At 66.5% G+C, this 230,686-nt stretch carries 204 protein-coding genes, 2 tRNA genes, 1 pseudogene and 1 riboswitch (2 of these 208 only partly in view); of the genes and pseudogenes, 133 read left to right on the plus strand and 74 right to left on the minus strand.

The genetic code is table 11. From position 1 onward, the window contains the following. Positions 1 to 20, minus strand: partial view of a TetR/AcrR family transcriptional regulator gene (locus NQ038_RS03365; RefSeq protein WP_257048825.1) — the 5' end (the start) only. It extends 571 nt beyond the left edge of the window; only the first 20 of its 591 coding nucleotides appear in the window; its start codon is at positions 18 to 20; its stop codon lies beyond the left edge, outside the window. 90 nt (positions 21 to 110) lie between these two features. On the opposite strand from NQ038_RS03365, the gene NQ038_RS03370 reads away from it, so the two are divergent. The 4 genes from NQ038_RS03370 (at position 111) to NQ038_RS03385 (ending at position 2,860) form a co-directional block, all read left to right on the plus strand. Next, the gene (locus tag NQ038_RS03370; RefSeq protein WP_257048824.1) at positions 111 to 497 is read left to right on the plus strand and encodes a DUF1304 domain-containing protein; all 387 of its coding nucleotides are present in this window, start codon (positions 111 to 113) and stop codon (positions 495 to 497) included. A gap of 73 nt (positions 498 to 570) precedes the next feature. Continuing rightward, the gene (locus tag NQ038_RS03375) at positions 571 to 1,596 is read left to right on the plus strand and encodes an NADP-dependent oxidoreductase (RefSeq protein ID WP_257048823.1); all 1,026 of its coding nucleotides are present in this window, start codon (positions 571 to 573) and stop codon (positions 1,594 to 1,596) included. A 16-nt stretch (positions 1,597 to 1,612) separates the two neighbouring features. Continuing rightward, a complete protein-coding gene (locus NQ038_RS03380; protein WP_257048821.1) occupies positions 1,613 to 2,605 on the plus strand; it encodes an NAD(P)-dependent alcohol dehydrogenase in 993 nt (330 codons plus the stop codon). Between the two features lie 129 nt (positions 2,606 to 2,734). Continuing rightward, positions 2,735 to 2,860, plus strand: coding sequence for a hypothetical protein (locus tag NQ038_RS03385; protein WP_257048820.1), 126 nt, complete (start codon positions 2,735 to 2,737; stop codon positions 2,858 to 2,860). Between the two features lie 97 nt (positions 2,861 to 2,957). Here the strand turns inward: NQ038_RS03385 and NQ038_RS03390 are convergent, their stop codons facing one another. Next, complete coding sequence (locus tag NQ038_RS03390; protein WP_257048819.1) at positions 2,958 to 4,496, minus strand: hypothetical protein; 1,539 nt, start codon at positions 4,494 to 4,496, stop codon at positions 2,958 to 2,960. A 3-nt stretch (positions 4,497 to 4,499) separates the two neighbouring features. Here NQ038_RS03390 and NQ038_RS15570 point away from each other — a divergent pair, with 3 nt between their 5' ends. Next, the gene (locus NQ038_RS15570; protein ID WP_373456772.1) at positions 4,500 to 4,745 is read left to right on the plus strand and encodes a recombinase family protein; all 246 of its coding nucleotides are present in this window, start codon (positions 4,500 to 4,502) and stop codon (positions 4,743 to 4,745) included. Positions 4,746 to 4,816: 71 nt separating this feature from the next. Here NQ038_RS15570 and NQ038_RS15575 read toward each other — a convergent pair whose 3' ends face one another. Both NQ038_RS15575 and NQ038_RS03400 read right to left on the minus strand, forming a co-directional pair. Then, entirely contained in the window at positions 4,817 to 5,290 is a 474-nt protein-coding gene (locus NQ038_RS15575; protein WP_373456780.1) for a helix-turn-helix domain-containing protein, read from the minus strand. A gap of 69 nt (positions 5,291 to 5,359) precedes the next feature. Then, complete coding sequence (locus NQ038_RS03400; RefSeq protein WP_373456781.1) at positions 5,360 to 6,901, minus strand: GntP family permease; 1,542 nt, start codon at positions 6,899 to 6,901, stop codon at positions 5,360 to 5,362. A gap of 180 nt (positions 6,902 to 7,081) precedes the next feature. Between NQ038_RS03400 and NQ038_RS03405 the strand changes: the two genes are divergently transcribed. Further along, on the plus strand, positions 7,082 to 7,732 hold the full coding sequence (locus tag NQ038_RS03405; protein WP_257048816.1) for a DUF4232 domain-containing protein: 651 nt from the start codon (positions 7,082 to 7,084) through the stop codon (positions 7,730 to 7,732). 85 nt (positions 7,733 to 7,817) lie between these two features. Continuing rightward, positions 7,818 to 8,612 carry an SDR family oxidoreductase gene (locus NQ038_RS03410; protein ID WP_257048814.1) on the plus strand — a complete coding sequence of 265 codons (795 nt, stop codon included), beginning with the start codon at positions 7,818 to 7,820 and terminating at the stop codon, positions 8,610 to 8,612. Positions 8,613 to 8,633: 21 nt separating this feature from the next. Here the strand turns inward: NQ038_RS03410 and NQ038_RS03415 are convergent, their stop codons facing one another. After that, positions 8,634 to 9,650 (minus strand): hypothetical protein, encoded by a 1,017-nt coding sequence (locus NQ038_RS03415; protein ID WP_257048813.1) that lies wholly within the window; start codon positions 9,648 to 9,650, stop codon positions 8,634 to 8,636. A gap of 88 nt (positions 9,651 to 9,738) precedes the next feature. On the opposite strand from NQ038_RS03415, the gene NQ038_RS03420 reads away from it, so the two are divergent. The 3 genes from NQ038_RS03420 (at position 9,739) to NQ038_RS03430 (ending at position 12,145) form a co-directional block, all read left to right on the plus strand. Further along, the gene (locus NQ038_RS03420) at positions 9,739 to 10,386 is read left to right on the plus strand and encodes a hypothetical protein (protein WP_257048812.1); all 648 of its coding nucleotides are present in this window, start codon (positions 9,739 to 9,741) and stop codon (positions 10,384 to 10,386) included. 120 nt (positions 10,387 to 10,506) lie between these two features. Next, positions 10,507 to 11,127, plus strand: coding sequence for a DUF47 domain-containing protein (locus NQ038_RS03425; protein WP_257048811.1), 621 nt, complete (start codon positions 10,507 to 10,509; stop codon positions 11,125 to 11,127). A gap of 10 nt (positions 11,128 to 11,137) precedes the next feature. After that, positions 11,138 to 12,145 carry an inorganic phosphate transporter gene (locus NQ038_RS03430; protein ID WP_257048810.1) on the plus strand — a complete coding sequence of 336 codons (1,008 nt, stop codon included), beginning with the start codon at positions 11,138 to 11,140 and terminating at the stop codon, positions 12,143 to 12,145. A 25-nt stretch (positions 12,146 to 12,170) separates the two neighbouring features. Here NQ038_RS03430 and pstB read toward each other — a convergent pair whose 3' ends face one another. The 10 genes from pstB to NQ038_RS03480 all read right to left on the minus strand — a co-directional run bounded on the left by pstB (position 12,171) and on the right by NQ038_RS03480 (position 25,664). After that, positions 12,171 to 12,950, minus strand: coding sequence for a phosphate ABC transporter ATP-binding protein PstB (gene pstB, locus NQ038_RS03435; protein ID WP_257048809.1), 780 nt, complete (start codon positions 12,948 to 12,950; stop codon positions 12,171 to 12,173). A gap of 20 nt (positions 12,951 to 12,970) precedes the next feature. Beyond that, positions 12,971 to 13,903, minus strand: coding sequence for a phosphate ABC transporter permease PstA (gene pstA / locus NQ038_RS03440; RefSeq protein ID WP_257048808.1), 933 nt, complete (start codon positions 13,901 to 13,903; stop codon positions 12,971 to 12,973). Between the two features lies 1 nt (position 13,904). Then, positions 13,905 to 14,849: a phosphate ABC transporter permease subunit PstC gene (pstC, locus tag NQ038_RS03445; RefSeq protein ID WP_257048879.1), complete on the minus strand. Its 945-nt coding sequence runs from the start codon at positions 14,847 to 14,849 to the stop codon at positions 13,905 to 13,907. Between the two features lie 11 nt (positions 14,850 to 14,860). Further along, complete coding sequence (pstS, locus tag NQ038_RS03450) at positions 14,861 to 15,973, minus strand: phosphate ABC transporter substrate-binding protein PstS (RefSeq protein WP_257048807.1); 1,113 nt, start codon at positions 15,971 to 15,973, stop codon at positions 14,861 to 14,863. Positions 15,974 to 16,140: 167 nt separating this feature from the next. Further along, positions 16,141 to 18,885, minus strand: a complete 2,745-nt coding sequence (locus NQ038_RS03455; RefSeq protein ID WP_257048805.1) for a CDP-glycerol glycerophosphotransferase family protein — start codon at positions 18,883 to 18,885, stop codon at positions 16,141 to 16,143. Then, a complete protein-coding gene (locus tag NQ038_RS03460; RefSeq protein WP_257048804.1) occupies positions 18,885 to 20,474 on the minus strand; it encodes a stealth family protein in 1,590 nt (529 codons plus the stop codon). The genes NQ038_RS03455 and NQ038_RS03460 overlap by 1 nt, the downstream gene beginning before the upstream one ends. 237 nt (positions 20,475 to 20,711) lie before the next feature. Next, positions 20,712 to 21,683: a bifunctional NUDIX hydrolase/histidine phosphatase family protein gene (locus tag NQ038_RS03465; protein ID WP_257048803.1), complete on the minus strand. Its 972-nt coding sequence runs from the start codon at positions 21,681 to 21,683 to the stop codon at positions 20,712 to 20,714. Beyond that, positions 21,680 to 24,016 (minus strand): RNA degradosome polyphosphate kinase, encoded by a 2,337-nt coding sequence (locus NQ038_RS03470; RefSeq protein WP_257048802.1) that lies wholly within the window; start codon positions 24,014 to 24,016, stop codon positions 21,680 to 21,682. The genes NQ038_RS03465 and NQ038_RS03470 overlap by 4 nt, the downstream gene beginning before the upstream one ends. Before the next feature lie 9 nt (positions 24,017 to 24,025). After that, positions 24,026 to 24,955, minus strand: a complete 930-nt coding sequence (gene mshD, locus NQ038_RS03475; protein WP_257048800.1) for a mycothiol synthase — start codon at positions 24,953 to 24,955, stop codon at positions 24,026 to 24,028. Then, positions 24,945 to 25,664 carry a response regulator transcription factor gene (locus NQ038_RS03480; protein WP_257048798.1) on the minus strand — a complete coding sequence of 240 codons (720 nt, stop codon included), beginning with the start codon at positions 25,662 to 25,664 and terminating at the stop codon, positions 24,945 to 24,947. Before NQ038_RS03480 ends, mshD begins: the two co-directional genes overlap by 11 nt. Positions 25,665 to 25,790: 126 nt before the next feature. Here NQ038_RS03480 and NQ038_RS03485 point away from each other — a divergent pair, with 126 nt between their 5' ends. The 6 genes from NQ038_RS03485 (at position 25,791) to NQ038_RS03510 (ending at position 31,809) form a co-directional block, all read left to right on the plus strand. Beyond that, the gene (locus tag NQ038_RS03485; protein ID WP_257048878.1) at positions 25,791 to 26,579 is read left to right on the plus strand and encodes an ammonia permease; all 789 of its coding nucleotides are present in this window, start codon (positions 25,791 to 25,793) and stop codon (positions 26,577 to 26,579) included. Between the two features lie 174 nt (positions 26,580 to 26,753). Further along, on the plus strand, positions 26,754 to 27,356 hold the full coding sequence (locus NQ038_RS03490; protein WP_257048797.1) for an FABP family protein: 603 nt from the start codon (positions 26,754 to 26,756) through the stop codon (positions 27,354 to 27,356). Positions 27,357 to 27,414: 58 nt separating this feature from the next. Further along, positions 27,415 to 28,050 carry a hypothetical protein gene (locus NQ038_RS03495; RefSeq protein ID WP_257048796.1) on the plus strand — a complete coding sequence of 212 codons (636 nt, stop codon included), beginning with the start codon at positions 27,415 to 27,417 and terminating at the stop codon, positions 28,048 to 28,050. 23 nt (positions 28,051 to 28,073) lie between these two features. Beyond that, positions 28,074 to 29,195, plus strand: a complete 1,122-nt coding sequence (locus NQ038_RS03500; RefSeq protein ID WP_257048794.1) for a folate-binding protein YgfZ — start codon at positions 28,074 to 28,076, stop codon at positions 29,193 to 29,195. Between the two features lie 35 nt (positions 29,196 to 29,230). Beyond that, positions 29,231 to 30,598, plus strand: a complete 1,368-nt coding sequence (gene gabT / locus NQ038_RS03505; RefSeq protein WP_257048792.1) for a 4-aminobutyrate--2-oxoglutarate transaminase — start codon at positions 29,231 to 29,233, stop codon at positions 30,596 to 30,598. A gap of 113 nt (positions 30,599 to 30,711) precedes the next feature. Then, positions 30,712 to 31,809, plus strand: a complete 1,098-nt coding sequence (locus tag NQ038_RS03510; RefSeq protein WP_257048790.1) for an LLM class flavin-dependent oxidoreductase — start codon at positions 30,712 to 30,714, stop codon at positions 31,807 to 31,809. Positions 31,810 to 31,864: 55 nt separating this feature from the next. Here NQ038_RS03510 and pepN read toward each other — a convergent pair whose 3' ends face one another. Beyond that, the gene (pepN, locus tag NQ038_RS03515; protein ID WP_257048789.1) at positions 31,865 to 34,603 is read right to left on the minus strand and encodes an aminopeptidase N; all 2,739 of its coding nucleotides are present in this window, start codon (positions 34,601 to 34,603) and stop codon (positions 31,865 to 31,867) included. 130 nt (positions 34,604 to 34,733) lie between these two features. Between pepN and NQ038_RS03520 the strand changes: the two genes are divergently transcribed. The 5 genes from NQ038_RS03520 to NQ038_RS03540 are packed head-to-tail and all read left to right on the plus strand — an operon-like array spanning position 34,734 to position 38,109. Beyond that, a complete protein-coding gene (locus tag NQ038_RS03520) occupies positions 34,734 to 35,900 on the plus strand; it encodes an FUSC family protein (protein WP_257048788.1) in 1,167 nt (388 codons plus the stop codon). Between the two features lie 5 nt (positions 35,901 to 35,905). Further along, positions 35,906 to 36,616 carry an AzlC family ABC transporter permease gene (locus NQ038_RS03525; RefSeq protein ID WP_257048786.1) on the plus strand — a complete coding sequence of 237 codons (711 nt, stop codon included), beginning with the start codon at positions 35,906 to 35,908 and terminating at the stop codon, positions 36,614 to 36,616. After that, positions 36,613 to 36,954 (plus strand): AzlD domain-containing protein, encoded by a 342-nt coding sequence (locus NQ038_RS03530; RefSeq protein WP_257048785.1) that lies wholly within the window; start codon positions 36,613 to 36,615, stop codon positions 36,952 to 36,954. Before NQ038_RS03525 ends, NQ038_RS03530 begins: the two co-directional genes overlap by 4 nt. Before the next feature lie 34 nt (positions 36,955 to 36,988). Beyond that, on the plus strand, positions 36,989 to 37,315 hold the full coding sequence (locus tag NQ038_RS03535; RefSeq protein WP_257048784.1) for a DUF2516 family protein: 327 nt from the start codon (positions 36,989 to 36,991) through the stop codon (positions 37,313 to 37,315). Then, on the plus strand, positions 37,312 to 38,109 hold the full coding sequence (locus NQ038_RS03540) for an alpha/beta fold hydrolase (protein ID WP_257048783.1): 798 nt from the start codon (positions 37,312 to 37,314) through the stop codon (positions 38,107 to 38,109). Before NQ038_RS03535 ends, NQ038_RS03540 begins: the two co-directional genes overlap by 4 nt. Positions 38,110 to 38,124: 15 nt before the next feature. On the opposite strand, the gene NQ038_RS03545 is transcribed toward NQ038_RS03540, so the two are convergent. Continuing rightward, positions 38,125 to 38,955 carry a class I SAM-dependent methyltransferase gene (locus tag NQ038_RS03545; protein ID WP_257048781.1) on the minus strand — a complete coding sequence of 277 codons (831 nt, stop codon included), beginning with the start codon at positions 38,953 to 38,955 and terminating at the stop codon, positions 38,125 to 38,127. Between the two features lie 50 nt (positions 38,956 to 39,005). Between NQ038_RS03545 and NQ038_RS03550 the strand changes: the two genes are divergently transcribed. The 3 genes from NQ038_RS03550 to NQ038_RS03560 all read left to right on the plus strand — a co-directional run bounded on the left by NQ038_RS03550 (position 39,006) and on the right by NQ038_RS03560 (position 41,706). Next, entirely contained in the window at positions 39,006 to 40,364 is a 1,359-nt protein-coding gene (locus tag NQ038_RS03550) for a glycosyltransferase (RefSeq protein ID WP_257061860.1), read from the plus strand. Further along, the gene (locus NQ038_RS03555) at positions 40,361 to 40,891 is read left to right on the plus strand and encodes a YbjN domain-containing protein (protein ID WP_257048776.1); all 531 of its coding nucleotides are present in this window, start codon (positions 40,361 to 40,363) and stop codon (positions 40,889 to 40,891) included. The genes NQ038_RS03550 and NQ038_RS03555 overlap by 4 nt, the downstream gene beginning before the upstream one ends. 71 nt (positions 40,892 to 40,962) lie before the next feature. Then, positions 40,963 to 41,706: a phosphoglyceromutase gene (locus NQ038_RS03560; protein WP_257048775.1), complete on the plus strand. Its 744-nt coding sequence runs from the start codon at positions 40,963 to 40,965 to the stop codon at positions 41,704 to 41,706. A gap of 143 nt (positions 41,707 to 41,849) precedes the next feature. On the opposite strand, the gene NQ038_RS03565 is transcribed toward NQ038_RS03560, so the two are convergent. Together NQ038_RS03565 and phoU are read right to left on the minus strand one after the other, a co-directional pair. Then, the gene (locus NQ038_RS03565) at positions 41,850 to 42,722 is read right to left on the minus strand and encodes a hypothetical protein (RefSeq protein ID WP_257048774.1); all 873 of its coding nucleotides are present in this window, start codon (positions 42,720 to 42,722) and stop codon (positions 41,850 to 41,852) included. 566 nt (positions 42,723 to 43,288) lie between these two features. Beyond that, the gene (phoU, locus tag NQ038_RS03570) at positions 43,289 to 43,951 is read right to left on the minus strand and encodes a phosphate signaling complex protein PhoU (protein ID WP_257048773.1); all 663 of its coding nucleotides are present in this window, start codon (positions 43,949 to 43,951) and stop codon (positions 43,289 to 43,291) included. Between the two features lie 180 nt (positions 43,952 to 44,131). Here phoU and NQ038_RS03575 point away from each other — a divergent pair, with 180 nt between their 5' ends. Continuing rightward, positions 44,132 to 45,391 carry an ATP-binding protein gene (locus NQ038_RS03575; RefSeq protein ID WP_257048771.1) on the plus strand — a complete coding sequence of 420 codons (1,260 nt, stop codon included), beginning with the start codon at positions 44,132 to 44,134 and terminating at the stop codon, positions 45,389 to 45,391. Positions 45,392 to 45,403: 12 nt separating this feature from the next. Further along, entirely contained in the window at positions 45,404 to 46,084 is a 681-nt protein-coding gene (locus tag NQ038_RS03580; RefSeq protein WP_257048770.1) for a response regulator transcription factor, read from the plus strand. A 162-nt stretch (positions 46,085 to 46,246) separates the two neighbouring features. Here the strand turns inward: NQ038_RS03580 and NQ038_RS03585 are convergent, their stop codons facing one another. Continuing rightward, on the minus strand, positions 46,247 to 46,846 hold the full coding sequence (locus NQ038_RS03585; protein ID WP_257048769.1) for a hypothetical protein: 600 nt from the start codon (positions 46,844 to 46,846) through the stop codon (positions 46,247 to 46,249). Positions 46,847 to 47,007: 161 nt separating this feature from the next. On the opposite strand from NQ038_RS03585, the gene NQ038_RS03590 reads away from it, so the two are divergent. The 3 genes from NQ038_RS03590 to NQ038_RS03600 all read left to right on the plus strand — a co-directional run bounded on the left by NQ038_RS03590 (position 47,008) and on the right by NQ038_RS03600 (position 49,147). Next, on the plus strand, positions 47,008 to 47,490 hold the full coding sequence (locus NQ038_RS03590; protein WP_257048768.1) for a CarD family transcriptional regulator: 483 nt from the start codon (positions 47,008 to 47,010) through the stop codon (positions 47,488 to 47,490). 124 nt (positions 47,491 to 47,614) lie between these two features. Then, complete coding sequence (gene ispD, locus NQ038_RS03595) at positions 47,615 to 48,808, plus strand: 2-C-methyl-D-erythritol 4-phosphate cytidylyltransferase (protein ID WP_257048767.1); 1,194 nt, start codon at positions 47,615 to 47,617, stop codon at positions 48,806 to 48,808. A gap of 117 nt (positions 48,809 to 48,925) precedes the next feature. After that, on the plus strand, positions 48,926 to 49,147 hold the full coding sequence (locus NQ038_RS03600) for an XRE family transcriptional regulator (RefSeq protein ID WP_257048766.1): 222 nt from the start codon (positions 48,926 to 48,928) through the stop codon (positions 49,145 to 49,147). Between the two features lie 88 nt (positions 49,148 to 49,235). On the opposite strand, the gene NQ038_RS03605 is transcribed toward NQ038_RS03600, so the two are convergent. Together NQ038_RS03605 and NQ038_RS03610 are read right to left on the minus strand one after the other, a co-directional pair. Next, positions 49,236 to 49,877 (minus strand): MBL fold metallo-hydrolase, encoded by a 642-nt coding sequence (locus NQ038_RS03605; RefSeq protein WP_257048765.1) that lies wholly within the window; start codon positions 49,875 to 49,877, stop codon positions 49,236 to 49,238. After that, on the minus strand, positions 49,877 to 50,968 hold the full coding sequence (locus NQ038_RS03610) for an S-(hydroxymethyl)mycothiol dehydrogenase (RefSeq protein WP_257048764.1): 1,092 nt from the start codon (positions 50,966 to 50,968) through the stop codon (positions 49,877 to 49,879). Before NQ038_RS03610 ends, NQ038_RS03605 begins: the two co-directional genes overlap by 1 nt. 260 nt (positions 50,969 to 51,228) lie before the next feature. Here NQ038_RS03610 and adhP point away from each other — a divergent pair, with 260 nt between their 5' ends. From adhP to NQ038_RS03630, 4 genes are all read left to right on the plus strand, one after another. Beyond that, positions 51,229 to 52,251 carry an alcohol dehydrogenase AdhP gene (adhP, locus tag NQ038_RS03615; protein ID WP_257048763.1) on the plus strand — a complete coding sequence of 341 codons (1,023 nt, stop codon included), beginning with the start codon at positions 51,229 to 51,231 and terminating at the stop codon, positions 52,249 to 52,251. A gap of 150 nt (positions 52,252 to 52,401) precedes the next feature. Next, a complete protein-coding gene (cysS, locus tag NQ038_RS03620; protein ID WP_257061861.1) occupies positions 52,402 to 53,886 on the plus strand; it encodes a cysteine--tRNA ligase in 1,485 nt (494 codons plus the stop codon). Continuing rightward, complete coding sequence (gene rlmB / locus NQ038_RS03625) at positions 53,886 to 54,833, plus strand: 23S rRNA (guanosine(2251)-2'-O)-methyltransferase RlmB (protein WP_257048760.1); 948 nt, start codon at positions 53,886 to 53,888, stop codon at positions 54,831 to 54,833. Before cysS ends, rlmB begins: the two co-directional genes overlap by 1 nt. A 116-nt stretch (positions 54,834 to 54,949) precedes the next feature. Beyond that, positions 54,950 to 55,714, plus strand: a complete 765-nt coding sequence (locus tag NQ038_RS03630; RefSeq protein WP_257061862.1) for a YceI family protein — start codon at positions 54,950 to 54,952, stop codon at positions 55,712 to 55,714. 149 nt (positions 55,715 to 55,863) lie between these two features. Here the strand turns inward: NQ038_RS03630 and NQ038_RS03635 are convergent, their stop codons facing one another. The 3 genes from NQ038_RS03635 to NQ038_RS03645 form a co-directional block, all read right to left on the minus strand. Then, positions 55,864 to 57,207: an MFS transporter gene (locus NQ038_RS03635; RefSeq protein WP_257061863.1), complete on the minus strand. Its 1,344-nt coding sequence runs from the start codon at positions 57,205 to 57,207 to the stop codon at positions 55,864 to 55,866. A 169-nt stretch (positions 57,208 to 57,376) separates the two neighbouring features. Next, positions 57,377 to 58,180: an SDR family NAD(P)-dependent oxidoreductase gene (locus tag NQ038_RS03640; RefSeq protein WP_373456773.1), complete on the minus strand. Its 804-nt coding sequence runs from the start codon at positions 58,178 to 58,180 to the stop codon at positions 57,377 to 57,379. Positions 58,181 to 58,198: 18 nt separating this feature from the next. Beyond that, the gene (locus NQ038_RS03645; RefSeq protein ID WP_257047573.1) at positions 58,199 to 58,915 is read right to left on the minus strand and encodes an ABC transporter ATP-binding protein; all 717 of its coding nucleotides are present in this window, start codon (positions 58,913 to 58,915) and stop codon (positions 58,199 to 58,201) included. Between the two features lie 142 nt (positions 58,916 to 59,057). On the opposite strand from NQ038_RS03645, the gene NQ038_RS03650 reads away from it, so the two are divergent. Both NQ038_RS03650 and NQ038_RS03655 read left to right on the plus strand, forming a co-directional pair. Further along, entirely contained in the window at positions 59,058 to 60,053 is a 996-nt protein-coding gene (locus NQ038_RS03650) for a LacI family DNA-binding transcriptional regulator (protein ID WP_257047574.1), read from the plus strand. Then, entirely contained in the window at positions 60,050 to 61,114 is a 1,065-nt protein-coding gene (locus tag NQ038_RS03655; protein WP_257047575.1) for a LacI family DNA-binding transcriptional regulator, read from the plus strand. Before NQ038_RS03650 ends, NQ038_RS03655 begins: the two co-directional genes overlap by 4 nt. 13 nt (positions 61,115 to 61,127) lie before the next feature. Here NQ038_RS03655 and NQ038_RS03660 read toward each other — a convergent pair whose 3' ends face one another. Both NQ038_RS03660 and NQ038_RS03665 read right to left on the minus strand, forming a co-directional pair. Beyond that, positions 61,128 to 62,051, minus strand: coding sequence for a trehalose-phosphatase (locus NQ038_RS03660; protein WP_257047577.1), 924 nt, complete (start codon positions 62,049 to 62,051; stop codon positions 61,128 to 61,130). Beyond that, complete coding sequence (locus NQ038_RS03665) at positions 62,035 to 63,573, minus strand: trehalose-6-phosphate synthase (protein WP_257047578.1); 1,539 nt, start codon at positions 63,571 to 63,573, stop codon at positions 62,035 to 62,037. Before NQ038_RS03665 ends, NQ038_RS03660 begins: the two co-directional genes overlap by 17 nt. A gap of 119 nt (positions 63,574 to 63,692) precedes the next feature. Between NQ038_RS03665 and NQ038_RS03670 the strand changes: the two genes are divergently transcribed. The 7 genes and pseudogenes from NQ038_RS03670 (at position 63,693) to NQ038_RS03700 (ending at position 72,236) form a co-directional block, all read left to right on the plus strand. Then, on the plus strand, positions 63,693 to 65,471 hold the full coding sequence (locus tag NQ038_RS03670) for a serine/threonine-protein kinase (protein WP_257047579.1): 1,779 nt from the start codon (positions 63,693 to 63,695) through the stop codon (positions 65,469 to 65,471). A 138-nt stretch (positions 65,472 to 65,609) separates the two neighbouring features. Further along, on the plus strand, positions 65,610 to 66,470 hold the full coding sequence (locus NQ038_RS03675) for a DsbA family protein (RefSeq protein WP_257047580.1): 861 nt from the start codon (positions 65,610 to 65,612) through the stop codon (positions 66,468 to 66,470). A 109-nt stretch (positions 66,471 to 66,579) separates the two neighbouring features. After that, a tRNA-Thr gene (locus NQ038_RS03680) sits at positions 66,580 to 66,656 on the plus strand. 107 nt (positions 66,657 to 66,763) lie between these two features. Beyond that, a pseudogene (locus NQ038_RS03685) lies at positions 66,764 to 67,693 on the plus strand (SPFH domain-containing protein); the annotation flags it as partial. Between the two features lie 88 nt (positions 67,694 to 67,781). Next, entirely contained in the window at positions 67,782 to 69,221 is a 1,440-nt protein-coding gene (locus tag NQ038_RS03690) for an NCS2 family permease (RefSeq protein ID WP_257047581.1), read from the plus strand. 142 nt (positions 69,222 to 69,363) lie between these two features. Further along, positions 69,364 to 70,638 carry an amidohydrolase gene (locus NQ038_RS03695; RefSeq protein WP_257047582.1) on the plus strand — a complete coding sequence of 425 codons (1,275 nt, stop codon included), beginning with the start codon at positions 69,364 to 69,366 and terminating at the stop codon, positions 70,636 to 70,638. Beyond that, positions 70,635 to 72,236 carry a threonine/serine exporter family protein gene (locus NQ038_RS03700; RefSeq protein ID WP_257047584.1) on the plus strand — a complete coding sequence of 534 codons (1,602 nt, stop codon included), beginning with the start codon at positions 70,635 to 70,637 and terminating at the stop codon, positions 72,234 to 72,236. The genes NQ038_RS03695 and NQ038_RS03700 overlap by 4 nt, the downstream gene beginning before the upstream one ends. Positions 72,237 to 72,275: 39 nt before the next feature. Here NQ038_RS03700 and NQ038_RS03705 read toward each other — a convergent pair whose 3' ends face one another. Next, positions 72,276 to 72,959 carry a uracil-DNA glycosylase gene (locus NQ038_RS03705; protein ID WP_257047586.1) on the minus strand — a complete coding sequence of 228 codons (684 nt, stop codon included), beginning with the start codon at positions 72,957 to 72,959 and terminating at the stop codon, positions 72,276 to 72,278. Positions 72,960 to 73,152: 193 nt separating this feature from the next. Between NQ038_RS03705 and NQ038_RS03710 the strand changes: the two genes are divergently transcribed. From NQ038_RS03710 to NQ038_RS03745, 8 genes are all read left to right on the plus strand, one after another. Continuing rightward, positions 73,153 to 74,628 (plus strand): aldehyde dehydrogenase family protein, encoded by a 1,476-nt coding sequence (locus NQ038_RS03710; protein ID WP_257047587.1) that lies wholly within the window; start codon positions 73,153 to 73,155, stop codon positions 74,626 to 74,628. Between the two features lie 343 nt (positions 74,629 to 74,971). Beyond that, positions 74,972 to 76,888 carry an HNH endonuclease signature motif containing protein gene (locus NQ038_RS03715; RefSeq protein ID WP_257047588.1) on the plus strand — a complete coding sequence of 639 codons (1,917 nt, stop codon included), beginning with the start codon at positions 74,972 to 74,974 and terminating at the stop codon, positions 76,886 to 76,888. A 270-nt stretch (positions 76,889 to 77,158) separates the two neighbouring features. Next, positions 77,159 to 77,458: a DUF3263 domain-containing protein gene (locus NQ038_RS03720; protein ID WP_257047772.1), complete on the plus strand. Its 300-nt coding sequence runs from the start codon at positions 77,159 to 77,161 to the stop codon at positions 77,456 to 77,458. A gap of 4 nt (positions 77,459 to 77,462) precedes the next feature. Continuing rightward, positions 77,463 to 78,086, plus strand: coding sequence for a LytR C-terminal domain-containing protein (locus NQ038_RS03725; protein WP_257047590.1), 624 nt, complete (start codon positions 77,463 to 77,465; stop codon positions 78,084 to 78,086). 165 nt (positions 78,087 to 78,251) lie between these two features. Beyond that, positions 78,252 to 78,455, plus strand: coding sequence for a cold-shock protein (locus tag NQ038_RS03730; protein ID WP_257047591.1), 204 nt, complete (start codon positions 78,252 to 78,254; stop codon positions 78,453 to 78,455). Positions 78,456 to 78,755: 300 nt separating this feature from the next. After that, the gene (gene groL / locus NQ038_RS03735; RefSeq protein WP_257047592.1) at positions 78,756 to 80,381 is read left to right on the plus strand and encodes a chaperonin GroEL; all 1,626 of its coding nucleotides are present in this window, start codon (positions 78,756 to 78,758) and stop codon (positions 80,379 to 80,381) included. 174 nt (positions 80,382 to 80,555) lie between these two features. Further along, positions 80,556 to 81,374 carry a hypothetical protein gene (locus NQ038_RS03740; RefSeq protein ID WP_257047594.1) on the plus strand — a complete coding sequence of 273 codons (819 nt, stop codon included), beginning with the start codon at positions 80,556 to 80,558 and terminating at the stop codon, positions 81,372 to 81,374. Positions 81,375 to 81,450: 76 nt separating this feature from the next. Next, positions 81,451 to 81,663 (plus strand): RNA-binding S4 domain-containing protein, encoded by a 213-nt coding sequence (locus tag NQ038_RS03745; RefSeq protein WP_257047595.1) that lies wholly within the window; start codon positions 81,451 to 81,453, stop codon positions 81,661 to 81,663. A 59-nt stretch (positions 81,664 to 81,722) separates the two neighbouring features. Here NQ038_RS03745 and NQ038_RS03750 read toward each other — a convergent pair whose 3' ends face one another. From NQ038_RS03750 to NQ038_RS03790, 9 genes are all read right to left on the minus strand, one after another. Next, complete coding sequence (locus NQ038_RS03750) at positions 81,723 to 82,304, minus strand: hypothetical protein (protein WP_257047597.1); 582 nt, start codon at positions 82,302 to 82,304, stop codon at positions 81,723 to 81,725. Positions 82,305 to 82,363: 59 nt separating this feature from the next. After that, on the minus strand, positions 82,364 to 83,275 hold the full coding sequence (gene htpX, locus NQ038_RS03755; protein ID WP_257047598.1) for a zinc metalloprotease HtpX: 912 nt from the start codon (positions 83,273 to 83,275) through the stop codon (positions 82,364 to 82,366). A gap of 86 nt (positions 83,276 to 83,361) precedes the next feature. Then, on the minus strand, positions 83,362 to 83,646 hold the full coding sequence (locus NQ038_RS03760) for a hypothetical protein (RefSeq protein WP_257047599.1): 285 nt from the start codon (positions 83,644 to 83,646) through the stop codon (positions 83,362 to 83,364). Continuing rightward, positions 83,643 to 84,419 (minus strand): PspA/IM30 family protein, encoded by a 777-nt coding sequence (locus NQ038_RS03765; RefSeq protein WP_257047600.1) that lies wholly within the window; start codon positions 84,417 to 84,419, stop codon positions 83,643 to 83,645. The genes NQ038_RS03760 and NQ038_RS03765 overlap by 4 nt, the downstream gene beginning before the upstream one ends. 110 nt (positions 84,420 to 84,529) lie before the next feature. Continuing rightward, positions 84,530 to 84,820 (minus strand): WXG100 family type VII secretion target, encoded by a 291-nt coding sequence (locus NQ038_RS03770; RefSeq protein ID WP_257047601.1) that lies wholly within the window; start codon positions 84,818 to 84,820, stop codon positions 84,530 to 84,532. A 226-nt stretch (positions 84,821 to 85,046) separates the two neighbouring features. Continuing rightward, positions 85,047 to 86,303, minus strand: a complete 1,257-nt coding sequence (locus NQ038_RS03775) for a S1C family serine protease (RefSeq protein ID WP_257047602.1) — start codon at positions 86,301 to 86,303, stop codon at positions 85,047 to 85,049. Further along, positions 86,300 to 88,027, minus strand: coding sequence for an ATP-binding protein (locus tag NQ038_RS03780; protein ID WP_373456774.1), 1,728 nt, complete (start codon positions 88,025 to 88,027; stop codon positions 86,300 to 86,302). Before NQ038_RS03780 ends, NQ038_RS03775 begins: the two co-directional genes overlap by 4 nt. A 60-nt stretch (positions 88,028 to 88,087) precedes the next feature. Then, positions 88,088 to 88,843, minus strand: a complete 756-nt coding sequence (locus tag NQ038_RS03785; RefSeq protein ID WP_257047603.1) for a response regulator transcription factor — start codon at positions 88,841 to 88,843, stop codon at positions 88,088 to 88,090. Between the two features lie 118 nt (positions 88,844 to 88,961). Further along, positions 88,962 to 89,564, minus strand: coding sequence for a hypothetical protein (locus NQ038_RS03790; RefSeq protein ID WP_257047604.1), 603 nt, complete (start codon positions 89,562 to 89,564; stop codon positions 88,962 to 88,964). A gap of 211 nt (positions 89,565 to 89,775) precedes the next feature. Between NQ038_RS03790 and NQ038_RS03795 the strand changes: the two genes are divergently transcribed. Continuing rightward, positions 89,776 to 90,762, plus strand: a complete 987-nt coding sequence (locus NQ038_RS03795; RefSeq protein WP_257047605.1) for a DMT family transporter — start codon at positions 89,776 to 89,778, stop codon at positions 90,760 to 90,762. Positions 90,763 to 90,811: 49 nt separating this feature from the next. On the opposite strand, the gene NQ038_RS03800 is transcribed toward NQ038_RS03795, so the two are convergent. After that, positions 90,812 to 92,449 carry a DNA repair helicase XPB gene (locus NQ038_RS03800; protein ID WP_257047607.1) on the minus strand — a complete coding sequence of 546 codons (1,638 nt, stop codon included), beginning with the start codon at positions 92,447 to 92,449 and terminating at the stop codon, positions 90,812 to 90,814. Next, entirely contained in the window at positions 92,446 to 94,638 is a 2,193-nt protein-coding gene (locus NQ038_RS03805; RefSeq protein WP_257047608.1) for a helicase-associated domain-containing protein, read from the minus strand. The genes NQ038_RS03800 and NQ038_RS03805 overlap by 4 nt, the downstream gene beginning before the upstream one ends. Positions 94,639 to 94,771: 133 nt before the next feature. On the opposite strand from NQ038_RS03805, the gene NQ038_RS15580 reads away from it, so the two are divergent. The 5 genes from NQ038_RS15580 to NQ038_RS03830 all read left to right on the plus strand — a co-directional run bounded on the left by NQ038_RS15580 (position 94,772) and on the right by NQ038_RS03830 (position 98,266). Then, on the plus strand, positions 94,772 to 94,993 hold the full coding sequence (locus NQ038_RS15580; protein ID WP_257047609.1) for a hypothetical protein: 222 nt from the start codon (positions 94,772 to 94,774) through the stop codon (positions 94,991 to 94,993). A 191-nt stretch (positions 94,994 to 95,184) separates the two neighbouring features. Next, positions 95,185 to 95,553 carry a cold-shock protein gene (locus tag NQ038_RS03815; protein ID WP_257047610.1) on the plus strand — a complete coding sequence of 123 codons (369 nt, stop codon included), beginning with the start codon at positions 95,185 to 95,187 and terminating at the stop codon, positions 95,551 to 95,553. Beyond that, the gene (locus NQ038_RS03820; RefSeq protein WP_257047611.1) at positions 95,553 to 96,440 is read left to right on the plus strand and encodes a DUF3027 domain-containing protein; all 888 of its coding nucleotides are present in this window, start codon (positions 95,553 to 95,555) and stop codon (positions 96,438 to 96,440) included. The genes NQ038_RS03815 and NQ038_RS03820 overlap by 1 nt, the downstream gene beginning before the upstream one ends. A gap of 69 nt (positions 96,441 to 96,509) precedes the next feature. After that, on the plus strand, positions 96,510 to 97,775 hold the full coding sequence (locus tag NQ038_RS03825) for an MFS transporter (protein WP_257047774.1): 1,266 nt from the start codon (positions 96,510 to 96,512) through the stop codon (positions 97,773 to 97,775). Beyond that, positions 97,772 to 98,266: a DUF456 domain-containing protein gene (locus NQ038_RS03830; RefSeq protein WP_257047612.1), complete on the plus strand. Its 495-nt coding sequence runs from the start codon at positions 97,772 to 97,774 to the stop codon at positions 98,264 to 98,266. Before NQ038_RS03825 ends, NQ038_RS03830 begins: the two co-directional genes overlap by 4 nt. Before the next feature lie 117 nt (positions 98,267 to 98,383). Here NQ038_RS03830 and serC read toward each other — a convergent pair whose 3' ends face one another. After that, positions 98,384 to 99,526 carry a phosphoserine transaminase gene (gene serC, locus NQ038_RS03835; RefSeq protein WP_373456775.1) on the minus strand — a complete coding sequence of 381 codons (1,143 nt, stop codon included), beginning with the start codon at positions 99,524 to 99,526 and terminating at the stop codon, positions 98,384 to 98,386. Positions 99,527 to 99,564: 38 nt separating this feature from the next. On the opposite strand from serC, the gene pdxH reads away from it, so the two are divergent. The 7 genes from pdxH (at position 99,565) to NQ038_RS03870 (ending at position 106,816) form a co-directional block, all read left to right on the plus strand. Then, on the plus strand, positions 99,565 to 100,239 hold the full coding sequence (gene pdxH, locus NQ038_RS03840) for a pyridoxamine 5'-phosphate oxidase (RefSeq protein ID WP_257047616.1): 675 nt from the start codon (positions 99,565 to 99,567) through the stop codon (positions 100,237 to 100,239). Between the two features lie 137 nt (positions 100,240 to 100,376). After that, positions 100,377 to 101,066, plus strand: coding sequence for a metal-dependent transcriptional regulator (locus NQ038_RS03845; RefSeq protein ID WP_257047617.1), 690 nt, complete (start codon positions 100,377 to 100,379; stop codon positions 101,064 to 101,066). A 200-nt stretch (positions 101,067 to 101,266) separates the two neighbouring features. Beyond that, complete coding sequence (locus tag NQ038_RS03850) at positions 101,267 to 102,124, plus strand: C40 family peptidase (protein ID WP_257047618.1); 858 nt, start codon at positions 101,267 to 101,269, stop codon at positions 102,122 to 102,124. A 253-nt stretch (positions 102,125 to 102,377) separates the two neighbouring features. Continuing rightward, the gene (locus NQ038_RS03855) at positions 102,378 to 103,145 is read left to right on the plus strand and encodes a C40 family peptidase (RefSeq protein WP_257047619.1); all 768 of its coding nucleotides are present in this window, start codon (positions 102,378 to 102,380) and stop codon (positions 103,143 to 103,145) included. 429 nt (positions 103,146 to 103,574) lie between these two features. Beyond that, complete coding sequence (locus NQ038_RS03860; RefSeq protein ID WP_257047775.1) at positions 103,575 to 104,078, plus strand: HNH endonuclease; 504 nt, start codon at positions 103,575 to 103,577, stop codon at positions 104,076 to 104,078. A 100-nt stretch (positions 104,079 to 104,178) separates the two neighbouring features. Continuing rightward, positions 104,179 to 105,210 (plus strand): universal stress protein, encoded by a 1,032-nt coding sequence (locus NQ038_RS03865; protein ID WP_257047620.1) that lies wholly within the window; start codon positions 104,179 to 104,181, stop codon positions 105,208 to 105,210. A 208-nt stretch (positions 105,211 to 105,418) separates the two neighbouring features. Then, positions 105,419 to 106,816: a polysaccharide deacetylase family protein gene (locus tag NQ038_RS03870; protein ID WP_257047621.1), complete on the plus strand. Its 1,398-nt coding sequence runs from the start codon at positions 105,419 to 105,421 to the stop codon at positions 106,814 to 106,816. 86 nt (positions 106,817 to 106,902) lie between these two features. Here the strand turns inward: NQ038_RS03870 and NQ038_RS03875 are convergent, their stop codons facing one another. The 3 genes from NQ038_RS03875 to NQ038_RS03885 all read right to left on the minus strand — a co-directional run bounded on the left by NQ038_RS03875 (position 106,903) and on the right by NQ038_RS03885 (position 108,303). Next, a complete protein-coding gene (locus NQ038_RS03875) occupies positions 106,903 to 107,883 on the minus strand; it encodes a phosphotriesterase (RefSeq protein ID WP_257047622.1) in 981 nt (326 codons plus the stop codon). 68 nt (positions 107,884 to 107,951) lie between these two features. Continuing rightward, positions 107,952 to 108,158 (minus strand): hypothetical protein, encoded by a 207-nt coding sequence (locus tag NQ038_RS03880; protein WP_257061864.1) that lies wholly within the window; start codon positions 108,156 to 108,158, stop codon positions 107,952 to 107,954. A 72-nt stretch (positions 108,159 to 108,230) separates the two neighbouring features. Then, a tRNA-Arg gene (locus tag NQ038_RS03885) sits at positions 108,231 to 108,303 on the minus strand. 118 nt (positions 108,304 to 108,421) lie between these two features. Between NQ038_RS03885 and NQ038_RS03890 the strand changes: the two genes are divergently transcribed. Both NQ038_RS03890 and NQ038_RS03895 read left to right on the plus strand, forming a co-directional pair. Then, on the plus strand, positions 108,422 to 113,476 hold the full coding sequence (locus NQ038_RS03890; protein WP_257047725.1) for a DUF4011 domain-containing protein: 5,055 nt from the start codon (positions 108,422 to 108,424) through the stop codon (positions 113,474 to 113,476). Beyond that, the gene (locus NQ038_RS03895) at positions 113,463 to 113,672 is read left to right on the plus strand and encodes a hypothetical protein (RefSeq protein WP_257047726.1); all 210 of its coding nucleotides are present in this window, start codon (positions 113,463 to 113,465) and stop codon (positions 113,670 to 113,672) included. The genes NQ038_RS03890 and NQ038_RS03895 overlap by 14 nt, the downstream gene beginning before the upstream one ends. A 145-nt stretch (positions 113,673 to 113,817) precedes the next feature. Here the strand turns inward: NQ038_RS03895 and mscL are convergent, their stop codons facing one another. The 4 genes from mscL to NQ038_RS03915 all read right to left on the minus strand — a co-directional run bounded on the left by mscL (position 113,818) and on the right by NQ038_RS03915 (position 116,114). After that, entirely contained in the window at positions 113,818 to 114,234 is a 417-nt protein-coding gene (gene mscL, locus NQ038_RS03900) for a large-conductance mechanosensitive channel protein MscL (protein ID WP_257047727.1), read from the minus strand. Positions 114,235 to 114,446: 212 nt separating this feature from the next. Beyond that, positions 114,447 to 115,103, minus strand: coding sequence for an SAF domain-containing protein (locus tag NQ038_RS03905; protein WP_257047728.1), 657 nt, complete (start codon positions 115,101 to 115,103; stop codon positions 114,447 to 114,449). Positions 115,104 to 115,215: 112 nt separating this feature from the next. Continuing rightward, positions 115,216 to 115,428 (minus strand): FmdB family zinc ribbon protein, encoded by a 213-nt coding sequence (locus NQ038_RS03910; protein ID WP_257047729.1) that lies wholly within the window; start codon positions 115,426 to 115,428, stop codon positions 115,216 to 115,218. A 38-nt stretch (positions 115,429 to 115,466) separates the two neighbouring features. Then, complete coding sequence (locus NQ038_RS03915; protein WP_257047731.1) at positions 115,467 to 116,114, minus strand: 5-formyltetrahydrofolate cyclo-ligase; 648 nt, start codon at positions 116,112 to 116,114, stop codon at positions 115,467 to 115,469. Between the two features lie 11 nt (positions 116,115 to 116,125). Here NQ038_RS03915 and galU point away from each other — a divergent pair, with 11 nt between their 5' ends. The 4 genes from galU to NQ038_RS03935 all read left to right on the plus strand — a co-directional run bounded on the left by galU (position 116,126) and on the right by NQ038_RS03935 (position 120,275). Continuing rightward, on the plus strand, positions 116,126 to 117,031 hold the full coding sequence (gene galU / locus NQ038_RS03920) for a UTP--glucose-1-phosphate uridylyltransferase GalU (protein ID WP_257047733.1): 906 nt from the start codon (positions 116,126 to 116,128) through the stop codon (positions 117,029 to 117,031). A gap of 39 nt (positions 117,032 to 117,070) precedes the next feature. Further along, positions 117,071 to 117,706 (plus strand): hypothetical protein, encoded by a 636-nt coding sequence (locus NQ038_RS03925; RefSeq protein WP_257047735.1) that lies wholly within the window; start codon positions 117,071 to 117,073, stop codon positions 117,704 to 117,706. After that, entirely contained in the window at positions 117,706 to 118,305 is a 600-nt protein-coding gene (locus tag NQ038_RS03930) for a GNAT family N-acetyltransferase (protein ID WP_257047736.1), read from the plus strand. The genes NQ038_RS03925 and NQ038_RS03930 overlap by 1 nt, the downstream gene beginning before the upstream one ends. 206 nt (positions 118,306 to 118,511) lie before the next feature. Further along, entirely contained in the window at positions 118,512 to 120,275 is a 1,764-nt protein-coding gene (locus tag NQ038_RS03935; RefSeq protein WP_257047737.1) for a hypothetical protein, read from the plus strand. 246 nt (positions 120,276 to 120,521) lie between these two features. Here NQ038_RS03935 and NQ038_RS03940 read toward each other — a convergent pair whose 3' ends face one another. After that, positions 120,522 to 121,982 carry an NAD-dependent succinate-semialdehyde dehydrogenase gene (locus tag NQ038_RS03940; protein WP_257047738.1) on the minus strand — a complete coding sequence of 487 codons (1,461 nt, stop codon included), beginning with the start codon at positions 121,980 to 121,982 and terminating at the stop codon, positions 120,522 to 120,524. 287 nt (positions 121,983 to 122,269) lie between these two features. Here NQ038_RS03940 and NQ038_RS03945 point away from each other — a divergent pair, with 287 nt between their 5' ends. Both NQ038_RS03945 and NQ038_RS03950 read left to right on the plus strand, forming a co-directional pair. Further along, complete coding sequence (locus NQ038_RS03945) at positions 122,270 to 123,574, plus strand: cation:dicarboxylate symporter family transporter (protein WP_257047739.1); 1,305 nt, start codon at positions 122,270 to 122,272, stop codon at positions 123,572 to 123,574. A gap of 271 nt (positions 123,575 to 123,845) precedes the next feature. Then, positions 123,846 to 124,850 (plus strand): hypothetical protein, encoded by a 1,005-nt coding sequence (locus NQ038_RS03950; RefSeq protein ID WP_257047740.1) that lies wholly within the window; start codon positions 123,846 to 123,848, stop codon positions 124,848 to 124,850. 140 nt (positions 124,851 to 124,990) lie between these two features. Here NQ038_RS03950 and NQ038_RS03955 read toward each other — a convergent pair whose 3' ends face one another. Next, positions 124,991 to 125,371 (minus strand): GNAT family N-acetyltransferase, encoded by a 381-nt coding sequence (locus NQ038_RS03955; protein WP_257047741.1) that lies wholly within the window; start codon positions 125,369 to 125,371, stop codon positions 124,991 to 124,993. Between the two features lie 114 nt (positions 125,372 to 125,485). On the opposite strand from NQ038_RS03955, the gene NQ038_RS03960 reads away from it, so the two are divergent. Further along, positions 125,486 to 127,096 (plus strand): GNAT family N-acetyltransferase, encoded by a 1,611-nt coding sequence (locus NQ038_RS03960; RefSeq protein ID WP_257047742.1) that lies wholly within the window; start codon positions 125,486 to 125,488, stop codon positions 127,094 to 127,096. Between the two features lie 183 nt (positions 127,097 to 127,279). Here NQ038_RS03960 and NQ038_RS03965 read toward each other — a convergent pair whose 3' ends face one another. Beyond that, positions 127,280 to 128,701, minus strand: coding sequence for an SLC13 family permease (locus tag NQ038_RS03965; RefSeq protein WP_257047743.1), 1,422 nt, complete (start codon positions 128,699 to 128,701; stop codon positions 127,280 to 127,282). Positions 128,702 to 128,934: 233 nt separating this feature from the next. Here NQ038_RS03965 and NQ038_RS03970 point away from each other — a divergent pair, with 233 nt between their 5' ends. Then, a complete protein-coding gene (locus tag NQ038_RS03970) occupies positions 128,935 to 130,164 on the plus strand; it encodes a PLP-dependent aspartate aminotransferase family protein (protein WP_257047777.1) in 1,230 nt (409 codons plus the stop codon). Between the two features lie 5 nt (positions 130,165 to 130,169). Here NQ038_RS03970 and NQ038_RS03975 read toward each other — a convergent pair whose 3' ends face one another. The 3 genes from NQ038_RS03975 to NQ038_RS03985 all read right to left on the minus strand — a co-directional run bounded on the left by NQ038_RS03975 (position 130,170) and on the right by NQ038_RS03985 (position 134,332). Then, complete coding sequence (locus NQ038_RS03975; RefSeq protein WP_257047744.1) at positions 130,170 to 131,816, minus strand: AMP-binding protein; 1,647 nt, start codon at positions 131,814 to 131,816, stop codon at positions 130,170 to 130,172. A 187-nt stretch (positions 131,817 to 132,003) separates the two neighbouring features. Then, a complete protein-coding gene (locus NQ038_RS03980) occupies positions 132,004 to 133,179 on the minus strand; it encodes an acyl-CoA dehydrogenase family protein (RefSeq protein ID WP_257047745.1) in 1,176 nt (391 codons plus the stop codon). 10 nt (positions 133,180 to 133,189) lie between these two features. After that, complete coding sequence (locus NQ038_RS03985; protein ID WP_257047746.1) at positions 133,190 to 134,332, minus strand: thiolase family protein; 1,143 nt, start codon at positions 134,330 to 134,332, stop codon at positions 133,190 to 133,192. 158 nt (positions 134,333 to 134,490) lie between these two features. Here NQ038_RS03985 and NQ038_RS03990 point away from each other — a divergent pair, with 158 nt between their 5' ends. From NQ038_RS03990 to NQ038_RS04015, 6 genes are all read left to right on the plus strand, one after another. Beyond that, a complete protein-coding gene (locus NQ038_RS03990; RefSeq protein ID WP_257047747.1) occupies positions 134,491 to 135,264 on the plus strand; it encodes a 3-hydroxyacyl-CoA dehydrogenase in 774 nt (257 codons plus the stop codon). A 60-nt stretch (positions 135,265 to 135,324) separates the two neighbouring features. After that, positions 135,325 to 135,945: a TetR/AcrR family transcriptional regulator gene (locus NQ038_RS03995; RefSeq protein WP_257047748.1), complete on the plus strand. Its 621-nt coding sequence runs from the start codon at positions 135,325 to 135,327 to the stop codon at positions 135,943 to 135,945. A 35-nt stretch (positions 135,946 to 135,980) separates the two neighbouring features. After that, positions 135,981 to 137,606 carry an AMP-binding protein gene (locus NQ038_RS04000; RefSeq protein ID WP_257047749.1) on the plus strand — a complete coding sequence of 542 codons (1,626 nt, stop codon included), beginning with the start codon at positions 135,981 to 135,983 and terminating at the stop codon, positions 137,604 to 137,606. 92 nt (positions 137,607 to 137,698) lie between these two features. Continuing rightward, positions 137,699 to 138,664, plus strand: coding sequence for an NADPH:quinone oxidoreductase family protein (locus NQ038_RS04005; RefSeq protein ID WP_257047750.1), 966 nt, complete (start codon positions 137,699 to 137,701; stop codon positions 138,662 to 138,664). A 46-nt stretch (positions 138,665 to 138,710) separates the two neighbouring features. Then, positions 138,711 to 139,493 carry an enoyl-CoA hydratase-related protein gene (locus NQ038_RS04010; protein WP_257047751.1) on the plus strand — a complete coding sequence of 261 codons (783 nt, stop codon included), beginning with the start codon at positions 138,711 to 138,713 and terminating at the stop codon, positions 139,491 to 139,493. Positions 139,494 to 139,554: 61 nt separating this feature from the next. Beyond that, positions 139,555 to 141,186 carry a long-chain-fatty-acid--CoA ligase gene (locus tag NQ038_RS04015; RefSeq protein ID WP_257047752.1) on the plus strand — a complete coding sequence of 544 codons (1,632 nt, stop codon included), beginning with the start codon at positions 139,555 to 139,557 and terminating at the stop codon, positions 141,184 to 141,186. 102 nt (positions 141,187 to 141,288) lie between these two features. Here NQ038_RS04015 and NQ038_RS04020 read toward each other — a convergent pair whose 3' ends face one another. Further along, a complete protein-coding gene (locus NQ038_RS04020; RefSeq protein WP_257047754.1) occupies positions 141,289 to 142,266 on the minus strand; it encodes a hypothetical protein in 978 nt (325 codons plus the stop codon). Positions 142,267 to 142,338: 72 nt separating this feature from the next. Here NQ038_RS04020 and NQ038_RS04025 point away from each other — a divergent pair, with 72 nt between their 5' ends. Beyond that, entirely contained in the window at positions 142,339 to 142,911 is a 573-nt protein-coding gene (locus NQ038_RS04025) for a 3-hydroxyacyl-CoA dehydrogenase NAD-binding domain-containing protein (protein WP_257047755.1), read from the plus strand. Here the strand turns inward: NQ038_RS04025 and NQ038_RS04030 are convergent. Further along, positions 142,893 to 143,246, minus strand: coding sequence for a nuclear transport factor 2 family protein (locus NQ038_RS04030; RefSeq protein ID WP_257047756.1), 354 nt, complete (start codon positions 143,244 to 143,246; stop codon positions 142,893 to 142,895). The two genes, NQ038_RS04025 and NQ038_RS04030, sit on opposite strands and share 19 nt — an antisense overlap. A gap of 226 nt (positions 143,247 to 143,472) precedes the next feature. Between NQ038_RS04030 and NQ038_RS04035 the strand changes: the two genes are divergently transcribed. The 5 genes from NQ038_RS04035 (at position 143,473) to NQ038_RS04055 (ending at position 147,688) form a co-directional block, all read left to right on the plus strand. Beyond that, positions 143,473 to 144,849, plus strand: coding sequence for an NAD-dependent succinate-semialdehyde dehydrogenase (locus tag NQ038_RS04035; protein ID WP_257047761.1), 1,377 nt, complete (start codon positions 143,473 to 143,475; stop codon positions 144,847 to 144,849). 153 nt (positions 144,850 to 145,002) lie between these two features. After that, complete coding sequence (locus NQ038_RS04040) at positions 145,003 to 145,632, plus strand: helix-turn-helix domain-containing protein (RefSeq protein ID WP_257061865.1); 630 nt, start codon at positions 145,003 to 145,005, stop codon at positions 145,630 to 145,632. After that, a complete protein-coding gene (locus NQ038_RS04045; protein WP_257061867.1) occupies positions 145,629 to 146,411 on the plus strand; it encodes a LysE family translocator in 783 nt (260 codons plus the stop codon). Before NQ038_RS04040 ends, NQ038_RS04045 begins: the two co-directional genes overlap by 4 nt. Positions 146,412 to 146,470: 59 nt before the next feature. Continuing rightward, positions 146,471 to 147,175 (plus strand): antibiotic biosynthesis monooxygenase, encoded by a 705-nt coding sequence (locus NQ038_RS04050; RefSeq protein WP_257047764.1) that lies wholly within the window; start codon positions 146,471 to 146,473, stop codon positions 147,173 to 147,175. Positions 147,176 to 147,184: 9 nt separating this feature from the next. Then, positions 147,185 to 147,688: an NUDIX domain-containing protein gene (locus NQ038_RS04055; protein ID WP_257061868.1), complete on the plus strand. Its 504-nt coding sequence runs from the start codon at positions 147,185 to 147,187 to the stop codon at positions 147,686 to 147,688. A 27-nt stretch (positions 147,689 to 147,715) separates the two neighbouring features. Here NQ038_RS04055 and NQ038_RS04060 read toward each other — a convergent pair whose 3' ends face one another. Continuing rightward, positions 147,716 to 148,513, minus strand: a complete 798-nt coding sequence (locus tag NQ038_RS04060) for a DUF981 domain-containing protein (RefSeq protein WP_257047767.1) — start codon at positions 148,511 to 148,513, stop codon at positions 147,716 to 147,718. Positions 148,514 to 148,664: 151 nt separating this feature from the next. On the opposite strand from NQ038_RS04060, the gene NQ038_RS04065 reads away from it, so the two are divergent. Further along, entirely contained in the window at positions 148,665 to 149,780 is a 1,116-nt protein-coding gene (locus NQ038_RS04065; RefSeq protein WP_257061870.1) for an acyltransferase, read from the plus strand. Positions 149,781 to 149,782: 2 nt separating this feature from the next. Here the strand turns inward: NQ038_RS04065 and NQ038_RS04070 are convergent, their stop codons facing one another. The 3 genes from NQ038_RS04070 to NQ038_RS04080 form a co-directional block, all read right to left on the minus strand. Next, positions 149,783 to 150,142 (minus strand): type II toxin-antitoxin system death-on-curing family toxin, encoded by a 360-nt coding sequence (locus NQ038_RS04070; protein WP_257057252.1) that lies wholly within the window; start codon positions 150,140 to 150,142, stop codon positions 149,783 to 149,785. A 14-nt stretch (positions 150,143 to 150,156) separates the two neighbouring features. After that, positions 150,157 to 150,693: a Panacea domain-containing protein gene (locus NQ038_RS04075; RefSeq protein WP_257057251.1), complete on the minus strand. Its 537-nt coding sequence runs from the start codon at positions 150,691 to 150,693 to the stop codon at positions 150,157 to 150,159. A 163-nt stretch (positions 150,694 to 150,856) separates the two neighbouring features. Further along, entirely contained in the window at positions 150,857 to 151,867 is a 1,011-nt protein-coding gene (locus tag NQ038_RS04080) for an aldo/keto reductase family protein (protein WP_257057250.1), read from the minus strand. Between the two features lie 440 nt (positions 151,868 to 152,307). Here NQ038_RS04080 and NQ038_RS04085 point away from each other — a divergent pair, with 440 nt between their 5' ends. The 3 genes from NQ038_RS04085 (at position 152,308) to NQ038_RS04095 (ending at position 157,101) form a co-directional block, all read left to right on the plus strand. Then, the gene (locus tag NQ038_RS04085; RefSeq protein ID WP_257047771.1) at positions 152,308 to 154,035 is read left to right on the plus strand and encodes a glycosyltransferase; all 1,728 of its coding nucleotides are present in this window, start codon (positions 152,308 to 152,310) and stop codon (positions 154,033 to 154,035) included. 231 nt (positions 154,036 to 154,266) lie between these two features. After that, positions 154,267 to 155,706, plus strand: a complete 1,440-nt coding sequence (locus NQ038_RS04090; protein WP_257057246.1) for a glycosyltransferase family 2 protein — start codon at positions 154,267 to 154,269, stop codon at positions 155,704 to 155,706. A 273-nt stretch (positions 155,707 to 155,979) separates the two neighbouring features. Next, positions 155,980 to 157,101 (plus strand): CDP-glycerol glycerophosphotransferase family protein, encoded by a 1,122-nt coding sequence (locus NQ038_RS04095; RefSeq protein ID WP_257046927.1) that lies wholly within the window; start codon positions 155,980 to 155,982, stop codon positions 157,099 to 157,101. 29 nt (positions 157,102 to 157,130) lie between these two features. Here NQ038_RS04095 and NQ038_RS04100 read toward each other — a convergent pair whose 3' ends face one another. Beyond that, entirely contained in the window at positions 157,131 to 159,038 is a 1,908-nt protein-coding gene (locus NQ038_RS04100; protein ID WP_257046928.1) for a CDP-glycerol glycerophosphotransferase family protein, read from the minus strand. Between the two features lie 101 nt (positions 159,039 to 159,139). Beyond that, positions 159,140 to 160,432: a CDP-glycerol glycerophosphotransferase family protein gene (locus NQ038_RS04105; protein WP_257057244.1), complete on the minus strand. Its 1,293-nt coding sequence runs from the start codon at positions 160,430 to 160,432 to the stop codon at positions 159,140 to 159,142. Positions 160,433 to 160,598: 166 nt separating this feature from the next. On the opposite strand from NQ038_RS04105, the gene tagD reads away from it, so the two are divergent. From tagD to NQ038_RS04130, 5 genes are all read left to right on the plus strand, one after another. After that, a complete protein-coding gene (gene tagD, locus NQ038_RS04110) occupies positions 160,599 to 160,985 on the plus strand; it encodes a glycerol-3-phosphate cytidylyltransferase (protein WP_257046930.1) in 387 nt (128 codons plus the stop codon). A 156-nt stretch (positions 160,986 to 161,141) separates the two neighbouring features. Then, positions 161,142 to 164,054 carry a bifunctional glycosyltransferase family 2 protein/CDP-glycerol:glycerophosphate glycerophosphotransferase gene (locus NQ038_RS04115; protein ID WP_257046931.1) on the plus strand — a complete coding sequence of 971 codons (2,913 nt, stop codon included), beginning with the start codon at positions 161,142 to 161,144 and terminating at the stop codon, positions 164,052 to 164,054. Next, a complete protein-coding gene (locus tag NQ038_RS04120; protein WP_257047124.1) occupies positions 164,054 to 165,217 on the plus strand; it encodes a glycosyltransferase in 1,164 nt (387 codons plus the stop codon). Before NQ038_RS04115 ends, NQ038_RS04120 begins: the two co-directional genes overlap by 1 nt. Before the next feature lie 41 nt (positions 165,218 to 165,258). Then, the gene (locus tag NQ038_RS04125) at positions 165,259 to 167,001 is read left to right on the plus strand and encodes a formate--tetrahydrofolate ligase (protein WP_257061872.1); all 1,743 of its coding nucleotides are present in this window, start codon (positions 165,259 to 165,261) and stop codon (positions 166,999 to 167,001) included. 138 nt (positions 167,002 to 167,139) lie between these two features. Next, on the plus strand, positions 167,140 to 167,649 hold the full coding sequence (locus tag NQ038_RS04130; protein ID WP_257046934.1) for a GtrA family protein: 510 nt from the start codon (positions 167,140 to 167,142) through the stop codon (positions 167,647 to 167,649). On the opposite strand, the gene NQ038_RS04135 is transcribed toward NQ038_RS04130, so the two are convergent. Continuing rightward, a complete protein-coding gene (locus tag NQ038_RS04135; protein ID WP_257046935.1) occupies positions 167,576 to 169,951 on the minus strand; it encodes a DUF6716 putative glycosyltransferase in 2,376 nt (791 codons plus the stop codon). The two genes, NQ038_RS04130 and NQ038_RS04135, sit on opposite strands and share 74 nt — an antisense overlap. A gap of 35 nt (positions 169,952 to 169,986) precedes the next feature. On the opposite strand from NQ038_RS04135, the gene galE reads away from it, so the two are divergent. Next, the gene (gene galE / locus NQ038_RS04140; protein ID WP_257046936.1) at positions 169,987 to 170,964 is read left to right on the plus strand and encodes a UDP-glucose 4-epimerase GalE; all 978 of its coding nucleotides are present in this window, start codon (positions 169,987 to 169,989) and stop codon (positions 170,962 to 170,964) included. On the opposite strand, the gene NQ038_RS04145 is transcribed toward galE, so the two are convergent. From NQ038_RS04145 to NQ038_RS04160, 4 genes are all read right to left on the minus strand, one after another. Further along, complete coding sequence (locus NQ038_RS04145; protein ID WP_257061874.1) at positions 170,955 to 172,424, minus strand: alpha-2,8-polysialyltransferase family protein; 1,470 nt, start codon at positions 172,422 to 172,424, stop codon at positions 170,955 to 170,957. The two genes, galE and NQ038_RS04145, sit on opposite strands and share 10 nt — an antisense overlap. Then, the gene (locus NQ038_RS04150; RefSeq protein WP_257061875.1) at positions 172,421 to 173,539 is read right to left on the minus strand and encodes a glycosyltransferase family 2 protein; all 1,119 of its coding nucleotides are present in this window, start codon (positions 173,537 to 173,539) and stop codon (positions 172,421 to 172,423) included. Before NQ038_RS04150 ends, NQ038_RS04145 begins: the two co-directional genes overlap by 4 nt. A gap of 4 nt (positions 173,540 to 173,543) precedes the next feature. Beyond that, positions 173,544 to 174,458: an N-acetylneuraminate synthase family protein gene (locus tag NQ038_RS04155; protein ID WP_257057239.1), complete on the minus strand. Its 915-nt coding sequence runs from the start codon at positions 174,456 to 174,458 to the stop codon at positions 173,544 to 173,546. Positions 174,459 to 174,538: 80 nt separating this feature from the next. Then, positions 174,539 to 175,915 (minus strand): cytidylyltransferase domain-containing protein, encoded by a 1,377-nt coding sequence (locus NQ038_RS04160; RefSeq protein WP_373456776.1) that lies wholly within the window; start codon positions 175,913 to 175,915, stop codon positions 174,539 to 174,541. 710 nt (positions 175,916 to 176,625) lie between these two features. Between NQ038_RS04160 and NQ038_RS04165 the strand changes: the two genes are divergently transcribed. After that, positions 176,626 to 177,261, plus strand: a complete 636-nt coding sequence (locus tag NQ038_RS04165) for a hypothetical protein (protein ID WP_257061876.1) — start codon at positions 176,626 to 176,628, stop codon at positions 177,259 to 177,261. 89 nt (positions 177,262 to 177,350) lie between these two features. Here NQ038_RS04165 and NQ038_RS04170 read toward each other — a convergent pair whose 3' ends face one another. Beyond that, entirely contained in the window at positions 177,351 to 179,144 is a 1,794-nt protein-coding gene (locus NQ038_RS04170) for a phospholipid carrier-dependent glycosyltransferase (protein WP_257061878.1), read from the minus strand. 50 nt (positions 179,145 to 179,194) lie between these two features. Here NQ038_RS04170 and rsmI point away from each other — a divergent pair, with 50 nt between their 5' ends. The 13 genes from rsmI to NQ038_RS04235 all read left to right on the plus strand — a co-directional run bounded on the left by rsmI (position 179,195) and on the right by NQ038_RS04235 (position 195,512). Continuing rightward, positions 179,195 to 180,073, plus strand: a complete 879-nt coding sequence (gene rsmI / locus NQ038_RS04175) for a 16S rRNA (cytidine(1402)-2'-O)-methyltransferase (RefSeq protein ID WP_257046943.1) — start codon at positions 179,195 to 179,197, stop codon at positions 180,071 to 180,073. Between the two features lie 86 nt (positions 180,074 to 180,159). Beyond that, entirely contained in the window at positions 180,160 to 181,782 is a 1,623-nt protein-coding gene (gene metG, locus NQ038_RS04180; protein WP_257046944.1) for a methionine--tRNA ligase, read from the plus strand. Positions 181,783 to 181,788: 6 nt separating this feature from the next. Then, on the plus strand, positions 181,789 to 182,838 hold the full coding sequence (locus NQ038_RS04185; protein WP_257046945.1) for a TatD family hydrolase: 1,050 nt from the start codon (positions 181,789 to 181,791) through the stop codon (positions 182,836 to 182,838). 296 nt (positions 182,839 to 183,134) lie between these two features. Further along, positions 183,135 to 183,428, plus strand: a complete 294-nt coding sequence (groES, locus tag NQ038_RS04190) for a co-chaperone GroES (protein ID WP_257046946.1) — start codon at positions 183,135 to 183,137, stop codon at positions 183,426 to 183,428. Positions 183,429 to 183,489: 61 nt separating this feature from the next. After that, positions 183,490 to 185,082, plus strand: coding sequence for a chaperonin GroEL (gene groL, locus NQ038_RS04195; protein ID WP_257046947.1), 1,593 nt, complete (start codon positions 183,490 to 183,492; stop codon positions 185,080 to 185,082). A gap of 176 nt (positions 185,083 to 185,258) precedes the next feature. Continuing rightward, positions 185,259 to 186,659, plus strand: a complete 1,401-nt coding sequence (locus tag NQ038_RS04200; RefSeq protein ID WP_257046948.1) for a diaminopimelate decarboxylase — start codon at positions 185,259 to 185,261, stop codon at positions 186,657 to 186,659. A 96-nt stretch (positions 186,660 to 186,755) separates the two neighbouring features. Further along, the gene (locus NQ038_RS04205; protein WP_257046952.1) at positions 186,756 to 187,640 is read left to right on the plus strand and encodes a lytic transglycosylase domain-containing protein; all 885 of its coding nucleotides are present in this window, start codon (positions 186,756 to 186,758) and stop codon (positions 187,638 to 187,640) included. Positions 187,641 to 187,867: 227 nt separating this feature from the next. Beyond that, a complete protein-coding gene (locus tag NQ038_RS04210; RefSeq protein WP_257061879.1) occupies positions 187,868 to 189,268 on the plus strand; it encodes a glutamate decarboxylase in 1,401 nt (466 codons plus the stop codon). Continuing rightward, positions 189,268 to 190,887, plus strand: coding sequence for an amino acid permease (locus tag NQ038_RS04215; RefSeq protein WP_257061880.1), 1,620 nt, complete (start codon positions 189,268 to 189,270; stop codon positions 190,885 to 190,887). Before NQ038_RS04210 ends, NQ038_RS04215 begins: the two co-directional genes overlap by 1 nt. Before the next feature lie 47 nt (positions 190,888 to 190,934). Further along, a complete protein-coding gene (locus NQ038_RS04220) occupies positions 190,935 to 191,933 on the plus strand; it encodes a pseudouridine synthase (protein ID WP_257061882.1) in 999 nt (332 codons plus the stop codon). Then, on the plus strand, positions 191,930 to 192,670 hold the full coding sequence (locus tag NQ038_RS04225; RefSeq protein ID WP_257061887.1) for a hypothetical protein: 741 nt from the start codon (positions 191,930 to 191,932) through the stop codon (positions 192,668 to 192,670). Before NQ038_RS04220 ends, NQ038_RS04225 begins: the two co-directional genes overlap by 4 nt. 177 nt (positions 192,671 to 192,847) lie before the next feature. Next, positions 192,848 to 194,368, plus strand: coding sequence for an IMP dehydrogenase (gene guaB, locus NQ038_RS04230; protein ID WP_257061889.1), 1,521 nt, complete (start codon positions 192,848 to 192,850; stop codon positions 194,366 to 194,368). Between the two features lie 145 nt (positions 194,369 to 194,513). Further along, a complete protein-coding gene (locus NQ038_RS04235; RefSeq protein ID WP_257061890.1) occupies positions 194,514 to 195,512 on the plus strand; it encodes a VOC family protein in 999 nt (332 codons plus the stop codon). Positions 195,513 to 195,579: 67 nt separating this feature from the next. Here NQ038_RS04235 and NQ038_RS04240 read toward each other — a convergent pair whose 3' ends face one another. Next, positions 195,580 to 196,419 (minus strand): acyl-CoA thioesterase domain-containing protein, encoded by an 840-nt coding sequence (locus tag NQ038_RS04240; protein ID WP_257057224.1) that lies wholly within the window; start codon positions 196,417 to 196,419, stop codon positions 195,580 to 195,582. Between the two features lie 67 nt (positions 196,420 to 196,486). Then, positions 196,487 to 196,618: riboswitch (TPP riboswitch) on the plus strand. Here NQ038_RS04240 and thiE point away from each other — a divergent pair. From thiE to NQ038_RS04335, 19 genes are all read left to right on the plus strand, one after another. Continuing rightward, entirely contained in the window at positions 196,606 to 197,337 is a 732-nt protein-coding gene (gene thiE / locus NQ038_RS04245; protein ID WP_257046959.1) for a thiamine phosphate synthase, read from the plus strand. Its footprint overlaps the riboswitch before it by 13 nt. Continuing rightward, positions 197,334 to 198,239 (plus strand): bifunctional hydroxymethylpyrimidine kinase/phosphomethylpyrimidine kinase, encoded by a 906-nt coding sequence (gene thiD, locus NQ038_RS04250; protein ID WP_257061891.1) that lies wholly within the window; start codon positions 197,334 to 197,336, stop codon positions 198,237 to 198,239. The genes thiE and thiD overlap by 4 nt, the downstream gene beginning before the upstream one ends. Positions 198,240 to 198,287: 48 nt before the next feature. Continuing rightward, positions 198,288 to 199,058, plus strand: coding sequence for a TenA family protein (locus NQ038_RS04255; RefSeq protein WP_257061893.1), 771 nt, complete (start codon positions 198,288 to 198,290; stop codon positions 199,056 to 199,058). 144 nt (positions 199,059 to 199,202) lie between these two features. Continuing rightward, positions 199,203 to 200,378, plus strand: a complete 1,176-nt coding sequence (locus NQ038_RS04260; RefSeq protein WP_257046962.1) for an alcohol dehydrogenase catalytic domain-containing protein — start codon at positions 199,203 to 199,205, stop codon at positions 200,376 to 200,378. 205 nt (positions 200,379 to 200,583) lie between these two features. Next, the gene (locus NQ038_RS04265; RefSeq protein WP_257061895.1) at positions 200,584 to 201,960 is read left to right on the plus strand and encodes an MFS transporter; all 1,377 of its coding nucleotides are present in this window, start codon (positions 200,584 to 200,586) and stop codon (positions 201,958 to 201,960) included. A gap of 41 nt (positions 201,961 to 202,001) precedes the next feature. After that, positions 202,002 to 203,291 (plus strand): MFS transporter, encoded by a 1,290-nt coding sequence (locus NQ038_RS04270; protein ID WP_257061897.1) that lies wholly within the window; start codon positions 202,002 to 202,004, stop codon positions 203,289 to 203,291. Between the two features lie 60 nt (positions 203,292 to 203,351). Then, a complete protein-coding gene (locus NQ038_RS04275; protein WP_257061898.1) occupies positions 203,352 to 204,482 on the plus strand; it encodes a GuaB3 family IMP dehydrogenase-related protein in 1,131 nt (376 codons plus the stop codon). Between the two features lies 1 nt (position 204,483). After that, positions 204,484 to 205,428, plus strand: a complete 945-nt coding sequence (locus tag NQ038_RS04280; RefSeq protein WP_257061899.1) for an SURF1 family protein — start codon at positions 204,484 to 204,486, stop codon at positions 205,426 to 205,428. Continuing rightward, a complete protein-coding gene (locus tag NQ038_RS04285) occupies positions 205,409 to 205,861 on the plus strand; it encodes a DUF3817 domain-containing protein (protein WP_373456777.1) in 453 nt (150 codons plus the stop codon). The genes NQ038_RS04280 and NQ038_RS04285 overlap by 20 nt, the downstream gene beginning before the upstream one ends. 26 nt (positions 205,862 to 205,887) lie before the next feature. Continuing rightward, positions 205,888 to 207,486: a glutamine-hydrolyzing GMP synthase gene (gene guaA / locus NQ038_RS04290; RefSeq protein WP_257046968.1), complete on the plus strand. Its 1,599-nt coding sequence runs from the start codon at positions 205,888 to 205,890 to the stop codon at positions 207,484 to 207,486. 265 nt (positions 207,487 to 207,751) lie between these two features. Further along, the gene (locus NQ038_RS04295; protein WP_257061901.1) at positions 207,752 to 208,348 is read left to right on the plus strand and encodes a biotin transporter BioY; all 597 of its coding nucleotides are present in this window, start codon (positions 207,752 to 207,754) and stop codon (positions 208,346 to 208,348) included. Beyond that, the gene (locus NQ038_RS04300; protein ID WP_257061902.1) at positions 208,348 to 209,139 is read left to right on the plus strand and encodes an energy-coupling factor ABC transporter ATP-binding protein; all 792 of its coding nucleotides are present in this window, start codon (positions 208,348 to 208,350) and stop codon (positions 209,137 to 209,139) included. Before NQ038_RS04295 ends, NQ038_RS04300 begins: the two co-directional genes overlap by 1 nt. Continuing rightward, positions 209,136 to 209,750: a CbiQ family ECF transporter T component gene (locus NQ038_RS04305; protein WP_257061903.1), complete on the plus strand. Its 615-nt coding sequence runs from the start codon at positions 209,136 to 209,138 to the stop codon at positions 209,748 to 209,750. The genes NQ038_RS04300 and NQ038_RS04305 overlap by 4 nt, the downstream gene beginning before the upstream one ends. Before the next feature lie 100 nt (positions 209,751 to 209,850). Further along, the gene (locus NQ038_RS04310; protein ID WP_257057209.1) at positions 209,851 to 210,393 is read left to right on the plus strand and encodes a hypothetical protein; all 543 of its coding nucleotides are present in this window, start codon (positions 209,851 to 209,853) and stop codon (positions 210,391 to 210,393) included. Further along, positions 210,386 to 211,273, plus strand: a complete 888-nt coding sequence (gene truA, locus NQ038_RS04315; protein WP_257061904.1) for a tRNA pseudouridine(38-40) synthase TruA — start codon at positions 210,386 to 210,388, stop codon at positions 211,271 to 211,273. Before NQ038_RS04310 ends, truA begins: the two co-directional genes overlap by 8 nt. 89 nt (positions 211,274 to 211,362) lie before the next feature. Continuing rightward, positions 211,363 to 213,759 carry a bifunctional UDP-sugar hydrolase/5'-nucleotidase gene (locus NQ038_RS04320; protein WP_257057206.1) on the plus strand — a complete coding sequence of 799 codons (2,397 nt, stop codon included), beginning with the start codon at positions 211,363 to 211,365 and terminating at the stop codon, positions 213,757 to 213,759. Positions 213,760 to 213,998: 239 nt separating this feature from the next. After that, entirely contained in the window at positions 213,999 to 214,442 is a 444-nt protein-coding gene (gene rplM, locus NQ038_RS04325) for a 50S ribosomal protein L13 (protein WP_257046976.1), read from the plus strand. Positions 214,443 to 214,474: 32 nt separating this feature from the next. After that, on the plus strand, positions 214,475 to 214,969 hold the full coding sequence (gene rpsI / locus NQ038_RS04330; protein ID WP_257046977.1) for a 30S ribosomal protein S9: 495 nt from the start codon (positions 214,475 to 214,477) through the stop codon (positions 214,967 to 214,969). Between the two features lie 485 nt (positions 214,970 to 215,454). Next, positions 215,455 to 217,248, plus strand: a complete 1,794-nt coding sequence (locus tag NQ038_RS04335) for an HNH endonuclease signature motif containing protein (protein ID WP_257061905.1) — start codon at positions 215,455 to 215,457, stop codon at positions 217,246 to 217,248. A gap of 98 nt (positions 217,249 to 217,346) precedes the next feature. Here the strand turns inward: NQ038_RS04335 and NQ038_RS04340 are convergent, their stop codons facing one another. Genes NQ038_RS04340 through NQ038_RS04350 form a run of 3 tightly spaced genes read right to left on the minus strand, consistent with a single transcriptional unit; the run spans position 217,347 to position 220,049 of the window. Continuing rightward, entirely contained in the window at positions 217,347 to 218,177 is an 831-nt protein-coding gene (locus NQ038_RS04340) for a hypothetical protein (RefSeq protein WP_257046979.1), read from the minus strand. A 26-nt stretch (positions 218,178 to 218,203) separates the two neighbouring features. After that, complete coding sequence (locus NQ038_RS04345) at positions 218,204 to 218,848, minus strand: response regulator transcription factor (protein ID WP_257046980.1); 645 nt, start codon at positions 218,846 to 218,848, stop codon at positions 218,204 to 218,206. Positions 218,849 to 218,852: 4 nt separating this feature from the next. Next, positions 218,853 to 220,049, minus strand: a complete 1,197-nt coding sequence (locus NQ038_RS04350) for a hypothetical protein (protein WP_257046981.1) — start codon at positions 220,047 to 220,049, stop codon at positions 218,853 to 218,855. Between the two features lie 187 nt (positions 220,050 to 220,236). Between NQ038_RS04350 and NQ038_RS04355 the strand changes: the two genes are divergently transcribed. From NQ038_RS04355 to NQ038_RS04370, 4 genes are all read left to right on the plus strand, one after another. Beyond that, positions 220,237 to 221,403: a histidine kinase gene (locus NQ038_RS04355; RefSeq protein WP_257061906.1), complete on the plus strand. Its 1,167-nt coding sequence runs from the start codon at positions 220,237 to 220,239 to the stop codon at positions 221,401 to 221,403. A 73-nt stretch (positions 221,404 to 221,476) separates the two neighbouring features. Beyond that, positions 221,477 to 222,859, plus strand: a complete 1,383-nt coding sequence (gene glmM / locus NQ038_RS04360) for a phosphoglucosamine mutase (RefSeq protein ID WP_257061907.1) — start codon at positions 221,477 to 221,479, stop codon at positions 222,857 to 222,859. A 13-nt stretch (positions 222,860 to 222,872) separates the two neighbouring features. After that, the gene (locus NQ038_RS04365; RefSeq protein ID WP_257061909.1) at positions 222,873 to 223,337 is read left to right on the plus strand and encodes a hypothetical protein; all 465 of its coding nucleotides are present in this window, start codon (positions 222,873 to 222,875) and stop codon (positions 223,335 to 223,337) included. A 466-nt stretch (positions 223,338 to 223,803) separates the two neighbouring features. After that, the gene (locus tag NQ038_RS04370; protein WP_257061910.1) at positions 223,804 to 224,577 is read left to right on the plus strand and encodes a hypothetical protein; all 774 of its coding nucleotides are present in this window, start codon (positions 223,804 to 223,806) and stop codon (positions 224,575 to 224,577) included. Positions 224,578 to 224,764: 187 nt separating this feature from the next. Here the strand turns inward: NQ038_RS04370 and NQ038_RS04375 are convergent, their stop codons facing one another. The 3 genes from NQ038_RS04375 to NQ038_RS04385 form a co-directional block, all read right to left on the minus strand. Beyond that, the gene (locus NQ038_RS04375) at positions 224,765 to 226,642 is read right to left on the minus strand and encodes an ABC transporter ATP-binding protein (RefSeq protein ID WP_257061911.1); all 1,878 of its coding nucleotides are present in this window, start codon (positions 226,640 to 226,642) and stop codon (positions 224,765 to 224,767) included. A gap of 36 nt (positions 226,643 to 226,678) precedes the next feature. Further along, positions 226,679 to 227,677, minus strand: coding sequence for a type I pantothenate kinase (gene coaA / locus NQ038_RS04380; protein WP_257061921.1), 999 nt, complete (start codon positions 227,675 to 227,677; stop codon positions 226,679 to 226,681). A 175-nt stretch (positions 227,678 to 227,852) separates the two neighbouring features. Next, positions 227,853 to 228,674: an aldo/keto reductase gene (locus NQ038_RS04385; RefSeq protein WP_257046986.1), complete on the minus strand. Its 822-nt coding sequence runs from the start codon at positions 228,672 to 228,674 to the stop codon at positions 227,853 to 227,855. A 163-nt stretch (positions 228,675 to 228,837) separates the two neighbouring features. Here NQ038_RS04385 and glmS point away from each other — a divergent pair, with 163 nt between their 5' ends. Continuing rightward, positions 228,838 to 230,686, plus strand: the 5' portion of a protein-coding gene (gene glmS / locus NQ038_RS04390; RefSeq protein WP_257046987.1) for a glutamine--fructose-6-phosphate transaminase (isomerizing). Its footprint extends 26 nt past the window's final position; 1,849 of the gene's 1,875 nt are visible here — the first part of the coding sequence; the start codon lies at positions 228,838 to 228,840; its stop codon lies off the right edge, out of view.

Below are 230,686 nucleotides of genomic sequence, written 5' to 3' on the forward strand. Positions count from 1 at the left end.
AAGCTCTGCGTGCGTGACATCGCCCGCCTTCTTTCCGTAACGTTCTTTCCAGTATATATTGGAAGAGTCGTTACAGAACACGGGCGAGAGTCCGTGAAAGGGGCAACATCATGATCGTCGCAGGTCTCGTGCTCGCGGGCGTCGCCGCGCTGGTGCACGTCTACATCTTCTACCTGGAGTCCGTCGCGTGGACGAGCCCGCGCACGTGGGCGACGTTCGGAACGGATGAGGCAGAGGCGAGGGCGACGAAGGGGATGGCGTTCAACCAGGGCTTCTACAACCTGTTCCTGGCGATCGTCGTGATCGTCGGCATCGTCTTCGTCGCCCTGGGCGGCACGGCCGTCGGGGCGGCGCTGGTGTTCAGCGCCGCCGGTTCGATGTCCGCCGCCGCGCTGGTGCTGGCGCTGTCCAGTCCGGACAAGTCCGCAGCCGCCCTCAAGCAGGGTGTGATCCCGGCGCTCGGCGTGATCACCCTGGCGATCGGCCTCGCACTCTGACGCGTGCCCCGTCGGGGCCGCGTGCGCATACAGATCCCACCGAGGATCCCATCGAGAAGGAAGAAACCGTTCCATGTCTGATTTCGTCAGCACTCAGATCCAGCTCGCGGCACGCCCGATCGGCTGGCCCGCTCCGGAGGACTTCCGGGTCGTGCGGGTCCCGTACGGGCCGCTGGAACCCGGCCAGGTGCGTGTGCGGAACGAATACGTGTCCGTCGACCCGTACATGCGCGGAAGGATGAACGACACGCGCTCGTACGTCGCCCCCTACGCGCTGGGGGAGACGATCGCGGGCGGGGCGATCGGCCGGGTGGTGGCCTCGACGGTCGCCGACATGCCCGTGGGGTCGCTGGTGCTGCACCAGCACGGCTGGACGGACACGGCGCAGGATGCCGCATCTACGTTCCAGATCGTTCCCGAGACACCCGGCGTGCCCTCGTCTCTGCGGTTGCACATCCTGGGGATGACCGGTCTGACCGCGTATGTCGGGCTGACGGCGATCGCCGGCATGAAGGAGGGCGACACGGTGTTCGTCTCCGGTGCCGCGGGCGCGGTGGGCACCGCGGTCGGGCAGATCGCGAAGCTCCTCGGCGCGGGCCGGGTGGTGGGCTCGGCCGGATCGCCGGAGAAGGTGGCGCTGCTGACCGAGAAGTACGGGTACGACGCGGCGTTCGACTACAAGGACGGCGACGTGCGCGGCCAGCTCGCCGCGGCCGCACCGGACGGCATCGACGTCTTCTTCGACAATGTGGGCGGAGGCCACCTCGAAGCAGCGCTCGATGCCTTCAACGACGGCGGTCGCGCGGCGCTCTGCGGGGCGATCGCCGGATACAACACCACGACGCGCCTGCCCGGGCCGGACAACATGGCGAACATCATCACCCGCGCGCTCACGCTCCGGGGCTTCACCCTGGCGGCCCACCTCCACCTGGCCCCCGAGTTCCGGGAGAAGATGACGGGCTGGTTCGCGGAGGGAAGGATCTCTTACGACGAGACCATCGTGGACGGCATCGAGAACACCGTCGATGCCTTCCTCGACATGATGCGCGGTGCGAACACCGGCAAGATGCTCGTGCGCGTCGCACCCGAGCAGGCCTGAGCCGATGCGCGCGCTCGTGCACGACGGGTACACCTCGGCGGCTGGGCTCGCGGTCGCCGAGGTGCCGACGCCACGGGTCGGTGCCGATCGGGTCCTCGTCCGCGTGCTCACGGCGTCGGTGAACCCCGTCGACTGGCATCTCTACCGCGGAGATCCGTGGATCATGCGTCTGCGCAGACCCGGCGCGGCGCGGCAGGGGCTGCAGGGCGTCGGGGAGGACTTCGCCGGTGTCGTCGCCGAGGTCGGCGCGGGTGTGACCGGTGTCGCAGTGGGGGAGCGGGTCTTCGGCACGATCCCCGCGACGGCGCAGCGGACCGGTTCGATCGCCGAGTACGTCGACGTCGATCCCGAGTGGTTCGCGGTTCTGCCGCCGGGCGTCGATCCCTCCGCCGCGGCGGCGAGCTCACTCGCCGGCCTCACCGCCATGCAGGCGCTTCGGGACGCCGGCGGCCCCGAACCCGGCGGACGTGTCCTGGTGTGGGGCGCCGCCGGTGGCGTCGGCCACCTCGCCGTGCAGATCGCCCGTCTGCTGGGGGCCTCCCGGGTGGATGCCGTGTGCTCTGCGCGCAGCATCGACATGGTCCGTGGTCTCGGAGCGGACGACGTCTTCGACTACACGGTGGGTGAGACACCGCGCGGGCCCTACGACGTCGTGATCGACACCGTCTGCACGGCGCGCGCCTCGACCCTCCGCCGCATCCTCGCCCCGGAGGGCGTCGTCGTCACGATCGGGGCGGCGGGCGGAGGCAGGATCCTGGGACCCGGCGGCCCGATCGTGAGACGTGCGGTGGGCAGCGCGCTCGCACGCATCACGGCCCGCACCGTGCTGACGAGAGTCGATTCGAGCGATCTCGCTCGGCTCGGCAGCTGGTTGCAGACCGGTGCGCTGCGCGTCGTGCTGGAACGCGTCTTCCCCCTGGCGCAGGCGCCTGCCGCGTATGAGGTGCTCGAGGAAGGCCGGGTGCGCGGCAAGCTGGTCATCGACGTGTCGGGAGCGCCTGCCGCTTGAGGCACGGCGAAGGGCCGCCCGAACGAGATGACACGGGCAGCGGGTGAACTCAGACCTCCTTGGCGAGGAGGCGTCGATGCACGGCTCGACCTCGGTGGCCAGCAGTGTGAGGCACTCCAGGAAGTGCTCGTGGGGAAGACTGCCGATGTCCATCTGGAGAATGTGCCGAACGTGGCCGAGATGGCTGTGCAGGTGGACGATTACGCCGTCAACGCCGGTCCGGCCATCACGACACCACCTGTACCGAGAATCTGATAGGCCTCGCTGTATCAAGCCGTTGCTACACGAACAAGATCACGCCCTTCTCTCGTGAATGAACGCAGGCTGCGTCTCGTAGTACGTGAGTGCCCCGTCACAAGCTGCGTGCTGCTCCGTCTCGATGCGGCCCGGGGCGACGGGACTCGTGCTCGAACGGGTCGTGGAGCTGCCGTTCCCGCCGCTCCGCTCGCCGCCTCGCCTGTTCCTGCTCCTGCTGAGCGCGGTTGGCCTCGATGCGCCGCGCGGCATCGCTCACCGGGAGGTTGCGGAGTTCACGGGCTTCGGCGCGGATTAGGGCGGCCCGTGTGCGGGCGTCGGCGGCGTCGCGGTGCGGGTTGACCGTGCGCATGCCGAACTGGTCTCGGCGGGTGTGTTCAGTTCCGTACCCGCTGACCAGCAACGCCGTGCGCTCACGCTGGTGTCGCTGCTGGGTTGCTTTCTGCTGGGAGTGTGCTGCGTGGACGGCACGGTCGGCGTCGCCGACGCGGGGGTCGGTCTCGGCTCGGCGCGCTGCTGCCTGGGCCATCCAGGCAGGGAGCGCTTCGAGGGTGCGGGGCGGCTCGGCATCCCAGGCGTCGCGGAGCTGGGCGCGGGTAGTCCGGACTTGTTCGGTTGCGGTGCGATGTTCGGTGCGGGCCTTGCGTCTGCCGAACGGTCCCACGGTCGCGAGGCGGGCACTCGCGGCCGCCTCAGTGTCGATGACGGCGACGTAGGCCGCGCCGTCCGCCTCGGCCTGCATGGTCAGCGGCGCAGTGACCTCGGCACGGAGACGCGCGGCCTCGTCCTCTACCCGGTGGAGCGTCGCGGCGTCTTCGTCGTCCTCGGCCCGGTGCGCAGCGCGTTGGGCGTCGAGGTATGCGGCGGCCTTCTCCCACCGTTGCGCCTGCCGGTGTGCGCGCTCGGCTTCCTCGTCAAGGCGTGCGAGTTCGTCGGTGACGAGCCGAACAGGGCCATCCGCGGCAAGTCCACGCACGGCTTCGACGGCTTGGGCGGTGGCGTAGTCGAGGCCGCGGTCTGCCGGGTCGCGTTCCATCGCCTCGATGAACTGGGCCCTGGCGTCGGCCAGGTTCTCCGCAACGACGTGCAGTTGGTTCTGCTCGCGGCCTCGGGTCATGCCGACGTAGACGCCTGCCGCGCTGGTCGCCTCCGACAGCACCGTGTGAGACGCATCGACGGTCGCGCCTTGGACGCCGTAGGCGGTCGCGGCATAGGACAGGTGCGCATGCTCGCCCACATACTCGGGCGGGAGCGCGACCGTGCGCCGGTGCTTTCGGCCGCTGCCGACCCCGCGGGCATAGACGGTGCCGTCCTCAGTGACGTGTTGCACGATCCACTGCTGCCGGTTTGCCACACCCAGGTCGCTGCTGTTCTTCCTCGTCTGGATGAGGTCACCGGAACCGATGCTCAGCCCGTCACTCCCGGTCTCTGTCACGATGTCGTCGACCTCGCCGCGCTCGACCCGACCAGTACGGATGCGCTCGTTCAGCGCGGCGGCTTCGTCGTTCGTAGCGACAGTGATCGCCTTACCCTCCTGGGCGTGAGCGGTGATGTGTTCACGCGCCGCGTTGTCGCTTTCGTGCAGGGTGACGAGGGGGTCTGATGCACGTTCACCGACATCGGTTCCACGGGACACGAGTTGGAGCGGCTACTCGAAGCCGGCGCGAACGGAGAGATCTCCACCGTCATCGTTTCTGATCTGGCACGACTCGGCCGCCGACCAGGCGAGAACATGCGCATCATCGATCAGCTCGAAGAAGCAGGGGTCACGGTGCGGGTTGCTGACCAGCACGCACCGGGACCGTCCGGCCTCGAACAGAGACTCCTGATGCTCGTCGCCGCGGAGCCAGGTCAACGTGGAGAGCACCCGACGCGACGGCACTGACCAGGTCCGCTAGGTACGAGAGCGCCCTCTGATTTCCGGGAATCAGGGGGCGCTCAGGTCTGCGAAGAAGGTCATGCCACGCGAGGACGCCGACCCTTCGGACGGATCGTGCCCCCGCACGAGACCACAGCGGCTCGTACCGCGTCGTTGCTGATCCCAAGCTGTCGTCCCGCGTCGAGCAACGTCAGACCATTGGCATACAGCCGAGCAGCCTCCTCACGCACCGAATTAGGAAGCTCAGGCCCGTTTCGAGGCCGCAGTCCCGCCCGTCGTGCCAGCGCGTGCACCGTGCCTCGATGCACCCCGAACCGCTTCGCCAGCTCCTGCACCGGTGCACCTTCCGAGTAGGCAGCGAGTAGTTCCGCGCGACTCTGGGCGTTCAAACGGGTTTGACTCACGAGCGGTTTCGCGACCACCTCACCCCGCTCGTCCTGGACGGGCTGACGCTCCGGACGAACACCAGAGAGCTTCTTTCCCTTGAGAGCGCGCCTGATCAGCGTCAGAACAGGCTTTCTGGGGTTTGACAAGTACCCAGCAAGGTCCACCGCAGACAAGGCCCCTCACCAGGCAAAACGCCGGGTGAGGGGCCTTCGTCGCATTCAGAGGGCCGCCCTCTAGATGAAGACGTCCAGGAGCAGCGCACCCAGCAGGCCCACCACCGAGATGAGCGACTCCAGCACCGTCCAGGTCTTGAAGGTCTGCGTGACGCTGGTGCCCAGGTACTGCTTGACCAGCCAGAACCCCGCATCGTTGACGTGCGAGAGGAACACGGAGCCGGCCCCCACGGCCAAAACCAGCAGCGAGACCTCGGCGGTGGGCAATTCTGCGGCCGCGGGTGCCATGAGGCCGGCTGCGGTCACCGTCGCCACGGTCGCCGAACCGGTGGCCACACGCACCAGGGCCGACACCAGCCAGCCCAACAGGACGATCGACACGCCAGTGCCCAGCACGCCGGCCGTGATGACCGTACCGATGCCGGTGTCCACCAGGATCTGCTTGAAGGCACCGCCGGCGCCCACGATGAGGATGATCCCAGCGATGGGCGGAACCGAGGACTCGAGCGTCTTGGCGACCTGTGCGCGCCCCATGCCAGATGGCAGGCCCAGGGTGAAGATGCTGACGAACACCGTGATCAGCAGGGCCACGGCGGGTGTGCCGAGGAAGTCGATCAGGTGCCAGAGGAAGCCGGAGCTAGCGGGCGCGAAGACCTCGACGATCGCCTTGAGCAGCATGAGCACGACCGGCAACAGGATCGAGGCCAGGGCGTTGCCGAACGGGGGTCTGCGAGTGGGGGTGAAAGGCGCGTCCTCGTCGGCGGTGGCGCCTGCGGGTGTCTGGGCACCGGCCTGCTCCCCGTGCTTGAACTTCCGTGACACGCGCTCCTGTTCCTGCGGGTCGTTGCCCGGCCCCGTACGGTACTGGTCCGGCACGCCGAACAGCGGCGGCACGGGCACAGGGGCCCAGCGCGCGGCGAATCCGGAGAACAGGGGACCGGCGATGATCAGAGTCGGAATGGCCACCAGAATGCCCAGCGCCAGGGTCAACCCCAGGTTGGCCTTGAGGGCGTCGATGGCGATGAGGGGTCCGGGGTGCGGCGGCACCAGGCCGTGCATGGTGGACAGTCCGGACAGGGTCGGGATCGCGATCTTCATCAGCGGCAGGCCCGAACGCCGGGTGACCAGGATGATGATCGGGATGAGCAGCACCAAGCCGATCTCGAAAAACATGGGCAGGCCGATCACCGAGCCGACCACTGCCATGGTCCACGGTAGGAAGCGCGGGCTGGACCGGTCGACGAGCGTATCGACGATCCGGTCGGCGCCGCCGGAGTCGGCCAGCATCTTGCCGAACATGGCACCCAGGGCGATGAGCACGCCCACGCCGCCGGCGGTGTCGCCGAATCCCTTGGTGAAACTGGTCAGAGCGTCCGCCGGGGCCATGCCGGCACCGATCCCCACTCCCAGCGCCCCCACGGTCAGGGCCAGGAACGGCGAGACCTTGAGCCAGGTGATGAGCGCGATGATGACGGCGAAACCGATGATGGTCGCTGCCAACAGCCGGGGTTCGGAGCCGACGGCGGTTGCGGTTGCGGCGGAATCGCCCTCGGCCAGGAGGGTTACCGCGGGGGAGTGCAGTGCAGGTAGTGCCTGAAACATCATTGTTCCCAAGCCTTCCCGTGAGGTCCAGTGGTGGAGCCGCCCGGTGGACGGCTTGGATGAGAACATGCCCGAATAATCGATGTCTGTGTTCCGCAGCACTCTGCGAGCCGCCACAATCGTCTTCCCGGAGTAGCGTGGAGGGTACGCGAAGCACATCGATGTACAGGAGGCCTTCCCATGTATCGCATAGTCCGGCCCGGCGCGGCGCTCGCCCTGGCCATCGGAATCGCGGTACCCCTTGCCGCGTGCTCGGGTGCATCCCAAACGACCGGCGCCCCCGCCCCAACCGAGCAGGTCACACAACCGGGTGCCCCCGCAGCGCCGACGGCCCCCGATGACGGCTCCGCCCAGGCCCCGGCGTCCACAGCAGGGACCGAACCGGGGCAGGACCCGTCGAAGACGGACGGGCTCTGCACGACGGCGGCTCTGCACGTCACGATGACCCCGGAGGACGCCGCAGCTGGCTCCCGCTACTTCACGATCACCTTCAAGAACCAAGGGGAGACGAGCTGCCACCTCAACGGTCATCCGGGCGTTTCTGCCGTCGCCGGCGATAAGGGCGAACAACTCGGAAAGGCGGCAGCACATGGCGCGCCGGACCCCGGCCGGGTCACCCTGGCGCCGGGCGATTCCGCACATGCCACGCTCAAGGCGGTCAACATCGGCGACGATGGCGGCCCGCTGGCCGGACGCTGCAAGGTCGAATCCGCGGCCGGGTGGAGGATCTACCCGCCGGATTCGAAGAAGTCCGTGTTCCTCCGGCAAACGGATATGAGGGCCTGCGGCTCCGACGTCGAATGGCTGACAGTCGGCTCCGTGACGAAGTGAGCCGGGGGAGCGAGTCAGAGCATGGGCGGCAGGCACAACAGGCCGCCTGACCGACGCCCCACCCCGTCTGATAGCCTGATTCGCTGTGTCTGAGACTGTAAGCGAAGAGAACGCCCCTGAAACCCCCATCCCGGCAGGTAGCCTGACCGGCAAGGTCGCCCTGGTGACCGGATCCTCGCGCGGAATCGGCGCTGACACCGCGGGCTACCTGGCCGCGGCCGGCGCCGATGTCGTCATCAACTACCGCAACAAGGCCCCGCGCGCGCAGCGCCTGGCGACCAAGCTGCAGGAGGCATACGGGGTCCAGGCGCCCACCATCGGCGCCGACCTGACGGATCCGGAATCCGTCACCGCGATGTTCGAGCAGATCCGCGAACACTTCGGCAAGCTCGACATCCTGGTCCTGAACGCCTCGGGCGGGATGGAGTCGGGGATGGCAGAGGACTATGCCCTGAAACTCAACCGCGATGCCCAGGTCAATGCGCTGCGCACCGCGCTGCCGCTGCTGTCCAGCGGCGCCCGCGTGGTCTTCGTGACCAGCCACCAGGCCCACTTCGTCGAAACCGCCCCGCAGATGGCCGACTACGCCCCGGTGGCGCGGTCGAAGAACGCCGGCGAGCAGGCACTGCGTGGCCTGATCGGCGAACTGGACGCCAAGGGCATCGGGTTCACCGTGGTCTCCGGGGACATGATCGAGGGCACGATCACGGCAACCCTGCTGGAACGGTCCAATCCGGGTGCGATCGAGGCCAGCCGCAAGCAGGCCGGCCGTCTGTACACCGTGTCGGAATTCGCCGCCGAGGTCGCCGCGGCCGCCGTCGAACCCGTCCCCGCCGATCACACCAAGTTGGTCGGCGACGTCAGCGCATACCAGGCCTGAGACCGCCCGGGCAGCACCGGCTTACAGCCGGATATCCGGCCGCCGGCGCCCGCGCCTGCCGCCCGGGCTCCGGTGCGTGCGCGGCCGGCCGTCGTCGGGTTCGTCCGCGACGACGACCTCGGCGATCTCCGGGGTGTGCGCATCGGGAGCAGGGGCTTCGGCCCCGCGCTTGGCCCGGCCGGCGCCCAGGGCCCGGCGCAACCCGCCCAACAGGTCCGCATCCGCCTTCTGCGATGATCTGCGCGGGTCGGTCCCGGGGGTGAAGTCCTCCGGGAAGGTGCCGAAGGTGATCCGTGCGTTCGAAGCGACCCGGCGGGCCATCGAGTGGTTGACGGACCCGCCGACCAGGGCGCCGACGCCGAAGGGCAGAGCGGTGCCCAGCACCGAACCGACGGTGCCGGCAGCGTACTTCTTCACCAGCATCTGCTTGAGCTTCTTCGCCAGTGCATTGACCGCGGTCTGCGGCAGGGTTCCGGCGACCAACGACATCCAGCTGTCGTTCTGATCGCGCTCCATCATGTCCAGGGCGTTCTGTGCGGCGCTCGGGCGCGCACCCGCACCGGAAGCGCCGGCGCCCCTGGCCCTGGACGCACCTCTGGCGCCCGCGGCGCGCTGGGCGAACTGCCGGATCACCTTCTGCCCCGAGGAGCCCAACACCACACCCAGCACCAGCGCATTGGCCCGCTGCTCGTCGGCGACCTCGACCCCGGAGAGCTCCGCCAGGGACTGCGCGTAGAGCGCCGTGAGCTCGAGGAAGGCGCCGGTCTCCGCGGTCGCCAGGCCCAGGCCGACGGCAGTGCCGATGCCCGGGACCACAGCGCCCGCACCCACAGCTGCACCGCTGCCCGTGGTCGCCCACAGGTAATGATTTGTCACGATCCGGGCGATCCGGTCCGGTCCGACATCCGGGTGGGCCCTGCGGACTGCGCGCAGATAGGCCAGGACGACCGGCCGCTGGACCGATACCGCCTTGCCCAGGATGCGCGATGCCAATGGCAGGCGCGCCGCCCGGGGGAGGGCCTTCATCGAATTCGCCACGTGAGATTCCTTTCGCCGGCGGATGGTGCAGAGCCCCATCCTGTCATCGCCGGCCGAAAGGATGATGGGAGCCGGGTACGATGTGCGGGTGAGTGAAACCCCGAACCGGAACCAGGGCCGGGCCTATCACCGGCCCGTCAAACGTGCCGACTTGGACGGGCCGGACACCGGTCTGGACCCCGCGGCCCGCGCGGAACTCGCCCATGAGCTCGCATCCCTCCTGGTGACGGGCCCGGACCTGCCGCGCAATGCCGCATCCGCCCGCCGTTTCGTCACCCTGGCCGAGGAATTCGGAATGGACACCGTCACCCGGATGTGGGCCTCGTGTCCGCCGGTCAGCCTGCCCGGCGCGCTGTTCCGTCTGTACGCACTGCGCGCCTGGATCCAGGGCCACGGGAGACAAGCCGCACAGTGGTATACGAACGGTCTGGGGCATACCGCCGACCCCGGTGCCAGGCGGTTGACCGCGGCCCAGGTCGTCGCCGGAGTGCAGGAACCACCGGGACCCGCCGAGGTCGCGCGGACCGCCGACGAAATCCTCACCGGGGCCTTCCTGGGCGACTTCGCCGATGCGCTGGCCCGTGCCTCGGCCTTCGTGTCCGTGGCCGCGACCGGGCGCGCAGCGGACCCCGGCACGACGGCGGATACACCGGATCCCGGCCTCGGCAATTTCGTCCGGCTGGCCGAGGACCTGGCCTGCGCCGCCCGGGATTACCGGGCCGGAAGCCTGAACTGATACGCTGGACGCGGATGTCGGGCTGCTGAAGCCCCGGGCTCCAAAAATCGCCGCTTCGAGCGGCCTACCGCCGAGAGGCGCTCTCAGTCCGGCATCCCTATCATCACGGAAAGAGGAACCGTGCCACTTCGTCGCTCTGCCCACGATTCGGCGTTCTTCTCCCTCCTGGTCACCCAGACCGAACATCTGCGCGATGCGAACCTGGTGTTGGCCGAACTCTCCGGGATCCCCGCAGCCGAACGCCGGCAGGCGGTCAAACGGATGCACTCGATCAGCGACCGGGCCGATGAGTCCGCCGGTGCCATGTTGCGCCTGCTGCGGGAGAACTATCTGCCGCCATTGGACCGGAGGGAACTCTACGCCCTCTCCGATACGATCCGCGACGTCAACCACCGCCTGGACGCGGTCGGTTTCGCCATGACGTCCTCGGCGTTCGACGATCTGCCCGTGGGAGTGCTGGAGATGCTCTCGTTGCTCTCCCAACAGGCCGACCAGACCATCAGGATGGCCCAGCGGCTGGGTGCGAAGGTCGATCAATGGGACTACGTCGACCGGATGAACAGCCTGCACAACCGTGCGATCGCCCTGCAACAGCAGGTGTCAGACGCGGTGCCGGCGGCACGCCTGGGCCTGACCTATCTGGCGGCCGCGATGTCGCTGTCGAACGCGTTCATCCAGGCGTCCAGCGGCTGCAAGGCGATCGCCCGGGTGGTCGCCGAGATCGCCATCCGCGAATCCTAGGCGCCGACCCGTGATCGAACTTCTCACCGGGGTCCTCGTTCTGGGCCTGGTCTTCGCCTTCGCCAACGGTTTCCACGATATGGGAGTGGTGGTCGGCAACGCCGTGGCCACCCGTGCTCTGCGACCCGGCCCCGCAGTCACCCTGGCCACCGGTTTCACCGTGGTGGGCGCCCTGTTGGGCCAGGGGATCGCCGATGCCGTGACCGACGCCCTGCTGCACTTCAGCGAGGACCCGCGCACGATCCTGCTGACGATGCTGGCGGGCCTGTCGGCGGCGCTGCTGATCAACGTCGCAACGTACCTGATGGCGGTGCCGGTGAGTTCCACCCATTGCCTGTTCGGCGGGCTGGCCGGCGCGGCCGTGATCTTCGGATTCACCGGGCCCGACCGCGCATCCCTTCTGGCGGTCGGGCTGCCCCTGCTGCTGGCGCCCGTCATCGCCTGGCTGTGTTCCCTGCTTGTCACCCGGGTGGTACTGCAGGTGGTCCGGGCACGGCCGGCCAAACCCCTGCTGCGCGTGTTCCGCATGGCCTCGAGCGTTGGGGTGGCCCTGCTGTCCCTGGTCCACGGGGTGCAGGATGCGCAGAAGATCGGCGCGGTGCTGTTCTTCGCCTGGGGCGCGGTCCACGCCCTGCCCGGCGGTGCCGGGCTCGGAGCCCAGCGGCCGCTGTGGCTGCTGCTGGCCGTGGCCTGTGCACTGGGCCTGGGCACCGCCACCGGCGGCTGGCGGGTGGCGCGCACGGTGAGTATGCGGATGGTTTCGCTGGAACCGGTGCGCGGTGCGGTGGCCGGGCTGGTCGCCTCCGCCGTGCTCTACGTGTCGACCTTCGTCTTCCGGGCCCCGTTCTCCACCGCCTGGTCGGTGGTCGGGGCCAATCTGGGCACCCAGATCGGGGCCCGGCCCAACCGCGTCCACCTGGAGCTGGCCCTGAAGGTGGGGAGCACCTGGCTGTTGACCCTGGTGGTCGCGGCCGGGCTGGGCTGCCTGCTGGCCTGGCCGCTGTCCGGCCTGGTCTGAGTCCTGCGGAGAGCGGGAGCGGGGCTCAGCCGAACCGGCCGGAGATGTAGTTCTGCGTCTCCTCCCGCTCCGGGTTGGAGAAGATCGTCTCGGTGTCGTTGAACTCGATGAGGTGGCCGGGCTTGCCGGTGCCAGCGATGTTGAAGAACGCGGTCTTCTGCGACACCCGCGCCGCCTGCTGCATATTGTGCGTGACGATGACGACGGTGAAGTCCTCTTTGAGCTCGTTGATCAGGTCCTCGATCGCCAGGGTGGAGATCGGGTCCAGGGCCGAACACGGCTCGTCCATCAGCAGCACCGAGGGGCGCACCGCGATCGCCCTGGCAATGCACAGACGCTGCTGCTGGCCACCGGACAGGCCGGAGCCCGGCAGGTCGAGGCGGTCCTTGACCTCACCCCACAGATTCGCCCCGCGCAGGGCCGATTCGGCCAGCTCGTCGGCGTCGGCCCGGCTGATCTTCGAGTTGTTCAGTCGCACCCCGGCCAGCACGTTCTCCTTGATGGACATGGTGGGGAAGGGGTTGGCGCGCTGGAACACCATCCCCACCTCGCGGCGCACGTCGACGGGGTCGACCCCGCCGGCGTAGATGTCCTGGCCGTCCATCCTGACGCGGCCCTCGACTCGGGCTCCGGGGATCACCTCGTGCATCCGGTTCAGCGTGCGCAGCACAGTGGACTTGCCACAGCCCGAAGGGCCGATGAAGGCCGTGACGGTGCGCGGGCGGATGCTCATCGACACGCCCTCGACGGCACGGAAATCGCCGTAGAAGATGTTCAAGTCGTCGATGTCGATCTGTTTGGACATGCGTTGTGCCTTTCGTGTGCCTAGCGGGAGGCCTTGGGGGCCAGCCGGTGGGCGATGATTCGGGCGGCCAGGTTGAGCACCATGACCAGCACGATGAGCACCAGGGCCGCTGCCCAGGCGCGATCATAGCTGGCGATGGCGTCGGACCCGGGCGCGGTGGGGCGCATCTGCGCATCGTAGATGAAGGTCGGCAGGGTGGTCATCCAGCCGGAGAACACGTTCCAGTTCATTCCGGCGGCGAACCCGGCGGTGACCATGATGGGCGCGGTTTCGCCGATCACCCGGGAGATCGCGATCGTGATCCCCGACAGGATGCCGCTGATCGCGGTGGGCAGGACGATCTTCATGATCGTCTTCCACTTCGGCACGCCCAGGGCGTATGTGGCCTCGCGCAGGTCGTGGGGGACCAGGCGCAGGATCTCCTCCGTCGAGCGCACGACCAGAGGGATCATCAGCACGGACAGGGCGACGGCCGCGGCCAGCCCGGATTTGGCATTGGTCAGCTGGGAGGGCGCCACGATGCCGATGACCGTCGAGAACAGGGCGAAGGCGAACAGGCCGGCGACGATCGACGGAATGCCGGTCATCACGTCGACGAAGAAGGTGATCGCCCGGCCCAGCCGGTTCTTCCCCGCGTACTCGACCAGGTAGATGGCTGCGAGCACGCCGATCGGGATCGAGATGATGGCCGCGACCAACGTGATGAGGACGGTGCCGACGATCGCATGGTAGAACCCGCCCATCAGGGGTCCGTCGCCGGCGACGAATTCGCGGTCGAATACCCCCTTCATCCCGTCCATGGTCCGGGTGAGCACCGTGGAGTTCTCCAGCAGCACGGGCAGTCCACGGCTGACGGCCATCCACAGCAGGGCCAGCAGCGGGATGCAGGCGATGACGAAGGAGGCCACGATGAGTGTCGTCATGACCCGGTCGGTCACTTTGCGGCGGTTCATATCAGCCCTCCTTGATGGTCGTGCGGGTGACGATCCAGCGGGCCGCCATGTTCACGATCAGGGTGATCGCGAAGAGCACCAGGCCGATGGAGATGAGTTCCGAGAGCCGCAGTCCCGAGGCCTCTGGGAAGTTCTGTGCGATCTCCGCGGCGATCGTCTGGTTGCCGGATACCAGTAGGGACAGGGTCAGTCCGCCCGAGGACAGGACCATGGCAACCGCCATGGTCTCGCCCAGGGCCCGGCCCAGTCCCAGCATGATGGCCGAGACGATGCCCGAGGTGCCGAAGGGCAGCACGGCCATACGGATCATCTCCCAGCGGGTCGCGCCCAGGGCCAGGGCCGCCTCCTCCTGCAGCCGGGGCGTCTGCAGGAAGACCTCGCGCGACAGGGAGGTGATGATCGGCAGCACCATGATGGACAGCACCAGGGAGGCGGTGAGGATGGTATTGCCGGTCTGGGACACTCCGCCGCCCGCATCGGGGGCGAAGATCGGGATCCAGCCCAGCCAGGTCGCCAGCCAGGCGTAGAGGCCCGTGAGGTGTCCGGAGATGGACAGGCCCCACAGTCCGTAGACCACCGAGGGAATGGCCGCCAGCAGGTCGATGACATAGCCCAGGCTGGAGGCGAAACGGCGTGGTGCGATGTGCGTGGTGAACAGTGCGATGCCCAGGGCGAAGGGAGTGGCGACCAGCAGCGCGATGAGCGCGCTGATGAGCGTGCCCGCGATCAGCGGCAGCACATAGGCAATGAACCCGTGCCCGCCGGAGATCGAACCGGGCTCCGAGGCCGAGGCCCTGATGACATCGGTCGACTGCAACAACAGGAACAGCGCCACACCGGCCAGGATGGCCAGGATCAGGATGCCAGCCGCCAGCGACAGGAGGGAGAAAATGCGGTCGCCCGGCCGCACCACGGCGCGTGTCCGTGATGCGGCCGGGCGCTCGATTACTGTGTCGCTCAACCCTTGACCTTAATCGTGTCGACTGCCTTGGCGGCCTTTTCGGCTACGGCCGGGGACAGCGGCGCGGATTTGGCGTTCTCCGCACCCGACTGCTGCCCCTCATCGCTGAGCACGTACTTCTCCCAGGACTTGACCAGATCGGCCTTGGCCTGGTCGGCATAGGCCGAGCAGACGATGTGATAGGACACCAGGACCAGCGGGTAGGTGTCCGCCTCGGTGGAATCGCGCTTGATGTCGATGGCGATGTCGTTCTCGCCGCGGCCGGACACCTGATCGGAGGCCTCGACGGCCTTGGCAGCGGCCTCGGCCGAATGGGCCACATAGGTGTCGCCGACCTTGATCTTCGCGGTTCCCATATCGTCGGTGACGGCGGAGGAGTCGACGTAGCCGATCGCCCCCTTGGTCTTCGTCACCGTGGAGACGACGCCATCGGTGCCCTGCGCGGATTCGCCCTTGTAGGCGCCGGGGAACTCCTTGGAGCCCTCATCGGGCCAGTCCTTGGAGGCGGTCTTGTTCAGGTAGTCCGTGAAGTTCTCCGTGGTGCCCGATTCGTCCTTGCGGTGCACGGCGGTGATGGGGGAGTCCGGCAGGTTGGCATCGGCGTTCTCCGCCTTGATCGCCGGATCGTTCCACGTGGTGATCTTGCCGGAGAAAATCTGTGCGATGAGGGATGGGGACATATTGAGTTCGCTCACCCCCTCGAGGTTGAAGGCCACCGAAATGGGGGAGATGTAGACGGGGAACTCGATGGCGCCATCGGGCCCGCAGACCTTCTTGGCGGCTTCGACCTGATCGTCCTCGAGGTAGGCGTCGGAACCTGCGAAGTCCGCGGTGCCGGCCAGGAACTGCTTGACGCCGGCACCCGAACCATCGGGCGAGTAGTTCACCTGGGCTCCCGAATTCGCCGACTTGAAGTCGGTTGACCAGGCCTGCACAGCGGACTTCTGCGCCGAGGACCCGATGCCCACCAGGGTGCCGGAAACACTTGCGGAATCCGACGCCTGGGAACCGGTCCCGGTTTCCCCCGTGGCCGAACCGCCACAGGCGGACAGCGTGAGAGCGCCGATCGAGACGATGGCGGCGGCGGGGATGACGCGCTTGAGTTTCACTATGATGTACCTTTCACACCAGGGTTCTTCGGGCCGAACGCCCGCTTCGCCTTCACGGTAGAAGCGGCAGTTTGCCCGAAGACCCATAGCGGGTGAACGGTGAGTGAACAGCGGTGGAACGAGTCAGGAATGGAGCCGTCAGGGAATCCGCATGCCCCGCTGGCCGTTTAGGAAGCGGCCTCTGCGGAGGCTTGCGTCATCGTTGTCAATGGTACGGGGGTGAGTGTGCCCGTTCGATTAACAGCCTCGGGATAGCGTTTTGGTGCTGGAGGGGTAGGAATCGGAGTGCGTGCCTGACGTCTAGTGAGCTTCTTACCGAGCGATTCGATGAAGGCCACAGTGCGCTCGCAGTTCTTGCCATCGGCCGGTGCGAAAACCTGTTCGACGCGTTCGGCGAATTCCGGCCGGAGCTCACCGGGGGAATCGAGCAGCGCGGGCAGGGATTCTTCGAGTTCGGTGAAGGTCCGGCAGACGGGGCCGAATCCATCCCGATCGTAGTCGAAGTAACCAGGTCGTGTCGTATGGCCTCCTCTGAATACGACCTCCCGATCGAACTGATAGTAGACGACGGGTCGGCGGATCATAGCGGTGTCGAAGGCGATGGAGGAGTAATCGGTGATGACTAGGGCCGCGTTGGCAAGGACCTCTTGGACGTCGTCGGTTTCATAGGAGGCCATGTGAACGTCCTGGGGGATATTGAACCGGTCCAGGTACGGGGTGATATTGGGGTGGGGCATGAACGTGATGGATAATCCGAAAGCACGGGCGAGCGACTGGAGAGTGGTTGAATTCACCACTGTGGTCCAAGCCTGGCAATATTCCGACTGCTCGAAATCGGCAAGCAGGCCGGGAGCACCAGTAGCCGGGTCGACGTCCCCCACTAGGAACTGTCGCCAAGTGGGCATGACTACGATGGATTTAGGATCATTGTGCCGTGCGGCGATCCGGACGAGACGGTCATATCGCGCGAGCCCGGTATTCGCTACCTCGTGAGGTGAGAACTTGTACTCGGACCCTTCGCCGCAAACCGAAGCGTATTCGGCCTGTGTGGTGGTGATAAAGCCCGCGATCGGCTTGGGAGACAGCCAACGGGACAGGTCATCCTTAATTACGCCATGTTGGAGGAAGAAGAACTTCCACTTCCATCCGCCCGTGCGCGGGAATGGGTTGTACACATGTCCATTGGCATGTGAAGAAACGATATGGGTGGCGTTGAGGCAGAGTATTTTCCACAATAGTGAGCCGTGGGCGATGACCCGTTTGTACCCGGCCTTTTTCAGACGGGAGTAGTCTGGCGAGTCCTTGGAGACGACGAACCAGGCGTTGATGTCCCGTCGGTGCTTTCGTAGATAAGTGAAGAGGTGCTCGGCGTTGTCGTGGGCATCGGGGCCCCGGTCCATGAGAACCCAGGCGCGTGAGAACAGGTTTTTGAAAATACGGAGGTTTGCAAGACGTTCTGCATCGCCATCGAAAAATTTGAAAGTTTTACGAGAGGGTGTTTTCCTGGTGGGTAGACTTGATTTAGCTCGATACTTCTCGATTTCTCCTCGGCGTAATGTTAAATATCCTGAAGTGGGCCATGTAAACGTTAAGGGTATTGACTTCCCTGATATGCGTGCCTCGATCTCCCCGTTACTCCATACCCAAACGGTTCGTTCATGGAGCAGAGTTCTTTGGAGATATACGATATCGCGAGTTTTGGAATGATGTGGTTGGGTTGTAAGACCTCGCACGAGGAATTCTTCTTCTGGCTGTGGTCCGGTGAAGCGATAAGTCAGCTTGACTAACCCTTGAGAATGATCCAAGTCGCTAACGAATACTCTGTCCCAATGCCAGGTGACACTGTCGTATCCATGGCTTAGAGCTTCGCGTTGTGACGCTGAGCGCTTGATTAGATCAAAACCTTCTACGACTATGTCTTCAAGGAATGGTCGGATTTTACTTACGAGTTGGTGAAATTTTATACAGGTAGTCTGATCAAGACCTGCAGTCTTCCCGAACATTGACTCTTCGGCACGGAGCACCCAAGTTAATTCATAGATAACCGTGTTTTGAATCCAACGGGGAATAGTGGGTGATAGTCTAGACGCGGAGGTTAGGAGATCAAGATAACCGAATTCAAGTACGTCAGTGTATTTGCGTGGGTCCACTCCTGCTATCTGCAGGGATGAGGTCCCATCGGCTCGACGACGATAATTATATATTGCGGTTCCGACGAACCCGACAAGGCGGTCTCGTTGGTCAAGCAAGTAATGGGCTACGAAATGCCCATCTTCGAATATGGGGCGAATCCGTTTGTCGAAGTGGGTGTTAAGTCGATGGAGTGTTGTGACCCTGAAAAAAGTAGACGCTGCGTGCATGTGGATGAATCGTGGAAACCTATCGATATCGACCAACTGGTCACCACCGGCGAAGCGGAAACGCAGTGGGTGTCTGTCCACTTGTTCTTCACGCCCGTCATCATAGTAATCGTGCTGATGGCCGACAGCCATAATCGCATCAGGGTGCTCTATCAGGAAATCGGAAATACGCTCGAAGTAGTCGTCGGCGACGAAGTCGTCGGGGTCGATGAAAGTGACCCAATCCGCATTACCCACTAATTCCAAGCCGTGGTTACGGGCAGGGCCCTGGCCTGCATTGGTCTGGCTCACTACGGTCACATCGATATCGGTGCGCTGTGCCCAGGTTCGCAGAGTCTGGGCCGAATCGTCCGTAGAGCCATCGTCAACCATAATGACGTGCAACCGCGCATGATCGATTGTCTGCCGGTCCAGTGATCCGGTGAAGTCGCCCAGGAAACGATCGACGTTGTAGACGGCGGAGACCACGGCGAAGGTGGGCAGAGATCGGGCTGAAGCGGATACAGACATGGGCAATTCGGATTCCTTGGTTCGGATCTGGTCGTGGTGCATTACTTCTCGAAACTGCTCTTGACTGGGAAGACGGTCTCGAAGAAGTGGAGTAGGGAGGCGGTGATGGCGTCATTGACCGAGGGATCCGCATTGGTGTCATTGGCGCAGAACACATCCAAGTCCTTCCGCTGTGACAGGCGGGCTAAACGCAGGTCACGGTCCTTCACTGCGATGTCCAGGTAGGCGTAGCGGATGTTCGCCTCCACTGCGCGGCCTCTGGCGTAGGCATCGTAGTGGTACAGGGAACTGGTGATGGACAGGTCGTCGGGATGGCGGAACCTGGAGTGTTCGACCTGCGTGAACATATCGGGGTGTTGTTCTTCCATCCATTCCAGTTCGCGGCGCAACTGCGGATGTGGGGTGTGCTTGAATTTGTTCGTCACGATCCGGCCGTAATTGGTCCGGATGTAGTCGCGGTTGCGCTTTGCCGCTGACATCACCGGCAGATCCCTGGAGCTGGGTGGTTCGATGTCCAGCGGCGCCGCGGACGGGAAGAACTTCGACTGTCCGCTGCCGGTGAAGAAGAGCTCGGGGTTGGTAGGGCGCATGAAGACGATGTCGTCGTTCATGTAGACGTACTTATCGGCCAGCCCGGGTATATGGTGCAGCTGCGATTCGATGGCGTGTGAGTTGAACACGGGCAGGGCGTCGGCATCCGTGAAGATGTCCTTGTGGTCGATCACCTTGATTTTGGGGTTCGAGGTGTCCAGCCAGTCCGGAATCTGTCCATCGGTGACCAGGTAGATCGTACGGACCCAGCTGGCGTAGTACTCGACCGATCGCAGGGAGTACTTCAGCTCATTGCGGCTGATGAACCGGGATGTCACGGTCGCCGTTTCATTGAGCGAGCCGGGGTCCACCGATGCCTCGACGGCGGCGCGTTTGGCCCTCCAGCCCGGATCGTCGCCGTCGACCCAGGTGTAGACGAGGTCGACTGGCCCCTCGACCTCGTACAGATGCGGGCAGTCCCAGGCGATCCGACCATTGTGGTTCTCAACGGTATCGTTCCACCGGTCCGGGACGATGTATTCGACCAGGGTGCGCGGCCTGCTGATCTTCCTGTGTAGAGTCCCCGGAATATGCGTTTCCCCGTCGACCCGGGGCACTCGGTTGTCCAGAATCGCCCACGGCTCGATCGACACGATCTCTTGGTTGGTCGTCATCTGCCGGCCGTTGGCGGCTTCCTGACGGTGGGCCAACCTGATGGAGCCGATCTGGTCAGGGCGGCGCAGAGCTGCGCGGCGGCTCAACGCCCGCCGCTGCACGTTGAGGAAACGGATACTCCAAGAATCCGCCGGGAAATATGCGTCGATATTGCGCACGAAGGGATAGGTCGCGCTTTCGGGAATGACCAGGATGGGAACGAAGGCTCCGACTTGGGGGAGCTGTACGTGCTGGATGCTCAGCGCGTCAAGGGCCGTGGCGACCGCGGCCCTGGTGGCCTCGACATGGGCGCGGGCATCGTAGTGGAAAGAACTGGTAGCGGCTGATTTCTGCGCGCCCGGCCGTTCAGCGGCCCGACCGAAGCCCTCGCGTGCACCGGCTGTGTACACGGCCCCTGCGGTCAACTGCAGCTGCCTTGGCGTCATACGCGACACCATCGTCCGGACGAGCGATGACGTGGCGGTGCGGGGATGTAACACGGGGCTCCGTTCGAGTAGTACCAACTGCAGAACCCATACCGGACGAAGCCGAAAAGTGGGGATCTCGCACCATTATATCCATATGCCCTACCAAAGACGGTCAATTCGGCTAGTGCGTCGCACATGGTGGTCCGAGGATGCGGAAAAGTGGCCTTACGTGCCGCGAGAACTACGGGAGCACAGTCAGCCGTCGATCGGGCGGAACCGCTCCAGCGCGACGATGCGCGGCACGGGGCCCCGGCGCACATGGGCGATGAGGACCTCGCCGGGGTGCAGGTAGGGATCCTCCTGCGGCAGTTCGGTGCGGACCCCGGCCGGCGCGTGCTCGCCCAAGACGTGCAGGATGCTCGGCAGCACGGGCCGGTGGGTGCACACCACGGCCGGCTGTTCCTTGAGCAATAGCTTCTCGATCGTCTTGACGGTCTTCTGCGGCGCCAGGGTGTGCGCCTTCTCCGACAGCGGGGCCAGTAGCCTGACGTTCTTACCGAGGGCCGCGGCGATCGGCTTGACGGTCGCCACACAGCGTTTCCACGGTGATGAGTAGACCCGTTTGATCTTCCAAGCGCTCAACAGCCCGGTCAGTGCCATGGCCTGCACGGTCCCCAGACCCAGCAGGGGGCGAACCGACTCGGTCTCATGCCATTTGGCCCGCGGGAACGCCTTGCCGTGGCGCACCAGGATGAAGGGCCAGGTGAACAGGCTGCCGGTCGCATGGGCCTGCATCAGCCGGGTCAGCTGTTCCCGGTCGGCGTGGGCGCTGAGCCTGCTCAGGGCGGTCTGCGCAGGGCACCAGGCTGCCTCGTCGATCTCCTTGGGATTCTCCGGTGCGGGAGGCGCATCGGATTTCACCTGTGCGGCCCAGTAGGACACGTGCTTGTCCAGCCGCTTGCCGACCGTGTACCGGGCAGCTGGCAGCGGAATGCCCAAGTGGATACGGTACCCGGTTTCCTCGGCGACCTCGCGCACCGCGGTCTCCGGCAGGGTCTCGCCCGGCTCCACCTTGCCCTTGGGCCACGACCAGTCGTTGTACTTGGGCCGGTGGACCAGCAGGACCTCGAGCACTCCGCCGCGTTCGCGCCAGCACACGGCGCCGGCGGCGTAGACGTCCGCACGAACTCCGGCGGATTCCCCTGCGTTCGACACGGCCTGGCTCATCGGCGGCCCCGTGCCATGGTCAGCGGAGTGGGCCGGGCGGTCGGGCCCGGACGCCCGGGCGCTGCGGTGGGCACCGGCGCGCCGGGCTGGGACTGTAGTTCGTCCTCCTCCTGTGCCGTGGTCGCGGCGGTCGTCGGAGCCGAGGCGAGTTGACCGATGGTCGAATCCGTGACGTGCCGGGCCCGCGCGCCGCTCGAACTACTCGCATGGTCCCGCCTGCCGCGTTCGATCAGGGTGAACTGGTAGTCGCGCAGCACCGCTCCGGATTCGCTGCGGGAGTGCCGGGTCCAGGCGCCGTCGGCGTCGAGCCGGAAGCTCGCCGTGCGATTCGAGAAGGCAAGATCGAACAGGTCCTCCACCGCCCCGCGGTGGGCCGGCGTCTCCAACCGGACCAGGGCCTCGACCCTGCGGTCCAGATTGCGGTGCATGAGGTCGGCCGAGCCGATGTAGGCGGTGGATTCCGCACCGGAGCCGAAGACGAAGATGCGCGAATGCTCCAGATAGCGTCCCAGTACGGACCTGACCTCGATGTTCTCCGACAGGCCCGGCACTCCGGGGCGCAGCGAGCAGATGCCGCGGACGAACAGCTGCACCTTCACCCCGGCGCGGGAGGCCAGGTAGAGCGCATCGACCAGGGCCTCGTCGACGATCGAGTTGACCTTGATCCTGATCCGCGCGGGTCTGCCGGCTGCGGCCAGTTCGGTCTGTTGACCGATGAGCTCCAGCAGGCCCTCGCGAACCCGCTGTGGGGAGACCAGCAGGCGGGAGAAATCGGCCAGCGGGGAATAGCCGGAGAGCCGGTTGAACAACTTGCTCAGGTCATCGGCCAGCACGGGATCGGTCGACAGCAGGCCCAGGTCCTCATAGCCGCGGGCGGTCTTGGGATTGTAGTTGCCCGTGCCCACATGGCAGTAACGGCGCAGCCCGTCGGCCTCCCGCCTGACCACCAGGGACAGCTTCGCATGGGTTTTCAGCCCCACCACCCCGTAGACCACGTGGACGCCGGCGCGTTCGAGCTTGCGGGCCCAGATGATATTGGCCTCCTCGTCGAACCGGGCCTTGATCTCCACCACCGCCAGCACCTGCTTGCCCGCCTGCGCGGCGTCGACCAGGGCGTTGACGATGGGGGAGTCGCCCGAGGTCCGGTAGAGCGTCTGCTTGATCGCCAGTACCTGCGGGTCGGTGGCAGCCTGTTCCAGGAAGGCCTGCACGGAGGTGGAGAAGGAATCGTACGGGTGGTGCAGCAGCACCTCGTGTTCGCGCATCGCCTCGAACACATCGACCTGGTCGGAGGACTCCACCGGGGCCAGGTCGCGGTTGGTCTTGGGCACGGCCCGGGGGAAGTGCAGATCGTCGCGTTCGATGTCGACGACGATCCCCAGGCCCCGCATGTCCAGCGGGTCGTCCAGCGTGAAGACCTCGCGCTCGTCGAGTTCGAGCTCGTCGATGAGGATCTCGCGGACCCGCGGGTGCAGGTCCCCGGTGGCCTCCAGGCGCACGGCGGGACCGAAGCGGCGGCGCAGCAGTTCCTTCTCCAGCGCCTTGAGCAGGTTCTCGGTGTCGTCCTCCTCGACTTCCAGATCCTCGTTGCGGGTGACGCGGAAGACGGAGCAGTTGAGGATCTCCATCCCGGTGAACAGCCGCGTCAAGTGCGCGGCGATGAGGTCTTCGAGTTTGAGGAAGCGGGCCGGGGTGTCGGGACCGACCTGGCGCACCCCCCGGTGGGCGGAGACATTGATGAACCGCGGCAGGGTCTGTGGGACCTTGACCCGGGCGAACAGTTCCGCCCCAGTGGTGGGATTGCGCAGCAGCACCCCCAGGTTCAGTGACAACCCGGAGATATAGGGGAAGGGATGCGAGGGATCGACCGCCAGCGGGGTGAGCACGGGGAAGACCTGGCTGGTGAAGAAATCATCGGCCATCGCCCGCTCGTCCCCGTCGAGCTGGTCCATCGTCACGAAGTGGATGCCCTCGTCGGCCAGCCGGGGCCGGATATCGGCGCGGAACAGTTCGACCTGTCGCTCCATCAGTTCCCTGGCCCGCCGGCTGATCTTCGCCATGACGGTCAGGGGCGTCTCGCCGGTCAGGGTGGGCACCGCCAGTCCCGTCTGGATCCGGCGCTTGAGGCCGGCGACGCGGACCATGAAGAACTCGTCGAGGTTCGAGGCGAAGATCGCCAGGAAATTCAATCTCTCCAACAGCGGGATCGATTCGTCGGCGGCCAGGGTCAGGACCCGCTCATTGAAGGCCAGCCAGGACAGTTCCCGATCGAAGAACCGGTCCTTCGGCTCCGGCAGGTTGAAGGCGGTGACGGCCTGCTGGGCGTTGTACATGGCATGTCCTCACATGGTCGGTGCGGTCGGTGCAGCGGGCGGGGCGTAGCTGGCGTGGACGATGCGGTGGCCGAAGCCCAGGGACTCGTAGAGTCGCAGCGCCCTGTCGTTGTCGGACTCGACGTACAGCTCGATCAGGTCGGCCCCGCGGTCCCGCAGATGCGCCATCCCTGCCAGGGTCAGCGCCCTGCCAACCCCGTGGGCGCCGGCGTCCGGATCGACCCCGATGACGTAGACCTCGCCGACGCGCTCGGCCAGCGGGGAGTCGGTGTGCAGCTTGGTCTCGTGGAATCCGATGATCCGCCCTGCCCGCTCGCCGGCGCTCGCCACGGCGAAGAACACATCGGCCGGATCGAAGTCCGGTTCGGCGACCCGTGCGGCGTAGGACTCAGCCGACTGCCGGCCCTGTTCGGGGTGCCAGTCGAAGGCCCGGTTGTTCACCGCGCGCCAGTCGGCCTCGTCGCCGGGGCGGAAGGTGCGGATCTCCACACCTGTGGGAATCTGCGGGGCCGGGATCTCCAGCTCGGCCAGGTCTCCGGTGTGCAGTTGCAGCAGTTCCCGTTCGCGCCGGTAGCCGCGGGCCGCCGCCAGCCGACGGGCTCCCGGATGGTCGCCGTGGGACCAGAACCAGGTGGAATCGACGGCGTCGGGAACGGCCGCCAAGTGCTCCAGCAAAGCGGCGACGAGTCGGGTTCCGGCGCCGGCGCCGCGTGCCGCGGGGGCGATGACGAGTTCGGCGGCGCCGCGCTCGCCCTGGGGTGCGGCCACGGCCCAGCCGATCAGTGCTCCGGCGTCGTCGCGCAGTCCTAGTGTGACGGATTCCGATGCTGCGGCGGCACTCAGCAGACCGTCGGAGATCGGCGCGATCCCATCGGCCGCGGCGGCGGTGCTCAGCAGGGAGCCGACCTCCTCGGTCAGTCCGGTTTCCTCAATCCGCATCCTGGTCCTCCTTCGCGTCATCGGCCTGTTCTGGACTGAAACGGTAGCCCACATTGCGCACCGTCAGGATGGTCGAATCGAGTTCGGGTCCCAGCTTGGCGCGCAGTCGGCGCACGTGCACGTCCACGGTCCGCGTGCCGCCGTAGTAGTCGTAGCCCCACACGTCCTGCAGCAGCTGGGCCCGGGTGAAGGCCCGGCCCGGGTGCTGGGCCAGGTACTTCAGCAGTTCGAACTCCTTGAAGGTCAGGTCGAGGTTCTTCCCGCCGGCGGTGGCGGTGTACGAGTCCTCGTCGATCTCCAGCGAACCCACGACCGTGGGCTGGTTGGACTCCGGTGCAGCGGGTGCCTGGGCGTGCCCTGCGGCCAGTTTGAGGCGGGCGTCGATTTCTGCGGGGCCCGCGCCGGCCAGGATGATGTCAGCGGCACCCCATGCGGGATTCGCGGCGGCCAGCCCGCCCTCGCTGAGCACGATGATGACGGGTGCGGTGATCGACATGGTGCGCAGATAATCCACAACGGTGGCGGTCCGACTCAGATCGGTGGTCGCGTCGAAGATGACGACATCGCTGTGCGGCGCGCGCAGCAGCGAGCCCCCGTCCAGGCTGGACCTGTACACGGTGTGGGGGAGGAAGGTCAGGGCGGCGGGATTGCCCGGGCCGGCCGCGGCACTCACCGGCGCCTGAGTCGGGATGATGTGCAGAATCCGCAAACTACGACTCCCTCCTCATATGTGATGGGCCACCTCTGAAAGAAGTATAACGACCCCACAGCGGCAGGCGGGTTATCACCGTCCGGTTAGGCCCGTGGGCCATGATGGGCCAAAATGGTAGGCGTGATGAACTGGATCCGCGTCGTCGTCGCGTTGTTACTGGCCGTGACCCTGGGCGTGACGAGCGTCTTCGGATACGTGCCCGTGGTGATGGGCTCTGCCCTGGTCGTCGTGTTCATCGCCTTCGGTTGGCCCCGGCTGACCGACACCCCACAGCCGCACATCACCTCGCTCATGCTCGGCCTGTTCGGCCTGGCCGGAATGGCCGCCACCTGGCTGGCCGATCACCCGCCGTACCTCGAATGGTTGCCGATCCTGGCGGCCCTGGGCCTGCTGTGGTCGTTCGTACAGAACCTCTCGCGCGGGATCGATGCGGACAATGCGGTGGCGAATGTGTCCGCGCACGTCGCCGGCGTCGTCATCGTCCTGTCGACCTGCAGCTGGGCCGCGGCGATCAGGTTGGCCGGTGAGCGCAATGCCGTGATCATGGGCCTGGTGGCCATCATGCTGGCCCAGTGCGCGACCGCTATGCCATGGCCCGGCAAGTTCGCCGGCCCCCTGGCCGTGGTGCTGGGAATCGTGGGCGCCAACGCCATCTACTGGCTCGACGGCTCCACCATCGAGCACTGGGGCGCGGCCAACCTGCTGGGCCTGCTGATGGGCCTGGTCGTCATCGTCGTCGACCGGATGCTCGGCAAGATCTCCGAGGCGCCCTATCAGGCCGGCTCCCTGCACAAGTCCCAGAAGCGCCAGAAGGCCAGGCAGTGGGGCGTGCAGTTGGCGCTGGGCGCCACGCCGATCGCGGTGGGCGGAATCGCCGTGTACATCGTCGAGCGGATCCCCGGCATCATCTGAGCCCCGCGGCTTAGGTCCTGCGAAGATGAGCGGGACCGTGCGGACGCGTACACTTAGGGCCATGCAGACTCTGGAAATCATCTTCGAAGCACTCGTCGCCATCGCCGGTCTGGGCGCCCTGGGTGTGGCCGTCAAGGTCGTCACCAGCCTGTTCAAGGCCAAGCGCTAATCCCCATGGCATTCACCCTCGACGCGGATCTCAATCCCGAACTCGTCCCACTGTCCTGGCTCATCGGGTCGTGGGAGGGCGTGGGCGTGGTCGGCTACGGCGATGCCCCGAATACCCAGTTCGGTCAGCGGATCGACTTCGTCGACCCCGCCGGCGCGCCCTACCTGCACTACACGGCGCAGTCCTGGCTGCTCGACGAATCCGGGCAGATCGGGGACACCCTGAGCCTGGAGACGGGGATCTGGCAGCTGGTCCGTCCGCGGGCCGACCACGATGCCGGCCCCGGCCTGCTCGCGCCCACCGCCGCCTCGCCCTTCACCACGGCCGAAGCCGTGGAATCCATGCGGCGGGAATCGGGCGACTTCGGGTTGGAGGTCTCGATCGTGCAACCCCACGGCATCGTGGAGCTCTACACCGGTCGCGTCGACGGGCCGCGCATCGACCTGAGCACCGATATCGTCGCCCGCACCAAGACCAGCAAGGACTACCGCGCCTCGACGCGGATGTACGGCCTGGTCGAGGGCGACCTCCTGTGGGCCTGGGATATGGCGGCACTGGGTCGTGAACTGGGCTCCCACGCATCGGCCCGCCTCAAGCGGGTCGCATGAGGTGGCGCGACTGAGCACCGGACCCACGACACGGGGCCGGGTACCGCGGAGGCACTGGGTGCTTCCGCTGTGCCTGGCCCTTGTCGTCGTGGTGCTGCTCGGCGCCGCCGTCACTGCGCTGGCCGCCGTGCGGATCGGTCGGCTGAGCGAGGACCTGCAGCGGGCGGGCGATGCCGCCGGCGCGTATTTCACAGCCCTGCGCGAGGACCCGGACGCGGCCCAGGGACACCTGGACACGGCGAACCGGGAGCTCACCGCGGCTCGCTCGGACATCGACCAGGTCCCCTTCCCCCAGACGCGGTGGGTTCCGGGCCTGGGCGGTAACATCACGGCGATCGGCACGCTGATCGATCAACTCACCCACCTGGCCGACGATGCCGGGCCCACCCTGACGCAGGCGGCCCAGGTCATCGATTTCTCGACCGGTCGGGTCCGCGGGGTCGATTCCCCCGCGCAGATCCCCGAGCGGCTGGGGACCTCGGTGCGGGTGTTGAAGAACCTGCCAGACGCCCTGGAGACATTCGACGCGGCGCGTGCCGAACTCGGCCGGATCGACACGACCGGCCTGTTGCCGCCGGTGCGAGACGGCGTCGATACGATGCGCGGGGGACTCGAGTCCGCGGCCGAGGACATCTCGGGCGCGCGCACCGCGGTGACCACCCTGGCGCCCCTGCTGCGGCATCTGCCCGGCTGAGTCCAACCGACATTTGGAGGAACATGAACGCCCTGCGCTTCAACCGCACCGCGGCCGTCTACGGCATCGGAGCCGCTGCCGACGAGGTCGCCCACTTCGGCATTCCGCTGCGCGAGCAGCGCCTGCTGGCGGCCGGACGCGCGATCGCGGACCTGTCCGCGATCCGGATCCTGACGCTGACCGGACCCGACAGACTGACGTGGCTGAACTCGATCACCTCCCAGAAGCTCGACGACCTGGCCCCCGGGACGTCGACGGAGACCCTGGTCCTGAGCCCCACCGGGCACATCGAGCACTGGCTGCGGGTCTATGCGGCCGAGGACCGGCTGTGGCTGCTCTCCGAGATGGACACGGACGGGGCGATCGCCTGGCTCGAATCCATGAAGTTCATGCTGCGCGTGGAACTGACCGATGTATCCGCGGACTATCAGGCAGTCGGTACCGTGGGCCCGGCCCCCGCCGGATTGGACGCCGCAGTCGAATGGAACGACCCGTGGCCACGCGTCCTGCCAGGCGGAGCCTCCTATGCCGCGGTCGATGCGGCCGGTCCCACCGCCGACGAGCACCCGGGGTGGGAAACCGACTTCCGGATCCAGCTCGTTCCGGTCGAGGGGCTGCGCGATTTCGATCCGGCTGCCGCAGGACTCGAAGTGGCCGGCCGCGAGGCCTGGGACGCACTGCGCATCGAGGCCTGGCGGCCGGGGCCGGCCGAAGTCGACCACCGGGTGCTCGTCGGCGAGATCGACGCGCTGCGCACCGCGGTGCACCTGGCCAAGGGCTGCTACCGCGGACAGGAGGCGGTGGCGCGCGTGCACAATCTGGGACAGGTGCCGCGCCGCCTGGTGTTCCTGCACTTGGACGGATCGGGCCACAGTCTGCCCGATCCCGGAGCCGAGGTGACCGCCGAGGTGCGCGGTGCCAGGCGGCCGGTGGGACATGTGACCTCGGTGGCGCTGCACCACGAGCTGGGACCGATCGCCCTGGCCCTGGTCAAGCGCACGCTGGCGCCCGAGGCGCCCCTGCAGGTGGCGGGCCGGGACGAGGAAATCGTCACCGCGGCACAGACCACGATCGTGGCACCCGGCAGGGACAACAGGACAGGTGCGCCGCGATTGAACCGCGACGTCGACGCCAGGAGCCGGTGAGGCGGAGGCCACGGGGTCCGGCTATCCTTGAGAGTATGAGCACACTCGAAAAGGGCGGCCCCGCCCTGCCCCAGGAACGTAAAGTAGTCACCTCGATCCCCGGACCCAAGTCCCTGGAGTTGGAGGCCCGCCGCGGCAAGGCCGTGCCGGCCGGCGTCGGAGCCTCCTTCCCCGCCTACGTCGTCGCAGCCGGCGGTGGCATCATCAAGGACATCGACGGCAACCAGATCATCGATCTGGGCTCCGGCATCGCCGTGACCACCGTGGGCAATTCGAATCCCCGTGTTGTGCAGCGAGCCAAGGACCAGCTGGACGCCTTCACCCACACCTGCGCCATGGTCAACCCCTATGAGAGCTACATCGAGGTCGCCGAGGCGCTCAACCGCCTGACCCCCGGCGATCACGACAAGCGCTCGGTGCTGCTGAACTCGGGCGCGGAGGCGGTGGAGAACGCGGTGAAGATCGCGCGCTCCTACACCAAGCGCGACGCCGTCGTGGTCTTCGACCACGCCTACCACGGACGCACCAACCTGACGATGGCGATGACCGCCAAGGCCAAGCCCTACAAGACCGGTTTCGGCCCCTTCGCCGGCGAGGTCTACCGCGCACCCATGTCGTACCCCTTCCGCGACAACTTCGCGGCCAATACCAAGGTCTCCGGTGAAGAGGCCGCCGCGCGCGTCATCGCGATGATCGACAACCAGATCGGCGGGGAGAACGTCGCGGCGATCGTCATCGAGCCCATCCAGGGCGAGGGCGGTTTCATCGTCCCGGCCGAGGGCTTCCTGCCGGCACTGGTCGAATACGCGCACGCCAACGGCATCGTGTTCGTCGCCGACGAGGTCCAGGCCGGCTTCGCCCGCACCGGCAAGATGTTCGCCTGCGAATGGGAGGGCATCGTCCCCGACCTCATCACCACCGCCAAGGGCATCGCCGGCGGCCTGCCGCTGTCGGCGGTGACCGGCCGCGCCGAGATCATGGACGCCGTGCCCGGCGGCGGCCTGGGCGGGACCTACGGTGGCAACCCGACGGCCTGCGCCGCAGCACTTGGCGCGATCGAATCCTATGAGCAGGACGGCCTGGCCGACCGCGCCCTGGAGCTCGGCGAACTCATCGTCACGCGCCTGGAGAAGATGCAGGCGAGCCACCCCGAACTGGGCGAACTGCGCGGCCGTGGGGCCATGCAGGCAGTCGAGTTCGTCAAGGCCGGCACCATGGAGCCGAACGCCGAACTGGCCGACAAGCTGGCGGCCTACGCCGCCGAACGCGGAGTCCTGGTGCTGGTCACCGGCACCTTCCACTCGGTCATCCGCTTCCTGCCGCCGCTGTCGATCTCGGATGCGCTCATCAACGACGCCTTCGATGTGCTCGAGGCCGGCCTCGACGAGATCCTGGGTAAGTGATCCGGTCAGTGATCCGACCGGTCCGCTGAGTCCGGCGGACCACCGGGAGCCCCCGCACCGCAGTCCTTCCCCCGCACGGGAATACTCCGGTGCGGGGGCTCCTTGTCTCTGGTATGACGCAAAACCTCGAACTCTCAGTCCTCGACCTCATCCCCGTGCGCGGGGAGCAGACCACGGGGCAGGCCCTGGCGGCCAGCCACGAGCTGGTGCTGCGGGCCGATGCCCTGGGCTATACGCGCTATTGGACAGCCGAACACCACAACATGCCATCGGTCGCCTCGACCACTCCGGGTGTCGAGCTCATGTACCTGGGCCAGGGCACGGACCGGATCCGCCTGGGCTCCGGGGGAGTGATGCTGCCCAATCACGCACCCCTGGCGATCGCCGAACAGTTCTCCCTGCTCAATGCGGTCTACGGCGACCGCATCGATCTGGGGCTCGGCCGGGCCCCGGGCACCGACCCGGTCACCTCCGCGGCGATGCGCGGGCACCTGGGCCAGGCCCAGCTGGTCGACGGCGACGGGCACGTGGTCGATCCGGTGCAGGCCTTCCCCCAGCACATCATGGACATGCTGGCCCTGCTCGGCCCGGACGGCGCACAGGTCGAGCTCTACGGCGGCCGGGCCCAGCCGCTGCGCGCGACCCCGCACGCGGACTCCTTCGCCCAGGTCTGGCTGCTGGGCTCCAGCGGCTATTCGGCACAGCTGGCGGCGGCTCTGGGGCTGCCCTATGTGTTCGCCCACCACTTCTCCGGACACGGCACGGCCTCGGCGCTGAAACTCTACCGCGATGGCTTCAGCGCCACCGCAACCGGCGCCGGACAGGACCCCACGCCCGCGCCCCGGACCTTCCTGACCGTCAATGTGGTGACCGCAGACACCGCGGCCGAGGCCGCCGAACTGGCCGAACCCTATATGTACACGATGGCGAATCTGCGCGTCGGCGCTCCGCTGCGCACCCTGCCGAGCGTGGGCACGGAGGTCCGCGGGCTGATCACGGATGCGCACCGGCAGGTGATGGACACGATGCTGCAGTCCTGGGTCGTCGGGGACGCGGATGACTCGGCCGCCAGGATCCGGCAGTTGGCCGAGGATTTCAAGGTCGACGAGGTGATGATCCATCCGGTGGCGGGCTCCCGGGCGGACGAGCCGCTCGATCGCACCCCCGCCCGGGTGCGCACCCTCGAACTGCTGGCGCAGCGGCTGCTCTGACCGGATCCGCCGCCCGGCCCGGCGCTACTCCCGGAACCGTCCCCAGCGGTGCGGCTCAGTGTCGGCCGCGGGAGGCGCCGGGGGCCGGCTGGGTGCTCAGGCTCAGGGCCCGCTGCATATCGTCGAGCAGTTCCACCACCAGCCGACGCTGCGCGGCGGGGGCCGTGGGATGGTCCGCAAGCCAGTCGGTGGTCAGCTCGACGACCCGTGCGGGGCGGCTCGACCAGCTGGGGTAGAGCCCCAGCAGCAGTCGCTTGCCGATCTCGATCGAGCGCTCAGGACCCACCCAGAAGGTGTCGAGCCGGGTGAAGTACTCCTCGACGAAACTCTCGGTCAGAGGCAGGGCCGCGGGGACGGAGAAGCCGCGGATCAGGGCTGACAGTTCGTCGTTGGACAGCGTCGGGTCGCTCGTGGCCTGCGTGAAAGCGCGCATTTTGACGATCGGCAGTGGCCTGGCGGCACGGGCGGTGATGCCGCTGAGCACCCCGGAACCGGTCCGATCGCCGGCCTCCTCGGCGTCGATGTCGTCGTAGTCGGCCCAGCCCAGGGCCACCAGCGCGATCAGCGCGGTCCACCGCAGGTGGTGGTCGACCCGCAGGCCGGCGGTGGCCTCGCCCATCCGGCTGCCCACCGGGACGCTGAGCAGCTGCGAGGCGAAGGCGCGCCCGGCCGCCACCGCGGGACCGGGTTCCGCGGTCACCACCGAGCGGCGGACCAGTGCCAGGACGAGTTCCGCCAGGCCCAACTGGGTATCGGAGTCCTGTGTGCTCAGGCGTAGCGCGTCCAGGGCCGATCCCAGCATGTCCTCGAGCGCGGTGGACTGCGCATCGGCCGGGGTCCACCTGTCGAAGGCGGTCAGCGCCTGGGTGCGCAGCCCGGCGAAGATGCCGGCGTGGTGTTCACGGCCCAGCCCGGCGGCGTAGGCGGCGAGGAAGTCGGTCGCCGGCAACAGTCCGTCACGGGTGGCGTTCGACAGCGCCGACCAGATCAGTGCGCGGTCCAGCGGGTCCGCCAGGCCGGAGACCGCGGCCAGTGCGGTCTGCGTCGACTGCTGGTCCAGGCGGACCTTGACGAAGTCGTCGTCTCCGTGGTTGAGCAGCAGCAGATCGGGCCGCGCGATACCGGCCAGTTCCGGCACCGACTGCTGGGCCCCGGCCATGTCGAGGCGCCAGGTGCCGGCGGCCTCGAGGCGCCTGCGACTGCGGTTGAACCCGGCCAGCTGGAGCGTGTGCGGGCGCACCACCTGTGTCCCATCGGAGTTGCGCTGGGTCACGGTGGCCTGTGCGATGGTCGGCGCGGTGGCGGAACCGCGGGCCCGGGCGGAGCCGGCCAGCCGGGCGCCGGCCCCGGCGGAGGCGGGGACCTCGGAGGCCAGCCGGACGTCCAGGGACATCTCGGACATCCCCGTGGTCTGCAGCCAGGCGGCGGCCCAGGCCCGCACATCGCGCTGTGGCGCCGCGGCCTGCAGCGCGGTCAGGAAGTCCTCGAGCGTGGTGTTGGAGAACTCGTGGGCCCGGAAGTAGGCCCTGGCCCCGGCGCGGAAGGCATCCCGGCCGACATAGGCGACCAGCTGTTTGAGAACCGCGGCGCCCTTGGCGTAGGTGATTCCGTCGAAGTTCAGCTTCGCGGCCTCGACATCGGGGATGTCGGCGACGATCGGGTGGGTCGTGGGGTACTGGTCCTGTCGGTACGCCCAGTCCTTGCGCCGCAGCGCAAAGGACACCCAGCCGTCGGTGTACTCGGTCGCCTCGGCCAGGGCCAGGCCGCCCATGTAATCGGCGAAGGACTCCTTGAGCCACAGATCGTCCCACCAGCGCATCGTGACCAGATCGCCGAACCACATATGCGTCATCTCGTGCAGGATCGTGTTCGCCCGCGATTCGTACTGGGTCCGGGTGACGGCGTCACGGTACAGGTAGGAATCGGTGAAGGTCACCAGGCCGGGATTCTCCATCGCGCCGAGGTTGTACTCGGGTACGAAGATCTGATCGTACTTGCCCCACGGGTAGGGGTAGTCGAAGAAATCGTGGTAGAAGTCCAGGCCGGACTTCGTGATCGCGAAGATCTCGGCTGCGTCCATGTGGTCGGCCAGCGAGGCGCGGGCGAAGACACCCAGCTCGATTCGCTGACCGGTGGCCGGATGGGTGTAGACGTCGTGGGCGGCCGCGTAGTCGCCCACGGCCACGCAGGTGATGTAGCTGGACTGGCGCTTCGTCGTGGCGAAGACATGGCGCACGATCCGTGCCGACTGGTCTCCGGCGGGGGCCTCGGCCCCGGCGTCCGACGCGGGCACCACGGTACCGTTGGACAGGGCCACCAGATCGTCTGGGGCGCTGATGCGGAAGTCGAAGGTGGCCTTGAGATCCGGCTGGTCGAAGTTCGCGAAGACGCGACGGGCATCCGTCGGTTCGAACTGGGTGTACGTGTAGACCAGGCCGTCTGCCGGGTCGAAGAACCTGTGCAGTCCCTCGCCGGAACGCGAATACCGGGCCCGGCCCTCGACTATCAGCGTATTGCCGCCGGGCACCACCGGGAAGGCGATGCGCGCCCCGTCGAAGGCCTCGGCCGGATCGAGTTCCGTCTCGCCGATGCGCACGCGCTCGACGGAATCGGCGATGAAGTCGATGAAGGTGGTGCCCGCGTCGCGCGCGGTGAACGTGACAGTTGTGGTGGAACCGAAGGTCATCGCACTGCGGTCCCTGATATTCGCCAGGTCCAGCTCGACCGTGTACGTGTGAACCGTCAGCAGCGCTGCCCGGGCCTGTGCCTCGGCACGAGTGAGATTCGTCGTCATCGCTTGAGGAATTCGCCTTTCCGATCTTGCCGTGTCCCTGTGCCGCGGCGCAGGGCGCACCGCCACCTTGCCAACCTACCCGCCACTGGTCCGGGTGTCCATTGCCGCCGCATATGATGTCTGAAAAGGGGTGATCGGACTGAACGGACACGGACGCGGCACCGGCGCCGCAGGGATCGTCCGGCGGGTCGGCCACGGGCTGCACCGCGGCGGTGAGTACTTCGAGACCCGTGCGCGGATGGGCGGCCGGCGCCTGGGCAACAACTGGCTGCAGCTGGCCCAGGTGGTCGCCGGCGCTGCCATCGCCTATGCCTTCTGCTATTACGTGCTGGGGCACACCTACCCGTTCCTGGCCGCGGTGGGCGCCGCCGTGGGGACCGGGGTGATCGCCGACCGCAGGGTCCGCCGCGCCCTGGAATATCTGTGCGGTGCCACCGCCGGCGTGCTGGTGGGCGAGGCGATGGTCAACATCTTCGGTTCGGGCGTATGGCAGCTGGCCATCGTCATGACAATCGGACTGACGATCGGCACGCTCATCAACTCCGGCGGCATCTTCGTCACCCAGGTGGGCATTCAGTCGATCTACGTCGTCACGGTGCCACCGGAGATCGGCGCGCACCCCTTCGACCGCACACTCGACGCCGTGGTCGGCGCGGGACTGGCCCTGCTGATGGCGCTCGTGGTGCCCGGCGATGCGCGCAAGATCCCCCGCTATCGCGCCGCCACCATGCTCGAGGAGATCGCCCAGCTGCTGACCGACTGCGGCTCCGCGCTGCGCACCGGGGACAAGAGCGCCGAGCGCAAGGTGCTGGCCCGCGCCAGGGACACGCAGAGCCTGATCGACGACTGGCGCTCGTCTCTGCGGATCTCCCAGGAGGCCACGCGGATCAACGCCCGCGCCAGGCGGCACGCCGCCGAGGTCAACCGGCTGGCGCGCGCCTGCGAGTACGCCGACCGGGCGATTCGGACCACGCGGATCATCGCGCGCCGGGCCGTGACCGTGGCCAATCCGGAGCACCCCCGCCCCGAAGTGGGGGATCTGATGGTCGATCTGGGCGCGGGTGCTGACAAGCTGTGCGCAGCGCTGCGCCGCGGCACCCCGCGGGTCGGCGCCGAGGCCTATCTCTCGCAGGTCGCGGCCCGCCTGGATCCGAAGGCCGAGCACTTCGTGGACATCCACGACGAGACGCTGGTCATCCTCATGCGCCTCTTGGTCGTCGATCTGCTGCAGGCCTCGGGGATGACCGATAAGAGCGCGAACGAACAACTGCCGGCGTTCCGGGTCGACGAGGAGTGAGCGGCATGATCGCCGGGGTCTCGCCGGCCCGGGTCCGTGAGGCGTGCGTCATCGCCATCACCGTCGGCACCGTCGGACTGTCCTATGGGGCGCTCGCAGCCACCGCGGGACTGGCCCCCTGGCAGACCCTGTTGATGGCCGGCCTCGTCTTCGGCGGGGCCTCGGAGCTGACGTTCACCGGGGTCATCGCCTCCGGCGGGTCCCCGGTGGCCGGCGCCCTGGGCGCGGTGCTGGTCAATACCCGCAACCTCGCCTTCGGACTGGCCACCGGACCTGCGCTCAAACGTGGCGCCGCCTCCTATCTGGGCGCCCATTTCCTACACGACGAGCCCTCGGCCTTCGCCGCGGCCGTCTCCCTCGACGTGCCGCCGGGGCCCGAACGGCGCAGGGCCAGGGCGAACGCCTTCTGGCTGCTGGGCGTGCTCGACCTGGTGTTCTGGCTCATCAGCTCCATGGCCGGACAGTGGCTGGGCTCCGTCATCGACGCGGACGCCCTGGGACTCGATGCGGCCTTCCCCGTCATCCTGGTCTGCCTGGTCCTGGGCTCCCTGCGGGATCGTCCCGCCCTGGCCGCCGGCCTCATCGGAATGCTCGTGGCCTTCCTGCTGATTCCGCACCTGCCGGCCGGGCTGGGACCGATCAGCGCCCTGCTGGCCCTGCTCCCCGTCGCCGCCTGGACGATGTGGCGGTCCCGTGGAAAGGGACCGAGGCCGTGAACACCTGGGAGTTCGTCATCGCCCTGGGCATCATGATCGCCGGCACCTACGGGGTGCGCCTGCTGGGTGTGCGGATTGGTCAGCGGCAGGCCGACAAAGCCGATTTCATGACCGGCCCCAGTCCTGTGACCGTCTGGTTCGAACGTGCCGTGGTCGTCCTCATCCTGGGTCTGGCCGTGGCCAACACCTTCTACCAGGGGACCGAGTTCGCAGGTTCCGCACGGCTGTGCGGTGTGCTGGTGGGGGTGGGAATCGCCCTGCTGCGCGCACCCATGCTGGTGGCCGTGCTGGTGGCGATGGCGGTGACCGCCGTGCTGCGCATCTTCGGCCTGGGCTGAGCGGTGTGAGCCCGTCGCACGGTAGGCTTGGGGCATGTCCGTGCTCAGCCTTTTCGCCAGTTTCCAACAGGCCGTGATGGTCCTTTTGTCCCTGGCCGCCTTCATCATCGAACTCGTGGCCTTCATCGACTCCCTGCGCTTCAAGGACGAGGTCTACCGCGCCGCGGGCAAGTGGAATAAGACCGGCTGGTGCATCATCCTGGGCATCGCCCTGGCCCTGGGCTTCACGGCGCTGCCGCCGATGAGCCGCGGCGGCTTCGGCATGCTGACGATCCTGGGCTTCGTCGCCGCCGCGGTCTACATGCTCGACGTGCGCCGGGCCCTGCGCGCAGTCGACCCCCGTTACCGGAACCGTCGATGAGCCGGGATCGGAACTTCCCCGGACCGGACACCGGCTACACGTCCACCTTCGGCACCGGCGATCCCGTCACCCTGTTCGCCCACGGCTTCTCCGGATCCATCCGCGATACCCGCCCGTTCTCCCTGGGCATGGCCGGAACGCGCGCACTGGTGAACCTGGGCGGCCACGGCGGTCGGCCCTCGCCGGGGCCGGACTGGACCTACCGGACCATCGCCGCACAGCTGTCCGCGGCGCTGCACACTACCGGGGCCACCAGGGCACTGGGCGTGTCGATGAGCGCCGGTGGCCTGGCACGGCTGGTGACCGAGGGCGACCCGGCCGCCTGCGGGCTGGAGAAGATCGCCTTCGTGCTGCCTGCCAGCTGGGACCACTTCACCCGGGAACTGGCGGCCCGGACAGCCCGCTACAGCGAGCTGTTGCGCACCTACCTGGACACGGGGGACCGGGAGGGGCTGACCACGGCCCTGCTGGCACGCGAACCCGAACAGGTTCGGCGGCTCGAACCGGCCCACGCCTGGACCAGGGCCAAGGTCGACGCGATCTTCGATACCGATATGCGCGATGGAATCGACCTGGCCCGCCGGATCGCGGTGGACCATCCCGAGGCCGCCGCCGGTTTCCCCGGCGAGGTGCTGGTGCTCACCCATGAGGAAGACCCCTCGCATCCGGTGGAGATCGCGCAGCAGTACGCGCAGGCCTTCGGCGCGCGCCTCGAGGTGCTGCCGCCCGGCTCGATCCTGTGGCTGGGGCGCTCGCGGGTGCGTGAGATCCTCATCGACTTCTTCAACGACTGAGCCCGCCGCCCGGGCTCAGCGCTCCAGGGGCGCGACGCGCTCCCAGGGCACGGTGACCTCGCCCAGGCGCCACCGGGCAGGGCCGTGGAGCACGGGTTCCCCCGCCTGTTTCAGGGCCCGGCACATGGCGATCCAACGCTGCCGCGGCGAGAACGTCGCCAGGGGTGCCGCCGTATACCAGGCGCGGTCCAGGGCCAGCAGCCACTCGTGCACCGGCTGGCCCGGCACGTTGTGGTGGATCAGTGCCTTGGGCAGCCGGTCGGCGACCTGGGCCGGGTGGTCGATGAAATCGGTTTTGACGCTGATCGTCAGCGTCGCGGGGCGGACAGCAGCCGCCGCATTCGCCGCGGGAATCGTCAGGAACACCGCCGTGCGCCCGATCTCATCGCAGGTGCCCTCGATGAGCAGGCCGTCGGCGGCCAGCCGGGCCGCCATCAGCGCCCAGGCGCCGGGGACCTCGGCCTCGGGATACTGCCGCAGCACGTTGTAGGCGCGGATCAGCACGGGGCGCTCGCCGCCGGGAGTGGGAACCTCGAAACCGCCGAGTGCGAAGTCGAGGCCGGCGCCGGCGTGCGCCGCCGCCACGGCGACCCGTGCCGGCTCGATCTCCAGGCCCAGGGTGCGCACACGCGGTGCGGTGCGCCGGAGCCGCGCGTGCATCTCCGCCGGTGTCGTGGCGGCTGCACCGAAGCCCAGATCCACCACCAAGCGGTCAGAATCGTGGCGCAGCGGAGACTCCAGGAGGAAGGCGGCATACCGGTCGATCCGGCGCAGTCGGTTGGGGTTCGTCGTGCCCCGGGTGACAGTTCCCTGGGGGCCCTTGAGATGGCGGTGATCGGGGTGCACGGTTCAGAATCCTACGCGCCCGGGCCGGGTCGGCCGTAGAATGGGGAACCGTGAGAATCGCTGTCCTGTCGCTCCACACATCCCCGGCCGCGCTCCCCGGACGCGGCGACGCCGGTGGTCTCAACGTCTATGTGCGCGCCACCGCGGGCCGGCTGGCGGCCCTGGGCCACACCGTCGACATCTTCACCGCGGACCCCGCCGCGGCCGGCCGGGCACCGGCGGACACCGTGTCGATGCCCCCGGGAGTGGCCATCCACCAGCTGGAGACCGCAGCGGTCGACAAGGACGACCTGGCCGGGCGCATCCCCGAACTGGCGCGCTGGCTGGCGGCCCACCCCGACTTCGTGGCTGCCGAGGCGGTCTGGGCGCACTATTGGATCTCGGCTCTGGCCGGGCTGGCGGCCCTTGACCTGGCGGGTACCGGTGTACGTGCTGCCGGGCACGCCGCTGCCGGTCGGACCGCCTGCGGGACCACCGGGACCACCCGGCCACCACTGGCCGTGACCTTCCACACCATCGCAGCGGTGAAGGACCGCGATTCGGGACACGCGGGTGAGCCCGCTGCGCGGCGGACGGCAGAGGCGCGCATCGCCGAGCGGGCCGATGTGTTGGTGGCCAACACCTCGGCCGAGGCCAATGACATCGCCCAGCTGCTGCACCCCGCCGCCCAGACCGTCGTCGCCCCACCCGGGATCGACCACGCTGCCTTCACCCCCGGAACCCGGGCGGCCGCGCGCCGGGCGGTCGGCCTGCAGGCGGCGGACCTGGTGGTCCTCTACGTCGGGCGGATGCAGTACATCAAGGGCACCGACGTGGCGATCGACGCCCTTGGCCGGCTGCGCGAGACGAACCCGGAGCTGGCCGCGCGCACGACTCTGGCGATGGTCGGCGCAGGATCCGGCGGGCCGACGGTCGAGGCCTTCGCGGAGCTGGCCACGGCCATGGGGGTGGAGCAGAACCTGTACCTGCATCCGCCGGTGCCGGCCGAGCGGCTGGCTCAGTGGTATCGCGCCGCGGACGTCGTCATCGTGCCCAGTCGCAGCGAGTCCTTCGGCTTCGTCGCGGCCGAGGCCGCGGCCTGTGCGGTGCCGGTGCTCGGCGCCGCGGTCGGTGGACTGGCCCGGGTGGTTGCAGACGGGAGCACGGGGGTGCTGGTGCGCGGACACGAGCCGGAGGACTGGGCGGGCGCGCTCGAGGCCCTGTTGCTCGACCCCGAGCTGCGCACGCGGCTGGGTCGGGCCGCGGCCGACCGGGCGGGGCTGTTCGATTGGAACTGCTGTGTCGACATGGTGCTCGACGCCCTGGCCGAGGCCGCGGAAACCGCCGGGGCCGTCACGGAGGTCGGTCCGGTGGTGCGGTTGGAGGCCATGGCCTCGGATGAGGCGCGAAACGAGAGGAGCCTGCGATGAGCCGGGATGTGTTGAACCTGGAGGAAGCACAGAAAGTGCTGTTGGACTGGGCTGCGGGGGTGGGCGTCGAGGCCGAGGCCGCCGGGCCCTATCACTGGGCCGTCACCCTGCCGGGCACGCATAAACTCAAGACCACCGTGTCGGTGAAGCTGAGCGAGCGCGGTGCCGACGTCCAGGCATTCGTGATCCGCCATCCGGATGAGAACGAGGCGAAGTTCCACAGCTGGCTGCTGCACCGCAACGGCCGCCTGCAGGCCTGCTCCTTCTTCGTCGACTCCCTGGGCGACGTGTATCTGCGCGCCCATGTGCCGGCCGCCGCTTGGAGCCAGGAGTGGATCGACGCGCTCATGGGCCAGGTGCTCAGCGCCGCCGACGAGTCCTTCGACGAGCTGCTGGTATTGGGCTTCCTGACCTCGATGAAGCGTGAATGGGCATGGCGGGTGGCCAGGGGCGAGTCCACCCGGAACCTGGCGGCCTTCGCGCACCTGTTGGACGGGGAGGACAACGAGTTCCTCGGGACGTTCTGAGGAGTTCGTGTTGAGACGTTCGTTCTGAGACGTTTCCCAGGCGGTAAGCGCGGGTGTGGGAGAATGACGGCATGACCTATAACCTCGTGCTGCTGCGCCACGGCGAGAGCGAATGGAATCAGAAGAACCTATTCACCGGTTGGGTGGACGTCCCCCTCACCCAGCAGGGCCGCAGTGAAGCCGCCCGCGCCGGCGAACTGTTGACCCAGGCGGGTCTGGTGCCGCAGGTGCTCCACACCTCGCGGCTGAAGCGCGCCATCATCACCGCGAACCTGGCCCTGGAGGCCGCGGATCTCAACTGGATCGACGTCAAGCGCTCCTGGCGCCTCAACGAGCGCCACTACGGCGCCCTGCAGGGCAAGAACAAGAAGGAGATCAGGGACGAATACGGCGAGGAACAGTTCATGACCTGGCGCCGTTCGTTCTCCACCCCGCCGCCGGAGCTCGACGACGCCAGCGAATGGTCTCAGGCCGCCGACCCCCGCTATGCGAATCTGGGCGCGGCCGTCCCCCGCACCGAATGCCTCGCCGATGTCATCGTGCGCCTGCTGCCGTACTGGTACGACCAGATCGTGCCGGACCTCCAGCTGGGCAAGACCGTGCTGGTCACCGCGCACGGCAATTCGCTGCGCGCCCTGGTCAAGCACCTCGACGGGATCTCCGATGAGGACATCTCCGGGCTGAACATTCCCACCGGCATTCCGCTGCACTACGAACTCGACGAGAACCTGGTCCCGCTGGTGGCCGGTGGTACCTACCTCGATCCCGAGGCCGCGGCCTCGGCCGTCGCAGCCGTGGCCAACCAGGGCCGCTGACCCACCCCACTCACTGGCGGTGGCTCCACACATGCACGCGTGGCTCGATAAATCGTGAGTTTTCGAGCCACGCGGGCAGGTGTGGAGCCACCGCGCTGATGGGGTGCGCTGGTTGGCGACCTGTGCCTCCGGCCACGGCCGCATCAGGCCCGGCCCAGGCCTCGCGCAGCCCGCAGTCCCCGCCAGATGAGTGGGCCGAAGATATCGGGGTTCGTCACCTCGTGCCAACCGCACCGCAGCAGGTGGTACCCCTCGGCATAGATTCGGTCGGTACGTTGTTTCTCCCGTTCCAAACGAGCCATGTCCGCCGCACCGGTTGCATCTATGTATTTCTTTCGCCCGTCGACTTCCAATAGGCACCGGGTGCCTCGGATCAGGAAGTCGGCGACGGCGATGATCCGTCCGGTGGAGTCGCAGATCTGGGCCTGCTGTTCGACCCCCAGCCCCAGAGTATGGAATCCCAGATTCGCAAGGGCTTCAGCAGGAGACTCGGACAGACCTGTGCTGATCGCCAGGAGACGCGTCAGCCGCGGAACCCTACGCCCCAGATCCGTGGCCGTCGCCGTAGCCAGTAGCCGTGCCCGGCGTGCTTCCCGTTCTGACTGTGACAGGGGAAATGTGGACATTCGCCCGTCCAATCCCAGGACCGGCGTCCGCCGGTCGGCTTCGGGTGCCCCGTGATCGTTCGTGATCGGCGCCAGTACGCCGCTGAGGTATGCCTCGAGCACCATAGCCGCCTCGGACAGCGTGCAGTCCCGCGTGATGTCGAGGACGGTGCGTTCCACATCCGTCATCGCGATGCCGAGGTCCCCGGGGGTGATCGCCCCCGGCCACCGAGGGCCGAAGCGGCTGTCGAACCCGGCTCCGTCGAGGACGAAGGAGTTGGGAACCTGCCGCTGCCGACGTCGATAGGACTTGCCTGTTCGTTTGAAACGCGGATTGCTCATCTCAACCCGGTCAAGTGAGCTGTGGAATAGGGGCAGCCCCCACACCACCGCTGCGGAATGGTGACTCAACACGTCATTTTCCACAAACGGATACGCGGCGATCCTGCCGATGTGTTCCATTTTCTCACGCTGCTACCAGGGCAGTTCGGAGAGCGGATCGGGCTGCCCCTGAGCCGCACCAGGCGGGAGGCCGGGGCTGGGTCCGCCGGCCGGCAACGGCGGAAGGACAAGGACACGTTCGGTGATAAACGCACGGAGCCTGCAGTGGCGCGCGACACTGCAGCGGCGGCGCAGGACGTAGACGCCCTGGGAGAGGCGCTCGATGCAACACCCGACTGCATTCTGGACACTGCGGGGATCGATGCCGGCCGCGATTACCTCGGCGATGGTGAAGACGTTGCATGTGCTCATGCCGCCAGGCTGCTGCCTGAAACGGGGAAGGGGAAGCCCTCACCGGCCTCGTGTGGAAAACCCACCTGGCGCCTCGGCCGCTGTGACCCACAGTCGAGGTCACTTGTGACCTCTGGTCCACATATCCGGCGGGTGGCTCCACACTGGCATACGTGGCACGTAAACTCACGCTCTATCGAGCCACATGTGCATTTGTGGAGCCACCCGCCGGGGTTGGGGGCTGGTCAGGGGGCGGATAGGTCGGGCTCCCAACTGCCGGTGAGCAGATACTCGACCTTGTGGGAGACATTGACCGCCTGATCGCCGAAGCGCTCGAAGTAGCGCGAGACCAGGGTGGCGTCGGCGATCTGCGAGGGCGTGAGGTCGCCGGAGGACAGCTCCCCGATGATCGTGAATACCTGCAGGTGCAGGGCATCGAGCTGTTCGTCGATGGTGGCGATCATGGGCACCGCGGCCAGCCCCGGATTGTCGAGCAGCTGGACCTGGGCAGTACCGATCCGCACAGCCGCCTCGCCCATTCTGCTGAAGACCTCCCGGAAGGGCCCCGGCACCGCCGACTGCGGATAGCGGATGCGCACCTGCGCGGCGATGTGCCGGGCCAGATCGCCCATCCGTTCGATCGCCACGCTCATCTTCAGGGCCGAGACGACCACGCGCAGGTCCTGGGCCACCGGGGCCTGCAGGGCCAGCACCTGGACGGACAGCCGATCCAGGTCGGCCTGCCCGGCGTCGATCCTGGCATCGGCGGAGATCACCTGTTCGGCGAGTTCCAGATCATTCGTCTCCAGGGCGCGGGTGGCCCGGGAGATCTGCTCGGTTACCAGGCGGGACATCTCCACCAGCCGATCGGCAATGGTGTCCAGCTCCTGATTGAAGACTTCGCGCATGTACGGGCTCCTCCTCGTCCTGCTGCTCGTGCCCGGTCCGGGGCACATCGCCCTCAGCCTGGCAGGTGTGGCGGGCCGGGCGGTGAATGAGAACTTGCGCGGGGGTGAATTCCCGATGACGTCTCACTCGAGTCCCCCGCGGTGGTCGGATCGGGGCCCGCCGCCACGTATTCTAAAGGGGTGGATCTTCTCCTGTTCGGATTTCTCTGCGGGGCCGTCGGCCTGGCCCTGGGCATCGGGGGCATTCTGGCCTTCCGAGCCTCCGAACTGTCCCGGTCCACTGCCGATATGCACTCCGACGACGAGCTCCCGTCCGGTATCGCCGAGGTCCTGGCGGTGCTCTCACAGGCCGCGATCGTCATCGACGCCGGCGACGACGTCGTCAAGTCATCGCCGGCCGCTTACACCCTGGGCCTGGTCAAGGGCAGGGGCCTGGAGAACTCGGACCTGCTCGAGGCCGTGGCCCGGGTCCGCGCCCGTGGCCTGATCGAGGAGCTCGACTTCGAGAGCCGCCGGCCCGGCGGCATCGGCAGTCCCCGCCTGCTGCACGCGCGCGTCGCGCCCCTGGGGGAGGCCTATGTCCTGGTGCTGGCCGAGGACCTGACGGAGGCCAGGCGGGTCGACGAGGTCCGGCGGGACTTCGTCGCCAATGTCTCGCACGAGCTCAAGACACCGATCGGCGCGATGAGTCTGTTGGCGGAGGCGGTGACGGACTACAGCGACGACCCCGACGCGGTCCAGCGCTTCGGCAGCAAGATCCAGCAGGAGTCCGCGCGCCTGTCCCAGTTGGTCAAGGAGATCATCGACCTCTCCCGCGTGCAGGACCACAGCGGGCCAGTCAGCCAGGACCGGATCCGGGTGGCCGATATCATCGCGGACGCGGTGGATCGGGCACAGACCGCCGCGAGCAGCAAGGACATCGACATCGTGGTCGAGGTCGCGGCGGGTTCCGAGCTGGCCGGCGAGGACATCGAGGTCGAGGGCGACTTCGATCTGCTGGTCAACGCGCTGCGCAATCTGCTGGACAACGCGGTGAACTACTCCAACGGTGGTACCCGGGTGGGCATCGGCTACGAGGCCAGATCCGGCCAGGTCCTCGTGGCCGTGACGGATCAGGGCATCGGGCTGTCCGAGGCGGATCTGGACCGGGTGTTCGAGCGCTTCTACCGGGTGGATCCGGCGCGCTCGCGCAATACCGGGGGGACCGGGCTGGGCCTGAGCCTGGTCAAGCACATCGTGGCCACCCATTCCGGCGAGGTCAGGGTGTGGAGCCGCCTGGGCGGTGGATCGACCTTCACGATCGTGTTGCCCCTGGCGGGCCACAGGTCGACATCGGGTTCGCAGCGGGAGTTGCAGCGCGCGCGGCACGCGGGCACGGTTTTAGACGTTCATCCCGAGGCCCCGCCCACTGGCGTGGCGGGGGCGGAATCAGGAAAGTAGGAAGAATACACAGTGACACACATTCTGCTCGTCGAAGATGAGGAATCCTTCTCCGACCCGCTGTCGTTCCTGTTGGGCAAGGAGGGCTATGAGGTGACGATCGCCGATGACGGTCTGGAGGCGATCGCCAGCTTCGAGGCCACCGGCGCCGACCTGGTCCTGCTCGATCTGATGCTGCCGGGGGCCTCGGGCACCGAGGTGTGTCGGGCACTGCGGGCGAAGTCGAACGTCCCCATCATCATGCTCACCGCCAAGGACGATGAGATCGACAAGGTGGTGGGCCTGGAGCTGGGCGCCGACGACTATGTGACCAAACCCTATTCGTCCAGGGAGCTGCTGGCCCGGATCCGTGCGGTGCTGCGCCGACGCAGCGAGCCGGACCAGCCGGTCGAGGAATCGGTGCTCGAGGCCAACGGGGTGCGCATCGATGTCGACCGACACGTGGTGACCATCCGGGGACAGGAGATGGGTCTGCCGCTCAAGGAATTCGAACTGTTGGAGATCCTGGTCCGCAACGCCGGCCGGGTGATGACGCGCGGACAGCTGATCGACCGGGTGTGGGGCCAGGACTACGTGGGGGACACGAAGACCCTGGACGTCCACATCAAGCGGCTGCGCAACAAGGTCGAGCCCGATCCGACAGACCCCGGCCTGCTGGTGACGGTGCGCGGACTGGGCTATAAATTCGTCTGATCTCCCCGGCTGCCCGGTCGGTCCGGCGAGCGCCCGCACCGACCGGCCCGGCGCACGCCCGGTCGGTGCAGGGCGCGAAAACGGCACGCGAAAACGGCAGGGGCCCTGTCCGATGAACGATCATCGGACAGGGCCCCTGCCGGGTGAGTCGGCGGGCCGGGCTCAGTGCTCGGCCGCGGTCTCCTCGGCGTCTGCGGTGGCCGAAGGGGTCGCGTCCTCCGTGGCCGAGGCCGTGGCGCCCTGGGTCGGCACCAGGTCCTGGTAGTACCACAGGCCGCCGTCCTTGAGGTCACCGCCGGTGAGCACCTGGGCGGTGGCCTTGGTCGACTTCCCGTTGATGGTCATCTGGACGTCGGTCAGGGTGCCGGGCTTGTCCTCGAGGTTCTTGATGATGACGGCCTTGCGGTTGATCGAGCCGTTCTCGCTGGGCGCGTTCTGGGTGTTGGCCGGGTTGTGGTAGACGGCCTTGCCCGCGGGGACGGACTCCTCGACGGTCTTGCCCGCAACGGTCAGGGTGACCCGGGCGTCCTTGTCGGAACCGTTGACGACCGCATACACCAGCTGCGCCTGGGCATCGTCATTGGCGATGAGCAGGATATTGCGGACCGCGACGTCGTCGATCTTCGTCTGCTGCGCACCGTCGCCCGCGGCGTACTGGTACGTGTGGGTCTGCTGCGGTGAAATCAGGGCGGCGCACCCGCTAGCGGGGACGACCAGGGCGATTGCGGCGGCGGCGATGCCGAAGCGGGTAAGCCGGTTCACGTTCTCAAGCTCCTTGCAGAGACAACACAGATATTCTCCCGAAATTCTACCCACTTTTTGACGCTTTGTAGAACGAAGGGTGACCTTCATAATCCTTCCCCGCCCTTATTCTGAACGATTGTGCATGCTAAACTGGTGGTACGAAAGGGGACATAACCAGTATGAGTTTTCAGGTCGGCGACACCGTCGTGTATCCGCACCATGGTGCGGCTACCGTTCAAGAAGTCAAGAAGCGCGTCATCAAGGGCGAAGAGAAGCTTTATTTGAAGTTGGAGGTGTCCCACGGCGACCTGACCATCGAGGTCCCCGCCGAGAACTGCGATCTGGTCGGCGTCCGCGACGTCGTCGGCGAAGAGGGCCTGGAGCAGGTCTTCGAAGTATTGCGTGCGGACATCACGGAGGAGCCCTCCAACTGGTCGCGTCGCTACAAGGCGAACCTGGAGAAGTTCCAGTCCGGCGATGTCATCAAGGTCGCGGAAGTTGTCCGCGATCTGTGGCGCCGTGAGCACGACCGCGGACTGTCCACCGGTGAGAAGCGGATGCTGGCCAAGGCCCGGCAGGTGCTGGTCTCCGAACTCGCCCTGGCGGAGAAGAAGGAAGAGGACGAAGCGGAGAAGATCCTCGACGAGGTCCTCGCCGGCTGAGCCGCTGGGCCCGTGGCCCGTTTGACATCGATCCGCCCCGGTTCCACGTTTCACGTGGTGACCGGGGCGGATTCGTCTGACCCGCCGGCGCTGTGCGCCGCGCCCCGTCCCAGGAGGTCGGTTCATGGGCTTCGCCCTCATCATCCCCGCCGCCGGCTCTGGTTCGCGTTTGGGCGCGAGCCGGCCCAAGGCCTTCGTCGAATCGGCCGGGCAGTCCCTGCTGGCGCACGCAGTGGGAGGGGCCCTGCGCAGTGGCCTGTTCTCCCATGTCATCGTCGCAGCCCCCGTCGGCTGGCTGGACGCGGCGCGGTCCCAGGTCGATGCCGTCGTGGAAAGCCACACCATGACGGTCCCCGTTCCGCAGACCACGGTGATCGCCGGCGGTCGGGAGCGCTGGGCCTCGGTGCGCGCGGCTTTGGAGTACTGCGGCGATGCGCCCTGCGTGTTCGTTCACGACGCCGCGCGCCCGGCGGCCGGTCCCGAGGTCTTCGGCCGGGTCGCCGCCGCCCTGGCCGCGGGTGCCACTGCGGTGGTGCCGGTTCTGCCCGTGGTCGACACGCTGCGCACCAGCGCGGGCGATGAATTACAGGGTGGGGTCGATCGCGAGTCCCTGCGGCGGGTGCAGACCCCGCAGGGATTCCGCCGGGACCTCCTGGTGGCCGCCTATGCGGCCTGGGACCCGCTTTCCGGTGCCGGTCCGACGGACGATGCGGGTGTGATGGAGGCTGCCGGGCACCGAATCACCGCGGTCGCAGGTGAGGAACGTGCCCTCAAGGTCACCTATCCGAGCGATCTGCGCCTCCTTGCGGCCCTGGACCCGGACGCGCGGACCGCCGGGCCCAACGGCCCCGTGCCCAGAGTGGGCACCGGGGTGGACGTCCATGCCTTCTCCTCGGACCCCGAGCGGCCACTGATGCTGGCGGGTCTGGAGTGGCCGGGCGGGTTCGGCCTGGCCGGCCACTCGGATGCCGATGTCGCAGCCCACGCCTGTGCCGACGCCCTGTTCGCCGCGGCCGGGCTGGGCGATCTGGGCGCGCACTTCGGGGTGGACCGCCCGGAGTTCGCGGGCGCCCCCGGCACCGTCCTGCTGGCCGAGGCCGCGCGGATCGTGCGCGCCGCGGGTTTCACCATCGGCAGCGTGGCGGTGCAGATCGTGTGCAATCGGCCCAAGGTCGGCCGACGCCGGGACGAGGCACAGGAAGCGCTCGGCACCGCATGTGGAGCACCTGTGGCGGTGGCAGGCACGACCAGCGACGGGCTCGGGTCGATGGGCCGGGGCGAAGGGGCCACGGCGATCGCCACGGCAGTGCTCTACTGATACTTGAGGCCTCCAAGGCCCGCTCCGGTGCAGGGAATCCGTCGAAGAATCACCACCCATTTGGTGCCGCATTGTGGCACACTTGGCACAAAGTGAACCTGCACGAGGGGGAGCAGTATGAGTACCGGGCGCAGCCAGAAGGCGACTCATTACCTGAGCACGGCCGAAGTCGCGGACTACCTGGGATTGGCCAGTCGGGGGAGCCTGCCGAACAATCTGCCGGAACCGGACGCCTATGTGGGGCGGGCCCGTGGGTGGCTCGTCGAGACCATAGACAAGTGGAACGCCGCGCGCCCCGGCAAGGGCGGACGGCCCCGCAAACAGCGCCCGGCGGCCTGAAACAGACCGCCGGGCGCTGTGCTGTCCGGCTGTATCATCCGCGGGGCCTGACTCGTCCCCGCGAACCATGTGTGCTCGGGGAGCGTGCTCAGTGGCCGCGGGCGATCCACTCGTCCAGGTGGCCGGATTCGGCCGCGATCGAGGTGGAGTCCCCGTGTCCGGTGAGTACGGTGGTCTCTTCTGGCAGGCTGAGCAGCCGGTCCCGGATCGACTCGATGATCGTCTCGAAACTCGAATAGGACCGTCCGGTGGCTCCCGGCCCACCGTTGAACAGCGTGTCACCGGTGAACACCACAGGCCCCTCGGCGGCCCCCGAAAGGATGAAACAGGTCGACCCGGGGGAGTGCCCCGGCGTGTGCACGGCCCGCAGGGTGACTCCGGCCACCGGGAATTCGTCCCCGTCCGCGATGTCCCCATCCGGTGCCGTTCCGGGGTGGACCATTTCCCACAGCATCAGATCCGCATGGTTGAGGAGGACCGGCGGATCGCCCAGCGCGGCCTTGGCGTCAAGTGCGGCACGGACGTGATCGTCGTGCCCGTGGGTCAGCAGGATCGCCTTGACCCGGCGCCCGCCCACCGCCCGGGCGACCTCGGAGCTCGAATGCGCGGGATCGATGACGATCACCTCGGAGTCGTCGCCGACGATCCACACATTGTTCTCCACCTCCCAGGTGCCACCGTCGAGCGAGAACGTCCCCGCTGTCTGCAGGCGCTCGATCCGCGCGGCCATCAGAACTCCACCACGGAGCGCAGGACCTCGCCACGGCCCATCTTCTCGAAGGCCTGTTCGACCTGGTCGAGTGAGATGCGCTCGCTGACGAACTTCTCCAGCGGCAGGCGGCCCTGCTTGTACAGATCGACGAGCATGGGGAAGTCGCGTTCGGGCAGGCAATCGCCGTACCAGGCGGACTTCAGGCTGCCACCGCGGCCGAACACATCGGCCAGGGGCACGCTCAGTTCCATCTCGGGGGTGGGCACGCCCACCAGCACGACGGTGCCGGCCAGATCGCGGGCATAGAAGGCCTGCCGCCAGGTTTCGGGCCGGCCCACGGCGTCGATCACGACATCGGCGCCGAAGCCCGCGGTCAGTTCCTGGACCGCGGCGACGACCTCGTCCTCGCTCAGGCCCTTGGAGCAGATGGTGTCGGTGGCGCCCAGCTCGGTGGCGGCGGCCAGCTTCTTCTCATCGAAGTCGATCGCGATGATCGGACTGGCCCCGGCCAGCCGGGAACCGGCGATCGCGGCATCGCCCACGCCGCCGCAGCCGATCACGGCCACCGACTTACCGCGGGTCACGCCGCCGGTGTTGACGGCGGCACCGATCCCGGCCATGATGCCACAGCCGAGCAGGCCGACGACTGCGGGATCGGCCTCGTCGACCTTCGTGCACTGTCCGGCGGCGACCAGGGTCTTCTCCGCGAAGGATCCGATGCCAAGGGCGGCCTCGAGCTCGGTGCCGTCGGTCAGCGTCATCTTCTGAGTGGCGTTGAAGGTCGCGAAGCAGTACTGCGGTTCGCCCCGCTTGCACGCGCGGCACTCACCGCACACCGCACGCCAGTTGAGGACGACGAAATCGCCGACGGCCACGTGGGTCACGCCGGGCCCGATTTCGGATACGACGCCGGCGGACTCATGGCCCAGCAGATACGGGTAGTTGTCGCCGATCCCGCCCTGCCGGTAGTGGAAGTCGGTATGGCACACGCCGCAGGACTTGACGTCGACGACGACCTCGCCCGGCCCCGGGTCGGGGACGACGATATCGGTCAGTTCGGTCGGCTCTCCCTTGGCCCTGGCGATGATTCCCTTGACGATGGTGGGCATGCACTCTCCATTACGATCTGGCGCGACTGCGCGGCAAAACAGGTGTGTGGTCATCACCACAGATGTGGTCGGTCCAGTCTATGGACGCATAAACGCATCGTGCAACGTGCATGCAACTGGGGCCCGCCTACGGTGGTGCCACCGCACGAACAAGGGGCCGCCCGCTCACAGTGGATCGGGCCCGGCGCCAACGTCGAAGAAGACGCGACCCGGCACCGGAGGCTTTCAGCCCCAGCGGTACAAGGGAACACGGAGGAATCATGACCACGATGAAATCGGCCGTCGTCAAGCAATTCGGCCAGGACCTCGACGTCAACAAGGACGTCGAAATCCCCACCCCGGGCCGCGGCCAGGCACTCGTCAAGCTCATCTCGTCCGGCGTCTGCCACACCGACCTGCACGCCGCGGAGGGCGACTGGCCGGTCAAGCCGACCCCGCCATTCATTCCCGGCCACGAGGGTGTGGGCCGCGTCGAGGCGATCGGCGAGGACGTGACCGACGTGGCCGTCGGCGATCTGGTCGGCAACGCCTGGCTGTGGTCGGCCTGTGGTGACTGCGAGTACTGCCGGACCGGCTGGGAGACCCTGTGTGAACAGCAGGTCAACGGCGGGTACTCCGTCGACGGGTCCTTCGGCGAGTACATGCTCGTCGACACCAAGTTCGCCGCACGCATCCCCGAGGGGTCCGACCTCAACGAGATCGCCCCGGTGCTGTGCGCCGGCGTCACGGTCTACAAGGGCCTGAAGATGACGGGGGTGCGACCCGGTCAGTGGGTCACGATCTCCGGCATCGGCGGGCTGGGCCATATCGCGGTGCAGTACGCCGTGGCGATGGGCATGCGGGTGGCCGCAGTCGACGTCGCCGATGACAAGCTGGCGCTGGCCAAGAAGCACGGTGCCGAGGTCCTGGTCAACGCGATGAGCGGCGATCCGGCCGCGGAGATCCAGGAGAAGACCGGGGGCACCCACGGTGTGCTGGTCACGGCAGTGCACCCCTCGGCCTTCGGACAGGCGATCTCCATGACCCGTCGCGGCGGCACGATCGTCTTCAACGGGCTGCCCCCGGGCGAGTTCCCCGCCCCGATCTTCGACATCGTGCTCAAGGGCCTGACGATCCGCGGATCGATCGTCGGCACCCGGCAGGACCTGGAGGAGGCGCTGGACTTCTACGCCCGCGGCCTGATCCACCCGACCTTCCACACCCGCAGCCTCGAGGACATCAACCAGGTGCTCGACGAGATGAGGCATGGCAAGATCGAGGGCCGCGTCGTCATCGAATACTGAGTCGGGAGTACTGAGTCGGGAGATCACGGGAGGGATCGGCGCCGGCCGGTTCGAGAGCGGAGGCCCCGCGGAGGTGAGTGTGCGCACTCACGTCCGCGGGGCCTCGGCCGTGGGCGCGGACGCCCGGCCGTTGCCGGTAGACTGGGGTCCGTGACTATTGCGCTGTACAACACCCAGACCCGCACGGTAGAACAACTGCGGCCCATCACCCCGGGCCGGGTCGGGATCTACGTCTGTGGCGCCACTGTGCAGGGTGCCCCGCACATCGGGCACATGCGCTCGGCCGTGGTCTTCGACCAGCTGCGCCGCTGGCTGACCTACCGGGGCCTCGACGTCACCCTGATCCGCAACGTCACCGATATCGACGACAAGATCCTGAGCAAGTCGGTCGAGGAGGGCAGGACCTGGTTCGCCCACGCGTACCATTACGAGCGCGTCTTCACCGCCGCCTACGAGGCGATGGGCGTGCTGGCGCCTGACTACGAGCCCCGCGCCACCGGCCACGTGCCGGAGATGATCGAGCTGATCGGGCGGCTGATCGATGCCGGCCATGCGTATCCCGCCGCCGATGATTCCGGCGACGTCTACTTCGACACCGCATCCTGGCCGGACTACGGGGAACTGACCCACCAGCGCCCCGCGGATATGTCCCCGGCCGACGATACGCCGCGCTACGGCAAGCGCAGCCCGCAGGACTTCGCCCTGTGGAAGGGCCACAAGCAGGGCGAGCCGCTGACAGCCTCCTGGAACACCCCGTGGGGCAGGGGCCGCCCCGGTTGGCACATCGAATGCTCGGCCATGTCGACGAAGTACCTGGGTGCCGAATTCGACATCCACGGCGGCGGTCTCGACCTGCGCTTCCCGCACCACGAGAACGAACTGGCCCAGTCGCGGGCCGCGGGCGACCCCTTCGCCCGGTTGTGGATGCACTCTGGCCTGCTGACCGTCGGCGGGGACAAGATGTCGAAGTCGCTGGGCAATTCGATCTTCGCCCACGAGCTGTTCGCCAAGCTGCCGGCCCTGACTGTGCGCTATTTCCTGTCCACCGCCCACTACCGTTCGGTCCTCGACTTCACCGAGGCCGCGGTGGCCGGCCAGCAGACCGCCCTGGACCGGTTCGCCAACCTGCTGAGCCGCGCCCGCGGCCTGCTCGGCGAGGCCGCCCCGGCCGTGCCCAGCGCGGCGGATGGCTATGCCGGCGTCGCCGCCCGGGTCCCGGATGCCTTCGCCGCGGCGATGGACGACGATCTGGCCATCCCGCAGGCGCTCGCTGTCGCCTTCGAACACCTGGGTGCCGGCTTCAGGGCGCTGGAGATTGCCTCGGCCCCGGGCGCAGGAGCGCAGACCCGTGTCGATCTGGCGCAGATCGTCGGCGAGCTCGAGCTCATGCTCGACATCCTGGGCGTCAACCCGACCGACCCGCACTGGGCGACCGGCGCCGGCGGGGACGACGCGGCACACGCTGCGCTCGACGCGCTGGTGGGAGCACTGGCCGAGGAAAGACTGGCCGCAAAGGCGGAAAAGGACTATGCGCGGGCCGATGGGATCCGTGCTCGGCTGGCGGAGGCCGGAGTGGCCATTGAGGACACCCCGGCTGGCTACCGCTGGCAGCTGAAAGACGAGGAGCAGGACTGATGGCCGCACAGGGGCGCCCCGGCGCGATGAAGAAGACGAAGAAGGGTCCGACCAAGGGCTCCGGTGGTAAGGGCCGACGGTCGTTGGAGGGTAAGGGCCCGACGCCCAAGGCCGAGGACCGGGTCTACCACAAGGCCTATCAGGCCAAGCAGGATCGGCAGAAGAAGGACGCGGCAGGCCGGGCACGACGGCACAAGCGCGAACGCGGGGTCGACACGGTGGCCGGGCGCAATTCGGTGCTCGAGGCGCTGCGACAGGGGATTCCCGCGACCGCTCTCTATGTGGCCCACCGGATCGAATCCGACGATCGGGTCCGGGAGATCATCGCGCTGGCGGCCGAACAGGGCATCAGCATGCTCGAGGCCACGAAGCCGGACCTGGACCGGCTGACCGACGATGCGATCCACCAGGGCGTGGCCCTGCAGGTTCCGCCGTACTCCTATGCCCACCCGGACGATCTGCTGGAACTGGCGGCCGAACGCTTCGAGACCCCGCTGTTGGTGGCGCTCGACGGGATCACGGATCCGCGCAACCTGGGTGCGATCGTGCGCTCGACCGCGGCCTTCGGCGGGCACGGTGTGATCATCCCCGAGCGCCGCGCTGCGTCGATGACGGCGGCGGCGTGGAAGACCTCGGCGGGTGCGGCCAGCCGGATTCCCGTGGCCCAGGTGGTCAACCTGGCCAGGGCTCTGCAGGAGTTGAAGAAGCAGGGCGTGTTCGTCCTGGGCCTCGATATGGACGGCGACGTCGAACTTCCCTCATTGAGCTTCGCCAAGGAGCCCATCTGCATCGTGGTCGGTTCGGAGGGCAAGGGGATCTCGCGGCTGATCGGCGACATCTGCGATCAGATCGTGTCGATTCCGATCTCCGCCGCGACCGAGTCCCTCAACGCCGGCATCGCCGCGGCCGTCACCCTCTACGAGGTGGCGAAGAACCGGGCGCAGTAGCCGGAGCTGTGCCGTCCCCGCCCATGCCCGGGCGGAACGTCCATAGCCTGGTGATTGACAGTTCAATCACAGCTGCAGGGCAGGTCCCGGTCAGACCCGGTCCGTAGGCTGCGGCCATGACTGATCCGGCCGCATCGCGCAGACCCTGGTACGCCCGTCCCCTGCCCTGGGTGGTGACGGCGCTCGTCGTCGCTCTCCTGGCCGTAGCGGCATTCGCCCTACCGGCCATCTACGCGCGCAGCCAGAATGCGGGGGCACCGGAATCCTTCGATTCGGCGGAGCCTGCGGAGGCGGCGGGCGAATCGCCCGGAACAACCGGGACCGGTGGGCCGCCGGCCGGAGCCGCCGACCTGGTCGGCGCCTGGCGGGTCTCCGAAGGCTCCCAGGCCGGCTACCGCGTGGACGAGGTCCTCAACGGCAATGACGTCACCGTCGTCGGCCGGACCTCCAAGGTGACCGGGGAAATGACTGTCGAGGACAGCGGACCGGCCCTCGCAAAGGGCACGGTCACAGTGGACTTGGCCTCGGTGAAAACGGACTCGGAGCGCCGCGACGGGTACTTCTCCTCCCGGGCGATCGACACGAAGGCCCATCCTCAGGCGTCCTTCACGCTGGGCGAACCCGTCGACCTGGGCCGGGCCCTGGCGGGGGCCACCGGCGATTCGATCGAACTCGAACTCCCGGGGGAGCTGGAGATCAACGGGCAGAAGAAGCCCCTGACCGCCAAAGCGCGTGCCGGTGTCGACGGCGGCGGGCTGAGCCTCACGGGCAGTGTGCCCGTGACCTGGGCCGACTTCGACGTCGCGGCTCCGAACCTGGGGTTCGTCAAGGTCGAGGATTCGGGGACGGTGGAGTTCTCCCTCAAACTGGCCAAGGGCTGAGAACCGGACAAGGGCGCGCGGTCGCAGGCTGTTAGAACCGGTACCGGCGTCATCGCATACGGAAACCTGCAGGGCATGCGCATATATGCGCATGCCCTGCAGGTTTCCGTATGCGATGTGGAGAGGCCTCGGTCGAGGCTGGTCCTCGCTCAGCCCTGTGGTACGTCCAGCCCGTTCTTCTTCTTGGGCAGGGCACCCAGAGCGATGACGATGATCGCAGCCATCAGCATGGCGGCGCCGATCACCCACATGCCGCCGTTGGACGAGCCGGTGGTCGTCTTGACGAAGCCGGTGATGTAGGGGGCGAAGAAGCCGGCGGTGTTGCCGATGGAGTTGACCAGGGCGACGCCGGCGGCGGCTCCGGCCCCGGACAGGAAGGCGGTGGGCAGCGGCCAGAAGGTCGCCAGGCCGCACATCACACCCATTGCGAAGATCGACACGAGCACCATGGTGGTGAACGGCGAATTCATGAACGTGGTGATCGGGATGGCCACCGCCGAGATCAGCGTGGGGATGGCCACGTGCCAGACGCGCTCACCCGTCTTATCGCCGTGCCTGGCCCAGAACCACATGACCAGCGCACCACAGGCGAAGGGGATCGCGTTGATCAGTCCGACCTCGACGATCGAGAAATCGGTGTTGAATCGCTCTTTGAAGTCCGAGATGATCGAGGGCAGGAAGAAACTGATGGCGTAGAGGCCGTAGACGATGCCGAAGTACACCAGGGCCAGTGCCCAGACCCGACCGCTGGCCAGGGATTTCCAGGCCGGAACGTGGTACTCGGAGGCGGTCAGGGCCTCCTCATCGTCCATCTGGCGCTGCAGCCATGCGCGCTCATCGGCGGCCAGCCATTTGGCCTCGCGCGGCCGATCGGTCAGGAACCACCAGCAGATGATGCCCAGGATGATGGCGGGCACGCCCTCGAGGAGGAACATGAAGCGCCATCCGGCCAGGCCGAAGAAGGCCTCGTGGCCGTGGGCCATGATCAGACCGGAGACGGGCGATCCCAGCGCCGTGGACAGTGGGATGGCCAGCATGAACAGCGCGGTGGCCTTCGCGCGTTCGCGCTTGGGGAACCAGTAGGTCAGGTAGAGGATGATGCCGGGGAAGAATCCCGCCTCGGCGATGCCCAGGACGAACCGGGCGGTGTAGAGCCAGCCGGCCGAGGGGACGAAGGACATGAGGGCGGCGATGATGCCCCAGCTGACCAGAATGCGCGCGATCCAGCGGCGGGCGCCGAACTTGTGCAGCGCCATGTTCGAGGGCACCTCGAGCAGCAGATAGCCGATGAAGAACACGCCGGAGGCGATGCCGAAGGCGGTTGCGCTCAGCTTCAGGTCCTCGGACATGCCCCCGGGCCCGGCGAATCCGATGTTCGTCCGGTCGAGGTAGTTGATGAAGTACAGCAGGCCCAGGAACGGCACGAGCCGCCATGTGACCTTTTTCAGAGTGCGTTTGCGCAGAGCGTCGTCTGTGCTGATCGCCGTCGCCATTGAGAGCTCCAGATCTAGGGGATGTGATCCTGACAATGCGCTTCATTAGATCACAGAAATCCCTGGGCGAAGCTATTCGAGCCCGCAAATCTCACAGTTCGGACTGCTGTGGAACGCCAGAGGCGACCGGCCCACCAGGGGGCCGGTCGCCTCGGGCGGAACCGGGGGCTCAGACGTCCGGGGTGAACCGGCCGTCCTGGGCCATCCAGCCACCGTCGACCAGCAGCGAATGACCGGTGACGTAGCTGGCGGCATCGCTGGAGAGGAAGAGCACGGGGCCGGCGATCTCGTGCAATTCGCCCCAACGGCCCAGGGCCGCCTTGTCGGCATAGGCGTTCCACCATTTGGCATCCTGCTTGATCTGCGCGGTCAGCGGTGTGTCGAAGGGACCGGGCAGGATCGCATTGGCGCGCACTCCGGTGCCGCCCAGCTCGCTGGCCAGCGTCTTGACCAATTGCACGACACCGGCCTTGGCCGCGGCGTAAAGGCCCTGCCCTGGTTCGATCACGAGCGCACGGAAGCTAGCGAAGGCGATGAGCGAGCCCCGTCCGGCTGCGGCCATATGCGCGCCGAAGGCCTTCATCAGGCGGTAGGTGCCCTTGAGGTTGATGTCGATCACCCGGTCGAACTCATCGTCGACGGTGTCGAGCACGCGCTTGCGGACGTTCAGGCCGGGCGTGGTGACCAGGATCTCCGCTTGGGAATAGGTATCGGCCAACTGCTGGACCTCGGCGGTGTCCGTGACGTCGACGCCCGCGTAGTGGGACTTACCGCCGCGGGCGGCGATGATTCCGGCGGTCTCCCTGGCGCCCTCGGCGTTGAGATCGGCGCAGACGACCTCGGCCCCGGCGTCCGCCAGTCCGATCGCGGTCGCCTGACCCAGTCCGGAGGCCGAGCCGACGACGACCGCCAGCTTGCCCGTGAGGTCGAAGAGTCCGTGGATGTTGGGAAGATCTGAGGCCGACTGGCTCATCTGCATGCCTTTCGTTGTCTAGCGTCTTTGCCTGTTCTCCGCCAGCCTAGTGCCCGCAGTTGCGGGCAGGACAGCGGTGTCGTGTCCTGAGACGATCCGGCCGGAGTCCAGGTGCACGATCCGACCGCCCAGGACCAGGGCCTCTTCGGCATCGGTCGTGGCGTAGACGGTGGTCAGGCCCATCCGGCGCAGGATGAGCGCCAGCGTCTTTGCGGTCCGGCTCCGTTCGTCCGGCGCCAGATTGCGCAGCGGATCGTCGGCTATCAGTATCCGGGGGCGGGCGACCAGGGCGCGGGCGGCCGAGACGTGGGGCAGCAGCTCCGGGCCCAGACCCGAGGCCCGCTGGTCGAGGTGCTCGACGATTCCCAGCCGGGTGGTGGCCGCTAGGACCCGTTCCCTGGCCCGTTCCCGGCCGACTCCGTAGAGCAGGAGGGGAAAGGAGAGGTTCTCCGCCAGGGTCATATGCGGATAGAGGCGGTGCCGGTCGAAGACGCGGTTGACCCCGCGGTGTTCGGCGTCGAGGCCGGTGACGTCCTCCCCGTCGATGAGCACCCGGCCGTTGTGCCGGGGTTCGGCCCCGGAGAGGATGCGCAACAGGGTGGTCTTGCCACTGCCCAGCGGGCCCACGACGCATACCGTTTCCCCTTCGGCGATGTCGAGGTCCACCCCGGCGAGGCCGGGTGCCGGCTGATGGGGGTAGCGGTGCTCCAGGGCTCTGGCCAGCAGCGTCGCCATCGACCGACCTCCCATCCAGGCACGTCTTGAAATGTTATCTATATCTCATTTTAGGGGTTCATCCGTCTTGTACGTCAACACCCGCCGGTCGGCCCGCCCTGGCGACCCGCGCGGGTCGCCAGGAGCTCCGTAGACTTAGAGCATGAGGGTCGGATTGGAAGACGTCGCACGCGCCGCCGGGGTGTCGGTGACGACCGTTTCGCGCGTCCTCGGCGGGCGCGGCACCGTCGCGGCCGGCACCCGTGAGCGGGTCATGGCGGCGCTTACGGCGACCGGCTACCACCGCTCGACCCTGCTCGAACCGAGCGTCGCCCGACTCGTGGCGGTTGCAGCCCCTGCAGCCCCCGAACACTGGCAGTCCGAGGTCTGCCGTACTGTCTCAGCCCATCTGCAGGGCGCCGGCGCCGCGGCGGTGCCCGTCTTCCTCGACGCCGAGGACAGGGGGCTGCAGCAGGCGATCGCCGCAGGGGTCGTTGCCGTGGTCACTCCCACCTTCACCAGTCTGGACGTCGACGTGCCCGTCATCCGGCTGAACGAATCGCGTCAACCCCTTCTCCCGCCGGGGCCGGGAGCCGTCGACGCCGATCTGGTGGCCGCCAGGCTGGACCTGACCGGTGGGCTGAGCCTGGCCTTCGAACACTTGGGAGCATTGGGCCACCGGCGGATCGGCCTGATCTGCAATGACGCCGGAGACCTGGCCGAACTGCTGGCCTCCCGCTTCGTGGCCGAACATCCGGTGCGCGGATACAACGCGGATGTGCCCACCTGGATCGCACGCGCGCCCCGGTCGTTCTCCGGCGGGATCGAGGCGGCCACCCGGCTGCACGCACAGCGCTGTACGGCCGTGATCGTGCAGGGGTCCCTCCAGCTGCACGGCACGCTCGAGGCGATGCGGCGCCATCGCCTGCGAGTGCCCAGGGACCTGTCGGTGGTGGGTTTCGGGGACGCACTGACCAATCGCTTCACGGGCCCGGCGACGACGATGCTCGCCTTCGACATCGCGGGGCTGGCGGGGGCGCTGGCCGGCAGCACCGGCCGGCTGCTGGGTCTGCCCGGGCTGTCGGCGGCCACCGTGCCGCCGAACTTTCGGCCCCAGTTGATGGCGCGCGAATCCTCGGCGGCGGTGCTGCGCGGATGAGCCCGGCCCAGACCAATCCGTCGCAGGGGGCCGGGAGAGGGGGCCCCCGCGCAGGCCGACCCACCCTGGCCGCGATCGGCGCAGCCTCGGGACTGTCGCCGGCCACCGTGTCGCGCGTGCTGCGCGGACTGCCCGGTCCCAGCGAGCGGGCCCGGCGGGCCGTGCACGTGGCGCTGGGCGCTCTGGGCGTGGCCGAGGGCGCGCCGGCCGCGGCGACCGGGCCCGGCCCCGTCGCACTCGTCCAGCGGCGCCCGCTGGCAGCCGAGGTCGACGCCTATGAGCGACTGCAGCAGGAGCTCGTGCGGACCCTGTCCGTGGCCGGCCGGATCGCCCTGCAGGTCTACATCGGCACGGATCTTCCCTGGCGGCCTGGGATGTTGCGCGAGGCGGGCGCCACAGGGGCGATCCTGATCGGCGATGCGGTGCCGCCGGAGTACGCCCTGCAGGTGCGAGAGCTGGGAATCCCCACGGTGCGCATCGGTTCGGCCGGCGAGGAGGGGGATACCGAACAGGCGGGGGTGCCCGGCGCCGGGGCGATCGCGCTGGACCGGGCGGCCGGCGTCGCCACCGCGGTCGGTCACCTGATCCAGCTGGGGCACACCCGGATCGGTCTGGCGGTACCGGAGGCGCCCGGGTCGGCGACCCTGGTCGGGGCGTTCAGGCGGGAACTGGCCGCGGGGCTGCACATCATGGCCTCGCGCGATCAGGCGCCCGTCACCCGGGCCCAGCCCATTCTCCTGGCCGGAACCCGGGCGGCCGATGAACTGCTGGGCGGCGGAGTTAGCGCCATCATCAGCTGTGCTCCGGCCCTGAGCTTCGGTGTGCTCGAGGCCGCGCGGCGGCGGGGCCTGCGGGTGCCCGAGCACGTCTCCGTGGTCACTGTGGGGGAGATGCCCGAGGCCGCGGTGCTGGACCCGCCGATGACCCAGCTGGCGTTTCCCTGGAGCATCATCGCCGAGTCCGCGGTGCGCGAGCTCAGCGCAACGACTCACACACGACCGCTGGTCGTCATCCCCGACCTGGTGCTGCGCCGCTCGGAGGCGCCGCTGCGCAGACGCTGAGCCGGTTGTGGGCTCAGCCGACGCGCTGCGCCCTGAGGCGGGCCAGATCGCCCAGGAACCCGGCGACGGCCGGCGGGTCGGCCAGTCGGTGCCCGGCCGCGCTGGGGCCAGGCCCCACCTTGATCGACACCCCGAGGCGCACCGGCAGATCCGGGCCGGCCACGGCCCGTGACAGATGGGCGAAGGCGTCCTCGTCCGTTACGTCGTCTCCCGCGTAGAGTGCGCCGGTGGCACCGGTGGCCGCGATGACCCGGTCGAGCCCGCCGCCCTTCGTGCTGTGGCGGACCGCGTATTCGACGATGTCGTGGCCCGGCACCCGGCGCAGGGGCAGGCCGTCCAGCCGCTCGCTGAGCCCGGTGTGGAGCCAGCGGGTCTGCGCGGGGTCGACACCCCGGGTGTGGAACACCCGGGAGAGGGGTTTGACCTCGACCCGCCAGTCGGCGGACAGACCGGCGCGCAGCCGCATGCCGACGAGCTCGTCCTGTACTTCGTCGAGCTGGGCGAGGAGTTCCGCCTCGCGGTCCTGGGGCAGCTCGCCGGAGTCCTCCGGCCCGCCGGCCCCGGACGCCGTCGCGCCGCCGGTCCCGGACGTTGGGGCATCGGCGGGTTCGCCCAAGCCGCTCAGATCGGTCTGGGCGCCATGGGAACCGATGAGCAGGGCGGCCGGATGCGGATCGGCCACCCTGCGCAGACCTGCCAGGTCACGTCCGGTGATGTAGGCGGTATAGGTGTCGTCGAGTTCGGCCAACCGGGCCAGGGCCCGGTGTGCGCCCGGCAGCGGCCGGCTGTCCAGGGGGTCGTCGACCAGTTCCGCCAGGACCCCGTCGAAATCGAGGGCGACCAGCAGCCGCGGGGTCGCGGCCAGCGCGTTCAGTGTTCGGGACCTGAGCGTCGTTCCCGCGGCGTCGAGCGCGAGGGGTTCAACCTCGGCGGTCATGCAGCCGCTCCGAGAGCTCGTCCTGGGTGTCGGCGACGGTGTCGAGTGCGTCGAGGAATTCGTGGGACCAGGCCTGGACGTTCTCGTGGCCGAGCTTGGCGCGCATCGGCTTCATCCGCTTGCGCTGTTCCTTCAGGGGCATCTCGGTGGCCAGCTGGATCGCGTCCTTGAGCCCTGTGATGTCGTGCGGATTGACCTGCACGGCCTGTCGCAGCTGGTCGGCGGCTCCGGCGAACTCGCTGAGCACCAGCACCCCGTCGTTGTTCGTCCGGCACGCCACGTATTCTTTGGCGACCAGGTTCATGCCGTCGCGCAGAGCGGTGACCAGCATGACATCGGCGGCCAGGTAGAAGGCGGTCATCTCCTCCCGCGGATAGGAATGGTGGAAGTAGTGGACCACCTGATTGTCCAAGGAGGAGTACTCCCCGTTGATCCGGCCGACGGCCAGCTCCACGTCCGTGCGGATCTGCTGGTATTCGTCGAGTCTTTCCCGGCTGGGCGTGGCGATCTGGATGAACGTGATGTCCTCGTTCGAGATCCGTTTATCGCCCAGCAGCTCCTCGAGCGCCTTGAGGCGGTGCCGGATGCCCTTCGTATAGTCCATCCGGTCCACCCCCAGCATCAGGATCCGGGGGTCGCCCAGCTCCTCGCGGATCTGCGCGGCTCTGGCGATGGTCGCGGGGTCGGCGGCCTGGGCCTCGAGGTCGGCGGTGTCGATCGAGATCGGGAAGTGCCTGGCCACGGCATAGCGGATGGGTGTGCCCGGATCGTCCTCATCGGTGCCAGGGACGGCCGGGATCCGGATGACGTCGTCCTTCGTCGTCATACCCAACTTGATGCGCACGGCACGGCGGAAGTTCGCGGCATCGGCCGGGCGCTGGAAGCCCACCAGGTCCGCGCCCAGGATGCCGCGCAGGATCGCCGAACGCCAGGGCAGCTGGGAGAAGATCTCCCAGGGTGGGAACGGGATGTGCAGGAAGAAGCCGATGCGCAGGTCCGGCCGCATGGCGCGCAGCATCTGCGGGACCAGGAAGAGCTGGTAGTCCTGCACCCACACGGTCGCCCCGCGCGCGGCCTCGAGCGCCACCCGGGCGGCGAAGCGGTGGTTGACGCGGACGTAGGAATCCCACCAGGTGCGGTGATATTCCGGGGCGACGATGACATCGTGGCACAGCGGCCACAGAGTGGCGTTGGAGAAGCCCTCGTAGTAGTTGTGGATGTCCTCGGTGCCCAGCCGCACGGGCACCAGGTGCATATCGTCCAAGTCGAAGGGGTCGAATAGTTCGTCGGCGGTGCCCGCCCAGCCGATCCAGGCGCCCTCGCGGGCCCGCATCACGGGCATCACCGCGGTGACCAGGCCGCCGGGGGAGGTGCGCCAGACGGGACCGTCTGCGGGATCGGCATCCGCCGATGTGTCGCGGTCGACCGGGAGCCGGTTGGCCACGACCACGAAGTCGGCGCCCTGGGTGGGCGGGTCGACGCGATGTGGCTCGGTGGTGTAGCTGTCTGTGGGACGGACCATGTGTGCACCTTTCGTCTGTGACCATTATCTCCTGTCGGCGCCCGGAAGTCCCGCGCCGGTCGCAGCCCGGCGGGCCGGGTCTAAGAGTCGTGTCAGACTTCGCCGGTAGCGTATGTGGAATGGTACTGACAGAAATCGGCGGATACCGCCTGGAGCGCGAATTGGGCTCCGGTGGCATGGGCGTGGTGTACCTGGGCTACGACCGGGCCGGGCAGCCGGTGGCGATCAAGGTGCTGCACCCCTATATCGCCGGAGACGTGGCCGCCAGGGCACGTCTGGCCCGCGAGGTGCGCACCCTGCGCCGCATCCGTCATCCCCGTATCGCCGAGGTCTACTATGCCGAACTAGACGCGGAACGGCCCTTCATCGTCACCCAGTACGTCGCCGGCCCGACGCTGTCGGCCGATGTGCGGTCCCACGGACCCTTCGACGAGGCGGAACTCGTCCACTTCGGCCATGCCCTGCTCGACGCCCTGGAGGCCGTGCACGCGGCCGGGGTCGTCCACCGCGACCTCAAACCCGCCAATGTCATGATCGCAGACGGCGAACCGATGGTCATCGATTTCGGCATCGCCCAGGCCGCCGACGACGTCCAGGTCACGGCGACGGGCCTGGTGATGGGCACACCCGGCTATCTCAGTCCGGAACTGGCAGACGGGCACACGGCCACCCCGGCGACGGACTGGTGGGGCTGGGGTGCCACCGTGGCCTTCGCCGCGAGTGGTCGCAATCCCTTCGGATCCGGACCCTTGGAAGCCGTACTGGGGAGAGTGGCGATAGGCCGTGCCCAGCTCGACGGCGTGCCCGCGCGCTTCGTGCCGCTGCTCACCGCATGCCTCGACCCGGATCCGGCCGCCCGCCCGGCCGCCGCCCAGATCCTTTCCGCACTGGTCGACATCGAGGCCGGGCAGATGCCGGTCCTCCCGGTCGCCGCGGATGCGCCCACCACTGTGCTGCCCGGGTCCGGGGCCGGATCCGGGGTGCCGGGGAACACGGCCGCGACCCGTGTCGTCCCCGCCGCCACCCGGGTGATGCCGGCCGAACCGCCCACCCGGGTCGCACAGGCGCCGGTCGGGCCCGCATACCATCCGACCGGCCATGCCGAGCCCGTAGCCCGTGCCGAACCCGGGGGACCCGTCGAACCCGTACGATGGGGCGCGCCGGCACCCGGGATCGAGCCCTACCGGCCGGTTCCGGTGTCCGATCCGAGCCGGCCCTGGCCGGGGGAGTCCGAGCCGTATCGCCGGGGCGAACCCTATGGCGCCGGGCAACAGTACCGGCCGCAACCGCGCCCCTCCAGGGCCGGCGGGGGCTGGATGGTCTTCGCCCTGGCCGTGCTGGCCGTGTGCCTGAGCGCCACGGCGCCCGTCATCGTGCTGCTGGCCGCCTACGCCTGGCAGCTGCTGGCCCGGCCCGCCGCCGGAGTGGTGGCCCGCCGGATCAGGCGCGCATCCTTCTACGGCCCCCCGGGGCGCACCGGGATCGGCGACTTCGTAGGGGTGCCGGGCGGGTTCGTCGTCGCGGTTCTCACCTCGGCGCTCAGTATGACCCTGCCCGTCCTGGCCGCCGGCGCGGTGACCGTACTGGTGAGCTTGGGAATAGTCGACTGGCTGCCCGGCGGCACGGGGGAACACGCAGCACTGCTGGCCGGTGGGGTGACCGGCGGGGTGGTGCTCTGGTTGGGACCCGGTGGCAGGAATCTGCGCAGCGGATCCGCGGGCCTGGCGCGCGGGATGACCGCCGGCAACCCCTGGGCACAGGGGACCGTCACGGTGGTGCTGCTGGTGCTCGCTCTGGTCGCCGCGGTCACCGGGTTCAGCGATGAGACCGTGTACTGGTGGCCCCTGACCGTGGATCCGCTGGAATGGGCGAATCTGGCACAGGGCGGCTTGCGGTAGAGGCACGGGCCACAAAATGATTGCAGGTTCAACAAGTATGAGTATTCGCTGATCCTCGGGCCCACCCGGCCCCCGTATGATGGTGCGCGGACGGTTCCGGCCGTCCACCGATCAAACAACCACTCATCGTGAGGGACAATGGCAAAGAACTCCTCGGCCGACGATCGTCGCAAGGCCGCGCGTGAAAAGGCACGGCAGATCGCCGCGGCCCAGGCGAAGCGGGACAAGACCGCGAAGACACTCCTGTACTCCGGCTTCGCCGTGGTCATCGTCGCGGTGATCGTCGTCGTCACAGTCCTGGTCGTGCGCTCGAACGCCCCGGTCGACTCGCCCAAGGCGATGGCCGGCGGAATGATCGCGGTCGCCCCCGACGGCAAGGACACCTTCAAGGCCGTCGCCCCCAAGGATGCCGACGGCAAGGACGTGCCGGAGGGTCTGACCCCGTTCAAGGACAGTGGCATTCCGGATTCGGCGCCGACGGTCAAGGTCTTCATGGACTTCCAGTGTCCGGCCTGCAACAGCTTCGAGCAGACCAATGGCGCCAACCTCATCAAGTGGGCCGGCGAGAAGAAGATCGCGCTGGAGTACTACCCGCTGGGCCTGCTGGACGACCAGTCGCTGGGCAATAAGTACTCGACCCGCGCCACCAACGCCGCCTACTGCGCCGTGGACTCCGGTCAGGGCGGGAAGTTCCCTGAAATGGCCCAGGCGCTGTTCGCCGAACAGCCGGAGGAGCAGAGCAACGGCAAGACCGATGTTGAGCTGAAGGCCATGGTCAAGAAGGGCGGCATCGACCTGGACGCCAAGCTGGCCACGGACCCGGAGAAGACCGTCTCCCAGTGCATCACCGACCAGACCTTCGGCAAGTACGTCGGCAAGGCCACGCAGGACGCCCTGAACGATGGGCTGACGCAGACCCCGCGGATCCAGGTCAACGGCAATGACATCAGCGACTGGTCCGACCCCTCGAAGTTCGCCGAGGCAGTGGCCCGCGGCTGAACCGCCCCGGTCGCGCGGGCACTGGGCGGGTCGGGCCGAATGGCGTCCGGCCCACCCGGTGCTCTATGATCGTTTAGTCGGTGCGCTTCCGGTTATCCGGCAGCGCCCCGCCTCCATAGCTCAGTTGGCCAGAGCACCTGTCTTGTAAACAGGGGGTCGTCGGTTCGAATCCGACTGGGGGCTCCACCTCGCACCTGTGCACACAGTGGCAGAGTGCGCACCCGCGCAGACATGGGGCGGCCTTTCCCGTAGGGTGGATATACGACAGTCCGCCCAATGCAAAGGAGCCGGTCATGGACCCGTTAGCCCTACTCATCGTCATCCTGGTCGTCATCGTCGTCGTCGTGGTGGTGCTGGCGATCCTGTTGTTCAGCGGCCTGCGCACCAGTATCTTCTTCACGGTGCACACGCAGGAGAATGTCATCGTCGAGCGCTTCGGCAAGTTCCAGAAAGTCGCCAAACCGGGCCTGAACACCAAGATGCCCTTCGTCGAGACGACCACCCGGCCCATCTCCCTGCGGGTCCAGCAGCTGGAGGTCAACATCGAGACGAAGACGAAGGACAATGTCTTCGTCATGGTCCCGGTGGCCGTGCAGTACGTCGTGGCGGAGGAGAGCGTCGTCGACGCCTACTACCGCCTGGCCAACCCGGAGGAACAGATCCGCTCCTATGTCTTCGACACCGTGCGCTCCTCGTTGTCGACGCTGACCCTGGACACCGCATTCGAATCGAAGGACGATATCGCCACCAGCGTCGAACACCGGCTCTCGGAGTCGATGGCCCGCTACGGTTTCCGGATCGTGAACACCCTGGTCACCGACATCTCGCCGGACTCGCGGGTGCGCGATTCGATGAACTCGATCAACGCCGCTCAGCGCGACCGCGTGGCCGCCCAGGCCCTGGCGGAGGCCGATAAGATCAAGCGGGTGACACAGGCCGAGGCCGAGGCGGAATCCAAGCGGCTGCAGGGCGAGGGCGTGGCGGCCCAGCGCAAGGCGATCGCCATGGGCATCGCCGAGCAGTACGAAATGCTCAAGCAGGTGGGTATCGAGGACACCGCCGAACAGCTGTTGCTGATGACCCAGTACTTCGACACGATGCAGGACGTGGCCCGCAATGGGAAGTCGAATGTGCTGTTGCTGCCGTCGAACCCGGGTTCGTTGGGCGAACTGAACAAGGAGATCCGCAACACCCTGCTCACGGCCCAGGCCGCACGCGAATCCTGAGGTGATGGGGCCCCGGAGGGCGAATCCCATCACATCCGGGGACTTGCAGCTGACAGTCAGTCGGCGCACATGGTATTCCTGAGGAATGATTCTCGACCGTTTCTTCGCGATCACCAAGCGCGGATCGACCGTCGGCCAGGAACTCCGGGGTGGTCTGGCGACCTTCCTGGCGATGGCCTATATCGTCGTTCTCAACCCCATCATCATCGGCACAGCCCAGGATTCCACCGGCGCCTACTTAGGCGGTGGGAGTGAGCCGAACACCGTAGCGGTCGCCGCCGCGACATCCCTGGTGTCCGGGGTGCTGACCATCCTCATGGGGCTGCTGGGGAACTTCCCGATGGCGGTCTCGTCCTCGCTGGGGATGAGCGCCTTCATCACCTACGGGGTCGTCACGATCCCCGGGATGACCTGGGCCGATGCCATGGGCCTGGTGGTCATCGAGGGCGTCATCCTGCTCATCCTGGTCCTCACGGGGTTCCGCAAGGCGATCTTCGACGCCGTTCCCGCACAGCTGAAGACCGCGATCAGTGTGGGTATCGGTTTGTTCATCGCGCTCATCGGGATGATCAACGCGGGCTTCATCCACAAGGGCAGCGGAAACGGCCTGGAGCTGGGACAGGGCGGCTTCCTGTCCGGCTGGCCCATCCTGGTCTTCGTCCTCGCACTGCTGGCACTGTTCGTCATGTGGGCCGCCAAGGTCCGCGGTGCGATCCTGTACTCGATCCTCGGCGCCACCGTGCTGGCCATCGTGCTCCAGGCGGTCTTCTCCATCGGGCCCAAGACCGGCGACGACGGTGAAATCGCCAACCCGACCGGATGGGGCCTGACCGTTCCGGCACTGAACCAGAACTGGTTCAGCCTGCCCGACCTGTCCGTCCTGGGGCGGTTCAACCTGCTGGGGTCCTTCGACCACGTGGGTGTTGTGGTGACGATCCTGACCGTGTTCACCCTGCTGCTGACGAACTTCTTCGACCTGTTGGGCACCATGGTGGGCGTGGCCAAGACCGGGAAGATCTACGATGAAGTCGGTGAGATCCCACGCACGAAGCGGATCCTCGTGGCCGATGCGCTCGGCGCGATCGGCGGCGGGCTGGGCGGGACCAGCGCGAACTCCGCCTTCGTGGAGTCGACGGTGGGTGCCGGCGAGGGCGCCCGCACGGGCCTTGCCAATATCATCACAGGCGGCCTGCTGCTGGTGACGATCGTGCTGGCCCCGCTGGCCGGCATCATCCCCTCCGAGGCCGCGGCCCCTACCCTGGTGCTCGTCGGCTTCCTCATGATGCAGCAGGTCACCGACATCGACTGGACCGACGTGGAGATCGCGATCCCCGCGTTCATGACGATCGTGCTCATGCCCTTCAGCTACTCGATCACGAACGGGATCGGGGCGGGCTTCATCAGCTACTCGGTCATCAAACTCCTGCGCGGGCACGGGCGCGAAGTCCACCCGCTGATGTACGTCACCGCCGCGATCTTCGTCGTCTACTTCGTCTCCGGTCCGCTGGAGGCCGTTCTGTCCTGAGCCCGGGGCCGGTCCTGGCAGGGGAAACACCCCGGCCATGCAGGCGCCACCCCGACTGACTCGTTATCGTAGTGCTGGGCGGGACCTCGCTCCCGTCCGGCAGAAGGTCCGTCCGCGGCCGTTCATCTACCAAGGAGTTCACATGTACAACCCGGTTCCGGTTCCTTCCCGCACACCCGTCCTGCTCACCGGCGCGACAGTCCTGCCGATCGCCGACCGCGCCGGCCGGCCTGTCGAGGCGCTGGCAACCGGCGATGTGCTGCTCGTCGACGGCCGCATCGCCGCTTACGGCCCGGTCGGTACCCTGAGCGCACCGGAGGGCACTCAGACGATCGACGCCACCGGCAAGTACGTGACGCCCGGCCTGTTCGAGGCCCACGGGCACATCGGCATCGACGAGGACGGAGTGCCCGACGCCGGTGACGACACCAACGAATCGATGACCCCGGACGGTTCCGGACTGCGCGCGCTCGATGGGATCAACCCCGATGACATCGGCTTCAAGGACGCCCTGCGCGGCGGGGTGACCGCAGCTCTGATCAAGCCGGGTTCGGCCAATCCGATCGGAGGGCGCTCCGCGGCGGTCAAGGTCTGGGGCCGGATCGTCGACGAGATGCTCATCAGCCAGGACCTGTCGGTGAAGTCGGCGCTGGGGGAGAACCCCAAGCGCTTCTTCGGCAACCAGGGTAAGGAACCCTCGAAGCGCACGGGCGTGGCGCGCGAACTGCGCAGGGCGTTCACCGCCGCTCAGGACTACAGGGCCGCAAAGGAGTACGCAGAGGCCGAGGGCAAGCCCTTCACCCGGGACCTGGGCAAGGAAACGCTGGTCCAGGTACTCGACGGCGAACTCGCCTGGGACCAGCACTGCCACCGTGCCGACGACATCGCCACCGCCATCCGGCTGTCCAAGGAATTCGGCTACCGGGTCGTGATCAACCATGCCACGGAGGGCCACCGGATCGCCGACTTCCTGGCCGCCGAGGGCGTCGACTGCATCGTGGGGCCGCTGATGACCAGCCGGTCGAAGGTCGAACTGCGCAATCGGACGCTGTCGACGCCGGCCGCGCTCGCGGCCGCAGGCGTGCGGATCGCGCTGACCACCGACCACCCGGTGATCCCCATCAACTTCCTCATCCACGAGGCGTCCCTGGCGGTCAAGGAGGGACTGCCACGCGACACGGCGCTGCAGGCGCTGACCATCAACCCGGCGCTGATGTTCGGCCTGGAGGGCCGACTGGGTTCCCTGGCACCTGACACCGATGCCGATGTCGTCGTCTGGTCGGGCGATCCGCTGGACGTGCTCTCGCGCGTCGAACGGGTCTTCATCGACGGCCGGCAGGTCTACACGCACAACGACGCCACCGGCGCCGCCGATGTCGCAGATCCCTACGGTCCCACCCTCGTGAACGTGCCGTGACCGACCGGCCGCAGTCAGAAGCCGGTGAGACGGCGGCCGAGCGGGAAGCAGAGCGTCAGGCCAGGGCAGAGCGGGCGCGCAGCAGGAAGCGCGTTCAGCAGCTGCTGCGCGGCTCGGCCCAGGCCCATGCCGCCCCGCAGACCGCCGGTGGCAAACGCCGTGCCGCCGAGCGGATAGCCCGCCGGGCGGTGGACCGGATCGTCACCGATCCGGAACCCACCACCCAGCCGATCCCGCTGGTGGCCCGGCTCAAGGGGACCGCCTATCAGGCTCCGGTGCAGCCACAGGCGAAGAACGAGGACGAGGCCAGGATGATCCTGGACTTCGCCGTCGACACCGGCCGGATGCTGTTGCGCGCGGGTGCGGGCTCCAAGGACGTGGAGATCGCGGTGATCGCGGTGTGCACCGCGCTGGGCCTGCCCAATGTCGAGATCGACCTGACCTCGGGGGCGCTGACGGTCCACTACGCGGACCCGGAGGGCCGACTGCTGACCGTTGTGCGGGTGACCCGCGACGAGTCCCTGCACTATGCGAAGATCTCCTCCCTGCACGCCCTGATCGCCGATATCGTCGATGGCAAGGTCGACTTCGATACGGCGCGCTCCCGCCTCGATGCCATCCGGCGGCAGCCGCGGCCGTATCCGGAATGGTTCATCACCGGTGCCTGGGCGGCCCTGGTCGGGGCGTTCACCATCCTGGTGGGTGGCGGACCGATCTCGATGACCCTGGGCTTCATCATGGCCATCGTGTTCGACGGGGTGGGCAAGCTGTTGGGCCGGACCGGTGTGCCCGGCTTCTTCATCACCGCGGGGCAGTCCCTGTTGGCGACCCTGGTCGCGACGGTCGCCTGGAACTTCGGTCTGGTCTCCAGCCCGCAGTATCTGGTGGCGGCGGGCATCGTCCTGCTGCTGCCCACTCAGAGCCTGCTGGCGGCCGTCGAGGACGCCCTGACGAGTTTCCCGCTGACCGCTGCGGGCAAGTTCGTGGGCGTGTTCATGACCTTCGCGGGAATCGTCTCGGGGATCGCCGCAGGGCTGTCCCTGGCCGCTGCCATGAACCTGCGCGATATCGACGTGCTCATCGACTCGAGTGCGCTCACGGGGCTGGGCACGGTGCTGGCCTCTTTGGCGGCCTCGGGGGTCGTCGCGGCAGCCGGAGCGGTGGGCATGCAGGCCTCCAAGCGGGTGATCCTGCCCGCCGCGGCCATCGGCATGGTCGGATTCCTGTGCAATTGGGGTCTGGGCGGCCTGGGCATCACCGGCGTGGCGAACTCGTTCATCAGCTCGCTGGTCGTCGGTGTGTTGGCCTATCCCGTGGCGATCTGGAGGCGCACCGCTTCGATCGTCTACCTGATCCCCGCGCTCTACCCGCTGCTGGCCGGCCTGTCGATCTTCTCTGCCGCCTACAACATGGTCGGCAGCGATTCGGTCACGGTCGCCTCGGGGTTGTCGGCGCTGTTCCTGGCAGTCGCCACGAATGCGGCACTGGCGGTGGGCGCCGTGCTCGGCGGCTTCATCTGCGCACCGCTGCAGAGTCATCTGCGCAAGCGGATCACCGAATACCGGCAGCAGGCAGCGGAACCGGCCACCTCGGCCTGAACGGCGCATGCGGGCCCGCAGCGGCGTCCGGCACGGGCCTCAGCCCCTGTCCACCCGCCAGTCGATCGGCGCGCTGCCCTGCTGCTCCAGCAGTCCGTTCGCCCGGCTGAAGGGCCGAGAGCCGAAGAATCCGCGGGAGGCCGACAGCGGCGAGGGATGGGGCGAGGTGATGGTCGGGACGCCCGGTAGCTGCGGGGCCAGGGACTGTGCATCGCGTCCCCACAGGATCGCCACGAGTGGGCCCCCGCGCTCCACCAGCGCGGCGATCGCCGCATCGGTGATCGCCTCCCAGCCACGGCCCCGATGAGACGCGGGCTTACCGGGGCGCACGGTCAGGCACCTGTTGAGCAGCATGACGCCCTGCTCGCTCCAGGCGGACAGATCGCCGTGTGCGGCCGGGGCGATGCCCAGATCGTCGTTCAGCTCCCGGTAGATGTTGTTCAGCGACCGGGGGATCGGCCTGACGTGTGGATCGACCGCGAAGGACAGGCCTATCGGATGGCCCGGGGTCGGATAGGGGTCCTGCCCGACGATGAGCACGCGGACGTCCGCCAGGGGAGCGCGGAAGGCGCGGAACACGTTCGCTCCCGCCGGCAGATAGCCCCGGCCGGCGGCGTTCTCGGCGCGCAGGAAGTCGCCCATCGCATGGATCTGCTCGGCGACCGGGGCCAGTGCACGGGCCCAATCGGGGGCCATGATGTTGTCCAAGGGGGCATCGTCCATACGCCCAGCCTACTGGCCGTGTGCACAGGCCGTGTGCGCCGGTGCCGTGTCGTGGACGGGCCCGCGGCGTGGCGCGGGCCACTGTGATCCGGCTAGTCTGAGAGGTGGGTCCCATCCCCGGCCCCGCCGGGTCCGGACGGGCCCGCTCACAGAACATCCGGGCGCACGGGCGCCCGCTGAGAGGAGACGAGTCATGGCCGACTTCCCGGTCAAGCAGGACTGGCAGATGTACATCGGCGGCGAATGGGTCGACGCGGTCGACGGCACCCGGGCCGATGTCATCACCCCGATCGATCGCACCGTCGTCATCGCGACGGTCCCCGAAGGCAAGGATGCCGACGCGGACCGGGCGGTCAAAGCGGCCAGGGCGGCGTTCCCCGCCTGGTCCGCCCTGCATTTCAAGGAACGCCAGAAGCTGTTGGTGCGCGCCGCCGACGCGCTCGAGGCGCACGCCGAGGAGCTGGCACAGCTGACCTCGGTCGACACCGGCAACGCACTGCGCACCCAGGCGCGCCCGGAGACCACCATCCTGGTCGACCTGTTCCGCTATATGGGAGGTGTCGCGGGCGAGGTCAAGGGCGATGTGCTGCCCACGGCGCCGGACCAGCTGCACTTCACTCGCCGGGTGCCCCTGGGCGTCGTCGCGGGCATCCTGCCGTGGAATTCGCCGCTGATGATCGCGGCCTTCAAGACCCCGGCCGCCCTGGCAGCGGGCAATACGCTCGTCCTCAAATGCGCCGAGGACGCACCTCTGACGATCCTCAAGATGGCCAGGATCATCGGCGATATCTTCCCCGCCGGCGTGCTCAACGTCGTCACGGGCAAGGGCTCCGTGATCGGCGAGGCCCTGACCACCCACCCGGATGTCGACAAGGTCTCGTTCACGGGTTCGACCCGTGTGGGCAAGCACGTGGCGGAAGTCGCCGGCGCCCGGCTGGCGCACTCCTCGATGGAGCTCGGCGGCAAGAGCCCGAATATCGTGTTCCCCGATTCGAACGACGACTACACGCTGTCCCAGGTGCTGTTGTCCACCCGCTTCGCCCGCCAGGGACAGTCCTGCACCATGGGCTCGCGGCTGTTCCTGCACGAGGACATCTACGATGACTTCCTGGCAAAGCTGGTCGCCGAGGTCGCGCAGATGAAGGTCGGCGATCCGCGGGAGGAGTCCACGGACATCGGCTGCGTGATCAACCAGAAGCAGTTCGACCAGATCACGAACTACATCGAGATCGGCAAGTCGATGCCCGGCGTCGACATCGCCTATGATGGCGAGGCCGACATGGAGGTCGGCGAACCCGGCTTCTACCATGCGCCGGTCATCTTCTCCAAGGCCAAGAACGACTGGCAGACCAGCCGTGAGGAGATCTTCGGCCCGGTCCTGTCGGTCATCCCCTTCTCCACGGAGGAGGAGGTCGTGGCGATGGCCAACGACTCCGATTACGGCTTGGCGGCCTATGTGTTCACCCACGATGTGGACCGCGCCCTGCGTGTGGCGGATGCGATCGAGTCCGGCTGGGTGCAGGTCAACCAGGGTGGCCCGCAGATCGTCGGTCAGTCCTACGGCGGGATGAAGACCTCGGGCTTCGGCCGCGAGGCATCCCTGGAGGGCATGTTGGAGGGCTTCACACAGATCAAGCAGATCAACGTCCACATCGCACCCCGGGACTGAGCGTAGGGAGTTCGAGCCCCGTCGTTACTGGCAACAGCTGGTAGCGGCGGGGCTCTTTCGTTCCTGATGCCACCCAGCGCATCTGCTACCACTGCTGCCACCGAAACAGAGAAACTCTATTCGGCAAACATCGGAAACCAGTTTCGAATAAACCCTTCCCTTCATGAGTGGCCTGCGCTACACTTGAGGTAGGTCAGGAAACCCGAATCGGACAGCAAAGTCCCGTCAGGTTTTACGGCTCGTCTTCCCCGACACAGTCACAACACGCGTGTGCTGAATACTCAGTGCGGCTTCTGACAGCAGCGTCCGGACCCGGGTCCGGTACAGGAGGAGGGGAGAGATCATGACCATTGATTCCACCCTCCCACGTGCTGGTTCCCCCGATGATGACAAGAACCCTGGGGTCTTCGCCCGCCCGGCGGACCCCTTGCTGACCCCCGACGATTGGGAGCGTTTGCAGGAGATCGCTCCGGAACTCGTTCACGCCAGTGAGTCACTCGCTGGTCTGGGTGCCGGTGTGGGTACGGATCCCAGTCTTGACGCTTCCGACCTGCTCCTGGTGCTCAAGGGAATCGAACACCTGTCCCGCGTGACCGCCTCGACCGAGGCTGTTGTTCTGGCGCGGGCCGAATACGAGGTGCCCACTGTTGATTATGGTGCGAAGACTCTTCCGGCCCTGGTGACTCGCCTGTTGAGGATTGATGGGGCGGCCGCGAGGCGGCGGGTGCGGTTCGCACACGCGATCGGTGCCGGCCGGTCTTTAACGGGTGCGCGTCTGGAACCCGCCTACCCGCATGTTGCCCTCGCCCTGGCGGACGGGGGTGTGTCGGTGGATCAGGCGCAGGCGGTGATCCGGGAGATCGAGAAGATCCCCCACCAGGTCCGGCATGTTCATCACGCCACGGCCGAGAGGCTACTCGTGGACACGGTGCCGAGTGTTGATGTGGACCAGGTTCGTGTGTTGGGTTCTCGGATTCGAGCCTACCTGGATCCCGATGGACGCTTCGCCGAGGTTCCACCGTTGGTTGATGAGTATCACGTGACGGTGACGCCGCGGAGGAATGGTGCGTGGAATCTCACGGGTCTACTGGATCCGGTGACGGGTGGGAAGTTGCATGGGCTCTTGACGAATCGGCAGGAGCCCGGAGTGCTGGTGGAGGACGCGACGGGAGCGGGTGCGGTTACTGAGGTCGGTGGCCTGGATGCGGTTCCTGCCGACACGGTCTGGGGAGAGGGCGCGGGTGTGCCCGGTGGCGGAGCTGAACCCGGGGCTGGGCTCGATGAACCCGGCTGCGATCTGCCACCCGGTGACCTGCCGGCTAGCGCGGTGACGGTTGATGGGCAGCCCACGACGAAAGCGGATCATCCGTTTGGGTATCGGGAGCGGCCCGATGGGGCACGTCGTCATGACATGTTCGCGACCTTGATTGACCGGGCTGCGGGTTCGGGTCCGCAGGGTGCGGGGATGGCCCTGGTGGTCACGGCGACTGCTGAAGAGTATGCGCAGGACAAGGCGGAGGTCGAGTCCACGGCAGGCCCGATCGGGTTGCAGGATCTGGAATCCCTGTCTCCGGGTGCCCTCGTGTACTTCCAAGCCACACAGCCAGGTACCCGGGAAGTCACCGTGCACAGTGCTAGTCGGTTTGCTACGCGGCGGCAGGTTGAGTTGATCGCCGCTCGTGATCGGGGGTGCACGTTCCCGGGGTGTGATATGCCGGTGGGGTGGTGTGATGCCCACCATATGATCCCCTGGTCCTCTGGTGGACCCACGACGGTGGCGAATCTGACCTTGGCGTGCCGGTTCCATCACACGTGGCATGACCAGCATGGGTGGCGGGCCGAACTGATTGGTGGTTTGCCTGCCTGGATTCCTCCCCGGCATGTGGATCTGGAGCAGCGGCCGGTGTTTCATTCCCGGTTCGCGGCTGCTCTGGTGGATGTGAGTGCTGCGTGGAACGCTGCGGGTTTGCCGCCGGTGTGGGTGCCGGAGGATTTCTCCCCACCTGACTGGGACACAGAATCGGACCTGAGCGACCCACCCGATCCACCAGGCCCGCCAGACTCGTCTAAGACTTCGGGTTCACCGGGTTCATCCACGACATCGGGGACCGGCACTCTGCCTGCCACAGGTGCTCTGGGTGCCTGCACATCCGGCACCGGTCCTCCGGGTCCCGGCACGCCGTGGGGCACTCATGGGTCCTACACCGGGGATGCGGGCATCGCCCCCGATGCCGATGACACGGATCTCCCACCCTTCTGAACCGGGTAAGCAGGCTGTCTCAAACGGGCAGCTCGCAGAAATCAACCTGGAATAGACGGCACAGGGGCTGCCCGTCAGCTCCGTGGTCTCTTTATTTCATGACTAGTGATTTCACGACTAGTGCAGGTTACCCCGGCTTCTTCTCCAACCTTTCCCCGGCTGTGGGTACTTTCCCTGATCATTGGCTGATGGACATTCCCAGAACCGTGTGGTTGAGGGGCGGGCAGCCTCGGGCCGGTTAAACTATCGGGGACGAAGGAGGAAGGTGTGATGGTCGAAGCCGAGAACACTCAAGCTGAGAACACCGGCGGCGCGGCCGCGTGCAGTGGGCTGACGGACTTCGAAGCCGCGGTGCTCGAGTTCGAAGCGCAGTGGCCCGTGTACTCCGGAGCTAAGGACAGGGCCATCCGGGAAAGTTTCGACCTGGGTGCGGCCGACTACTTCCAAGCCCTGGGCGCACTGCTCGACGACCCCCGCGCCTACATCGCAGATCCCATTCTGATCAAACGGCTGCGCCGGATCCGTGACACCCGACAGCACGGCCGTGCCGCCCACCGAATCGCAAAGTAGGAACATGACGCATCAGTATCCCGAGGACGAGTTCGACAACCTGCAACCGGTGTCGAAGAAGGGTGCGCACCGCCGCCCCGCAGGCCCCCTGAGCCAGGGCGCGGCGATCACCCTGGTGACCGTCCTGGCCATCGTCGCCCTCCTGCTGGTCGGCGGGACGATCAACATCATCAAGCGCTCCGCCGGTGATCCGGAGACGGTCGCGGAACAGGGCGCCGCCGCCGATGCGACCCAGGGCGATGACGGCAAGGACGGCGACGGTAAGGACGAGAAGTCACAGGGGGGATCGGCATCGAGCGCGCCGACCTCCGGTGAGTCGTCCGAACCCACGGCGACCGGGGACTCGGACGTCGACAAGTCGGATATCGAGGTCGGGGTGTTCAACGCCTCGGGCAAGACCGGGGCTGCCGCCAAGCTCAAGTCGACCCTGGAGAACCGGGGCTGGACGGTCACCTCGACGGGCAACCAGTCCTCGGCGTCGAAGAGCACAACCGTGTACTACAAGGAGTCCTCGAACGAGGAGGCCGCGCAGACCCTGGCCGAGGAGATCGGCGCCACGGAGACCAAACAGTCGACCCGTTTCAGCACTGATCTGGCAGTTCTTCTCTGTACCGATCTGGCTGAGTGACAGGGCGGCTCCCACACGATTTCGCAACAATCCGGCAGTCTCATTGCAGCTTTGTCATAAAAGCCGCCACCGACGGGTAATGGCCCTACGGGTGAACTATGGTGGACACCGTCGTGCGGCCGATCCTGACCGTGCGGCTTGTATCAGAGCAATAATGGAGTCATCATGACGCAAGGCACAGTCAAGTGGTTCAACGCCGAAAAGGGCTACGGTTTCATCACCGTCAACGGCGCTGACGACGACGTTTTCGTCCACCACACCCAGATCCAGATGGACGGATACCGGTCGCTTGCCGAGGGCCAGGCCGTTGAGTTCGAGATCGGTGAGGGCAGCAAGGGTCCGCAGGCGGAGAACGTCACGCCGCTGTGATCGACGGTCGATCACCGGACTTTCGGTCCCGCTGAACCGTGTGGGGCGGAACATCCTGGGGATGTTCCGCCCCACTGGTCATTCACGCTTTCATCCCGCGGCGAAATCGAGCGCGTTCCGCGGCCAGGATTTTGCACTCTCCCGGTGAGAGTGCTAAATCTATAGGTGGTGAAAGCCATCATCGTGGGTAGTGGCTGCGGGTGTCTGTGGAAGGGAAACAGGCATTCAGTAGTCGGCCGTCGCGGGCGCTGGCGATGAGGGTTCAACAATCCACCCCGTACAGGGAGGACGCTAGCCACCATGGCAAAGCTCATTGCATTCGACGAAGAAGCGCGTCGTGGCCTCGAAACCGGTCTGAACACCTTGGCTGACGCAGTCAAGGTCACGCTCGGACCGCGCGGCCGCAACGTCGTGCTGGAAAAGAAGTGGGGCGCACCGACCATCACCAACGATGGTGTGTCCATCGCCAAGGAGATCGAGCTCGAGGATCCGTACGAGAAGATCGGCGCGGAACTCGTCAAGGAAGTCGCCAAGAAGACCGACGACGTCGCAGGTGACGGCACCACGACCGCCACCGTCCTGGCCCAGGCGCTGGTCCGCGAGGGCCTGCGCAACGTCGCAGCCGGAGCCGATCCGGTCGGCCTGCGCCGGGGCATCGAGAAGGCTGTCGCGGCCGTGACCGCGACCCTGCTCGACTCCGCCAAGGAAATCGAGACCAAGGAACAGATCGCAGCCACCGCGGGCATCTCCGCCGGCGATCCGGCGATCGGTGAGCTGATCGCCGAGGCGATCGACAAGGTCGGCAAGGAAGGCGTCGTCACCGTCGAGGAGTCGAACACCTTCGGCCTGGAGCTGGAGCTCACCGAGGGCATGCGCTTCGACAAGGGCTACATCTCCGGTTACTTCGTCACCGATACGGAACGCCAGGAGACCGTTCTGGAGGATCCCTACATCCTGATCGCCAACTCGAAGATCAGCAATGTGAAGGACCTGCTGCCCGTCCTGGAGAAGGTCCAGCAGTCGGGCAAGCCGCTGCTGATCATCGCCGAAGACGTCGAGGGCGAAGCCCTGGCGGTTCTGGTGGTCAACAAGATCCGTGGCACCTTCAAGTCCGTCGCCGTCAAGGCACCGGGCTTCGGTGACCGCCGCAAGGCGCAGCTGGCCGATATCGCCATCCTCACCGGTGGCCAGGTCATCGCCGAAGAGGTGGGCCTGAAGCTCGAGAACGCCACCGTGGATCTGCTGGGCACCGCCCGCAAGGTCGTCATCACGAAGGACGAGACGACGATCGTCGAAGGTGCCGGCGACTCCGAGGAGATCGCGGGCCGCGTGGCCCAGATCCGTGCGGAGATCGAGAACACCGACTCCGACTACGACCGTGAGAAGCTCCAGGAGCGCCTGGCCAAGCTGGCCGGCGGCGTGGCCGTCATCAAGGCCGGTGCCGCCACCGAGGTCGAGCTCAACGAGCGCAAGCACCGCATCGAGGACGCGGTGCGCAATGCGAAGGCGGCTGTGGAAGAGGGCATCGTCGCCGGCGGCGGCGTTGCCCTGATCCAGGCGGGCGCCTCGGCGTTCGACACGCTCGAACTGACCGGCGACGAGGCCACCGGTGCTGCGATCGTCAAGGTCGCCATTGAGGCCCCGCTCAAGCAGATCGCGACGAATGCGGGCCTGGAGCCCGGCGTCGTGGCCGAAAAGGTCCGCACGCTGCCCATCGGACACGGCCTCAACGCCGCGACCGGCGAGTACGTCGATCTGCTGGGAGCCGGCATCAACGACCCGGTCAAGGTCACCCGTTCCGCGCTGGAGAACGCGGCATCGATCGCAGGCCTGTTCCTGACGACCGAGGCCGTCGTGGCCGATAAGCCGGAACCCGCGGCCCCCGCCGCGGATCCGACCGGCGGCATGGGCGGCATGGACTTCTGAGTCCGGTTCACCCAGTACCGACAACCGGCGGCGCACCCCGATCATAGGGTGCGCCGCCGGTTGTCTTCCAGGGCTCTACCCGGTCCGGGGACAGCAGGGTTTCAGTGCGCGCACAGACTCCCACTCCATAATTGAAGGCGTCGGATCAATCAGCTTGTATCGGGAGTAGTATCCATGGGGTTTGTCTTTCTCCTCATCCTCGCCATCATCGGCGTGGGGTTCTTCTGGTCGTCGCACAAGGAGAAACAGCGCCGGGTGGCCCAGCAGGCCGAAGAACTCGACATGGTCAGGCGGACCGCTGAAGAGGATGTCACCCAGTTCGGCGAACTGGTCGCAGATCTTGACATCGTCACCGCGGGCGTCCAGCTGGACGAAGGTGGCAGGCAGGACTACAAGCGGGCTCTGGAAGCCTATGACACCGCCAAGAACACACTGGAGGCGGTACAACGGCCCGAGGACATCGCGCATGTGACGCAGGCGCTGGAGGACGGCCGCTACGCCGCCAGCTGCGTGCGCGCCAGGGTCGAGGGCAAGCCACTGCCGGTGCGTCGCCCACCCTGTTTCTTCAACCCCCAGCACGGCCCCAGCGTCGAAGACGTCGACTGGGCTCCGGCGGGTGGGCGGTTGCGTCCCGTGCCGGTATGCGCGGCCGATGCCGAACGCCTGGCAGTGGGCGCCGAACCCGCCGTGCGCAAGGTACCGGGGGCGGATGGCTATTCCCGGCGCGCCTACTGGGAGGCGGGCCCCGCCTACGCCCAGTACAACCGCGGCTACTTCAACGGCTATGCCGGTTCGGGCATGCTGCCAGGGGTGCTGATGGGCGCGATGCTCATGGGCGGTATGGGACACGCCTTCGGCCCGATGGGCTGGGACCAGCAGGAGATGATGGCCGACGGTGACTTCGGTCAGGACATCACCGGTGGAGCCGATATGGGCGGAGACCTCGGCGGTGGGGACTTCGGTGGGGATATGGACTTCGGAGACTTGTTCTAGCCCCTCTGCCCGGTCTGGGATCTTCGCCTCGGCCCCTTTGACTTGTTGTGCCGGCGGCGGACTAGACTGGAGGACCATGGAAACCGTAGAGATCCGCGATGACAGTATCCGCCTGGGCCAGCTCCTGAAACTCTCCGGCATTGTCGAGGACGGGGCCATGGCCAAACAGCTCATCGCCGATGGGCAGGTCAGCGTAGATGGTCGCACGGAGACCCGCCGGGGTGCGACGATTCACCCGGGCGCCACTGTGGAACTCATGGGGGAGTCCTTCACCGTGGCCCGCGCCTGACACCGGCCCGGGCGCCGCAGAGGACGCACCGGGCCCCGGTGTGACGGAGATCGGGAACCTTATAGTGAGTCGGTCAGTCCCGGAGCGTCCCACACCGGTGACCACTTGGACAGATCGTCCTCGAATCGCAGATCGGCGCCGATGGCCGAACGGATGTTGAACTCCACTGCCGTATCGCGCCGGTTCGGTCCCACCTGGACGAAGGGGTAGAAGGTACCGCGCTTGTACAGGTAGACCAGTGCGGCATTGACCCCGGCAGAAGACCGGAAGTACAGGGTGGAGCACAGCAGCATGGGTCCGAATCCCTGGGCCTCGAGGCTGGAATTGACCGCGTGCATATTGGTCACCAGTCCTGGTACGTCGATCTCCGAGGAGGACACGACCTGCCACGTGAAACCGTAACCGTCGTTGACCTGGTGGACGGCCGCGGTCGGGTCGGATTCGATCAGTGCCCGACTCTCCGCTTCGACCTGGGCGAAGGCGCCTCCCTCCACTTGGCGGAACGCCACCCCGGCGAAGCCGGTCGGGGAGAAGTCGGTGGCGGCCTGCAGGGTCAGCGCCGCCGGTGGCAGAGCGAAGAGGTCGTCGAGGTTCGACTGCTTGGGCTTGGATCGGCCCAGCAGTGCGTCGAAGAATCCCATGGGGAGGTCTCTCTTTTCCTACGTCTCGTGTGGTCGGTGTCGGTGCGCGGGCGGTCGGCTCAGCCGCGCTGCGAGAGCTGGCCGGCGATCCGCTGCAGCTGATCGAGCCGCTGCTGCAGGGTGGGGTGGGTGGAGAACAGCTGCTTGACCGAGGAACCGTTGATGGCCGGTGCGAAGGCCAGGTGGTTGGCCGCGGAGACATCACGTAGATCCTGCTGGGGCACCCGCCCCATTTCCCCGGTGATCTTGACCAGGGCCGAGGCCAGGGTGGACGGCTGCCCGGTCAACAGGGCACCGGCCCGATCGGCTGCGAGCTCGCGGTAGCGTGAGAGCACGCGGATGAGGAAGAAGGACAGCGCGTAGACGACCGCTCCGACCACGGTCATCGCCAACATGACGATGGCGGCGTTGTTGTTGCGATCGCCGCCGCGCGATGGTGAGAACATCCAGGCGCGCATCATCAGTCCCGCGACCACGCCGGTGACTCCGGCGACGGTCATCACCGTGACATCGCGGTGGGCCACATGGGACAGTTCGTGGGACAGCACGGCCTCGACCTCGGCCGGTTCCAGGGTCTCCAGCAGCCCACGGGTCACACAGACGACCGAGTGGTTGGGGCTGCGGCCCGTGGCGAAGGCGTTGGCGACGGGCGAGTCGGAGTACGCCACCCGGGGTTTGGGCATATCGGCCAGTTGGCACAGGCGGTCGACCATGAGATGGAGTTCAGGTGCCTGCTGCTGGCTGACCTCGTGGGCGCCCATGGAGCGCATCGCGATGGAGTCGGAGAGATACCACTGGAAGAAGAAGGCGCCGCCGCTGATGAGCACGGCGATGATCACCCCACCGGTGCTGCGGCCCAGGATCGCCCAGATCGCCAGGATGAGGATGACGTAGATGAGTCCGTTGAGGAACAGGCTCAGCCCCATGCGGAAGCTCAGTCCGCGGTCCTTGACGAAACGATTGGCGGCCATGGTGGTTGCTCCCTGTGCTGCGAGGTGGTGCGAAATGGGGTGCCGACGGCCCGGCGGGACGAACCCGCTGGGCGGCCGGCCCCGACTCAGACGATGTTGGGGATGAAGCCCTCACCCGTGAGGAGCTCGCGGATCTGCTCCAGGGTGGCGTCCGGGAACGGGATGACGATGTCGGAGGGCGCCAGGTAGTCATCGGGGACCGGCTTGGCGTGCTCCAGAATGAAGGTGCGCAGGGCGTGCAGGGTGTCCGTCACGGCCTGTTCGTCTCCGGAGTCGACTGCGGCCTCGACCCGGTCATCATAGTTCTGCAGGGCGGCCTGTTCGACTTCCGCAACGTCGAACTGTCCTTCGCCCATGATGCGCACGATCATTTCGCATCCCCCTGCGCCGGTGCATCCTGTGCGGCCTCGTCGGTCAGCTGTCCCTGGCCGGTAGAGCCCCCGCCGGGCAGGGATTCGCGCATCCGGGCGAGTTCGGTCTCCACATCCGAGGCCGAGGACATGGCCTCGAGCTGGGATTCGATGTCATCGCGCGGCGCGCCGCCGACCGAATCGTCGAGCACGCCGGAGGCGATGAGTTCGTCCACGGCGCCGGCCCGGGCCTGCAGCTGCTGTGTCTTGTCCTCGGCGCGCTGGATCGCCATGCCCACATCGCCGAATTCCTCGGAGATACCGGAGAAGGCCTCCCCGATCTGCGTCTGTGCCTGGGCCGCGGTGTAGTTGGCCTTGATGGTTTCCTTCTTCGTCCGGAAGGAATCGACCTTGGCCTGCAGGCGCTGGGAGGCCAGCGACAGCTTCTGCTCTTCGCCCACCAGCTGTTCGTGCTGGGCCCCCAGATCCGCGATCTGAGAATCCAGTCCCGACTTGCGGGTCAGGGCTTCGCGGGCCAGATCCTCGCGGCCCATCTCGAGTGCCTTCTGCGCCTGCCCCTGGAGCTTGGACTGCTGTGCCTGCAACTGGTTGATCTGCAGTTCCAGGCGCTTACGGCTGGTGGCCACATCGGCTACGCCACGGCGTACCTTCTGCAGCAGTTCGAGCTGCTTCTTATACGAGTAGTCAAGGGTTTCATTGGGGTTCTCGGCCTTGTCGAGGACCTTGTCTGCCTTGGCCCCGAAGATCGTGCCGATCCGCTTGAAAATGCCCATGGGTGCGAGTCTCCTTTGGCGGGTGGACCGGCCGGGACGCGGAATTCCCGCACCCCGGCCGGAGTGCTTTGCTCAAGCCTACTGGCCCACCCTGGAAATTTCCCGCAGGATCAGCCGGTGAACATCCGGGCGGTGGCCAGTTCGACCTCGGCGTATTGTCGCCCGGCCTGTTGCAGTGCCGCCTGAATGCGCTCGAGCGAACCGTGCACCTGTTTCTGCACCCCCTCCCACTCGTGTGCCAATTGTTGGAAATTCGCCGCCGCGCTGCCCTGCCAACAGTCGCCCAGGGCATTCAACTGCCGCATCAGCGCATCCACCTGGCCGCCGAGGTTACCTGCCGTTGTGGCAGCGATCCCGGCCGCCGCGAGTACTCTGTCCGAATCGACCTGGAATGTCGACATGATCCGCTCCTTCCCCTTTGAGTCGTCCCGTGAAACGGGGCGGGCGGGTATCCCCACCGATTCCATCCTGTGGGCCGGCCGACGGGCGGACAAGACACAGCGGCCCGCCTGTGGACAAGATCTGCCTGTCCACAGGCGGGCCGCTGCACGGTTGTGCCGGCATCCACAGTCTGCGGCTCGGCGGTCGGGGCGGCTGCGGGCCGGCTGTGATCCGTGGCCGGTGTGCCTACTGCATCGCCAGCTTCACGGACACCTGCCGGGTGGAGTCGCCGCGGATCACCGTCAGCTCCATCGGCCGGTCGGTGCCGTGCGCGCGCACCAGGGCCTGCAGGGAGACGTTCGAGTTCACCGGGGTGCCGTCGGCCGCGATGATCGAGTCGCCCTTGCGCAGCCCGGCCTTGGCCGCGGGAGAGCCCCCCTGGACCGATTCGACATTGGCGGCACCTCTGCCGATCCCGCCCTGTTTGACCGTTCCGTTGACGATGGTCACGCCCAGGAAGGGATGTTTGGCAGAACCCGTGGAGATGAGCTGATCGGCGATACTGGTCGCCTGGTTGATCGGCACGGCGAAGCCGATGCCGATCGAACCGCTCTGTCCGGACGATCCCGCCCCGGCGTTCAGCGAGGCCGCCGCGGAATTCACCCCCACCACTCTGCCCGCTCCGTCGACCAGGGGCCCGCCGGAGTTGCCCGGGTTGATTGCGGCATCGGTCTGGATGGCGTTGGAGATGGTGGTCTCCGAATCCTGCGACCGGGACTGCGGGTCGTCGTTCTGGCTCGTGGCCACCGGGCGGTTGAGCGCTGAGACGATGCCGGTGGTCACGGTGTCGGCCAGACCCAGCGGGTTGCCCAGCGCCATCACCGGTTGGCCGACCTTGAGGGAACCGGAATCCCCGACATTCAAGGGCGCGATGTCTTTGGGCTTGTCGGCGATGGCGAGCACGGCGATATCGGTCAATGGATCGCGGCCCACGATCTTGGCTCCGACCGTGTCCCCATTGGTGAAGACGACCTGGACTTCGCCACCGGGGCCGGCCGCGTCTGCGACGACGTGGTTGTTGGTGATGACGTGGCCGCCGTCCTTGTAGACGAAGCCGGAGCCCAGCCCGGAGAGCTGGCCGTTCTTGCCGACCTGGATGGCGACGACGGATTTGGAGGCGTCCTGGGAGATCTTCGTCCAGTTGGGTGTCTCCACGGTTGCCGACTGGCTCTCGGCCGTGTTGTCGGTGGTGAGCTTGTCGATGCCCACTGCACCGGCTCCGCCGACCACGGCGCCCAACACCGCTGCGGCCGCGGCGATTCCCAGGACCGCGCCCCAGCCCGGCCCACGGCGCGGCTTGCGCGGGGACGTCGGCGGCATGCTCGGCGGCGACGAGGGGGGCGGTGGCACCTGTGCGGGCGGCTGCCCGCCGTAGGGCTGGGAGCCGTAGGCGTATCCGCCCTGCCAGTCCTGGCCGTCGCCTCCGAAGTATTGCTGGCTCATGCCTCGTCCTTTCTCATGGTGTCGTGTCCGCCGCCCACCGGCAGGTCGACGCGGAAGGTGGCGCCGCCGCCCGGGGTGTCGAGCACCGAGATCCGGCCCCGGTGGTTCTCCACGATCGCCTTGACGATCGACAGGCCCAATCCCGACCCTCCGGTGTCACGGGTGCGTGAGGCGTCCACCCGGTAGAAGCGCTCGAAGATCTTCTTGGCGTCCTCCCGGCTGATTCCCTCGCCATGGTCGCGGATCTCCAGCCGGGCCCAGCCGGCCGGGATCTGTGCGGCCTGGGCGGCTCCTCCGGCCGGTCGCTGATCGCCGGTGCCCTGCTTGCCCGTATTCTGCCGAGAGCCCCACTTGCCCAAAATGGCGGTGTTCTTCGAGCCCTGCTTGGGGGCCTTCGGCTTGGCGGTGGGCCGGGGCGGAGCCTGGACGGCGGGCGCGCCGGCCCCGCCCTGGGGTCCGGCGGACCCTGGGCGCGGCCCGGATCCACCCGCCGGCCCCCGGTCCGTGGGATCGAGGGTGCCGATGGCGAATTCGATGGCGGTTCCGCCGGGGGTGTGCCGGACGGCGTTGGCGGCCAGATTGACGATGACCTGCCGCAGTTTGGCCTCATCGCCGAGCACCGGCGGGATCGGCTGGGCATCACCGCCGTCGAGGCCGATGAAGCTGATATCGCGGTCCGGCGCCTGGGCCACGGCGTCCGCTGCGGCGTCCTGCATGATCCGACCCACGTCGACGGGGCCGGTCTCCTGCGGCCGGTGTTCGTCCAGCCTGGCCAGTGCGACCAGGTCCTCGACCAGTACGCCCATCCGCTTGGCCTCGGATTCGATGCGCTCCATGGCCATTCCGACCTGTTCGTCCGTGCGCAGTGCACCCTGTCGGTACAGTTCGGCATAGCCGCGGATGGTCACCAGCGGGGTTCGCAGTTCGTGTGAGGCGTCGGAGACGAACTGGCGCATCTTCTTCTCGGACTGGGTTCTGCCGTCGAATGAGGTCTCGATCTGGCCCAGCATCGTGTTCAGCGATTTGGACAGTCGGCCCAGCTCCGTACCGGGTGGATACTCCGTGACGCGCTGGGTGAGGTCTCCTGCGGCGATCCGACCGGCGGTGGTCTCGATGTCCTTGAGTGGCCTGAACGTGTTGGTGATGGCGAAGTACCCCACCCCGGCCACGATCGCCATGGCCAACAGGCCTATGCCCAGACTGGAGTTGCGTGCATAGGTGGTGATCTGGTCGACGTCACGGTCGAAGGGGATCGCCACCGCCACGTTGAAATCGGTTTTGTTCACCCCCAGGGCCACAACGCGCCACTGCCCCCTGCTGCCGTTGACGGTGAAGGGACGCCCGCCCTGCGACTCGACGGTCTTGTCGTCGACGGCCGGCAGGCTGGGCACATTGTCGCTGTCCGGGCCGACCGGTTTGAATGCCCGCTGCCCCCGTGCATCGTAGAACTGCACATAGTAGTTCGCCGGCAGCAGCTTGCGCAGCGAGTCGGCCGTGACCCCGTTCTGCGAATCCGCGGCGGCCAACGGGGGATTGGCGAAGACCTCGTTGGCCGCCTGCTGGGCCAGAGCCTGGGCGGCTGACTGCAGGCGGTCGTCCGTGCGACTGATGAGGCTGCCGCGCAGGTTCTCCAGAACCCATGCGCTGGTGCCAGTGAGCACCAACAGCAGCAGCGCCATCATGATCGTCAGGAGCTTGGCCGTGAGCGACCAGTCCTCCCACACGACGGATCTGCGGCCGCGTGTCTGTCTGACCGGAGAAGAGATGATGGGCCCCGCTCTTCGTTACTTGTCGGTGGTGCGCAGCATGTAACCCACGCCGCGTTTGGTCTGGATCATCGGCGTCCACGTCAGGTCGAGCGGATTGCCCGCCTCATCGGTGGCCGGTGCGGTGTCGACCTTGCGGCGCAGATAGGAGATGTACGATTCGACGATGCCGGTGTCACCGCCGAAGTCGTATTCCCATACGTGGTCGAGGATCTGCGACTTCGACAGCACCCGGTTGGCGTTGAGCATGAGGTAGCGCAGGAGCTTGAATTCGGTGGGGGAGAGGTCGATGAGGATCCCCGCCCGGCGGACCTCGTGCGTGTCGTCGTCGAGTTCCAGTTCGCCCACCGTGATGACGGCCGACTCCTCTTCCTCGATCGAATGGGTTCGGCGCAGCACCGCGCGGATGCGGGCGACGACTTCCTCGAGGCTGAAGGGCTTGGTGACGTAGTCGTCGCCGCCGACGGTCAGGCCGGTGATCTTATCGGAGGTGTCGTCACGGGCGGTCAGGAAGACCACGGGGATGTGGCGGCCGGCCTGGCGCAGGCGGCGGGTGACGGTGAAGCCGTCCATATCGGGCAGCATCACGTCGAGGACCAACAGGTCCGGTTCGGTGGTTTCGGCCAGCCGCAGGGCCTCGGCGCCGTTGGCGGCGGATTCGACTTCGAATCCTGCGAAGCGCAGGCTGGTGGACAGGAGTTCGCGGATATTGGGTTCGTCGTCGACGACCAGCAGGGTCGCCTCGGGTACCTGGGGGTCTGTTGAGGTGCTCATGCCTCCATGGTGCTCCCTTAGTCTGGAAGTCCCCTGAATGTGATTGTGATCTAAATCATATTATCCGGGCGGTGTTTCCGCGGCGAGCGCCGGTCCCGCCGCGGTCACCGGCCGTGGCCTACTTCCAGGCCCAGGTGTTCAGAATCGACTCGGACAGTTCCGCGCGTTGCTCGGCGGAGAAGCCGGTGGGGGTGGAGATCGTGAGGATATGGGCCTTGTCGCCGTGGACCAGGTAGAACTGATCGGCGGCGTACTCGATTCCGGAGACATCCATATTCGCGGAGATGTGGGCGACCTGCTCACCTGCCACGGTGGCGCGCTCGCCGACCTTGACGTCCTTGCCGCCGCCGGCCTGCAGCTGGCCGGGGGCCTGGGACTCGACGTCGTCGGCGGTCAGCTTGGACATTCCGCCGGTGGAGTTGATGTTGAGGTTCGACGCGAAGCCGTCGGTCTTCTTCGAGTCGGCGAAGGCGATATCCGCATTCGCGTTCTTGGCCTTCTTCCAGCCCTTGGGCACGTTGAAGCTGTATTCGGAGCCCTGGTACTTCTCGCCCTCGGCCGTGGCGCCGCCCTGGTCGCCGGCCTGCTGCGAGGCCGCGCCCGCGGGAGCCTGCGAGGCCGCCTGCTCGGCGGGCTTGTCGTCGGTGCCCCCGCATGCGCTGAGCAGGAGGGTGGCCGAGGCCAGCAGTGCCGATACCGTTGTCAGTTTCGAATGTCTCATGACAATCGACGGTAGCAACGGGCGGCGTACGGCGGCAATGCGGGAACCGCGTGATATACGGGCGCGCCGGAGGCGAGAGGTTACTCACACCGCGGGGGATTCCCCGCCCCGGGGATTGCCCGTGCCACGGCGGCGGGACTTCAATGGAGGTGACCCCTCCGGCGCCGGTACGACACCGCGTCCATCCTCCTCGTGAAAAGGCCCGCACTCCATGAAACACGGCTTCGCCACTGGCGTGGTCCTGACCCTGTTGTCGAACCTGTGCTTCGCCTTGGCCGGGCCGATCGCCAAGGCCATGTACGCCACGGGATGGACGCCCGGCCCCGTGGTGTTCCTGCGGTTGGCAGGCTGTGCCGCGGTGCTGGCGGTCCCCACCCTGGTGGCCATGCACTCCCGCTGGCACCTGCTGGGCCGTTACTGGAAGGACGTCGTGTCCTACGGGGTCATCTCGATGGCCGGGGTTCAACTGCTGTTCTTCCTGGCCGTCGAACGCATGCAGGTGTCCATCGCACTGCTGTTGGAGATGACGGCGCCCCTGCTCATCGTGTTCTGGCTGTGGATTCGCACAGGGGTGCGGCCGGCGGTGCCGACCCTGGTCGGCATGGTCTGTGCGGTGGCCGGCCTGCTGGTGGTGCTCGACCCGCGCGGCGCCGATCTGAACCTGGTCGGTGTGCTGTTCGCCCTTGGCGCGGCCTGCTGCCTGGCCAGCTTCTTCATGGTCTCGGCCAAATCCGATAATCCGATCCCGCCGATTCCGCTGCTGGGCCTGGGCATGTTCACCGGTGCTCTGCTGGTCCTGGTGGTGTGCCTGAGCAGGGTGATCGACGTGGACTACACGACGGCGCCCGTGCACGCGGCGGGTTATGCAGTTCCCTGGTGGCTGGCGATGGCGGCGATCGTCGGGCTGACGGTGGGTGCCTACGCCTTCGGCGTGTGGGGCCTGCGCTACGTCGGCGCGAGCCTGGGCGCCTTCATCAACCTCCTCGAGGTCCCGATCTCCGTGCTGGCCTCCTGGTGGCTGCTGCGTGAACTGCCGCACGCCATCCAGGGCCTCGGGGGAGTGCTGATCCTGGCCGGGGTCGTGTTCATCAAGGTCGGCGAGAACCGGCAGGCCCGCCGGGCGCGCATCGTCGACCTCGGCGATGTCGAGGCGCCGGCCGCGGTCCGTGCCCCCGCCGAGCACCCTGCCCACCGCTGAGCAGACCCGCGGACCGGCCACAGCGGCCGGGCCCGCGGACCGGCCGGAGTCAGCGCAGATTGTCGATCGTGTAGAGATAGCCCTGTTCGGTCAAGAACCGGCGGCGGTGTTCGGCGAAGTGCTCGTCCACGGTGTCCGAGGTGACCACCGTGTAGAAGGTCGCCGCCGAGCGGTCGGCTTTGGGGCGCAGGATCCGGCCGAGTCGCTGGGCCTCCTCCTGCCGGGACCCGAAGGATCCGGACACCTGGATGGCGACCGAGGCGCTCGGCAGGTCCACGGAGAAGTTCGCCACCTTGCTGACCACCAGGACGGTCAGCTCGCCCGACCTGAAATCGGCGTACAGCCGCTCGCGTTCGCCCTCCGGGGTCCGCCCGGTGAGCACCGGGGCGTCCAGTGCCCGCCCCAGCTCCTCCAGCTGGTCCAGATACTGCCCGATGACCAGGATCTGACTGCCGGCGTGGCGCTTGACCAGGGAGGTGACCGCTTCGATCTTCGACTCCGAGGTCGCCGCCAGCCGGTAGCGGTCCTCGCCGTCGGCCCTGGCATAGGTCGCGCGCATGTCCCGCGGCAGCCGGACCCGCACCTCGTGGCAGGAGGCGGTGGCGATGAAGCCCGCCGCCTCGATCTCCTTCCACGGGGCCTCGAACTGTTTGGGTCCGATCAGGCTGAAGACCTCGTCCTCGCGACCGTCCTCGCGCACCAGGGTGGCGGTCAGGCCCAGTCGACGGCGCGCCTGCAGGCTGGCCGTGAGCCGGAAGACCGGCGCCGGCAGCAGGTGGACCTCGTCGTAGATGACCAGGCCCCAGTCGCGCGCGTCGAGCAGTTCCAAATGCAGATAGGAGCCGCCCCGCCGGGTCGTGAGCACCTGGTAGGTGGCGATCGTGACCGGACGGATCTCCTTGACCGCGCCGGAGTATTCGCCGATCTCGTCCTCGCTCAGGCTGGTGCGCCGCAACAGTTCGGCCTTCCACTGCTTGGCGGAAACCGAATTCGTCACGAGGATCAGGGTGGTCGTATTGACCCGGGCCATGGTCGCGGCCCCCACGATCGTCTTGCCGGCTCCACAGGGCAGCACCACGACACCGGACTCCCCGGCCAGGAAGGAGGTGACGGCCCGCTCCTGGTAATCGCGCAGGTGCCAGTCGCCGGAGTGGGCGTCATCGGACAGCCCGATGCTGTGGGCCTCACCGTCGACGTAGCCGGCGCGGTCGGCCACCGGATGCCCCAGCTTGAGCAGCCGGTGCTTGAGTTCGCCGCGTTCCGAGGGGAACACCGTCGCGGCGCCCTCGTCGATCCGTTTGCCCAGTACGCCCTGCATATCGGGATGGTCCACCAGGCGTCCCAGCAGTGCCGGGTCGGTGCTGGTCAGGGTCAGGCCGTGCACGGGCGACTGGATGAGCACCAGCACGCCGAAGCGCTCCATCGTCGTGACGATCTCCAGGAGGAGTTCGTGCGGCACCGGGTACTTCGCATAGCGCAGCAGGGTGTCGATGACGGACTCGGCGTCATGGCCCGAGGCCCGCGCATTCCACAGGCCCAGCTGGGTGATCTCGTAGGTGTGCACGTGCTCCGGGGTCTTCGTCAGCTGCGCGAAGGGCGCGATCGAGATCGCAGCCTCCGTGGCCAGCCGGTGGCCGGCCTCCAACAGCAGTGTGCGGTCGGACTGGACGATGAGCGGGCCGTTCACTTCTCGGTTCCCTTCGCAGACGGATTCGGTGTTGTGCCCCCGGGCTCGCCGGCCGGGCGCACCGAGCGGATTCGGGCCAGGGGCAGTGAGACCTCGGAGAGGCCCGCGGCGCCCGCCCGCAGCGGTGCCGGTGCCGCTCCGCGGTGCCCGCGGACCCGCAGGCCGCGCACCCGTCCGGCAGTCACCGCGGTGGGGTACAGGCGCAGCTGGGAGACCTCGCCGGTGTGCGAGACGGTCTCGAGGACGACCTCGGCGCCGGTCGCCGAGACCTCGCGCAGTCGATCGGCCACCGTCACCGGTGCTGCCGGAGTCCCCGGGGTGCCGGTCGCCCGCTCGGTCAGCAGGGCGGCCTCGAAGTCGCTGAGCTCTCGGTCGCCCACGCGCAGGCTGCGGCGCTTGATCGGCGCGACCGCGGTGATCGGTGCGGGCAGCGTCGTTGTGTGTTCGCTCTGCGCGCCCAGGGTGTGGATGTCGGCGGCGGCCAGCAGCTCGGCCAGTCGTTCCTGACTGACCCTGGCGGTGGCCACCGTCGAGGTGAGCTGTTCGATGCCGGCGGTCAACAGGATCGGCTCGTTGACGATCTGCGTCAGGTCGTCCGGATCGTCGACGACGATGACCGAACGAGCCGGAGCCAGGCGCACCCGGTGCATCCGTGCGGCGGTCTCCTCGATCAGGAACTCCAGGGTCGGGACCAACGGGCCATCCGCGGCCCCTGCGATGAGGGCGAGCACGTCCGCGGCGCTCAGCCCGTCCTCCAGCCCCCGCCGCAGGCTGGCCTCGGTGAACCTGAACACGGTGCCCTGTCCGCGGGTCTCGACATCGGCCACCCGCTCCAGTGCGGTCGCCACGGTGGGTTCCAGGGGCCCTGTGGCGACTGCGGTCAGGTCGGACTGCAGGACGACGGTGCGCTCGAGGGGCGGCAGGAGGCCGGCGACCAGGTCGGTCCAGCCCTGCGGCACCGTGAGCCGCTCGAGGTCGAAGGGCAGCGGGTTGCCCGAGCGCGGCATCGCACCGGCCAGGTGCGCGGCCAGCCGCACTCCCACCGGGGTCAGCCCGAAGGAGTCCGGTCGGGCCAGGGGAGTGGTGACCAGGCCCAGGTACTCGGCCTCGGCCAGGATCTCGGTCAGGACCGGTTCGTCGGCGCTGGGCAGCAGTGGATGGTGCCACGTGAAATCCTCGACGATCGCAGCCGCAGCGGCCGCGAAGCCGCCGCGCGCGCCCAGGGCGTCCAAATCCGTCAGCAGCAGGTACCGGGTCAGTGGCATCACCGGCTGCGAGATCGGGAAACCGGAGAAGGGCGAGGTGGGGCTGTGCCCCAGCGACGATAGCGCGTGGACCACTGCACCGGTGCCATCGCGCCCGGCTACCACCTGGCCCACCTCGACGGGCAGGGCCAGCCACGCCTCGACCACCCGGGCGTAGGCGGCTGCCCGGTCGCCGGCTGCGAAGGACTCGAACACGTTCGTCGGCAACCACACGGGGTCGGCATCGGGTCCGCCGACGCCCAGCAGGCCCAGCCGGCCGGCCAGTTCCAACAGGAGCACGCTGCGGTGGGCCCCCGCGCCGGTGCGCGAGGCGTAGGACATGAGGTCGCGTTTGCCGATCCCGCCCTTGACCAGTTGGGAGGCCGGGCGGGCTGCGACCTCGCGGACCAGCGCCACGATATCGCCCACCACCTGGGCTGCGGCACCGGCCTGCGCGTTGCGGGCAATCGCCTGGGAGACCGGCGCCATGACGGGAGCCCTGGGTGGTTCGGCGTGCAGCCAGGCCGGGGGATTGGACTGGTCCCGTGCGCTCGTGGGCAGCAGGGAGACCGCCTCCGACTGGATGCGCCAGCGCATGGAGGCCGGCTCGGCCGAGTCCTGGGATTCCGCCCCGGCGGGCCAGATCAACGCGGTATCGGCCAATGTGTCGAAGGCCCGCGGATCGAGCCCGGCGGGCAGTTCGTCGAAGGAGACGTCGGGCGTCACCCGGGAGCGCGCGGCCAGCGCGCAGGCCAACTGGAGGGCTCCGGTGTCCAAGGACTCCAGCCCCCTGGCAACCCCGGCACGGGTTCCGGCGGCGCCGGCGATCCGCTGCGTGTTCGCGGCATCGCGGCGCAGCAGATCGCGTCGCGTGTTCAGGATCGCGCGGAGTCGGGGTTCGGGGCAGTGGGCCAGCCAGGCATTGAACGATTGGAGCGAGGGCACTCGTGACATTTTAGTGCCGCCCGGCCGGATGCGGGATGTGAGATGGCAGGTACGCTCGTACCCGCGGCGGCGGACACCGGGTTCAACCGGTAGACTCGTCTGCGTTGGGACGATGCTGCCAGAAGGGGCGACGGTGGACAAGACTGAATCGACACGGGTGGACGCGGTGATGCTGGGCATCGGCGTGGTGCTGGCCGTGATCGGCGGCCTGTCGATCGTGGTCGTCCTCATCATGGCGCTGGCCGGGGCCACACCGTCGCGGACGCTGACCTGGATCGGAATGATCACGCTGCCGATCGCGTTCATCCTGTTGATGGTGGAGTTCCTCCGGCTGATCCGGGCCCGTCGGGCCTGAACCGGGGACCGTCCAGCGGCCCACAGCGGGGAGCGCCGTCGGAGTCTCCATATTTCACAGGTCCCTCCATCAACTCATTCTCCTCCGCTCATCGGCGGATCACGCGTTCGCGCGGGTGGTCGCGCGCGGTGCGGAGCACACAGGGGCGGGCGCGCAGCGCCGGTACCCCACCACTACGAGGAAAGGAAGTCATGCCCACCGGTCGAGTCAAATTCTTCAACGCCGACAAGGGTTTTGGTTTCGTCACCACCGATGACGGCGAACGCGTGTTCCTACACGCCTCCGCGCTGCCGGCCGGCGCAGAAGTCCAGCCGGGCACCCGCCTGGACTTCGACGTCGTCGACGGGCGCAAGGGCAAACAGGTGCTCAAAGCGCGGGTCGTCGAACCCACCCGCCGGGTGCGGCGGGATCCCGAGAAGACCGCCGCGATGATCGATGATGTGATTAGATTGCTGGAGGACACTTCCGCCGGCCTTCACCTGGGACGCTTCCCCGAAGTGGGGCATTCCAAGAAGGTCGCAGAGGTCCTGCGGCACATCGCCGACGATTTGGAGGGTTGATGAGCGGGTTATTCGCCGAATGGCAGACCTCGCTGCGCGCCGGAGCCCCTGCCCCGGTCAAGACACCGCGGCGCCGTACAACGGCACCGGACAAGGTGCTGGCCGCGGCCGTCGACGTGGCGCGCGAGGCGATCGTCGAGGTCGCGGGCGCCGCCCACATCGGGGAACACCTGGGGTGCGTGGAGGAATCGCCGCGCCTGGTCACCCACACCTTCGCCTGCACCGACCCCGCATATCGGGGCTGGCACTGGATCGCGGTACTGGCCAGGGCCCCTCGTTCGAAGAAGGTCACGGTCTGCGAGACCGCACTGCTGCCCGGTGACGGCGCCCTGCTGGCGCCGGACTGGGTGCCCTGGCGCGAACGTGTGCGCCCAGGCGATATGGCGCCCAAGGACGTGTTGCCCAAGCTCGACACCGATCCGAACCTGCAGCCGGGCTATCAGCAGGTGCCGGTGCGGCAGGACGAGGACAATACGAGCGGGGACAACGTCGACCAGATCGCGAACTTCGAGTTCGGTCTGGGCCGCGAGCGGGTGCTGTCGAACGAGGGCATTTCGAACGCGGCGGCGCGCTGGGCCGGGGCGGAATCGGGTGCGGACGGCGAATTCGCCCGCAACTCCACGGCACACTGCGGCAGCTGCGGCTATCTGCTGCCGATGGCGGGGGCGGTGCGCACCCAGTTCGGTGTGTGCGCCAACGAGTGGTCGCCCTTCGACGGCCGGGTGGTCGCCCTGGCCGCCGGCTGCGGAGCGCATTCGGAAACCGCGCCGAAGGAACGACCTGTTGAACAAGCCGAACCGGTCGTCGACGACCGGGCCGAGGTGTTCGAGATGATCCCGGCCGGTTCGGACGGCGGTCATGCCCGACCCGAGGACACAACAGTCTGATACGACGCAGCGGTTCGGCGGCGTACCGGCGCTGCGGGTCCGGAAGGAGAGCGCTACACCTTGAGTTCGATGTTCCAGTCTCTCCACGAGCGCAACTACCGCAATTGGTTCTCCGGCGCCCTGGTGTCCAATACCGGCACCTGGATGCAACGCACGGCACAGGACTGGATCGTCCTGACCGAACTGACCGATAACGATGCGACGGCCCTGGGTGTGGGGATGGCCCTGCAGCTGGGGCCGCAGCTCATCATGTTCCCCTTCGCCGGGTCGATCGTCGACCGCTTCGACAAGCGCAAACTGCTTATCATCACCCAGGCGCTGATGGGGATCAACGGCTTCATCCTGTTCGGGCTGATGCTCTCCGGGGTCATCCAGCTGTGGCACGTCTACGTTCTGGCACTGGCCCTGGGGCTGGTTTCCACGGTCGATTCGCCGGCGCGCCAGTCCTTCGTCTCCGAACTGGTCGGCGAGAAGCTGGTGCCCAATGCGGTGTCGCTGAACTCGGCGTCGTTCAACGGGGCGCGCATGGTGGGACCCGGTATCGCCGGTGTGCTCACCGCGCTGATCGGCGCGGGTCCCATCTTCCTGATCGCCGGGCTGGGCTTCGCCGCGACCATCCTGGTGCTGGTTACCCTGGACACCTCGAAGCTGCATCCGGCGGCCCGCCGGCCCAAGGGGCAGGGGCTCAAGTCGATCACCGGCGGATTTTCGTATCTGCGCACCCGGCCCGACATCGTGGTCGTCCTCAGTGTGTTGTTCGTCGTGTCGACCTTCGGATACAACTTCAACATCTTCACCTCCACGATGGCCAAGCTGGAGTTCCACCACGATGCCAGTGGGTTCGGACTGCTGAACTCGGTGATGGCGATCGGTTCGCTGGCCGGAGCCCTGACGGCTGCCAAACGGGAACGTCCCAGACTGCGCTTCATCTTCGCAGCGGCAGGCGGATTCGGCCTGGCCACCGTCAGTGCCGCGCTGATGCCCACCTATTCCGCATTCGCCGTGACGCTGATCTTCGTGGGCTTCGCCTCGATCACGATGTCGACCGCGGCGAACGCCTACGTCCAGACCACCACACCGGGCGCGGTGCGCGGCCGTGTAATGGCAATCTACATGGCGGTCGTGATGGGAGGGGCCCCGATCGGCGCGCCGTTCGCCGGCTTCATCGCCGACTGGCTGGGGCCACGGGCCGCGGTGCTGGTCGGGGGGATCTCGGGAGTCATCGGCATCCTGATCGGCGTGACCTGGATGGTCTTCGCGAAGAACATGCGCGTGCACAGAGCGCGGGTCCATCCGCGGCGGATCATCCACTTCACCTATGACGGGCATCAATGACGCCGGAGCTCATCACCACACTCATCGTCGCCGTGTGCATCCTGGTCGGCTGTCTGGGCATCATCGTGCCGGTCCTGCCCGGCAGCATCCTCATCCTGGTGTCGACCCTGGTGTGGGGATTCGTCCTGAACAGCCCCGGCAGCTGGGCCGCCACCGCGGTGGCCGGGGTGTGCGCGGTGGCCGGGATGACCTCGTCCTGGGTGCTCACCGGGCGCCGGCTCAAGGACCGGGGGATACCCGGTAGGTCACAGCTGGTGGCCGGCCTGCTGGGGATCGTGGGATTCTTCGTCGTCCCCGTCGTTGGGCTGCCCCTGGGCTTCGTCGCGGGCCTGCTGCTGATGGAGTATCTGCGGTTGCGCGACTGGGGCCCGGCCTGGCAGGCGACCCTTGTGGTGCTCAAAGCGCTGGGCATCGGCATCATCATCGAGTTCGGATGTGCCGTGGTGGCCGCAGGGGCGTTCGCCGTCGGGGCGCTGGTGTACTTCCTTTAGTACCCGTGTCGCCGGGTTCCAGGCGGGCGTCCGGGCCCGCCACCGGGCGCAATCGGACGAGGCCGCCCCTCCCGTTACGGGAGGGGCGGCCTCGTGTGTCGGGGGCCTACACTTCGCTCAGAGGCGCTCGAGCACGTAGTCGATGCAGGCCAGCAGTGCTTTGACGTCCGCCGGTTCGACTGAAACGAAGGTGGCGATGCGCAGCTGGTTGCGACCCAGCTTGCGGTAGGGCTCGACGTCGACGATCCCATTGGCGCGCAGAGCCGCTGCGAGGGCCTTGGCATCGACGGTGTCGTCGAAGTCGACGGTGGCGACGACCGCCGAACGGTCGGCCGGCTCGGTCACGAAGGCCTGGGCGTGGGCATTGGTCCGGGCCCAGTCGTAGATCATGCTGGAGGATTCCGCGGTGCGCGCGGTGGCCCAGCCCAGCCCGCCGTTGCCGTTGATCCATTCGAGCTGTTCGGCCAGCAGCAACAGGGTCGCCACGGCCGGGGTGTTGTAGGTCTGGTCCTTCGCGGAGTTGTCGATCGCGGTGACCAGGTCGAGGGAACCGGGGATGTAGCGGCCGGAGTCCTTGATCTCCCTGGCCCTCTCAAGAGCGCGCGGGCTCATGATGGCAACCCACAGGCCGCCGTCGGAGCCCATGTTCTTCTGCGGGGCGAAGTAGTAGACATCGGTCTGGGAGATGTCCACGGGTAGGCCGCCGGCCGCCGAGGTCGCATCGATCACGACGAGGGCGTCCTCGGCTATCCCCGCGGGGCGCACGATGTCCGTGGCCACACCGGTGGAGGTCTCGTTGTGGGGCCAGGCGTAGACGTCGGCACCGTCGACCGCAGTCGGCACGGCCGAGGTCCCGGGTGCGGCATCGACGATGACCGACTCATCGAGCCAGGGCGCGGTCCGGGTGGCCTTGGCGAACTTCGAGCCGAACTCACCGAACTGGGCGTGTACGGCCTTCCGGCGGACCAGGCCGAAGGTCGCGACATCCCAGAACACGGTGGACCCGCCGTTGCCCAGGACGACCTCGTAGCCGGCGGGCAGGGAGAAGAGTTCGGAGACGCCGGCACGGATGCGGGCGACCAGGTCCTTCACCGGCTTCTGCCGGTGGGAGGTGCCCAGCACGGTGCGTCCCGCGGCGCTCAGGGCGTCGACCTGGGATTGACGGATCCTGGCCGGTCCGGAGCCGAAGCGTCCATCGGCCGGCAGGAGGTCGGAGGGGATGGTGATGGTGTCTGCTGTATCAGTGCTCACCCAGACCATTCTACGGCGTGTGAACCGGGGCCGGGTAGGCTGGACATATGGCGGACATTCCCAAGGCGATCCTGGATCTGGCGGCACAGCGTGTCGAATACCATCGTGGCATCACGGACGATCTGGCGGCCGATCCGGCCGCCCAGTTCACCGATTGGTACACCGCCGCGCAGGCGGAACTGGCCGAACCCAATGCGATGCTCGTGGCCACAGCGGATGCGGCGGGCCCGGATGCCAGGATCGTGCTGCTCAAGAGCTTCGATGCCGCCGGCTTCGTGTTCTTCACCAACTACGACTCGGCCAAGGGCCGCCAGATCGCCGGGAATCCCCACGTGGCGCTGGTCTTCCCCTGGCACGAGATGCAGCGCTCTGTGCGGGTGCGCGGAATTGCGGAGAAGATCACCGCGGAGGAATCCGACGCCTACTTCGCCAAGCGCACCCGGGGGTCGCAGCTGGGTGCCTGGGCGTCACGGCAGTCGTGCCCGGTGGCGGACAGGGACGGCCTGGAGGAGCAGTACGAACGGGTTGCCGAGCGCTTCGCGGGGGTGGACGTGCCGCGGCCCGAACACTGGGGCGGTTACCGGGTGCGGCCGGTGGACATCGAGTTCTGGGCGGGACGGGATAACCGGTTCCACGATCGTTTCGTCTACACCACGATCGACGGGGAATTACATCCCTTGGACAGCGGTGCGGACTGGAGTGTCGTGCGTTTGAATCCGTGATTTTATGTAGGCTGACCTAAACGATAGCCGGGGACGGGAATGAATCGGGGAATCCGGTTGCTCTTCCCAGTAGGATTAGGGCAGGGTGGATAGCCGGAGTGGCTATCGAGTCTGCAGACACGACAAAGTAGGGGACTGTGAACGATCTCGTCGACACGACTGAAATGTATTTGAAGGCCATCGTCGAACTGGAGGAACAGGGCATTACGCCGCTGCGCGCCAGGATCGCCGAACGCCTGGACCATTCGGGGCCGACCGTGTCCCAGACCGTGGCGCGAATGGAGCGCGACGGGCTGCTCATCGTCGACCCCGACCGCAGGCTGGAACTGACCGAAGAGGGTCGTGAGCACGCCATGTCGGTGATGCGCAAGCACCGCTTGGCCGAGCGCCTGTTGGCCGATGTCATCGACCTCGACTGGGTGCTCATCCACGATGAGGCCTGCCGGTGGGAGCATGTGATGAGCGATCAGGTGGAGGAGAAGCTGGTCAAGCTGCTGCCCAACCTGCAGACCGGGCCCTATGGGAACCCGATCCCCGGCCTGGACAAGCTGGGTGTCGAAGCCGCGGCACCCGAACCGGTGATCTCCCTGGCGGCGGCCTGTGGCCGCACCGGTGCTGATGTGGAGATCGCCTGGTTCGCCGAACCCCTGCAGGTCGACCACTATCTGTTGGAGAAGTTCAGGCAGACCGGCGTCATGCCCGGAGCCAAGGTCTCCTCTCGGCCGGAGGGCGAATACATCACGCTGAGCGCGCCGGATGTGGAAGATGTGCTGGATCTGCCGGTGGAGACGGCGACGCACGTGTTCGTCCGCCCCATCACCGCCTGAACGGCGTGCTGTACGTTCCACGACGCACTGGACCCCCGGCGGATCATCCGCCGGGGGTCCAGTGCGTCGTGGAACTCGGAGGGCCGAATCTGAGTCCCAGCTGGGAATCGTAACCAAAACGTGACTTACCGTGATCATTTCGTTAGGGTTGATCTCGGTCGCCCGGACCGGGCGCCCCGCATACTTTGGAGGACATTCCCTTGGCGAACAAGACGCACGGTCGCCGCCGCGCAAACACGCGAGCGAAGACCCCGCTGACCGAACTTGCCGACGCGCTCAGCGCCAACACCGGGGTGGTGGGACGCAGGGCCGCTGTTGTCGCGGCCGCAGGCGGCCTGGCAGTGGCTGCCGGCCTACCCACCGCGATGTCGGGAACGGCCAAGGCCGACGATGCCGGAGCCTCCACCGCCGCGCAGAAGGTTTCGGCGGACGCCACCGACTTCCAAAGCCAGGATGCGCTGAAGGTCGCCCCGGCGGCGAAGGCCGCGTCCAAGGCCGATAAGAAGGACTCCGATAAGAAGGACTCGGTGCAGGCCGGAGCCGTGACGCTCAACGTCACCGCCAAGAAGGCGCCCAAGCCCGCACCCGTGGTCACCCCGTCGGCCACCGACAATGGTTCTTCGTCCTCCGGTTCTTCGTCTTCTTCGTCCTCGGGCAACGGTGATTCGGGCAAGAAGTCCTCTTCGGGTTCGAAGCACGTCTCCGTGCCCTCCAACGGCTCGCGCGGTGAGAAGGCCGTGGCGATCGCCAAGGGCTATGTCGGCGCGCCCTACTCCTGGGGCGGCTCCTCGCCCAGCGGCTGGGACTGCTCGGGCTTCGTGTCGTATGTCTACAACAAGGTGGGCGTGAGCCTGCCGCGCACCTCCGGGGCGATCAAGTCCGCCGGTACCGTGATCCCCAAGTCGCAGGCCCAGCCGGGCGACATCATGTGGCATCCGGGCCACGTCGGCATCTACGCCGGCGGCGGCAAGATGGTCGACGCCCGCAACAGCCGGGTGGGCACCGTTTACACCTCCACCGCCTGGATGAGCGACGCGGTCTACGTGCGCGTGGGCTGATAGCCGCTGTCGGCGGACCGGCGGCGACCGGTCCGCCGACAGCGCGTACAGGCGCTTTCGGGGCCACGCGAGCACTGCTCGTGTGGCCCCGAATGTATGTTGATCTGTGATCCTCGTGACCGAAACGTGACAATTCGGTTCGGATTCGTTACGGTAGAGCCTGTCAGTTTTTGTAACGAAACGATTGCGATCGATCCACGGAAACGCGGCGCCGGATCACCGGGCCGGTTGTGATGATCGCGGAGGAACCCCCTTGACTCAGAAGCAGCACGGTCGCCGTCGCGCGGATACCCGCGTGAAGACCCCCCTGACAGAACTCACCGCAGCCCTCAACGCCAACTCGGGCGTGGTCGGACGCCGCGCGGCCGTTGTGGCCGCCGCCGGTGGTCTGGTCGTCGCTGCCGGCCTGCCCAGCGCAGTCGCCAGCACGGACAAGGACAATGCGGACAAGGCGACCAGCTCGCAGCAGACCGAGTCGTTCGAAGCACAGAAGTCGATCAGCGTCGAGCCTGTGGCGAAATCGGCCAAGGATTCCTCCACTGCGGGGGTCGTCAACCTCAGCGTGAAGGCCACCAAGGCGCCGAAGAAGGCTGTTGCAGCCGAAGGCACCGCCGCCGGCGCCACCGGGAAATCCGCGGGGAAGTCGGCCGGGAAGTCCGTTTCGATCCCCGATGGTTCGAAGGCCCAGAAGGTCATCGGCATCGCCAAGCAGTATGTGGGCGTGCCCTACGTCTCCGGCGGCACCAGCCCCTCGGGTTGGGACTGCTCCGGTTACACTCAGTTCGTCTTCGCCAAGGTGGGCGTGAGCCTGCCGCGCACCTCCGGAGAACAGCACAGGGCCGGCCATATCGTCAGCCGTTCCGAGGCCAAGCCCGGTGACATCATCTGGAGCCCCGGCCACGTGGGCATCTACGCCGGTGGCGGCATGATGTACGACGCGGGCAATCCCCGGGTCGACACCAGCTACCGGTCGATCAACTGGATGGTCTCGGCGGGTGCGCAGTTCGTTCGCGTTCTCTGAGCCACCGCGCTCCAACTGACACTGGGCACTGGTGACGACGGGCTTCCTCCTCTTGGTCGTTCACTGAGTGTTCGCTTAATCTTGAATGATGTCCCCTGTGGTTTTCACCACAGGGGACATCATTGTCTGTAGGCTGGAAATGAGTGTGCCGCACAGCCGGTGCGGCACTGGACAGCGACCGCGCTGGGGACCGTCCGCATCCGGCGGACCGGTTCTGCGTGGGGAAGCGGGTGTCATGGCCATGAGAACCAGCGGGATAGACCACATATTCGGTGGCGGTGGGCGAATAGCCCCTGCCACTCACGGCGCGTCTGCGCGCCGGACGAAGGGCGCCGTGCGTGTGCACGGCGCCCTTCGTCGTCCACGGGCACTGGATCGGCAGGAGGCCTCTGCGGTGGGAGTGGGCGCATGAGCCGGGCGCACAGCAGCCTGCGCACACTGGTGCTCAACGCCGGTTACGAGCCCATGTCGGTCGTGCCCTACCGCCGGGCGATCGTGCTGGTGCTGGGGCAGAAGGCCAGTGTGCTGGCCGTAGAGCCTGGGCGCACCATTCACAGCGAGCGGTTGACGGTCGAACAGCCCGCCGTCATCCTGCTGCGCAGGTATGTCCGGCAGCCCACCGGTTCGACCACCGTGGTCTCCCGCCGCGGGGTGCTGCGCCGGGACCGTCACCGGTGCGGCTATTGCGGTCATGCGGCGAATACGGTGGACCACGTCCTGCCGCGCTCCAGAGGCGGGCAGAACAGCTGGCTGAACCTGGTGGCCTGCTGCCGCGCGTGCAATAACCGCAAGGGCGATGCGCTGCCCGAGGAGATTGGCTGGCGGTTGCTGTTCTCCCCGTTCGTTCCGGGAGGGCAGGCCTGGTGGTTACCGGATCTCGACGATCCCGCCCCGGCCTGGCGTCCATTCCTTGAACTTCCGTCAGCCGCATGACGGAACGCGGACTCAACCACTCCTGTAGGCGTTAGGCTGGTCATGTCAGCCCGCAAAGCATTGATGCCAGTGGAGACTGGCCCTAAGTGAGGAGAATCGAATGAGCGATCAGAAGACCCCGGAGGTCGCAGACGCCCAGGCCGTTGTCGTCGGCATCGACGGTTCGGATTCCAGCAACAACGCCCTGTCGTGGGCGATCGAGTACGCGCAGGCGACGGATCGCTCGATTCGCCTCGTCGGCGCCTATACGGTGCCCAGCGTTGCAGCGGCGTCCATCGATGTGTCCTATGTGCCGATCGACGATTCCGCCGTGCGCGCCGCGGTGACCGATACGCTCAAGGAAGCAGCCGGCCGGGTCAAGCAGGCCGGTGTCCAGGTCGAGGCCGTCATCGAGATCGGCGATGCCGCGGGCGTGTTGGTCGAGGAATCGAAGCAGGCCACTCTGGCAGTCGTCGGCACCCGTGGCCGCGGCGGATTCGCCGGCCGTCTGCTCGGTTCGGTGCCCAGCGCGCTGCCGGCCCACGCCAAGTGCCCCACCGTCGTGATTCCCACGGCCTTCAGCACGGATTCCAAGCGGGAGGCCCAGCCCACCGCATCGCGGCCGATCCGCAATGCCGCCGGTGATGACTTCAGCGTCCGCGCCGCCGGTGATATCGACCTGCCCGTCGAAGACGCAGCGGGCCTGGACTTCGGTGGTTCCGTGGTCGTGGGCATCGACGCGCTCGGCAAGGAGTCCCCGGCTCTCTGGGCTGCTGCGGAGTACGCGGTGACCCGTGGCCTGCCCCTGCACATCCTGGGCGTTATCACGACCACCGTGGTCGGCCCCGAATGGCTGCCCAGCACCACCGATCTCAGCGAGTTCGTCGGCAAGGGATCCGACAAGCTGAAGCTGGCCCAGGCCGCGGTCAACGAGAAGTACGCCGACCTCAAGGTCGATTGGACCCTGTTCGACGGGCAGCCCTCGGAGGTCCTGGTGCGCGCATCGGACACCGCCGATCTGCTCGTCCTCGGCTCGCGTGGACGCGGCGGGTTCGCCGGTCTGCTGTTGGGATCGACCTCGCAGTCCGTGTTGCCCTATGCCAAGTGCCCGACCATGGTCGTGCGCGTGGCGGGCGAGAAGCTGTTCAAGTGAGGTAGGACGGCACGCACGGTGTGAGTCAAAGCACCCATCCCTGCGAACTTCGTCAAGCGTGAAGGTATTAGGGTGTTGAGTGGCCCGGGGTTCGGAATGATCCGGCCCCGGGCCATTGGTTTGTTGCGTGGTGGACAAGGAAGCGGGATCAGCAGTGGGAATTTCTAGTGGATCGGGGCCGAGGCGCGGCCTGGGCCGAAATACGAAGGTGGGCGCTGCCCTGACCGCGGTGGCGGGACTGCTGCTGGCCGGCTGCACCTCGGGCGGCGGCGGTGGCATCGGGGGTGACTCGGTGCACTACGACGGCCTGCCCCAGGGGGTGGAGAAGAGCCTGCAGAGCTACGCGATCGTCGACGACGGCGAGTCGACGAAGGTCCCCGTGGACGCCCACTTCTTCGGTCTGCGCGGAACCTCCAGTCTCAATGAGGAAATGGAGAAGGCGATCCTCGCCGACCTGAAGTCCGGTGGGGCCTTCGGGACCCACAAGGGTTTCGACCCGGTGACCACGAAGCCGGGCGAACGCTGGGACGAAGCCGACTTCACCTCGGGCGAGGCCGCCGGGGCCACCGCGATCCCCACGGCATCCGCCCTTGCCTCGGACCAGTCCAAGGGCGTGACGGTGAGCAACCGGGTGATCGCAGCCGGTGGGGACTACATTCTGTCCACCGTGGACGCCACGGTCAAGGGCCAGACCGGCCACACGTCGTTCGTCACGAACGTCAAGGACGATAAGACCCAGCCGGCCTCGGCGCTGTTCTCCGATGCGTCCAAACTGGGCGAGGGCGCGGCGCTGGGAGTCGACGACAAGGCCCTGCCGACCATCGACGGCCAGGCCGTGGACAAGGGCGATCTGTCCGAACTGGGCCAGCAGGTGCGTGAGGCCCTGGGCAGTGGTTCGTTCACCCCGGCCAAGGACTCCAAGACCTGGCTGCCGGACTACACCTGTGGTCTGCTGCCCTGTGTGGGCGTGACCTATGACGACGGCCCTGGGAATGCTGAACTGACCGATGAGATCATGGAGGCGCTCGAGGACAACGATGTGCGCGCGACCTTCTTCATGATCGGGCAGAACGTGGCCAACTTCCCCAAGGAGGCCAAGAAGCTCTACGACCAGGGCAATGAGATCGAGAACCACTCGTGGAGCCATCCGCAGCTGTCGGCCATGTCGGCGGCGGGGGTGAAGGAACAGATCGACAAGACGAACAAGGCGATCGTCAAGGCCGGTATCCCCAAGCCCACTCAGATGCGCCCGCCCTACGGTGCGAAGAACCGGATGGTCGAAAAGGCCTCGGGGATGCGCCTGATGATCTGGGACGTCGACACCCTCGACTGGAAGACCAAGTCGAAGCAGAAGACGATAGATTCCGCGGTGAACACCAGTAAGCCCGGTTCGATGTTCCTCATGCACTCGATTCACAAGTGGACCGTCGACGGAGCCGATGCAACCTTCAAGGGGCTGAAGAAGCGGGGCTTGTACCCGGTTCCCTCCGGCTACCTGTTCAAGGGCCTGCCCTTCAAGAAGGACGCCAGCTACTTCTGCCGCGGCTACCGGGTCGACTTCAGCTGCTCGAATCCCGAACACCCGCAGGTGATCACGAACAGCTGATCGGCGGATTGCCGAAACGGGGGCCGAGGTTCCGCCGCTGTGGCGGGAACCTCGGCCCCCGTTTGTTTCCGGTCGGGCCCGGTCGTTCAGGCGCCCGCCAGCACCCGGCGGGGCACATCGACGAGCATGGTGTCGACGGCGGACTGGTCGACCCCGTGCTCCAGGGCGTAGGGGATGACATCGTCGAAGACGTGGGTGAAGTGCCACTGGGCCATCTGCGCGCGGGCCACGGGATCGATCCAGTCGATGTAGCAGGAGGCGTCCTGGGACAAGACCATCTGTTCGGCATAACCGCGGCTGACCATTTCGACCAGTGTGTCCGCGCGGGCTTCGAAGGTGGTGTCGATGTTGATGCCGAAGCGGTCCATGCCCAGGGTGAAGCCCATATCGGCCAACGACGACAGGTGATCGCAATCGGTGGAATCCCCGCTGTGGCCCAGCACGATGCGGGAGGGGTCCACCCCCTCCTCGTCGACCATCACCCGCTTGACGTGCAGGCCGGTCTGCGAACCGGGGTGGGTGTGGACCGTGATCGGCACGTCGGTGGCCAGGTGGGCCCGTGCCACGGCCCGCATCACCCGCTCGACGCCACGGGTCAGTCCCTGATGGTCGATCGCGCACTTGAGCATGCCGGCCCTGACCCCGGTGCCGTTGATGCCCTCGCGGATATCGCCGATGAACATATCCACCATCGGATCGGGAACCTCTGCGCCGAGCATCGCGTTGAGCGCGGGGCCACGGTGCATGAAGTAGTTCGGGACGGTGGTGTACGTGTACACGCCGGTGGCCACGACGATCTGCAGGGGCACCTGCCGTGCGATCTCCTGGATGCGCGGAATGTAGCGTCCCAGGCCGACCACAGTCGGATCGACGATCGTGCGGACCCCGGCATCATAGGCCCGTTGGAGTTCGGCAACGGCCTCGGCGATCCGCTGGGGTTCCGACCCCCAGTCCGTCTGATAGTTGTTCTGCACTTCATCGGTCAGAACGAATACGTGTTCGTGCATCAGCGTGGTGCCCAGTTCGGCCGGGTCGACCGGCCCCATCACAGTGTGGACTGCGCTCAATGTCCTCGCCCTTCGTCATTGGAGGTTTCGACTGCGCCCGCAGGTCGCCGGTGGTCCCGGTGGAATGCCTACGGATGCTGGGTTCGAGCGTAGCCGGGCCCGCCCTCGCCCGCAATGGTGAGGACGGGCCCGCAGTGTCGAAGGCGGTGTGCGCGGGAAACCGTCCAGAGCGCCAGACCGGCCGCGCTGCGCGAGAGTTTGTGGCGGGCCGGCGCCATGCCCGAGGCGATGTCCACGATCGCCGCTCCGGGGCCGGCGCGCATACGTACAAACACGCCCCGGGAACATCCGGCCGGTTGCGGCCGGAGTGCTGTTCCGCGGAGCGTGCATTACCCGATGATGGGTTGTGCCCCCGATTGGATTCGAACCAACGACACCCGCTTTAGGAGAGCGGTGCTCTATCCCCTGAGCTACGGGGGCGACAGTGATCCACCGGCTTCCCGGTGAAGTACCGAATCTACTCTATCAGCTTCTGAAACACACCTTCATCCGGTGTGCCTTTGGAGCGTGAGGAGGTAATGCAAGTACCCTGGACTACGTGTCTAGACTTACTGAGCCGAACTCCGTCGAAGCCGCGTTCGCCAATTGGCAGGAACAGGCCGCCAAGCTGGGTGGTCGCGACACGATGCTGCACTTCCGCGATTCGCGGGATGGCCTCATCGAGCTCACCGGCGCGCACCCCTCCGGCATGGCGCAACTGTTGGCCGGTCGGCCAACGCGCCTGTCCAGCCTGATTCGCGATGCCGAGCAGCTCGCCGATGCCAGGCGCCGGGCGCGCTCGATCCGGCAGAAGGACGAACAACTGGGGTATGAGCGCGGAATCGCGGTCGCCCAACTGGCCATCGGATTCGCCTCCTGGACCAAACGCGAGGGCAGCCTGCGCCACGAGTTCAACGCCCCGATCCTGTTGCGCCATGTGCAGTTGGTCCCGCGTGGATCCAAAATCGAGGACTACGAGATCGTGCTGTCCGACGACATCACGATCAACCCCGCCCTGCGCGCGATCCTGGAGGTCGAGCACGGGGTGTTCATCGACGCCGATTCGTGGATCGACGCGACCCGCGAACGCGGTCACGGATTCGATCCACAGCCGGTGATCGACCGCCTGCGGACCGCGACCAAGGCCGTGCCCGGTCTGCTGGTCAACCATCGCCTGGTCATCTCGACATTCGCGAATATCGCCGCCACCTTCACGGGCGACGCCGGTGCAGAGGGCAATCCGCTGTTGCGCGCCCTGGCCGGCGACGTCGATGCCAGGGAGGCGCTGGTACAGCACGCCCAGCAGGCGGATCCGGGAGCGCCAGGCCCCCACGAGTCCGCGGCCGTCACGCTCAGCGCCGGGGTCTCCGACGGTTATGACGAGGTCATCCCGGAAGATGATCCGGTCAATGATTTCGGGCCGGCGGGGCTTGTGGCGATCGACTTCAGCGATGACGACGACGATTTCTTCGACGATGACGAGGACTACTACGACGAGGACTTCTTCGCCTCCCAGGCCGACTGGGGCGAGGACTCCGAGGACTCGGAGGCGCGGGAATCGGCCGAGGGGGATGCCGGTGCCGCAGAAACCGACGCGGCCGGTGCGCCGGGGCGGACTCCGGCGGAATCGGCGGCGGCCCCTCCTGTGCAGGAACAGGCAGCGCAGGAACAGGCAGCGCAGGAGCCGGCGGGACAGGATTCTGCTGCGCAGGCACAGTCCGGCGCCGCCGAGTCCCCGGCAACCGCGGCCCCGGCAAGTGACTCCCCGGCCATCGACGCCGCGAGGTCCGAAACTCCGGCGCAGGACTCCGCGGACACGACTGCCGAATCCGACCGGGCCGCGGCCTCGGATACCGACAATGGCGCCAAGCCCCAGCCGTGGCAGAGTGCGGCGGCCAGCCAGGCGACCGGCAAAGTGGAGCCCGCGGCAGGCGATGCCGAAGCCATGGAGCCAGCCGGTTCCCAGGCCCCGAAACGGACTGCGCGCGGTGCGGACGGGTCCGGGCGGGCGCACAAGCGCCGCCTGACGGTGGAGAACCCACGCGGCAGGCGCAGGCGCAAGGGTCCCATCCGGCGCACCCGCCACGTCGCCAAGGCGCCCACGCCCCTGCCCGACCGCGATCCGGCCGATGAGTTCCTCGTGCTCGACGTCGACGGTGATCAGCAGGCGGTGGTCGATGCGGCACTGGGCGGCGGAAGCTTCGTCGTCCACACCCCCGCCGGCTCGGGTGCCACCCAGGTGGCGGTGGCGACCGCGACCTCGCTGGCCCACCAGGGCAAGAACGTCTTGTACGTCGCGGCCAGCTCTGATGCGCTCGATGCCTTCGCCGGGCGGCTGGCGGCGGCGGGCCTGCCCGATCTGCTGGTCGACGGGCGCGCCGGCGACAGTGGGATGCGCAAGCGGCTGGTCTCCCTTATCGTCGATGCGGAACGCGCACAGAAGCCGGACCTGGCGAAGCTGGTCGAAGAACTCACCGAACTGCGCGGCCGCCTGCGCGACCACACCCAGGCGCTGCACCGGGAGCGCAAGCCGTGGCGGACCTCGGTCCATTCGACCATGGAGCATCTGGCGCGGCTGACCGGACGCGATCCCGGTCCCCAGACCGCGGTCCGTTTCGGACCCGAGGTGATGGATGCGACGCCCGCGGCCCGCGAGGTCCTGCGGGAGACCCTGCTGGAGTTCTCGAACCTGGGCGCCTTCACCCTCGACGTGGAGGACACCGTGTGGTTCGGGGCGAAACTCGATACCAATGAACAGGCCGAGGACGCGCGCCAGGTTGCGGAATCCGCTGCTGGCAGGCTGCCGAAGCTGATCGCGGAGGCCGAACCGGTGCTGCGCGCAGCCCATCTCAACCCGCCGCGTACGGTGGGGGACTGGGGCCAGTGCCTGCGCCTGCTGGGCGATATCGAGAAGACCTTGGAGCGCTTCGCCCCCGATATCTACGAAGCTGATCTGGACCTGTTCATCGGGGCAACAGGAAGCTCCGAGTACCGTAGGGAACGCGGTCTGAATCTGGGGATGTTCGAACGCGGGCGGATCAAGCGGGAGGCCCGCGAGTTCGTCCGCTCCGGTCTGACCGTCGAGGACTTGCATGCGGCCCTGCTCGAGGTCCGCGATGAGCGTGAGCGGTTCAACGAGTTCTCCTACTTCCGCAAGGACCATCAGGGAGCGAAACTGCCGGTCGTTCCGCCGGGCCTGGATTCGGCCAAGGCGGTGTACGAGGAACTCGCCGCCGATCTGGACCGCCTGATGCCGGTGCTGGTCGATACCCCGGATGGCGGTGACCTGGCCGGGATGCTGGTCGAGGAACTGCAGGCCCGGCTCGAGGCGATGGCCGATGACCGCGAATCGCTGGCGGAGCTGCCGGCGCGCACCGAGCTCGAGGTGCGGCTGCGCGCCGGCGGGCTGGGCGATCTATTGGACGATTTGCGCGGACGCCGGGTGCGCCACGCGATGGTCGGCGACGAGTTCGACCTGGCCTATTGGGCGACGGTGCTCCAGCAGATGGCCACCGAAGACGCACAGATCACCGGCTTGTCCGCAGCCGAGCTCGACCGGATCGTGGCGGACTACCGGCGGTGCGATTCCGCGTTCGTGGCGGCCGGTGCCCAGCGGCTACGGTACGCCCACGCACAGGCGTGGAAGCGGGCCATCCAGACTCACAAGGACCAGGCGGAGGTGGTCCGCTCCGAACTGCGCGGGGACTACCTGCACCTGGACCGGATGACGGAGAAGGCCCCCGACGTCGTCGGCGCACTGGCCCCGATCTGGATGATGAGCCCCTATCAGGTGCCGCAGAACTTCGGCGATGTGCCGCTGTTCGACACCGTGATTCTGGCCGACGCCGCGATGTTGTCGGTTGTGGAGGCGGCTCCGGCGATCACTCGGGCCAAGCAGGTCATCGCGCTCGGTGATGAGCGCCTGCTGGGTCCGCGTGAGTTCAGCGTGTCCGTGGACCGGCGCACACCCGGCCCCGAGGACCAGGTCGACAGTGTGTTCTCCGCCCTGGCGGACTTCCTGCCGCAGTACCAGCTGCACACGACGCACCGCGAATCGCCCCTGGGGCTGTCGAGGATGCTCTCAGGGCTGTTCTACGATGGGATGCTGCGCGCCCTGCCGAGCGCCAGGACGAACGACGGACCCGGCCTGGAACTGGCCTATGTGCCCGACGGACTGGGCAGCCCGGACACCGCGACCGGTCAGGTGGAGAGCCTGGAAGTCGAAGTCCAGCGCGTCGTCGACCTGGTGCTGCGCCACGCCCGGACCCGTTCGCGGGAGTCCCTTGCGGTGGTTGCGCTGACGCCGTGGCACGCCCAGCGGGTGGCCACCGCGATCCAACAGGCAATTCGCACCTATCCGTATGTGGCGTCCTTCTTCTCCTCCAGCGGGGATTCGTCGACGGGGGCCAAGGAGCCGTTCGTCGTCACGGATGCCGCACGGGTGCAGGGGATCGTCCGCGATGCCGTCATCTTCTCGCTGGGTTACGGCCGGACCCTGCAGGGCCGAGTCATCTACAACTTCGGTGCCCTGGGCGAACCCGGTGGGGAGCGCCTGCTGGCGGCCGTGGCGACCAGGGCCAGGCGTCGGCTCAGCGTCGTCAGCTGCTTCGATCCGGCGGACTTCGAACCGACCAGGCTCAAGGGCGGTGCCGCCCTGTTGCCGGACTTCCTGCGCGGTGTGTCCATGGGCTCGCGCCTGGAGGCCAGGGCCAGGGCCGCCGCGGCCGGAGTGGGCGACGACCCGCTGGTGGCCGATATCGCCTGGCGGCTGCGCAAACGGGGCCTGGCCCCGGTGGAGCGCTTCGCCGGGATCGACCTGGCCCTGCCACTGGGCAATGCGCAACAGCCCGCCCCCGCGGAGACCGGAATGGTCATGGCGATCGAATCGGACGGCCCCCGCTACGCTCTGACCGGCAGTATCAGGGAACGCGAGAGGCTGCGCGCCGAGGCTCTGGAGGCCCGGGGCTGGACCTATCGCCGCCTGTGGTCGGCGGCGGCCTTCGTCGATCCGCAGGAACAGGCCAATGGGCTGCTGCGCCTTTGGCAGCAGCAGGTCGAGGAGCTTTCGCCCCAGTCGGTGCTCGACGCCGCGCGTGCGGCGGCGGTCGTGGTCTCACGGCAGGGTTCACGGCCCAAGGTTTCACCGGGGCTGCCCGTGCACGCGTATTCGGTGGCGGCACTCGACGCGATGGTCGACTGGATCCAGTCCGATGGCGTGTACCGGACGGATGCCGAACTCATCGAACAGCTGCGCCAGGCCCTGGCCCTCAAGCCCCGCGCGGTGGAACTCAGCGATTCCCTGACCGAGGCCGTGGGCCGCTACCGCCGCCGGGTCTCCGACCGGAGGGAAGAGGGCTTCGCCCCGGTCGCCGCCCCGCGGCCGGACGCCGGGACCGATGAGTCGGAGGGATCCGTGGCCCGGACCCCCGCCGGGGACTCGGACCGGCAGCCGGGTCGCCCGGCGGACAACCCGGATCCAAAGGACGAGGGGGCCGCAGCGCCGAGCCAGGCGGCCGTGATGCCCAGCTACGACACCTCGCTGTTGCGCGAGGAGCACCTGATCGACGCGGGGCTGCGCCCGGAGGAACGAGACGAGGGCGATGACAGGGCCTGAGCACTCCGGGGAATCACCCGAGTCCGAGGAGGAGGCCGTGCGCAGGGCCGCCGCCCTGCAGGCGGCGAAGGAGGCCTATCGGCGCACACTGCGCAACGAGGCGCCCGGCGAGCACGATTCGGCCGGGGCCGAGGCCTCGGACTGGCAGCGGAAGGCCGCCTGGCTGCGGGCTCAGCGGCCCCCACACTGGGGGTGAGGTACCCGGTACGCGGGCGACGTTTGAGTGTGAAGACGACGGTGGGCCGTGTGGACTATCCCGATAACGGGAAGTCCACACGGCCCACTGTCAGTGCCGGGGGCTTCGGGCCCTGCGCCCGTCCTGTGCCCGGCCCGGTGCCGGATCAGTGCTGCGGATCGTTGTTCGACTTGGCGTTGGCCGCCAGCAGGTCGCGGATCTCGGCCAGCAGTTCCTCGCTGGTCGGCGGGACCTCTTCCTCGTCCACAGTGCCGCGCTTGCGCATATTGGCCAGCTTGTTCATCGGCATGACGATGACGAAGTAGACCACGGCGGCGATGATGAGGAAGTTCAGGGCCGCGGTGATCACGGCGCCGAAGTCCAGGAAGGTGGCGTCGACTCCGGGCCTGACGTGGAAGCCCAGGCCGCCCATGTCGGGGCTGCCGATCGCGGCGATCAGCGGGTTGATGATCTTGTCCGTGATGGCGGTGACGATCGCGGTGAACGCACCGCCGATGATGACACCGACGGCCAGTTCGATGACATTGCCGCGGAGGATGAACTCCTTGAATCCCTTGAACATACGGGTTCCCTTCGATTGACGGTGCGCTTGGCTGATCTGCCAGCCGGTACCTCACCCAATGTAGTGGAGAAAGCCGCCACCCTGGGGTAATTGGGGCGGTCGATTTCACGGCGGAGTAGTGATGTATGGCACCGTGCACGCAGCACAGACCGGTTCGCCCCTGTGCGCTGTCGGAGCAGGCTGTGCTCCGGTGGCAATACCGGGACGCCGCTTCAGTTCAACAGAGCGAAGCCGATGCCGGCACCGGACAGTGCCGCCAGCCCGCCGGCCCGATCCTGCGGGACGGACAGGGTGATGACCGTGGTCGTCCCACCGAGTGCCCCATTGCCGCGCTTTTGCACCGCGGTGACCAGGGCCTCGGGGACAAGGGTGGAATCGCGCGATTCGCCCGTGTCCGCCGTGGCGTACACGCGGACCCGGTGGCCCGGCTGCAGGACGGAGGCGTAGGCCTCGTCCGCGATCCCCACGGGGACCAGGACATGGTCCTTCTGCGGGTGTCCGCTGCCAGGGGCCGCGACCGCCCCCGGCGTCAGCACCAATGCCCCTGGCAGGTTCTGTGCGGCCACCCTGCCCTCCAGCTGGGTCGGATCGGTGAAGTGCTCGTGGGGGAGGGCCTCGTCCGGCAGTCGGGCCAGCCGCAGGTCCGCTGCGGACAGTGTCGCGCCGGCAGCGATGTCCCTGGCTGCGACAACGACGGGTGCGCCGGTGGTGTCACGGGGCACCAGGGCCCAGGCCAGCAGGGTGACCGCCAGGCCGATGGCCACGCCGGCTGCGAGCCTGCGGTGATCGCGGATCGCCTGGAGCAGGCCTGCGTGGATGGGCACCCGAGCCGAGCGGGCGGATGACTGGACGGGGCCGAAGAGTCTCATATCGGCAGTCTGCGGGCACTGTGGTGCCCGAAAACAGCCCTACGGGTGAACCTGTGGATAAACCGCGACGATAGACGGCCCCTGTGACCTTCGGTCGGCCGCAGGCCTACCGTCAGTCGTTCGAGGAGGAGCCCGCGGCGGAAGGGCTCGAAGCGGAATCGGTCCGGTAGAAGCCGGAGCCCTTGAACGTCACACCCACCGTGCCGAAGTTCTTCCGGAGCCGGCCGCCGCACTCGGGGCATTCGGTCAGAGTCGCATCCGAGAATTCCTGGTGGATGTCGAATGCGTGTCCGCAGTTCTTGCAGCTATAGGAGTACGTGGGCATGGCGACCTTTCTTAAGACCTTAGGAATTATAGTCGTCGTCAGGAGTCGGTGTTGTGCTGACCCGACTCCGTGAGCACCGCCGGCACCCGCAGGTCCCAGGGCCGGGCGTCCACGGGAACCCCCAACTCGGCGGCGAAGCACACGCCCACCACCTGGGTGCCCTCCGTCCCGGTCAGCGGGCGCAGCCCCTGCGGGCCGAAAGTGCGGTCGTAGAACCCCGCACCCTGCCCCAGTCTGGCGCCTGTCCGGTCGAAGCCCAGACCGGGCACCAGGACCAGGGCTTCGCGCCCCGTGCCGTCGCCGCCCAGCCGCAGCTCGGGAGCACCGACCCGCGGGCCGGCGGGTTCGCGGATACCCCACGGCCCGGTGGCGGGGATTTCGGCCAGGGGCCCCGTGACCCGGGCGAAGGCCAGGGGGCGATGAGGTGTGGTGACCGGCAGCCAGACCTCGGCTCCGGCGTCGTGCATCTGCTGCAGCAGGCCATCGACATCCGGTTCGCCCGGCAGTGCCGCATACCCCAACACGGTGTGGAACCGGGCCGGATCCCAGCCGGCCGGCGGGGTGAGCACGGGGTCCTGCGAGCGCTTACGGCGGGTGGCCCTGGCCGCGCGGACGGCGGCGCGCAATTCCGGCTTTCTAAGCCGGGGCTCATCTGCGGATTGGGTGGGGGACATGAACACCAGCATAGAATGATCCTATGAGTGAACAGAAAGTCAAGCGTGTGAAGAAGGCCGTCATCCCCGTGGCCGGCCTGGGCACCCGCTTCCTGCCCGCAACGAAGGCCACACCGAAGGAAATGCTGCCGGTGGTCGACAAGCCGGCCATCCAGTACGTCGTGGAAGAGGCCGTGCACGCCGGGCTCGAGGACGTCCTGATGATCACCGGGCGCAATAAGCGGCCGCTGGAGGACCACTTCGACCACGTCGACGGGCTCGAGGCGGCGCTGAAGGCCAAGGGCGATGAGAAGAAGCTGGAGCTGGTCGAGTACTCCTCGGAACTGGCCGACATCCACTATGTGCGCCAGGGTGAGCCGTTGGGCCTGGGCCACGCGGTCCTCAAGGGCGAACTGCACGTGGGTGACAATCCCTTCGCCGTGCTGCTCGGTGACGACCTGATCGACGAGCGCAATCCCATCCTGCCCGAGATGATCCGGGTCCAGGAGGCCACCGGCGGTTGCGTCGTGGCGCTCATGGAGGTCCCCGCCGACCAGATCCACCTGTACGGCTGCGCAGCGGTCGAACCCTGCGAGGACGTCGACGGGGCGGTGCGCATCACCGGTCTGGTGGAGAAGCCCGACGCCGCCGAGGCACCCTCGAACTATGCGATCATCGGCCGGTACGTGCTGGCCCCGGAGATCTTCGACGTCCTCAAGGAGACCCAGCCCGGCCGCGGCAATGAAATCCAGCTGACCGATGCGCTGCAGACCCTGGCCCAGGACGATGCCTCGGGTGGCGTCTACGGCGTCGTGTTCGATGGCCTGCGCTACGATACGGGGGACAAGCTCAGCTATCTCAAGGCCGTCGTCACAATTGCCGGCAGCCGCGATGACCTGGGCGAGGAGCTCAATGCCTGGTTGCGGGACTACGTCGCGGGCCTCGACTGAGACCCCACCACACCCGATGAGCACCACCGAAGGCGGACGATGACCAGCCATGACCGGCTCTACAGCGCCCTGTTGGTGGTCGCGGACACAACGACGCCGCCCCAGGTGATGAGTGTGGCAGGCGATGTGCTGGCCGGCCACGACTTCACGGTCCGCCGTGCTGCGGCGCCGGTGTCGGAACTGGCCGGATTGTGCACGGGCAATGCGGGTGGTGTCGATGTGGTGGTGGTCGTGGCCCGGCTCAGCCCGGGTCGCGGCAACGACGCGTCGGCCCGGATCCGGCGGGTGCTCGAGCACCCGCTGCCGGGACTGAGCGAATTGGTCCGTTCCATCCAGTACGCCTCCGGCTATGGGCGGGCGATGTTCGAGGACTGCGCAGCCGGTTGGATCGGGACGACCCTGGTGCTGGTCCTGCCCGCTGACACCGGGGCGATCTTCGATTCGCTCCACGAAGTCCTGCCACTGCTGATCGAGGTGTCCTATGGCGTCCAGCCCACCGACTCCGATTTCTTCCTGCCCGATTCGCCGGGCCTGGCCGAGGACCCCATCCCCCTGCGCGGCGCTCAGCGCGAGGCCAAGATCCTGCACCTGCCGACGCGCCCGCGGCCCGATTCCAGCCGGGCCCCCGGCGCGGGTCCGGACGATGACCCCGACACACCCCTGGGGAGCGCCTGATGGGACAGTGGCCGGTGCGGCTGAGCGATGGCGAACTCGAGCTGCGTCCCCTGGCCCGCTCCGATGCCCGTGCCTACGCCGAGGTCAGAGCGCACAACCGTGACTGGTTGCGCCCCTGGGAGGCGAGCTATCCGAACGGGCAGAAGGTGGAGACCGACTTCAAGCGGGTGCGCAGCGGACTGACCCGCGCGGCCCGGTCCGGTGATTTCCTGCCATTCGCCCTGAGCGTCGACGGGCACTTCCGCGGTCAGCTGACGGTGTCGGGTCTGCAGTGGGGTTCGATCTGCGGAGCGAGCCTGGGCTATTGGATCGACCGCCGGGTCGCGGGCCGGGGTCTGACCCCGCGGGCCGTGGCACTGGCCTGTGACTACTGCTTCCTCACACTGGGGCTGCACCGGATGGAGATCAACATCCGACCGGAGAACGCGGCGAGTCTGCGAGTCGTGGAGAAACTGGGATTCGTCTACGAGGGCCTGCGCCGCGGCTATATGCACATCGACGGGCAGTGGGCCGATCACCTGAGTTTCGCGCTCTTGGCCACGGATGTGCCCGAGGGGCTGCTGACCGCCTACCGGCGTGCGGGGCGCGCGGGCGGCTAGCAGTCGGCGCGGTGCTCAGGTCCACAGAGGGTCGGGGCCCGGGTGGGCCTCGGATTTCCGGTGGCGTGCACCCGGTGTGATTCCGATTACCGGTATGCCTGCGAATGTGGGCCTACACATGTGAGAGTCCTAGGAATTCTTGCGTGTTCGCGGACACGCCAGGTTTTATCCTCTCCCCGGACGGTTACTCACCCTAGGGTGAGTATGTGGATACCAGCATCGCGATCGCAGTCATCGTCACCGTGTTGTTCGTGTTCGCCCTGCCCCTTCTGGCTCGCCGTGGGGATACTGCGGCCCAGGAGTCCCAGCGCGACACGCTGCCGGAGACCGCCCTTCCCGTGACAGCGGACGTGGACGTGCGCGCCGACTGCGGTGCGGCAGGCTCCCTGCCGGGGATACTCACCCCGACGGCCCGACCGTCGCTGCCCCTGTCAGGGACGGCGGAGTCCGCCCCGGCGGCCCATCTCATCCTGGGCCCGCAGACGCCCCGTCTGCGCGTGGTCGAGGGCGACCTGGCGCGCGGCGCCGGTGTGTCCGGCGGACTCGAACAGGACGGCGCCGAACAGGGCGTCGAACAGCCGGAGGAACAGGTGCTGCCGATGGCGGTGGGGCAGGGGGCTCCCATCGTACTGGAAACCCAGTCCGGACCCGGCGAGTCGGCCGGGGCACCCACCGGATTGCACATCGTGGGGTCGTCAGATATCAGAGTTCATGACAGGATGGATGATCACGGCTCCATCGGCAGCACCCTCGGACCCACATCGTCGACCACTGCAGGTTTGGATATGACTATGCACAATGCGCAGCACCGTCCCGGTACGCACGTGACCCATGGTCCGGCCCACCGGCCCACCGCCCGGACGTCCACCCCCCGGGTGGACTCGAGCGCCGCTCCGGCCCGATCGACCGCCACCCCACGGGCGGCGGGACTCAAGCGCATGTTCGGGTTGTCCTTCGCCGTATTCGGCCTGGTCGCCCTGGTCACGGCGGTGCTGAGCATCTTCACCTCGCTGCTGCTGGCCGTGCCAGTGCTCTCGGCGGCTCTGAGCCTGAGCAGCCTGTTGGTCGTCGTCTTCCTGAATTTCACCGCCGACGAGGCCCCCGCCATGAGCGAGCGGCCCGCCGAGCGGCCCGTGGTTGAGCGTCCTGCCGCGCAGCGGAACGCAGCAGGCCGGTCCACCGGATCGCAGCGCCCGGCCCCGGCAGACGAAAACGCTCGCTCGGCTGGGCAGGAGAAGGTACGTCCCAGGGCCCAGGACCGGCCTGCCGCCGCCACCGAATCGAAGCCGCGCTCCCGGGCCGCCGCCGGAGTTCGCACCCCGGCGCAGGCCTCGCAGGCGGCAGCGGTCCGTCAGGCGCGTCTCGCCAGGGCCGCTCAGACCGCCGCAGCACAGGCCCCGCGCCCGGAGGAGACGTCCAGCGCTGCCGGCCCCGCCCCGACCGTTCCGCAGCGGCCGGACCGGGTGCCGGCGCCGGTGGTCATCGGCCACGATGAAGAGGACACGAACGTCATCATGCGCCGTGGGTCCGCAGCCCCCGGAAAGGCGAGCCCCGCTGCTGCGCAGGGCTCCAAGCCGGCCGCGCCCGCGGCGCCGGACGAGCCGGAGGCGGCTCCCGCCCCTGCCGCGCCCGAACTGCACCTGGGCTCGGCGTGGAAGCCGGCCGGCGTGCCCGTTCCCACCTATGTCAACGCCCCCGAGGTGCCGCGTGTGGCCTCGGCCGCCCGCCAGGCTGATGCCGCTTCCTACGCCGGCGGTCATCGTGATGCCGCGGCGGAGTCCTTCGTCGCCGAAGTCGGTGAGCGTGCAGAACTGACTGATGCGAGCCGCGAGGACGGGCCCCTGGCCCATGGCCGCGCGGCCATCCGCGGTGGGGAGTCGAAGCGCTCCAGTGCCGCCGTCGAGCTGCCGGCGACCGGGACTTCCGGTCTGGGCTCGCTGGACGACGTGCTGGCCCGCCGTCGCGCCTGAGCGGGCGGCTGCCCGGTAGCTGGTGCCCGGCGTGAGTTCGAGCGGGCCCAGCGGCTTCGAACGGCAGTGGCTTCGAACGGCGGAGCATAGGGCAGAACCCATGACGAGGCCCCGATCCTGATCAGGATCGGGGCCCTCGTCTATTCGGCGCCGGTGGGCGGGCCTTGGGCCACTCGAGGGGTCCTGCCCGGCACCCGGGGGTGAGCAGGGCCGCCGGGCGGCGGTGCGCCGCCCGGCGGCATCGGCTCAGGCGAAGCGGGGGACCGCAGTGTACTTGGTCTCGAGGAACTCGTCGATGCCGACCGAACCGCCCTCACGGCCCAGACCGGACTGCTTGACGCCACCGAAGGGCGCAGCCGGGTTCGACACCAGACCGGTGTTCAGGCCGATCATGCCGCATTCCAGCCGCTCCGAGAGGTCCAGGCCGCGCTGCAGATTCTCCGTGAACAGGTAACCCGCCAGGCCGAAATCGGTCTCATTGGCCTTCTCGATGGCCTCGTCGTCGGTGTCGAAGACGATGATCGGGGCGACCGGGCCGAAGATCTCCTCGCTGCGCAGGGCAACGTGCTCCGGGATATCGGTGACGACGGTCGGCGCGTAGAAGAAGCCGGCGCCCTCAACCTTCGCCCCACCGGTGACCACCGTCGCGCCGGCGGCCACGGCCTCGTCGACCAGGCCGGCGACCTTGTCGCGCGCGGCCTCCTCGACCAGCGGACCGACCTCGATGCCGTCTTCCAGACCGTTGCCCACGGTCATCGCCGACATCCGCGCGGCCAGCTTCTGGGTGAACTCCTCGGCCACCGCACGGTGGACGAAGAAGCGGTTGGCAGCCGTGCAGGCCTCGCCGATATTGCGCATCTTGGCCAGCATTGCGCCCTCGACGGCCTTGTCGACGTCGGCATCCTCGCAGACGACGAACGGGGCGTTGCCACCCAGTTCCATGGACGTCTTCATAACGCCCTTGGCGGCCTGTTCGAGCAGGCCCACACCCACCTCGGTCGAACCGGTGAAGGTGATCTTGCGGGCGATGCCCGACTCCATCCAGGGGGTGACCACGCGGCGCGCGGAGTTGGAGGTGACGACGTTGAGCACACCGGCGGGCAGACCGGCTTCCTCCAGGATCTCCGTGAGGAAGAAGGAGGTCAGCGGCGTCAGCTTGGCGGGCTTGAGCACCATGGTGCAGCCGGCGGCGATCGCCGGGCCGATCTTGCGAGTGCCCATGGCCAGGGGGAAGTTCCAGGGGGTGACGAGGATGGCGGGACCCACCGGTTCCTTCGAGACCATGATGCGGGTGTTGCCATCGGTGGAGTTCATGAACTCGCCCTTGACACGGACGGCCTCTTCGGAGAACCAGCGGAAGAACTCGCCGCCGTAGCTCACCTCGCCCAGGGCCTCGGAGAAGGGCTTGCCCATCTCCGCGGTCATCACCGCTGCGATCTCGTTCTTGCGCTCGCCCAGCAGTTCGAAGGCGCGGCGCAGGATCTCACCGCGTTCGCGGGCGGGGACCCGGGCCCAGGACTTCTGCGTCTCGCCTGCGACCCTGATCGCCTCGAGCGCATCGGCCTCGGATGCATCGGCGATCTGGGTGAGGACCTCACCGGTGGCGGGGTTGACGACGTCGATGGTCTTGCCGCCCTCGGCATCGCGCCACTGGCCGTTGATGTAAACCCCGGTGTGGAGCTTGTCGATGATGGCTTGCACGTCCATGTTGCTGTGCCTTTCGTTAAGGGATAAGCGGGTGCTCGCGAGGGTTACACCCTTGGGGCCAAGTGTAGTAGGAAACCCCCGACCACCCCAGGGACACGGTTCACCTGGTGGGACGGGGCGCGGGTGTATGCGATGTGCAAATGGTTTGACCTGGAAGGGAACTGGATGTTCAATGGGAAAGGTGTGGGCCTTCCCCGGCCCAGCACGCACATCCCTACCCCACACAATCCCCGATATGCGTCCCGCCGCCGTGCGCGGACCCGCTTATTGCCCAAAGGAGCATCCCCATGACATCGTCGCCGACCCCGGCTGCGCCCACTTCTCCCGCACCCCCTGCGGCCGTGAAACACAGGGACCGGACCCACTGGCTCTACATCGGCGTGATCTTCGCCGTGGTTCTGGGCGTCATCGTCGGCCTCATGACCGGCCCCGCCGCCGGCGGACTGCAGGTTCTGGCCGATATCTTCATCGCGCTGATCAAGATGATCATCGCCCCGGTCATCTTCTGCACCATCGTCACCGGCGTGGGCGCGATCGCGAAGGCCAGCACCGTCGGCAAAGTCGGCATCATGGCGATCGTGTACTTCCTCATCATGTCGACCCTGGCCCTGATCATCGGGTTGTTCGTCGGCAATGTCATCCATCCCGGTGACGGACTGCACCTGAGCGCGTACGAGGCGGGCAAGTCCGGTGGCGGGCACGGCGCCTGGGATATGGTCTTCGAGATCATCCCCGGCGATGTGCCCGTGCTGCCGACCCTGTTCACCGCGCTGCTGGTGGGCTTCGCCCTGCAGGGAATGGGGGAGAAGGGGCAGCCGCTGTTGGAGCTGGTCCAGGTCATTCAGAAGGTCGTTCTGAAGATCATGTCATGGATCATGTGGACGGCCCCGTTCGGCGCCTTCGGGGCGATCGCTGCGGTGGTCGGCAAGACGGGGTGGGCCGCCATCGGTTCGCTGGCGATCCTGATGGGTGCCTTCTACCTGACGTGCATCCTGTTCATCGCCGTGATCCTGGGGCTGGTGCTCAAGTTGTTCACCGGCTTCAACATCTTCAAACTCATGAAGTACCTGGGCAAGGAATACCTGTTGATCTTCTCGACCTCCTCGTCCGAATCCGCACTGCCCCGGCTGATCGCCAAGATGGAGCACATCGGCGTGTCCAAGCCCGTGGTGGGCATCGTCGTGCCCACCGGATACTCCTTCAACCTCGACGGCACCGCGATCTACCTGACCATGTCGGCGCTGTTCGTCGCCAATGCGATGGGTGATCCGATGAATCTGGGCCAGCAGATCTCCCTGCTGGTCGTCATGATCATCGCGGCCAAGGGAGCCGCCGGGGTCTCCGGTGCGGGACTGTCCACCCTGGCCGCCGGCCTGTCCGCCCACAAGCCGGAGATGCTGGGCGGAATGGGCGTGATCGTGGGCATCGACAAGTTCATGTCAGAAGCCCGCGCCCTGACCAACTTCACCGGCAACGCCGTCGCCACCCTGCTGGTCGGCACCTGGACGAAGGAAGTCGACAAGGAGCAGGTCCAACGCGTCCTCAACGGCAGCGATCCCTTCGACGAGGTGAACTTCGTCGACGAACACTGAGCGCCGGGCATCCGGTTAGCGCGTAGACACCAAGCCGGCGCATAGACACCATCCTGGCGCGGGATCTACCTGCTATAGCACGTAAATCCCGCGCCAGGATGGTGTCTACGAATGATCTGGTGTTCCGGGACGCCGAGCTCCCCACCCAGGGACCAGCGCCTGTGGACACATGTGCGACCCTGCGTCGTTCCGGGCTGTGGACCGATCGGGTTGTCCACAGACGGGAATCGGCCCCTGGACCCGGGCGGTCATCCGCGCCAAAGTTGCCGGCATGAGAAACGTCTTCACAGCCGAACAGGCTACCGCCGTGGGAATCCGGCACGAGGCCCTGCGCCGCGGGCTGCGCTGCTGCTTGTCCCATGTGGCCCGCGGAGCGTACATCGTTCTCGCCGAATGTACGGGGCATCCGGAGTTCCACCGTTTCATCGACGACTCCGCGATGCTGGAAATCGTACGCAAACTGTCGGCGAACCGCTCGGATACCGGGCTGCGCGCCAGATTCTGGGCCGGCGTGCATGTGGGTCTGGTCCAGGTGGTATCCGGTATCAGGGACAGTGACGTGGTCAGCCATGAGTCGGCGGCACTGGTGCACGGCATTCCGATCCTGCAAGCACGACCCGGCCACGTGACGGTCAGCAGTCCTGACCGATCGCGGACCCAGGCCGTGCTCCGACGCCGCCAGCGCGATATCCCATCCGCGCAGGTGTTGGGATGGGGCCAGCTCAAAGTCACCGACCCCGTCCGGACGGCTGTGGACCTGGCCGCTGACATATCGCTGGAGGCCGGGGTGATCGCGCTGGACCATCTGCTGCGGGGCGCCCCGGACGCCGGTGGAGTGCGCGGGCAGCTGGCGCTGATCGTCGAATCCGATTGGCGTTTGAGTCACAGCAGACGGGTAAGGACCTGTCTGTCCCTGGCCACCGGGCTGGCAGAGAGCCCGGGGGAGAGCCTGTGTCTGGTCCGCTTCTACGAATGTGGAATGGTACCCGTGGTCGAACAGCAGGTGCCGATCTACGATCGGCACGGGGCCCTCATCGCCAGGGTGGACTTCCGGGTCAACGGGACGACCATCATCGAGGTCGACGGGGCGGCGAAGTACAAGACCGTTGAACAGGGCGGCTACCGGCGGGCAGGTGAGGATCCCCTGCTCGCGGAGAAGCGCCGTCAACACCGCCTCGAAGCCGAGGGGTATCGGGTGGAGCGCCCGATGTGGGCCGAGGTCGTCGATCCGAGCACATTCAAGCGCCGGATGCGGGACCTGGGCCTGCTGCCATGAAGCCAGGCACCGCCTCAGCGCGCAGACACCATACCCGCGCCGAGACACCATCCTGGCGCAAACACCAAGCCGGCGCACAGACACCAAGTCGGCGCGGGATCTACCTGCTATAGCACGTAAATCCCGCGCCAGGATGGTGTCTATGGAAGGGCGGGGGCCAGGTGGGCGTCCCAATCGTGGTGTTCGCTGAGGAAGTGCGTCACATAGGAGCACTCCGATCTGATGCGCAGGCCCCGGGCAACCGCATCGTCGAGCGCAGCGCGGACCACTTGGGCGGCATAGCCCCGGCCGCCGAACTCGGGGACGGTCACGGTGTGGTTGAACACGCGGGTCGTGGGTGCAGGGGCCGCAGGCGCCGTGGTCTGCACGGCGTCCCCGGCGGCCGATCCCGCCTCCGGGGACACACCCGTTCCCGACTCATCGTAGAAGGCGGCGAAGGCCACCGGGACGTCCGGGCGTTCGGGCAATACGCCCACGTATCTGTTGGCGCCCGCGGGAATATCCACCTGCAAATTGCTCATGTCCGCATCGTACGCATAACCTGAAACACAGGGTAATGAGGTGAGTCACAAGCCCTCCGTACCATCGAGCCAGACAATCCGCGCCAGCCAATCACAGAACCGCAAGGGAGCTTCATGCTCGACATCTCCGCAGACAGCCTGTACTCCGCGCTCACCCCGGCGCGCGCCATCCGCACCATCATGGAGGCCGTGACCCGGGTCGATCCGGAATCGGTTCCCGAACGCCTTTCGAGCTCCCTGCCGCACGGCACCCTGCTCTATATGCCCGGTTCCTACGGCACCTATGATGCGCTCAAAGTCCTGACCCTGACCCCGGACAACCCCGCCCGCGGACTGCCGTACATCCAGGGCACCTGCACCCTGTACGACGGCACCACACATGCCGAGTTGGCCCGCGTCGAGGGTGCCGCACTGACAGCACTGCGCACCCCGGCGGTGTCTCTGGCCGGTGTCTTCCATGCGCTGCGCCGTCGGTTCCCCACGGGGGTGCGGGTCGCGCTGTTCGGCAATGGCGTCCAGGCGCTGCCGCATCTGCGGGCCGCAGCGGCGGTCGTGCCGCTCGACCATGTCGACGTGTTCGTGCGGACCGCCGGCCGTGCCGCCGAGGTCCTGGCCGGCCTGGCGCGCACCCCCGGCCGGCCGCAGACCGCAGCTGAGCAGACCGCAGCCGAGCCGACGGGCGCGGCGGAGAAGACGACCGGGTTGAGCTGTGCCGAGGTCCTCCAAAACACTCCGGAGGCCGCGGAGGCACTGCGCGCAGCCGATCTCGTCATCACCGTCACCTCGTCCGGCGAGCCCCTGTTCGCCGCGGCCGACGTCAAAGACGATGCCGTGGTCGTCGCAGCCGGCTCCCACGCCCCCGAACGCCGTGAATTGCCAGCGGAGCTGATGGGCCGGGCCACCGTGATCGTCGAAAGCCGGGCCGCGGTCCTGTCCGAATGCGGTGACGCCCTGCTGGCCCAGCGGGAGGGCCTGTTCGATCCCGCAGACGCGGTGACCTTCCGTGACACCGTCGTGGCGGAGGGCCGGAATCTGCCGGACACCGGTCCTATTGTGTTCAAAACAGCCGGCATGGGCTGGGAGGACGCGGCGCTCGCGGCCTGGACATACGAAGCCCTGCGTGACTCGACCGAGTCCGGGGCGGGGACCAGCGGCACCACGGTTACAGCCGGCCACGTCGAGTCGCGGCTGGGGGAGGGGCTACGGCTGGCCGCTGCGACCTCGGCCGATATCGGGGAACTGGTGGCACTGGTCGAATCGGCCTACCGCGGCGATTCCAGCCGCGCAGGCTGGACGACCGAGGCGGATCTGTTGGGCGGTCAGCGACTGGACGCCGAGATGGCCGCCGCGGCCCTGGCCGATCCGGACTCCGTGACCCTGGTGGTGCGCGATGGGGACTCCGGCGCGCTGGCAGGCACTGTGCTGCTCAAACGCGAGGATGCGCGCACCGCCTACTACGGCACCTTCGCGGTGGCCCCCACCCGGCAGGGATCGGGACTGGGCAGCGCGCTCATGGCGGTGGCACAGGACTGGGCGCGGGAGCACTGGGCGGCGAGCCGGATGCGGATGACGGTGATCAACAAGCGCTCCGACCTCATCGCCTATTATGAGCGCAAGCGGTGGGCGCGCACGGGCGCCACGGAGCCCTTCCCGTACGGCCAGCCGCGCTTCGGCATTCCGAAGGTCGACGATCTGGAGTTCGTCGAACTGGCCCTGGACCTGTAGCCGAGTGACCCGAACGGCTCGAACCCGAGTACCGAGGACCCGGACGGCTCAAACAAGAGCAGGCACTTCGGTCCGATTTCCCTGCCGGGAATCAGACCGAAGTGCCTGCGAATGTGAGGCCTGGGGCGCCTGGCCCGGAACGTTTAGACCGGGACGCCAGGACTAGGGGGCGGGGGAGGGTGCCTAGAACAGGCTGGCGGGCCAGACCAGGCCGCCCACCAGCAGGACCGGGCCGACGACGACCATCGACATGCCGAACCACGTGAAGATCCGCACCAGCTTGGGCTTCTCGGACTCGGGCGCGGTGGCCACGGCGGTGGCGCCGTTGGTGGAGAAGGGGCTGACGTCGACCACTGCCGAGCAGATGCCCAGCGCTGCGATGAGCGCCCAGCCGGGCAGCGCGCCGTCGGCGACCATCGGCAGGGCCAGCGGGATGAGTGCTGCCAGGATGCCGGTGGTCGAGGCGAAGGCGGAGACCAGACCGCCGACCAGGCACAGGACGAAGGCGGCGATGAGCGGGGAGCCGATGGACTTGGCCCCCTGGCCCAGCAGTTCGACGGCGCCCATTTCCTCGAGTACGCCCACATAGGTGATGATGCCGCCGACCAACAACACGGTCGACCAGTCGATCTTCGTGATCGCGCCCTTGGAAGCGCTGGGGTCCAACAGCAGCAGAATCGCCGAGAGGCCGAAGCAGATCAGGCCGATGTCGGGCTTCTGACCGAAGGCGGCCAGCACGACGACACTGGCCAGCAGTACGACGATGGCCACACAGGTGACGATCTGCATCCAGGTCAGGCCCTTGACTGCGGTCGCCTCTGCGCCGGTGTGGGCGTCATCGGCGGTGAACATCGCCTGGTCCTCGTCGTCCTCGCCGAACTGCACGGTGGACGTCGAGGCCTTGCCGCGGCTGATCGCCGAGGCGCCGGACTTGGGCTGGTAGACGGGATTGTCGTTGTGTTCCATATCCGGTCCGGTCACCGCCAGGCGCTTCGCCGCGCGGTGGGCGCGGAAGGAGTCCCGGCCCAGCACCAGATAAGCGGCGATGAGCATGAGCGCATAGGTCGCCAGCGCGATTCCGAACAACTGGAAGCCGCCCAGGTCGATGCCCGCATTGTTCGCGGTGCCATAGGTGACGATGCCGTAGAGGCTGGTCGGGGCGAAACCGCCGGCGCCGATGGCAAAGCAGATCGACATGCCCATGAGGGCGAAGTTGACGTTGTAGCGCCGTGCCACCTGCATGCCGATGGGCATCATCACCAGACCGGCCAGGGGCGCGCCCATGGCGGAGATGCAGCCGGTGAGCACGAAGAACACGAAGGGCAACACCAGTGGATTGGCGCCGACCTTGGACAGGGCCATGTCGATCAACCGGTCAACGGTGCCGTTGGTCTGCGCGATCGCGAAGAACAGGGTCACTCCGACCAGCAGCACCATGATGTCCAGGGGGAAGCCCGCGACGATGTCCGCAGCCTTCATATGTGCGATCGTCAGGCCGACGCCCGCAGCGCCGGCGAGCATCAGCACGCCGATGTGGACACCGCGGATGGCACCGACGGCGAAGATGGCGATGAATATCAGGATCGCGACTAACTGGGCGGTCAAAAGCAGGGCTCCTTCTGGGAGACGGTGGATGGGCCGGCGCACCTGGTGGGGTGCCGCCGGCGGTGAACGAAGCGCGCACTCCAGTGTGCCGCCGCGTGGACAGGATTTGTCATCCAAACGTACGGCAATCACTCAGCTTTGGCGCATATCTACAAGGGCGTGTCGGAACCGGCCGGGTCTAGGGTGGGACCATGACGACTGATTCAGCGCAGCCATCGCACGCGCAGCCCGCCATGGGCACCTCCGCCGACCGCCCGCTCGCCCCGGAAACACTGGTAGTCGATCTGGGCCGGCCCGACCGAGCCCACGATGCGCCCTTGAACCCTCCGGTGGTCTTCACCTCGACCTTCATCGGGACCGAGGACATCACGGCCGATGACTACGGCTACGCCCGCTTCGGCAATCCCACCTGGGATCCGTTCGAATCCGCCCTGGCCACGCTGGAGGGTGCGAAGCTGCCCGGACTGGTGTTCGCCTCGGGCCTGGCGGCGATATCCGCTGCCCTGGAGACGGTGGCCCCCGGCGGCACCGTCATCATGCCCGAGCACTGCTATATGGGCGCGCTGTCGGGTGCGGGGGCGACGGCGGCCTCGGGCCGCTTCGACCTGGTCACCGTCGATATCGCCGACACCGAGGCCGTGCTCGCCGCGGTGCGCACGGCCACTGCCGCGCACGCCACCGCCACATCCGGGGCCGACTCCCAGACCGGTGGTGCGCAGGACGCGGCGGGCACCGAACGCGCGGTGCTGCTGTGGATCGAAAGCCCCACGAACCCCATGCTCGAGGTCGCCGATATGCCCGCGCTGATCACCGGCGCGCACGCGGCCGGGGCCTATGTCTGCGTGGACAACACGTTCGCGACCCCACTGGTCCAGAAGCCGTTGGAAATGGACGCGGATCTGGTCGTGCACTCGGCCACGAAGTACATCGCGGGGCACTCGGACGTGGTGCTCGGCGCCGTCCTGACCTCGCGCGAGGACCTGCGCGAGGCGGTCCTGACCCGCCGCTCGATCCACGGCGGGATCGCGGGCCCCATGGAGGTGTGGCTGGGTCTGCGGGGCCTGCGGACCATGGCGCTGCGCGTCGAGCGCTCGATGTCGAACGCGCAGCTGCTGGCCGAACGCCTGGCGGATCTGGCGGAGGTCGTGCCCGGAATGAGCGTGCGCTATCCCGGCCTGCCCACCGACCCCGGCCATGCGCGCGCCGCGGCCCAGATGTCAGGCGGCTTCGGTTCCATCATCTGCGTGGACATGGGTAGTGCCGAGGCGGCGGTGCGCGTGGCGGAGGCGGTGCGGCTGTTCACCCCGGCGACCTCCCTGGGCGGGGTGGAGAGCCTGATCGAGCGGCGGCGCAGGCACGCCGCAGAACCGGAGTCCGTCCCCGCCGGCCTGTTGCGCCTGAGCATCGGCATCGAGCACGTCGAGGATCTGTGGGACGACCTCCGGTCGGCCATTCAGGACTGAATCATTCAGCCCTGTGCCTGCCGCAGGTCGACTTTGCGGACCTTGCCGGAGGCGTTGCGGGGCAGGGTGTCGACGAAGACGAGGTCCTTGGGTTGTTTGAAGCGGGCCAGTCGGTCGTCGAGCCAGGTGCGCAGTTCGTCCAGGGTCAGCTGGGCTCCTTCGCGCAGCGCAACGGCGGCGATGGGGACTTCGCCCCAGCGTTCGTCGGGGCGGCGGTAGACGGCTGCTTCTAGGACGGCTGGGTGGTCGAAGAGGACGTTTTCGACTTCGGTGCAGTAGATGTTCTCGCCGCCGGAGATGATCATGTCCTTGGCGCGGTCGACGATGTAGAGGAAGCCCTCGTCGTCGGCGCGGACGAGGTCTCCGGAGTGGAACCAGCCGCCGGTGAAGGCTTTGGCGGTTTCTTCTGGTTTGCGCCAGTAGCCCTGCATGAGGTTGGGGCCCTGGTAGACGAGTTCGCCGACTTCGCCTGGGGTGACATCGTTCATCGCCGGATCGACGATGCGCGTCTGCAGCGTGGGCAGGGGCTTGCCGATCGAACCGATCTTGCGCAGGGAGTCCGGCCCGGACAGGCTGCAGGTCACCGGCGACATCTCCGTTTGCCCGAGGGCCGCCACGATGTTCGTGCCGGGGAAGCTGCGCGCCATGTGCCGCAGCAGATTCTCACTGGCCGGGGCCGCGCCCCAGCAGATCACGCGCAGGGCCAGGTCCCAGTCGCCACCGCCGGGCCTGCCCGCGTCCCTGGCATCGCACAGCTGCTGCCACTGCTGGGGGACGTTGAAGGTGAAGTTCGCGCCCTCGGCCTCATAGGCGTCGAGCACCTCGACGGGGTTGAAGGCACCCAGCGGGTGGATGACGGAGGTGGCCCCCATCGTGATATTGCCCGCCATATTGCCCCAGGACGCGGTGTGGAAGAACGGCGCGGTGACGAAGCAGACGTCGTCGGTGCGGACCTCGTTGACGCGGATGATGGTGTTCGCCTGCGAGACCATGTTCATATAGTCCAACATTGCGCCCTTGGGCCGGCCGGTGGTCCCGGAGGTGTACATGATCATGCAGGTCGTGTACTCGGCGACATCGGGTGCGATGAAATCGGCGGGGTCCTCCGCGGCCAGCGCGGCATGGCGTTCGAGGACGGGCGGGCAGGCGGGCGCGGCGGCGATGGCGGCCTCGGCCAGGCCCGTTTCACCCGGGACCTCCGAATCGAAGACGAGGATCCGCGACAGCGCGGCGGCCCGGCCCGCGGCCTGCGCATAATCGGTGATCCGGGGCAACAGGGCGGGATCGACGAAGACGGTATTGGCGTCCGCGTCGTCGAGGATGTAGGCGATCTCCGGGGTTGTCAGGCGGGTGTTGATGGGCACGAAGATCGCGCCCAGCCGGTTGGCGGCCATGGCGGCGACGATGTGGCCGATGTGGTTGAGCGCCAGGGTGGCTATCCGGTCGCCGTGCCCGACTCCGCGGCGGTCCAGCGCGGCGGCGGTGTGCTCGATCAGCTGGTTGATCCGTCCCCAGGTGTACGGCACACCGCGGTGTTTGAAGGCGATGACATCGGGGCGGACCCTGGCATGTCCGAGGATCTGCTGGTTCCAGTGGTTGCGGCGGACCGCGGTGGGGATTCCGGTGGAGGTGTCCGGGGCGGGCTGGGTCAAGGTGTACTCCTTTGTACTGCTTTGTACTGCGCATTTTCGTGCTGCGCATTGTGCTTTGTGATCGGGTCCGGACCGGGGGCCTGGTGCGGGATAGACGGGAAGGGCCGTGCGATTCACATCACGCCGCCGCCGCAGTGCATCCTTCGCGGGATGGGCTGCGACGACGGCGTGATGGGTGGAAGGGACCTCAGTTCAGCGTGTAGCGCTTCTGCAGTTCCTTGCCGATGATGTACTTCATGACCTCGGTGGTGCCACCGTAGATCGGCTGGATCCGGCTGTCGCGGAACGCCCGGGCGATCGGGTACTCGTTCATGAAGCCGTAGCCGCCGAACAGCTGTAGGCAGCGGGTGACCAGCTCGACCTGCAGGTCGGAGGTCAGCCACTTGGCCTTTGCGGCCTCGGTCGCGGTGAGCTCACCGGCATTCAGGGCCAGGGCGCAGCGGTCCAGATAGGCCTCGGCGGCGTCCACCCTGGTCTCCAGCTCGGCCAGCGTGAACTGGGTGTTCTGGAAGTCCCCGATGGTCCCGCCGAAGGCCTTGCGGTTGAACACGTACTCCCCGGTCCAGTCCAGGGCCGCGCGGCAGGCCGCGACGGCACCGGAGGCGATCGACAGGCGCTCGAAGGGCAGATTGGCCATCAGGTGTTTGAAGCCCTGGCCCTCCTGGCCCAGCAGATTGCCCGCCGGGACCCTGACGTCGGTGAAGAACAGCTCGGAGGTGTCCTGGGCCGCCAGGCCCACCTTGTCGAGGTTGCGGCCGCGCTCGAAGCCGGGGGTGCCGGCGTCGACGATGATGAGCGAGGTCCCGCGGGAGGGCTTGACGTCCATGTCGGTGCGGGCCACGACGACGACGAAATCGGCGTTCTGGCCGTTGGTGATGAACGTCTTCGAACCATTGATGATCCAGTCGCCCGAACCGTCGTCCGCGCGCACCGCGCGGGTCGTGATGCCCTGCAGGTCCGAGCCGGCGCCCGGTTCTGTCATGGCGATCGCTGCGATCAGCTCGCCTGCGACCAGGCCGGGCAGGTACTTCTGCTTCTGTTCCTCGTTTCCGAAGCTCAGCAGATAGCCGGGCACGATCCCGTCGGAGACGCCCCAGCCACCGGTGCATCCGCCCAGGCCGCGCTTGGCGACCTCCTCGCTGATGACCATGTGGAAGCGGAAGTCGTCGACTCCTGCACCGCCGTACTCCTCGGGCTGGGAGAACCCGATCAGGCCGGCCTCGGCGGCCTTCTTCCAGATCTCGCGCCCGGTGTTCTTGGCCTGTTCCCACTCCTCGCGGTGGGGCGCCATTTCCTTCTCGAGGAAAGCGGCGACGGTGCCGCGGAAGGCCTCGTGGTCCTCTTCATAGAGATTGCGCTTCATCGCATCCTCCTCAGACCAGTTCCAGGATGGTGGCGTTGGCCTGGCCGCCGCCCTCGCACATGGTCTGCAGTCCGTAACGGATATTCTGGTTGACCATCCGGTAGATCATGGTCGTCATCAGACGCGCCCCGGAGCCGCCCAGCGGGTGGCCCAGGGCGATTGCGCCGCCCTGCGGATTGAGGCGCTCGATGTCCGCGCCGGTCTCCTTGAGCCAGGCCAGCGGGACGGGGGCGAAGGCCTCGTTGACCTCGAAGGTGCCGATGTCGTTAACCGACAGGCCCGAACGCTTCAGAGCCTTGGCGGTGGCGGGGATGGGCGCGGTGAGCATAATGCGCGGATCGTCGCCGGCGAGCACGGCGGTGTGCACGCGCACCAGCGGGGTCAGGCCCAGTTCCTTGGCCTTGGCCGAGGTCATGACGAGCATCGCGGCCGAGCCGTCGGAGATCTGCGAGGCATTGCCTGCGGTGATCCGGCCATCCTCGCGGAACACGGTGTTCAGCTTGCCCAGCGATTCCAGGGTGCCGCCGCGGCGGATCCCCTCATCGACGGTGACGGCGCCCGATTCGGTCTGCACGGGCACGATCTGGTCGGTGAATTCGCCCTTGTCGGTCGCCTCGGCGGCCAGGGCGTGGGAGCGCAGGGAGAATTCGTCGAGCTGGGTGCGGTCGAAGCCCCAGCGATCGCAGATCATCTCGGCGCCGATGCCCTGGTTGGGGTTGTCGCCGGGGTAGCGGGACTTGAAGGCCTGGCCGTAGGGGGACTTGCCCTGGGAGGTCGAGCCCATGGGCACGCGCGACATGGACTCCACACCGCCGGCGATGACGACATCGGCCTGGCCGGAGGCCACGGTGGCCGCGGCGAAATGCAGGGCCTGCTGGCTGGAGCCGCACTGGCGGTCGATGGTCACACCGGTGACGTCCTCGGGGAAGCCGGCGCCCAGGGCGGCGGTGCGGGCGATGTCACCGGTCTGTTCGAAGGCCTGGCTGACGCAGCCGAAGACCACGTCGTCGATGACGGCCGGGTCGATGCCGGTGGTGGCGACCAGATCGGCCAACACCGTCGAGGCCAGGTCTGCCGGGTGGATGCCGGAAAGGGCGCCGTTGCGCTTGCCGGTGGCGCTGCGGCGGGCTGCGACGATCACTGCGTCTGTCATGTGGGTTCCTCCGAGGCGATGTCCGAATCCGCTCCGCTTTGAGGGGATCGGGAGATTGTTTGGATGTGACCAGCTTTACACCTGGGACAAAAACAGTCAAGATGGACTGTATTCGGATGTCCCTCCGAAATCAGTCGATGCTTCGAGGAGGAAGCAGTATGAACATCGCAGGACACGTGGCCTTCATCACCGGAGGCGCATCCGGTCTGGGCAAGGCGACAGCAGACGAACTGGTGCGCGCCGGCGCGAAGGTCGTCCTCTTCGACCTGCCGCGCTCGGTCGGCGCGCAGATCGCCGAGGACTACAACGCCCAGGCACCGGGCACCGCCCTGTTCGCCCCCGGCGACGTCACCAGCGAGGAAGACGTCACCGCGGCGATCGAGAAGGCCAAGGAGTTCGGCGACATCCGCGCCGTCGTCAACTGCGCCGGGATCGGCTCGGCCCACCGGATCGTGGGCAAGGACGGGGTATTCCCACTGGAGACCTTCCGCAAGGTCCTCGAGGTCAACCTGGTCGGCACCTTCAACGTGCTGCGCCTGGGTGCGGCCGCCATGCGCGCACAGGAACCCATCGACGGTGAGCGCGGCGTGATCATCAACACCGCCTCCGCCGCGGCATTCGACGGCCAGATCGGCCAGTCCGCGTACTCCGCCTCCAAGGGTGGCGTCGTCAGCCTGACGCTGACCGCGGCACGCGACCTGGCCTCCGGTCTGATCCGTGTCAACACGATCGCCCCCGGCATCTTCAAGACCCCGCTGATGCTCGGTGCCCCCGACAACGTTCTGGAGTCCCTGGGCCGTCAGGTGCCCAACCCCTCGCGCCTGGGCGAACCGCCGGAATACGCGCTGCTGGCCCGCCAGATCGTCGAGAATCCCTACCTCAACGGGGAGACGATCCGACTGGACGGCGCCATCCGGATGCAGCCCAAATAGAGCAGCACGACTCGAGCAGGCCGGACAGCCGGCCGGAATCCCGGGGAGACCATGACGCAAATGCGCGCAGCTCAGTCGCGCGAGCAGATCCTGGACGCGACGATCGAGTGCCTGCTGGAGTTCGGATACTCCGGCACCACCACACAGAAGGTGCAGGAGCGTGCGGAGGTCTCCCGGGGCCGGCTGCTCTACCACTTCCCGAATAAACGGGAGCTCATCATGGCCGCCGTCACCAGCGCCACCGACACCAGATTGGCGCAGGCGGCGGCGCGCCGGGCCGCACACGCCGACGCCGAGGCGACCGGCACCTCGGAGCCGGCGGCGCGGATCGCCCGGTTGGTCGAGGGCCTGTGGTCGAGCTTCGCCGAACCCATCTTCTGGGTCGCCTTCGAAGCCTGGACGGCGGCCCGCACGGACAGGGAGTTGGCAGCGCTGACCGCGACCCACGAGCGCACGGTGCTGCGCCGGGTGAGGCAATCGGCGATGGCCGATCTGGGCCCAGAACTGGCGGCTCACCCCAGGGCCGGCGACGTCTTCGGCCTGCTGTTCTCCGCCATGCGCGGGCAGGCGATGACCTATGCGTTCTCCGGACGCGATATGAGCACCGAGCCCATGGTGCCACTGTGGGAGGCGCTGGCGGCCGAATGGCTGGGCGTCGCCTCGGCACCCACTACCGAATAATCCATCAGTCAGGACCGTCACAAGGGCGTGAAACGATGACCGAAACACAGACGAACCCAACGACAAGCCCGGCGATGTATCCCGGATACTATGCTGAGCGCTTCCCCGACAAGCCCGCCGTCATCATGAGCGACACGGGGCGGGTGCTGACCTATGCGCAGCTCGAGGACCGTTCGCAGCGGCTGGCCAACCACTACCGCAGCAGCGGGCTCGAACGCGGAGACCATGTGGCGATCATCGCCGAGAACCGCTTCGAGATCATCGAGGAGTACTGGGCGGCACAGCGCGCCGGCCTCCTGGTCACCGTGGTCAACAGCCACCTGACCGTGGGCGAGGCCGAATACATCGTGCGCAACTGCGGCGCGAAGTCCATGACGATCTCCACCGGCCTGCCGCTGGCCGAGGAGCTGGCCAGGGCCCTTGTGGTGGACGGTCCGGACGGCCCCGCGGTCGCCGAACTCCTGTCCGTCGGCGGTGACCTGCCGGCGGCCACGCCCTATGAGGACGTGCTGGCGGCGTTGACGAACGAGCGGCCGGAATACGAGCCGCGCGGCGGTGACATGCTCTATTCCTCCGGGACCACCGGCCGGCCCAAGGGCATCCAGCCGGCCCTGCCGGATCAATCGGTCGAGGTGTTCGAGGGGATCTTCCCCGTGTCGACCTTCGGCCCCCTGTTCAAATGGAGCGAGGACACCGTCTACCTGTCGCCGGCGCCGCTGTATCACGCCGCGCCGATCCGGTTCGTGCACATGACGCACTGCTACGGCGGCACCGTGGTCGTCATGCCGAAGTTCGACGCCGAGGAGTGCCTGCGGCTGATCGAGAAGTACCGGGTGACGCATTCGCAGTGGGTGCCGACCATGTTCGTGCGCCTGCTCAAGCTACCGGAGGAGGTCCGTGCCCGCTACGACGTCTCCAGCATGCGGGTGATGGTCCACGCCGCGGCATCGTGCCCGGTGGACGTCAAGCAGAAGATCATCGACTGGTTCGGCCCAATCGTCTGGGAATACTACGCATCGACCGAATCCAACGGTTCGACGATCATCGACTCCGAGGCCTGGCTGCGCAAGCCCGGCTCGGTGGGCCAGGGCGCCGGCGGCACAACGGTGCACATCCTCGACGCCGAACTCAACGAGCTGCCGGCCGGCGAGGTCGGCAATATCTGGATGGAGTTCGCCGGGAAGAAGCCGTTCAGCTACTGGGGCGAGCCGGAGAAGACCGCGGGGACGCGCCACCCGGATCCGCAGAAGTGGGACTGGACGACGATCGGCGATATGGGGCGGATCGACGAGGACGGTTACCTCTACATGGCCGAACGTCAGGCCTACCTCATCATCACCGGTGGCGTGAACATCTATCCGCAGGAGGTGGAGAACGCCCTGGCGCTGCACCCGGACATCGCCGATGTGGCGATCGACGGCCAGCCCGATGACGAACTGGGCCAGATCGTCGTGGCCTATATCGACCTGGCCGCAGGAGTGCCCGCGACCAAGGAGACCGCCGCTGCGATCATCGGCTGGCTGGGGGAACGGGTCGCGAAGTACAAGCTGCCGCGCATCGTGTACTTCACCCATCAGATGCCGCGTACACCCACGGGCAAGCTGCAGAAGCGCAAGCTCGATCCCGCCGCCGCCGATCAAGCATTCGTGATGCACTCCTGAGAGCGCGCGCTTTGCGGTAAGCTACTGATCGAATGTTCGGATAGTTTAGGTCCGGGGCCACCGGGCCCGATAACTCAATGAAGAGGGAAGACATGAAAGCAGTCCAGGTCAACGAACTCACCGGTCCCACCAACATCGTGCTGGCGGAGATCCCCAAGCCGGAGGCCGGCCCCGGCCAGATCCTCATCAAGGTCGAGGCAGCGGGTGTGACGTTCCCCGAACTCCTGCAGACCCGCGGCGAGTACCAGGTCAAGCACCCGATCCCGTTCACCCTGGGCTCCGAGGGCTCCGGCGTGGTCGAGGCCGTGGGCGCGGGCGTGGACAAGTTCGTCCCCGGTGACCGGGTGGTGTTCATCGCGGGCAAGGACTCCTGGGGCGAATACGCCACGGTGCCCGCGGATATGGTCCTGCCCCTACCCGAATCGGTGGACTTCGAATCCGGCGCTGGAATCCCGATGAACGTCCTGACGGCGGACTTCGCCCTGCGCGTGCGGGGGAACCTGCAGCCTGGCCAGACCCTGCTGGTCCACGGCGCGGCCGGCGGACTGGGATCCGCCCTGGTGCAGCTGGGCCTGGCGATGGGCGTGACCGTCATCGGCGTGGTCTCAAGCGAGCCCAAGGCCCAGGTGGTGCGCGAACTCGGCGCCCAGCACGTGGTCTTCGCCGATGGTTTCAAGGATGCGGTCAAGGAACTCTACCCGCACGGCGTCGACCTGGTGGCCGATGTGGTCGGCGGCGATCGTTTCACCGACTCGCTGCGCAGCCTGGCGACCTTCGGCACCCTGCTGGTATTGGGCTTCACCGCCGGCTCCATTCCCCAGGTCAAGGTCAACCGGCTGCTGTTGAACAACATCTCGGTAGCCGGGGTGGGCTGGGGCGCCGCGGCGATGGTCCGCCCCGGCTACCTCGACGGTCAGTGGAAGGTCCTCATGCCCTTCATCGAAGCCGGACAGCTCAACCCCCACATCCATGCGACGTATCCGCTGGAGCAGGCGGGCCAAGCACTGACGGACATCGACGACCGCAGCGTGCGCGGCAAGATCATCCTCAAGCCCTGACCCCGGCCCCACCACTGCCGATCCCACGATACGAAGGAACCCCCTGATGACAGACGAACTCCTAGTCGACCTGGACGCCGACGGCATCATGACTGTGACGTTCAACCGGCCGAAATCCATGAACGCACTCAACCGGGCCACCACGGAGAGGCTGTTGGCGACGATCGAGCGCGCCGAGGCCGAGGCCAGGGTCCTGGTGCTGCGCGGTAACGACCGCGCCTTCTCCTCCGGCGCCGACCTGGGCGCGGTCAACGACGCCGGGGACGATTCGGCCAAGCAGACCGGCGGGATCCTCGACGTCATCAACGTCATCGTCGAACGCCTGAAGAACCTCGCGATCCCCTCGGTGGCCGGAGTCTCCGGCGCGGCCGCCGGGGTCGGCTGCTCCCTGGCGCTGGCGTGCGACTACATCGTGATGAGCGAGAAGTCCTACTTCATGTTGGCCTTCACCAAGATCGGCCTGATGCCCGACGGCGGCGCCACCGCGCTGGTCGCGGCCTCGGCGGGGCGCCACCGCGCCATGCGGATGGCCCTGACCGCCGAGAAGGTCCAGGCGGCCACCGCCCTGGACTGGGGCCTGGCCAGCGAGGTCGCGGCCCCGGCCGACTGGCAGGCCCGCACCGCCGAGGTCGCCGCCACCCTGGCGGCCGGTGCGCCCCTGGCCTACCGGGAGACCCGGCGCGCGATCAACGCGGCGAGCCTGGACGGCCTGACGGCGGCACTGGACCGCGAGGCAGAAGGCCAGGCCCGGCTGCTGAGCAGTGCCGACAACAAGGAGGGCGTGGCCGCGTTCTTGGAGAAGCGGCAGGCCACCTTCACCGGAAACTGAACCGGGGCCTCGGCCCGGGTCCGGACGCACCACGCACCATCGAGAACCGCAAGGAGTCACAATGCTCAAGGGAATCCCCTCCACCCAGGGGGACAGCTACCAGCTCAACACCACCCAGATGCTCAAGTACGCCTCGGGCACCTTCTCCGAACACGAAGTCGTCTACCACCGCGTCGACGGGACCTGGGGGCGGACGAACTACGGCGAATTCGGCAAGCGCGTGAACCGCCTGGCCAATGCGCTGACCGGTCTGGGGATCGGCCCGGGTTCGATGGTGGGCGTGCTCGACTGGAACTCGCTGCGCCACCTGGAGCTCTACTACGGCGTGCCGGGGATCGGCGCGACCTTCCTGCAGCTGAACCTGCGCCTGCCGCAGAACGACCTGGAATACGTCATCGACCACTCCCAGGCCAAGTGGGTGTTCGTCGACGAATCCCTGCTGCCCATCGCCGAGGCCATGGCCCAGAACACCTATGTCACCGGCTGGGTGGTGATGGGCGACAAGCCCTCCGACCAGTACTCGCCCAAGCTGGAGAACGTGTACTACTACGAGGACCTGCTGGCCGCGGCCTCCGAGGAGTACGACTGGCCCGTCATCGAGGAGACGACCGCCGCCTTCGCCGGGTACACCACCGGCACCACCGGCCGGCCCAAGGGCATCTACTACTCGCACCGCTCCGTAGTCCTGCACGCCATGGGCTGCGTGGCCGCGCTGAGCGTGCACTACCGCGACGTCATCATGCCGTGGACGCCCATGTTCCACGTCATGTCGTGGGGTTACCCGCTGTTCGCCCTGGCCGCCGGCGCCAAGCTGGTGCTGCCGGGCAAGTTCTCCACCGACAACATCGGCGAGGTAGCCCAGGCGATGATCGACGAGGGCGTCACCCTGGCCAACGGGGCGCCGGCCATCTTCACCCCGCTGCTGGAGCACTTCAAGGCGGCCAAGGAGCCGGTCGATCTCTCGCGCGCCCGCCTGGTCGCAGGGTCATCGGAACCTCCGGTGGCCCTGATGAAGGGCTTCAAGGAGATCACCGGGGCCGATGTCGTCCACGGTTACGGGGCCTCGGAGACGACCCCCGTGGTATCGGTGAACTACCGCCTCAAGCCGGCCCTGGACGGGATGAGCGAGGACGAGCAGTGGGATATGAAGCGGATGCAGGGTGTTCCGCTGTTCGGGGTGGAGATGAAGATCGTCGACCCCGCCGGCCAGGAGCTGCCCCACGATGGCAAGTCCATGGGCGAACTGCTGATGCGCGGGCCGTGGATCACGGAGAGCTACTACAAGCTCGACGACAACGCGGACCGCTTCGCAGACGGCTGGTGGCGTTCCGGGGACGTGGCCGTGATCAATGAGTTGGGCTACGTCAAGCTGACCGACCGGATCAAGGACGTCATCAAGTCCGGCGGCGAGTGGATCTCCTCGATCGACATGGAGAATGCGATCCTGGACAATCCGGCGGTGGCCGAGGCCTGTGTGATCGGCGTGCCCGACGCCAAGTTCGACGAGCGCCCGGTGGCCTATGTGGTGGCCCGACCCGGTGAAACGGTGACGAAGGAGATCGTCTGGGAGACCCTGTCGAGCCGCTTCGCCAAGTGGCAGCTGCCCGATCAGGTCATCGTGGTCGATGAACTGCCGCGGACCTCGGTGGGCAAGCTGGACAAGAAGCTGCTGCGCTCCAACTGGGAGGGCTGAGGCTCTTCCCCTTTTTAGAGTTCCACTACTTGACGAAATGGTGAAAATCCGGCGAATCAGCCCGGAAAACGACATTTCGTCAAGTAGTGGAACTCTTTTGTATTAGCGGGTCAGCAGGTAGACGCCGGAGCGGGTGACGCCGGTGATCGTCCAGCCGGTCTCCAACAGGCCGGTCAGTGCCGCGCGCAGGGCCCGGCGCCAGCGGGCGGACAGTTCCGGGTTCGCCGCGCGCAGGGCCTCGATGTCCAAGGGGATCTGCACACCGACGGTGGTCGCAGCGGTGTTGCCGGCCGAGGCCGCACCGGGTTCCGTCGCGGCCGCAGCGCCTGCCGTAGCGGCACCGGCCGCCGCAGCGCCTGCCGCTGCGTCCCCCAGGGGCGTCTCCACCGGTTCCTGCGTGTCCTCGGCCAGGCGCAGCACCCAGGCGAAGGCCGGGTCCTCGGCGGGGACCTCCACGGTCTCCCGCGCCGCCGGCTTGTCCAGGCGCCAGGAGACCATCATGCGGTCGGAGCCCTGGCCGGCGTTGACCCCGTCGGTCATCTCGCCGTAGAAGTTGACCAGGTATTCGGCGCAGTCGGCGCCCAGGCGCTGGAAATTGAAATACGCGTTCCGGGCGATCAGCGGATCGAAGGTCCAGTGCATCTCCGTGATCCCGCGCTCCAGGCACCAGACGCGCTGGTCGAGCTTGAGCGCCGCGCCCACCCCGGAGCCCAGGCCGTCGCGGCGCACCCCCGCCACATGGGAGTGCAGGGTCTGGCCCAGCGGTTCGGCGAAGAAACCCAGTGCCATTCCGCGGATCGCATCCGCGTGGACGTCGTCGGCCACTGTGCCGCGGGGGAAGGCACCGCCCACGTAATTGCCCGCATGGGACAGGGCGACCAACATACCGGTGTCGGCGACCGCATTGGTTCCGGGGGACACTCCCCAGACATCGTCGAGCAGGTCGGCGGCGGCCTGGCACTGGGCCGAGCTGTGCAGCAGGCGGATGTCGACGCCCGCCCGGCTCGCGGCGGCCGAGGCCTCCTGTTTCGCCTGATGGAGTGTCTGCGGGGGAACTACTGTTTGAGGAACGGGTGTCATGGAGCCAATTCTGCCACTGCCCGGGCTGCGGGGCCGGGCTGTTTCACCCAGCGATCCGGATACCCTGGGTCCATGACTTCACAGCGGGCGGTCGCCGTCATCGGCGTGGATGGGATCGGGCGGGAATGGGCGCGGATCTGCGCCGCGGCCGGACTGCACGTGCGGCTGTTCGATCCGACACCGGACATCGAAGGGGTCGCACAGGGTATCCGGGAGGCCGCGGCGGTCATCGACGCCGGGCGGGTGCAACCCACCGCAGGACTCGACGATGCGGTGATCGGCGCCGATGTGGTCTTCGAGTGCGGGCCGGACCGGGCGGGGGCCAAACAACAGGCACTGGTCGATATCGCGCTGGCGGCCCCCGCCGGGTCCCTGCTGGTCACCGCTGCTCCGGAACCGGTGGCGGACTCATCCGGCGGGGCCGAGGTCGCGGCCCTGGCCCGCGGTCTCGACGATATCGCCGCGGCCCGGCTGGTGGCGGTGTGGCTGGCACCGGATGCCACCGCCGCCGAGGTGATCGCCGGGCGGGGGAGCAGCTCGGAGAGCGTGGAGCGGGCCCTGGCGCTGTGCCGCGCGGTGGGGCTGCGCGTGAGGCCGGCGGATCGGGATCCGGAGGCCGAGCGGACTCAGACCGCGGCGCGGTAGAAGTACGTGGTGCGCTTGGCGATGAGGCCGGCGGCGTCGAACTCGAAGAAGTCGGCGAAACCCTCGTGGGCGTCCGAACCGTCCTTGAGTTTGCCGTTGAACTCGCCGCGGGTGGCGGCACGGTTGCCGTCGACGACGACCTCGGTCACGGTGTGGGCGCCGGAGACGATGATCCGGTCGCCGCGGTAGAACTCGCCGATGGCGGGGCCCGCGAAGGTGTCGTAGCCGGGGCGGTCGTAGGTGGCGTCGGCGGCGAACAGGGCGGTGGTGGCCTCGGGATCGCCGGCGTCGACGGTCGCATAGTACTTCAGCGCCAGGGCGCGGATATCTGACATGGGAATCTCCTCGGATCGTGTTCGGGTGGCGGCCCGCGGCGGTTACCGTGGGCGCTGGCTTAGAACTCTAACAATCTCCGCCGGGTGGGCACTCATCCGTCTTGTATCCGGGAACGGGTTCCCATACGGTTGGAGTAGCACGCAATGTATCGCGCGCCACACGACACATGTCGCACATATACGTGCCCGTCGCAGCATCGCGGGGCATGGAAAAGGAAGGTATGGGATGTCGCAGTACCAGGTAGTAAACCCTGCAACGGGCGAACTCGTCGAAGAGTTCCCCACCGCCACCGATGACCAGATCAAGGACGCTCTGGACCGGTCGCACAACGCCTATCTGTCCTGGCGCGACACTCCGATCGCAGAACGCACCGCGGCGCTGGCGAAGGTATCGGAGATCTACTTCGCCAGGGCGGAGGAACTGGCCGGCTACATCAACATCGAAATGGGCAAGCCCGTTCCCGAAGGCGTGGGCGAAGCCCAGCTGTGCGGTCTGATCTACAAGTACTTCGCGGAAAACGCCGAGGACTTCATCAAGCACGAGCAGCTGCGCGGGCCCAAGGACGCGGAGGCCTACCTGCGCCGCCGCCCGGTCGGCTCGATCCTGGGCATCATGCCCTGGAACTTCCCGTACTACCAGGTGGCCCGGTTCGCAGCCCCCAACCTGGCACTGGGCAACACCGTGATCCTCAAGCACGCCCCGCAGGACCCGCGTTCGGCCGCCGTGATGGAGGAGATCTTCCACGAGGCCGGCATTCCCAAGGACGCCTACATCAACGTGTACGCGACCAATGAGCAGGTCTCCGACATCATCCTGCCCGACCCCCGCAACCAGGGTGTGTCCGTGACGGGTTCGGAGCGTGCGGGCAAGGCCGTGGCCGCGGCAGCCGGTGCGAACCTGAAGAAGGTCGTGCTGGAACTGGGCGGGTCCGACCCCTACATCGTGCTGGGCGCCGATGACCTGGATCAGACCGTCGACACGCTCTTCGCCACCCGCATGGGCAACAACGGCCAGGCCTGCAACAGCCCCAAGCGCATGATCGTCATGGAGGACATCTACGACGACTTCGCGGCGAAGATCACCGCGAAGGCCAAGGAGATGACCCCGGCGGATCCGACCGCCGAGGGCTCCGCGCTGGCCCCGCTGTCCAGCCAGGCCGCGCGCGAGCGCTTCATGGAGCAGGTCGAGGCGACGATCGCCGACGGCGCGACCGTGCTGACCGGTGGCAAGTCCTATGACACGCCCGGTGCCTACGTCGAACCGGTCATCTTCACCGATGTGAAGCCCGGCAAGCGCGGTTTCCACGAGGAGCTCTTCGGTCCCGCGTTCATGCTGTTCAAGGTCGCCAGCGAAGAGGAAGCTGTGGCCCTGGCCAATGACACGCCGTTCGGCCTGGGGTCGGCCGTCTTCGGCCCGGATCTGGAGGCTGCGGAGCGCGTGGCCAAGCAGATCGACGCAGGCATGGTCTACATCAACGCTCCGGAAGGCACACGCGAATACCTGCCCTTCGGCGGTGTGAAGCGTTCGGGCATCGGCCGCGAACTGGGCCCGCTGGCCATGGACGAGTTCTGTAATAAGCAGCTGTACTACAAGCAGAACTGAGCCCGGTAGTCACCTGGGAACTCGGTCGGCTGCGCGCCGGGCGAGATCCGGGTGGCGGGTCTGAGATCCGGGTGCGGGGGTTGCTGCTCCCGCATGATGAAACAAACGCCTTGTTCAGTGTACTGAACAAGGCGTTTGTTTTATTGTGCACACATGAGTGATTGGCAGGAACAGGTGAGCGCCCGGGTGGCGGCGATCCGCAGACACCGGGGCATGTCCTTGTCCGCTTTGGCCGCTCGTGCCGGAGTGTCCAAGGCGACCCTGTCGGGGATCGAATCCGGCAGGGGCAATCCGACCCTGGACACGATCGAACGCCTGGCCGTGGCCCTGGCCATCCCGGTGGGCGACCTCCTGTCGCGGGAGGACCCGGGGACCACCGTGCGGCGGGCACCGCAGACAGCGCTCGACGAGCTGAGCCGCATCGAAGGCGATTCGATCGTCGAGGATCTGCTGGTGCGCATCCCCGGTGGCAGGTCCTTCGAATTCTGGCGCCTGCGGATGGCCCCGGGTGAGCACTTCGCAGGAGTCCACCACACCCCGGGGACCGTGGAGATCTTCGTGGTCATCACCGGGATGATGACGGCGGGGCCGGATCTCGGCGCCGAGGCCGGCGGCGGCCAGGAAGCCGACGCCGGGCAGGCGGACCTTGGCCCCGGGGACCTCATCGAGTTCGACGGGGACCAACCCCACACCTATACGGCGGGCCCCACCGGCTGTCAGGCCCTGGTGGCGCTGGGGTCGACCTCGGGCGCGGCCCACGACAGGGCGGGGGCAGTGCGATGAGTATCAGTGCCTGGATCGTCCTGCTGGGCACCTTCACGGTGGCCGTCGCATCGCCGGGACCGGACTTCCTGGCGGTGTTGCGCCGGACCTTGGAACGGGGCCTGCACTCTGGAATGCGTACAGCCGCCGGGGTGGCGGCGGGTATCGCGACCTGGTTGTGCCTGGCACTGTTCGGGATCGTGGGGCTCATCGCCCGGCACCACGTGCTGTTCTTCGCCGTGCGAATCGCGGGCGCCGTATTCCTGGTGTTCTACGGCCTGTCCATCCTGCGGGCCCTGTGGCGCGCCCACCGGGAACGGTCCCGGGATCAGGTCCGGGAAAGGGACATCGTGTCGAGCGACTCGGCCACGGCGGCCCCTGAGGATTCGCCGTGTGGCTCCACTGTGCCGGAGTCGGCGGCTGAACCGCCGGCAGAGCCGACGGCGAGCAGCCATTCGCCGAACGCCGTTGGGATGAAAACTGGCACCGGGGCGCGGCAGCGCTTCGCCGATGTGCGGCTGGGCTATCTGACGAACACAGTCGGCAATCCCAAGGCGGTGGTGTTCTTCGGGGCGCTTTTCGTCAGCGTCCTGCCGCAGGCGATCACGCTGGGGGAGTCCCTGCTGGCGGGGGCCGTGATGACGGGTATCGCTCTGGCGTTCTTCACCCTGGTCGCTCTGCTGAGCTCCCGGCCCCTGGTGATTCGCGCCTATGAGCGTGCCCAGACGGCAATCGACACGTTCCTGGGAGCCCTGTTCGTGGTCCTGGGCCTGGTCCTCATCCCCTGGGCGGGGCTGTAAGCACAGGAGTCGGCACCCCGCGTAACCAGTCCGTAATCTGAGATGAGGATAATGGGTGCATGAGCGATCCTCAGACCACGACCCCCGTGCAGCCGCGGAATCAGACCATCGACCGGATGCGGTCCGAACCCCGGAAACAAGCGGGCTCCCAGGCCGGTCGGAAACAGCCGATCACAGTGCAGATCACCCGTGAAGTCGACCCTGAAGCATCCGGCGAGGTCGAACAGTGGGTCTCCCGTGGTCAGGCGATGCTGCGGTATTGGCCCGGGTATCTGGGTTCGGGGTGGGTGCGCAATGACTCCGAATCGCACACCTGGCATATGCTCTACCGCTTTTCCGATGCGAAGACGCTGAAATCCTGGGAGGCGTCGCCGCAACGGCGGGCCTGGGCCAGCGAATTGGCCGACCATGTGCAGTCTGAGCGCTCCGAGCGCCGCACCGGGATCGAGGGCTGGTTCGACACCAAGCCCTTCCACGAACAGGCGGCGGACGATTCCGCCCCGCCGCGCTGGAAGCAGATGATCGTGATCTTCTTGGGCTTCTTCCCGATGAGTCTGCTGGGCAATGTCGTCATCGGCCTGCTCCTGCCCGCAGCCACGCCCCTGGTCCTGCGGGTCCTGGCGACCACCGTGCTGGTCATGCCGATCATGGTCTACTTCGTGCTGCCGCTGTTCACGACCAAGCTGTTCGCCGGCTGGCTGAACAAGCCACGCCGTCCCAGGAGCCGGCGGCAGCGCCCGCGCCGAGCGCGGCGGCGCGCGTAGGATGGCCCGGTGAATGATTCTTCAGCCGAGGCGACCGTGACCGCGCCCGCGACTCCTGACTCGAGTATGGCCCGCGCCAAGAACATCGTCGTATCGGCTCTTGCCCTGCGCCACCCGCAGCGGGCCGAACTGCTCATGGTCCGCAAGCGCGGAACCACCAGCTTCATGCTGCCCGGTGGCAAGCCGGAAGGCGGTGAGTCCGCCCGTGATGCGGTGGTCCGGGAGATCTCCGAGGAACTGCGGCTGGACATCGACGTGCCGGGGCTGGCCGAACTGGGCACCTGGACGACGGTCGCCGCGAACGAGGCAGGGCATTCGGTCACGGGGACCGTGTTCACCTTCGAGGGGGTGCCGGCGGGGCTCGACGTGGCCGAGCCCCATGTGCATGAGGAGATAGAAGAGGCCGGCTGGTTCTCCATCGAGAACCTGCCGGCCGATACCGCGGAACGCCAATTCGCCCCGCTGACCCGGGACTTCGTGATCCCCAACCTGCCGCAGCGCTACCGCGGATAGATCGGGCGATCACGCGCCCGCCCGCACTCACATCGTGTTGACGATCAGACCGATGTGCGTGTAGAAGTTCAGGGCGCCGAACAGCACCCAGACGATCCCCGGGATGATCCACAGGACGCCGTTCCACTTCAACAGCGCGCCCGATGCTGCAGCCGCGTCCTCGGCCCTGGCGACCTTGGTGACGGAGAAGGGGAACAGGATCGCCCCGATGCCGATCAGTGCGTAGACCAGCGAGATGAAGCTCGCCTCCAGCCACGGCCAGGCGGCGAAGTTACCGCTGATCGGCTCCTGCGGGGGAGCGGCGAACAGCTGGAACGTCACTCCGGCGAAGGCGATCGCAATCAGTGCCAGCCCGATCGCCGCGATGAACAGGGATACGGGCCGGGCCGTCTGCGCGGCGTAGCGCAGCGGGTTCGCAACGGTGTTCAGACGTGCACCGCGACGGAACAGGAACACGGCAGCGGCGATCAACAGTGCGCCGAAGGCGATGCTGGGCTCGCCGAAGATCACATTGTCGAACGGGAACCCGCCTGCGGCCAGCGGCCAGGTCAATGCCATGTGCAGGCCCATGATGAACAGGATCGCCCCGGGGATCAGGAACGCCAGGGCCCAGCCCGTGGTGTTCAGATGCCGGGTCTCGGATCCCAGGGTCGGGTCAGCGTCGGGTTGGGCGCCGGGCTGCTTGGACGCCCGGCGCAATTCGATAAAGAACCATACCGTCAGCAGCAGTCCAACGCCGGCTGCGGTCGACATGATGGTGTTGTACGTGGGCATCGTGGCCCAGTCGATCATTCCCGGTGACTTCTCACCGGTGAAGAACCCCATGATGGTTGCTTCTTTCCAGATAGTTAAAACTTACAGTAGTTGCAACGTGTGAGGCCGCTGAATATTCCCTCCACCGGTGGAGCTAAGGCGACCTGCTAGCGTGAGGAATGGTTCCGTATGCGAATCACCCCGATCAGCACAGGAAGGCAGCTTGTCCTCACCAGCCGCAGCACCGCCGCGCTTCTACCTGCTCGACCTGCTGCGCCTGTGCGCCGCGGCATCCGTTCTGGCCTATCACTACACCGGCCGCAACCACAAGAACTGGCAGGCCAGCACAGAACAGACATTCGGCGCCCTGTCCCATGTGACGGCCTACGGCGCGCTGGGCGTGCAGCTGTTCTTCATCATCTCCGGCTTCGTCATCCTGATGTCGGCCCAGGGCCGCAGCGTCCAGAGCTTCATCGCCGGGCGGATCTCCCGGCTCTATCCCGCCTACTGGGTGTCGGTGCTCCTGGGGTCGTTGCTGGGGCCGCTGCTGGCTCCCGAAGTCTTCAAGAACCCCTCGGCGGTCAAGACACTGGCGAACCTGACGATGATGCAGAACGCCCTGGGGCAGAAGGACGTCGACGGTGTCTACTGGACCCTGTGGATCGAGCTGCTGTTCTATGTGATGATCGCGATCTTCTTGGTCGTGGGGATGACGCAGACGCGGATTATGGCATTCATCATCGTCTGGCCGCTTGTGGGGGCCATGGCCCAGCAGGGGGACGCGGGATTGGTCGTCGAACTGCTGCAGCCGGGTTACGCCGGACTGTTCACCGGTGGGATGGCGCTGTTCCTCATCCACCAGTACGGGCATTCGCTGCTCCGCTGGCTACTGGTGGTCTACTCCGTGTGCTTCGCCGTGCCACAGACGATCGCGGTGAACTTCCACCCGATGGTGCAGAAGTACGTGGGCCGGGACATGTCGGACACCGTCTGTGCCGCCCTTGTCATCCTGTGCTTCGCCCTGGTCGCATTGGTCACGGTGACACCCCTGCGGCACAAGGGATGGGGCTGGATGACCTATGCGGGTGCGCTGACCTATCCGCTCTACCTGTTCCATCAGTACTGGGGCTGGACCGTGATCAGGACGCTGAGCCCGACGCTGAACAAATGGCTGGTCGTAGCCGTGGCCACGGCCGTGTGCGTGGCGCTGGCCATCATCGTGGAACGGTGGGTCGAGCGGCCGCTGCGGCGCCGGCTGCGCAGTACCCTCAAACGCGGATTCGCCGAGGTCACCGCAGCCTCCAACTCCCGCGGCGAGCCGGGTGCCCCGCGGCACTGAGGCTATGTTCTAACGCAATATGCAAGCAGCCAATCGACGATTTCGCCGACCGAGGCGTTGCCCTGCACAACCGTCAGATCAACGAAATCTGCGACCTGGGTGTCCGTCGGGCCCATGACCAAGATTCCGTTCAGCTGAAGAAAGATCACGGTAGTGACCCAAGCTGTGCGCTTGTTACCGTCGACGAAGGCATGGGCATTGGCCACGCCGCGTAGCAGTACGGCTGCTTTTTCCAACGTGCTTGGGTAGAACTCTGTCTCCCCGAATCCGGCTTGCGGCTGAGCGACTGCTGACTCCAGAGCGCCCCGGTTCATAACCGGGGCGCTCTGGAGCGTATCGTGCAGGCCGATGACCTGGGCCACCGATAAGTAACTCGTCATCGTTGGGCGAGGAGGTTCAGGGCTCCTGCCCACTTCTGTATGGCTGCTCTGGCTATGTCATCGACAGCAGTCTGGTCAGCCGGTTCGCCTGGTAGAGCGGGCTTTGTCGGGCCTACGCCGCGCACCGACTGGCTTGAGTACTCTCTAATCATCGCTCCTGCGTCGATCGTCTTGCCATTCTCATGACCACCATCCCGAGAGTAGAAGGCTGAACGCCAGGGCGTCTCAGAGTGGCTGAGATCGACTAGATCCTGGCGTGACTTCGACCCGTAATATGCCAAGACGGCATCGACGATAGAAGCCTGCTCCGGGGTCAAGCCATCGAGATTAGGCGGTGTGGTATCGAACGCCTGATAAGAGGAGCGTTCGACTGGGCCGAACTGCCACGCTTCGATGGGTTCATCGAAAAGCGGCCGGCCTGTCCACGTCAAGTTCCAAGCCTCCGCATAGTACAAGAGCTTGAATGCCTTGGTTTTCTGCACCGCAGGCAGGCGTGCCTTGATGTATGCGAGAACAGAGGTTGCACGTGTCATTGTCGTCACCGCCTTTCGAATGCGGGTCGAGGGTATCTCTGCCCAATTCTATGCGAGCCCCACGAGGAGTATATGGGAACATCCCATCTGCCTGACTAACGCTGAGGGCAGATGGGATGTTCCCGGGTGTTATTTCCTGTGCCTGACCAAATGCTCGATGGACTCAGGCCGGACGGGTCTTGGGGCTGGACTTGAAGGTCAGCAGGGGATCCGTCTTCGCCAGGTGGCCCACGGCCTTGTCGATTTCGGCCAGAACGTCGGCGCTGAGCTTCACGCCCGAGGCCTCGGCATTGGCCTGGATCTGTTCGGGTCGCGAGGCGCCCACCAGGGCGGCGGCGACATTGTCATTGCTGAGCACCCAGGCGATCGCCAGTTGCGCCATGGTCAGGCCCAGGTCCTTCGCGATGGGTTCCAGCTTGGCGACGCCGGCTAGGGTCTCCTCGTCCAGATAGCGTTTGATCGCGTTGTTGCCGCCGTGTTCGTCGGTGGCGCGGGTGCCGGCCGGCAGCGGCTGACCCGGCTTGTACTTGCCGGTGAGCACGCCCTGGGCGATGGGCGACCAGACGATCTGGCTGATCCCCAGTTCCTTGCAGGTCGGGACGACTTCGCCTTCGATGACTCGCCACAGCATGTTGTACTGCGGCTGGGATGAGATCAGCTGGATGCCCAGTTCCCGGGCCAGGGCGTGGCCGCGGCGGATCTGGTCGGCCGTCCATTCGCTGACCCCGATGTAGAGGGCCTTGCCGGAGTGCACGATGTCGGCGAAGGCCTGCATCGTTTCTTCCAGCGGGGTCTCGTAATCGTAGCGGTGGGCCTGGTAGAGATCGACGTAGTCGGTCTGCAGGCGGGTCAGGGAGGCGTTGATCGACTCCATCATGTGCTTGCGGGACAGGCCGCAATCGTTGTGGCCCTTGGGTCCGGTCGGGTTGTAGACCTTGGTGAAGATCTCCAAGGATTCGCGGCGCTGGTCCTTCAGCGCCTCGCCCAGCACGGATTCGGCCTTGGTGTTGGCGTAGACATCGGCCGTGTCGAAGGTCGTGATGCCGGCGTCCAGCGCGGCGTGGATGGTGCGTGCTGCGGTTTCGTTCTCCACCTGCGAACCATGGGTGAGCCAGTTGCCGTAGGTGATCTCCGAGATCTTCAAACCGGAATTGCCCAGATAGCGGAACTCCACTGTGTCTCCTTCGTCGTCGTGTTGCGTCTGCCACATCCCATTGTGCCAGGTCAGCGCGGTGGGTGGGGCGGCTCTGCGGCATTCAACCGTTGTGCGGTGAGCTGCTGGGGCCGGTCAACTCCTCGATAACGAGTTGCAAGTCACAGGTGTATTCAGAGGGCTGTGAGGATTCTTTCGTAAAACGGTGCAGCGAGGACTGTAATGTGACCATGGTACGTACATCACATAGTTCCCTTACCCTCAAGGCGGCCTTCACATATGGGATTCATGAAACGCATCGCGCGCAAGGTTGAGCGCGGCGTTAGGAAGACCTTGTCCGTCTCAGCACGGCAGGGACGGACAAACGACCCGGCGCCCCTGCCGGTCCGGCGGGAAACGGGCTGCTGCCGCCGGGCGACCACTACAGTCTGATCTGGAGTATCGGGAAGACGTACGGCGGAATGACGACAGTCGTCCTCCAGCGCAGCACATCCTTTTCTGCGCTGGACGACCGCCTGGTCACGATCCTCACACTGTCGCCGGACCTGGACGTCCAGGCCAAAGAAGCCGAACTGAGAGACTCCGGCAGACTTGGTGCCGATGCCCACTTGAGGAACCTGTGGCAGGACCTGCGGACGTGGTCCGACGAACAGCTCCGTGGCCTACGCTCAGGCAATCCGGGTGCGCTGATCGACCCGGACGAACTCTTGGAACGTCCTGCGGGCAGGCAGCGGGTCCGCGCGAAGGCAGAAGGCGGTTGGCAGGTCGACCATTACCGGCCGGAAGGCGGGCTGCTGGTCACCGAACGTCCGGTGCCGGGGGCCAAACGCAAGGACGCCAGGCGGATCACCCTCTACGACAGCCGGGGCGCGCCTATCGGGCGGTGGAAATCGATACACTCCTTCTACCAGGCCTGGCTCGACGCGGTGATCGCCGGCCGACAGGCATATCTCATCTCCGATTCGAAGTTCGCGGGCTCGTTCGTCTATGACTACCGCAGGGACAATGTGGTCACCTGTCAGGTCATGCACACGCCGTACTTTACCGATCCCGCCGGAAGCATATTCGGGCGGCTCAACAAGGGGAAGCTCGAGATCGTCAGCCACCTGGACTTCTTCGATTTCGCCGTAACCCTGACCGACCGACAACGAACCGACATGCTGGAATCGCAGGTCAGCGCCGGTGCCATTCGCACGGTTCCCAACTTCGCCCACGACACCCATGGAGATCCGGATACTCCACGGGATCCCAGCCACGGGGCAATTATCGCCAGGCTTTCACCGGAGAAGCGCGTCGACCACGTAGTTCGAGCTTTGGCACAGTGCCCGTCTGATTCTTCCGTGCATCTCGACGTATACGGTGAGGGACCGGAGCGGAACGGGATCATGGGATTGATCGATGATCTGGGCGTGCGTGATCGTGTCACCTTGCACGGGCACGTGGACCACGCGAAGAGGTTCCTGCAGGACGCGAGCTTCCTGGTCCTGGCCAGCAGGTTTGAGGGGCAGGGCCTGGTCGTGTCGGAGGCGATGTCCGCCGGCTGCATCCCGATAGCCTACGACTTCAAATACGGTCCGGCCGACATCATCACGGACGGGCGCGATGGGTTCCTGGTTCCGGCCGGTGACATCGACGCTCTAGCCGCTGCGATCCGCCGAGTCTCCGAGCTGAGCACGGAAGAGCTACGTGCTATGCGCCGGGCAGCCCGCACACGTGTCGCGGAATTCTACGAACGGCCCAACGTCGAACTGTGGGGTCGGACCATGCGGGAGTTCGGACCGAAAAAACCGCGTGGAAAGCGTCAAGCGGTGACCGCCAAACTGACCGGTTTATTCCTGGCCGAGAATGCTCTCGAGTTCAGGGTGCATCTAGACACCGCTGCCGGTTATGTCGGCGACGCACTGCTGGTCTGGCAGCACAGGGGTAAGCCAACGATATTCGGTCGCCAGCGAGGACTGGTGCTGGGCTCTCAGCTCGTCTGCCGGGTGCAGTTGGAACGCCTGGCCGGTATCCGGCCCGGGGTGCTCGACCTGTTCGTTGACCTGTTCGGCGGGGGAGAAGTGAACAGGGTCAGGGTGGGCGGCCTCGACCGAGACGATGACCTCGAAATCGGTCGATACGAGTTGTACAGGACCCAGAACGGAAATGCGAGCTTGAAACATGGTATAATGAACGGGTTCACAAGGTGAGTCGACGAAACTTTCTCGTATGATTGTCGACAATTCTTCAGCTCCGCGGCTGAAGGAGAGATACAGTATCGGGTCGAATCGTGTGAACCACCTTGCAACACCCGGAAATCTGGTAACGTACAGAACCGGAAACAGCTAGTCTGACAGTTTGTCTGATTGCTGAAGCGGTGAAATATTTCGTATTGACGCTGTAATAATCAAATATCACTTATAAGTGTAGGGATAAAATTCTTGGCTAAAGAATCTCAAGTGGACGTTTCTGTAATAGTTCCATGCTACAACTGTGCAGAATGGATTGAACGATTTTCGGAGACTGTTGTAAGTCAGGTTGGATGCAGCTGGGAATTGATTTTGGTCGATGATGGGTCTACCGACCAGACCCCGGAATTCGTCGACAGCATGGCTGCTCGTATGGAAAATGTAAAAGCCTATCATCAAGAAAACTCTGGTTGGGCAGGGAAGCCACGCAACCTTGGTCTTAGCCATGCAGTGGGACGATATGTATTCTTTGCGGATCCTGACGATGAATTAGGAGACCATAATTCTCTGAGTAGATTGGTTGATTTTGCTGACAACCACGGATCTGAAGTTGTAATTCCCAAGATGGTTGCATCTGCAGGGCGCGCCTATGCGCAGTGGCGTTATAAAACGACGCAGGTTGATGCCAACCTTGTCACCGCGTTCACGACACTTACTCCACAAAAGCTATTTAATAGAGACTTCTTAAGCAGGAATAATATAAGATTCCCAGAGGGTAAGGTTCGGCTGGAGGACGGTATTTTTCTTTCCCGGGCTTACCTGCTCGCATCGAGGGTCTCAATTGTAGCTGATCAAATATATTATCGTCTCATTCATCATGAGTCGGGTGATCATCTTTCCCGCAGAAGGATTGTGCCCAGTGAGTATATCAATTCTGTTTGGGAAATCTGTGAAAATGTCGAATCGCTATGTGCTGACTCGGGACTGGTTGATCTAATAATTGCAGAACTTACGAAACGAAAGGTTCTTTCAGGAACTCAGCCCCAAAAGGTTCGCAAGTCTACCCAGGAATACTTGGATGAATGGATGGTTGCCCAGCGCGGATTCATTCATAGATTTCTGTCCGCCCCAGAGAGGTTGGGTGCGCTAGATAAAACTTCGCGCAGTCAAGTGGAGCTTGCCATGGCTGGCAGCGCAAGTGATCTAATTCAGTGGAGTCGGCTTGCTGATGCGAGAATCTCTGCTGCCCCGGTCCGTCATAAGGACAGGACCAGCCTAGTTTTTATACTTGCTGATTCTATTGCTGATTGCCTTAGTTCAATTGATTTGATTATAAAGGATAGATCGGAAGGTCGAATCGTGGCTCGAGTCCCTGCGTCTTTGGATAGTTATCGCAATAGAATTGTGGAAGTTCCTGATGATGTCTTGCCCAAAACTGATTCTTCAACAATTTATGACTTCTTTGCTGACCTCCGCAGTGGAGCCGGCGAAGAAGCGGTTTCGGCTGAGGTTCGGGTATCATCTCCGTCTGAAGGATTCTTAAAGTCTATCAATGGAGCATGTCAGATGGAATACTACTCAACGAAGTGGCATAATCTTAGTTTGAATGTCAAAAGCTCTGAAGCGAATGAAAAAAACGTGATGTCAAAATTAGGGCGGGGCCTAAGGAAGCTGACCCGTAATGGTCGCTAGTAGGAACGGTCGGTGTCGTGATTCTGTGATAGGTCTCGTGGCGAGCTGTATTGTAAATGGGGTGTGTGACGGGCTGACGATCAATACAGACCAGGTACTTCTGTCACACAGGAAAAATCGGTAGAGTCATTGGTCATGAGCAAATTCCTTGCTAGTAGTATACGTCGGGTATTGCTACGTGGGTCACATGCCATAGGGCGGTCAATAGTAGAAGCGTGTGCGGAGCGATCTCTTCCCGTGGGGACGGGCGCCGGTACCGGTACTGATTCCGTCGTGGTGTTCTATTTCGCGGGTGAAGCTCGCAACATCTATCAGGCCCAGCAATGGGTTTGGTCCTTGGAGCAGTTGCGTGACCGCTTGCGTATGGAACTGCATGAGGAAGCGCCTGTTGTTATTCTTGTCCGTTCTGCTAGCAACGCCAGTCTGCTTCACGGTCTAACTGACTTGCCGATATATCTTCGAAAATCGGTGGGGGACCTTGAAGGGTTCTTTCTGGGAAGCCCGAGCCTACGTGTTGTCCTGTACCCGAACCAAGCCACACAGAACTTCCAGTCGCTGCGGTTTGCTCGTCCGGCGCATGTGCACCTGAGCCATGGTGAGAGCGAGAAGATCTCAATGATCTCGAACCAACTCAAGGCGTACGACTATGTCTTTACTGCCGGTCCTGCGGCACGTAGCCGGTTGCGGAAGACGTTGATTAACTTCGGCGAGGAACGGATGATCGACGTAGGGCGGCCACAACTGGACGCACCCTACAGCGTGCCGGAGGCATGGACGAAAATGCGGACTGGGCGCCGGAATCCCGTGGTCTTCTTCGCACCGACGTGGGAAGGCGAGTCCAGTGCCATGGCCTATTCTGGTGTGCCCGAGTACGGGATTCCATTAGCAAAACGGCTTCTGAACCAGGGCCTCGACGTCCTCTATCGACCGCACCCGCGCGCAGGAAGTATAAGTTCGGTCTTCGCCAAGGCCGATAGGGATATTGAGGAATTGCTGTCAGCAGCGCCGGGGTCCATGGTGGACAAAGGACCTCATGCGGATTGGCAGTTCCATGCCGCAGACGTATGTGTGGCAGAGGTCTCTTCAATCGCATATGACTGGTTGCCAACCACCAAGCCCTTGTTCATGGTGAAACCATCGAATCCACGGGCAGAGATCTTGCCGGGCGGCCTGCTTGAACAGGTGCCGAGCTTCAGAGCCGACCAGGTGACGGCCTTGATCGGGGCCATCGCCGATGCGGCTACAGCCAGACCCGGTTCTGAGAACGTCAGTCAGTGGACTGAAGTTTCGCAGTGGTACTTCGGTGACACAACAGCAGGTGCCCAGCAGCGTCGTTTCGAGGACGCAGTGCTAACTGTGATCGGTCAACGGAACGCCGATCTGGGCTATTCTTAAGGATCCGGCCGGATATCGTTCGTTGATTGTCAGTGGGCCCTGCGCTGCTCGCGTTTGGCACGTTCGGCTTTGGCAAGGCCGACTAATTCTGCGATGGTGCGGTGCAGCTGCCTGGAATGGTCTTCGTCAGGTTCTAGACGGTACAACCGCGTCTGTGCAGCCAGTGGTCGGAGCTCCGTGCGGATCCTCGACTCCTGTTCGGGGCTACCCACGATGAGTGCATCGAAGTCTCGTAGGCGATTGTTGATCCACTGTTGGGATTCGGAATCGGCAAGGTAGGCGTGAAGGGTCGACCGGTAGGTGGTCTCCCGTAGAGTCAGCCGGGTCTGCGTTGCGTGCAGAGTCAGTAGAGGGTCCAGAGAATCCATGACCTGTTCGGCTTTGACCGTATTGGCGACGTAGAAGACACGTAGGCCAGTGGTCTCTCGCATCTTCTGATAGACCTTGAAATCGCCGCAGACGACGGCCGTGGGACGTTTGAGGTCCAGCTGTTCCAAGGCGGGCAGCCAAGCGAAGGAGTAAAGGGCTTCCTCCAAATTACCCATGACACTGAACACGACCTGTGCGTGACGCTGGTAGAGGCTGGCATTGACGGCCTGCCGGGCGGCGTCCCTGCGGGGGGCCCGGCGGAATTGCCGGGCCAGCGTGGTGTTGAAGTTTCTGGCGGTGCTCCCCAGAGTGGCGGGCGGTGCGAATGAGTCTTCGGCTTGTGGCGCGTGTGTGCTCTTCCAGGTGCGGGACTGCTCCACCATGTGAGTGATCGCAGCCAGGAACCGGTTCAGGGACTTTCCGGGGGCGCGATCGCCGTAGTAATAGTCGGCGAGTTCCTGTCGTTTGACCTGTTGTGTCTCATCGGTCAGTTGTTCGTCGATTAGAGACACGATATTGCTGGCCTGATCGGCCGGCAGAAGATCCAGCGAACCCACCAGGCCGTCTTCGGCTACCGGTACCGTGGGCTCCACGGGCCTGGTCATGATGAGCGGTTTCGCAGTGGTAAGCCAGTCGTAGGCAACGGCCGATATGTCTGTGATCATGACGTCGGCTACGTCCAGTTGCCAGCCGAAGGGAGTCGTGTCGACCAGGTGGCCGGAATCAGGGTCCGCCTCGATGATGTCGTACAAGCGTTGCTTGATATCACGGTTGGCACGGCGCTCTTCGCCGGACCTGACGCCGGTGCGAGGGTGGGGTCGATAGATGATGCGGAAACGACTGTCCGACAGTAGCGCGTCGATGATCTGCTCACCATGGCTCAGGACTGAGCCATAGGACATAGAAGTCCGTCCGCCTTCCCACGTGGGCGCGTAGAGCACGGTAATTCGGTTCGGGTCCTTGTCGATGAACGGTTCTGCTGGAATATCGATCTGAGGCCTGCCAATGGGCAGCGTCCGGGTGTCCACGTCATAGTTCAGCAGGTGATGCGACAGGCGCTGGCGGGATGCCTCGCCGGCGATGAGAAAATAGTCGAACCCCTTGAGCCAGTTCGATGCCATGTAGATCTTGTCGCTCTCACCGTGGCAGATGAATGCATGAACGGCGTCGTTGTAGCCCAGGATGCGATAGTTCTGGTAATTCTGATTGGGATAGAGGACGACATCCGGGCGGATGCTGGTTGCCACTTCACTGATGTCTGAGAACGTGGGAGTCAGCAGAACCCGGAGGGAGGTTTCCTCACGAATGACTTTGGCAGTCATCGGGTTGTAGCAGAAGATGGCGACGGAATAGTGCTGGGATAGCCACTCCAAGGGCCCGTACCATTGTCTGATCTGGTACAGGTTGATTCTGCGATCGGGGAAGTTGATGAGAACGTCGATGTGTCCATCGGCGACGTATTCGGTATCCCGTTTGCGCAGGAACGTGCGTTCGGCCAGGCGCCTGATCGAACGGGAGGCCTTTCGTACGACCCGCGGGCTGTGCCGCGAGATCACACCATGGGACACGAAGCCTCCTTCTTGATCTTGCTAGATACGTTAAATACGAACATCACACAATCCTAGATAGTTCAGACGCCGTTTGCGTTCGCGAAAAGCGGCGCTGGCAGTCAATTTTCGTCTGTATCATCGCCTTGATCGGCTTCCGCACCATCGCCCGAACGCGGCAGCCCGTGCGTGTCGATATCGGTGTTGCGCTGGCTGATGAGAGTGTCAACGGCGCTGAGGAAGGCGGACATGGAATTCCCTAGCGGACCGTCGCCAAAGTAGTAGCTGCGCATCCGCTCGCGCTGTGACTTGGCTTCGTCATGGTCCAGTGCCCTGCAGATCATATCGGCGACATCTGCGACGGAATCATCGTCGATGATTGGCGTAGCCCGGGTGATGGGTGATTCGTCGTTGAGCTGTGCGCGGTCGTTGCGGCGATCGGTGATCAGCAGGGGAGTGCCAGGCTTCAGGTACAGGAAGTCCAGTCCGACGCTGGAAATGTCCGTGATCATCAAGCTGACATCGTTGAACATTCCGAGGATGTCGCCCTGCATCGCGACCAGGTGTTCTCCACCGGCACGATTGGCCTGTTCGATGAGAGCGAGGATCTGAGCGTTGGCGTTGCTCACGGCATCGCACTTGCTGTTCTCCACTCTGGGATGCGGTTTGTAGATCATCCGAACGCCGGGTTGTTCCAGCACAGCCTTGACGATCTGAGGTCCGAAGACGTCGACTGAGGTGTAGTTATTCGCCTCGTTCTCACCCTCCCAAGTGGGGGCATACATGACGGTGCGCAGATCACTGTCCGGCAGATCGCTGGTATGTGGAATATCCAGTTGTGGCCTGCCGACCGGGACGAGCTTGGCGTAGTCGAAGTCGAAGAGTGCGCGATGGTGTCGGTCGACAGCAGCCTGGCCTGCGACGAATACACGATCATAGGCTTTGGCCTGATTGGAGACCATAGAGATCTTGTCGCTCTCCCCGTGGTTGACGTGCACGTGGACCATCGGAGCATAACCCAACGGCTGGAAGTTCATCACGCCGTTGTTGACATAGATCGCCAACCTGAAATCGGAAGCATGGATGAAGTCCATCATCGGCTGAAAGCGCCGCTTGAACACTATGGGCAGCCGCGTCAGTCCGGCGATCGTATCGGCAGCACTGGGCCGGCGGAACATAAGGGCCACACGGTGCTGTTTGTGCAGTTCCTCGAGGACAGGCAGCCATTGCACCAACTGATAGGTCTTGGATACGGTGTCACCGAAGTAAACCATGACTTCCGCGTTGATGTAGTCGCCCCTGAAGCGTTCGCCGATGCCCCTGTAGTCCTGCTGTCCGCGAAGCCACCTGCTGGTGAACTTCCAAGCGGACGAACGCATGGCCTGCTTAGCTACATACTTGATCGGGTTCGGCACCTGACCATCCTTAGAGTTGGGGTAAGGATTGGATCCTACTACTTCGCCCTCAAGTCTACCGGGTACGTACTGCCTCAAGCGGTCAGCTACCATTAACCCAGTTGTCAACCTGTTGCCGAACCTGGGCTACGACTTGCCTGGGCTCCGGCTTGAAAGGATCTGATCCATGCGCCGTGTTATCACCTACGGGACGTTCGACCTCCTTCACTACGGGCACATCCGCCTGCTGCAGCGTTGCAAAGCGCAGGGTGACTACCTGGTAGTGGCCCTGTCGACCGACGAGTTCAACGCCGGCAAGGGCAAGAAATCGTACTTCAGCTGGGAAGACCGCAAGCACATGCTAGAGGCGATCCGCTATGTAGACCTGGTGATCCCCGAGAACACCTGGGAGCAAAAGCGCGAGGACATCAAGAACTACCAGATCGACGCCTTCGTCATGGGTGACGACTGGGCAGGCAAGTTCGATGATCTGCAGGACCTGTGCGAGGTCATCTACCTGCCCCGCACACCAGAGATCTCTACGACTCAGATCAAGAACGACCTGGGCAAGTGATTCCAGGAATCATCAGGCCGCGCTAACAACCACGTCCTTCCGCAGTAGGCGATTCTCTGCCGATATCAACAAGACGCGTCCGCGTGTCACGGCTTGAGGGCCGACTGACTGCGAATATAGAAACACTGGGAAGTAACCGAGGAGTGACGTAAATCTATGTCTGCAGCCAACGCCATCTTGGGAGCCGAACCGCAGTCGTCTGGCCAGATGACGCCGAAACAAGAAGAAGCCCTTCTTGAAAGAGTGTCAAGACTGGAGGCACGTACCCCGTCTCCGCAAGTAAGCGTAGTAATAGCTGCATACAACGTCGGTCCGTATCTTATGCGCGCCGTCGAATCGGTCCTTAATCAAACACTGAGAAACTTAGAGGTCCTGATTGTCGATGACCATTCGACCGATCAAACGCTACGATTAGCTGTTGAACTGGCCGAGAAGGACAATCGAGTACGGATTCTGAGAACTAAAAAGAACTCAGGCGGACCCGGTGAACCAAGAAATATAGGTATTGAGGAGTCCCGCTCCAAGTACTTCACTTTCCTTGATGGTGACGACGTCCTGGAACTGCACGCTTGCAAAACGATGCTCGAGTACGCCGAGTCATCTGACGCGGATTTAGTGGTAGGCAGGACCGAACGCTATCATGTCAAGACGGGCCGAACCACCGCTTGGTACAGCCAACTATTTGTCGAGTTGCGCGAGGCGATAGATGCTGAGCAGATGCCGGAACTTCTGAGTGATTCAATCGCGGCCGGAAAGCTGTATAAGCGTGCATTTACAGTCGCCAATGATAATTGGTTGCTAAACGGTGTCCATTTTGAAGATCTTATATTCACGGCAAGAGCATATGCCGAAGCCGACAAGATCACGATCGTACCCAGTACAACTTACTATTGGTATGTGTATCCTGAAGATGAACGCATATCTATTACCGCTCAGAATGACACCTTGAAGAATGTCATTGACCGCCGTTCAGCTCTGCAAATGGTTGACTCTGCACTGCAGGCGTCGGGTAAGCAGTCACTCATCGAGAGATCAAAATACAAGTTTTTATGGCATGACGCGAAGCTCTACCTTAACCTGGCCAATGACTCTACAGACGAATGGCTCTACGGGCTTTGCGACATCCTTATTCCAAAGCTAGAGACCTTTGAACGAGCTGACTGGGGTTTAATCGATGTCTTCGCGCGGTGGATTTATGGATCGGTTTTGAACCGAGATTTGGAAGGTATACGCCAAGCTATTCTGTTCAGCAGAGATCGGGGGATGCTTTCGGGGCGTCAGGTCGAAGTTGAGGGACGTACTTATTGGCAGCCAGGTGGCACCAATAGAGTGACCATAATTCCAGGAACTCTCGGGGCTAATCTCCTGGATATTACTGACCACCCCGTCCTGGAAATGCCGAGGTCGACTGTAAGACCGCGGACTGTGGTTACACAGATAGCAAAGAGCGATGGCGAGACATTGCTCTTAAAAGGGCACACGGATGACCTTCTCGGCTGCTTGACTGGTGCTCGGGCAATATTACGAGGAAAACTAAAGGACGGACATGAGACATTCGAGACCCCAATATATGATTATGAAGAATCGCCGGACGGCGGTGTTGACTGGTCAGCAAAAATTGTGGTCCCGGATTATGTCACTAAATCACGTCCTCAGCGTTGGATTTTCTCTATTCACTTTATCTTTGAAGAAACCGAGATAAGGTCTCCACTCAGACTTTCAAAAAGCCTGGCTAAGTACAAGTTTAATATCTGGCAGCACGGTAAGGTGCCCAACGCATTGCGTCGGAAGTATCGAACGTATGTTACAGAAAATAAACACCTCGGTATACGACTTCTTAAGGCTGTCGGCAGAAGAGGTAAGCTAGACGGTATTGTAGCTAAGTCTAGTAGTCGTGCAATGCAATTTAAAGAGGGTATGCAAAAACGAAACGACCGCTACTCGCTGGAATATGCATACTCTGTAATGCGCCATCTGCCGATAGATAACGACGCAGTACTTTGTGAGTCGATGAGCGGGCGGAGTGCTTGGGACAGCCCTCGGTATGTAGCGGAAGAACTGATGAAGCGATCATCGAAGTACACTGTGTACTGGGTGTATTCTGGTCAGACTGCGCCGGATCTACCTCACGGATTCGTTGGTGTCCGTCGGTGGTCGCCCGAATATTTGCGACGTGCAGCAACGGCAAAAATTATCATTGACAACCAGACTCTAGCGAATTTTTTCCGCAAACGTGCAGGCCAGGTATATCTACAGACCTGGCATGGAACCCCATTAAAAAAGATGGGGCTCGACTCCCCGGAGTTCCAGTTCGCCAGTAGACCGATGCGGGAATCACTAGTTGAGCGGGGCGCTGAATGGGATGCGTTGATCTGTCCAAGCGACTACTTTCGTGAAACCTTTGTGAAAGGATATTCATACCACGGCGATTTGGTGAGCAACGGGTCGCCGAGAAATGATATCCTGATTCAGGATGGTAATAGCCGAGGAAAATACAAAGATAAATTAGGCTTACCTCGGGATAGGAAAGTGGTCTTATATGCGCCCACATTTCGACAGTCGTTTGGGGGTGGGGCGACGGAACGCCCGCGAGATGTCTTCCGTCTTAAGGACTGGGCTGACCGGCTGGGCACCGACACCTATTTAGTGGTTCACCCTCATTACCTTGACCGGTTCCCAATACCGAAGGCCCTGGCGCCGTTCGTCATGGCTGCACCGCGCAATGTCAACGTTAATGACCTCTACCTTGCGTCGGATCTGTTGATTACTGATTATTCGTCTGTAATGTTTGATTATGCGCTTTTAAAGAGGCCGATGATATTCTTCGCGTATGATTATGATTCATATGTGAGCGTCGAGAGGGGAACCTACTTTTCGTTGAAGGATGAAGCTCCTGGACCAGTTGTTAAGTCTTTTGATAGCCTGCTGGAGTCGGTAGAAGAGTCTCTCGCCGGAGGTATGGAAGTAGGTGAGGCGTATGAAAGATTCGTCTCACGGTATTGCGGTAATGATGACGGTCTGGCATCGAGGCGCGCTGTAGATTACCTGCTTGCAAAGGTTGGTGAGTGATGGTTTCTGGTAACGGTATCCGACGAATTGTTCTGGTTGCGAATAACGTTGGTGAGCTTGGTGGCGTAGGTACATATATGCGGGTCATGGGAGAAGCGTTTCAAGACTCTGGCTATGATGTGCAGCTGCTGGGGTTCGATCGTGTCTCGCAGCATGGTAATTTCGGTGGTCTTGAGCATCACACTATGTATGATGAACCTAACCCCGGTAAGCCAAAATCTGAGAATTATGTTTTGGGGAATGATGACCCAAGATATAAGAAGAAGTTGCGCAAGTATTTGAGCGTCAGGGCTGCTGCTGGACGTAATGCCCGGCCGTTCATCGACGCTTTCGACCGCTCTACGGCTGTGATTGTGGCACAGGTGTGGGCGATGGAGAACCTTGTCGATGCTGGATTTCACCCAGCAGATCGCATGGGACCTATAGTCTTTGGTCAACACCATGCATCGCATGAGCAAGCTCAGGCTGGAGGATATGTTCCGCGCATCCGTAAGGCTTTCGCTGAGGCTGACAAATTCGCTGCACTTACCGATGAGGATGCACGACTGTTTCTAGAGGACGGAATCCCCGCTGTAACCTCTATTCCTAATCCAGTGAGTATGCAGTTTGGTACTGCTGATAGGTCGTCAAAGACCATTGTTGCTTTGGCGAGGTATGCAGAGATTAAAAGACTGGACAGGCTGGTAGCCGCGTGGTCTGTATTGTCTCGTGAATTTCCGGATTGGTGTGTCGAGCTTTGGGGGGACGGCCCAGAGCGTGAAACGTTACGTGCACGAATAGACGAGTACGGGTTGCAGTCGTGCGTACGGCTCATGGGCCGCACTGATAGCCCAGGTGATGTTTTGGCTAATTCGGCGGTTAATGTGGTGTCGAGTGATAGTGAGGGTTTACCATTCAGCATCGTTGAGGCTGCGCGTAAAGGCGTGCCGACTGTGGCTGTCGACTGCTGTCCTGGCATACGTACTCTAATCGATGATGGCCGTTCGGGTATCGTTACACCGCGGGGCTCGGTTTTGGGCCTGGTGGCTGGGTTGCGGCGTATGATTTCCGACGACTCGGCGAGGATTCGCATGGGTGAACAGGCAGGCATTGCTTCGAATCGGTTCATGCCGGACGCTGTGGTGGGACGGTGGTCTGAGGAGTTTGAACGCGCTTTGCGCTGAGCAGCGTGAGTGTGAAGTGGGTCGTACGGCACAATGGTCCTATGAGCATTGACCTTGAGATCGCCCAAGCCGCCGTCCTCAAGCCCATCGGAGACATCGCCGCCTCCGTGGGGCTGACCCCGGAGGACATCATCCCGTTCGGACACGACAAGGCGAAGATTCCGGTTAAGGTGCTCAAAGCGGGGGAGGACCGCGGACAGGGCAAACTGATCCTGGTCACCGCGATGAGCCCCACTCCCGCCGGCGAGGGCAAGACCACTACCAGCATCGGCCTGGCCGATGGACTGAACCAACTGGCTCAGGTCGACTCCTGGGACGTCCCAGCGGGGACGGTGCCGGCAACCCTGGCTCTGCGCGAGCCCAGCCTGGGCCCGGTCTTCGGTATGAAGGGCGGCGCCGCAGGTGGCGGCCATGCGCAGATCCTGCCGATGGAGGACATCAACCTCCACTTCACCGGGGACTTCAACGCCATCGCCCTGGCCAACAACCTGGCCGCGGCAGTCCTGGACAACCATATGCACCAGGGCAACACCCTGGACATCGATCCGCGCCGCGTGGAGATCCGCCGAGTCGTGGATCTCAACGACAGGGCACTGCGCAACATTGCGATCGGCATGGGTGGGATCACCGGTGGGATCCCACGCGAGGACCACTTCGACATCGTCGTCGCCAGCGAGGTCATGGCGGTGTTCTGCCTGGCCGCCGACCTGGCCGACCTCAAAGAACGCCTATCCCGCATCGTCGTCGCCCGCACCCGGGCCAACCTGCCGGTGACGGTGGGCGACCTGGGCGTGGCCGGCGCTATGGCCGCCCTGCTGAAGAACGCGATCGACCCCAACCTGGTCCAGAGCATCGAGGGCACGCCGGCCTTCGTCCACGGCGGCCCCTTCGCCAACATCGCCCATGGCTGCAACAGTGTCCTGGCCACCCGGGCCGCCCTGGCCCACGGCATATACGCGGTCACCGAAGCGGGTTTCGGCGCGGATCTGGGCGCGGAGAAGTTCCTCGACATCAAATGCCGCCAGGCCGGCCTGTGGCCGTCCGCCGCGGTCGTGGTGGCGACAGTGCGGGCGCTGAAGTACCACGGGGGAGTCGCGAAAGCGGACCTGGAGACGGAGGACCTCGATGCGATGCGCGCGGGCCTGCCCAATCTGCTGCGGCACCTGGAGAACCTGGGTGGGGTCTACGGCCTGCCAACGGTAGTGAGCATCAACCGGTTCCCCAGCGACACAGACGCGGAAGTCGCCGCTCTGATCGCGGAACTCGCCGAACGCGGCATCACCGCATGCGAAGCCACCCACTGGGCCAACGGGGGTGCCGGTGCCCTGGACCTGGCCCGCGCAGTCGTCGCCGCGATCGAGCAGACGGAGTCGGCCTCGGCGTCGGAGGACGAAGGACTCAAGCCGGGCGAGCCGCGGTTCGCCTATGACCTGGATGAGAAGCTCGAAGACAAGATCACCGCGGTGGCCCGGCGCATTTACGGGGCCGGCGAAGTCGTCTTCCCCAAGCGCGTGGCCAAGAAGCTGGCACTGTTCGCCGCCGACGGGTTCGCGGGCCTGCCCGTGTGTATCGCGAAGACCCAGTACTCGTTCTCCACCGATGCGTCCCTGCTGGGTGCGCCGACCGGACACACCCTCGAGGTCCGCGATGTGCGCCTGGCCGCCGGCGCTGGATTCGTCGTCGCGGTGTGCGGGGACATCATGACCATGCCGGGCCTGTCCAAGCAGCCGGCTGCGCTGAGCATCGACGTCGACGAACAGGGTCAGATCACGGGTCTGTTCTGAAGTGCGACTGCGCACAACCGCCCTAGCCCTGTGATGCGGATCGCAGCGGAGTCTTCCGGAGAACACAGCCTGGGGCGGTACAGTGGGCCTGTTAGGTCCCGCTTACCCGATTCGAGTCGTTAGGTTCATCCCACGCCCATGCTGAACTGGATGCCGCCCCGCGCCAAGCAGCTTGCCATTGAGGTATTCCAGTTTCTGACCGTCGGCGGTATCAGTTACATCGTGGACGTGGGCCTGTCGAATCTGTTGGTCTTCGGCCTGTGGATCATGCCGGCGCTCATGCACGACAGCCCGCTCAAGGCCAAGATCATCTCCACCGTCGTCAGCGTCGCGGTGTCCTGGCTGGGTAACCGCCTGTGGACCTACGGCAAACGGCAGACCGGATCCAATATCCGCGGCATGGTCCGCTTCGCAATCGTCAACCTGGTGGGCATGGGCGTCGTCCTGGTCCCCGGCTGGTTTACGGTCTACATCCTGGGCTTGCGCGACCCCATCAGCTACAACATCTCCATGAACATCGTGGGCATCGCCCTGGGCATGGTGTTCCGCTTTTTCGCCTACCGGCACTGGGTGTTCAAGGAAGAACCCGCCCATCCGGACCGGGAAACCATCCCAGTAGACGACGACGCGTCCGTCGGTACGCGGTGACCACTTGCCGCGGCATCACGCTACGGACCTCGGCCCGGAGGCGCCGGTAGCCCAGGTGCAGCATAGCGGTGCGCTGCCGTTCCAACTCCCCGGCCGCGGCCTGCTGTGCCAGCTCCTCGATCTCGTCCCACAGTTGTGAAGTGGCGGGCTGGAAGTAATTCGCCTCCAACCAGCTGCGCTCGGCGTGCTGGAACCGGCCACGGGCCAGGTCGGCTAGCGTGCCCTCCAGCCCGGACCCGGCGAAGACCTCGTTGAGCATTGCGCGGTCCACCCCGAAATCCGAGACCACCAGACCCGGCAGCCCCCGGTCCAGGGCCTCGAGCATCGCAGTCGAGCTGACCGTCACCAGCGCGCAGCCCGGCCGCAGAAACTCGGACATAGGCCCCACGGCCACCTCGACCTCGGCTTCGGCGAGCGCACCCGCGGTCACCAATTCCCGCCGGATCTGCAGATAACTGTGCCGCTCCGCGTGCGTCTCCTGTTCGCCCGGCAGGCTGCGGACCTTCAGGATCGCCCGCCGAGGCGCCTGCCCGGTGCCCGCCCGCTGCCAGGCTGCCAGCGCCTCAAGCAGGGCGGCCCGCTGGTCCCAGCGCTGTGGCACCTTGGCCTGTGGGGCGAAGACCACCGTATCCACGGGGTCGGTCACAGCCGGTGGGATCCGCCCGGCGCTGCCCAGCATCGGCAGGGTCGTGACCACTGCACGGGCCCGGGCCCTGGTGCGCCTGATCGCCTCATCATAGGCGGTGCGTTCGGCAGCCGAATGCGTGATGAACACATCGCCGAGCCGTCGGTAGCGTTGCCCGCGCAGGGTCGCGGGTAGTCCCATGCCGGGCAGGCCGGAGACCAGCCCCGGCCGGTTCTTCAGCGACGCGGCCACGGCGAACACCTGGGCTGCGACGGGGCCGGTGGCGGCTGCCAGGACGACGGTGGGGCGCACCGCCGTGAGCAGTGCGCGCAGCTTGGTCCGGGGCACGATGCGCACGTCCAGGTCCTCCCACCTGGTGCCGGATACGGCGTGGGCGATTTGCGTGCCGGTGGGACGGATCGGCGTATCCATCAGCACCACCTCCACCCGGATCCCCGGATGCGCCGCGGCCAGGGAGTCCACCAGTCGTGCGGCCCACTTCAGATACGATTCGCTGTCGGCGATCGCCAGGATGTTCACCAACGCCGTCCGGGGTTTCTTCACCGGCAGCCGGTTGTGGGTCAGCTCGTTGAGTTCGCGCCGGGTGGAGTCGGGCCCGCGTCCGGTCCACCAGGCCGCAGGGATCGGATCGACTTCGACCCTCGGAGCCCGCATGACCAGCGGCAGGGTGGTCACCGCGGTCGAAGGCAGGGAACACACCCGGGTGTGTTTGGGGGAGTGGGCCAACCGCAGCTCCACGGGCAGGCCGGGGGCTGCGATCGTCAGGCCGGGGATGTGGGCCAGTCGGTCCAGGAGCTCAGGGCTCTGACGCCGGTGCGGATAGTAGACGCACTGGCCCGCCTGGGGCTCGGTCGTCTGGTCAGTGGTGCTCTGGTCAGTGGTGCTCTGGTCCACAGTCCTCTGGTCCGCGGTTCGGACCTGGTCCGCGACCCAGGAGGCGTAGGCGTCCTGGTCGATCAGTCCGTCGGCGGCCAGGGCCGAACCCAGGATGACCGTCGGCGGTTCCGCGGCGTCCTCTGATGTGTCATCGCCCAGGTTCAGTCCGCGCGCCCATTCGAATCGGTGGCGTGCCAGCCTGCCGCCTGCACCCGTGAAGTCCCGGGCCAGCCGCTTGTCGACCTTCATCGCGCTGACCCAGCGCAGTCGGCCGGCCCGCATGAGCCTGCGCAGCACTACCGCGGTGGCCAGGCCCAGGGCACGCCTGGCCGGGGAGGCATCGAGCCGGGAGCGCACCAGGGGCGCCGGCCGGCGCCGAGTCAGGCTGCGCGCGGCTCCGATCGTGGCCAGGCCGTCGTCGACCATCACCAGCTCGCGGGGCACGGCGGGCAGCGATCCCAGCAGCCGGCGCTGGAAGCTCCCGGAAAGCACATCGCCCACCAACACCCGACCCGAGGTGCGCGGCAGGCGGGCGGGTGAGACGTCCTGGCCGGGCGCCTCGGCCTCGACGACCACGCCGGAGGGCAGCCGGTCGATGGGGAACTGCGCCAGAAAGCCCGTCATGCCCGCCGCCTGGGTCCTGGCGTGGACGATAAGCGCCTCGTCGATCAGCCGGGCCTCGAGCACGGAGAGGAATTGCAGGGGGGACTCTACAAAGGCGTGCGATGCTGTGGCCGGATCCGGGGTGCCGCCGGGCACCGTCTGTGCGTGATATGCCATGATACGTAAGGTATTCAATCCTTGGAGGGGGACTTGTGACTGTCTTGGTGACCGGTGGTGCCGGCTATATCGGATCGCATGTCGTGCGGCTGTTGGAACAGCGCGGCGACGATGTGGTGATCGTGGACAATATGTCAAATGGCATCGCCTCCCGGATCGGCGAGCTGCCGCTGGAGCAGATCGACCTGTCCCACGCCGATGCCACCGATCGCCTGGTCGAGGTCATCGAACGCTACGGCGTCGACTCCGTCGTCCACTTCGCCGCGAAGAAACAGGTCGGGGAAAGTGTTCAGCGGCCCCTGTGGTACTACCAGCAGAACGTCACCGGCCTGGCCAACCTGCTGGCCGCCCTGGAGCGCACCGGCGTGGACCGCCTCGTGTTCAGCTCGTCGGCGGCGGTCTACGGGATGCCCGACCGGCTGATGGTCGAAGAGGACATCGACTGCCGCCCGATCAACCCCTACGGGCAGACGAAGCTGATCGGCGAATGGATGATCGACGATGTGATGGCGGCGACCGGGCTCAACGCGATCAAGCTGCGGTACTTCAACGTCGCCGGCACCGGCTGGAACGACCTGGCCGATACTGCGGTGATGAACCTGTTCCCGATCGTGTTGGACCGTGAGGCCCGGGACCTGGCCCCGGTGATCTTCGGTGATGACTACGACACCGATGACGGCACCTGTATCCGTGACTATGTGCATGTCAAGGACCTGGCACTGGCACACGTGTACGCCCTGGATGCTTTGGCGGCGGGCCGGCCGCGGGTCTCGACGTTCAACGTGGGCACGGGGCAGGGTGCCAGTGTGCGCGAGGTCATCGATGCGCTCTCCGATGCGCTGGGTCGGCCGTTGACTCCGGAGATCGGTGATCGTCGGGCGGGGGACCCGCCGCGGTTGATCGCCGATGTCACGGCAATCTCCACCGAACTGGGGTGGAAGGCCGAGTACGGGTTGGCCGATATCGCGAAGTCCGCGGTCGCCGCGGCCGCCTGGCGCGCAGCTCAAGACTGAACTCCCCGGGTACGTCGTAGCCGTCGCACCCGCCGGACGATGCGCCCGGAGAATCGCCCGGCCCTGCGCCGCAGCTTTCGGATCAGCACCGAGGACCCCGAGGCTTCCGGCTGTGGTTTCGGGGGTAGCCGGCCGGGCAGGTCGAGCTTGGTCAGCCGGCGTCGTTTGAAGTACCGGGCGTGTGCCGGATACGCGTCGGCTAAGAGTGAGGCCGCCTCCTCACGCAGTCCGGGCAGGATCTGTGGCTGCATGCAGTAGGCAACGGCGTGAACCAGCCGCTGGAGCCCGGGCACCTGCTCGGCCGCGCGGGCCCGGCCGGCGGGGGCCTCGGCCACAGCCGCCAGATCCGAGGTCGGGGACGGTTCGCCGCCCGGCCCGCCCTGTGCCCATAGGAAGTCGCAGATTGTCACGGGTATCCGATTGCTGTTCTCGTAGGGTGTGAAGCGCTCCAGCGCCAATTCGGTGCCCACAGCGTAGGCCCGCACCCCGTAGAGCCCGGAGGCGGTGGCCAGGGCGGTGGAGAAACAGCCGACGATCAGGTCGGGGCACAGCCGGTGGATGCACAGCTCGACAGGCACCTGGGCGGGCAGGACCTCCAACTGGACGCCCAGTGCAGTGGCCTGTTCGTGCAGCAGCGCCGTCACCATGGCCCCGGCGGCCGGATGCGGTTTGAACAGGATGCGAGCGGCCCCGGAACCCACCGTAGTGGCCTCGTCCACCGCGGTGCGCAGCATCGAGGCATAGAGTCCCTGTTCCTCCTCTGTCGTGAGCAGGTCGATGTCCGCCAGGTACTGGCCCACGATGATGGCAGTGGGCCCGGTGTGCTCTGTGTGCGCGGTGGTGTCCGCGGCGAAGGCGGCGAGTGCAGGATCGGCCGCGCGACTCATGAGCTCGAAGGTCGCCCGCAGCGCGGCCGCGGGCACGCGCAGGACCGGCACCCGGTACTCGGCCAGCAGGACGGGGTCGAGGCCCGGTACCAGCTCGGCGATGATGAGCCCGGCCAAGCGCTGGGACAGCTGGACCGGCAGCACATTGCGGGTGGGCCCATAGCTCATCAGGCCGTCGGCGTGGACGAACACGGCCGAGGTGCCGAAGACCTCGGCCAGGGCCGTCGCCGGTGGGCTCTGGATCGATTCGACGTACAGTTCCAGGTCCGCGGTTCCCAGATTCCATTCGCGGCGCAGCAGGCGTTCGAGGAGCGGGAGATCGTCCGCGCGCGGGCGCCAGGTGGCCGGATGGTTGGGCCAGATCAGTCGGTTGAACTCGATGACCCGGTCGAAGACCGGAGTCAGAGTCTGGCCGATCGGGGATGAGTGGAACGGTGCGCCGAAGTCGTTGATCACCCGGTTGTCGCTGATCAGCAGGATCCGTTCGTCCGCCGGACCGATCAGTCCGGCGGACAGTGCTGCGTGCAGATTGGCCAGCTGGAACAGGCTGGAGACCTCGAAGATCTGTTTCATGCTGCCTTTCGGTGGTGCTCGGAGGAGGCTCCGGCATCCTTATTTCTGTCGATGCTCTGGCGCTCCCCGGCCACTCGGGTCAACACGGGTGCCAGGCGTCTGGACCGCTGGGAACCCAGCCCGGAGGCGAGCCGGTCCAACTCGGCCGGGCGCAGAGCGGTCAGCGCCCCCGCGGTGCGTTCGACCAGGGTGGTGCGCAGATGCGCGGGCAGGTCGTCGCGTTTCAAGTGGATGTCGACCAGCGCCAGCAGATTGTGCCCCGCTTTGAGGGCGAAACGGTCCAGATCCGGGTCCGCCCGACAGCGTTCGATGATCCCCAGGCAACTGGGCACGATGTCCATCTGCCTTTCGTCATAGGTCGCAGTCAGGGACGTGGACACCTTTCTGCGGTATACCGGCGCGTGCGAGTCGACCACTGCGAAGCGCAGATCTGCCAGGAACAACCGCCAGTTCCACTCCCTGTCCTCCGCTGTGCGCAGGGACTCATCGAAGTACAGGACACCGGGGCATCCGGCGGCCGCCTGCTCGGCGTGTTCGGCCAATTCCCGTCGGTAGAGACCGGCCAGCGTGCTTGGGAAATCCACCATCGTGGCTTGGAATCCCACCGGTGAGTCGATGAAATCCCGGGTGGCCAGGGCTTTCCCGCGCAGCGCCACCGGGGCCCGCCACAGCCTGCGCGCCTTGCCTGCCGCGCGGACCAGGTCAGTGCGCACGAAATCCACATCCAACTCTTCGAGGACATCGACCATATGGGCCAGGTAGCCGCCGGCGAACCAGTCATCGGCATCCAAAAAGGTCACGAACCGCCCGGTCGCCTCGCGCAGCCCCAGATTCCGCGCCGCCGACACCCCGCGCGCGGCAGGCACGCGGGTGAGCACAGCGGTGGGGAACGGGGCCAGGGCCGCGGCTGCGACCTCGGCAGTGCGATCCTGTGATCCATCGTCGATGACCACCGGCTGCACCAGGGCGGGATCGATGCCCTGCCAGGCCAGGCAGCCCAGTGCATCGCCCAGGTAGTCCTGGGCGTTGTGCGCGGGGATGACGACGCTGACCAGGGGAGTGCCGACCAGGGGAGTGCCGACCGGAGGAGTACTGACAGGGGAAGTCGAGCCCACCGGCTTACTTCTTCACGCGCAGGGACTCGATCTTCGACTCCTCGCCCGGCATCACGCGCTTGACGCCGTCGCCCAGGGCGATGGAGACCCGGCGGATGTCCTCGGCCAGGCGGATGAACTCATCGGGCTCCATCGAGGCGGACTGGTCGGAGCCCCACATCTCATTGCTCAGCGTGATGTGGCGCTCCACCGTCACCGCGCCCAGAGCCACTGCCGCGACCGAGATCGCCGTGCCCGTCTCGTGGCCCGAATAGCCCACCGGCACGCCGTAGCGCTCCCGCAGTGCCGGAATCGCCAGCAGGTTGACCTCCTCGGCCGGCAGCGGATAGGTCGAGGTCGCGTGCATGAGCACCAGATTGTCCGTGCCCACCGTCTCAACCGCCCGGTCGATCAGCTCGAAGTCCGACATGCCGGTGGACATGAGGATCGGCTTGCCGGTAGCGCGGATCGCCCGCAGCAGCTCGAGATCCGTGATCGAGGCGCTCGCGATCTTGTAGACGACCGCGTCGAACTTCTGCAGGAAGGCCACGGAATCCGTGTCCCAGGGGCTGGCGAACCACTGCAAACCCAGCTGCTTGGCGTACTCGTCGATCTGCGCGTACTCGGCCTCCTCGAACTCCACCCGGTACTTGTACTCCAGGTAGGTCATTTCGCCCCACGGAGTGGATTTGGGCTTGGACTTCTGGGCCTCGGGCACCGCCATGTCCGGATTGCGCTTCTGGAACTTCACGGCCTGCGCGCCGGCTGCTGCGGCGACGTCCATCATCCGCTTGGCCAGTTCGACGTCCCCGTTGTGGTTGATGCCGATCTCGCCGATCAGGTAGACCGGCTGGCCCGGGCCGATGAAGTGTTCGCCGACCTGGATGCCGGGGTTGGTCGTGTTGGGGCGGGCGATGGTGGTGTTCTCGATGATCGTCATGATCGTTTCTCCTGTGTTCGTCTGGGTTGTCTGGGGCGTCTGGAAAGTCTGATTCGGGTCCGTCTGCACAGCGGGGTGGGTCATCCGGCCACGCTGTGCAGGCGGGGCTCGGGCGGGGCCTCGGGCAAGGCCGCGGATGTCACCGCGGGCGGAGCCTCGGGTTGGACCGCGATCGGTGCTGGTTGGCCGACCGCCAGATCGCACAGTTCCCGGACGGCCCCGTGCCCGCCCCGGTTCTTCAACTTCAGCCGGGCGGCGGTGAGCACCGAGGGGTGGGCGTCGGCCACGGCAATCGGCCAGCCCACCTGGTTGAAGGCGGGCAGATCGTTGACGTCGTTGCCGATGTAGGCGACGCGTGCCGGGTTCAGGTTCCGATCCGCCATCCACGTCCGCAGTGCGGCAGCCTTGTCGTCCACCCCCTGCATGACCTCGACGCGCAGCTTCTCGGCCCTGGCGCCGACCACCGGATTGCGTTCCTTGGACAGGATGAGGAACGGCAGGCCCGCGGCTCGGGCCGCCGCGATCCCCAAGCCGTCCCCGCGGTGGACCCGCACATGTTCACGGCCCGACTCGTCGACGAAGGCCGAGTCGTCCGTGTGGACCCCGTCGAAGTCCGTGACGATAGCGTCGACGTCCAGTGCCGAGGCCGGTGTGCGGGTCTGCGCCGCGATCCGCAGGGCGGTCAGGTCGGCCAGGGTGTCGATCTCGCGGGCGTCCTCCGGGGGCACCTCCTGGATCGCGATCCGGCCGAAGAACCTGTGGCCGTGTTCGCGCAGGCCCGTGGTGCGCATGACGTAGAAGGCGCCGGTCTCATTGAAGTGCTTCTTCCGGTCCTGCCGGCGTGGGCGGAACGATGCCTCGTGGCCGACGGGAATCGCCGTGGGAGGTGTCTGGGCGTGGGCCGGGGTCTGGGCAGGCTTCAGGGTCCACAGGAAGCTGTGGTCCTCGGTCGCGGAGAACACGCAGTCAGCCTCGTCGGCGAGCACTCGGCCGATCGCCTGGTCGATGTCATCGGGGTTGATGAAGGGGGAGGTGCACTGGATGAACACGGTGATGGCCGGGTCCCCCTCGTGCTGTGGGCGCAGCCGGTCCAGTGTGTACAGCAGTGCGGATTCACTGCTGGCGGTATCGCTTGAGATATCGGCGGGGCGCCGGACCACGGAGGCGCCGTGGGCCAGGGCCTCGTCCGCGATCTGGTCGTGATCGGTCGATACGATCACCTGGTCGATCAGCCGGGAGCCGCGCGCCGCGTCGACTGCTCTGCCCACCAGCGTGACGCCGGAGATCTTCTGCAGGTTCTTCAGCGGGATGCCCTTGGAGCCGCCCCTGGCCGGGATGATCGCAACGGTGTGCGGCCTCGGCGTCGGAGCGGTGGAACCGCGTGTTGCAGGGGATGCCGCGACGGGCGGTTGAGATGCCGCGCGGGCGATGTCTGGGGTATCGATTGACTCATTCACAGGGCGCCATCGTAGGCCGGGGACCGTGAACCGAAGGTGAACGTGCGGCCACATTGATGTGCAGCCTGGGTGAAGCCTCCGCATTTTCTACTTTCAGTCCTATAGCACCGCTGAATCCGGGGGTGCTATAGGACTGAAAGTAGAAAATGCAACAGACCCTTATATGCAGGTAAGTGGCGTGTCTACCGTGTCATGCATTTGTGTGCCATGATCTATGCATGTATAACGTTGTAACGCATCAAACGCTTATAAACTCTGGTATTGGCAAGGCGGTAATAGCCTCATGTCTTCGGTGTTGTCTCCAAACTCTCAGCCGTGGGATCTACCTCATCGTGCGGGTCTGCCGGTGCTCCGCACACGCTGCCCTTAGCCGGTGGATCGACTGTCCTGAGTTGCTCGAACCGCCTGACACCGGAACTCCGGGAAGGTCCGAGGTGTCGATGTTCCGCCGTAGGATCGCAATCCACCTGGGTCACATCCGAGCGTATGGTCTGGCGCCCGGACAGTTCATCAGCCACCAATCCGCCGCAGCGGCCCAGGGGATCCCGCTGTTCGTAACTGAGTTCCCCCGTATCTCCATCTCCGACCCTGACCGGTCGTCGCAGACCACGGCCGTCATCCGGCGGCACCGTCGCACAGTGCCAGTGGAACATCTGTCCGGTTCTGCCTCGGCACTTCCCGGCGTCCTCATGACCAGTCCGATCTGGACCGTGGCGGATATCCTTCGCGACAAGGATGAGATGCACGGTTTTGTCGCAGCGGACGCCTTCGTCGGTGGGGTGGTCGACATGCAGGACGTCCGCCTCAACGCCTACCCCGATCGATTCAGGTTCTGGCGCCCACCGTTCGATGCAGGCCGCGGAATGGAGCGGGGAATCCAGGCTGCCGACGCCCAGACCATGGAAGCTCTGAGCAGGCGCAGGCAGATCCTCGGCGCAGTGCTCGACGAATTGGAGAAACTCAACTCCCGCAAGGGGATGCGCCGGGCCAGGCGCCTGACGTCGTGGACCACGGGGTTGTCCGAATCCCCTTTGGAAAGCCTGACGCTATTGGCCCTCAAGCACCTGGGCATCACCGATGTCTACCAGCAGGTGGTCTTCATGTCCCGCGACGGGCGCTTCCAGGACCGGGTTGACTTCTTCATTCCACACCTCAACCTCATCATCGAAGCGGACGGTTGGTCGAAGTACTCGGGCCCAGACGACATCAAACGGGAGAAACGGCGCGAGGAACGGCTGCGGGCCCATCACAACCTCATTCGGGTCGAATGGCGCGATGTCATTCCCGGGCCCTCCGGCTATGGCATGGTCCGCAAGGCCCTGGAGGTCGGAATCCACCTGGGGTAGGGGGCCGCCGCATTTTCTAGTTCCAGTCCTATAGCACCGCTGAATCCGGGGGTGCTATAGGACTGGAAGTAGAAAATGCGGAAGGCGGGCTAAATCCAGCTGGCGTTGAACATGCGGTTGCGCCAGTCCTCGTAGGGGATGGTCTCGCCGGTGTACACGGGGTAGAAGTAGGCGAAGGCCAGGACCGCCAGGGCCACGATCAGCCCCACCGCCATCCTGCGCCAGAACAGGGCGCGAGGGCTGATCGCGAACCGGGCCCCACTGCCCAGACTGCTACCGCTGAAACCGCTGCCGAAGCCACTGCGGCCTGTGCTCACACGGTCCGCATCGCCCCAGATCACGCCCAGCAGGTAGACCACCGCCAGGACCACGAAGGGGACCATGACGATCGTGTAGAAGGTGAAGATCGTCCTGTGCTGGTAGGTGAACCACGGGCCCCAGGCCGCCAGCAGGCCCGCCAGGATCGCCCCAGTGCGCCAATCACGCCGGACGATCCAGACGAAGAGCATGCCCAGCACGGCAATGGGCGCCAGGCCCCAGATGACGGGATTGCCCACTGAGGTGATCGCCGCCGAACAATGGTCGACCGCACACCCGGCTTCACCCAGTTCGGGGGACTTGTAGTAGAAGGAGGTGGGCCGCCATTGCACGATCCAACCCCAGGGATTGGACATATAGGGGTGTTCGGAATCCAACCCGACGTGGAACTTGTAGGCGGTGTAGTGGTAGTGCGCCAGGCTGACCAACCAGTCCGGCAACCCGGACCACCAGCCGGAGTTCTGTTCCGCCCAGTCGCGGCCGTAACCGCCGGAGGTGAAGATCCAGCCCGACCAGCACAGCACGTAGACGATCAACGCCACGGGCACCAGTGACACGAACGCCGGAATCGCGTCCTTGAAGAACCAACCGCGCCACCTGCCCAGCAGGCCGGCGCGCCGTCTGCGCCCCAGATCCCACAGCACCGTGAGGATGCCGAAGACGGCCAGCACATAGATGCCCGACCACTTCACTCCCATCGCACACCCCAGGCTCAGGCCGGCGGCGATCCGCCACGGCCGCCACCCTAGACCGGGTCCGCTGCCCAGGTCCTGCGGTCCGGGCAGGAAGGCCGTGCGATACAGGCCCGAGGCCAGGGCCCGGAACCTGCTCACGGCACCCGGCCGGGCCCCCGGGTCGGCCGGCTCCAGGCCCAGCCTGCGCGCCAGGGTCAGATCCGCCCATTCCTTGTCGATGAGCAGGAAGGCGAAGCCGAGCAAGACGAAGAACATGACGAACAGGTCCAACAGACTGGTGCGCGAGTGCACGAAGTGCTCGCCGTCGACCGCCAGCAGCAATCCGGCCAGGGAGCCCAGCCATACCGACTTGAACAGACGGATCGCCAGGCGCGCCAAAATGAAGATCGACAGGGCGCCGAACACCGCGGCGGCGAAGCGCCACCCGAAGGAGGACTGCACCCCGAAGATCTGCTCGCCGGCGCCGATCAGCCATTTGCCCAATGGCGGATGGACCACGTATTCCCCGGCCTCCAACAGCCCGGAGGGGTCGCCCTGGTTGAACGCGTCATTGGCCTCCTTCGTCCAATTGCGTTCATAACCCGACTGCCACAGGGCGTAGCCGTCCTTGACGTAGTAGGTCTCATCGAACACCAGCGAATGGGGGAAGCCCAGCCGGTACAGGCGCAGTGCCCCGCCCAGGACGGTCAGCACCACGGGGATGAACCAGGCGTAGAACGCCACGCCCGGCCTGAGCAGCGCTGCGTGGAGTCTGGCCGCAACCCCGCTGGAACCACCGCGTGAACCGCCGGCTCTCGGGCCGCCGGACTCGGTCGCGGCGGACTGGGCGCCGGGTGCGTGCTGGGTCTGCTGTTCGCTCAGGTCGGACACCCCGCCAGTCTACGGGTCGCGCGGCGGCACAGACGTGGGAGGATGGGTTCATGAGTTCCTCCGCAGCCTTCGAACCGGATTCGCCCAGCTCTGCAGCACCTCGTGCCGCACTCGTCCTGGTCGGCACCCCGATCGGCAATCTGGCCGATGCCTCCCCGCGGATGCGCGCTGAGATCGAGGGCGCGGATCTGATCGCAGCCGAGGACACCCGCCGCTTCCTGGGCCTGGCCCAGCGCCTGGGCCTGGCCCACACCAAGAACGTCGTCAGCGTTTTCGACCACAATGAACAGACCAAGGCCGCGGACGTGGTGGCGGCGATCCGGCACGGCAAACGCGTGGTGCTGCTGACCGATGCGGGAATGCCCGCGGTCTCCGACCCCGGCTACCACGTCGTCAAGGCGGTCGCGGGCGCCGGACTGCCGGTGACCTCGGCGCCGGGGCCATCGGCCGTGTTCACGGCCCTGGCCCTGTCCGGCCTGCCCAGCGACCGCTTCACCTTCGAAGGTTTCGTGCCGCGCAAATCGGGGGAGCGCGCGCGGCTGTTCGCCGAACTCGCCCATGAGCGGCGCACGATGGTGTTCTTCGAAAGCCCGCACCGGATCGCAGCGACCCTCGACGACCTGGCGCAGGCGTTCGGTCCGGAGCGGGCCATGACGATCAGCCGGGAGCTGACGAAGACCTACGAGGAAGTGCTGCGCGGGACGATCGCCGATCTGGCCGCCGAGGCCGCAGACGGCCTGCGCGGCGAACTCACCCTGGTCGTGGCCGGCTTCGTGGGGCGGACCTCGGCGCCGGAGGACCACGTGGCGGCCGTGGCCGAGCTGGTCGAGGCCGGACTGCGCGCCAAGGACGCGGCGGCCCGCATCGCCAAGGACGCCGGCCTGAAGACCCGCGAGGTCTACGAGGCCTACTTGGCTGACAAAGCATGAAGGCAGGGCGCGGGCCTCGGACAACCGGCGGGCTGCGCCCGCCCGGCCGCGCGAACCGGCAGGCGGTCGCGAAGTAGACTTTCCCCATGAGCTTCTACATCACCACCGCCATCGCCTATCCCAATGGCACCCCGCACATCGGCCACGCCTATGAATACGTCGCGGCCGACACGATCGCCCGGTTCCACCGGCTCGACGGTGAGGATGTCTTCTTCATGACGGGCACGGACGAACACGGCCTGAAGATGCAGCAGACCGCGCAGAAGCAGGGCGTGACGGCGATGGAACTGGCCACCGCCAACGCCGCGGCCTTCCGCACCCTGCAGGACACCCTGGGCTCCAGCTACAACCGCTTCATCCGCACCACCGACGCCGACCACGTGGCCAGCTGCCAGGCGATCTGGCAGCGGATGGAGGAAAACGGCGACATCTACCTCGACAGCTACGCCGGCTGGTACTCGGTGCGCGATGAGGCCTATTACAACGAGGACGAAACCGAAGTCCGCGAGGACGGTCAGCGCTACGCCACCGCCACCGGCACCGAGGTGACCTGGACGGAGGAGGAATCCTACTTCTTCCGCCTGTCGGCCTACCAGGACAAACTGCTGGCGCTCTATGCGGAACACCCCGAGTTCGTCGGCCCCGATGTGCGGCGCAACGAGGTCGCCTCCTTCGTCTCGGGCGGCCTGAACGACCTGTCGATCTCGCGCACCACCTTCGACTGGGGCATCCCGGTGCCCGGCGATGAGAAGCACGTGATGTACGTGTGGGTCGACGCCCTGACGAACTACCTGACCGGCGTGGGCTACCCGAACGTCGACGGCGAGGCCTTCAAGAAGTTCTGGCCGGCCGACGTCCACATCATCGGCAAGGACATCGTGCGCTTCCACGCCGTGTACTGGCCGGCCTTCCTGATGAGCGCCGGGATCGAACTGCCCAAGCGCGTCCACGCCCACGGCTTCCTGTTCAACAAGGGCGAGAAGATGTCGAAGTCGATCGGCAATGTCGTCGATCCCTATGACCTGGTCGACTCCTTCGGCCTGGACGCCATGCGCTTCTTCCTGCTGCGCGAGATCTCCTACGGCAACGACGGCTCCTACTCCGCCGAATCGATCATCGGGCGCAAGAACTCGGACCTGGCCAATGAGTACGGCAACCTGGCCCAGCGCTCGCTGTCCATGGTGAATAAGAACCTGGGCGGCGTCGTGCCCGATGTCTCCGCAGCGGACTTCACCGAGGCGGACCGGGCACTGCTCGACCAGGCCGCCGCCGCGCACGAGGCCGCCCGCGGCTTCGTCGCAACCCAGGAGCTCAACCGCTATGTCGAGGTCCTGTGGAAGGTGCTCGAGGAGGCCAACCGCTACTTCAGCGCGCAGGAGCCCTGGAAGCTCAAGAAGACCGATCCGGCCCGGATGGCCACGGTCCTCTACACCACGATCGAGGTCGTGCGCCGGGTCTCCATCCTGGTCCAGCCGGTGATGCCGGAGTCCGCGGGCAAGGTCCTGGACCTGCTGGGCGTGCCGGCCGTCGGTTCGGCCGGTGGCCGCGATGACAACGAGGCAGGCCATGCGCGCAGCTTCGCCGCACTGGCCACGCCGCTGGCCGCGGGCGTCGAACTGCCCAAGCCCGCCGGCGTGTTCCCGCGCTACGAGGCGCCCAAGGACGACGCCGCGGCCGGTTCGGCCGGCGGGCAGAAGCAGGGGGCCTGAGCTCAGGTGGCATCGCGAGGCGCCGGCGTCTACCCGCCGATTCCCGTCCCCCTGGCTGCTCCCGCAGTCGACACGCACACCCACCTGGATCTGGGCCTGGGGGTGCGCGGGCCGATCAAGGCCGGGGAGCCGGCCCCCGAGGTCGATCCGGCCGATGACGGCGCCGAGGGTCCCGGGCAGGAGGGCACGGGCTTCCCGCCGCTGAGCTTCTTCCACGACGCCGCGCAGACGGCGGGGATCACGCGGATCGTGCAGATCGGCTGTGAGATGTCATCGGCCCGCTTCACTGCGGACCTGGTGGCCAGGGCCGCGGCGGGCGATGAGCCGGGGGTGCGCCCGGACTGGATGCTCGGCGGGGCGGCGATCCATCCGAACGAGGCCCCGCGCCTGGCCGCGGTCGGGCTGCTCTACGACTCGCTGGCGGAGATCGAGGCGCTGCTGGCCTCGCACTCGCGGATGCGCGTGGTGGGGGAGACCGGCATGGACTTCTTCCAGACGGAGGATGCGGCCGGCCGGCGGATCCAGGAGGAGTCCTTCCGCGCCCACATCGAGATCGCCAAGCGCCTGGGCCTGGCCCTGCAGATCCACGACCGGAACTCCCATGCGGATGTGCTGCGGATACTGGCCGATGCCGGGGCCCCGGACGTGACGATCTTCCACTGCTTCTCCGGCGACGAGGCGATGGCCAGGGAATGCGCGCGGCGCGGCTACCTCATGTCGTTCTCTGGCAACATCACGTTCAAGAACGCACACGATTTGCGGGCGGCTGCGGCCGCCGTGCCCGATGAGCTGCTGCTGACCGAGACTGACGCGCCATTCCTCACCCCGCATCCGCACCGCGGCAAGCCGGGCGGTTCCTACCTGGTCCCCTTGACGGTGCGCAAGCTGGCCGAGGTCCGGTTGGGCGCGGAGTTCCCGCCGCCGGCGCGCAAGCCGGCACAGCCCGGTCAACCCGGTCCTACCGCGACCCCGGAGAACGTGGCCAAGGAGGCCGAGGTGGCGAACCTGGTGACCGCCAACGCCGAACGCGCCCTGGGCGGCTGGGCCCTGGCCTGAGAGTCGGCTGCCCGTCAGCTGTGGGCGCAAGACGAATCGTGTCGAGATCTGGCACTCGAGTTGCATGAGTGCCAAGTCAGTCATAAAGTCGGAGTTAGCACACGAGCTCCGTGAGTGCTAAGTGGGATTCCACAGCACATCGGACCCGTCGGCACCCGCACAATCGCACCGTTCGGCACCCGCGACGACGAACGGACCCGCGGCGCGGAGGCCTCGGCGTCCGACTCCGGGTCCCGCGTCGAACCACGGCCGCCCAGGCGGCCCACCACCTTATGAACATGAAGGAGTGTCCGAACATGTCGGTTAACATCAAGCCGCTCGAGGATCGGATCGTCATCCGCCAGCTCGAGGCCGAGCAGACCACAGCCTCCGGTCTGGTCATCCCCGACACCGCCAAGGAAAAGCCCCAGGAGGGCGAGGTCGTGGCAGTGGGCCCCGGCCGCGTCGCCGACAATGGCAACCGCATCGCCCTGGACGTCGCCGAGGGCGACAAGGTCATCTACTCGAAGTACGGCGGCACCGAGGTCAAGTTCGGTGGCGAGGAGTACCTGGTGCTCTCGGCCCGCGACGTGCTCGCGGTCATCGGCTGAGCCCGCTTCCACTGACCTACGTTTAACGACGTAAACGACAAGCAGAAGAGGAAGTTAGGCAATGCCGAAGACTCTGCAGTTTGACGACGCAGCCCGTGCCGCACTGGAACGGGGCGTCGATGTCCTGGCGAACACCGTCAAGGTCACGCTGGGCCCCAAGGGCCGCAACGTCGTCCTGGACAAGGCGTGGGGCGCACCCACGATCACCAACGACGGTGTGACCATCGCCCGCGAGGTCGAACTGGACGACCCGTACGAGAACCTGGGCGCGCAGCTGGCCAAGGAAGTCGCCACCAAGACCAATGATGTCGCAGGCGACGGCACCACGACGGCCACCGTGCTGGCCCAGGCACTGGTCCACGAGGGCCTGCGCAACGTCACCGCAGGCGGCGCACCCGGCCAGCTCAAGGCCGGGATCGAGAAGGCCGTGGACGCGGTCGAGGCCCGCCTGCGCGAGAACGCCCGCGACGTCAACGGCTCGCAGGAGATCGCCCACGTGGCGGCTCTGTCCGCCCAGTCGGCCGAAATCGGCGAACTCATCGCCAAGGCCTTCGACGTCGTCGGCAAGGACGGCGTCATCACGATCGACGAGTCCCAGGCCTCGACGACCGAACTCGAAGTCACCGAGGGCATGCAGTTCGACAAGGGCTACCTGTCGCCGTACTTCGTGACCGACGCCGACCGCCAGGAAGCAGTCCTAAGCGATCCGCTGATCCTGATCAACCAGGGCAAGATCTCCAACATCCAGGAGCTGCTGCCCGTCCTGGAGAAGGTCCAGCAGGCCGGCAAGCCGCTGCTGATCATCGCCGAGGACGTCGAGGGCGAGGCCCTGTCGACCCTGGTGGTCAACAAGATCCGCGGCATCCTCAATGTCGCAGCCGTCAAGGCACCGGGCTTCGGCGACCGCCGCAAGGCGATCCTGGAGGACCTAGCCGTCCTGACCGGTGGCGAGGTCATCACCGCGGATATGGGCATGAAGCTCGATCAGGTGACGGTTGACCAGCTGGGCACCGCCCGCACCGTGACGATCACGAAGGACAACACCACCGTCGTCGACGGCGCCGGTGACGAGTCCGCAGTGGCCGGCCGGGTGGCGCAGATCCGCGCCGAGGTCGAGAACACCGACTCCGAATGGGACAAGGAGAAGCTCCAGGAGCGCCTGGCCAAGCTCTCCGGCGGTGTCGCCGTCATCAAGGTCGGCGCCGCGACCGAGGTCGAGCTCAAGGAACGCAAGCACCGTGTGGAGGACGCAGTGTCCGCCACCCGCGCTGCGATCGAAGAGGGCATCGTGGCAGGCGGCGGTTCCGCTCTGGTGCAGGCCGCACAGGTTCTGGCCGGTGACGAACTGGGCCTGACCGGCGACGCTGCGACCGGTGTCGACATCGTCCGCCGCGCCGTGGTCCAGCCGCTGCGCCAGATCGCTGCCAACGCCGGACAGGACGGTTCGGTCGTCGTGTCCAAAGTCGCCGAACTCGACCTGGGACAGGGCTACAACGCCGCTACCGACACCTACGGCGATCTGATCGCCCAGGGCATCATCGACCCGGTGAAGGTGACGCGTTCGGCTCTGCGCAACGCGTCCTCGATCGCGGCCCTGGTGCTGACGACCGAGACGCTGGTCGTGGAGAAAAAGGAGGAAGAGGACGACAAGTGAGTCGTAGCCTCTGAACCCCGTTCGGCCGTTCGCGGTCGGACTCCCGCCGAGGCCGTGCCCGGGTGACGGAATCCGTCACCCGGGCACGGCCTCGGCGTATATCATGTGAGCGTCACGAAAGGTCTGGTGAACAGACCTTCATATACGCTCGCACACCTCCGGGGGAATCACCTGATATGGCCACGGCACTTCACGCACGCAATGCGGCGATCAAATCGTTGGCGGACAACTCGATGCTCGGCCAGGACCAGCAGCTGGCCGGCATTCTCAATCTGGATGTGATCGAGGCCAGGATCGCCGATCTGAACAATGCGTTCGCAGGCGTTGACTCCGCTCTGCACACCGTGGCGTGCAAGGCCGTGACCATCATCCCCGTGCTGCGCTTCCTGGCCGAGCGGGGGATGGGCTGCGAGGTCGCGAGCCCCGGCGAATTCGCCATGGCCAAGGCCGCCGGTTTCGCCCCGGAGAAGATCGTGGTGGACTCCCCGGCGAAGACCCGGGCGGAACTGCGCGAGGCCCTGGAATTGGGCGCCTCGCTCAACATCGACTCGTACCAGGAAATGGGCCGGGTCGCGGCTCTGCGCGATGAACTGGCCGAATCCGGGGTGGGGCCGACGACCAGCCACATCGGCGTGCGCGTCAACCCCGTGGTGGGGGCCGGGTCGATCGGCCAGATGTCCACGGCGACGACCACCACGAAGTTCGGCATCGCCCTGTACGACGAGGACTCGCGCGAGCGGCTGGTCGCGGCGATCGTGGCGCGCCCGTGGATCCGACAGCTGCACGTGCACACCGGCTCCCAGGGCATCCCGCTGGAACTGGCAGCCGCCGGAATCAAGACCGTGGTGGGCCTGGCGAACGAGATCAACACCCGCGCCGGCCGGGATCAGATCGAACGCCTCGACGTGGGTGGTGGCCTGAGCGTGAACTTCACCTCCGAGGACGTGCTGCCGACCTTCCACGACTACGCCGACGTGCTCAAGCGCGAGGTCCCAGAACTGTTCAACGGCGACTTCCAGATCGTCACCGAGTTCGGCAGGTCCGTCCTGGCCAAGGCCGGCGATATCGCCACGCTCATCGAATACACCAAGGACGTGGGCCCGCGCCGCTTCGCGATCGGCCACGCCGGCGCCCAGACCGCGACCCGGACCGTGTTCGTGCCCGAGCACTGGCCGCTGCGCATCAGCGCCTATACGGCAGACGGATCGCCCAGCCAGGCGCCGCACACCGTGCAGGATCTGGCCGGCCCCTGTTGCTTCACCGGGGACATGATCGGCCGCGACTACGACGTGCCGGAATTCGCCCCCGGTGACATCGCGGTGGTCCACGACACCGGGGCTTACTACTTCTCCACGCCGTTCGCCTACAACGCGCTGCCGCGCCCGGCCGTCTACGCCTACCGCACCCGCCCAGTAGCCGCGGGAGTTGCAGGAGTCGCAGAGGCCTCGGCGCAGGGAGCCGAGGCCGCGGCAGCCGGAGCGGGCGAGGAGTTGGAGGTCGAGTGGACCCTGGTGCGCGCCCAGCAGACCCTGGCCGAACTCCTAGCCGAAGCCGGCGAGGACGTCACCCTCTCCTAACCCGCCCCCACCCACCCGCCCCGTTGGCCGGTGGGGAAGCGGTGGGCGGTTAGGATGGGTAGGTAAACCTGTGAAATCGAGTGGGTGGGGTGGGCTGTGGTCTGGACACGGGGCAGGATCGCGGTGGGCATCATCGCCTTCGCCTGCATCGGCGGTCTGATCGCGGTCTTCACCCTCATCGTGCTCCCCATGCAGCGCACCACGGCGGCCCAGTCGCAGCCCGCTGTCGCCGAGGGACGGGCGAACGGTGCTGCGGCTTCGGACGCCGAGGCCCCAGCGCCGGGCGCCGCAGGCTCGGGGGAGGACGGTTCCGGTACCACCGCGCGGGACTCCTCCGACACGGCCGCGGGCGCTCGGGCGAAGCAGGGCGCGGCTGCGGACGTGGCCAGTGACCTGGTGCCGATCGGGGCGGATTCGATCAACGCCTCCTGGCTGAGCCGCCAGGCCGGAGTGACCGGAATCCCGCACCGGGTGCTGCTGGGCTATGTGACCGCGGCGAACTGGATCGATCAGCGCTCGGCCGGCTGCAACCTGGACTGGTCGACCCTGGCCGGCATCGGCTATGTCGAATCCCACCACGGCACCATCTACTCCGGTCAGGTCGAAGCCGACGGGGTGACCAGACCCAAGATCGTCGGCGTGCAGCTCGACGGGGTGAAGACCGCGCACATCGCAGACACCGACGGTGGCGAATACGACGGCGACGCCCGCTACGACCGGGCTGTGGGCCCCATGCAGTTCATCCCCGGGACCTGGAGGAAATCGGCCGTGGACGGCAATGGCGACGGCAAGAAGGACCCGCAGAACATCGACGATGCGGCCTTCACCGCGGCGCAGTACCTGTGCGCCGGTGGGAAGAACCTGGCGGCAGGGGCGGCCTGGCGCCAGGCGATCCTGAGCTACAACAATTCGCCGGAGTACGTCGCGCAGGTGTCCGGCGCCGCCCAGACGATCGCGACGAACTCCCGCGCCGCCGGCTGATTCCACCCGACCCGGCCCGCGCCTCCGGAGCCCTGCGCGCCCGCCGCCCTGGTCGGCTAGCGGCCGGAATCGGACCGGTGAGCGGACTATTGCGGGGCTCCCGGAAGGAGTTGTATAGTGAAAACGGAAGTCGAAATCACAGTCAGCAGCCACATCCGAGGACGCGACAGAGTATCCCCTCACCGGTTTTCCTCCCCGTCCGGGTGCGAGCACGGAAAGGGAGCACCATGGCACAGTCGCCCAATATCAACGACCGCCTCGCCAGCCAGACGGACGTCGAGCTCAACCCGATGTTCACCCGCCCGGGGGAGGCCACCTCACTGCCCCGCAATCGGGTGCCGGAGGGTGAGTCCCTGCCGGAGACGGCATATCAAATCGTCCACGACGAATCCATGCTCGATGGCAACGCCCGGCTGAACCTGGCCACGTTCGTCGGCACCTGGATGGACGACTACGCTAGGCGGATCTACGAGGAATCCGCCGACAAGAACATGATCGACAAGGACGAGTATCCGGCGACCGCGGATATCGAGACCCGGTGCTGGCGGATGATCGCGGCGCTGTGGAACGCACCTGATCCCGACAATACGATCGGGACATCCACCATCGGATCGTCGGAGGCCTGCATGCTCGGCGGGCTGGCGCTGAAACGCCGTTGGCAGCACAGGCGCAAGCAGGAGGGCAAGCCCACGACCTCACCGAACATCGTGCTGTCCTCGGCAGTCCAGGTGTGCTGGGAGAAGTTCTGCAACTACTTCGACGTCGAGCCGCGGTATGTTCCGATCAGCGAAGAGCATAAGGTTCTCGACGGCCACGATCTGGACTCCTACGTCGACGAGAACACGATCGGGGTCGTGGCGATCATGGGCGTGACCTACACCGGGATGTACGAACCGGTCAAGGACATCGCCGCCGCCCTGGACCGGATCGAAGAGGCCCGCGGGCTGGACATCCGGATCCATGTCGATGCAGCTTCCGGCGGCATGATCGCCCCGTTCCTGCAGCCGGACCTCGAATGGGACTTCCGACTGGAGCGGGTGGCCTCGATCAACGTCTCCGGTCACAAGTACGGGCTCGTCTACCCCGGCCTGGGCTGGGTCGTCTGGCGCGAGCTGGAGGACCTGCCGGAGGATTTGATCTTCCGGGTCAGCTATCTGGGCGGGGACATGCCGACCTTCGCGCTGAACTTCTCCCGCCCTGGCGCCCAGGTGCTGCTGCAGTACTATCTGTTCCTGCGGCTGGGGATCGACGGCTACACGCGGGTGGGACAGGCAACGATCGACGTCGCCCGCTACATCGCGGGTGAAGTCGCCAAAATGCCACAGTTCTCCCTGTGGAACGCCGCCGAGGACATCCCCGTGTTCGCCTGGCGGATGAACCCCGAACACAAAGCGGACTGGGACCTCTACGATCTCTCCGAAAGGCTGCGGATGAAGGGATGGCTGGTCCCCGCCTATCCGATGCCGGACGACCTGAGCGATCTGACGGTGCAGCGGGTCGTGGTCCGCAACGGCCTCAGCCGTGATCTTGCGGGGTTCCTGGTCAAGGACATCCAGCGCGAGGCCGAATACCTCGACAAGTTCGGCGGCAGTCATGCGCGCACCCGGAGCGCGGGATTCCACCACTGATGTCCGCGTCTCAGAATCCCCAGCCCACCGGCCCGAAGCCCACCGGCCCGAAGCCCGCCGGTTCCCAGCCTTCGGCCGCGCCTCGCCGGGCCGACGGAACGGTCGCCCCGTCGCCCGAACACGTCCGCCCACACCCGTTCCCGGCCTCGCACGCCGGGCCCGCAGTCGGCGCCCCGGCCACCAGTGCGACCAAGTTCCTCAGTGTCTTCCAGCTGGCGATCATGACGGTCGTGACAGTCGCCAGCCTGCGCAGCCTGCCTGCCATGGCCGGATACGGGCTGGCCTCGGTGGCGTTGTTCGTCATCCCCGCCATCCTGTTCCTGGTGCCCACGGCGCTGGTCGCCGCGGAACTGGCCACCGGATGGAAGGGAGGCGTGTTCGTCTGGATCCGCGAGGCCTTCGGCGATCGCTGGGGCTTCGAGGCAATCTGGCTGCAGTGGATCCAGAACGTCGTCTGGTATCCCACCCAGATCGCCTTCATCGCCGCCAGCCTGTCCTTCGTTGTCGGACACACCGGCCTGGCGGATTCGGGCCTGTTCACCGCGATCGTGATCCTCGTCCTCTACTGGGGTTCGACCCTGATCACCCTGCGCGGCGGCAAGCTGTTCGCCAATGTGGGCACGTGGAGCGGCCTGTTCGGCACGCTTCTGCCCGGCATCCTGCTGATCGTCTTCGGTGTGATCTGGCTGGGGTCGGGACAGTCCTCGCAGACCTCGCTGGAACCCACGGCGCTGATCCCGCCGCATACGGGACTGTCCGCGATCGTGTTGATCGTGTCCAATGTGCTCGCCTATGCGGGCATGGAGGTCAACGCGGTGCACGCGAACGATCTGCGCAATCCCGGCAAGGGTTACCCGCGCTCGATCCTCATCGCCTCGGTGTTGATCCTGGCGGTGTTCATCCTGCCGGTGCTGGCGATCGCCGTGGCCGTGCCCAAGGCCCAACTGGGGCTGACCAATGGCATCAACCTGGCGTTCCAGACTTTCTTCGACGCCTGGCACATGGGCTGGGGCACTCCGGTGATATCGGCGCTGATCGCCCTGGGCGCCTTCGCCTCGGTCGTCACCTGGATCGCGGGCCCCTCGCGCGGCTTGTTGGCGGCGGCCCGCAACGGACTGCTGCCGCCGGCGCTGCAGAAGCGGAACAAGGCCGGGGTCCAGTCCGGGATCCTGACCGTGCAGGGCATCATCGTCACGATCCTCGCGGCGCTGTTCATCGTCATTCCCAATGTGAATACGGCGTTCATCGCGCTCGTGGACATGGCCGCCGCCCTCTACCTGATCATGTACATGCTCATGTTCGCAGCGGCGATCAGACTGCGCCGAACCCGGCCGGATGTGGAGCGGACGTACCGTGTGCGCGGGATGGACGTCATCGCCGGCGTCGGATTCGTCGCCTGCCTCGCGGCCTTCGTGCTCAGCTTCATCGCGCCATCGGGATTCACCGCGATGCCGGCGGGCATATACCCGGTTGTGGTGGGAATCGTCGTGGTGGTGCTCGCGGCACCCCCGCTGCTCTTCTACCACTTCCGCAAACCCGGCTGGGACAAGCGGACCCCCGAGGAGATCGCCGAGGCCGAGAAGTCGATCCTGGTCAATCCGCCGGACGACGCCGGCTGAGCCGCGGCTGATCACCCGGCCGGCCGCGGCTGATAGGCTGGCGCCTCGTGAAATCACCCCTGCCCCCGCGCGAGGGCATCAGCGCCAACCGGCTGCGCGCCCCCGGCGGTCTGCAGACACACGCCGGCGCACATCTGCCGGTGCCCGCGACCGTGGGCCAGTGGCTGGCCGGGCTCTTCCCCGCCGCCGCACCCTCCGAACTAACAGCACTGCTCGACCCAGCTGCCGGCGATATGCGCGACGAGTCCGGCGCCCCGGTCGAAGCCGGGGACCCGCCGCACCCCGGCGGCTTCTACTTCTTCCACCGGCCCGTCCCGCCCGAAGCCCGGATTCCCTTCGAAGTGACCACCGTCTACGAGGACGCGGACCTGCTGGTCGTCGACAAACCCCATTTCCTGGCCTCGACGCCCAATGGCCGTTTCGTGCGCGAATGCGTGGTCACCCGGGCGCGCGTCGAACGCGATGAGCCGGACTTGGTGGCCATCCACCGGCTGGACCGGGTGACCGCGGGCCTGCTCGTCCTCTCCCGCCGCCCGCAGACCCGGGGCGCCTACCAGAGCCTGTTCCAGGCCCGCCGTGTGCACAAGCAGTACCTGGCCCTGGCCCGCCTGCCCCGCGGTTTCGACCCGGAGACCTTCGCCGGGGGATTCCCACTGGAGCGCCACAGCCGGCTGGACAAGGAGCCGGGCACCAGGCAGATGCTCGAGGTGCCAGGGCCCGCGAACGCGCATACGACGCTGGAGTTCGTCCGGGCGGTCGCCTCGGCCCAGGGGGAGGCCCGCACCGGCCTGTTCCGACTGCATCCGCATACGGGCCGGACCCACCAGCTGCGCGTGCACATGAACGCCCTGGGCCTGCCGATCCTGGGCGACCCCGTCTACCCACGGGATCTGGCGCCGGACCCCTATGACTTCTCCAGCCCCCTGCAGCTGCTGGCCCACCGCCTTGCCTTCACCGATCCGCTGACCGGCCGGGAGCGGGAGTTCGAATCGAGGCTGTGGGATCAAGACGGGGTCCACGACGCCGGTGGCACACTGTCGTTATGAGAGACAAGAGGAGGAAGGGCCAGGACCCACACGGTGGCTGGGCATCCGATTTGGCCAGGACCCTCCTAGTGCCGGTGCTGGCGCAGATCGGCTACGCCGTGTACATCGCCCTGGCCTCGCACGGGATGGTCCGCACCAGTGAGACCTCCGATGACCTGGTCGAGCCAGACGATATCGGCGCACTCGTCATCATCTTCACCTGCGTGATCGGGGTGGTCGGCTCCTACCTCCTGATGTCGCCCGCGCGGCCCGACGAGGGTTTCCGCTTCCGAGGCTTCGTCCCGCTGACGCTGGTGAGCACTGTGCTCATGGCGGCCCTGGGAGTGGGAGCCTCCTTCATCTGGCTGCATCTGACGCCCTACGGTCAGCCACTGAGTCCCAAGCTGATGGACCAATGGGGCGCCTGGCCGTTCACCGTGTATCTGGCGGGCCTGACCCTGGCAGTCACAGCCTGGGGCACGCTGGGGTGTTATCTGATCGTGGTGTTCACCCCGCTACGCTGGCCCGGCTGGCTGGGGATCGGCTCGATTGTCGTGGCTGTGCTGGTCTCCGTCCTCGGCTATCGGCTGGGCACCGTGGTCCGGACGGCCGAGTACATGCGTGCGGCCGGGACCCAAGCGGCGATCGGCCTGGCCTCGGCCCTGGTCATGTGTCTGGTACTGGGAATCGCACAGATCATCCGCCGCAGGGCGCCGGACACTGTGCCAGGGACGTCTGGCCGCCGGGCTCTGCCGTGAGACTCGACACGTTCGGCTGGATTCGGCTGCCCGGCGCCACCGGGCGGGGAATATGATTGACGAAATCAAAGTTTGAACTGCACATCTTCTGGCCCGGAGCCGGCGAACCAGCCGGTGGCCCGGCCCGGAGGGTAGGGACAGACGACGAACGACCTACCAATCTTTGAGAGGGCACCCATGGGCAGCGGCAATTCCGTAGTAGACAACGATCCATTCGCACTGACAGGTCTGACGTACGACGACGTCCTGCTGCTGCCCGGGGACACGGACGTCATCCCGTCCGAGGCCTCGACCCGGACGCGTCTGACCCGCGAGATCGACATCAACATTCCCCTGGTGTCGGCGGCGATGGACACCGTGACGGAATCGCGCATGGCGATCGCCATGGCCCGCATCGGCGGCATCGGCATCATCCACCGCAATCTGAGCAAGGAGGACCAGGCGGCCCAGGTCGACTACGTCAAGCGCAGTGAATCGGGGATGATCTCCGATCCGGTGACGATCACGGCGGATAAGACACTGGCCGAACTGGACGAGGTCTGCGCGCAGTACCGCATCTCCGGCCTGCCCGTGGTCGACGAGTCCGGCGTCCTGGTGGGCATCGTGACCAACCGCGATCTGCGCTTCGTATCGCATTCGAAGTACGAGACAACCACGGTCGCCCAGATCATGACCAAGTCGCCGCTGATCACTGCTCAGGTCGGCGTTGCGCCCAATGACGCCTACGCCCTGCTGGCCGAACACAAGATCGAGAAGCTGCCGCTGGTCGATGAGCACAATGTGCTCCAGGGCCTCATCACGGTCAAGGACTTCGTCAAGACCGAGGAATACCCCGATGCCTGCCGCGACGGCGAGGGCCGGCTGCTGGTGGGCGCCGCGATCGGCTTCTACGGTGACTCCTATGAGCGCGCCGGCCTGCTGGCCGACGCCGGTGTGGACGTGCTGGTCGTGGACACCGCCAACGGCCACGCCCGCGGCGTGACCGACATGATCAAGCGCCTCAAGTCGGACAAGGCCTTTGCCGGGGTGCAGATCATCGGCGGCAACGTCGCCACGCGTGAGGGTGCGCAGGCGCTCATCGACGCGGGTGCGGACGCCATCAAGGTGGGCGTGGGCCCGGGCTCCATCTGCACGACCCGGATCGTCGCCGGCGTCGGCGTTCCCCAGGTCACGGCGGTCCACCTGGCCTATCAGGCGGCCAAGGCGGCCGGCGTTCCGGTCATCGCCGATGGCGGCCTGCAGTACTCCGGCGATATCGGCAAGGCCCTGGTCGCCGGTGCAGAATCGGTCATGCTGGGGTCCCTGTTCGCCGGCACTCGTGAGGCCCCCGGCGAACTCATCCTGGTCAACGGCAAGCAGTACAAGTCCTACCGCGGCATGGGGTCGCTGGGTGCTATGGCCCCGCGCAAGGGCAAGTCGTACTCTAAGGACCGCTACTTCCAGGCCGATGTCGCCACCGATACGGAACTCATCCCGGAGGGCATCGAGGGCCGCGTGGCCTACCGCGGGCAGCTCAAGAACGTCGCCTACCAGCTGACCGGCGGCCTGCGCCAGACCATGTTCTACGTGGGCGCGCGCACGATCCCGGAGCTGCGGGCAAACGGCCGTTTCGTCCGCCTGACCACGGCGGGTCTGAAGGAAAGCCACCCGCACGACATCCAGATGACGGTCGAGGCGCCGAACTACCACTCGCACTGAGTCCCATCGTCTGAGTCGCGGTGCCGCGTGGCCGGGACCCGCCATGGACCCATCCAGGGGTCCGGCGGGTTCCGGCCACGCGGCGTTTTCGCAGATGGGCGGGCAAAGGGGCGACATATCGCTCCGGCGGTCGCACACTTGTGGCATGACACCGAACCCCGTTCCAGACCCCAGACCGCCCACCGACGAAACCGAACGGACCCCGCTGGCCGTCTCCCTGTGGTTCGACAGGTGCGCACAGGATGCCGTTGAGCACTACACCAGGGCGTTTCGCTCCGTCACCGTCGAACGCGCCGAGAACTACCCGGCCGATCCCGCAGAGCTCCCTGACTTCCAACGCGATTTGGCCGGCGAACTCCTGGCGCTCGACCTGCGGATCGAGGACCTGGACTTCACCTTCATCAACGCCGATGACACCTTCCGGCCCACTCCGTCGCTCAACCTGACCGTCAACTTCGATCCGGCCCGGCACACCGATGCCCGTGCCTATCTGGACCGGGTCCGCGCGGTGCTGATGGAGGGTGGCCGCGAACTGATGCCGCTGGACGCCTATCCGTTCAGCCCGCACTACGCCTGGGTTGAGGACCGCTTCGGGGTGAGCTGGCAGCTGATGGTGACGAACCCGGACGGGCAGCCCCGACCGTTCCTGCTGCCCTCGCTGAGCTTCGGCGGTCCCCAGCAGAACCGGGCGGCCGAGGCCGTCGACTACTATCTGCAGACCTTCACCCGGATCTTCGGCCCCGACCTCCCCAGCGGACTGGGACACCTGTACACCTATGGCGAGTTCGGCGGGGTCCCGGACCTGGGCCCGGGGGTCGAATCGCCGGTTACCGCCGAATCCGTGATCCACGCGGACTTCCGGCTCGCCGGGCAGTGGTGCACGGCGATGGACCCAGGGGCAGGCCAGGACTTCACCTTCACGGAGGGTGTCTCGCTCATCGTCTACGCGCAGGACCAGGCGCAGATCGACGCACTGTGGGAGGCACTGTCGCATGTCCCGGAGGCCGAGGCCTGCGGCTGGTGCAAGGATCGCTTCGGCCTGAGCTGGCAGATCGTCCCGCGCACCTGGCCGGAGCTGAGCACCAGGCCGGGGGCCTATCAGACGATGATGGGCCAGAAGAAGATCATCATCGCCGAATACTGAGTTCGGCTCGACCCCGGCCGGATTCCCCGGGACCGACCGTGATCCGGCCGCTGGGAACGGCCGAGGTTCAGGCCGGCCGAGGCGCGGCGCCACCGCCGGCACGGCGCTTGCGGAACAGGACCTGCTGGCTGATCGAGGCCAGCAGGACGCCGGAGGAGTCGGTGATGTCCCCGTGGTAGAGCCCGCGCCCGTAGGCCACGGAGCGGGGCCGCAGGTCCATCAGCATCCACTCCTCGGCGTCCATCGGGCGGTGGAACCACAGAGTGTGGTCCAGGCTCGACTGCGATTGGAACTCTTCGGTGTTGTACGTGCCGATGCCCGACGAGATGTCGGAAAGATAGGTCACCGCCAGGATGTTCATGAGGTCGCGGCTGATCGTCGCAGCCCCCACCCCGGTGCGGCTGAGATCGGCCGTGCAGCGGGCCCAGAAGCGCTGCGGATAGTCGGGTTCGGGGAAACCCGGTTCGGTCCTCCGGCCCTCGAAGCTGAACAGCCGGGGGATCGGGTAGAACTCGTTCATCGGCAACTCGTGGTCGTTCAGCGCCGTATCGCCCTGCACATCGGGGGACTTCCCCGGCAGTGCGAAGGACGCCGACATATTGAAGATGACCCGTCCGTTCTGCAGTGCCACCACGCGCCGGGCCGAATAGGAACCACCGTCGCGGTCGCGGAAGACCTGGAAGACCGTGGGCTTCGAGGCGTCGCCGGGCCGCAGGAAGTATCCGTGCAGAGAGTGCGGCAGGCGCCCGGAGTCCACGGTCAGGGCCGCGGCCAGCAGGGATTGGGTGGCGACCTGGCCGCCGTAGAGCGCGAAGGGTTCGTCGAAGACGAAGCCGGCGCGGTAGATGTTGAGGTCGATCTTCTCCAACTGCAGAAGATTGAGCAGGCTGCCGGGTGCTTCGGTCACGGTTCCTCCAAGGTTCGGGCTATGCGGGGATACCCCAACTCTAGACTGCCGTGGATGTTAGTGTGGAGCCGATGACACGGGGTGCCCAGGTAGTCGCACCGGCGCGGGTTCGTGCCGCCGCCGGCCGGCCAGGGCTGAGAACACACCCGTCGAACCTGTCTGGATAACTCCTGCGAAGGGATGGTCATGATTGACCCCGCTGTGCTCAACCCCCGCCTGATCCCCTACGATTTCAGCCTGTATTTGGTGACCGACACCGCGATGTGCACCGCCGCCGGGCGCGGCGTGGCCGACACCGTCGCAGCCGCTGTCACCGGCGGCGCCTCGGTCGTGCAGGTGCGCGAGAAACACGCCTCCGACGCCGAGGTCCTGGCCCTGACCCTGGACGTGTTCGCCGCCCTGCGCGGCATCCCCGCACCGGCCGGGACGGCGGCCGAGAACGTCCCCGTGTTCCTCGACGACCGCGTCGAAGTCGTCGCCGAACTGCGTCGGCGCGGCCTGCCCGCCCACATCCACGTGGGCCAGACGGACATGCCGCCGGCCCAGGTCCGCGCCCGCCTGGGCGCCGAACCCCTGCTGGGCCTGTCCGCCCACACCGCCGAACAGTTCGCCGTCGCCGCCAAGGCCGGGGGAGTGGACCTGTTCGGAGTCGGCCCCGTCTGGGCCACCCGGACGAAGGACGTGCAGCGCCCAGCACTGGGCGTCGAGCACTGGACCGAACTGAACCGGGAGGCACTGGAACTCGGGATCCCCGCCGTGGCGATCGGCGGGATCAAGGGCCACAACGTCCACGAACTCGCCGGCGCCGGCGCCCTGGGCGTGTGCGTGGTCTCCGATATCTGCACTGCAGCCGATCCCGAGGCCGCAGCGCGGTCGATCCGCGCGGCCTACCTCGGCGCGCAGGGGGAGAACCGATGAGCACTGCGCCGACGAACACCGTGCCGAACCCCACGCCGTTGAATACAGTGAACAGGCCCCCGATCGCCCTGACGATCGCCGGCACCGATCCGTCGGGGGGCGCCGGCATCCACGCCGACCTCAAGAGCTTCGCCGCCCGTGGAGCCTACGGCACCTCCGTCATCACCGCCCTGGTCGCCCAGAACACCCATGGTGTGTCCCGCGTCTACGGGATCGATGCGGACTTCGTTGCCGACCAGTTCGACTCGGTGCTCGGGGACATGCCCGTGGACGCGGCGAAGACCGGGATGTTGGGCACCCGAGAGCTGGTCGACCTGACCGTGGACAAACTCGCAGAGACCCCCGTGCCCCACCTGGTCGTCGACCCCGTCATGGTCTCGACCTCGGGACACCGGCTGCTCGACGCCGACGCGATCGGCGCGGTGCGCGCGCGCCTGCTGCCGGTCGCCTCGGTCATCACCCCGAACCTGCCGGAAGCGGCCCTGCTGCTCGGCGATGACGTCGCCGAGGCCCGCGACGAGTCCCAGATGACGGCCCAGGCCCGCGAACTCGTGGCGCGCGGGGCCGGGGCGGCCCTGGTCAAGGGCGGCCACGGCACCGGCGGCACAGTCTTCGACGTGCTCGCCGTCGCGGATGGCCACGGGGCGACTTCGGTGCACGTGTACACGCACCCACGGGTCGCCTCGGCCAATACCCACGGCACCGGCTGCACCTTGTCCGCCGCCATCACCGCGGAACTGGCTCGCGGGGCACAGCTGGAGCCCGCGGTCTTCGAGGGCCTGGAGTACCTGGGCCGGGCCCTGGCCGCGGCGGCGGGCTGGAACCTGTCGCTGGACCCGGCCGGCGCCCACGGGCCGGTCGACCACCTGGTCGATCTGCGCCCCGTGCGCGCACGAGCCTGAGCACCCGAAACCCGACCTGAGCACCCGAAACCCGAGGAAGGATACACCATGGTCGACTACCACCTGTTCAGCCAGGGCCCGCGCACGCGCGAGCTGTGGAATTCCGTACACGACGTCATCACCCGGATCGAGGAACTCGACTTCCTGGGCCAACTGGCCGACGGCACACTCGGCCACGAGGCCTTCGTGAACTACCTGTTGCAGGACGAGCTGTACCTGGACGGCTATGCCCGGGCCATGAGCCTGCTGGGGGCGGCCGCACCCAGCAACGACCAGACCCGCTTCTGGGTCTTGGCCGCAGGCGAGGCGATCGCCGATGAACAGTCGATGCACGCCGAATTGCTGGCGGACCCCGGGTTCTCAACGATCGCCGACCGGCTTTCGACCGCGGCCGGTGTGATCGGGGCGGCCTGGCCCGCCGGCGGGGCCAACCCCACGACACTGGGCTACACCTCCTATCTGCTCAGCCAGGCGGCGAGCGCACCCTATGCGGTGGGAGTCGCCGCGATCCTGCCGTGCTTCTGGGTGTACGCGCACATCGGCAAGGTCCTGGTTCAGCGGGTGCGGGCGGGGTCCCGCGATCTGGCGGGGCATCCCTTCGCGACCTGGATCGAGGCCTACGACAGCCCCGACTTCGACGCATCGGTGGTGGGGGCCGTGGGCATCCTCGAGGGCCTGCTGGAGGCCGCGCCGAAGGCCGAGCTCACGCGCATGGTCCAGACGTTCCGCCAGGCGTGCCTGTACGAACTGCACTTCTGGGCGGCGGCCCATGTGGGCCAGGACTGGCAGGAGCCGAATCACCGCACCCCGCGGGGATGAGGGCCGGCGGGGCCGGGACCCCGCAGTGCCCGGACCCGAGAGAGCGCGTCGGGACGTGTGCCGGAGCGGCCCCGGGTGCGTGCCGTGGAGATATGCGTGCGCGGTAATGTGGGGACGAACGAAACCCCGAAGAAAGGCAGATCGATGAAGATTCGCGGAGCAGTGCTGCGCACCATGGAGGCTCCCCGGCCCTACGCCGAATCGAAGCCCCTGGACGTCGTCGAAGTCGAACTCGACGCCCCCGGCCCCGGCGAGGTCCTGCTGAAGATGACGGCGGCCGGCCTGTGCCACTCCGATCTGTCCGTGGTCAACGGCAACCGCCCCCGCCCGCTGCCGATGCTGCTGGGCCATGAGGGCGCCGGCATCGTCGAACAGGTGGGCCCCGGTGTGAGCGACCTGGCCGTCGGCGACCACGTGGTCACCGTCTTCCTGCCGCGTTGTGGGAAGTGCGAGAACTGCCTGACAGACGGCAAGCTGCCGTGCATTCCCGGCAGCGCCAGCAACAACGCCGGCTATCTGCCCGGCTTCGACACCGCTGCCGATGCGGACGTGCCCCGCGATGGCAACGGGATCGCGCAGCTGACCCGGCTCCATGAGATCGACGCAGCCGGCAATGTCACGGGGGACCTCTACCACCACCTGGGCGTTTCGGTGTTCGCCGATCACGCGGTGGTCAACCAGGCCTCGGTCGTCAAGGTCGGCGCCGACGTCCCGCCCGAGGTCGCAGCGCCCCTGGGCTGTGCGGTGCTCACCGGCGGCGGCGCCGTCATCAACGCCGGCAAGCCGCAGCCGGGCCAGGACGTGATGATCGTGGGCCTCGGCGGTGTCGGCATGGCCGCCCTCATCACCGCGCTGGGCCTCGATGGGGTGCGCGTGATCGCGGTGGATGCGAACCCGGACAAGCTGGTGCGGGCCAAGGAGCTGGGTGCTGCCGCGGCCTTCACCCCGGCACAGGTAGCCGAACAGGGAGTCAAGGCACCGGTGGTCGTCGAGGCGGCCGGGCATCCCGCGGCCTTCGAAACCGCCTTCGAGGCGACGGCGGTGGGCGGCACGACCGTGACCGTGGGCCTGCCGGCGCCCGACGCCACCTCCTCGATCCACCCGGTGGTCCTGACCAGTGAGGCGCGCACCGTGATCGGCTCCTACCTGGGCTCGGCCGTACCCGCCAGGGACATCCCGAAGTACGCCCAGCTGTGGCGGGAGGACCGGCTGCCGGTGAAGGAACTCGTGTCCTCGACGATGCGCCTGGACCAGATCAACGAGGCCATGGACACCCTGGCCGACGGTAAGGCGATCCGTCAGGTCATCCTGTTCGACTGAGCTTCCGAGCCCGGCCGATTCCAGGGCCCCGGCACCGTTCCCAATACCACGGAACGGGACCGGGGCCCTGATCTATTTCTGCTAGAACGCTGTGAAAGGAGTATGCTGTCCAAGGAATATACCCAAGTTGACAACGCTGTCGGCGGTCCGCACCATATCCCCGGTCCGGACCGCCGACGGCATTTCAAGGAAATGAGTTCGCACAATGGCGACGAGCACGACTCCTGACGCTGCCGGCAGCGGCAGCGCCCCCGGTCCGAACCAGAAGACCACCTGGCAGACGGTCAAGGCCATTCTGGCCGCGTCCTCGGGCAATCTGGTCGAATGGTTCGACTTCTATATCTACTCCTTCTTCTCCGTCTACTTCGCAACGCAGTTCTTCGTCAAGGACAACGAGGTGCTGTCGCTGCTGCAGGCGGCCCTGGTGTTCTTCGTCGGCTTCCTGATGCGACCCATCGGCGGCTATATCTTCGGCCGGGCCTCGGACAAGCTGGGCCGGAAGAACTCGATGCTGATCTCCATCCTGGTCATGTGTGCGGGTTCGCTGCTGCTGGCCTGCCTGCCAACCTCCGATCTGATCGGCGGCTGGGCGGCCTTCCTGCTGCTGATCGTGCGCATGATCCAGGGTCTGGCCGTCGGCGGTGAGTACGGTGCGACCGCCACCTACATGTCCGAGGTCGCCACCGAGGGCAAGCGCGGCTTCTTCTCCTCCTTCCAGTACGTCACGCTGGTCGGCGGGCAGCTGTTGGCCAGTCTGCTGGCCGTCATCATGACGCACACCCTGGGCGATGAGCAGATCACCGCCGGTTGGTGGCGCCTGCCGTTCGTGATCGGCGCCGTCGCGGCCCTGGTGTCCCTGTGGCTGCGGTCGGGTCTGGAGGAGACGACCAGCGAAGAGGTGCGCAAGCACGAACACGCCGGCAGCTTCCTCGAGGTGCTGCGCCACCCGCGGTCCTTCTTCGTGGTGCTGGGCATCACCGCCATCGGTTCGCTGGTGTTCTACATCTTCACCACGTATATGCAGAAGTACCTGCTGGTGGTGCACCAGAAGACTCCTTCGGCGGAGACCTTCTCGAAGGGCCATATCGCCGACCTCATGACGATCGTGCTGCTGATCTTCATCATCATGCAGCCGATCGCCGGTTGGGTCTCGGACAAGATCGGGCGCAAGAACAACATGCTGATCTTCGTCATCGGCATGATCATCATCCCGATCCCCGTGCTGCACTTCATCGGCAACTCCACGAGCCTGGTCGGTGCGGGTATCTGGATCGTCATCGCCATGGCCTTCGTGGCCATGTACACGTCGATCTCGGGCATCGTGAAGGCCGAGATGTTCCCGGCGCACATCCGCGGTATCGGCGTGGGCTTCACCTATGGCATCGGCAATTCGCTGTTCGGCGGTTCGGCCGAGTCCGTGGGCCTGTGGTTCCAGAACGCCGGGCACGGTAGCTGGTTCCCGATCTACGTCGTCATCGTCGCGGTGGTCGGCCTGATCGCGGTGCTGTTCATGCACGACAACCGCAAGCACTCCACGATCGACAACCCGGGCGATTCGGCATACGGTCGCGTGGGCAAGTAAAAGCACGGGGTTTCACGACCCGACCGATAGGGTGGGAGGCGATGTCCTCCCACCCTTTTCCGTCTCCCGCTGCGTCCCGTGCCCGCTCCCTGCGCCGCGCCCGACTGGGCGCCTCGCTGTTGTTCTTCACCAATGGGGCGATCATCGCCAATCTGGCCCCGCGCCTGCCCGAGCTCAAGGCCGCCCTGGGTCTGGGCGGTGGCGCCTACGGCATGGCCGTGGCGGCCTCGACCGTGGGCGCAATCCTGGTGGGCCCCTTCGCAGCGCGTCTGTTGCGCCGGATCGGTTCGGCCCGGATGGCCACGGCGGGCACGGTGTTCGCGGGCCTGGCGATCCTGCTCGTGGGATTCTCCCCAGCGCTTCCCGGACTGCTGGCACCGGGACTGTTCGTGTTCGGCCTGCTGGCCTCGGGGGCGATGGACGCACTGACCGATGTGGCGGAGAATTCCCAGGGCCTGCAGGTCCAGCGCCGCTACGGCAAGTCGATCGTCGGCAGCATGCACGCGGTGTGGTCGGTCGGCGCCGTGACCGGTGGGCTGATGGCCGCCGGGGCCCTGGCCTGGGGCCTGCCACTGCCGGTGCACTTCGCGGCCTCTGCGCTGTTGGTCGGCACGGTCGCACTGCTGGCGTTCCGGCTGTGCCTGCCCCCGGAGCGCACCCGCACCGTCGTCACGGACGGAGTGCGGGCACCGGGATCGGACCCCGCCCCTGAGCAGGGGCACCGGACTGGCGAGTACCGCCGAGAAGGCGCGGGCGCCCGGGTTCTGCCGGTGTGGGTATTAGTCCTGGCGCTGGGCGTGCTGGGGGTCGCCGGTGCCGGGGTCGAGGACCTGGGCAGCACCTGGTCGGGCGTCTATCTGGGAACCCTGGGCGCCTCGGCCCAGCTCGCGGCCTGGGGGTTCACCGTGATCGCCGGCAGCCAGTTCATCGGCCGGCTGCTGGGCGACCCCTTGGGTGATCGGCTGGGACCGCGCGCCGTCACCGGGGTCGGCGGCCTTCTGGTGTGTGTCGGAATGGGCCTGGCGTTGACACTGCCCGGCCTGCCCCTGACCTTCGCCGGCTACGCCCTGGCCGGCCTGGGGGTGGGAACCTGCATCCCGAATGTGCTGGCCCGCGCCGATGAACTCTCGGGCCTGAAACCCGGTACGGGCCTGGCACTGGTGTCCTGGCTGATGCGCCTGGGCTCGCTGTGCCTGGCCCCGGTGGTCGGTTTCATCTCCGACCACGCCGCGACCGGCCTGCGCGCCGGCCTGGTGTGCGTTCCGGTTGCCGGTTTGCTCATCGTGCTGCTGTGCTGGGTCCTACCCGGGCGTCGGGGTGAGCGGTTGTGACCGTCGATGCGGTTCTCCCGGAGTTCTACCGGTGGTAGACCGCTGGTAGGCTTAGCACCCGTGAGCACTGAGATTGAAATCGGCAGAGGCAAACGAGGCAACCGGGCATTTTCCCTGGACGACATCGCGGTCATCCCCGCGCGGCGCACGCGCGACCCCAAGGATGTCAGCCTCGACTGGCAGATCGACGCCTATAAGTTCGAACTGCCCTTCATCTCCGCGCCGATGGACTCCATCTCCTCGCCGGACACAGTGATCGCCCTGGGCAAACTGGGCGGCCTGGGCGTGCTCGACCTGGAGGGCCTGTGGACCCGTTATGAGGACCCGCAGCCCTACCTCGACGAGATCGCCACCCTGCCGGACGACCAGGCCACCACCCGGATGCAGGAGATCTACGCCGAACCGATCAAGGCCGAACTCATCACGGCCCGGCTCAACCAGATCCGCGAATCCGGTGTCACCGTGGCCGGTGCCCTGACCCCGCAGCGGACCCAGGAATTCTACGAGACGGTGATCGCCGCCGGCGTGGACCTGTTCGTCATCCGCGGCACCACCGTTTCGGCCGAACACGTATCGTCGACGACCGAATCGCTCAACCTCAAGAAGTTCATCTACGAACTCGACGTGCCCGTGATCGTCGGGGGCGCGGCCACCTACACCGCGGCCCTGCACCTGATGCGCACCGGCGCCGCAGGCGTCCTCGTGGGCTTCGGCGGCGGTTCGGCCACCACCACCCACCGGGCCCTGGGCATCCAGGTCCCGATGGCCACCAGCCTGGCCGATGTCCACGCAGCCCGGCGGGACTACATGGACGAATCCGGCGGCCGCTACGTCCACGTCATCGCCGACGGTGGCCTGGGGACCTCGGGCGATATCGTCAAGGCCTTCGCGATGGGCGCCGACGCCGTCATGCTCGGTTCTGCACTGGCCCGCTCGGAGGAGGCCCCCGGTAAGGGCTACCACTGGGGTGCCGAGGCCCACCACCCGCAGCTGCCGCGTGGCCGCCGGGTGAAGATGAACACCGTCGCACCGCTTGAGCGCCTGCTGTTCGGTCCGGGTCATTCGGCCGTGGGCGAGGTCAACCTGGCAGGCGCGCTGCGCCGTGCCATGGCCACCACCGGCTACCTGGACCTCAAGGAGTTCCAGCGCGTGGACGTCGTCATCTCCCCGCACCCCGGCCGAGGCCTCTGACTTGCTGCGCCTGGCTCTCACCCCCCGGTGGCTGGGCTTTTTGGTGCTGGTGCTGGCCCTGTGCACGGTCTTCGTGGGACTGGCCGGCTGGCAGGCTTACCGTGCCGAGCACAAGAACGATGCGGTGGCGGCCCAGGGCATCGACGAGCTCAAGCCATTCAACGAGGTCATCGCTGCGCAGGTTCCCACTTCGGGCCTGCTGGCCCATCAACGGGTCGAGCTGAGGGGAAAGTTCCTGCCGGATGACCAGATCGTGGTCTCCGACCGCGCGGGCGATGAGGGCAAGTCCGGCTACTGGGTTGTGACCATGTTCGTCCCCGACGGCGCACGCATCGGGGCCGAGGCGAAGATCACCGGTGACGCCAAACTCCCGATCGCCATTCCGGTGGTCCGCGGCTGGACCGCGGACCTGGCCGCGGCGCGGGACTCGCGGGCGCCCGATAGCGCCGTCGAACTGCGCGCGCGCATCAATCCGATCGAGGCACCGACGGGCACGGACAAGTCCGAACCCGGTACCTACGGCAGCGTGTCGACCTCCGAGTTGGTCAACCTCTTCGACGTGTATTCGTATTCGGCCATGCTCATGGTCGATGCCGATCAGCAGGCGAAGGTCGCCGGAGGCGAACTGGGCCACGTGTCGATCGGGGCCAAGGACACCGGCGGATTCGACCTGCAGTCGGGCGTCTACACCCTCGAATGGCTGTTCTTCGCCGGCTTCGCCCTCTACATGTGGTACTCGCTGTTGCGTGACGCCTATCAGAACAAACAGGGGATCGGCCTGCCCGATATGTCCGAGGCCCGGGCCGCCGGCGTCGAATACGTCATCGTCAAGGGCGCCGGAGAACACGAGCTGCGCACCACGGCGACTCCCGTCCCGGTTCCCACGCCAGAACACACACTCAAACCCACCGATGCACAAACGAAGGATGAACCCCGTGGCCGCTGACCCGATGGATGCCAGGCCTGATTTCGACGAGAACAACGTCTGGACGATCAAACGCTTCACCTCCGCCCGCAATGCCCTGCGCTTCTACCGGGTGATGGCGATCATCACCGGCATCATGCTGTTGGCCCTGACGGTTGAGATGATCGTGAAATACGTCGTCTTCCCGCTGGCCGGGCTGTCCGGCGAGGCTCTGGCGATCGGCGGCTTCGACCTGGGTGCGGCCATCGCGATCTGCCATGGCTGGTGCTATGTCGTCTACCTCATCTCCTGCTTCTGGCTCAATCAGCAGATGCGCTGGTCGATCGGCCGTCTGCTCCTGTTGGCCCTGGCCGGCGTGATTCCCGTCATGTCCTTCATCCTGGAGCGCAAGACCAGCCACCGGGTGGCGCGTGAACTCGACGCCGCAGTGGTCGTCGCCCCCGTTCAGGGCTGAGATAGAAGACGGATAGGATAGACGTCATGACTGAAAACTCCACTCCCGAAACGGGGACCGCAGCGCGCCCCGTGCTCGTCGTGGACTTCGGGGCGCAGTACGCGCAGCTGATCGCACGGCGCGTGCGTGAAGCGGGACTGTATTCGGAACTCATTCCGTCGACGGCCTCGGCCGCCCAGTTCGCCAAGCGCAATCCTGTGGCCATCGTGCTCTCCGGCGGACCGTCGTCGGTGTACGAGGCCGGGGCCCCGCAGCTCGACGCAGCGGTCTTCGACCTGGACGTGCCCATGTTCGGCATCTGCTATGGCTTCCAGGTCATGGCGAATGCCCTGGGCGGCTCCGTGGCGAAGACCGGCAACCGCGAATACGGCTCCACACCGCTCGAGGTCAGCGCCTCGGGCACCCTGCTCGACGGGCAGCCGGCCGCGCAGACCGTGTGGATGAGCCACGGCGATTCCGTCGCCCAGGCGCCCGCCGGCTTCGACGTGCTGGCCTCGACCCCGGACACCCCGGTGGCCGCGTTCGAATGCGCGGCGAAGAACCTGGCCGGCGTGCAGTGGCACCCGGAGGTGCTGCACAGCGAATACGGCCAGAAGGTCCTGGAGAACTTCCTGTACAACGTCGCGGGCCTGACCCCGGACTGGACCTCTGGTTCGGTCATCGACGAACAGGTCGCCCGGATCCGCGAACAGGTGGGCGACAAGCAGGTCATCTGTGGCCTGTCCGGCGGTGTCGACTCCGCCGTGGCCGCTGCCCTGGTGCACAGGGCGATCGGCGATCAGCTGACCTGCATCTTCGTCGACCACGGTTTGCTGCGCAAGGACGAACGCCGTCAGGTGGAGGAGGACTACGTCCAGTCCACCGGTGTGCGCCTGGTGACCGTCGACGACTCCGATGTGTTCCTCAAGGAACTCGAGGGTGTGTCCGATCCGGAGACCAAGCGCAAGACGATCGGCCGCGAATTCATCCGGTCCTTCGAACGCGCCGCGGCCAAGCTGCTGGCGGAATCGGTGGAGACCGGAACCGGCCAGCCGATCGAGTTCCTGGTCCAGGGCACCCTGTACCCGGACGTGGTCGAGTCCGGTGGCGGCACCGGTACTGCGAACATCAAGAGCCACCACAATGTGGGCGGTCTGCCCGACGATGTGGAGTTCAAGCTCATCGAGCCCCTGCGCGCCCTGTTCAAGGACGAGGTCCGCGCGATCGGCCGCGAATTGGGCCTGCCCGAGGTCATCGTGGGCCGTCAGCCCTTCCCCGGCCCCGGCCTGGCGATCCGCATCGTGGGCTCCGTGGACGAACACCGGCTGTCGATCCTGCGCGAGGCCGACGCGATCGTGCGCGAGGAACTGACCGCCGCCGGCCTGGACGATGAGATCTGGCAGTGCCCCGTGGTGCTGCTGGCCGACGTCCACTCGGTTGGTGTGCAGGGCGATGGTCGCACCTATGGTCACCCGATCGTGCTGCGCCCGGTCTCCAGTGAGGACGCCATGACGGCCGACTGGACCCGCGTGCCCTACGATGTGCTCTCCAAGATCTCCAACCGCATCACCAATGAGGTCGACGAGATCAACCGCGTGGTCTTGGACATCACCTCCAAGCCCCCGGGCACGATCGAATGGGAGTGATCCCCGGGGCGTGAGGTGCGGGCGTTGCAGTCCCACCCACCCCTGCGAAGAGCAGTCGTTTTGGTCTGAGAATTCTGTAGAGACTCAGACCGAAACGACTGCTCTTTTTCGTGGGGCCGGGCCCGGTCGCAGGAACTGTGCCCGGCCACCCTGTGTGCGGCTGCGCCCGGCCCGGGCGCGCGTGGTTTGCATTCCGCGGGCGCCTGAGCCACACTGAACAGTGTTCACTTGAACGGTGTTCAACCATCCCCTCGAAGGAGTCCCCATGACTGCTGCAGGTGTCGCCCCGCGCACCGCACGCGAATCCGCCGGCACCGGCATCGCCCTGATCGCCGTGTTCGCCGCCCTGGTCGCCGCCAGCGGATTCGTTCCCGCGATTCCCCTGAGCGTCGGCGTGCCGATCACCATCCAGACCCTGGTCGTGCTGCTGGCCGGGCTGTGCCTGGGCCCGACCCGCGGCCTGCTGGCGGTGCTGCTCTACCTGGTCCTGGCCACCGTCGGCCTGCCGATCCTGTCCGGCGGACGCGGTGGCCCCGCCTGGCTCGCCGGCCCCAGTGCCGGATATCTCATCGCCTTCCCCCTGGCCGCCTGGCTGGCCGGCTTCGCCGCGAACTTCGCCCTGCGGAGGTTCACCGCGGGCAAGCGGTTCGGCGTGCTGCTGGCGGGCGCCCTGGTCGCCGGCTGGATCACCACGCGGACTCTGGGCATCGCCGGGATGATGCTCAATGCGCACCTGCCCCTGGGCGCGGCCTTCACCGCCGACCTGGCCTTCTGGCCCGGCGATGCGCTTAAAACGGTGGCGGCCGTGGCCGTCGCCCTGGCCATCCACCGCGCCTTCCCACGGCTGTTGGCCCGCCGCTGATGCGCGGACACGAAGCCCTCAAGCGCGGACGCGAGCACGGGGACCGGAGCATCCGCTTCGACCGGGTCGGCGTTGTCTCCCCGGACGTGACCGAGGCCGGGCCCGTGATCCGGACGATCCTTGACGATATCGACCTGGAGCTGACGGCCGACTTCACCACCGTCGTCGGCCAGAACGGATCTGGCAAGTCCACGCTGCTCCAGCTGTGCAACGGCCTGGTGCGCCCGGACACGGGCCGGGTCCTGGTCGACGGCCTCGATGCCGAACGCCAAGTCAAAGAGGTGCGGCGGCGCGTGGGCTTCGTGTTCACCGACCCCGCTACCCAACTGGTCATGCCCACCGTCATCGAGGACGTGGAACTCTCCCTCAAACGCAGCGTCAAGCGCCGGGCCGAACGCCATGAGCGCGCCATGGAGGTGCTCGCCGGCCTCGGCCTTGACGACCTGGCCGGGCGCAGCGTCTATGAGCTCTCCGGTGGACAGCGGCAACTGGTCGCCCTGGCCAGTGTCTTGGCGGTCGACCCCGCGGTACTGATCCTTGACGAGCCGACTACGCTGCTGGACCTGGTCAACGAACGGCTGCTGCTCGACACCGTGGAAGGCCTGCTGGCCAGGGGTGTGCGGGTGATCGCCACGACCCACAATCTGGACTTCGCCCGCCGTGCCGATGAGGCGGTACACGTGGCCGACGGACGGATCGCCGCGCACGGGCCCGCCGCCGAGGTGGTGGCCGGCTATGTGGATTCCGTCACCCGGGACGTCGCCCGGATCCGCGAGGAGCGGGGCCGGTGAGGCGGCGTCCGGAGTTTCTGGGTGGCTATGTGCAGCGTCGGGGCTGGCTGCACGCCATCCCCACCCTGGCCATGCTGGGGATCGTGTTCGCCCTGAGCATCGTCGTGATGATCCTGCGCGATCCCGTGGTCAACGTGGGGCTGGCGGTGGTCGTGGTCGCCTGTGGGCTCAGCGCCCGGCTGCCGTTGTCGCGTCTGTTGGCGCCGCTGAGTCGGGTCTGGTTGCTGTTGGTGGCCCTGGTCGCCGTGCAATTGATCTTCCAGGGCTGGTACGTCGGCCTCCAGGTCGCCACGACCCTGCTCACCTGCCTGTTGGCGGGCGGTCTGCTGTTGCTGACGAACACGATCGCGGAACTGCTGGCGGCCTTCACCGTGCTGGCCCGGCCCCTGCGCCTGGTGGGCGTGAACCCGGAGCGGGTCGCCCTGGCCGCCGCCCTGATGGTGCGCAGCATCCCGTATTTGGCGGATCTGTTCGCGATGACCGGCCGGGCGGCGGCCGCCCGCGGTCTCGAGGGCGATATCCGTGCCCGCACCGTGCCGGTCTTCCTGCGCAGCGTCCAGTACGCCTATGACACCGGCCGGGCACTGGATGCGCGCGGGCTGGTCGACTGAACCGAGCCGGGCGGGCACGTCCTCGGATCCGGGTAGACTGGTGCGGCTGACAATTTCGGATGTGGGCCGGCCACCGGCCCGCGCCCAGAGGAGGACGGGCATGGGCGACTGGCTGCTGTTGGGCGGGTTACTGCTCCTCGGCCTGGCCGTGGTCCTGTTGCTCGTCGTGAGCATCCTGCGCTACAACCAGTTGAGTATGGCACGCGGCCTGGCGGCGGAATCCGGCCGCCAACTGAGCGCGGCGATCCGGGAACGACGCGACCTGCTGCCGCTCTTCCTCACCGTCGTCGACCAGGCGGGGGTTTCGGTGGCCGAATTGCGCGCGGCCCAGGCCGGGGCCGATGAAGCGGAACTGAGCCGGGCGATCGAACGCGCCCACACCCGGGTTCTGACCGGCGGTGCAGACGCCTGGCGGGTCGACGACCTGTACTCCCAACTGGTGCGCTACGAGATCCGCATCGCCTCGGCCATGCGCTACCGCCAACACAATGTCGACGCCTACCGGGCGATGCGGGCCCGGCCCTCGGCCGGCCCGGTGCGCTGGCTGTTCCGCCCCTGTCCCGGCGCCTCGCCGGGGTTGCAAGGACGACAGGGGGCGGCGGAGGTGCCGCGGGCGCCGGAGGAAGGGGAACGGTATGTCTGAGCCCAACGGGGGCACCGAGGAGACCGGGCGCCTCCGCGTGGATCTGGGCTACCGCGGAACGGACTTCCACGGTTGGGCCACTCAGCCGGGCCTGCGCACTGTACAGGGCGAACTCGAGGCGGCGCTCGCCCTGATCCTGCGCCGGCCGGTCCGGGTCACGGTGGCCGGGCGCACGGATGCCGGGGTGCACGCCCGGCGGCAGACCATCCACCTGGACCTGGTGCCGGGTGAGGCGCGGCGGCTGGTCGGCAGCCGCGCCGAGCGGACTCCCGCCGAAGGCCTCTTGGCCCGACTGCGCGGGGTGCTGCGCGCCAGGGACGCCCGCGATATCGTCATCCACTCCGCCGCCGAAGTCCCCTCGAGCTTCGACGCCCGGTTCGCCGCGATCTGGCGGTCGTATACGTATCGCCTGGCCGATGAGGACAGTTTCCTCGATCCGCTGCTGGTACCGTGCACCACCGTGGTGCGCGGTCGGCTGGACGCTGCGGCGATGGCCTCGGCGGCAGGCGAACTCCTCGGCCTGCACGACTTCCTGCCGTTCTGCAAGCCCCGTCCCGATGCCACCACGATCCGCACCCTGCGCGGCCTCGAGGTCGGCAGGGACGCCTCTGGTGTCATCGTCACCCGGCTGCGCGCCGACGCGTTCTGCCACCACATGGTCCGCGCGCTGATCGGGGGACTGGTCAGGGTCGGTTCGGGAGCCTGGCCCGTCACCCGCCCGGCCGAACTCCTGGCTCTGGCCGAGGCGGGGGTCCCGGCCGGCGAGCCCATGTACGTGATGGAGCCGCACGGGTTGGTGCTCGAAGCCGTCGGGTATCCGGAGGAATCGGCGTGGGCGGCGCAGGGGGAGCGGGCCAGGGCCAAACGGCGGCTGGACTGATTCCGGTCGGATTCCGGTATAGGATGCCTGAGTGTATCCGCAAGGTTCACTGATGCCTTCCCGACCCTGAGCCTCTCAAAAGGAGCAGCATGCGTAAATATTCGGGCGTCCTCGCGGGTGCCGCCACGCTGGGACTTCTCTCCCTGCCATTGACGGCCCTGCCCGTCCAGGCCGACGCACCCGCCGGAACCAAGGTCCAACTGCTCAACATCACCGACTTCCACGGCCGCATCGCCGAAGCCGGCCACGGCGTGGCATCGGTCATTGAGGAGGAGCGGGCCAAGGCCAAGGACCGGGGAATCCCCACCATGGCGCTGTCGGCCGGTGACAACATCGGAGCCTCGACCTACGCCTCGTCGTCGCAGAAGGACGAACCGACGCTGAGTGTGTTGGACACGATCGGCCTGGACGCCTCTGCCGTGGGCAACCACGAATTCGATCGCGGATACGCGGACCTGCGGGACCGGGTCGACTCATCGGCGAACTTCCCCTACCTGGGCGCGAACGTGTACAAGAAGGGCACCAAGGACGTCGCCGACGGACTCGAACCCTATAAACTCATCGACCTGGTCAACCCGGCCGGCGGTAAGCCGATCCGGGTTGCGGTGATCGGCGCTGTCACCCGGGACACCGCGAACATGGTCAGTCCTGCTGGCATCTCCGACATCGAATTCGGCGATGTCACCGATGCGGTGAACACGGCGGCCAAGGACCTCGAGGCGCTGCCGGCGGGGGAGAAGCCCGACGTCACCGTCGTCGAGGCGCACACCGGACCGTCCGAGACAGAGGATCTCGACTCGGCCAAGGCCTCGAACGCGGAGTTCCGCAAGCTGATGGACGATGCGGACGATTCCGTCGACGCCTTCTTCATCGGCCACACTCACCTGCCGGTCGACCTGCACAACGGCGACCGCCCCGTGATCCAGGCCAAGAAGTACGGCGAGGCCGTGGGCCAGGCCGTGCTCGAATCGACCGGCGACGGCAGCTGGAAGATCGACTCCCAGGGGTTGATCGACGCAGTCGACTCCGAGGGGAAACAGCACGACTACGACTCGGAGGTCGTCGGCAAGGTCGACGATATCGTCGACCGCGCGGTGACGAAGTCCAAGGAGATCGGCTCCGAGGTCGCGGGCACGATCGATGCGGACATCACCAGGGCCTTCAAGAACGGTTCGGAGGACCGGGGCGGCGAATCCACCCTGGGCAACCTGGTGGCCGACGCCCTGGACGAGGGGACCGCGGACTCCCCGCTGAAGGACTCCGACTTCGCAATCACGAATCCCGGCGGGCTGCGTACTGACCTGAAGGTCGACGATATCTTCAACAAGGAAGCCCCCGGCGAGGTCACCGTCGCCGAACTCAACCAGGTCCTGCCGTTTGCCAACGACCACGGAGTCGTGACGATGAAGGGCAAGGACGTCAAGGGGCTGTTCGAGGAACAGTGGCAACCAGACGGGGCCAGTCGTCCCTTCCTGCATCTGGGCATCTCGAAGCAGCTGCACGTCGTCTACGACTCCAAGGCGAAGTCGGGTGAGCACGTCAAGCAGGTGCTCGTCAATGGGAAGCCGATCAAGGACGACAAGGAGTACCGGGTCGCGACCCTGTCCTTCCTGGCGGCCGGCGGTGACAACTTCACCTCGTTCACCAAGGGCGGGTTCGAACAGTCCGGCCTGACCGACTTCGACGTATGGCAGACCTACTTCGAGAAGCGCGCGGAGAAGAAGCAGCAGATCAGTCCGGACAAGCACGAACGCCAGGCCGACAACGCGCTGAGCGTGTTGGATTCCGGGGACCTCAAGGTCGCCCTGGGCCTGCCGGACGGCGCCACGGACATCCGCGTCGAGCGCGGGGGCAGCGCCAATGCGGCCCTGCACCTTCAGGCGCAGAAGGACATCAAGGGCCCGTTCACGTTGCAGCTGAATCTGCCCAAGGGTGTTACCGCCACGATCGACGACGATGCCGCGAAGAAGTCGCTGACGGCCGACGACTCCGCTCTGCGCGTGGCGCAGATCCCGGAGGGCAAGACCGACGTCCCGGTGACCCTGCACGCTGCCGATGATGCGCAGACCGGGCAGCAGACCGTGACCGGTCGGTTCCAGGCCGATCCCGCAGCGGCCTGGTGGGACGACAACCCGCTCCCACTGCCGGCTTCGGGGAAGGTTGAGGTCAGCGTGGTCGACGCTGCCGGCACCGGTCCCAGCTCCTCGCCGAGCTCTTCGCCCAGCGAGAAGCCGACGCAGCCGGGCTCGGAGCCCACGGACGGGTCGGGTGACGAGCCCAGCGCACAGCCCAGCGCCACCTCGGCCTCGGGCGGATCCGCCGACGCCGATGGAAACGGTGGAAACGACGATGGATCGAACGACGAGGCCGGAGATCTGCCGATGACCGGTGCGCAGATCGGCCTGGCCGCGGGCGCGGGCGCAGTACTCCTGGCCGTCGGTGCCGCCGCTGTGCTGATCGGTCGGCGCAAGGCCACACGGCACTGAGCGTTCGACGTGAATCACATGGGCCGGGCCCGGTATCGCACTTGCGGTGCCGGGCCCGGCCCATGTAGAGTTGAGAGTCGTTGCGTACGTTCAACATCATGCCTAAGAGCCGAATTCGCGTTGCAGGTGTAGGTGCAGGTGTCAGGCGTACAACGCGTAAGCACGGGCTGCCGTTACACGAAGATCACGACATAAGTGTTCCGACGGCCTACCGAAAGTAAACGAGAAGAAGGCTACTTTTGCGTACCTACACCCAAAAGCCCGGCGATGTTCAGCGCCAGTGGCACGTCATCGACGCCACCGACGTCGTCCTCGGCCGCCTCGCATCGCAGGCCGCCCGCCTGCTGCGCGGCAAGCACAAGGTGACTTTTACCCCGAACGTCGACTCGGGTGATTCCGTGATCATCATCAACGCCGACAAGGTCGCTCTGACCGGCAACAAGCTGATTCAGAAGCGCGCCTACCGCCACTCGAACTACCCGGGTGGTCTGAAGAGCGTCAACTACGCGGAACTTCTCTCGAAGTCCCCGGAGCGCGCTGTGGAGAAGGCCATTGCGGGCATGCTGCCCAAGGGCCGTCTGGGCCGCGCCCAGATCAAGAACCTGAAGGTCTACGCGGGTGAACAGCACCCGCACGCCGCTCAGAACCCGCAGCCGTACGAGATCAGCCAGGTCGCGCAGTAAAGCGCCGGGCAGAACAGAAACCGAGGAGAACCGTGGCTGACATCATCGAAGAAGTCGAACTGAACGAATATCACACCGAGACCCCGGCCGGCGCCGGACTCGGTCAGGAAGTGGCGGGTGGCCGTGGCCAGTCGCTGACCGCTCCGGGTTCCGGCGTGGGCCGTCGCAAGCAGGCCATCGCCCGCGTGCGCCTGGTGCCCGGCACCGGCGAATGGACCATCAACGGCCGTGACCTGGAGACCTACTTCCCGAACAAGCTGCACCAGCAGCTGGTCAACGAGCCCTTCCGCCTGCTGGACCTGGAAGGCCGTTTCGACGTGCACGTGCGCATCAAGGGTGGTGGCCCCTCGGGCCAGGCCGGTGCCGTGCGCTTGGGCATCGCCCGGTCGCTGAACGAGATCGATCGTGAGAACAACCGCGCCGAACTGAAGAAGGCCGGATTCCTCACGCGCGACGCTCGCGTCCCGGAACGCAAGAAGGCCGGCCTGAAGAAGGCCCGCAAGGCTCCGCAGTTCTCGAAGCGCTGATCCTCAGCCTTCACTGCGCGTCTTACGCTTCGGCCCCGTCTGGATTTCTCCAGGCGGGGCCGAAGCGTTTTGTGTCTGGTGGTTGGGATGCCTCCGGCCTCTAACCCGGCCTTGTCGGCGGTACTCGCCGGGTGGGTGCAGGTGGGGTGGGGTGCCCGCGCCTTTTCAGTGGTACCACTTGCATTCGGTGGCACCGGATGCGCGCGCATCTGGTGCCACCCAGCGCGTTTGCTGCCACCGAAGCAGACAGTCGTTACTCGGCAAACATCGGAAACCAGTTTCGAATAAACCCTTCCCTTCATGAGTGAGCTGCGCTACACTTGAGGTAGGTCAGGAAACTCGAATCGGACAGTGAAGTCCCCTTCGGTTTTACGGCTCGTCTTCCCCGACACGGTCACACCACGCGTGCGCTGAATACTCAGTGCGGCTTATGACAGCAACGTCCGGACCCGGTTTCGGTCCGGTACAGGAGGAGGGGAGGGGTCATGACTATCGATTCCACCCTCCCGCGCGCTGGTTCCCCCGATGATGACAAGAACCCCGAGGCCTTCGCCCGCCCGGCGGACCCCTTTTTGACTTCTGAAGATTGGGAGCGTTTGCAGGAGATTGCTCCGGAACTCGTTCACGCCAGTGAGTCACTCGCTGGTCTGGGTGTCGGTGTGGGTACGGATCCCAGTCTCGATGCTTCCGACCTGCTCCTGGTGCTCAAGGGAATCGAACACCTCACCCGGGTAACCACCTCGACGGAAGCCGTCGTGGTGGCGCGGGCCGAATACGAGGTCCCGACTGCCGATTATGGTGCGAAGACTCTTCCGGCTCTGTTGACTCGCCTGTTGAGGATTGATGGGGCGGCCGCGAGGCGGCGGGTGCGGTTCGCCCGCGCGATCGGTGCCGGCCGGTCTCTAACGGGTGCGCGCCTGGAACCGGCCTACCCCCATGTTGCCCTCGCCCTGGCGGACGGGGGTGTGTCGGTGGATCAGGCGCAGGCGGTGATCCGGGAGATCGAGAAGATCCCCACCCAAGTGCGACACGTCCATCACGCCACGGCCGAGAGACTGTTGGTTCAGACGGTGCCGAGTGTTGATGTGGACCAGGTTCGTGTGCTGGGTTCTCGGATTCGGGCCTATCTGGATCCTGATGGGCGTTTTGCGGAGGTTCCGCCGTTGGTTGATGAGTTTCATGTGACCGTGACTCCGCGAAGGAATGGTGCGTGGAATCTCACGGGCCTGTTGGATCCGGTGACGGGTGGGAAGTTGCATGGACTCTTGACGAATCGGCAGGAACCCGGACAGGACACGACTGAAGTGAACTCCGGGGAGGCTCAGCGAGTCGGCACCGGTGTGCCCGACGGTGCGGAATCCGTTACAGCTGATGTGCCGCCCGGTGATCTGCCACCTCAGGATCCACCGGCTAGCGCGGTGACGGTTGATGGGCAGCCTACGACGAAAGCGGATCATCCGTTTGGGTATCGGGAGCGGCCCGATGGTGCCAGGCGTCATGACATGTTCGCGACCTTGATTGATCGGGCTGCGGGTTCGGGTCCGCAGGGTGCGGGGATGGCCCTGGTGGTCACGGCGACTGCTGAAGAGTATGCGCAGGGGAAGGCGGAGGTCGAATCCACTGCCGGTCCCATCCAGATCAAAGATCTGGAGTCACTGTCTCCGGGCGCGCTCGTGTATTTCCAGGCCCACCAGCCGGGTACCCGGGAAGTCACTGTCAGGAGTGCGGGCAGGTTTGCTACGCGGCGGCAGGTTGAGTTGATTGCGGCCAGGGATCGGGGGTGTACGTTCCCGGGGTGTGATATGCCGGTGGGGTGGTGCGATGCCCACCATATGATCCCCTGGTCCTCTGGTGGACCCACGACGGTGGCGAATCTGACCTTGGCGTGCCGGTTCCATCACACGTGGCATGACCAGCATGGGTGGAGGGCCGAGTTGATTGGTGGTTTGCCGGCGTGGATTCCACCCCGGCATGTTGATATCGACCAGCGGCCCCTATTCCATTCCCGGTTCACTGCGGCTCTGGTGGATGTGAGTGCTGCGCGGAACGCTGCGGGTTTGCCGCCGGTGTGGGTGCCGGAGGATTTCTCCCCACCTGACTGGGACACAGCATCAGACCTGAGCGACCCACCCGATCCACCAGACTCACTGAACTCCTCAGGACTATCCAGTACTCTGGGCACCGACCCTCCAGGTCCCGTCGCGCCGTGGGGCACTCATGGTTCCTACGCCTCGGATGCGGACACCGACCCCGATGATACCGACGTCCCACCCTTCTGAAACACGGGAAGAGCGCCCCGGTCGGACACGCTTCCCACACCCTCAAACCCGTAGGATCTCAGTTCGTGCCGGGCGGCCAGCGGTGCGGCTCCCGTGAGTCAGAGGCGCTGAAGGCTCGGCGCCTCTTTGGGAGTGACGGCCAGAGCGAACAGGCTCAGGCACAGGTAGAAGGAGCCCAACAGCCAGAACGGCCAGGTGACGATGGACAGGTTGGAAAGCCCCATTCCCATGATCACCAGTCCCAGCAGACCGGTGAGCAGGATTCCGATGGGCAGGCCCCAGGGCCGTACATCGCAGGCGACGGCCAAACCCACAGCCAGCAGGACCAGGCATATGAGCCCGGTCTCCACGACCTCGCCGATCGTCGAAGACCCGTCCATCATCGACACCAAGCCGATTGCAGGCAGGCCGATGAGGATTCCGCCCGCAATTCGCCCGGTGATCCGGATGCCGCGGCTGGAGTCCAGTGGCTTGGACGATAGAAGGTTCGCCACAGACCCGCTGACGGCCAGGAAGGCGAACGCGAGCAGCATAGCGGGCAGGGGAAGCCAGGCGTCGGCATCTGGCGCGGTCAGTGGGTACAGGGCGAATAAGCCCACAGTGCAGGCGAAGGCCATCCACGCACAGAGCTGGCGGATACGATTCGGGTGGCGCCCGGCGGGCAGGATGCACGGGAGCACGGCCACGATACCCGGGAACAGGGTGATCGCACCCGTTAAGAGGGGGTCACCGGTGAAACCCGTGTCGTCTGCTTCAGCCGTCATATTTGCGAAGACCGAAGTGATCAGCGCCGTGCCGGCGGTGATGAGGAGGGATCCTGTCAGTAGGCGGTTGTAGCCGACCGCGGAGAGCCCGTCGTGTGCAGGTGTGCTTCGGCCATCGCTTGGACTCGGGGACGTGGGTGGGCGGGCGACGGTGGGTGTTGACATGGCTGTCTCCTTATCCGGATGCGGAGTCAAGCGGGCGTGAAGTACTTGAACTGCAGGGCGCGCACGATCAGCTGGGCGGCGGTACCCGCATGCAGTTTCCGATGCAGCCGGCCGATGTGCGTGCGCACGGTGGCCGGTGACAGGAAGAGCTCAGTGGCGATCTGGGCCGGACCCATACCCTGGCAGACGCAGCTCAGGACGTCGAGTTCCCGCTCCGTCGGTGGGCTTTCAGGCAGGTCCGACTCCGGTAGATCCCCTGCAACCAGGATGTCGTGGGCCAGATAGGACATGGTGGGGATCTCATCGCCGGCCAGAATCTGGCGCAGAGTGCGGACGAGTTTGGGCGGGGGAGCGGTCTTGCGCACCGTCGCCCTGGCCCCGGCCTCCAGGGCGCGCGCCAGGCCGGGGCCCGGTGAAGAACTGGAGAGCACGACCACCAGTGCCCGGGGCCGGGCGGCGATGATCCGGGCGGTGGCCTCGATGCCGGAGATCCCACCGGGCATGGACAGATCCATCAGCACCAAATCGGGCGCGAACTCGGCTGCCAATGTCACGGCATCGGTGCCGGTGTTCGCTGTTCCCACGACTTCGAAATCGTCGGCCGCCTCCAGCGTGGCGCGAATTCCTAGCACGGCATAGGGATCGTCATCGACGATGATCACGGTGCTCATGCGATCATCCTATGGCCGGGTTGTAGGCGAAGCCCTGTGCCCAGCGGTACTCGCCTGTCAGACGACCCAGGCCGGGTATCTTGAGTTCGGACTCCAGATGCCCGTCGGTCCGGCTGAAGGTCTTGATCGTGGACTTCGACCCCTTGGAGGCCAAGACGAATATGTGATGGGGGCTGATGTCGAAGGAAGTGTCACCATCACTGCCCATGTCCGTGTCGACGTCGATGCTGTACAGCCGGTGGGTCCTGTCCGTGCTCATATCGGTCTCCCACATGATGCTGTCAGGGGCCAGCCACTGGAGCCGACCGTCTGCGTAGGTGTGCTTGTTGTAATGTGAGCGGTCCAAGTAGTCGAGAGTGGGGAGGGGGAATCGGGAGCCGTCTTCGGCAACGAGTCGTGCGTCCGACCTCTGTCCGGTTTCCACATTCCATGTTCGAGCCGTTCCGTGGTGGTCTCGTGCATCTGTTTCGGGAAAGTCGGCCAATGTGTAGATGGTGTTTTCATGGCATGGTGACTGCAGGAGTCCGCCTTCGCTGACATCGTCATCCGGGGCATACGTCTTGATGATCTTCTCGTTCGTCTGATCCTTTTCCACTACTGTGGAAAAAGCGATCGGACTCCCCACTTCCGGGTCGTGACCTTCGGCAAATGACTCGCCGACTCCGTACATGGCATCGCCACAGATGCTGTTCGTGAAGTACAAGCCGTCTGCTCTGCCCCGGGCGAAAGTGGATGAAGACCGGAATTCGGCGATCATGCTGTAATGACCGTCGTCCTCCCAACCCTCGTTGTACAGCGACAGGATGGACTGTCCGTCGTCGCTGAAACCGGTGGACTCCAAGAGCTCGGGTTTCTTGTTTTTCGACACCTGCATCTGCGGTGTCAAGGAGAAGTCCTGGTCACGGTCGGACATATAGAGGCCGGACGAATTCCACAATGGCGTCCCGCGGTCCATCGGACTCGTGCGTATAGCCCTTATATGTCCCTGTTCGTCGATGAGGGTCAGATAAGAGGTATTGGTGCCCGGTCCTCGGTCCATGCTCCGGTTCGGCGGGCTGATGAACACGGAGTAGACGTCCCCTGTATCAAGGTGCAGAGCTTCCCGATCGACGATGTCGAAATGGCGGCTGGGGATCATCGTGCACCCGGTGAGGCTGAGGATGCTGGTAGCCAAAGCCAGATTGACGACGGTGGTGCGCATGGGTTGGTACTCCTTGATTCTCAAAGGGGCCGGCGCCGGGAGTGGGTACGGCTTCCGGCCTGTGGCTCCAACCTATGTCGGGTTCAGCGGCCACCGTATACGCTGAATGGCGTACATTCTTCTCAGCGCCCATTTCAGCGCCCCTCCTTTCCAAACAGTGCCCTTCCCATCACAGGAGAGTCCCCGCATGCACATGCGCGCGATGCTGCGCGGCAGCCGTTTCATCGATCCCTATGCGCGCAGCCTGCTGATCGGCTACGGCCTGTACCTGTCGGCGGTGGCCCTTCCCGAACTGCTCGGCGGACTGCATGGGGCGCTGGACTTCGCCGCTGGCCTGCTGGTCTGCCTCGCCGGCTTCGCTCCCGGCGTTTCTCTGGTAGGGCTGCTTGCTCTGGCCACGGTGGTCACCGCGGTCTTCGAACCCAGTGTCGTCTCCTATGACATTCCGGTGGCGGCTGCGATCGCCATGCTCATGTCCTACGGCCGGGTCCGGAGCGCGGTCCTGGGCGCGTTCACCTTCGCAGGACTCGCACTTGTCACCGCCGTCGGTCCTGCGGGGGACCTGACGTGGCAGGGCGTGCTCTATATGAGCGCGGACGTGATCCTCCTGGGCGGGCTGGGTCTGGCCTCGCATATGGCCGAGGGTCGTATTCAGTTCCTCATCGCGAAATCCGCAGCCGAGGCGGTCCTGGCCGAACGCGAACGGCAGAAACAGCGGGAGCGCTTCGCCATCGACGCCCACGACACCGTGTCCCACGGGCTGACCGCCGAGTACTTCATGATCACCTCTTTGCTCGCCGAGGCCGAGGATCCGCAACAGCGTGAACGCCTGGCTCAGCTGACACTGCACAACCGCGGTACCCAACAGCGGCTGCGCGAACTGTTGGCCGGCCTGGGCTCGACCCCCGTGGCCGTCGACCGTCCCCTGCACGAGGTGCTCGAGACGACGATCGACGACCTCGAGGCGACCTTCTACGCCGCCGGCCGCCCGCTGGAAATCCATACGGACATCGACCGGGACTCGAGCCGGACCCGGATCACCCCCGACCTGGCGGCGGACCTGAACTTCTTCATCATCGAACTGGCCACGAACATCCTCAAACACGCAGGTCCCGCACCCGTCCCCGCACTGTTCGTCGAGACCCGAGCCGGCCGGCTGGGACTGCGCACCCGCAACAGTCTGCGTGCGGCCTCGGCCGGGGCAGCGGAGGTCAAAAGCCTGCGCGCCCGCGCCGACGTACGCGGTGCCGAACTGTGCGCGCGAGTGGATTCCGGGGTACTCACCGTCGACCTCGCGGTGCCCTTGCCTCAATCTGGGAACGCGGTGGGCACTCCACTGGTTGTGAACGGATAAACTTGTTCCGGATTGGCAGGGGACCGTACGTGTGCGAAGTAGCGGTCCCGCAGAAGCGTGGAGAGAAGTGGACATGGGCAGGCTATTCGGAACCGATGGAGTGCGGGGACTGGCGAACCGCGACGTGACGGCGCGCCTGGCGCTGCAGCTGGGAGTCGCCGGCGCCCGCGTGCTGGGCAAGCCGGAGGACCGCGCGGCGGGTCAGAAGAAGCCCTTCGCGATCGTCGGGCGAGATACCCGGATCAGCGGCGACTTCCTGTCCTCGGCGATCGCCGCTGGCATCGCCTCGACCGGGGTCGACGTGCGCGACGCCGGAGTCATCCCGACCCCCGGTGTGGCCCAAGCGGTCAAGGCCACCGGCGCGGCCTTCGGCGTGGTGCTCTCGGCCAGCCACAACCCGATGCCCGACAACGGCATCAAGTTCTTCGCCTTCGGCGGAACCAAACTCGACGATGCGGTCGAGGACCAGATCCTCGAACTGCTCGACGCCGAATGGGACCGCCCCACCGGCGCCGCGGTGGGCCGTATCTCCCGCTACCCTGCGGCCAGCGATAACTTCACCGAGCACCTGGTGTCCGGCGTGGGCGTCATCCCCGGCGCTGGCGACGTAGCCGACCAGCTGCCCCTGGCAGGACTCAAGGTCGTCATCGACTGCGCCAACGGCGCTTCGTCCGTGGTGGGGCCCGCTGCACTGCGCCAGGCCGGGGCCGAGGTCGTCGTGATCGGCGCGGAGCCCAATGGCGAGAACATCAACGACGGGGTCGGATCGACCCACATCGAGCATCTGCAGCAGGCCGTCGTCGAACACCAGGCCGACGCCGGCGTGGCCTTCGACGGCGACGCGGACCGTTGCCTGGCCGTCGACGCCGTGGGCCGCGAGGTCAACGGTGACCAGGTCATGGGCATCCTGGCCCTGGCCCTGCACGAAGAGGGCAAGCTCGCCCAGGACACCCTGGTGACCACGGTGATGAGCAATCTGGGCCTGCGCCTGGCAATGGAGAAGCACGGCATCAAGACCGTGCAGACCGCGGTGGGCGACCGCTATGTGCTCGAGGAGATGCTGGCCTCGGGCTACAACCTGGGCGGTGAACAGTCCGGCCACGTGCTCATGCTCGACCACGGCACCACCGGTGACGGCGTGCAGACCGCGCTGCACCTGCTGCACCGCGTGGCGACCTCGAAGCGGACCCTGGCGGATCTGGCAGCGCAGATCCCCAAGCTGCCGCAGACGCTGATCAATGTGCGCGGGGTCGACAAGGCCCGCACCGATGATGCGGAACTGGCCGTGGAGATCGCCGCGGTCGAGGCCGAACTCGGCGACACCGGTCGCGTGCTGCTGCGTGCCTCCGGCACCGAACCGGTCATCCGCGTGATGGTCGAGGCGAAGACCGCCGAGGTCGCCCGCGCCCAGGCCGAACGCCTGGCAGGTCACGTCGAACGCCTGCTGGCACTGTGATCGCGAGGACACAGTGAACGCCGGCAAGAGCAGCGCTGGAACCGAACTGGCGCTGCGCTCCGGACTGACCTCCGGCGGTCTGACCGCCGGTGTCACGATCATCTGGTGGATCGTCCTGCTGTGCCTGCGCGCTGCCGGCGGCCTGCCGGTGTTCTGGCAGAATATGGCATCCCTGGCCTGGTCCATGCTGGTCCTGGGGGCGCTGGCCACCGTGATCAACTACGTCGTCGGCTTCACCCGGGGCCGGATCCACTTTCCGGGTACTGGGGTGAACGGGCAGGGTCGGACCGCCGGGGGATCGGTGGGCGCCTGGCGCTGGCTGACCGCGGCCTTCCTGGCACTGACCGCCCCCATCATCGTCTACGTGCTGGTGTCCTTCTGGCTGAACTCCGCGATGACGATCGCCCTGTGCCTGCTGTTCATCTGCGTGCCCGCGGCCCTGGCCTTCGTCGCGGTCTCCCGCACCACCGTGCGCTGAGGGCCCGGGGCCGGGCCTTGGGGGTTCTCTCAGCCTCCGCGTTCCGTTAGCAGTCACTTCGGTCTGTTGCCCCCTCCATGGGCAGGCGATTTGGTCTGCTCTCGGGGTGTTTCTTCGGACCAAATCGCCTGCGAATCGTGGAGACACCTGACCAACGTGACTGCTCATCGAGAAGCTGTGCTGCCTCGGTTGTCGGTGTTGCTGCGTCACTGCGCTGTGGATGACCGTTTGACCGAAGCGTCGTTGGTCTGGGGATGATTCTCTTCCGTCCACAGGCGCGGCATACGCGCTTGGATGGTCGGTGGCAGTGAACTGTACTGAGCGTATGAAGAATATTTCGGGCCCCGCCGCATTCACTCACAAGCAGGCGCGAACTGCAGGCGCCAGCAAGTACAGCCTGCTGAAAGCGCCTCGGCGAACCAGACGGTTCCAAGGAGTACATCGGGCGTCCGACCGACTCCAAGAGGTGGAGGCTCCGGACTGGTTCGACGAATCCTGGCTCAACCTGTTCGACAGAGCATTCGAACTGAGCACGGCTCGCCCCGATGCGGTCTTCTGCGCAGTAACTGCGGCCCGGCTCCTGGGATGGGTTCTGCCGAAGGACCTGGAAGACGGCCCACTTCACGTCGTCGGTCCTAATCACGGCAATAGAATCCGTCGGCCAGGGGTTGTTTCTCATCAGTACTCGCGGATCGTTCCAGTCGACTACTGCGGTCTGTTGGTCAACGCGCCGGTCCTGGTCCTCCTCGAACTGACACCGGTCCTAACCGAGTCCCAACTCCTGACCCTGCTGGAATGCGATATCGGGCCATGGCGGGGCAAGCCCCATCTAGACCTGCACCTGGTGATGGAGCAAGCCCGGTCGGCGGTCAAATTGCGTGGTCGTTCGAAGCTGTTGCGGGCTCTGGGCCGGGTGCGCCCCGGTGTCGCCTCGCCACCCGAATCCAGGTTCCGACAGTGGTTGGTCAAACAAGGCTTGCCCGAACCGGACGTCGCATGCAGCGTAGTGCTTGGCGGTGTGGAGTACCATCCGGATCTCAGCTACCCACACCTGAAGATTGCGATCGAGTACGAAGGCGATCATCACCGAACCGATCGTGGACAGTGGAATGCCGACATCGCCAGAGAGCGGGTCTTCCACGACGCGGGGTGGGAGTACATTCGGGTCACCCGGGACATGGATTGGTTCGCAATCGCAGAGCTCATCAGTGCGAAGATCGCCGAACGCTCAGTCCGCTGACTCGGCTCCTGCCGCCCCTGCCCGCCACGGATCCAAGGTTGAGCAGTCACTTTGGTCTGGTGGCCACACGATGCGCAGGCGTTTTAGTCCGAGAAAACAGCTCAGCACCAGACCAAAGTGACTGCCCACGGTGGGAGATCGGACCAAAACGCCTGCCCATGGGCCCGGCCCCTCTCAAACCCCGGCCTCAGCTCGGCAGGTGGGCGAACTGGGTGCGGTAGAGCTCTGCGTAACGTCCGTCGGCGGCCATCAGGGAGGAGTGGTCCCCGCGTTCGAGGATCCGGCCATCCTCGATCACCAGGATCAGGTCCGCACCCACCACGGTCGACAGCCGGTGGGCGATGACGACCGAGGTCCGGCCGGCCATCGCCTCGTCCAGTGCCGCCTGCACCGCGGCCTCGGAGGTGTTGTCCAAGGCCGAGGTGGCCTCGTCCATGACGATGACCTCGGGTTCGGCCAGGAGCAGCCGGGCGATCGTCAGGCGCTGGCGCTCGCCGCCGGACAGGCGGTAGCCGCGCTCGCCGATCATCGTGTCCACCCCGTCGGGCAGGGCGGCCACCAGGCGGGACAGCTGTGCGCGCTCCAGCGCATCGGCCAGGTCCTCATCACCGGCGTCGGGCCGGGCCAGCAGCAGGTTCCCGCGGATCGTGTCGTGGAACAGGTGACCATCCTGTGTGACCATGCCGACGGCGTCCTTGAGCGTGCGGAAACTCAGTTCCCGCACATCGACCCCGCCGATCGACACCCGCCCGGAATCCACGTCGTAGAGCCGGGGGATGAGTGAGGCGATCGTCGACTTGCCCGCACCGGACGAACCGACCAATGCCACGGTCCCACCGGCGGGGACCTCGAAGTCGATATCGTGGAGCACCTGACCACCCTCGTGCTGGGCGACCCGGCCCTCGCCCTCTTCCAAGGACGGCAGGGAAGTCTGTGCGGCGGTCGGATAGGTGAAGTCCACGTGCGTAAACCGCAGTCCCTTGGGCCCGGCGGGCAGCTCCCGTGGATTCTCCGCTTCGCAGATCAACGGCTTGAGGTCGAGGACCTCGAACACCCGGTTGAAGCTGACCAGTGCCGCGACCACATCCAGGTGGGCGTTGGCCAGCATCGTCAGCGGCGTGTAGAGCTTGGTCAGCAGCATCGCCAGGGTGACCACGGCGCCGGCACTGAGATTGCCGACGACGGCCTGCCAACCGCCGATCCCGTAGACCACGGCCACCGCGAGGGCCGACACCAGGGTGAGGGCTGCGACGAAGGTCCCCTGCAGCACCGCCGTGCGCACGCCGATGTCGCGCACCCGGCCGGCCCGCAGGGAGAACTCCTCGGATTCCGCGGTGGGCCTGCCGAACAGCTTGATCAGAGTGGCGCCGCCGGCGGAGAAGCGTTCGGTCATTCGGGTCGACATGTCCGCGTTGAGGTTCGCCGCCCGCGTCTGCAGGGCGCCCAAACGGCGCGCGACGAAGCGGGCGGGAATGAGGAAGACGGGCAGCAGCACCAGCGAGGCCAGGGTGATCGTCCACGAGATGGAGAACATGACGGCCAGGGTCAACAGCAGTGTCACCAGGTTCGAGACGACCGATGACAGGGTCGATGAGAAGGCGCGCTGGGCGCCGATGACGTCGGTGGACAGGCGTGAGACCAGGGCGCCGGTGCGGGTCCGGGAGAAGAACGCCACCGGCAGGCTGAGCACATGGTCGAACACGGCGGTGCGCAGGGAGTAGATGAGTCCTTCGCCCACGCGGGACGAGAAGTACCGGCTGGCCAGGGACAGGCCGGCGTCGACCAGGGCGATCACGCCGATGATGATGGACAGCCACACGACCGTGCGAAGCGGGCCGCGGGCGTTGATCGCATTGACGATGTCGCCGGCCAGCACCGGCGTGATAACGCCGATCCCCGCGGCTGCGATCGAGACGAGGATGAAGAGGACGAACGGCCGTTTCTGGCCTGCGACGAAGCCCCAGATCCGGGCCAGCGTCGCGCGATTGAAGGTGACCTGGGTCCCGCGCAAGTCCTCCGCTTTCACGGTGCGGCGCAGGATCATCTGTGGTGAAGGCGTGGACATGGGCCTCCCGTTATTCGATTGTCTTATCGAGTGCCTTTACAGTTTCCTCAACTGAACGCGTTTGACCGAATGATCTATTCCCTTGTGCAGGATCAGGTCCGCCCGACCCCGGCTGGGCAGGACGTTCTCCCGCAGGTTCGGCGCGTTGATCGAATCCCAGATCTCCCCGGCCAGCGCGGTCGCCTCGGCGGTGTCCAGGGCGGAGAACCGGTGGAAGTAGGAATCCGGTTTGGTGAACGCGCCCTCCTTCAGATGCATGAAGCGCTCGATGTACCACTGCCGGATGTACTGGGTCTTGGCGTGGACGTAGATGGAGAAGTCGAAGTAGTCGCTGACCGACAGGCCCAGCTTCCCGTCATAGCCGGGCGTGGGCGGCTGGAGCACGTTGAGGCCCTCGACGATGAGCACATCGGGTCGGCGCACCGTGACCTGCGCACCGGGCACGATGTCGTAGGTGTGGTGCGAGTAGATCGGCGCGCGGACCTCGGGGGCGCCGGACTTGACCTCCTGGAGGAAGCGCAGCAGCGCCCGCCGATCGTAGGATTCGGGGAACCCCTTGCGGTCGGCCAGCCCCCGGCGCTCGAGTTCCCCGTTGGGGAACAGGAAGCCGTCGGTGGTGATGAGTTCGACCCGCGGGGTGTTCTCCCAGCGCGCCATCATCTCGCGCAGCACGCGCGCGGTGGTCGATTTCCCCACTGCCACGGAGCCCGCCACCCCGATGACGTAGGGGGTGCGCTCGGGTACCGGGTTCTTCCCCGTCTTGGTCAAGGGGGAGAAGAAGTCGCGGGTCATCTGGTGCTCGTGCGCGCGGGCGGCCACGTGCATGCTCAGCAGGCGCGACAGGGGCCGGTAGATCTGCGCGACCTCGGCCATGTCGATCCGGTCGCCGAGGCCGCGCAGCCGTTCGACGTCCGTGTCGGTCAGCGGCTGGGAGATGGCCTGGGCCAGCTCGGCCCACGATTCGCGATCGAACTGCCAGAAGGGGCTCAGCGTATGGGTGGCGGTCGCCCTGCGCTTGGGCAGCAGGCCTGCCAGCCGGCGGGCGGGTTCGAGTCCGAAATCATGAGCGTCATCAGTCACGGAAGACAATTCTGCCACGGCTCATGTGCCATCGCGCACACCGCATCGAACGCCGAGGCCGCACTCCGGTGACGAATCGTGTCACCCGGGTGCGGCCTCGGCCGTGCGGGATGCTGCGGGTCGCAGCTGTTTACTGCGGACCGAACTCGTCCGGGTTCGCGTTGACGCGGTTGCCGGAGTCCAGTGCGTCGATCGCTGCGAGATCCGTGGCGGACAGTGCGAAGTCCGTGACGTCGAAGTTCTGGGCGATGCGTTCGGGCGTGACCGACTTCGGAATGACGATCCGGCCGGCCTGCAGGTGCCAGCGGATGATGACCTGGGCGGGGGTCTTGCCGTGGCGCGCGGCGATCTCGCCGATCGTGCCGTTGCTCAGGTCGGCACCGGTGCCCAGGGGCGAATACGCTTCGGTGACGATCCTGTGATTCGCGTCGATCGACTGCACATCGCGCTGCTGGAAAGTCGGGTGCAGTTCGACCTGGTTGACCGCGGGCACGGTGGAACCGGCGTCGAGGACCTCGCGGACAAAGTGCGGCAGGAAGTTCGACACGCCGATCGACTTCACCAGGCCGTCCGCCTTGGCCTGCTCCATCGCCTCCCAGGCCTCCAGGCGCTTGTCCTGCCCGGGCACCGGCCAGTGGATGAGGTACAGGTCGACATAGTCCAGGCCCAGCTTCTCCAGGCTCTCCTCCAGAGCGGCGCGGGCGTCGGTGTGGCGGTCGTTCCACAACTTGGTGGTCACCCACAGGTCCTCGCGCGCGACGCCGGAGTCCGCGATGGCCTGCCCCACGCCCTTCTCATTGCGGTAGATCGCGGCAGTGTCGATATGGCGGTAGCCGACCTCGAGGGCCTTGGCCACGGCGGGCACGACTTCTTCGTCGGACACCTGCCAGACGCCGAATCCCAGCTGGGGGATCACATTGCCGTCGTTGAGTTCTACGTTCGGAATGGTCATGATGATCCTGTCTGTGCCGCGTTCGGCACGCTCGGGTCGAGGCGCCGCCCGGTGGTGGCGCACACACTTTCCGCAATCGATTATTCCATCATCCGCGCTGTTCACACAGGGTGGGGCGCGGGTTCGGCCGCGGAGGTCCGCCACTACCGATACCATTGGACCCATGTGTGGAATTGTTGGTTATGTGTCCGGTGTGCCCTTGGCGAATGCCCAGCACACCGCCGTCGACGTCCTGATGGGCGGTCTCAAACGATTGGAGTACCGGGGCTACGACTCCGCCGGTATCGCCGTGGTCACCGAAGACGGGGCCCTGGAGAGCCGGAAGAAGGCCGGCAAGCTGAGCAATCTGGCCGAACTGCTCGAAGCACAGCCGGTCACCGCCAGCCAGACCGGAATCGGTCACACCCGTTGGGCCACCCATGGTGGGCCCACCGACGTCAACGCCCATCCCCACCTGGCCGATGGCGGCAAGCTCGCGGTCATCCATAATGGCATCATCGAGAACTTCGCCAGCCTGAAGGAGCGTCTGCTCGCAGAGGGTGTCGAGTTCACCTCGGAGACCGACACCGAGGTCGCCGCCCATCAGCTGGCCAAGAACTACCGTGCCACCGGTGACCTGACCGAGGCCATGCGCATCACCACCACGCAGCTCGAAGGCGCCTTCACGCTGCTGGCAGTCCACGCGGACCTGCCCGGCACCGTGGTTGCCGCGCGTCGCAATTCCCCGCTGGTCATCGGCCTGGGCGAGGGCGAGAACTTCCTGGGCTCCGATGTCGCCGCGTTCATCGACTACACCCGTTCGGCGGTGGAGATCGGTCAGGACGAGGTCGTCACGATCACCCCCGATAGCGTTGCGATCATCGACCAGTCCGGCGCACCGGTCGAGGGCGAGTCCTTCGAGATCGACTGGGATCCGGCGACCGCGGAGAAGGGTGGCTTCGCCTCGTTCATGGACAAGGAGATCCACGATCAGCCGCAGGCCGTCGCGGACACCCTGCTGGGCCGGATGGACACCGAGGGCCGGCTGACCCTGGACGAAATGCGCATCGACGAGTCGATCCTGAAATCGATCGACAAGATCGTCGTCATCGCCTGCGGTACCGCGGCCTACGCCGGCCAGGTCGCCCGCTACGCGATCGAACACTGGTGCCGTATCCCCACCGAGGTCGAACTGGCCCACGAATTCCGCTACCGCGATCCCGTGGTCAACGAGAAGACCCTGGTCGTGGCGATCAGCCAGTCCGGCGAGACCATGGACACGATCATGGCCGTGCGCCACGCCCGCCAGCAGGGCGCCAAGGTCATCGCCATCTGCAACACCTTCGGGTCGACCATTCCGCGTGAATCCGATGCCGCCCTCTACACCCACGCTGGCCCGGAGATCGCGGTCGCCTCGACCAAGGCGTTCCTGTCCCAGATCGTCGCCTGCTACCTGCTGGGCCTGTACTTAGCGCAGCTGCGCGGGAACAAGTACCGCGACGAGATCGGGCTGATCCTGGGCGAACTGCAGAAGATCCCCGCGAAGATCCAGTCGTTGCTCGACGACCACAAGGACCAGGTGTTGGATCTGGCGCGCCGCCTCAAAGACACCGAATCGGTGCTCTACCTGGGGCGGCACGTGGGCTTCCCCGTCGCCCTCGAGGGCGCGCTGAAACTGAAGGAACTGGCCTATATCCACGCGGAGGGCTTCGCCGCCGGCGAACTCAAACACGGTCCGATCGCCCTGATCGACGAGGGCCAGCTGGTCTTCATCATCGTGCCCAACCGCTCCGGCCGGGACAACCTGCACGACAAGGTCATCTCCAATATTCAGGAGGTGCGCGCCCGCGGGGCGAACACGATCGTCATTGCGGAGGAGGGCGACACGGATGTGGAGCAGTTCGCCTCCGAGGTCATCTACGTGCCGGCCACGGCGACCCTGCTGGCCCCGCTGCTGACCACCGTGCCCCTGCAGATCTTCGCGATGGAACTGGCCACGGCCAAGGGCCTGGACGTCGACCAGCCCCGCAACC

Source organism: Brevibacterium sp. 50QC2O2 (assembly GCF_024580675.1).
In the GTDB taxonomy this organism is placed as follows: domain Bacteria; phylum Actinomycetota; class Actinomycetes; order Actinomycetales; family Brevibacteriaceae; genus Brevibacterium; species Brevibacterium moorei.

Excerpts from the sequence above, each read along its gene's own strand:
- NQ038_RS03370 (WP_257048824.1), top strand. The coding sequence starts at position 111 with ATGATCGTCGCAGGTCTCGTGCTCGCGGGCGTCGCCGCGCTGGTGCAC.
- NQ038_RS03375 (WP_257048823.1), top strand. The coding sequence starts at position 571 with ATGTCTGATTTCGTCAGCACTCAGATCCAGCTCGCGGCACGCCCGATC.
- NQ038_RS03400 (WP_373456781.1), bottom strand. The coding sequence starts at position 6,901 with ATGTTTCAGGCACTACCTGCACTGCACTCCCCCGCGGTAACCCTCCTG.
- NQ038_RS03405 (WP_257048816.1), top strand. The coding sequence starts at position 7,082 with ATGTATCGCATAGTCCGGCCCGGCGCGGCGCTCGCCCTGGCCATCGGA.
- pstB (WP_257048809.1), bottom strand. The coding sequence starts at position 12,950 with ATGTCCAAACAGATCGACATCGACGACTTGAACATCTTCTACGGCGAT.
- pstA (WP_257048808.1), bottom strand. The coding sequence starts at position 13,903 with ATGAACCGCCGCAAAGTGACCGACCGGGTCATGACGACACTCATCGTG.
- NQ038_RS03455 (WP_257048805.1), bottom strand. The coding sequence starts at position 18,885 with ATGCACCACGACCAGATCCGAACCAAGGAATCCGAATTGCCCATGTCT.
- NQ038_RS03460 (WP_257048804.1), bottom strand. The coding sequence starts at position 20,474 with ATGACGCCAAGGCAGCTGCAGTTGACCGCAGGGGCCGTGTACACAGCC.
- NQ038_RS03465 (WP_257048803.1), bottom strand. The coding sequence starts at position 21,683 with ATGAGCCAGGCCGTGTCGAACGCAGGGGAATCCGCCGGAGTTCGTGCG.
- NQ038_RS03470 (WP_257048802.1), bottom strand. The coding sequence starts at position 24,016 with ATGTACAACGCCCAGCAGGCCGTCACCGCCTTCAACCTGCCGGAGCCG.
- mshD (WP_257048800.1), bottom strand. The coding sequence starts at position 24,955 with ATGCGGATTGAGGAAACCGGACTGACCGAGGAGGTCGGCTCCCTGCTG.
- NQ038_RS03485 (WP_257048878.1), top strand. The coding sequence starts at position 25,791 with ATGAACTGGATCCGCGTCGTCGTCGCGTTGTTACTGGCCGTGACCCTG.
- NQ038_RS03490 (WP_257048797.1), top strand. The coding sequence starts at position 26,754 with ATGGCATTCACCCTCGACGCGGATCTCAATCCCGAACTCGTCCCACTG.
- NQ038_RS03500 (WP_257048794.1), top strand. The coding sequence starts at position 28,074 with ATGAACGCCCTGCGCTTCAACCGCACCGCGGCCGTCTACGGCATCGGA.
- gabT (WP_257048792.1), top strand. The coding sequence starts at position 29,231 with ATGAGCACACTCGAAAAGGGCGGCCCCGCCCTGCCCCAGGAACGTAAA.
- NQ038_RS03510 (WP_257048790.1), top strand. The coding sequence starts at position 30,712 with ATGACGCAAAACCTCGAACTCTCAGTCCTCGACCTCATCCCCGTGCGC.
- pepN (WP_257048789.1), bottom strand. The coding sequence starts at position 34,603 with ATGACGACGAATCTCACTCGTGCCGAGGCACAGGCCCGGGCAGCGCTG.
- NQ038_RS03525 (WP_257048786.1), top strand. The coding sequence starts at position 35,906 with ATGATCGCCGGGGTCTCGCCGGCCCGGGTCCGTGAGGCGTGCGTCATC.
- NQ038_RS03535 (WP_257048784.1), top strand. The coding sequence starts at position 36,989 with ATGTCCGTGCTCAGCCTTTTCGCCAGTTTCCAACAGGCCGTGATGGTC.
- NQ038_RS03540 (WP_257048783.1), top strand. The coding sequence starts at position 37,312 with ATGAGCCGGGATCGGAACTTCCCCGGACCGGACACCGGCTACACGTCC.
- NQ038_RS03555 (WP_257048776.1), top strand. The coding sequence starts at position 40,361 with ATGAGCCGGGATGTGTTGAACCTGGAGGAAGCACAGAAAGTGCTGTTG.
- NQ038_RS03560 (WP_257048775.1), top strand. The coding sequence starts at position 40,963 with ATGACCTATAACCTCGTGCTGCTGCGCCACGGCGAGAGCGAATGGAAT.
- phoU (WP_257048773.1), bottom strand. The coding sequence starts at position 43,951 with ATGCGCGAAGTCTTCAATCAGGAGCTGGACACCATTGCCGATCGGCTG.
- NQ038_RS03590 (WP_257048768.1), top strand. The coding sequence starts at position 47,008 with ATGAGTTTTCAGGTCGGCGACACCGTCGTGTATCCGCACCATGGTGCG.
- ispD (WP_257048767.1), top strand. The coding sequence starts at position 47,615 with ATGGGCTTCGCCCTCATCATCCCCGCCGCCGGCTCTGGTTCGCGTTTG.
- NQ038_RS03600 (WP_257048766.1), top strand. The coding sequence starts at position 48,926 with ATGAGTACCGGGCGCAGCCAGAAGGCGACTCATTACCTGAGCACGGCC.
- NQ038_RS03605 (WP_257048765.1), bottom strand. The coding sequence starts at position 49,877 with ATGGCCGCGCGGATCGAGCGCCTGCAGACAGCGGGGACGTTCTCGCTC.
- NQ038_RS03610 (WP_257048764.1), bottom strand. The coding sequence starts at position 50,968 with ATGCCCACCATCGTCAAGGGAATCATCGCCAGGGCCAAGGGAGAGCCG.
- adhP (WP_257048763.1), top strand. The coding sequence starts at position 51,229 with ATGACCACGATGAAATCGGCCGTCGTCAAGCAATTCGGCCAGGACCTC.
- rlmB (WP_257048760.1), top strand. The coding sequence starts at position 53,886 with ATGGCCGCACAGGGGCGCCCCGGCGCGATGAAGAAGACGAAGAAGGGT.
- NQ038_RS03630 (WP_257061862.1), top strand. The coding sequence starts at position 54,950 with ATGACTGATCCGGCCGCATCGCGCAGACCCTGGTACGCCCGTCCCCTG.
- NQ038_RS03635 (WP_257061863.1), bottom strand. The coding sequence starts at position 57,207 with ATGGCGACGGCGATCAGCACAGACGACGCTCTGCGCAAACGCACTCTG.
- NQ038_RS03640 (WP_373456773.1), bottom strand. The coding sequence starts at position 58,180 with ATGAGCCAGTCGGCCTCAGATCTTCCCAACATCCACGGACTCTTCGAC.
- NQ038_RS03645 (WP_257047573.1), bottom strand. The coding sequence starts at position 58,915 with ATGGCGACGCTGCTGGCCAGAGCCCTGGAGCACCGCTACCCCCATCAG.
- NQ038_RS03650 (WP_257047574.1), top strand. The coding sequence starts at position 59,058 with ATGAGGGTCGGATTGGAAGACGTCGCACGCGCCGCCGGGGTGTCGGTG.
- NQ038_RS03655 (WP_257047575.1), top strand. The coding sequence starts at position 60,050 with ATGAGCCCGGCCCAGACCAATCCGTCGCAGGGGGCCGGGAGAGGGGGC.
- NQ038_RS03660 (WP_257047577.1), bottom strand. The coding sequence starts at position 62,051 with ATGACCGCCGAGGTTGAACCCCTCGCGCTCGACGCCGCGGGAACGACG.
- NQ038_RS03665 (WP_257047578.1), bottom strand. The coding sequence starts at position 63,573 with ATGGTCCGTCCCACAGACAGCTACACCACCGAGCCACATCGCGTCGAC.
- NQ038_RS03670 (WP_257047579.1), top strand. The coding sequence starts at position 63,693 with ATGGTACTGACAGAAATCGGCGGATACCGCCTGGAGCGCGAATTGGGC.
- NQ038_RS03675 (WP_257047580.1), top strand. The coding sequence starts at position 65,610 with ATGGCAAAGAACTCCTCGGCCGACGATCGTCGCAAGGCCGCGCGTGAA.
- NQ038_RS03690 (WP_257047581.1), top strand. The coding sequence starts at position 67,782 with ATGATTCTCGACCGTTTCTTCGCGATCACCAAGCGCGGATCGACCGTC.
- NQ038_RS03695 (WP_257047582.1), top strand. The coding sequence starts at position 69,364 with ATGTACAACCCGGTTCCGGTTCCTTCCCGCACACCCGTCCTGCTCACC.
- NQ038_RS03705 (WP_257047586.1), bottom strand. The coding sequence starts at position 72,959 with ATGGACGATGCCCCCTTGGACAACATCATGGCCCCCGATTGGGCCCGT.
- NQ038_RS03710 (WP_257047587.1), top strand. The coding sequence starts at position 73,153 with ATGGCCGACTTCCCGGTCAAGCAGGACTGGCAGATGTACATCGGCGGC.
- NQ038_RS03715 (WP_257047588.1), top strand. The coding sequence starts at position 74,972 with ATGACCATTGATTCCACCCTCCCACGTGCTGGTTCCCCCGATGATGAC.
- NQ038_RS03720 (WP_257047772.1), top strand. The coding sequence starts at position 77,159 with ATGGTCGAAGCCGAGAACACTCAAGCTGAGAACACCGGCGGCGCGGCC.
- NQ038_RS03725 (WP_257047590.1), top strand. The coding sequence starts at position 77,463 with ATGACGCATCAGTATCCCGAGGACGAGTTCGACAACCTGCAACCGGTG.
- NQ038_RS03730 (WP_257047591.1), top strand. The coding sequence starts at position 78,252 with ATGACGCAAGGCACAGTCAAGTGGTTCAACGCCGAAAAGGGCTACGGT.
- groL (WP_257047592.1), top strand. The coding sequence starts at position 78,756 with ATGGCAAAGCTCATTGCATTCGACGAAGAAGCGCGTCGTGGCCTCGAA.
- NQ038_RS03740 (WP_257047594.1), top strand. The coding sequence starts at position 80,556 with ATGGGGTTTGTCTTTCTCCTCATCCTCGCCATCATCGGCGTGGGGTTC.
- NQ038_RS03745 (WP_257047595.1), top strand. The coding sequence starts at position 81,451 with ATGGAAACCGTAGAGATCCGCGATGACAGTATCCGCCTGGGCCAGCTC.
- NQ038_RS03750 (WP_257047597.1), bottom strand. The coding sequence starts at position 82,304 with ATGGGATTCTTCGACGCACTGCTGGGCCGATCCAAGCCCAAGCAGTCG.
- htpX (WP_257047598.1), bottom strand. The coding sequence starts at position 83,275 with ATGGCCGCCAATCGTTTCGTCAAGGACCGCGGACTGAGCTTCCGCATG.
- NQ038_RS03760 (WP_257047599.1), bottom strand. The coding sequence starts at position 83,646 with ATGATCGTGCGCATCATGGGCGAAGGACAGTTCGACGTTGCGGAAGTC.
- NQ038_RS03765 (WP_257047600.1), bottom strand. The coding sequence starts at position 84,419 with ATGGGCATTTTCAAGCGGATCGGCACGATCTTCGGGGCCAAGGCAGAC.
- NQ038_RS03770 (WP_257047601.1), bottom strand. The coding sequence starts at position 84,820 with ATGTCGACATTCCAGGTCGATTCGGACAGAGTACTCGCGGCGGCCGGG.
- NQ038_RS03775 (WP_257047602.1), bottom strand. The coding sequence starts at position 86,303 with ATGAGCCAGCAATACTTCGGAGGCGACGGCCAGGACTGGCAGGGCGGA.
- NQ038_RS03785 (WP_257047603.1), bottom strand. The coding sequence starts at position 88,843 with ATGAGCACCTCAACAGACCCCCAGGTACCCGAGGCGACCCTGCTGGTC.
- NQ038_RS03790 (WP_257047604.1), bottom strand. The coding sequence starts at position 89,564 with ATGAGACATTCGAAACTGACAACGGTATCGGCACTGCTGGCCTCGGCC.
- NQ038_RS03795 (WP_257047605.1), top strand. The coding sequence starts at position 89,776 with ATGAAACACGGCTTCGCCACTGGCGTGGTCCTGACCCTGTTGTCGAAC.
- NQ038_RS03815 (WP_257047610.1), top strand. The coding sequence starts at position 95,185 with ATGCCCACCGGTCGAGTCAAATTCTTCAACGCCGACAAGGGTTTTGGT.
- NQ038_RS03820 (WP_257047611.1), top strand. The coding sequence starts at position 95,553 with ATGAGCGGGTTATTCGCCGAATGGCAGACCTCGCTGCGCGCCGGAGCC.
- NQ038_RS03825 (WP_257047774.1), top strand. The coding sequence starts at position 96,510 with ATGTTCCAGTCTCTCCACGAGCGCAACTACCGCAATTGGTTCTCCGGC.
- NQ038_RS03830 (WP_257047612.1), top strand. The coding sequence starts at position 97,772 with ATGACGCCGGAGCTCATCACCACACTCATCGTCGCCGTGTGCATCCTG.
- serC (WP_373456775.1), bottom strand. The coding sequence starts at position 99,526 with ATGGTCTGGGTGAGCACTGATACAGCAGACACCATCACCATCCCCTCC.
- pdxH (WP_257047616.1), top strand. The coding sequence starts at position 99,565 with ATGGCGGACATTCCCAAGGCGATCCTGGATCTGGCGGCACAGCGTGTC.
- NQ038_RS03865 (WP_257047620.1), top strand. The coding sequence starts at position 104,179 with ATGAGCGATCAGAAGACCCCGGAGGTCGCAGACGCCCAGGCCGTTGTC.
- NQ038_RS03895 (WP_257047726.1), top strand. The coding sequence starts at position 113,463 with ATGACAGGGCCTGAGCACTCCGGGGAATCACCCGAGTCCGAGGAGGAG.
- mscL (WP_257047727.1), bottom strand. The coding sequence starts at position 114,234 with ATGTTCAAGGGATTCAAGGAGTTCATCCTCCGCGGCAATGTCATCGAA.
- NQ038_RS03905 (WP_257047728.1), bottom strand. The coding sequence starts at position 115,103 with ATGAGACTCTTCGGCCCCGTCCAGTCATCCGCCCGCTCGGCTCGGGTG.
- NQ038_RS03910 (WP_257047729.1), bottom strand. The coding sequence starts at position 115,428 with ATGCCCACGTACTCCTATAGCTGCAAGAACTGCGGACACGCATTCGAC.
- NQ038_RS03915 (WP_257047731.1), bottom strand. The coding sequence starts at position 116,114 with ATGCTGGTGTTCATGTCCCCCACCCAATCCGCAGATGAGCCCCGGCTT.
- galU (WP_257047733.1), top strand. The coding sequence starts at position 116,126 with ATGAGTGAACAGAAAGTCAAGCGTGTGAAGAAGGCCGTCATCCCCGTG.
- NQ038_RS03925 (WP_257047735.1), top strand. The coding sequence starts at position 117,071 with ATGACCAGCCATGACCGGCTCTACAGCGCCCTGTTGGTGGTCGCGGAC.
- NQ038_RS03930 (WP_257047736.1), top strand. The coding sequence starts at position 117,706 with ATGGGACAGTGGCCGGTGCGGCTGAGCGATGGCGAACTCGAGCTGCGT.
- NQ038_RS03940 (WP_257047738.1), bottom strand. The coding sequence starts at position 121,982 with ATGGACGTGCAAGCCATCATCGACAAGCTCCACACCGGGGTTTACATC.
- NQ038_RS03945 (WP_257047739.1), top strand. The coding sequence starts at position 122,270 with ATGACATCGTCGCCGACCCCGGCTGCGCCCACTTCTCCCGCACCCCCT.
- NQ038_RS03950 (WP_257047740.1), top strand. The coding sequence starts at position 123,846 with ATGAGAAACGTCTTCACAGCCGAACAGGCTACCGCCGTGGGAATCCGG.
- NQ038_RS03955 (WP_257047741.1), bottom strand. The coding sequence starts at position 125,371 with ATGAGCAATTTGCAGGTGGATATTCCCGCGGGCGCCAACAGATACGTG.
- NQ038_RS03960 (WP_257047742.1), top strand. The coding sequence starts at position 125,486 with ATGCTCGACATCTCCGCAGACAGCCTGTACTCCGCGCTCACCCCGGCG.
- NQ038_RS03970 (WP_257047777.1), top strand. The coding sequence starts at position 128,935 with ATGGGCACCTCCGCCGACCGCCCGCTCGCCCCGGAAACACTGGTAGTC.
- NQ038_RS03980 (WP_257047745.1), bottom strand. The coding sequence starts at position 133,179 with ATGAAGCGCAATCTCTATGAAGAGGACCACGAGGCCTTCCGCGGCACC.
- NQ038_RS03985 (WP_257047746.1), bottom strand. The coding sequence starts at position 134,332 with ATGACAGACGCAGTGATCGTCGCAGCCCGCCGCAGCGCCACCGGCAAG.
- NQ038_RS03990 (WP_257047747.1), top strand. The coding sequence starts at position 134,491 with ATGAACATCGCAGGACACGTGGCCTTCATCACCGGAGGCGCATCCGGT.
- NQ038_RS03995 (WP_257047748.1), top strand. The coding sequence starts at position 135,325 with ATGCGCGCAGCTCAGTCGCGCGAGCAGATCCTGGACGCGACGATCGAG.
- NQ038_RS04000 (WP_257047749.1), top strand. The coding sequence starts at position 135,981 with ATGACCGAAACACAGACGAACCCAACGACAAGCCCGGCGATGTATCCC.
- NQ038_RS04005 (WP_257047750.1), top strand. The coding sequence starts at position 137,699 with ATGAAAGCAGTCCAGGTCAACGAACTCACCGGTCCCACCAACATCGTG.
- NQ038_RS04010 (WP_257047751.1), top strand. The coding sequence starts at position 138,711 with ATGACAGACGAACTCCTAGTCGACCTGGACGCCGACGGCATCATGACT.
- NQ038_RS04015 (WP_257047752.1), top strand. The coding sequence starts at position 139,555 with ATGCTCAAGGGAATCCCCTCCACCCAGGGGGACAGCTACCAGCTCAAC.
- NQ038_RS04020 (WP_257047754.1), bottom strand. The coding sequence starts at position 142,266 with ATGACACCCGTTCCTCAAACAGTAGTTCCCCCGCAGACACTCCATCAG.
- NQ038_RS04025 (WP_257047755.1), top strand. The coding sequence starts at position 142,339 with ATGACTTCACAGCGGGCGGTCGCCGTCATCGGCGTGGATGGGATCGGG.
- NQ038_RS04030 (WP_257047756.1), bottom strand. The coding sequence starts at position 143,246 with ATGTCAGATATCCGCGCCCTGGCGCTGAAGTACTATGCGACCGTCGAC.
- NQ038_RS04035 (WP_257047761.1), top strand. The coding sequence starts at position 143,473 with ATGTCGCAGTACCAGGTAGTAAACCCTGCAACGGGCGAACTCGTCGAA.
- NQ038_RS04040 (WP_257061865.1), top strand. The coding sequence starts at position 145,003 with ATGAGTGATTGGCAGGAACAGGTGAGCGCCCGGGTGGCGGCGATCCGC.
- NQ038_RS04045 (WP_257061867.1), top strand. The coding sequence starts at position 145,629 with ATGAGTATCAGTGCCTGGATCGTCCTGCTGGGCACCTTCACGGTGGCC.
- NQ038_RS04050 (WP_257047764.1), top strand. The coding sequence starts at position 146,471 with ATGAGCGATCCTCAGACCACGACCCCCGTGCAGCCGCGGAATCAGACC.
- NQ038_RS04060 (WP_257047767.1), bottom strand. The coding sequence starts at position 148,513 with ATGGGGTTCTTCACCGGTGAGAAGTCACCGGGAATGATCGACTGGGCC.
- NQ038_RS04075 (WP_257057251.1), bottom strand. The coding sequence starts at position 150,693 with ATGACACGTGCAACCTCTGTTCTCGCATACATCAAGGCACGCCTGCCT.
- NQ038_RS04085 (WP_257047771.1), top strand. The coding sequence starts at position 152,308 with ATGACGACAGTCGTCCTCCAGCGCAGCACATCCTTTTCTGCGCTGGAC.
- tagD (WP_257046930.1), top strand. The coding sequence starts at position 160,599 with ATGCGCCGTGTTATCACCTACGGGACGTTCGACCTCCTTCACTACGGG.
- NQ038_RS04115 (WP_257046931.1), top strand. The coding sequence starts at position 161,142 with ATGTCTGCAGCCAACGCCATCTTGGGAGCCGAACCGCAGTCGTCTGGC.
- NQ038_RS04120 (WP_257047124.1), top strand. The coding sequence starts at position 164,054 with ATGGTTTCTGGTAACGGTATCCGACGAATTGTTCTGGTTGCGAATAAC.
- NQ038_RS04125 (WP_257061872.1), top strand. The coding sequence starts at position 165,259 with ATGAGCATTGACCTTGAGATCGCCCAAGCCGCCGTCCTCAAGCCCATC.
- NQ038_RS04130 (WP_257046934.1), top strand. The coding sequence starts at position 167,140 with ATGCTGAACTGGATGCCGCCCCGCGCCAAGCAGCTTGCCATTGAGGTA.
- NQ038_RS04135 (WP_257046935.1), bottom strand. The coding sequence starts at position 169,951 with ATGGCATATCACGCACAGACGGTGCCCGGCGGCACCCCGGATCCGGCC.
- NQ038_RS04145 (WP_257061874.1), bottom strand. The coding sequence starts at position 172,424 with ATGAAACAGATCTTCGAGGTCTCCAGCCTGTTCCAGCTGGCCAATCTG.
- NQ038_RS04155 (WP_257057239.1), bottom strand. The coding sequence starts at position 174,458 with ATGACGATCATCGAGAACACCACCATCGCCCGCCCCAACACGACCAAC.
- rsmI (WP_257046943.1), top strand. The coding sequence starts at position 179,195 with ATGAGTTCCTCCGCAGCCTTCGAACCGGATTCGCCCAGCTCTGCAGCA.
- metG (WP_257046944.1), top strand. The coding sequence starts at position 180,160 with ATGAGCTTCTACATCACCACCGCCATCGCCTATCCCAATGGCACCCCG.
- groES (WP_257046946.1), top strand. The coding sequence starts at position 183,135 with ATGTCGGTTAACATCAAGCCGCTCGAGGATCGGATCGTCATCCGCCAG.
- groL (WP_257046947.1), top strand. The coding sequence starts at position 183,490 with ATGCCGAAGACTCTGCAGTTTGACGACGCAGCCCGTGCCGCACTGGAA.
- NQ038_RS04200 (WP_257046948.1), top strand. The coding sequence starts at position 185,259 with ATGGCCACGGCACTTCACGCACGCAATGCGGCGATCAAATCGTTGGCG.
- NQ038_RS04210 (WP_257061879.1), top strand. The coding sequence starts at position 187,868 with ATGGCACAGTCGCCCAATATCAACGACCGCCTCGCCAGCCAGACGGAC.
- NQ038_RS04215 (WP_257061880.1), top strand. The coding sequence starts at position 189,268 with ATGTCCGCGTCTCAGAATCCCCAGCCCACCGGCCCGAAGCCCACCGGC.
- NQ038_RS04225 (WP_257061887.1), top strand. The coding sequence starts at position 191,930 with ATGAGAGACAAGAGGAGGAAGGGCCAGGACCCACACGGTGGCTGGGCA.
- guaB (WP_257061889.1), top strand. The coding sequence starts at position 192,848 with ATGGGCAGCGGCAATTCCGTAGTAGACAACGATCCATTCGCACTGACA.
- NQ038_RS04235 (WP_257061890.1), top strand. The coding sequence starts at position 194,514 with ATGACACCGAACCCCGTTCCAGACCCCAGACCGCCCACCGACGAAACC.
- thiE (WP_257046959.1), top strand. The coding sequence starts at position 196,606 with ATGATTGACCCCGCTGTGCTCAACCCCCGCCTGATCCCCTACGATTTC.
- thiD (WP_257061891.1), top strand. The coding sequence starts at position 197,334 with ATGAGCACTGCGCCGACGAACACCGTGCCGAACCCCACGCCGTTGAAT.
- NQ038_RS04255 (WP_257061893.1), top strand. The coding sequence starts at position 198,288 with ATGGTCGACTACCACCTGTTCAGCCAGGGCCCGCGCACGCGCGAGCTG.
- NQ038_RS04260 (WP_257046962.1), top strand. The coding sequence starts at position 199,203 with ATGAAGATTCGCGGAGCAGTGCTGCGCACCATGGAGGCTCCCCGGCCC.
- NQ038_RS04265 (WP_257061895.1), top strand. The coding sequence starts at position 200,584 with ATGGCGACGAGCACGACTCCTGACGCTGCCGGCAGCGGCAGCGCCCCC.
- NQ038_RS04270 (WP_257061897.1), top strand. The coding sequence starts at position 202,002 with ATGTCCTCCCACCCTTTTCCGTCTCCCGCTGCGTCCCGTGCCCGCTCC.
- NQ038_RS04285 (WP_373456777.1), top strand. The coding sequence starts at position 205,409 with ATGAACCCCGTGGCCGCTGACCCGATGGATGCCAGGCCTGATTTCGAC.
- guaA (WP_257046968.1), top strand. The coding sequence starts at position 205,888 with ATGACTGAAAACTCCACTCCCGAAACGGGGACCGCAGCGCGCCCCGTG.
- NQ038_RS04295 (WP_257061901.1), top strand. The coding sequence starts at position 207,752 with ATGACTGCTGCAGGTGTCGCCCCGCGCACCGCACGCGAATCCGCCGGC.
- NQ038_RS04300 (WP_257061902.1), top strand. The coding sequence starts at position 208,348 with ATGCGCGGACACGAAGCCCTCAAGCGCGGACGCGAGCACGGGGACCGG.
- NQ038_RS04310 (WP_257057209.1), top strand. The coding sequence starts at position 209,851 with ATGGGCGACTGGCTGCTGTTGGGCGGGTTACTGCTCCTCGGCCTGGCC.
- truA (WP_257061904.1), top strand. The coding sequence starts at position 210,386 with ATGTCTGAGCCCAACGGGGGCACCGAGGAGACCGGGCGCCTCCGCGTG.
- NQ038_RS04320 (WP_257057206.1), top strand. The coding sequence starts at position 211,363 with ATGCGTAAATATTCGGGCGTCCTCGCGGGTGCCGCCACGCTGGGACTT.
- NQ038_RS04335 (WP_257061905.1), top strand. The coding sequence starts at position 215,455 with ATGACTATCGATTCCACCCTCCCGCGCGCTGGTTCCCCCGATGATGAC.
- NQ038_RS04340 (WP_257046979.1), bottom strand. The coding sequence starts at position 218,177 with ATGTCAACACCCACCGTCGCCCGCCCACCCACGTCCCCGAGTCCAAGC.
- NQ038_RS04345 (WP_257046980.1), bottom strand. The coding sequence starts at position 218,848 with ATGAGCACCGTGATCATCGTCGATGACGATCCCTATGCCGTGCTAGGA.
- NQ038_RS04350 (WP_257046981.1), bottom strand. The coding sequence starts at position 220,049 with ATGCGCACCACCGTCGTCAATCTGGCTTTGGCTACCAGCATCCTCAGC.
- NQ038_RS04355 (WP_257061906.1), top strand. The coding sequence starts at position 220,237 with ATGCACATGCGCGCGATGCTGCGCGGCAGCCGTTTCATCGATCCCTAT.
- glmM (WP_257061907.1), top strand. The coding sequence starts at position 221,477 with ATGGGCAGGCTATTCGGAACCGATGGAGTGCGGGGACTGGCGAACCGC.
- NQ038_RS04375 (WP_257061911.1), bottom strand. The coding sequence starts at position 226,642 with ATGTCCACGCCTTCACCACAGATGATCCTGCGCCGCACCGTGAAAGCG.
- NQ038_RS04385 (WP_257046986.1), bottom strand. The coding sequence starts at position 228,674 with ATGACCATTCCGAACGTAGAACTCAACGACGGCAATGTGATCCCCCAG.